Consider the following 227,034-nt stretch of genomic DNA (forward strand, 5'->3'; position numbering starts at 1 on the left):
TGGTCACCCACTCCACGAGCGCATGCGGCAGGTCGAGTGCGGCAGGATAGATGACCAACGAGGCCCCCGAGCCGTGTGGTTGAGACGTCAGACATTTCGATCAACTGCCCGGGGGCCTCGCTCGTTGCGCTCCGCGGACGTCACCCGATCAGTGGCCCACTCGAAGAAGCTCACTGTTCCACCGACTCGGCTGGTCGGACCGAGTCGTGAGTGGATTCACCGCCGGCCGGCGGTGATTTCCGTATGACGTCAACGATCTTGCAGGTGCGGAATAGCGCGAATCAATGATCTTGAGGAAGATCTGAGATCCGGAACGGTTCGGAGGCCTCGCCGCCCTCCTCACCACACATAATTGAATTGCGAAATGAATTCCCGTGGAAATCGGTTTCTCGCCGGCTCGCCGCATGCGGGCGCCGGCCGACGGCGAAGGCCCGGCGCCCCTTTCGGGGTGCCGGGCCTCGGAGCCGGTGTGCTGACCTGGGTCAGTGGGCGTGGCCGTGGCCGTGGCCGGCCGCGGCGGGCTCCTCCTCTTCCTTCTTCTCGACGACCAGGGTCTCGGTCGTGAGGAGGAGGGAGGCGATGGAGGCGGCGTTCTCCAGGGCGGAGCGGGTGACCTTCACCGGGTCGATGACGCCGGCCTTGACCAGGTCGGTGTACTCGCCGGTGGCGGCGTTGTAGCCGTTGCCCTTCTCGAGCTCGGCGACCTTGGAGACGATGACGTAGCCCTCGAGGCCGGCGTTCTCGGCGATCCAGCGCAGCGGCTCGACGGCGGCGCGGCGGACGACGGAGACACCGGTGGCCTCGTCGCCGGTCTTGTCGAGGTTGCCCTCGAGGACCTTGACGGCGTGGACCAGGGCGGAGCCACCACCGGAGACGATGCCCTCCTCGACCGCGGCGCGGGTCGCGGAGATGGCGTCCTCCAGACGGTGCTTCTTCTCCTTGAGCTCGACCTCGGTGGCGGCGCCGACCTTGATCACGCACACGCCGCCGGCCAGCTTCGCGAGGCGCTCCTGGAGCTTCTCGCGGTCCCAGTCGGAGTCGGTGTTCTCGATCTCGGCCTTGATCTGGGCGACGCGGCCCTGGACGTCCTCGGAGTTGCCGGCGCCGTCGACGATGGTGGTGTCGTCCTTGGTGACGGTGATGCGGCGGGCGGAGCCGAGCACGTCGACGCCGACCTGGTCGAGCTTGAGGCCGACCTCCTCGGAGATGACGGTGGCACCGGTGAGGGTGGCCATGTCCTGGAGCATCGCCTTGCGACGGTCACCGAAGCCCGGGGCCTTGACGGCGACCGCGTTGAAGGTGCCGCGGATCTTGTTGACGACGAGGGTGGAGAGGGCCTCGCCCTCGACGTCCTCGGCGATGATCAGCAGCGGCTTGGAGGAGTTGGTCTGGATGACCTTCTCCAGCAGCGGCAGCAGGTCGGCGATGGAGGAGATCTTGCCCTGGTTGATGAGGATGTAGGGGTCCTCCAGGACGGCCTCCATGCGCTCCTGGTCCGTCACGAAGTACGGCGACAGGTAGCCCTTGTCGAAGGCCATGCCCTCGGTGAAGTCCAGCTCCAGGCCGAAGGTGTTGGACTCCTCGACGGTGATGACACCGTCCTTGCCGACCTTGTCCATCGCCTCGGCGATGAGCTCGCCGACCTGCTGGTCCTGGGCGGACAGCGCGGCCACGGCGGCGATGTCGGACTTCTCGTCGATCGGGCGGGCCGAGGCGAGCAGGTCGTCGGAGACGGCCTTGACCGCGGCGTCGATGCCCTTCTTCAGCAGCGCGGGGGAGGCGCCGGCGGCGACGTTCTTCAGGCCCTCGCGGACCAGCGCCTGGGCCAGGACCGTGGCGGTGGTGGTGCCGTCACCAGCGATGTCGTTGGTCTTGGTCGCCACCTCCTTCACCAGCTGCGCGCCGAGGTTCTCGTACGGGTCCTCGATCTCGACCTCGCGGGCGATCGTGACACCGTCGTTGGTGATGGTGGGGGCACCGAACTTCTTGTCGATGACGACGTTGCGGCCCTTGGGGCCGATCGTCACCTTGACCGTGTCGGCCAGCTTGTTGACGCCGCGCTCGAGGGCGCGACGGGCGTCCTCGTCGAACTTCAGGATCTTCGCCATGACAGCGGGAGCCCTCTCGGAATTCTGGGGTGGAATGACGCTGCGCCCCCGGCGCCCTTGATCAATGGTCGTGGGGGCCAGGGGCGCAGCGTTCGAAGCAATGTGCTTCGAGGTGACTTACTTCTCGATGATCGCGAGGACGTCGCGAGCCGAGAGGACGAGGTACTCCTCGCCGTTGTACTTCACCTCGGTGCCGCCGTACTTGCTGTACAGGACGACGTCGCCGACCTTGACGTCGAGCGGCAGGCGCTCGCCGTTCTCGAAGCGGCCCGGGCCCACGGCGAGGACGGCGCCCTCCTGGGGCTTCTCCTTCGCGGTGTCCGGGATGACCAGGCCAGAGGCCGTGGTCTGCTCGGCGTCGAGCGGCTGGACCACGATGCGGTCCTCGAGCGGCTTGATGGCAACCTTGGAGCTGGCGGTCGTCACGATCCGACCTCCCCCTTCGGAGATCTCACGGGGTTAACTGTCTGAGGTGGCGACCAGGTCGATCCGTCGTCGCGGGTGCCGGACCTGCCCGTCGCGTTGTTGGCACTCTCCAGTGGGGAGTGCCAGGGCTGAGACTATGACCGGGGTTAGCACTCGGTCAAGCGGAGTGCCAATGCCCGCGGCGCGTCGGCGTAATTTCGGTGGACGTGAGCGTCCTGACCCCCGGCGTCGGCGTGGCTGGGGGCCGCCGCCCCCGGGCCCCCGCTCCGGCCCTGGACGGGCCTCGTCCTCAAGCGCCGGACGGGCTGATTCCACGGGGCCTCGTCAAGAGGTTCCGCCGAACGGGCTGGTTTCGCCGGCCCTCCCCGGAAGGTTCCGCCGGACGGACCCGAGGTGCCGCCGGCGGGGTCCCGGGGAGGGGCGGCTCCCGGCGGGAGGACGACCGCCTACAGGTAGTCCTCCAGCCGTCCCACCGTCAGCCCCTGTTCCCGCACCTGCCGCAGCAGCCGTGCCGTCCGCTCCCTCAGGGTCGGGCCCGGGGACTCGTCCGGGTCCACGGCGATGACGTCTCCGGGGCGGAGGCGGTGGGCGCCGTGGGCGTAGGTGAGCTCGGCGGGGCCCATCGAGGCGCGCCAGAGCACGATCGCGGTGATGCCGCAGTCGGCGGCGGCGCGCCGGGTGGTGGAGTCGTACCCGCCGTAGGGCGGGCGGAAGAGGCGGGGGCGCACGCCGAAGCGGGCGCTGAGCTTGTCCTGCTGGCCGCAGATCTCGGCGCGCTGGCCGGCGTAGGGCAGGCCGCGCAGGGCCGCGTGGTCGAGGGTGTGGTTCTGGAGGGTCGCGCCGACGGACCGGAGCCGGGCGAAGTGACCGTAGCCGGGGCCGGCCACGCTGTCCGTGAGGAACATGCTGACCGGGAGGCGGAGTTCGCGGACCATGTCGACGAAACGGGGGTCGCGTTCGGCGCCGTCGTCGTAGGTGAGGAAGACGACCCTGTCGCGGGTCGGGACGTGGTCGACGACGGGCGGGAGCGCCGCCCGGGCGGGGCTGCCGGACAGGGGACGGGCGGTGCGGGCGGACGCGGGGGCCGTCGGTTCCCGGCGGCGAAGGGTGTCCGTCCGCTCGGGCGGGGCCGGGAGCGGGCGGGACTCCCGGGCGTCCGGGCGGACCCGTTCCACCGCCTTCCGGCCCAGCCGTTCGATCGGGTCGACGGACTGGGCGCAGCCGGTCAGCGCCGCCAGCGTCAGCAGTGCGGCCGCGGCCGCCGCCGGCCCCCGCTTCCTCACAGGTAGTCCTCCAGGCGTGCCACCGCGTACCCCTTCCGCGTGACCTTGTTCAGGAACCGGCGGATCATGTCGGGCATCGAGCCCTTCCAGTCGTTCCGGCCGCGGAAGTGGGTCAGGACGATGTCGCCGGGGTGGAGGTCGCGGTCCCACTCGCGGTACTCCCAGTGGTCGACGAAGACCTCCTCGCTCCAGAGGGGAACGTGCTTGACGCCGCACCGCTTGGCGGCGCGCAGCGTGTCGCGGTTGTAGTTGCCGTACGGCGGCCGGAAGAGGGTGGGCCGTTCGCCGTAGCGCTCCTCGATCACGTCCTGCATGCCGCAGATCTCGTGCTTCTGGCGCTGGTAGGACAGGCCCGGCAGATAGGGGTGGTGGAGGGTGTGGTTGTTCAGGCCCACCCCCTCGGCCTGCATCCTCGCGAAGAAGCGGTAGTCGTCCTTGATGAGGTAGTCGCTGAGGAAGGCGGTGTACGGGATCTTCAGCTCGCTCATCATGCGCAGGAACGCCGGGTCCTTGTCGGCGCCGTCGTCGATGGTGAGGAAGACGACCTTCCGCTCGGTGGGGACGGTGGTGAAGACCGGGGGCAGGTCCTGCTCCTCGTGGCCACGGACCTCGAAACCCTCGCGGGTGGTGATGCGCGGCTTCCTCGCGGGAGGTGCGGGGGGCACCAGCGGGACCTCCTCCAGGCCCCAGCGCCTCGCCGCCGCGACCCGCTCCGCGTGGTCGGCGCGCAGCCTGTCCGCGTACGAGCGCGAGGCGCCCGCCGGGGTTCCTCCGGGCTCCTGGCCGGCGGCGGGACGGCTGCCGGCGGTGCCCGGGCCGCCGCCCTGCGCGCAGCCCGACGCGATGGCCGTCAGGGCGAGGACGGCGACCCCGCCCCGGATCCTCCCTCGCCGTACCGCCTTTTTATCGTTTTGTACGACTGATCCCATGGCGCCGGATCCTCGCAGCCGCGCTCCGGGCTCCCCGTCCGACACCCCGCCCGGTACGGCGGCCGGAGGCGCACCGTCCCCCGACTGGCCCACAATGAGCCGGTGAACGACCTCGCCCCCCTCCTCACCCCCGAGGGCCGTGCCCTCCTCGACGCCGTGCGCGGCACCGCCCCGGCCGACGAACTCGCCGTCGCCACCCGGCTGCGCCGCGACCATCCCGCCGGCCTGGTCTCGGCCGCGCTCGGTCAGGCCCGGCTGCGGCAGCGGGCGGCGGCCAAGTTCGGGGCCGAGGACGCCGGGCGGATGTTCTTCACGCCGAACGGGGTGGAGCAGTCGACCCGGGCGAGCGTGGCGGCGTACCGGGCCGAACGGTTCCGGGAACTGGGCGTGACCTCGGTCGCCGACCTGTGCAGCGGGATCGGCGGCGACGCCATCGCGTTCGCCCGCGCCGGGATCCGGGTCCTCGCCGTGGACCGCGACCCGACGACGGCGGCGGCCGCACGGGCGAACGCGCGGGCGCTGGGACTGAGCGACCTGATCGAGGTGCGCGAGGCCGACGTCACCGGAGTCGACACCGCCGGGTACGACGCCGTGTTCGTGGATCCCGCGAGGCGGGGCGGCCGGGGCCGGATCTTCGACCCGGAGGCGTACTCACCACCCCTTTCCTGGGCCGTGCGGGCGGCTCTCGGGGCCCGGTGCGCCGCCCTGAAGATCGCGCCCGGCGTACCGCACGAGGCGGTCCCCGCCGAGGCGGAGGCCGAGTGGATCTCCGACGGCGGGGACGTGAAGGAGGCGGTGCTGTGGTTCGGGACGGCGCCGGGGGCGGTACGGGCGACCCTGCTGCCCGGCCCGCGCACCCTGCTCGGCACCGGCCTGCCGAACCCGGACGTCCGGCCCCTCGGCCGCTGGCTCTACGAGCCCGACGGCGCCGTCATCCGGGCCCATCTGGTCGCCGAGGTCGCCCACGAGGTGGAGGGCGGACTGATCGACCCCACCATCGCCTACGTCACCGCCGACGAGCCGCGGCCCACCCCGTACGCCACCGCCTACGAGATCACCGACCAGCTCCCCTTCAACGTCAAGCGGCTCAGGGCCCTGCTGCGGGAGCGGGAGGTGGGGATCCTGACCGTGAAGAAGCGGGGGTCGGCGGTGGAGCCGGAGGAGCTGCGCAGGAAGGTCAAGCCGCAGGGGCCGAACGCGGCGACCGTGTTCCTGACCCGGGTGGCGGGGGCGCCGACGATGCTGATCGGCCACCCGGCCTGACCGGCGCCGGCCCCGACCGGCGATCACGCCCGAGCGACTGCCCCGCCTCCCCGGCCGACGACCCCGACGGGCCGGCCGGCCCCTTCGGCCGGAGGGGCCGGCCACCTCACATCGGTCGGCCACCTCGCCGGTCGGCCGGCCGCCTCGGCCTGACCGGCCGGCGCCCCCGACCGGCGATCCGCCCGGCCGACCGGCGGCCCGGCCTCAACGGCCCCTCGCCCCGCCGGCCGACGGTCCCGCCCGGTCACCGGCCGCCCGCCCCGACCGGCGCACCCCGCCCGTCCCGTCACGCGCCCCTCCCCTCACCCGCCCGTCCCGCCGCCCCCGCGCCCGTCCCCCGCCTGCTCCGCCCGGTGCAGCAGCAGCGTCCGTTCGCGTTCGTTGGCGGTCAGCCCGGCCGCCCGGGTGAACTCCGCCCGGGCCTCCGCCGTACGGCCCAGGCGCAGCAGCAGGTCGCCGCGGACGCTGGGCAGGAGGTGGTAGTCGCGCAGGGCGGGGTCGGTGGCGAGGGCGTCGACGATCTCCAGGGCCGGGGCCGGGCCCTCCGTCATGGACACCGCCACGGCGCGGTTGAGCTCGACGACCGCGGAGCCGGTGCGGGCCGCCAGGAGACCGTAGAGGAGGGCGATGGTCCGCCAGTCCGTGTCCTCGTAGCGGTACGCGCGCGCGTGGCAGGCGGCGATGGCCGCCTGGAGGGCGTACGGGCCGGGCGCGCCGTACGGGGGTCCCGCCGCTCGGGCGGGACCGGGAGAGGAGGCGGCGGCCTCGGCGCGGGCCAGGGCGGCCACGCCGCGGGCGATGAGCATGCGGTTCCAGCGGCGGCGGTTCTGGTGCTGGAGGAGGACGGGCCGGCCCTCGGAGTCGGTGCGGGCGGCCGTGCGGGACGCCTGGAACTCCAGCAGCGCCGCGAGGCCGTGGACCTCGGGCTCCTTCGGCATCAGCGCGGCCAGCCGCCGGGACAGGCGCAGGGCGTCCTCGCACAGGGCCGGGCGGAGCAGGTCGTCGCCCGCGGTGGCCGCGTACCCCTCGTTGAAGACCAGGTAGATGACGTCGAGGACCGAGCCGAGCCGGGCCTCGCGGTCGGGGCCGTACGGCACCTCGAAGGGGACGTTCCGCCTGGCGAGGGTGCGCTTGGCGCGGACGATGCGCTGCGCGACCGTCGGTTCCGGGACCAGGAAGGCGCGGGCGATCTCGGCCGTGGTCAGGCCGCCGAGCAGACGCAGGGTGAGGGCGATGCGGGCGTCCGCGGACAGCACCGGGTGGCAGGCGGTGAAGACGAGGCGCAGGAGATCGTCGTCGATGTCGTCGGGGTCGTGGCCGGCGGCGGGCTCGGGCGGGGCCACCGTGGTCTCGAGGTCGCGGCCGATCTCCGCGAGCTTGCGGGCGTACGTCTCCCGGCGCCGGACCAGGTCGACGGCGCGGTGCCTGGCGGTGGCCGTGAGCCAGGCTCCGGGGTTGTCGGGCACCCCGTCGCGCGGCCACTGCTCCAGCGCGGCGACCAGGGCGTCCTGCGCCAGTTCCTCGGCGAGGCCGACGTCCCGGACGACCCGGGCGACGGCGGCGATGACGCGCGGGGACTCGAGGCGGAAGACGGTCTCGACGGCGGCGCGGGGGTCGTCGCGGGGAGTGGCCCGGGCGCCGGTGGTGGGCTGCTGTCGCACAGCCCACCATCGAACACCCCGGGCGGCCTCGGGGAAAGGAACGTCAGCCTTCCTCGATCTCCCGGATCTCCAGGGTCAGGGTCCACTCGTCGCCGTGCACCTTGAGGAAGCGCTTGCCCCATTCGAGGGCCTCGGCCTTGTCCCTGCACTGCATGATCGCGTAGCCGCCGATGACCTCCTTGGTCTCGGTGAAGGGCCCGTCGGTGGAGGAGATCTCGCCGCCCTTCAGGTGCAGGCGGGAGCCCTGCGCCGTCGGGAGCAGCCCGGCGGTGTCGAGCATGACGCCGGCCTTGGTGATCTCCTCGATCAGTTCGCCCATGCGCTGCATCAGCTCGGGGCTGGGGCCGCCGGCGGGCACGTCGTTCTCGTCGATCCGGATGAGCGACAGGTAGCGGGGCACGGTGACTCCTCGGGTGTCGTGGACCGGGCTCCTCCCGGCCTCTCACCCCTGCGTCGAACGGGGCCCGGCCGGATCGACACCCCGCGGGGGATTCCCCGGGATTTTTTTCCGGCGGCCCCGTCGGCGACGCGGCGTCGCGCCACGCGCCCGGTTCGGTCATCCCCGGTTCAGCGACTTCCACAGGTCGCTCGCCGCCGGTTCCGCGGCCACCACCCGGTTGGGGTCCGAGGGCGCCGTCACCACCGGCAGGGTCACGGTCGTGACGTGCTGGGCGGACAGGCCCTTCAGGCTCTGTCCGAGTTCCGTCAGCTCGGCGAGGGAGTCCAGGCCGGTGTCGGTGGTGAGGCTGCCGGTGAGCGCGTCGGCGACCTGGTAGAGCCGGGTGGGGCCGGTCAGCAGGTCGGTGGTGGAGATCTGCTCCAGCAGGGCCTTCACCAGGGTCTGCTGGAGGCCTATCCGGCCGAGGTCGCTGCCGTCGCCTATGCCGTGCCGGGTGCGGGCCAGCGCCAGGGCCCGGGTGCCGTCGAGGTGGTGGGTGCCGGCCGTGAGGCACAGATGGCTGTCCTCGTCGTCGATGTCCTCGGTCGTGGTGACGGTGACCCCGCCGAGCGCGTCCACCAGCTCGGCGAACCCCGCGAAGTCGACCTCGACGAAGTGGTCCATGCGGACGTCCGTCATCGACTCGACGGTCTTGACCGCGCACACCGGGCCGCCCACGGAGTAGGCGGTGTTGAACATCGCGCCGTACGCCACCGCCGTCGAGCCGCCGGAGGGCAGCGGGCAGGACGGGCGGGTGACGAGGGTGTCGCGCGGGATGCTGACGATGGTGGCGGCCGTGCGGCCGGCGTCGACGTGCACCACCATCGCGGTGTCGGAGCGGGCGCCGGTGCTGTCGCCGCCCCCGAGCTCCTGGTTCTCCGCGCCGCTGCGCGAGTCGGAGCCGAGGACCAGGATGGTGACGGCCTCGGTGGGCAGCGGGGCGGCGGAGGCCGTGCCGGACGGGGACGGCGTGGTCACCGCGCGCGCCGGACGGTCGTCGCCGAGCGCGTTGTCGATGTCGACGCTCGTGATGTTGTCGTTCAGGTGCCGGTACATCCAGCCCGCCGCCCCGGCGCCCAGCACCAGGGCGCCCGCGAGGACGAGGCCGACGGCCTTGAGCGCTCCGGACCGCCGGCCCCGTCGTCCGTCCCCGTGCCCGCCCGCGTCGTGTCCCGTCACGGGGAGAACCTCAGCCCGGAAATATGAGAGGACTGTTAAAACCGGGGTCCCTCGACGGTTTTCTTCGGAAGATCTCAGACTGCGCGCCGGGCTCCGGGGACCCGCGGCCTCAGCCCAGCGTCACCGTCGGCACCGGATTGCTCCCGCTCCACGTCCCGTTGAACCCGAAGGTCACCGAACCGCCGTCGGGAACCGTTCCGTTGTACGAGGCGTGGGAACAGGTGACCGCCGCTCCCGACTGGGTGCAGTCCGCGTTCCACGCCTGCGTGATCCGCTGCCCCGCCCCGTAGGTCCAGCTCGCCTTCCACGAGGACAGCGCCGCCCCCGAGCAGGCGATCCGCACCTGCCCGGTGAAGCCGGTGTTCCACTGGCTGGTGACGCTGTACGCCGCCGTGCACGCACCCGTGGGCGGCGGGGTCGTGGTGCCGCCGAGCGCCTCGACGATCGCGCGGTAGGCCGGTTTCGGCGCGTAGTTCTCGTCGTACGGCGTCGCCGCGCCCTGGCCCGGGAAGGTGCTCGGGATCCACGAGTCGGAGTCGGTGAAGCCCCAGACGGTCACGCCCGTGCAGCGGCTCACGGCCAGACAGGCGTTCATGACCGCCTTGTAGTCGGCGGCCTGCTGGGTGAGCTTCGCGCTGTCCGAGGGCAGTTGCATCCGGATGTCCAGCTCGGTGATCGCCACGTCGACGCCCAGGTCGGCGAAGCGCCGGATGTTCTGCTGGAGGGTGGACGGCACCTGACCGAGGATCAGGTGGGCCTGCAGGCCGACGCCGTCGATCGGGACGCCTCGCTCCTTCAGCGACTTGACCAGGTTGTACAGGGCCGTGCTCTTGGCGTTGACGCCCTCGACGTTGTAGTCGTTGATGTAGAGCTTCGCGGCGGGGTCGGCGGCCCGCGCCCAGGTCAGGGCGCTCGCGATGTAGTCCGCGCCGAGGCCGTCGTACCAGAGGGTGGAGCGGTAGGTGCCGTCCTCGTCGAAGGGCTCGTTGACGACGTCCCAGGCGGCGACCCGGCCCTTGTAGCGGCCGACCTCGGTGGCGATGTGGTCCTGGAGCAGCGTGCCGAGCCGGGCGGACGTCCAGCTGCCGTCGGTCAGCCAGTTCGGGTTCTGGCTGTGCCAGACCAGGGTGTGGCCGCGCACGTCCTGGTCGTGGGCCTCGGCGAAGTCGACGATCTGGTCGGCCTCGGCCCAGTCGAAGGTCCCCTGGGTCGGCTCGACCGAGCCCCACTTCATGGCGTTGCCGGGGGTGAGCCAGTTGAACTCCCGTCCCGCGATGTCGCCGTAGGTCCCGGTGAGCTTGGAGCCGGTGACCGCCGTGCCCATGGCCCTGCCCTTGGCGGCGGCGAGGTCGCGCAGCGGGGTGTCGGCGGCGTGGGCGGTCGTGGTGCCGGCGGTGACCAGGGCGCCGACGGCGGCCGCTCCGGCGAGCAGGGCGGCGAGTCGCACACGCAGCGGCGCCCTGGAGGGACCCGGGATCCGGACGGTTCCCGGCGTACGGGACGTGCCGGATGGTCGGGAGGTGAAGGAGGTGCGCGAGGTGCGGGAGGTGAAGGGGGCGAGGGAGGTTCTCATAGGGGCCTCCGAAAGTTTCGGCTGTGTAACCGATTGACTTCGGAGGAGTGTGGAGGCGTCCTCCCCACCCGTCAATACGTCACCTTCCGGCCAACGGCGGCGCAGCCGTGCTCGCGCGCACCACCAGACTGGTGGCCAGCTCCACCCGGGTCGCCGCCGGCGCCTCCTGCGACCGCCCCAGCTCCAGCACCAGGCGGGCCGCCGCCTCGGCCATCTCCGTGAGCGGCTGCCGCACGGTCGTCAGCGGCGGGCCCACCCAGCGGGCCACCGGCAGGTCGTCGAAGCCGACCACGCTGACGTCCTCCGGAATGCGCAGGCCCAGCTCGCGGGCGGCCTCGTAGAAACCGAGGGCCTGCAGGTCGTTGCCGGCGAAGACGGCGGTGGGCCGGTCGGGGCGGGCGAGCAGCTCGCGGCCGAGCCGGTAGCCGGCCTCGTGGTGGAAGTCGCCGGTCTTGACCAGTGCGGGGTCGACCGGCAGCCCGGCCGTCTCCAGGGCCGCGCGGTAGCCGTCGATGCGGGCCCGGCTGCACATCATCTGCGGGGGCCCGCTGATCGCGCCGATCCGGCGGTGCCCCAGCTCCACCAGGTGCCGGGTGGCGGCGAGCCCGCCCTGCCAGTTGGTGGCGCCGATCGACGGCACGTCCGCGCCCGGGTCGCCCGCCGGGTCCATCACCACGAACGGGATGGACCTGCTGGTCAGCAGCGCGCGCTGGGACTCGTCGAGCCCGGACAGCACCAGCACCACGCCGTGCGGGCGGCGGGCGGCGACCTGGTCGGCCCAGGTCCGTCCGGGCGTGAGCCGCCCGGCGCTCTCGCTCAGCACGACGCTCAGCCCGGCGTCCCGCGCCACGTTCTCGACGCCGCGGATGACCTCCATCGCCCACGCGCTCTCCAGCTCGTGGAAGACCAGGTCGATCAGGGGCGAACGGGTCGCCTCGGCCCGCCGGCGCCGGTAGCCGTGGGCGCGCAGCAGCTCCTCGACGCGGGTGCGGGTGGCCGGGGCGACGTCGGCGCGGCCGTTGAGGACCTTCGAAACAGTCGGCGCCGAGACACCGGCCTCACGGGCGATCTCCGCGAGCGTCGCGGTCTGCGCGGACCTGGCGTCGGTCCGCGCCTTCGGCCCGTCGTCCGGGGTCGTCGGCCGGTCTTCCGTCCGCGTGTCAGCGGGCTCCGAGGGTGTCATGGCGGCGATCGTATCCCCGCACGACCTCTTGACGAACCCCTCGCCGGGCCATAGGTTCCCGGAACATTCGAAGTACGGCTCGAAACATTCGTACGCTTCGGTTCCCCACTGGTGGCTCACCGACCTCTGACAGGAGTTTCATGACCACCGCCCCCTGGCGCGACCCCGCCCTGCCCGCCGCCGCCCGTGTCGACGACCTCCTCGCCAGGATGACCCTGGAGGAGAAGACCGCCCAGCTGTACGGCGTGTGGGTGGGCGCCGAGACGGACGGCGAGGGCGTCGCCCCCCACCAGCACGACATGACCGCCGACTATGACTGGGACGAGCTGATCACCCGGGGGCTCGGCCAGCTGACCCGCTCGTTCGGCACCGCCCCCGTGGACCCGGCGCTCGGCGCCCGCGCCCTGGCCCGCGCCCAGCGCCGGATCGCCGAGGCGGGCCGCTTCGGCATTCCGGCCGTGGCGCACGAGGAGTGCCTGGCCGGCTTCACCGCCTGGCGGGCCACCGCCTACCCGGTCCCGCTCGCCTGGGGCGCCGCCTTCGACCCGCCGCTGGTGGAGGAGATGGCCCGGCGCATCGGCCGCGACCTGCGCGCGGTCGGCGTCCACCAGGGCCTCGCGCCCGTCCTGGACGTCGTGCGCGATCCGCGCTGGGGCCGGGTCGAGGAGACCATCGGCGAGGACCCCTACCTGGTCGGCACCGTCGGCGCGGCCTATGTGCGCGGCCTGGAGTCGGCCGGGATCGTCGCCACCCTCAAGCACTTCGCCGGGTACGCCTCCTCGGCGGGCGCCCGCAACCTGGCCCCGGTCCGGGCGGGCACCCGCGAGTTCGCGGACGTGACGCTGCCGCCGTTCGAGATGGCGCTGCGCGAGGGCGGGGCGCGCTCGGTGATGGCCGCGTACACCGAACGGGACGGGGTCCCCGCCTCCGCGGACCCGGAGCTGCTCACCGGCCTGCTGCGCGAGGAGTGGGGCTTCACCGGCACGGTGGTCGCCGACTACTTCGGCATCGGTTTCCTCCAGACGCTGCACCGGGTGGCCGGCACCCCCGCGGAGACGGCCCGGCTGGCCCTGGAGGCCGGCATCGACGTGGAACTGCCGACGGTGAAGTACTACGGCGAGACGCTGGTGGCCGCCGTCCGCGAGGGGCTCGTCGACGAGGACCTGGTCGACCGGGCGGCCCGCCGGGTCCTGCTCCAGAAGTGCGAGCTGGGTCTCCTGGACGAGGACTGGCGGCCGGAACCCGCCGGGCGGGACGCCGTCGACCTCGACTCGGCGGCCAACCGGGCCGTGGCCCGCCGGCTGGCGGAGGAGTCGGTGGTCCTGCTGGACAACCCGGACGGCCTGCTCCCGCTGTCGCCGGACAGCCGGATCGCCGTGGTGGGCCCCAGGGCGGCGGACGCGCTCGCGATGCTGGGCTGCTACTCGTTCCCCTCCCACGTCCTCACCCACCACCCCGGGGTGGAGCTGGGCATCGGGATCCCGACGCTCCTGGACGCCCTGCGGACGGAGCTTCCCGACGCCAAGGTGACGTTCGCGGAGGGCTGCCCGGTCTCCGACCCGGACGTCACCGGCTTCGAGGAGGCGGTGACGCGGGCCGCGGAGGCGGACGTCTGCGTGGCCGTCCTCGGCGACCGGGCGGGCCTGTTCGGCCGGGGCACGTCGGGCGAGGGCTGCGACGTGGCGGACCTGCGCCTGCCGGGCGTCCAGGGCGAGCTGCTGGACGCCCTGGTGGCCACGGGCGTCCCGGTGGTGCTGGTGCTCCTCACCGGCCGCCCCTACGCCCTGGGCCGCTGGCACGGCCGCCTGGGTGCCGTCGTCCAGGCCTTCTTCCCCGGCGAGGAGGGGGGTCCGGCGGTCGCGGGGGTGCTGTCGGGCCGCGTCAACCCCTCGGGCCGGCTGCCCGTGAGCGTGCCGCGCGAGACGGGCGGCCAGCCGTGGACGTACCTCCAGCCGCCGCTGGGTCTGGCCGGGGAGGTCAGCAACCTGGACCCGACGCCGCTGTACCCGTTCGGGCACGGGCGCGCGTACACGGACTTCGCCTGGGAGGACTTCTCGGACGGCGCCGGGGAGCCGGAGGTGCCGACGGACGGCTCGTACGAGGTGTCGGTGACCGTCCGCAACACCGGCGCACGGGCCGGCGCCGAGGTCGTCCAGCTCTACCTGCACGACCCGGTGGCCAGCGTGACCCGTCCCGACGTACGGCTGATCGGCTACCGGCGCCTGGAGCTGGACCCGGGGGACGCCCGCCGGGTGACCTTCCGCTTCCACGCCGACCTGTCGGCGTTCACGGACCGCCGGGGGCGGCGGGTGGTGGAACCGGGCGCCCTGGAACTGCGGCTGTCGGCCTCCAGCGCCGAGCCCCGGCACACGGCACGGGTACGGCTGACGGGGCCGGTCCGGGTCCTGGGGGCGGACCGGCGGCTGCGCTGCGAGGCGGAGGTGGCGGAGGTGTCGGACACCTGAGGAGCGGCCGGGACGGTTCCCCGAGCGGGCGGGGCCGTGCCGGTACGGGCCTCGGGGGCGCCCCGGTCCGGCGGCAGCGGGGCACCTCGCGGACGCCGGCGGTACGACGAGTCCGACGGCGCGTGCGCCCGTGAGCCCGACAGCGGATCCGGCGGCGGGCCCGACCGCGAGCCCGACAGCGGATCCGGCGGCGGGCCCGACCGCGAGCCCGGCAGCGGGTGCGCAACGCGCCGGCCGCCGCCGGGAGGCACGCCGCACGGCCGGCTCGCGGCCCGGCGGCCGGCTGCGGGCGGACCCTCCGCGGGGGCTCGTGCTCAGGGGCGTCCGGCGGTACGGCCGGGGCCGCCCCGGACGCTTCCCCTCCACGACCCGGCGCCGGACGGCCACGCCGCCGCGCACGGCTGCGCGGAGCGGGACCCCCGGCGGGCGGCACGCCCGCGGTCACGCGCGGAGCGGGTGAGGGCGGGCGTGCCGCCCGCCGCCGGTCAGGCCTCGTCCGCCACCGCTTCGAACCGCCACCGGTGCACCGCCCGGCGCACCAGCTCCCCGTCGGGCTCGGGCAGTTCGGGGAGGTCGGCGTCGTACGCCGCGTCCCACCACGTGATGACCAGCACCCGGTCCTGCGGGGCGCGCAGGACCTCCCGGCGCAGCGGCTCACGGGGCAGCCGTCGGCCCCGGACCCACGCCAGCAGCTCCTCCCCGCGCCCCTCGACCGCCCGGGCCTCCCACATCAGCGCGACCGTCATGACGCGGCCCTCAGCACCCTCGGCGCCTTCACGAGTACAGGTTGTCCTTGCTGACCTCGTGCACGTGGTCGTGTCCGTGGCCGGTCCCCGGGACGTGCGGGTCGGTCACCGGGAGGGACGAGTCGGCCGAGAGGTCCCAGTCGGACGCGGACCGGCCCCGGGCGACCATCTCCGCGCCCAGGGCGGCGACCATCGCGCCGTTGTCCGTGCACAGCTTGGGCCGGGGGACGCGCAGCCGGATGCCGGCCGCCTCGCAGCGCTCCTGGGCGAGCGCGCGCAGCCGGGAGTTGGCGGCCACGCCGCCGCCGATCATCAGGTGGTCGACGCCCTCGTCGCGGCAGGCCCGTACGGCCTTGCGGGTCAGGACGTCCACGACCGCCTCCTGGAAGGAGGCCGCCACGTCGCGCACCGGCACGTCCTCACCGGCCGCCCGCTTCGCCTCGATCCAGCGGGCGACCGCCGTCTTCAGGCCGGAGAAGGAGAAGTCGTACGCCGGATCGCGCGGTCCGGTCAGGCCGCGCGGGAACGCGATCGCCGCCGGGTCGCCCTCCCGGGCGTACCGGTCGATGACCGGACCGCCCGGGAACCCGAGGTTCAGCACCCGGGCGATCTTGTCGAAGGCCTCCCCCGCCGCGTCGTCGATGGTGGCGCCCATCGGGCGGACGTCGGAGGTGATGTCCGAGGAGAGCAGCAGGGAGGAGTGGCCGCCGGAGACCAGCAGCGCCATCGTCGGCTCCGGCAGCGGGCCGTGCTCCAGCTGGTCCACGCAGATGTGGGAGGCGAGGTGGTTGACGCCGTACAGCGGCTTGCCGAGCGCGTACGCGTACGCCTTCGCCGCCGAGACGCCGACCAGCAGCGCGCCCGCCAGGCCCGGGCCCGCCGTCACCGCCACGCCGTCGAGGTCCCTGGCCGTGACGCCGGCCTCCTTCAGCGCCCGGTCGATCGTCGGGACCATGGCCTCCAGGTGGGCCCTGCTGGCCACCTCGGGCACGACCCCGCCGAAGCGGGCGTGCTCGTCGACGCTGGAGGCGACGGCGTCCGCCAGCAGCGTGGTGCCGCGGACGATGCCGACGCCGGTCTCGTCGCAGGACGTCTCGATGCCGAGGACGAGAGGTTCGTCAGCCATTGATCTCGGTTCCTTGTGCTGAGGTCGGTTCGGCGGCGGCGCCGCCCTCGGAGGGCTCGGAGGCCATGGTCAGGCGCATCACCAGGGCGTCCACGTTGCCCGGCTGGTAGTAGCCCCGCCGGAAGCCGATGGGTGCGAAGCCGAAGCGCTCGTAGAGCCGCTGGGCGCGGACGTTGTCGACGCGGCACTCGAGCATGACCTCGGAGCACTCGAACGCGGTCGCCGCCCGCAGGAGGTCGGTGAGCAGGCGGGAGCCGAGGCCCGTGCTCTGGTGGTCGCGGGCCACCGCGATGGTCTGCACGTCGGCCTGGTCGCCGGAGGAGGCCAGGCCCGCGTAGCCGACGATCCGGCCGCCGGACTCCGCCACGACGTAGCGGCGGGTCGCCTCGGGGCCTCGGGAGTGCGCCAGCTCGGACCAGAACATGCCGCGCGACCAGGCGTCCTCGGGGAAGAGGTCCTTCTCCAGTTCGAGGACGGGGTCGATGTCCCACCAGCGCATCTCGCGCAGCGACGGGCCGTCGGGCGCGGGGGCGTCGACCGCGGGGGTGTCGGGCTCGGTCACTTGGGGGTGACCACCTTGTAGTTCTTGGGCACCTGGGCGTCCGGCCGGCGCAGGTACAGCGGGCGCGGCGCGGGGAGTTCCGCACCGGCGGCGAGCCGTTCGGCGGCCAGCGAGGCGAGGGCCGCGGCGGACACGTGCTCCGGCTCGTGCGCCTTCGGGAAGGTGTCGGGGTAGAGCAGCGCGCCCGCGCCGACGGCCGGCAGCCCGGCGACCCGGTCGGCGATGTCGGCCGGGCGGTCGACGGCGGGGTCCGTGAGCCGGGTGCGGGAGTCGGCGTAGCGCGCCCAGTAGACCTCCTTGCGGCGGGCGTCGGTGGCCACGACGAAGGGGCCCTCGAGGTCGGCGGCGTAGGCCAGGCCGTCGAGGGTGCACAGGCCGTGCACGGGGACGCCGAGCGCGAGGCCGAAGGTGTCGGCGGTCATCAGACCGACGCGCAGCCCGGTGTACGGGCCGGGGCCGACGCCGACGACGATCCCGGTGACGGCGTCGAGCCTCCTCCCCGCCTGGGCGAGGAGGCGGTCGACGGCCGGCAGCAGCAGCTCGCCGTGGCGGCGCGCGTCCACCTGGCTCGACGAGGCGATGACGTCCGTGCCGTCGTGCAGGGCGACGGTCACGGCGGGAGTGGCGGTATCCAGAGCGAGCAAGAGCACGCAAACAGCCTACGGCTCCTCGGCCCGAGCGCCCGGCCGTCCCGGTCGGGGCACTGCCGGCTGCTAACGTCACCGCGGGACGCGAAACACCGCGTACCCCACCCAAGTGCGACAAACGGGTACGGCGCGGCAGGTACGACGAAGGAGTGGTCGCCGGTGGCAGGCAGCAGCTCGACGGTCGTGGCCGGACTCACCGCGGCGGCCGTCGGCACGATCGGCTTCCTCGCCCACCAGGCGTCGGCGAACGCGCCGGACGCGTTCGGCGCGCCGCGCGCGAGCGCCTCCGCGGCCGCGTCGAAGGCGCCCCGGGACAGGAGGAACCCGGCCGCCCTGCCGGCCGGCTCCGGCACGGGGGAGCGCGTCGTCTACTCGGTGGACGACGACCGGGTGTGGCTGGTCGGGGAGAACGGCAAGGTCCGGCGGACGTTCACGGTCACCCCGGGCAGCGTCGACCCGCCGCCGGGCGCCTACGTCGTCACCTCCCGCTCCCGCGCCACCACCGGCACCGACGGCGTCCCCGTCGAGCACGTGGTGCGGTTCGCGAGCGTCGGCGGGGTGGTCGTCGGCTTCAGCGCGGCCGTGGGCGGCCCGCGACGGACGCCGGACCCGGCGGTGCGCACGGGCGGGATCCGCGAGTCACGGGCCGACGGCGACGCGATGTGGCTGTTCGCGACCATCGGGGAACGGGTCGTCGTGATCCGTTAGCCCGGTGCGGGGACAGGGCGGCGCGACCGTGCGGCGGCGCGGGGGTACGCGGCTCACCGGGCCGGTGCCCGGCGTGCGCGGTCGCCCGCACGGCGCCCGCGCCGGCCGGGCCGCGGGGGGTTACGCGGCTTCCCGGTGCCGCGGCCGCTCGGCGGCGGCGCGGGGCCGGGACACCGGCTCGGGCTCGGGGGCGCGCGGCGGGCGGGACACGGCCTCGGCGGCCGCGCAGGACGCCAGCAGCTCCCGCATGGACACCCCGGCGCGTGCGGACGACCGCGGCTGGACCTCGTGATCGGTGGCCGACATGGACGCCTCCTGGCGGGCCGGGGCGGCCCTGGTTAGGTACACCTAACTACGGACTGGATACCATGTGACCACGCACGGGACGCCGAACGCAACATCTTGCCGACGTCTTGTCGGAACGTTCATGCGAACGTCGGAGGGGCACCCGGCGCGCTCAGGCCGCCAGCACGCTCAGGTCCGCCGACGCCCACCGCTCCCCCAGCCCGGTGACCGTCACCTGCCGCACCTCGTCGGTCGTGTCGCCGACGGCCCGGTGGATCCGCACCTGGAGCCGCTCCTCCGTCAGCTCCTCGACCTTGCCCTCGCCCCACTCCACGACCACCACCGAGTCGGGCAGCGACACGTCGAGGTCGAGGTCCTCCATCTCGTCGAGCCCGCCGGACAGGCGGTACGCGTCGACGTGGACGAGCGGCGGACCGCCCCCGAGGGACGGGTGGACGCGGGCGATCACGAACGTCGGGGAGGTGACCGCGCCGCGCACCCCGAGCCCCTCGCCGAGCCCGCGCGTCAGCGTCGTCTTGCCCGCGCCCAGCTCCCCGCTGAGCATCACGAGGTCGCCGGCGCGCAGCAGCTTGGCCAGACGGCGACCCAACTCCCGCATCTGTTCAGGGGAGTTGACGATCATCTCGGTCTCGGCCGGAGGCCGCGTCGTGTTCTCTTCCATCGTCGCTCACTCGCAGTAGTCCACGGATCTCATCCCGCACGGGGCCGGTCCGGACCGGCCGGACCGCGGCCGAAGGGCCGGAAGCCGCCTCTCAGGAGGAGGCGGAGTCACAGCCACCCACGGTAGCCGTGCTCGGCACCGCCCCGGCGCGGGCGAGCAGATCGGCGAGGCGGTCGGTGACCACTTCCGGGTGCTCCAGCATCACCAGGTGACCGGCGTCCGGCACGAGCACCAGCTCGGCGTCCGGCAGCAGGTCGGCGATCGCCTCGCTGTGCTCGCTGGGCGTGACCAGGTCCCCGATCCCGGCCAGCACCAGCACCGGCATCCCCTGGAAGCAGGCGAGCGCCTCGGTCTTGTCGTGGTCGTTGAAGGCCGGGTAGAACTCGGCGACCACGTCGATGGGCGTGCCCTCGATCATCCGCTCGGCGAACCGGGCGACGGCCGGGTCGACGTCCCGGGAGGCGAACGAGTACCGCTTGATGACCCCGGCGAAGAGATCGGCGGTGGCCCGCCGGCCCTTCTCCACCAGCTCCGCGCGCTGCCCCAGCGCCTTCAGCACGCCGGGGAGCACCCGCCGCACCACGTTGACCCCCGCGACCGGCAGACCGAAGTTGACCTCGCCGAGCCGCCCCGAGGAGGTGCCGACGAGGGCGGTGGCGACGACCCGCTCGCGGATCAGCTCGGGGTACTGCGCGGCCAGGGCCATCACCGTCATCCCGCCCATGGAGTGCCCGACGAGCACGATCGGCCCCTCGGGGACGGCCGCGTCGATGACGGCCCTCAGATCGCGCCCGAGCTGGTCGATGCTGACCGGCGCCCCGTCCCGCAGCTGGGCGGCGCCGCGGGCGGAACGGCCGTGGCTGCGCTGGTCCCAGTGCACGGTCCGGACGACCCCGCGCAGGGCCGCGCGCTGGAAGTGCCAGGAGTCCTGGGTGAGGCAGTAGCCGTGGCTGAAGACGACGGTGACCGGGAGGGGGGCCTTGCGGCCGAAGAGCCGCCGGCGCCGCGGTGCCGGGCCGCCCTCCGGCTCCACGTCGTCGACCTCGTAGTACAGCTCGGTGCCGTCGTCGGCGACGGCCCTGCCGGGGGTGCCGCGCAGGGCGCCGTACGGGCCGGCCGCGTCGAGGGCGAGGCGCGCCTTCGCGCGCATGCCGCGGCCGACGGTCATCCGCTCCAGGGCCACTCCCGCCGCGGCGCCCGCGGCGATCACGCCTATCGCGGCGCCGGCGACACCGGTCGCCCGGCGCCAGCCTCCGGCCGCCCCCGTCGCGGAGGCGACGACGGCCGCCGAGGCGGCGCTCGCCACTGCCTCCGCACTGCTCTCGCTCACGTACCGCTCCCTCTTCGGCCGACGCCGGTCGTTCGAACGCTGTGACGGATGGTGCTCACGTAACGCTGTGCCGGTGTGGTGCTCACGTAACGCTGTGCCGGATGGTGCTCACGTGACCCGGGTGAAGCCCTGCCTCGGACGCCGCCCGGCGGTCTCCCGCTCCGCGGCGTCCCTGCGACTGGGTTACCCGTCTCGTCCCTCGTTCACATGGACGCGGGGAACCCGCGTTCCGATGCGCGTGACGATCTCGTACGCGATGGTGCCCGCGGCCTGCGCCCAGTCCTCGGCGGTGGGCTCGCCGCGGTCGCCGGGCCCGAAGAGCACCGCTTCCGCGCCGGTCCCGGGGTCGTCGCCGCCGAGGTCGACGACGAACTGGTCCATCGCGATCCGCCCCGCGGCCGTGCGCCACTTGCCGCCGACGAGCACCGGGCCGGTGCCGGAGGCGTGCCGGGGGATGCCGTCGGCGTACCCGAGGGGCACCAGGCCGAGGGTGGTCTCGCCGAGGGTCGTGTAGTGGTGGCCGTAGCTCACGCCGTGCCCGCCGGGGACCTTCTTCACGAGCGCCAGGGAGGCCGTGAGGGTCATCACCGGACGCAGTCCGAAGTCGGCGGAGGCGCCGACCTCGGGGCTGGGCGAGACGCCGTACATGGCGATGCCCGGGCGGACGAGGTCGAAGTGGGACGCGGAGAGCGTCAGCGTGGCCGGCGAGTTGGCGATGTGCCGCACCTCGGGCCGCACGCCCTGCTGCTCGGCGTACGCGACCATCTCGCGGAAGCGGGAGAGCTGGGCGGCGACGGACGGGTGCCCGGGCTCGTCGGCGCAGGCGAAGTGGGACCACAGGCCGGTGACGCGGACGAGCCCCTCGCTCTCGGCGCGCAGGGCCTGCGCGACCAGTTCGGGCCAGTCGGCGGGCTGGCAGCCGTTGCGCCCCAGGCCGGTGTCGGCCTTCAGCTGCACCCGGGCGGGCCGCCCGGCGAGCCGGGCCGCGTCGACGGCCTCGCGCAGCGCCCACATGCCGCTCAGGGACACGTCGAGGTCGTTCTCGATCGCCTCCCGCCAGGGGCCGCCGGGCGTCCACAGCCAGCACATGATCCGCACGTCCGCCGGCAGCCCGTCCCCGGCGCGCAGCGCGAGCGCCTCCTCGGGCGTGGCGGTGCCGAGCCAGGTGGCGCCGGCCTCGACGGCGGCACGGGCGCACGGCAGCGCGCCGTGGCCGTACGCGTCGGCCTTCACCACGGCCATGAACGCCGCGCCCGGCGCCTTGGCGCGCAGGGTCCGCACGTTGGCCCGCAGCGCGGCCAGGTCGATCTCGGCGCGGGCGCGCGACGGGTGGGCGGTCGGCTGTGCAGTCTCACTCATCGCGCCCAGTGTCTCAGAGGCCCCGGAAACCCCCTGAGCGCCGGGCCCGCTCCCCGGGCTCCGCGCGCGGCACGCGGCGGGCCGCCGTGCGCGGGGCGGGACGGGGCGGCGAACGGCGGCCGGGCCCCTCGCCCTTCCCCTCCGTGCACGGGCGGGGCCCCTCGCCCCGCCCCTCCGCGCACCCTTCGCCCCCGTCCGCCGGCCGGCCCCTCAGCCGCGTCCGCCGGCCGGCCCCTCAGCCGCGTCCGTCGGCCGACCCCCTCACCCGCGCGTGACATCGCGCACACCCCGCGCACGACCTCCCGCGCACCCCCCGTACGACATCCCGCTCACGCGGCGTGACCTCCCGTCCGCCCCGGCACGACATCCCGCACCCCCCGGCGTGACCTCCCGCCCACCCCGACACGACATCCCGCACCCCCCGGCGTGACCTCCCGCCCACCCCGACACGACATCCCGCTCACGCGGCACGCCCCCCGCTCACCCCCGCACGACGTCCCGCCACGCCCTCGCCACCGCCTCCGCCACGTCGTGCGCCCCCACCGGCGCGCCCCCGGCCGCGAACCGCCCCGCCAGCCCGTGCAGGTACGCGCCCGCGCTCCCCGCGTCCACCGCGGACAGCCCCGCCGCCAGCAACGACCCCACCAGCCCGGACAGCACGTCCCCGCTCCCGGCCGTGGCCAGCCACGACGTGCCGGTGGCGTTCACCCGCACGGCTCCGCCCGCCGCGTCCGCGACCAGCGTCGTCGAGCCCTTCAGCAGCACCGTCGCCCGGTACCGCGCCGCCAGCTCCCGCACCGCGGCCAGCCGGCCCGCCTCGACCTCCTCCCGCGCCACGCCCAGCAGCGCGGCGGCCTCCCCCGCGTGCGGAGTCATCAGCGTCGGCGCCGTGCGTCCCCGCACGGCCTCCGTCTCCGCCAGCCGCAGCGCGTCCGCGTCGATCAGCACCGGCACGCCCGCCGCCAGCACCTCCGCCACCGTGCCGGCGTCGTCGCCGATCCCCGGCCCGACGACCCACGCCTGCACCCGGCCCGCCTGCCGGGGGCCCTGGTCGGAGACGAGGGTCTCGGGGAACCGCGCGATGACCGCGTCCCCGGCGGGACCGACGTACCGCACCGCTCCGGCCCCGCCGCGCAGCGCTCCCGCCACCGCCAGCACGGCCGCCCCCGGATACCGGGCGGACCCGGCGGCGACACCGACGACCCCGCGCCGGTACTTGTCGCTCTCCGCCGCCGGCACCGGCAGCAGCGCCGCCACGTCGGCGTGCTGCAACGCCTCCAGCTCGGGCTCCCCGGGCAGCTCCAGCCCGATGTCGACCAGCCGCACCGACCCGGCGTGCTCCCGCGCCGGATCGATCAGCAGCCCCGGCTTGTGGGCGCCGAAGGTGACGGTGAGGTCGGCCCGCAGGACGTCCCCGCGCACCTCCCCGGTGTCGGCCTCCACCCCGCTCGGCAGGTCGACCGCCACCACGGCGGCCCCCGACGCGGCGACCAGCTCCGCCAGCGCGGCGGCGTCCTTGCGCAGCCCGCCCCGCCCGCCGATCCCGACGATGCCGTCGACGACGAGGTCGGCCCGCCGCAGCACCTCCCCGGCCGCGTCCGGCGCGACCGTGCGGCCGCCCGCCCGCCGCAGCGCCGCGAGCCCTCCGGCGTGGGCCCGTTCGGGTGTGAGCAGCACGGCGCTCACCCCGGCCCCGCGCCGGGCGAGCCGCGCCCCGGCGTACAGGGCGTCCCCGCCGTTGTCCCCGCTGCCGACCAGCAGCACGACCCGGCTCCCGTACACCCGCCCCGACAACTCCGCGCAGGCGGCGGCGAGCCCGGCGGCGGCCCGCTGCATCAGCGCGCCTTCCGGAAGCCGGGCCATCAGCTCCCGCTCGGCGGCCCTGACCGTGTCCACACTGTAGGCAGTACGCATGGGATTACCCCTACCCCCGCTCCTACCCCTCCGCCACCACCACCGCCGAGGCCACCCCGGCGTCGTGACTCAACGACACGTGCCAGGCCCGCACGCCGAGTTCGGCGGCCCGTGCGGCGACCGTGCCCCGCACCCGCAGCCGCGGCTGCCCGCTGTCCTCCACGTACACCTCCGCGTCGGTCCACAGCAGCCCCGCGGGCGCCCCCAGCGCCTTGGCCACCGCCTCCTTCGCCGCGAACCGCACCGCCAGCGAGGCCACCCCCCTGCGCTCCCCGCTCGGCAACAGCAACTCGCGCTCCACGAACAGCCGCTGCGCCAAGGCGGGCGTCCGCTCCAGCGACGCCGCGAACCGCTCGATCTCGGCCACGTCGATACCGACCCCGATGATGCTCATGCGAGCACCTTACGGAGCGGGAGTCACCGCGGTCCCGGCAGTGCCGGACCCCGCACGAGAGCGAACAAACGTCCGCGCTCGGACGGTTGACCACCCTCTCGGCAGTACGGCGCGGCTCCGGCCGCTCCCCGAGCCCGCCGCCCCCACCACCGGGGCCGGCCCGCCGCCCCCGGCCCCCGCTGTCACCGCCGACTGCTAGCCTGCGGCGACTTGATCACTTCAGCACAGCAGTCACACACCTGCCTGCCGCGCGCCCTGGGGGGCCAGTCCGCGCGCCGCGGAGAGCAACGCCAGGGGGCGGAGGAATGAACAGCACCAGCAGCGGCGGAGCCACGGGCTCGGCCGGACCGACCTTCGATCCGTACGACAACACGCCCGAACTGATCTCCCTGCGCTCGGCCGCGCAGGCCGGTGACTGGCCCGCCGTGCGGGCCTTCGTCACCGGGCTCGGCTCCGTCGCGAAGGTCTGCTCCGCCTCGTCCCTCCTCGCCGGCATCGCCGGCGTCGAGAACCTCCTGGAGCGGGCGGCCGCCGACCTGCCCGGCGACCCGCTGCCGCGCACGCTCCTCGCGCACCGGTACGTCGTCATCGGCTGGGACATCCGCAGCAGCGCCCGCGCGCAGTACGTCTCGCGGGAACAGTTCGAGCAGTTCCACGCCTGGCTGCGCCGGGCCGAGCAGCTGCTGATCGAGGTGTGCGCCGAGCACCCGGCGTACGCCCCCGCCTGGACGGTCCGGCTGATCACCGCGCGCGGCCTCCAGCTGGGACAGGCCGAGGCGCGCCGCCGCTACGACCGGCTGTCCGCGCACCACCCGCACCTGTACAACGCGCAGACGCAGCTGCTCCAGCAGGTCTGCCCCAAGTGGGGCGGCTCCTGGGAGGCGGCGCACGGCTTCGCCCGCGAGTGCGCGACCGCCGCCCCCGACGGCTCGGTCAACGGCGCGCTGGTCGCGCTCGCCCACATCGAGCACTGGCTGGACCTGGAGGGCGCCGAGCGCGCCGCCTACCTGCGGGGCGTGCCGGTCCGCGACGACCTGCGGTTCGCCGCGCAGGTCTCGGTGCTGCACCCGTCCCACCGGCCCGACTGGAACACGATCGGGGCGCACAGCGCGTTCGCGTTCGCCTTCTCGCTGGGCGGTCACACCGCGGACGCGGCCCCGCACTTCGCCTTCCTCGGCGACCGCGCCCCGGAGCACCCGTGGGACTACCTGAGCGATCCGAGGGCCTCGTACCTGAAGTACCGCAAGTCCGCGACGGAAGCCTGAGGGGCCGGGGCACATGACCACCGAACTGCACGACCACAGCGGCCTCGCCGCCCTCGACGGCCTGCTCTCCCACACCACCGTCCAGGGCGTCCCGGTCCTGCACGCCCCCGCCTCCGGCAAGGAGGTCACCGCCGGTCTCTTCTTCCGGGTGGGCCGCGCCGACGAGACCCTGGCCACCGCCGGGATCACCCATCTCGTGGAGCACCTCGCCCTGCACCGCGTGGGCCTGTCCGACCTGCACCACAACGGCGCGACGGCGAACGCGTACACCCTCTTCCACGTCACCGGCAGCGAGGAGGAGGTCGTCTCCCACCTCAACAGCGTGTGCGCGGGGCTGCGGGACCTGCCGATGGACCGGCTGGAGACCGAGAAGGAGATCCTGCGCACGGAGGCGGCGGGCCGCGGCAGCGGCCCCCACTCCCCGCTCGCGCTGTGGCGGTACGGCGCCCGGGGCTACGGCCTGGCCGGCTACAACGAGCTCGGCACCTGGAGCCTGACCCCCGACCGGGTGCGGCACTGGGCGCAGACCCGCTTCACCCGGGACAACGCGGTGCTGTGGATCACCAGCGACCGGGTGCCCGAGGGCCTGGACCTCGCCCTCCCGGCCGGCACCCGTTTCCCGGCGCCGGCCGCCACCAGCGCGCTGCCGGTCACCCCGGCCTACATCCACGGCGACGACGGCCACGTCGTCCTCACCTCGGTGCTGCGGCGCTCCACCGCCGCCTCCGTCTTCGCGGACGTCCTCGGCCGGGCGCTCTTCCAGGACCTGCGCCAGGAGGGCGGCTACTCGTACTCGGCGGAGGCCGACTACTCCCCGCGCGACGCGGACTTCGCCACGCTCACCGCGTACGCGGACGCGCTCCCGCAGAAGCAGGACGCGGTCGTCGGCGGCTTCGTCGACACCCTGGCCCGGCTGCGCGCGGGCCGCATCGAGCAGTCGGAGCTGGACTCCGTCCGCGCCAAGCACCTCAAGATCTACGACCACCCCGACCTCGGAGCCGCCTCGCTGCCGTCGTACGCCCTGAGCCTGCTGCTCGGGCACCGGATCCTCTCCCCCGAGCAGCACCGGGCCGAGCTGGACGCGGTGACGGTCGCCGACCTGCGCGAGGTGGCGCGGGAGGCGTGGGACTCCGCGCTCCTGAAGGTGCCGGGCCGCGCGGTGGACTGGGCGGGCTTCGCCCTGGCCCCCCAGTACTCGTCGGCCGCCGTCACCGGCACCCGGCACCCGTCCCTGGAGGACGAGGAGGTCACGCTGGTCATCGGCGCCGAGGGCGTCAGCCTGACGACCCCGAGGGGCCCGGTCACCGTCCGCTACGACGCCTGCGCCGTGATGACCACCCGCCCGGACGGCGCCCGCAGCCTCACCGGCCACGACGGCTTCGTGGTCACGGTGGAGCCCACCCTGTACCGGGGGGTCACCCCGGAACGCGTCGCGGCCCTGGACGCGGCGGTCCCGCCGGAGGCGGTGGTCCCCATGCCGGCCCGCGAACCGGACCGGATCCCGCAGCCGCGCCGGCGCGAGAAGCCCTCGGTGCGGCGCAGGGCCGGTGCGTGGGGCTGGGCGGCCCTCCTCGTCCCGCTGTCCCTGCTGATCGTGGTCTGGCCGGCGGTCGCCGTGTACCTCGTCGTCGAACGGATCAACGAGGGCCGGATACCGCCCCTGACCGGCATGATCGGCTTCGCGGTCATCGAGTACTACCTGATCCGCTGGGCCCGCGCGGCGAACCGGCGCCGCCGGACCGGGCCCGCCTGACCGGGCGGGGGCCCCCCCCCCCGGGGGGGCCCCCCCCCCCCCCCCGGGGCCCCCGCGCCCCCCCGGGCCCCCCCCCCCCCGGGGTACCCCCCCGCCCCCCCCCCCCCCCCCCCCCGCACCCCCCCCCCGGGGGGGGCCCCCCCCGGGGGGGGGGCCCCCGCCGCGCTCCACGGTGACCGGCTCGCTCCGCGGTCCCCGGCGACCTGCTGGATCCCCCAGGTCACCGGCCCGCCGCGACCGGCTCACTCCACGGTGACCGACTTCGCCAGGTTCCGGGGCTGGTCCACCTCGTTGCCCCGGGCCGTGGCCAGCTCGCACGCGAACACCTGCAACGGCACCGTCGCCACCAGCGGCTGGAGCAGGGTCGGCGTCACCGGGATCCGCACCAGGTGGTCGGCGTACGGCACGACCGCCTCGTCCCCCTCCTCCGCGATCACGATCGTCCGCGCCCCGCGCGCCCGGATCTCCTGGATGTTGGAGACGATCTTGTCGTGCAGGACGGACCGCCCCCGCGGGGACGGCACGACCACGACCACCGGCAGGTCCTCCTCGATGAGCGCGATCGGCCCGTGCTTCAGCTCGCCCGCCGCGAAGCCCTCGGCGTGCATGTACGCCAGCTCCTTCAGCTTGAGCGCGCCCTCCAGCGCCACCGGGTAGCCCACGTGCCGCCCGAGGAACAGCACGGTGTTCTTCCCGGCGAGCGACCGCGCCAGCTCCCGCACCGGCTCCATGGTCTCCAGCACCCGCTCGACCGCACCGGAGATCTGCGCGAGGTCCCGGATGACCGCCCGGATCTCGTCCCCCCACTTGGTGCCCCGGACCTGGCCCAGGTACAGCGCGACCAGGTAGCAGGCGACCAGCTGCGTCAGGAACGCCTTCGTCGAGGCGACCGCCACCTCCGGCCCCGCGTGCGTGTACAGCACCGCGTCCGACTCGCGCGGGATCGTCGAACCGTTGGTGTTGCAGATCGCCAGCACCTTGGAGCCCTGCTCACGGGCGTGCCGCAGCGCCATGAGCGTGTCCATGGTCTCCCCGGACTGCGAGATGGCGATGACCAGCGACCGCGCCCCCAGGATCGGGTCCCGGTAGCGGAACTCGCTCGCCAGCTCCACCTCGCACGGGATCCGCGTCCAGTGCTCGATGGCGTACTTGGCGATCATCCCCGCGTGGAAGGCCGTGCCGCAGGCGACGATGACGACCTTGTCCACCTCGCGCAGCTCGGCCGTAGAGATGCGGACCTCGTCGAGCGTCAGCGAACCGGACGCGTCGATGCGCCCCAGCAGCGTGTCGGCGACCGCCTTGGGCTGCTCGGCGATCTCCTTGAGCATGAAGTAGTCGTACCCGCCCTTTTCCGCGGCCGACGCGTCCCAGTCGATGTGGTACGAACGCACCTCGGCCGGCCGGCCGTCGAAGCCGGTGACCGTCACACCGTCCCGGCGCAGCTCCACCACCTGGTCCTGACCCAGCTCGATCGCCGACCGCGTGTGGGCGATGAACGCGGCGACGTCCGAGGCGAGGAAGGCCTCGCCCTCTCCGACGCCCACCACGAGCGGTGAGTTCCGCCGCGCCCCGACCACCACGTCCGGCTCGTCGGCGTGCACCGCGACCAGGGTGAACGCCCCCTCCAGCCGACGGCACACCAGCCGCATGGCCTCGGCGAGGTCGGCCGTCACGGAGAACTCCTCCGCGAGCAGGTGGGCCACCACCTCGGTGTCGGTCTCGGAGGCCAGCTCGTGCCCGCGCTCGGCCAGTTCGTCCCGCAGCGCCGCGAAGTTCTCGATGATCCCGTTGTGCACGACGGCGACGCGCCCCGCGTTGTCCAGGTGGGGATGGGCGTTCGCGTCGGTCGGCCCGCCGTGCGTGGCCCAGCGGGTGTGCCCGACGCCCGTCGTGCCGGTCGGCAGCGGCCGCTCGACGAGTTCCTTCTCCAGGTTGACGAGCTTGCCCGCCTTCTTCCCGGCGGCGAGCCCGCCGTCCGAGAGCACGGCGACACCCGCCGAGTCGTAGCCCCGGTACTCCAGCCGCTTCAGCCCGGCCATCACGACTTCGAGCGCCGACTGCGCTCCCACGTATCCCACGATTCCGCACATGCGCGGCAGCCTACGACCGAATCGCGTCCCGAAAAGGCCTTCACGTGCCCGGATTCGGAAATTCCCACGCCTGTACGACCCTTCGCACGGGCCCGTGCGCCGCTTCACGCACGCCGGTACGCCCCTTCGCGCGCGCCTGTACCGCCCCCGTGGATCCCGGGCGCGCCCCCACGCCGCCTCCTCGCGCCGCCCCGCACGCCCCCGCCCGGACCGCCCCCGCCCGGCGTGACGGACCCCACCCGCCATTCCGTTCAAACTCCGTTAACAATGGACTGTGATCTCTCCGGTCTCCCCGATGCCCCGGAGCGCCCACCGGCACAGGCCGGAGGCGACTCCCTACGTCGACCTCACCCGCCGCGAGTGGAGCGCCCTGCGGGACAAGACACCGCTGCCGCTGACCGCCGACGAGGTCGAGAGGCTGCGCGGCCTCGGCGACGTCATCGACCTGGACGAGGTCCGGGACATCTACCTCCCGCTGTCCCGCCTCCTCAACCTCTACGTCGGCGCCACGGACGGCCTGCGCGGCGCGCTGAACACCTTCCTCGGCGAGCAGGGCTCCCAGTCCGGCACCCCGTTCGTGATAGGGGTCGCCGGCTCCGTCGCCGTCGGCAAGTCCACCGTCGCCCGGCTCCTGCAGGCCCTCCTCTCCCGCTGGCCGGAGCACCCGCGCGTCGAACTGGTCACCACCGACGGCTTCCTGCTCCCCACCAGGGAGCTGGAGGCCCGCGGCCTGATGTCGCGGAAGGGTTTCCCCGAGTCGTACGACCGCCGCGCCCTCACCCGCTTCGTCGCCGACATCAAGGCGGGCAAGGACGAGGTCACGGCCCCCGTCTACTCCCACCTCATCTACGACATCGTCCCCGACCGGCGGCTCACGGTCCGCCGCCCGGACATCCTGATCGTCGAGGGCCTGAACGTCCTCCAGCCCGCCCTCCCCGGCAAGGACGGCCGCACCCGCGTCGGCCTCGCCGACTACTTCGACTTCAGCGTGTACGTCGACGCGAGCGCCGAGGACATCGAACACTGGTACCTCAGCCGGTTCAAGAAGCTCCGTCAGACCGCCTTCCAGAAACCGGACTCGTACTTCAGGAAGTACACCCAGGTGTCCGAGGAGGAGGCGCTCGCCTACGCCCGCACCCTCTGGCGGACCATCAACAAGCCCAACCTGGTGGAGAACATCGCCCCCACCCGCGGCCGCGCCACCCTGGTCCTCCGCAAGGGACCGGACCACAAGGTGCAGCGGCTGAGCCTGCGCAAACTGTGACGGCTACCCTGCCCCCATGCTGCATCTGCGCCTGATCACGCCGTCGGAGAGGACCGACGCCGTGGTCCGCCTGATCGAGGACACCGTGGGCACCACGCACCTGGTGGTGCTGCCGGGCGCCGCCCGCGACCCGGCCGGCGACGTCGTCCTGTGCGACGTGGCGCGCGAGGCCGGCGACGAACTCCTCACCTCGCTGCAGGAACTGGGCCTGGAGCGGAGCGGCTCGATCGCCGTCGAGAACATCGACCTGTCGCTGTCCCTGCGCGCCGACAAGGCCGCGGAGGAGGCGCCCGGGGAGGCCGCGGACGCGGTCCTGTGGGAGCACATGACCGACGCGACCCACGAGGAGTCGACGCTCTCCGTCACCTACCTGGCGTTCATCACGCTGGCGACGATGATCGCGGCCTGCGGCGTGGTGCTGGACAACGCGGTCCTGATCGTGGGCGCCATGGCCGTCGGCCCCGAGTTCGGCCCGCTGGCCGGCATCTCCACGTCGATCGTGCAGCGCGCCCCGCGCCTGGCACTGCGCTCGCTGATCGCGCTGCTGGCCGGCTTCGCGGTGGCCATGGCGGTGACCGTGGGCTTCAGCCTCTTCATGGACTGGCTCGACCTGTTCAGCAAGGAGCAACTGGAGGCCGACCGGCCGCAGACGGGCTTCGTCTACGCCCCCGACGCGTTCTCCTTCATCGTGGCGGTCCTGGCCGGCGTGGCCGGCACCCTCTCGCTGACCTCCGCCAAGTCCGGCGCCCTGGTCGGCGTGGCCATCTCGGTCACCACCGTCCCCGCCGCCGCCAACGCCGCCGTCGCCCTCAGCTTCGGCGACACCGGACAGACCTGGGGCTCGACGGAACAGCTCCTGCTGAACCTCACGGGCATCGTCCTGGCGGGAACGCTGACCCTGCTGCTCCAGAAGTGGCTCTGGTCGAGGCGACGCGAACACGCCGACGCCGGCTGAGGCGGCGCGCCGAGGGGTGCGCGGACGCGTCACCGCCGGCCGGGGCAGCGCGCCGGGGGTGCGGGGAACTGCGCGGCCGGTCCCCGCGAACCCGCGGCCCGCACCCCGCAGAACCCCTCGTCACGAACCCGGTCCGGCCCTACCCCAGCGCGGACTTCACGGCGTCGGCCAGCCGCCCGGCGACCGAGCGGGCCTGCTCGATGTCCGCCGCCTCGACCATCACCCGCACCAGCGGCTCGGTCCCGGAAGGCCGCAGCAGCACCCGCCCGGTGGCGCCCAGCTCCCGCTCCGCCTCACCGACGGCGGCCGACAGCTCGGCCGAGTCCCCGACCCGGGACCTGTCCACGTCCGGCACGTTGATCAGCACCTGCGGCAGCCGCTCCATCACGGACGCCAGCTCGCGCAGCGACTTCCCGCTCTGCGCGACCCGCGCCGCCAGCATGAGCCCGGTCAGCGTGCCGTCACCGGTGGTCGCGTGGTCCAGGATGATCACGTGCCCGGACTGCTCGCCGCCGAGCGCGTACCCGTGCTGCTTCATCTCCTCCAGCACGTACCGGTCGCCGACGGCGGTCTGGACGAGGTGGATGCCCTCGCGCTCCATGGCCAGCTTGAAGCCGAGGTTGGACATGACGGTGGCGACCACGGCGTCCGAGCGCAGCACGCCCCGCTCCCGCATGGCGAGCGCGAGCACGGCCAGGATCTGGTCCCCGTCCACTTCCTCACCGGTGTGGTCCACGGCCAGGCACCGGTCGGCGTCCCCGTCGTGCGCGATGCCGAAGTCCGCGCCGTGCTCGACGACGGCCGCCTTCAGCTTGTCCAGGTGCGTGGAGCCGCACCCGTCGTTGATGTTGAGCCCGTCCGGGGACGCGCCGATGGTGACGATCTCCGCGCCGGCCCGCGTGAACGCCTCCGGCGAGACGTGGGCGGCGGCGCCGTGCGCCTCGTCGAGGACGATCTTCAGCCCGTCGAGCCGGTTGGGGAGCACGGCGATGAGGTGGGCGACGTACCGGTCGAACCCTTCGTCGTACGACCGCACGCGTCCGACGGCCGCGCCGGTCGGCCGCTCCCAGGGCTCACCGTGCCGGTGCTCGTCGTAGACGGTCTCGATCTTGTCCTCGAGCTCGTCGGCGAGCTTGTGGCCACCGCGGGCGAAGAACTTGATGCCGTTGTCGGGCATGGCGTTGTGGCTGGCGGAGAGCATCACGCCGAGGTCGGCGCCGAGCGCGCCGGTCAGGTACGCGACCGCCGGGGTGGGCAGCACACCGACCCGCAGCACGTCCACTCCGGCGCTCGCCAGACCGGCCACCATCGCCGCTTCGAGGAACTCCCCGGACGCGCGCGGGTCCCGTCCGACCACCGCGACCGGCCGGTGGCCCTCGAAGGTGCCCGCCTCGGCCAGCACGTGCGCCGCCGCGACGGACAGACCGAGCGCCATCTCGGCCGTGAGATCCGCGTTGGCGACACCGCGCACGCCGTCCGTGCCGAAGAGTCGTCCCACTTGTCCTCCTGAGGAAGCATCGGTTTCGGTAGCCGTGCGGGCGTCCGGATGGTCGGCGCGGCTCCCGCGTCCAGGCATTGCATGCCCTGAACATCCGATCACACAAGCCTTTGAGCGTCTTGTGCCGTTATACGCCTACGACTGAGAGAAAACGAACGCCCCGACGGCACTGTGGCGTGCCGCCGGGGCGTTCCAGGTACGTTCGAGCGAGCCGCACCGGCCCGGAAGACGTACGAGCAGGCAGCGAAGCTTAGCGCTTGCTGTACTGCGGAGCCTTGCGGGCCTTCTTGAGACCGGCCTTCTTCCGCTCGACCGCGCGGTCGTCACGGGTGAGGAAGCCGGCCTTCTTCAGCGGGCCGCGGTTGTTGTCGACGTCGGCCTCGTTCAGCGCGCGGGCGACACCGAGACGGAGCGCACCGGCCTGACCGGAGACACCGCCACCGGCGATGCGGGCGACGACGTCGTAACGACCCTCGAGCTCGAGGACCTTGAACGGCTCGTTGACTTCCTGCTGGTGCACCTTGTTCGGGAAGTAGTCCTCGAGGGTGCGACCGTTGATCTTCCACTTGCCGGTGCCCGGGACGATCCGGACGCGGGCGATGGCGTTCTTGCGGCGGCCCAGGCCGGCGGCCGGCTGGGGCTCGCCGAAGCGGGAGGCCAGGGACTCCGAGGTGTACTCGCCCTCGACGGGGACCTCGGACTCGGTGGTGTAGCTGTCGATGTCAAGCTCTTCGAGCGGCTGCTCGGCAGTGGTCTCGGCCACGGTGATTCCTCAGATTCTCTTGGCTTGGGGTTTGTCGGCCGGACTTACTGCGCGACCTGGGTGATCTCGAACGGCTGCGGCTGCTGCGCGCCGTGCGGGTGCTGGTCACCCTTGTAGACCTTCAGCTTCGAGAGCATCTGACGGCCCAGCGAGTTCTTCGGGAGCATGCCCTTGACGGCCTTCTCGATGGCCTTCTCGGGGTTCTTGTCCAGCAGCTCGTCGTAGCGGACGGAGCGCAGACCACCCGGGTAGCCGGAGTGGCGGTACGCCATCTTCTGGGTCCGCTTGTTGCCGGACAGGTGCACCTTGTCGGCGTTGATGATGATGACGAAGTCACCGGTGTCGACGTGAGGGGCGTAGATCGGCTTGTGCTTGCCGCGCAGGATGGAGGCGGCGGTGCTGGCGAGACGGCCCAGGACAACGTCCTGAGCGTCGATGACGTGCCACTGGCGCGTCACATCGCCGGGCTTGGGGCTGTACGTACGCACGGTTCGTAGCCTTCGCTTCGAGTGAGTGGTCCTGACAAGGTCACCGAAGACGATCACGACAGCCCTGACCGCACCGCGGTGACGCAAACCGCGTGCTGGTCGCTGGTCATCGGCCCGGTGGACCGGTGTAAGGGCCCGTCCCGTGAGAATGAGCAAGCCAATACACAACGAAGATGCAGGATACCTGCGGCGGCCGGGCCGGGTCAAAACGACGCCGACCGGGGCCGAGGTTCGCTGCTCTTCTCGCCCAGTGTAGGGGCGAGCGCCGCCGGGGGCCGCCGCTCCCGCGCTCCCGCCTCCGGCCCGGACGACCCCGGCCCCGCCCGCGGGACCGACCGGCACGCCACGGTGACCGCCAGGGCGCACAACGTCATCGCGTCCTTGAAGGCCCGCCGCCGCACCGTCTCCAGGTAGGGCCAGGTCAGCCCCGGGACCTGCGGCACCAGCGCCAGCCAGAACCACGGCCGCCGGGCCACCGACCCCGCGTACGGCAGCCCGGCCAGCAGCAGCGGCACCACGACCAGCAGGTAGTGGTCGTACGAGGGCCTCGAGACGAGGAACGCCGAGAGCATCAGCCCCGCGGCCGTCTCGGCGAGCCGCAGCGGGCCGGGATCGGCCCGGCACCAGCGCCGGCGGGCGCAGACCACCCCGGCGGCACAGGCCGCGAGGGCCACGCCCCGGGCCAGGAGCGGCGGCACCCCCAGCCGGGGCAGCACCGCGCCCGGGGAGGCCTCGTAGAGCCGTACGAAGGCGTCGTCGCCCCGCAGCAGGAAGGGCAGGGTCCGGGTGACGAAGCCCGCCGGGTCGGGCAGCAGCAGGGCGCACGCCCCGGACACCAGCACCGGCACGGCGACCAGCACGGCCAGCGCCCGCGGCCGGCGGGCGAAGACGAACAGCAGCGCCACCGGGGCCAGCAACGGCTTCAGCGCCAGGGCCGCGCCGAGCACCGCGGCCGCCGCCGTCCACCGGTCGCGGCGCATCAGCAGCAGCGCCGGGGGCAGCGCCAGGACCGCGGTCGCCGTCCAGTTGCCCAGCCGGACCAGGTGGCCGAAGGGCGCGAAGCCGGCCGCGAGCCCGGCCAGGCCGAGCACCGCGAGCCGGCTGTCCAGCGGGACCCGGTGCAGCCGCAGGGCGCAGGCCCAGCCGGCCGCCAGACAGGCCGTGACCGCCGACGGCACCAGGACGCGCAGGACGGACTCCGGCAGCAGCGCCTGCGGGACGGCGGCGAGCACCGCGCCCGGCAGGTAGAGGAAGTGCGGGTCGTCGTACGGGGACCGGCCCGACAGCCAGGCGCGGGCCGCCCCGACGACGATCGCGTTGTCCATCCCGCCGTCCGGGGCGGTCCGCGCCGCGTGCGCCACCGTCACCCCGAGCACCGCCAGCAGCCCCCACCACAGCGGCCGGGGAGAACGCCGCACCAACCACCCGGAGATGTCGCCTTTGCCCGTACTCATTCCTCAACGCTAGGTGCTCCGGTGCCGGTTGAGGCGGAACAGCACACCCTTCACCGCGTCTAAGATGCGGCCCATGAGCTATGGGCAGGGGGGACCTCAGTCCCAGTGGGATCCGTGGAAACCGAACTCCCAGCAGCCGTGGAGCAGCGGCAGTGACGGAGCGTCCCCGGACTGGGCCGCGCTGGCCGACGCGTCCGAGAAGCGCAGCAAGCGCCGCCGGCTGCTGTTCATAGGCGGGGGCGCGCTCGCGACGATCGGGATAGGCGCCGCCGTGGCCATGGCCGTGGTGTCGGCGAACGGCGACGACGAGGCGAACCGTCCGGCCTCCTCCCTGCCCGCGACCGCCGACCTGCCGAGCGCGTCCGGCACCCCGTCCTTCGCCCCGACCAGCGCGCCGCCGCCGCTGGACCCGAAGGAGTTCATCTCCAGCAAGGCCAAGGACACCGCTCCCAACGGCCCCGACCTGCTCTTCCCGGGCACGCAGCTGACGATCGGCTCGACCGTCTACAAGAAGGCCGCGAAGGCCGACTCCACCAACTGCGCCACCGGCGTCCAGGGCACGCTGCCCAAGGTGCTGGCCGCCAACGACTGCACCCGTCTGATGCGCATCACGTACGTCGAGGACGGCATCGCGGTGACCGTCGGCGTGGCCGTCTTCGACACCGAGGCCCAGGCCCTCAAGGCCAAGGAGCAGGCCGACAAGAGCAGCTTCGTCAAGGCCCTCGCCGGCAACGGCGTCAAGGCCTTCTGCAACGGCGCGGTCTGCCGGTCGACGACCAACTCCCACGGCCGTTACGCCTACTTCACCATCACCGGCTTCACCGACGGCAAGGACGTGACGACGAAGGACACCGAGGTCTTCACCGTCGGTGACGACCTCGCCGAGTTCACGTTCGGGCAGATCCAGCGCCGCGGCGAGGCCCAGGCGTCCGCCGCCGCGAACAGCTGACCGCGCCGGACGGGCGCGGGTCCTCCCCCTCGGTCAGCGGTCCGGGGGGAAGGTGACCGCCGGCCCCGTCCGGACGGTCCTCAGCAGCACCCGGCCGCCCCGGGCAGCGTCCGCTTGTTCCGCGCCTCCCGGGAGCGGGCGGCGAGCAGCTCGTCGGCCGGGTAGCCGACCTCCTCCAGCGTCAGCCCGTGCGGCCGCACGACGTGCACGGCCGAGTCCCGTACGCCCGCGGCGAGCACCTTTCCCGGCCACTCCGGCCCCCGGTGCCCGTCCCCCACGAACAGCAGCGCCCCGATCAGCGAGCGCACCATGTTGTGGCAGAAGGCGTCGGCGCGGACGGTGGCCGTGATGATGCCGTCGGCCCCCTTGTGGAGGCTCAGCTCCTGGAGCGTGCGGATGGTCGTCGCGCCCTCCCGCTTCTTGCAGTAGGCGGCGAAGTCGTGTTCGCCGAGCAGCCGCCGGGCGGCCTCGTTCATGGCGTCGACGTCGAGCGGCCAGTCGTGCCACAGCACGTGGTTGCGCAGCAGGGGGTCCACGCCCCCGGGGTTGTCGGTGACGCGGTACGCGTACCGCCGCCAGACCGCCGAGAAACGGGCGTTGAAGCCGCTGGGCGCCTCGCGCAGCGCCCACACCCGTACGTCCCGGGGCAGCCGCCCGGCGAGCCGCTTGAGCAGCTTCTCGTGGTGCTCGCGCCACACCGCCTCGGGCAGGTCCACGTGGGCGACCTGCCCGCGCGCGTGCACCCCGGCGTCGGTGCGGCCCGCCACGGTCAGTTCGTACGTGGTGTCCCCGGACCGCGTGACGGTGCGCAGGGCGTCCTCGATCTCCCCCTGCACGGTCCGCCGTCCCCCGGCCTGCTTGGCCCATCCGGAGAACTCGGTCCCGTCGTAGGAAAGGTCGAGGCGGACACGGACGTAACCGGGCTGAACTTCCTCACTCACCCCTGGATCCTCTCAACAACGCGGAACGGGTCCGCCCCGAGGGGCGGACCCGTTCACTGCAAGGCAGAGCCTCAGGCGTCCTTCGACTCCTCGGCCGGAGCCTCGGCGGCCTCGTCGGCGGCCGGAGCCGCTTCCTCGGCCTTGGTCTCCTCGGCCTTGGCCTCGGACTCCTTGACCGCGCGCTTCGTCGCGGCCTCGGCCTCACCGGTCGCCTGCTGCGCCACGGTCAGCGCCTCGACCAGCTCGATGACGGCCATGGGCGCGTTGTCGCCACGGCGGTTACCGATCTTGGTGATGCGGGTGTAGCCACCCGGGCGGTTCTCGTAGCGCGGGCCGATCTCGGTGAAGAGCGTGTGGACGACGCTCTTGTCCGTGATGACCTGGAGCACCTGACGGCGGTTGTGAAGGTCGCCCTTCTTCGCCTTGGTGACCAGACGCTCGGCGTACGGGCGCAGGCGGCGGGCCTTCGCCTCGGTGGTGGTGATACGGCCGTGCTCGAAGAGGCTCTTCGCCAGGTTGGCGAGGAGGAGCTTCTCGTGCGCGGCGCTGCCGCCCAGACGGGCACCCTTGGTGGGCTTCGGCATGGTTCTTCTCCTGTGTGTCTGCCCCGGCCGTATCAGGTACCGGGGTCAGTATCCGAGCAGGCGGTCGCCCGTCGGAGATCCAGGCCCCCGAAGGGGCCTGGAAGGGGCGCGGGGAACTGCGCGACCGGCCCCAACCGGCCCGCAGACGCAGTACGGCCTCCCCGCGGAGCGATCAGTACTGCTCGGTCTCCACGAAACCCGCGTCCGCGTCGTCGTCGGCGCCGAAGGCGTCGGCGGCGGCGGTCGGGTCGAATCCGGGCGGGCTGTCCTTCAGGGCCAGGCCCATGCCGGCCAGCTTCGCCTTGACCTCGTCGATGGACTTCGCACCGAAGTTGCGGATGTCGAGGAGGTCGGCCTCGGAGCGGGCGACGAGCTCACCCACGGAGTGGATGCCCTCGCGCTTGAGGCAGTTGTAGGAACGGACGGTGAGCTCGAGCTCCTCGATCGGAAGCGCGAGGTCGGCCGCCAGCGCCGCGTCCGTCGGGGACGGACCCATGTCGATGCCCTCGGCGTCGATGTTGAGCTCGCGGGCCAGACCGAACAGCTCGACCAGCGTCTTGCCGGCGGAGGCCATGGCGTCACGCGGACGCATCGCCTGCTTGGTCTCGACGTCGACGATCAGCTTGTCGAAGTCGGTGCGCTGCTCGACACGCGTGGCCTCGACCTTGTACGTGACCTTCAGGACCGGCGAGTAGATGGAGTCGACCGGGATGCGGCCGATCTCCTGGCCCACCTGCTTGTTCTGCACGGCGGAGACGTAACCGCGGCCGCGCTCGACCGTGAGCTCCATCTCCAGCTTGCCCTTGCCGTTGAGCGTGGCGAGGACGAGGTCGGGGTTGTGCACCTCGACACCGGCCGGGGGCGCGATGTCGGCGGCGGTGACCAGACCCGGGCCCTGCTTGCGCAGGTACATCACGACCGGCTCGTCGTGCTCCGAGGAGACGACCAGCTGCTTGATGTTGAGGATCAGGTCGGTGACGTCCTCCTTGACGCCCGGCACGGTGGTGAACTCGTGCAGGACGCCGTCGATACGGATCGACGTGACCGCCGCACCCGGGATCGACGACAGGAGCGTACGGCGCAGGGAGTTGCCGAGGGTGTAGCCGAAGCCCGGCTCCAGCGGCTCGATCACGAACCGGGAGCGGAACTCGTCGACGACCTCTTCGGTCAACGAGGGACGCTGAGCGATCAGCATGTGGGGATCAGATCCTTCTTTCGTGGGCGCCCGCTATTTGACACCCGACGGAAACCGCACCTGTGAGAAGTGCGGGTACTGCAAGGGTACGGGCGGCACGACCCGAATGAGCCGTACCGCCCGGAAAGCCCTGGAAAAGCGAGGTCAGACGCGACGACGCTTCGGCGGGCGGCAGCCGTTGTGCGGGGTCGGGGTGACGTCCTGGATGGAGCCGACCTCGAGGCCCGTGGCCTGCAGGGAGCGGATGGCGGTCTCACGACCGGCGCCCGGGCCCTTGACGAACACGTCGACCTTGCGCATGCCGTGCTCCTGCGCGCGACGGGCGGCCGACTCGGCGGCCATCTGCGCGGCGAACGGCGTGGACTTGCGCGAGCCCTTGAAGCCGACGTGGCCGGCGGAGGCCCAGGAGATCACGTTGCCGCTCGGGTCCGTGATGGACACGATCGTGTTGTTGAACGTGCTCTTGATGTGCGCCTGGCCGTGCGCGACGTTCTTCTTTTCCTTGCGGCGCACCTTCTTGGCAGCGCCCTGACGTCCCTTGGGGGGCATGTCGAAAACTCCTACGGGAGGTGGTCGGTCCTACAGCGAAGACCGCTGGACGGCGAGTCCGCTGCGGACTACTTCTTGCCCGGCTTCTTCTTGCCGGCGATGGCGCGACGCGGGCCCTTGCGGGTGCGGGCGTTGGTGCTGGTGCGCTGGCCGCGGACGGGCAGACCGCGACGGTGACGGAGACCCTGGTAGGTACCGATCTCGACCTTGCGGCGGATGTCGGCCTGGATCTCGCGACGGAGGTCACCCTCGGTCTTGATGTTGTTGTCGACGTACTCGCGGATCGCGACGAGCTGCTCCTCGGTGAGGTCGCGAACACGGGTGTTCGGGTCCACGCCGGTGGCAGCGAGCGTCTGCTGCGAGAGGGTCCGGCCGATGCCGAACACGTAGGTGAGGGCGATCTCCACGCGCTTTTCGCGCGGGATGTCAACACCGGAAACGCGTGCCATTCAATGGCTCCTGGTGATCTTCGGAGGTCTTCCACAGGACCGGCTCCCAGCCGCCGTACGAGGTACGAACTGGGTCCCCGGCCTCCGAACCGGGGGTGTCAGGCGCGAAAGAACGCCTGGGCCCTGCGTATGAACAAATTCAGCTCGCGTCGCGCGAAGTCTCTGCGATGTCGATGCAGAGGGTGTGATCGGCTGCGATCAGCCCTGGCGCTGCTTGTGGCGCGGGTTCTCGCAAATGATCATGACCCGACCGTGACGGCGGATCACCCTGCACTTGTCGCAGATCTTCTTGACGCTCGGCTTGACCTTCATGGGATGTGAGGTTCTCCGGGTCAGTTGCCGGCCGCCCCGCGCACCCAGGGGGAACGGGGCCTGGGCAAGATCTACTTGTACCGGTAGACGATCCGGCCACGCGTCAGGTCGTACGGAGACAGCTCCACCACGACCCGGTCGTCAGGGAGGATGCGGATGTAGTGCATGCGCATCTTGCCGCTGATGTGTGCCAGGACCTGGTGGCCGTTCTGGAGCTCGACCCTGAACATGGCGTTCGGCAGAGACTCGACGACAGTGCCCTCGATCTCGATGGCACCTTGCTTCTTGGCCACGCTTCGCCCTTCGAATCGACTACCTTGATCGACTCCTGGGCTTCCCGCCGCGGTGAGCAGCGAGTGCATGCGGACATGCGGGTGCACAAGAGCCGACGAGTCAGTCTACGTCAGCGCACCCGGAAACACGAATCGAGGAAGCCTGCCCGCCCCGGGAGATCCTTAACCGACGGATGGACACAACCCGTACGGGGGTGTCGCTGCCGAGGGGTTCGGGGACGGGGCCCGTGGGGACCGGAGCGGGACCCGGGGCGCCGGCCCCCGGGAACGGGTCAGCGGAGCGGCGGGGGGCCGGCGGCCCGCCGGGCCCCGTGAGAGGCGTCACGGCCGCACGACGACCCGCCGGGACCGGTCTCAGGCCAGCGGGTCCGGCGCGGCCACCACGCCGTGCTCCGCCAGCTTCGCCCTGCCCCCGTCCGGGGCGGTCAGCACCAGCGGGCCCTGCTCGGTCAGGGCCACCGAGTGCTCCCAGTGCGACGACCAGGTGCCGTCCGTCGTGATGACCGTCCAGTCGTCCTCGAGCACCTTGGTCCGCGGCGTCCCCAGGGACACCATCGGCTCGATGGCCAGGCAGAAGCCCGGAACCAGCTTGGGCCCCTTGCCCCGGCGGCGGTCGACGTAGTTCAGCAGGTGCGGGTCCATGTGCATCTCGGTGCCGATGCCGTGCCCGCCGTAGTCCTCGACGATCCCGTAGCGGCCGCCGCCGGGCTTCGGCTGGCGGCGGATGTACGTCTCGATCGCCCGGGAGACGTCGACGAGCCGGTTGCCCTGCTTCATGGCCGCGATGCCGGCCCACATCGACTCCTCGGTCACCCGGGAGAGCTCGATCAGCTCCGGGGCGTGACCGGATCCCACGAAGGCCGTGTACGCGGCGTCGCCGTGCCAGCCGTCGACGATCGCGCCGCAGTCGATGGAGATGATGTCCCCGTCCTCGAGGACGACCTCGTCGGAGGGGATGCCGTGGACGACGACGTCGTTCACGGAGGTGCAGATGGTCGCGGGGAAGCCGCCGTAGCCCAGGAAGTTCGACTTGGCGCCGTGCTCGGCGAGCACCTTGCGGGCGACCTCGTCGAGGTCCTTCGTCGTGGCCCCCGGCACCGCCGCTTCACGCGTCGCCGCGTGGATGGCGGCGACGACCAGCCCCGCCGCTCGCATCTTGGCGATCTGCTCGGGGCTCTTGATCTGCACCATGGGGACTACGGCCTTTCTTGACCGGCGACACGACGAAACGAACGCTTCAACGATACGGGGGAAACGACCGCCCCCACACAGCGGCCGCGGTCCCCCGGAGGGAACCGCGGCCACGGAGGACGGTCCGGCTACTGGTCGTCGCCCCCGCGCTTCAGCGCGGCCAGGGCGCGGTGCGTGACCTCGTCCACCGGGCCCATGGCCTCGATGGTCACGACCAGGCCCTGGGCCTTGTAGTAGTCGATGATCGGCTCGGTCTGCGTGTGGTAGACCTCCAGCCGCGTCCGCACCGTCTCCTCGGTGTCGTCGTCCCGCTGGTACAGCTCGCCGCCGCAGGTGTCGCAGACGCCTTCCTGGGCCGGCGCCTTGTACGACACGTGGAAGACGTGGGCGGAGTCGTTGCGGCAGATGCGCCGGCCGGCGATCCGCTTGACGACCTCCTCCTCGGGGGCCTCCAGGTCCAGTACCGCGTCCAGCTTGATGCCCTCGCCGGTGAGCAGCTCGTCCAGCGCCTGGGCCTGCGAGACGTTGCGCGGGAAGCCGTCCAGCAGGAAGCCGCGCTCGGCGTCCGGCTGCTCCATGCGGTCCTTGGCCATGGCGATGGTGACCTCGTCCGGTACGAGTTCGCCCTTGTCCATGTAGGACTTCGCGAGTTTCCCGAGCTCCGTCTGCCGGCTGATGTTGGCGCGGAACAGGTCACCCGTGGAGATGTGAGGCACGCGCAGCTTCTCGGCCAGGCGAGTGGCCTGCGTACCCTTTCCGGCGCCCGGCGGCCCGACGAGGACGATTCGCATCAGCGGAGGAACCCTTCGTAATTGCGCTGCTGGAGCTGACTCTCGATCTGCTTCACCGTCTCGAGGCCCACACCCACGATGATCAGGATGCTGGTGCCACCGAACGGGAAGTTCTGGTTTGCCCCGAAACCAGCCAACGCCATCGTCGGCACGAGAGCGATCAGTCCCAGATACAGCGAACCCGGCCAGGTGATCCGGTTGAGTACGTAGCTGAGGTACTCAGCGGTCGGTCGGCCAGCCCGGATGCCCGGGATGAAGCCACCATACTTCTTCATGTTGTCGGCCACTTCCTCGGGGTTGAAGGAGATGGCCACGTAGAAGAACGCGAAGAAGACGATCAGGAGGAAGTACAGGGCGATGTGCGTGGGCGCCGCCGTGTCGGCGAGGTTCTGCGTGATCCACGTCGCCCAGCCCGCCTGGGAGTTGGAGAACTGGACGATCAGCGCGGGGATGTACAGCAGCGACGAGGCGAAGATGACGGGGATCACACCCGCCTGGTTCACCTTCAGCGGGATGTACGTCGAGGTGCCGCCGTAGGACCGGCGGCCGATCATGCGCTTCGCGTACTGCACGGGGATCCGGCGCTGGGCCTGCTCGACGAAGACCACCAGGCCGACCATGACCAGGCCGACGAGGATGACCGTGCCGAACTCGATCCAGCCGTCCGCCAGGGAGCCCTGCTTCTTGATGGCCCACAGCGCGGAGGGGAAGGTGGCGGCGATCGAGATGAACATCAGGATCGACATGCCGTTGCCGATGCCGCGGTCGGTGATGAGCTCACCGAGCCACATGACGACGGCCGTACCGGCGGTCATGCAGATGACCATGGTGATGGTCGTGAAGATCGCGCGGTCGGGAACGATGTTCGACGCGACGGTGCAGCCGGAGAAGAGGGCGCCGCTGCGGGCGGTGGCCACCAGGCCGGTGCCCTGCAGGATGGCGAGCGCCACGGTGAGGTATCGGGTGTACTGCGTGATCTTCGCCGTGCCGGCCTGGCCCTCCTTCTTCAGGGCTTCCAGGCGCGGGATGACCACGGTCAGCAGCTGAAGGATGATGCTCGCCGTGATGTACGGCATGATGCCCAGCGCGAAGACCGTGATCTGCAGCAGCGCTCCGCCGCTGAACATGTTGACCAGACCGAAGAGGCCCTGGTTGCCGGAGGCCTCGTCCACACAGATCTGGACGCTCTTGTAGTCGACACCCGGGATCGGGATGTGGGTGCCGACCCGGTAGACCACGATGATGCCGAGCGTGAAGAGCAGCTTCTTGCGCAGGTCGGGCGTCTTGAACGCCCGGGCGAACGCGGTGAGCACGGTGCCTCCTGCGACCCCCGCGCGTCTGCGTCAAGGGTGACGGTCTTGAGGAATGAGAACAACGACAGGTGTGTAACGGTCCACTGCCGCTCAAGGTGCCCCATGAGGAACACCTTGCGAAAGTGGGCAGTGCAGGCCACCTTACCGGCGACACCACCGCCCTAGGAACGACCGACCGGGGATACCCCATTTGTGGGGTATCCCCGGTCGGGATCGCTCAAGTCATCGAGACGCCTGATGGGGTCAGACGAGCTCGGTGACGGTACCGCCGGCGGCGGTGATCTTCTCCTTGGCGGAGCCGGAGACGGCGTCGACCGTCACCTGCAGCGCCACGGAGATCTCGCCCTGGCCGAGGACCTTGACGAGGCTGTTCTTGCGCACGGCACCCTTGGCCACGAGGCCCTCGACCGTGACCTCGCCGCCCTCGGGGTAGAGCGCGGCCAGCTTGTCGAGGTTCACGACCTGGTACTCGGTCTTGAACGGGTTCTTGAAGCCCTTCAGCTTCGGGAGACGCATGTGGAGCGGCATCTGGCCACCCTCGAAGCTCTCCGGAACCTGGTAGCGGGCCTTCGTGCCCTTGGTACCACGACCGGCCGTCTTACCCTTGGACGCCTCACCACGACCGACACGGGTCTTGGCGGTCTTGGCGCCCGGGGCGGGACGGAGGTTGTGGATCTTGAGCGGGTTGTTCTCCGCCATGATCAGTCGACCTCCTCGACCGTCACGAGGTGGCGGACGGTGTGCACCATGCCGCGGAACTCGGGGCGGTCCTCCTTGACGACCACGTCACCCAGGCGCTTGAGGCCCAGGGAACGCAGGGTGTCGCGGTGGTTCTGCTTGCTGCCGATGTAGGACTTCGTCTGCGTGATCTTGAGCTGCGCCATGATTACGCACCCACCCCGGCACGCGCACGGAGCAGAGCCGCGGGGGCGACGTCCTCGAGCGGCAGACCACGGCGGGCCGCGATCTCCTCGGGACGCTGCAGGCCCTTCAGGGCCTCCACGGTCGCGTGCACGATGTTGATCGCGTTGTCGGAGCCGAGCGACTTCGACAGCACGTCGTGGATACCGGCGCACTCGAGCACGGCGCGCACCGGACCACCGGCGATCACACCGGTACCGGGCGACGCGGGCTTGAGCAGCACGACGCCGGCGGCCTTCTCACCCTGGATGGGGTGGGGGATGGTGCCCTGGATGCGGGGGACCTTGAAGAAGTGCTTCTTGGCCTCCTCAACGCCCTTGGCGATGGCGGCCGGCACCTCCTTGGCCTTGCCGTAACCGACACCCACGGTGCCGTCACCGTCGCCCACCACGACCAGCGCGGTGAAGCTGAAGCGACGACCACCCTTCACAACCTTGGCGACGCGGTTGATCGCGACGACGCGCTCAACGTACGCGGTCTTCTCGGCGGCAGCAGCGCCGCCGTCACGGCCCTTCCGGTCCCGCCGCTCGCCGCCACCGGCACCGCTTCCGCGGCGCTGGGGTCCAGCCATTGGATTACCTCTCTCTTTCCGCTAGCTACAAGCGGCTCAGAACTTGAGCCCGGCCTCGCGGGCGGCGTCCGCCAGGGCGGCGATGCGCCCGGCGTACTGGTTGCCACCACGGTCGAACACGACGGCCTCGACACCGGCGGCCTTGGCGCGCTCGGCGACCAGGGCACCGACCTGCTTGGCCTGCGCGGACTTGTCGCCCTCGCCACCGCGGATCGACGTGTCCAGCGTGGACGCCGAAGCCAGGGTGTGGCCCTTGAGGTCGTCGATCACCTGCGCCACGATGTGGCGGTTCGAGCGGGTCACGACGAGACGGGGACGCTCCGCCGTACCGGAGATCCGCTTGCGGATCCGGATGTGACGGCGCTTGATCGCGGCGCGCTTGTAGGCGTCGCCCTTCAGGATCTTCTGCCCGTATGCCATGGCTTACTTACCCGCCTTTCCGACCTTGCGGCGGATGACTTCGCCCTCGTACTTGACGCCCTTGGCCTTGTACGGGTCGGGCTTGCGCAGCTTGCGGATGTTGGCCGCAACCTCGCCGACCTTCTGCTTGTCGATGCCCTCGACCTGGAAGCGGGTCGGGGTCTCCACCTTGAAGGTGATGCCCTCGGGGGCCTCGACCAGGATCGGGTGGCTGTAACCGAGCGCGAACTCGAGGTTCGAGCCCTTGGCGGTCACGCGGTAACCGACACCGCTGATCTCGAGCTTCTTCACGTAACCCTGGGTCACGCCGGTGATCATGTTCGCCACCAGCGTGCGGGAGAGGCCGTGCAGGGCCTTGCTCTGACGCTCGTCGTTGGGGCGGGTCACCTGGAGAGTGCCGTCCTCGCCCTTGGCGATGTCGATCGGCGCCGCAACGGTGTGGGTCAGCGAGCCCTTGGGACCCTTGACCGACACGGTACGGCCGTCGATGGTGACGTCCACGCCGGCGGGAACCGCGATGGGGAGCTTGCCGATGCGCGACATAGCTGTTTCCTCCGTTCCCTTCTGCTACCAGACGTAGGCGAGGACTTCCCCACCCACGCCCTTCTTGCCGGCCTGCTTGTCGGTGAGGAGCCCGTGGGACGTGGAGATGATCGCCACGCCCAGGCCGCCGAGCACCTTCGGCAGGTTGGTGGACTTCGCGTACACCCGGAGACCGGGCTTGGAGATCCGCTTGATGCCCGCGATGGAGCGCTCACGGTTGGGGCCGAACTTCAGCTCCAGGACGAGGTTCTTGCCGACCTCGGCGTCCTCGACCTTCCAGCCCGTGATGAAGCCCTCCTGCTGGAGGATCTCCGCGATGTGAGACTTGATCTTGGAGTGCGGCATCGACACCGAGTCGTGGTACGCCGAGTTCGCGTTCCGCAGACGCGTCAGCATGTCTGCGATCGGATCAGTCATGGTCATGAATTGGCCTGTGGCCTCTCTCGCCGGGGTTTCCTGGTGCGCCATCCCTCTCCCCGATCCGAGACGGGACGGGTGCGGCGCGGTGGACCTACGGCGTAGTAAGCGTTCGTTAGCGGGCTGTGCCCGCGGCGTCCGGGCGGCAGACGCCCAACCCCACAAGCCTAAGGCATGCGGAGGCGGGCACCTGCCGACCCGGTTGCTTACCGAGAGCCCGGGAATCCCTGAATACGGGGATTACCAGGAGCTCTTGGTCACGCCCGGCAGCTCGCCGCGGTGAGCCATCTCACGAAGGCACACACGGCAGAGGCCGAACTTGCGGTACACGGAGTGCGGACGGCCGCAGCGCTGGCAGCGGGTGTACGCGCGCACACCGAACTTGGGCTTACGAGCAGCCTTGGCAATCAGAGCCTTCTTCGCCATCTCGCTCACGCCTCCTTGAACGGGAAGCCGAGGTGACGAAGGAGCGCGCGGCCCTCAGCGTCGTTGGTCGCCGTGGTGACCACGGTGATGTCCATACCCCGGACGCGGTCGATCTTGTCCTGGTCGATCTCGTGGAACATGACCTGCTCCGTGAGACCGAAGGTGTAGTTGCCACGGCCGTCGAACTGCTTGGGGGACAGGCCGCGGAAGTCGCGGATGCGCGGCAGCGCGAGCGACAGGGTGCGGTCCAGGAACTCCCACATGCGGTCGCCACGGAGCGTGACGTGGGCACCGATCGGCTGGCCCTCGCGCAGCTTGAACTGCGCGATGGACTTGCGGGCCTTGGTGACGGCCGGCTTCTGACCGGTGATGGTGGTCAGGTCGCGGATCGCGCCCTCGATCAGCTTCGAGTCACGGGCGGCGTCGCCGACACCCATGTTGACCACGATCTTGACGAGGCCCGGGATCTGCATGACGTTCTCGTACTTGAACTCGTCACGCAGCTTGCCCGCGATCTCCTCGCGGTACTTCTGCTTCAGACGCGGGGTCGTGGTGGTAGCCATCAGATGTCCTCACCCGTCCGCTTGGCAACGCGGATCTTGTTGCCCTCGTCGTCGAAGCGGTAACCGACACGCGTGACGACCTTCTTGCCGTCCTTCTCCACGACCAGCTGGACGTTGGAGACGTGGATCGGCGCCTCGGTGGTCACGATGCCGCCGGCCTGGGAACCGCGAGCGGTCGGACCGGCCTTCGTGTGCTTCTTGACCCGGTTGACACCCTCGACCAGGACGCGGTCCTCGCGGGGGAAGGCCGCGATGACCTTGCCCTGCTTGCCCTTGTCCTTACCGGTGATGACCTGGACCAGGTCGCCCTTCTTGATCTTCATGCTTACAGCACCTCCGGCGCGAGCGAGATGATCTTCATGAACTTCTTCTCGCGCAGCTCACGGCCGACCGGGCCGAAGATGCGGGTGCCGCGAGGGTCGCCGTCGTTCTTCAGAATGACGGCGGCGTTCTCGTCGAAGCGGATGTACGAGCCGTCCGGACGACGGCGCTCCTTGACGGTGCGAACGATGACCGCCTTGACGACGTCACCCTTCTTCACGTTGCCACCGGGGATCGCGTCCTTGACGGTGGCGACGATGACGTCACCGATGCCCGCGTAGCGGCGACCGGAGCCACCGAGCACACGGATGCAAAGGATCTCCTTCGCACCAGTGTTGTCGGCGACACGCAGTCGCGACTCCTGCTGGATCACGTCTATCTCCTGATCGTCTGCCGGTTCCCCGGGGGCCGCTCACCGAGCGGCCCCCGGAGCCTGGCGGAACTGTCCTGCGGGATACCCCGCAGGAATTACTTGGCCTTCTCGAGGATCTCGACGACGCGCCAGCGCTTCGTCGCGGACAGCGGCCGGGTCTCCATCAGGAGGACGCGGTCGCCGACACCCGCGGCGTTCTGCTCGTCGTGCGCCTTGAGCTTGTTCGTACGGCGGATGACCTTGCCGTACAGCGCGTGCTTGACGCGGTCCTCGACGGCGACGACGACGGTCTTGTCCATCTTGTCGCTGACGACGAGACCCTCACGGGTCTTGCGGAAGCCGCGCGCCTCTGCGTTCTCAGTCACGTTCTTCTCGCTCATCAGGCGTTCTCCACCGTTTCGATGCCCAGCTCACGCTCGCGCATCAGGGTGTAGATCCGCGCGATGTCCTTGCGGACCGCCTTCAGACGGCCGTGGTTCTCGAGCTGACCCGTCGCCGCCTGGAAGCGGAGGTTGAACAGCTCTTCCTTGGCCTCGCGGAGCTTCGCCAGAAGCTCCTCGTTGCCCAGCTCGCGCAGCTCGGACGCCTTGGTACCGGCCGACATCACGCTTCACCTGCCTCGCGCTTGACGATCCGGCACTTCATCGGCAGCTTGTGGGCCGCACGGGTCAGCGCCTCACGGGCGATCTTCTCGTTGGGGTACGACAGCTCGAACATCACGCGTCCGGGCTTGACGTTGGCGATCCACCACTCCGGAGAACCCTTGCCGGAACCCATGCGGGTCTCGGCGGGCTTCTTGGTGAGCGGACGGTCCGGGTAGATGTTGATCCAGACCTTGCCACCACGCTTGATGTGACGCGTCATGGCGATACGAGCGGCCTCGATCTGACGGTTCGTCACGTACGCCGGGGTGAGCGCCTGGATGCCGTACTCGCCGAACGCAACCGTGGTACCGCCCTTGGCCGCGCCGTCGCGCTTCGGGTGGTGCTGCTTGCGGTGCTTGACCCTACGGGGGATCAGCATGTCGGTCAGGCCTCCGTTCCGGTGCTCTCAGCCGGAGCGGCGGCACCGGCCTCGGCCTGGGGGGCCTCGGCGGCGGGAGCCTGCTGCTGCGGCTTGCGACCGCGCCGCTCGCCACCACGGCCACCACGGGCCGGGCGGTCGGCACCGCCACGGGCCGGGCGGTTACCCGCACGGGCCGCAGCGTTCTCGGCGCGGACCTCGGCGATGTTCTTGACATCGCCCTTGTAGATCCAGACCTTCACGCCGATGCGGCCGAAGGTCGTCTTGGCCTCGAAGAAGCCGTAGTCCACGTTCGCGCGGAGCGTGTGCAGGGGCACGCGGCCCTCGCGGTAGAACTCCGAGCGGGACATCTCGGCGCCGCCGAGGCGGCCGCCGCACTGGATCTTGATGCCCTTGGCGCCGGCCTTCATGGCGGACTGCATGCTCTTGCGCATGGCCCGACGGAAGGAGACGCGGGAGGAGAGCTGCTCGGCGACGGCCTGGGCCACGAGCTGAGCGTCCGTCTCGGGGTTCTTGACCTCGAGGATGTTCAGCTGGACCTGCTTGCCCGTGAGCTTCTCGAGGTCGCCGCGGATGCGGTCGGCCTCGGCGCCACGACGGCCGATGACGATGCCCGGACGAGCGGTGTGGATGTCCACCCGCACGCGGTCACGGGTGCGCTCGATCTCGACCTTCGAGATGCCGGCGCGCTCCATGCCGGACGTCATCATCCGACGGATGGCGACGTCTTCCTTGACGTAGTCCTTGTACAGCTTGTCGGCGTACCAACGCGACTTGAAGTCGGTCGTGACACCGAGCCGGAACCCGTGCGGGTTTACCTTCTGGCCCATTACCGGGTTCCTTCCTTGCTGCTGACGACCACGGTGATGTGGCTGGTCCGCTTGCGGATCCGGTAGGCACGGCCCTGGGCGCGCGGACGGAACCGCTTCAGGGTCGGACCCTCGTCGACGTACGCCTCGGAGATGTAGAGGCTGTCGGCGTCGGTGTGGTCGTAGTTGTGCGCCGCGTTGGCGATGGCGCTGTCGAGCACCTTGCCGACGGGCACGGAGGCTGCCTGCGGAGCGAATCGCAGAACAGCCTGGGCCTCCGTGGCGTCCATGCCACGGATGAGGTCCACCACACGGCGGGCCTTCATGGGCGTGACGCGGATGTACCGCGCCTGGGCCCTGGCTTCCATGGTTGTCCCTTCAGAGTTACTTACGTGTCTGAATGCGATCCGCTGCTAGCGGCGCTTCGACTTCCGGTCTTCCTTGACGTGACCCCGGAAGGTGCGCGTCGGCGAGAACTCGCCGAGCTTGTGGCCGACCATCGACTCGGTGACGAACACCGGGATGTGGGTCTTGCCGTTGTGCACCGCGATCGTGTGGCCCAGCATGCTGGGGACGATCATCGAGCGACGGGACCAGGTCTTGATGACGTTCTTGGTGCCGGCTTCGTTCTGGGCGTCCACCTTCTTGATCAGGTGGTCGTCGACGAAGGGCCCCTTCTTGAGACTGCGCGGCATCTAAACCCGCTCCTAGCGCTTCTTGTTCGTCTTGCGGCGGCGGACGATGTACTTGTTCGACGCCTTCTTGGGCGAACGAGTACGGCCTTCCTTCTGACCCCACGGGGAGACCGGGTGGCGACCACCGGAGGTCTTGCCCTCACCACCACCGTGCGGGTGGTCGACCGGGTTCATCGCGACACCACGGACGGTCGGGCGAACGCCCAGCCAGCGCTTGCGGCCGGCCTTGCCCCAGTTGATGTTGCTCTGCTCGGCGTTGCCGACCTCGCCGACCGTGGCGCGGCAGCGCTGGTCGACCAGGCGGATCTCACCGGAGGGCATGCGGAGGTGGGCCATCGAGCCCTCCTTCGCGAGCAGCTGCACGGAGGCACCGGCGGAGCGGGCGAACTTGGCGCCGCCACCGGGACGGAGCTCGATCGCGTGGATCGTGGTACCGACCGGGATGTTGCGGAGCGCCAGGTTGTTGCCCGGCTTGATGTCGGCCCCGGGACCGTTCTCGACGCGGTCGCCCTGCTGCAGGTTGCGCGGGGCGAGGATGTAGCGCTTCTCGCCGTCGGCGTAGTGCAGCAGCGCGATGCGCGCGGTGCGGTTGGGGTCGTACTCGATGTGCGCGACCTTCGCCGGCACGCCGTCCTTGTCGTGACGACGGAAGTCGATCACGCGGTAGGCGCGCTTGTGTCCGCCACCCTGGTGGCGAACGGTCACACGACCGGCGTTGTTACGGCCGCCCTTGCTGTGCAGGGGGCGGACCAGCGACTTCTCCGGCGTGGACCGCGTGACCTCGACGAAGTCGGCGACGCTGGAGCCACGACGGCCCGGAGTCGTCGGCTTGTACTTGCGGATACCCATTTCTCAGTCCTCGTCCGATATCGGACGATCCGGACCGCCGTCAGGCGGTCGGACCGCCGAAGATGTCGATACGGTCGCCCTCGGCGAGGGTCACGATCGCGCGCTTGGTCGCCGCGCGCTGGCCGAAGCCGGTGCGGGTCCGCTTGCGCTTGCCCTGGCGGTTGATCGTGTTGACCCCGGTGACCTTGACCGAGAAGACCGCCTGGACGGCCTGCTTGATCTGGGTCTTGTTGGCGTTCGGGTCGACGATGAACGTGTACTTGTTCTCGTCGAGGAGCGCGTAGCTCTTCTCCGACACGACCGGCTTCAGCAGGACGTCACGGGGGTCCGTGTACGCCTTGCTCGCCGGGGTGACGACGGTGTTCTTGCCCTCGGCCGCGTGGCGGCGCGCCTTGGCGACGCGGGCGGCCTTGGCGGCCTTCGCCGCCTTGGAGGCAATGCTCGGGTGACGCGTAGCCATCAGGCCTCGCTCCCTTCGGTGTCGTTGGCCTTCGGGCCGGCGACGAAGGACTCGAGAGCGGCCTGGGTGAAGACCACGTCGTCCGAGACGATCACGTCGTACGTGTTCAGCTGGCCCGGCTCCAGGATGTGGACCTGGGGCAGGTTGCGGGCGGACAGCCACGCGGCCTCGTCGGCACGCTCGACGACCAGGAGCAGGTTCTTGCGCTCCGAGATCTTGCCGAACAGCGTCCTGGCGGCCTTCGTGGACGGGGTGTCGCCCTCGATCACGCCGGTGACGACGTGGATGCGGTTGTGGCGGGCCCGGTCGGTGAGGGCGTGACGCAGGGCGGCAGCCTTCATCTTCTTCGGGGTCCGCTGCGAGTAGTCGCGCGGCACGGGACCGTGCACGACGCCACCACCGGCGAACTGCGGCGCGCGGGTCGAGCCCTGACGGGCGCGGCCGGTGCCCTTCTGGCGGTACGGCTTCTTGCCGCCACCACGGACCTCGCCACGGGTCTTCGTCTTGTGCGTGCCCTGGCGGGCCGCGGCGTTCTGCGCGACGACGACCTGGTGGATCAGCGGGATGCTGACCTTCTCCACGCCGAAGATCTCCGCGGGGAGTTCGACGCTACCGGTCTTCTCGCCGGCAGGCGAAAGGATGTCAACAGTGCTCATCGGTTACCTCAGGCCCCCTTGGCCGCGGTGCGGACCAGGACGAGGCCGCCGTTCGGACCGGGAACCGCGCCCTTGATGAGCAGCAGACCCTTCTCCGCGTCAACGGCGTGGACGGTCAGGTTCTGGGTGGTGACCCGCTCGTTGCCCATGCGACCCGCCATGCGGAGGCCCTTGAACACGCGGCCCGGGGTGGCGCAGCCACCGATGGAACCGGGCGAGCGGTGCTTGCGCTGGGTGCCGTGTCCGGCGCCGAGGCCACCGAAGTTGTGGCGCTTCATGACACCGGCGAAGCCCTTGCCCTTGCTCTTGCCGGTCACGTCGACCTTCACGCCGGCCTCGAACACCTCAGCGGTGATCTCCTGGCCCAGCGTGTACTCGGAGGCGTCCGCGGTGCGGATCTCGACGAGGTGGCGACGGGGGGTGACGTCGGCCTTGGCGAAGTGGCCCTTGAGGGGCTTGTTCACCTTGCGCGGGTCGATCTCGCCGAAGGCGATCTGGACGGACTCGTAGCCGTCGGCGTCGTTCGTACGGACCTGGGTCACGACGTTCGGGCCGGCCTTGACGACGGTGACCGGAACAACGCGGTTGTTCTCGTCCCACACCTGCGTCATGCCGAGCTTCTCGCCCAGGATGCCCTTGATCTGCTTAGCCATCTCTCAGATCACCGCGCCTCAGAGCTTGATCTCGATGTCGACACCGGCCGGGAGGTCGAGTCGCATCAGAGAGTCAACGGTCTTGGGGGTCGGGTCGAGGATGTCGATCAGGCGCTTGTGCGTGCGCATCTCGAAGTGCTCGCGCGAGTCCTTGTACTTGTGCGGCGACTTGATGACGCAGTACACGTTCTTCTCAGTGGGCAGCGGCACCGGGCCCGCGACCGACGCACCAGTGCGAGTCACCGTCTCGACGATCTTCTTCGCCGAAGAGTCGATGACCTCGTGGTCGTAGGCCTTGAGCCGGATGCGGATCTTCTGTCCCGCCATGGCTACTCAGTAGTCCTGTCTCTTCTCACGCTCTGGAACCCGGTGTTCCCCTGCCCGCCCCTCCGACCCACGCGGTCGGGCGTGTCGCGCTCCCGCTGACACAGATGTCCCTTGTTCGAACATCCCTGCGGGGAATGCACACGGCCCTTCCGGTACCGCAAGCCGGGGGCGGAAGGCCCACCGGGTGCCTGGCCGGTGTCGCGCCCACGCTTCCCGGAAGATTCCCGTACGTCCGCCCCAGTGCTGCCCTCAGGCAGTTAGGACGACGAGTACTGTGGGACTCGCTTCCGGTCCTCCCGGCGGGAGGCGCGCAGCATCAACACTCGACCGAGCAACCCCGCTAGTCTGCCACACGGGGCGGCGCCTCCGCCAATCGAGCCGGAGAGAATACCCCGGACGTGATGTAGGTCAAACACGGGACGGCCCGGGGGCGCTTCCCCCTCCTGCTCCCGCTCCCGCGCGGCGACCGTCAGCAGGACCGCCGCGTCCTCCAGGGCCTCCAGCGCGTGGCGTGCGGGAGGGATCACGACGAGGTCGCCGGTGCGGCCCTCCTGTTCCGCGCCGCCGCTGGTGAGGCGGACCCGGCCACGCAGCACCAGCAGGGTCGCCTCGCCCGGGTTCTCGTGCTCGGCGAGGGAGGCGCCGGCGGTCAGGGCGAGCAGCGTCTGGCGCAGGGCGTGCCCGCGGCCGCCGTGGAGGGTGGTGGCGCTGCGGCCGCCGGCCGCGGCGGCGGCCCGTTCCAGGTGTTCGCTGACCAGGGCGTCGAGGGAGAGCTTCTGCACGGCCTCCACTCTTCCCGCGCGCACCCCCTGACCACCAGGGCCGTACGGGGACACGTCCCGCGTCCGCCGCTCGCGGGCGCCCCCGTCCGCTCGACGCCCGCCCGGTCCGCGTCCCCGCTCCGCGCGCGGGAGGTCCGCGTCAGATGACGCCCTGCGCCAGCATCGCGTCCGCCACCCGCTCGAAGCCGGCGATGTTCGCGCCGGTCACGTAGTCGCCGGGGGCGCCGTAGCGCTCGGCGGTCTCGGCGCAGGTGGTGTGGATGTCGGTCATGATGCGGGCCAGCTCCAGCTCGACCTGCTCGGCCTTCCACGACGTGCGCGACGCGTTCTGGGTCATCTCCAGCGCGCTGACCGCGACACCGCCCGCGTTGGCCGCCTTGCCGGGACCGAAGGCGACCCCGGCCCGCTGGAACAGCTGCACGGCCTCCGGCGTGGTCGGCATGTTCGCGCCTTCGGAGACCGCCTTCACACCGTTGCGGATGAGGGCGTCGGCGTCGACGGCGTTCAGTTCGTTCTGGGTCGCCGACGGCAGGGCGACGTCCGCCGGGACCTCCCAGACGCGCCCGCCGGGCACGAACCGCGCGGAGGCGCCCCGGCGCTCGGCGTACGTGCTCACCCGGCCCCGCTCGACCTCCTTGATCTGCCGCAGCAGCTCCAGGTCGATGCCCTTCTCGTCGACGACGTAGCCGCCGGAGTCGGAGCAGGTCACGGGGTTGGCGCCGAGGGCGGCCAGCTTCTGGATGGTGTAGATCGCGACGTTCCCGGAGCCGGACACGACCGCGGTCTGCCCCTCCAGGTCCTCGCCGCGGGCGCGCAGCATCGCCTCCGCGAACAGCACGTTGCCGTACCCGGTCGCCTCCGGACGGATCAGCGAGCCGCCCCAGCCGGCGCTCTTGCCGGTGAGCACGCCGCCCTCCCAGCGGTTGGTGATCCGCCGGTACTGGCCGAACAGGTAGCCGATCTCGCGGGCGCCGACGCCGATGTCACCGGCCGGGATGTCGGTGTACTCGCCGATGTGCCGGTACAGCTCGGTCATGAAGGACTGGCAGAACCGCATGACCTCGGCGTCGCTGCGGCCCTGCGGGTCGAAGTCGCTGCCGCCCTTGCCGCCGCCGATGCCGAGACCCGTCAGGGCGTTCTTGAAGATCTGCTCGAAGCCGAGGAACTTGATGATCCCCAGGTTCACGGAAGGGTGGAAGCGCAGACCGCCCTTGTAGGGGCCGAGGGCGCTGTTGTATTCGATCCGGAAGCCCCGGTTGACGTGGACCCGGCCCTGGTCGTCCTGCCACGGCACCCGGAACATGATCTGCCGCTCCGGCTCGACCAGCCGCGCGACGAGCCCCGGCTCGGCGTACTCGGGGCGCGCGGCGAGCACCGGGGCGAGGGTGTCCAGCACCTCGCGCGCGGCCTGGTGGAACTCGGGCTCCGCCGGGTTGCGGCGCTCGATCTCGGCGCGGAGCAGGTCGAGCGAGGTCTTGGGGTCGGGTCGTGTGGCCACGGGGTCCCTCTCTGGCGCGGCTGGCACCGGTACGGGGACCGGTGGGGGGCGCTCGGCGCCGTTGCCGCGCGCAGGACGGCGGCCGCCCTGGTGGTGCACGACAGGCCGGCCGACCCTCCCAGTGTTACCCCTGTGTTAACTCGCCACCAAGGGCCGGGCCGGATTGTCCGCCATCTGGGATCGACGCGCGCTCGGGCCCACGGGCCGACGAGCCCGCCGACGACCCGCCCGCCGCCGCTTCCCGGCCCGGGCGGATCCGGTCACCGCCGTCCGCCGGCACCGAGCGGAACGCCCCGGGCGACGGAGCCGGCGGACCCGGGGTCCGGCGCGCTCCCCCGGATGTACCCGCCCCCTGCAGATCGTGTGCGAACGGTGTGCATTCCTCGCGTGTGCCGGGGCCGGGCGGTTTCCCGCCGCCCGTAGTCGCCATAATCATCGGCATGTTCGATCACGGGGGCGGGGCGAACGAGCCGCCGGAGAAGAAGGTTCCCAGGTCACGGCTCGAGGACTACGCGGAGATGACGGTCCCGCCGCCGCAGCCGGCCGACGGGCGGGCGCCGCTGCCCGGGCCGGACGCCGAGCCGGTCCCCGAGCCGACGCCCGCGCCGGCTCCCGCGTCCGGCGTCCCCGCACCCGCGCCCGGCCCCGCTGATCCCGCTCCTCCTGCCGACGACCCCGAGGCCGAGGCCCGCAGGCTGCGGTTCACCGCGCTGCTGGAGGAGTTCCGGCGCACGCCCGTACTGGTGCCCCTGGGCGAGGGGCCCGGCCCCGACCATGAGCGGGGCCTGCTCACCGCCGACTGGAACGGCGTCCGGTTCCTCCTGGCCTTCTCGGACGGGCAGGCGCTGGCCCGCTACGCCCGGGCCCGGGGCGAGTACCACCGCGAGTGGGTCTACCAGACGGTCCTCGGCGCGCGCCTGCTCGATGTGGCGGTGCCCGCGGCGGGAGTGCCGTGCGGGGTGGCGCTGGACTGCGCGGACGGCCCGGACGGCGTGGTGTTCCCGCCGGTGCTGGGTGTCGTGCCGGACGAGGTCGCTGTCGACCGTGAACAGGGGGATGTCGCATGAACGAGGGTGGCGTGCCGGTGACCACCGGCCTGGTGCCGGTGCGGGGCGGCGGGGCCCCGGACCTGAAGGCCGTCGGCCTGGACCTGGTCGCCAAGGGGCTGACCGAGGCGCTGGGCGAGCTGAAGGAGCTGGGCATGGTCGGCACGGCCGGGGCCGGACGCGGCTTCGGCGACATCGCCCTGACCGGGCTCGACCTGGGGCACGAGGGACTGACCGAGACGTTCGGGTCGTTCTGCGAGCGCTGGGAGTGGGGGGTGCGCTCGCTGATCAACGAGGGCAACGCGTTCGCCGTCAAGACCGGCCTGGCCGCCGGCACGCTCCACGAGACCGAGGCGTACGTCGAGGGCACCTTCAAGGTCGTCACCAACGCCGCCATCGGCAACCCGTACGCCTCCGAGGACGAGGTCACGCAGATGGGCTGGGGCGACATCGCCGAGTCCGGGGTGTGGGGCGGCGACGTCGACTACAGCAAGGAGTCCTTCGAACAGGCCTGGGAGACCAGCAAGCAGGGGTGGAAGGACGCGGGGCGCGACGTGATGACGTCCAGCACCGTCGGCCCCCTGGGTCTCAACCCCGAGAACCTGCACGAGCGGTTCGGGGTCTCCGACGCCGAGTACGGCCGGATGCTCGACGACACGTTCGGGCCGTCGCCCGAGGCCCGCGCCCAGGCCGCCCAGGCCACCCAGGCCGCCGAGCAGCAGGCGGGGGGTGAGCGGTGATGGGGATCGTCGACGACATCAAGGGGGGACTGAACGCCGGCCTGAAGGTCGGCGAGGACCTCCTCGACGAGGGCAAGAAGAAGCTCGGCGAGACCATCGACTACGCCACCGACAAGACCGGCGACGTGCTCGACTACGTCGGACTGCACGACGCGGCCGACGCGGTGGAGGACTTCGGCGACGAGCTCGCCGCCGACCTCGGCGCGATGCCGGGCGAGCAGCAGCTCGGCGAGAGCGAGGAGGCCGACGAGCTCGTCCTCGGCAACCCCGCCAGGATCCGGGAGAGCGCCAAGCACCTCAAGGACTTCCAGGCCGCCTTCGACAAGGTCGGCACGGGGCTGAAGAAGGTCGACTCCTCCGGCTGGAAGGGCGAGGGCGGCGACGCCTTCCGGGAGAAGTTCGGCGTGCACCCCACCAAGTGGCTGCACGCGGCCGACGCCTGTGAGACGGCCGCGGGGGCGCTGGACTCCTTCGCCGAGACGGTCAAGTGGGCGCAGAGCCAGGCCAAGGAGGCCATCGACCTCTACAAGCGGGGCAAGAAGGCCTCCCTGGACGCCGTGGACGCGTACAACAAGAAGGTCCACGCCTACAACGCCAAGATCAGGGCGGACCAGGACCCCGGGCCGCGGCCCGAGCCGTTCCACGACCCCGGCATAGCCGACATGAGGGCCGCGCGCGAGAAGCTCGCCCAGGCCCGCGAGCAGCGCAACTCCGTCGCCTCCGAGACGCAGGCCAAGGTCAAGGCCGCCCTCGCGCACGCCCCCGCCGAACCGCCGCCGCTCGACCGGCTCGGCAGCAACCTCGTCGACGGCTACCAGGCCGTCAACACCGAGCTCACCCATGTCGTCGGCGGAGCGCTCAAGGGCACCGCGGGCCTGCTCAACTTCGTCCGCGGACTGAACCCCCTGGACCCGTACAACCTGACCCACCCGGCCGCCTACCTGCAGAACGTCAGCATGACGCTGTCGGGCCTGGTCTCCACCGCCGCCCACCCCGAGCGCGTCGTCCAGGGCGTCGTCGACGGCTTCAGGAAGGACCCGTCCGAGTTCGTGGGCCGGCTCCTCCCGGAGCTGATCGGCACCAAGGGCGCCGGCCTCGGACGGTCGGCGCTGCGGACCGGGCTCAAGGAGGGGCTGGAGAGCAGCGCGGCCCACGGCCTGAAGTACGGGGACGAACTCGCCGACGCGCAGAAGGCGGCGAAGGCCGGGGAGACGCCGAAGGACTGGAGCGGCATCGCGAAATCCACGGACCACGTCTCGGAAAAGGCGATTCACGCCGACTCCGTGGACCCGAAGGTGGCCCAGGATTTCCTGGACAGCGAATATCCGTGGCTGAAGGACGTCAACCAGACCGGCATGCCGGGTTACACCCAGAACTGCAGCCACAATGTCGTCGCGGTGGACCGCAGACTGGACGGCCAGGAGGTGGTCGCGACCCCCCGGCACGTGCCCGACCACGTCGATCCGTCGTATCTCGGCTCGTCGAGGGCCAAGGGCCACTACGACATGGTCAACAGCTACGATGACGTCATCAAGGACCTCCAGGCCCGCGGAGAGGGATCCCGCAGCGTCATGTACGTGAGCCGGCCGGACGGCTCGGCGCACGTCTTCAACGCCGTGAACACGAAACACGGTGTCGTGTTCCTCGACGGCCAGAGCGGCACGCTCGGAATGCTGGAGAAAAACGTCTCGTCCATCGGACACATTCCCTATCGTGACGGAGTCAAATAAATGCTGACCAAAGAAGAGGCCGTCTCGGCGGGATCCCATTTCCTGAGGACACTGGCGTACCCGGACCGGGCGGACTCCGTCGTGATGCTTCCCGACGCGGCCGTCGAATTCCCCTTCGGGTGGGCCGTGCGCTTCGATTTCCGGGAGCACCTCGAGACGGGCGACCCCACGGCGGCCCCGTTCACGTCGGTCGTCGTCGTCCCCCACTCCGGAGCGGACGCCCATTTCCCTCCGACCCACCTTCCCGTGGCCGACTACATGGACCTGTGCGCCACGGGCGACTGGCCCTCCAGGAAGGGATAGCGAGGTGTCCGTCCCCCACGACCGCGCCGCCGCCTGGCTGGACGCCGTCTACGGCGGCCTCGTCGCGCCGGCCGCCCCGCAGCCGGTGCACGAGACCCCGGCCGCCTGGCTGGTCCCCTGCCGGACGGTGCCCCAGCCCGGCTATCCGCAGACGCCGATGCTGGCGGCCTCCGTGGTGGTGCCGAAGGACGGCGGCGCCCCGTTCCACCCCGCGCCGGGCGACCCGCTCGCCGACCTGGGCCCGGCCGCCTCCGCCGAGGAGGCCGCCTTCCGGGTCGAGGGCCAGCCCCGCCGGATCAACGCCCGGGGCTGTGCGGTCGCCCTGCACGGCGCGATCAGCGGCGCCCCGTCGGTGCCGCTGCCCTGGCGGCCGTCCGACGAGGCGCCGGGCTGGGTGACACGGCTGAGGCGCCGCTACTTCCCCGCGTTCACCCGGATCCCCGTCGACGGCTGGGACGACGTGGTCAAGGCCGTCGCCGAGCCGGGCCCGGACACCCGCGGCCTGGTGTGGGTACGGCGGGAGACCGGCGGCCACGAGATCACCGGCAACCTGCTGTACGCCCACAACAACAAGGGCCAGGTCGTCCTGCTGGACGGGCTGACGTCGTCGCTCGCCCGGCTCGACACCGGCCTGGTGCGCGAGCTGGTCCTGCTGCGCGCCCTGCCCGCGGCGGACGCGCCCCGGCGGCTGCCGTGGGAGCGTCCGGCGGCGGACTTCTCCTCGGCGGTCGACAAGGCCCGCCGCTGGCTGGAGGACACCTACCAGGGCCAGGTCGTCCTGGACGCGCCGGCCCCCCAGGACGAGACCGCGCGGGGCTGGGTCTTCTCCTGCAACACCGTCCGCTTCCTGCGCGACGGCCACTGGCAGGACGCCCTCCTCGACGCCACCCTCGTCGTCCCCAAGGACGACACCGCGCCGTTCGGTCCGCCCAACTCGGATCCCTGGGCCTGGCTGGCCCGCTGGGACGCGGGGGAGAACCCGGGACCGGCGGACTTCCCCGCCCCGCCCCCGCCCGGCCGCGCCGCCTGGTTCGAGCCGACGTTCTCCGAGCTGGGCCCGGTCCTGGCCGCCACCGAGCACGAGGACTGGCCGAGCGCCCTGGAAGCCCTGTCGGCCCTGCCCGCCGAAGCGCGGGCCGTCGTCTGGGTGCGCCGTACGGACGGCCGGTCGCGCGAGGCCGTGGGCTGGCTGGTCAACGCGCGCAAGCTCGCGGGCGGCGTGATGCTGGTCGACGGCGCGACCGGCGCCCCGGCGGCACCGGATCCGACCGGCGTGCACCGGCTGCACGTGGTCCGTCACCGCTGAGGTGGGGCGGGCGGGCCCTCCGCGGCCCGCTTCCTCCTCCTCGTGACCACCCGAGCGCGATCCGCCCCGGGCGTCCCGGCATGCGGGTCACCGTCCCCGGGCCCGGCGCCCGCGGCCGTCGGGCCCCGCTCGCACGTCCCCTCGCGGGCGACCACGGGCGCGGGCCCGTGCCCGTGGCACCGGCCGCCGCTCGGGCAGCCCGTCCCGGCGCTCGTCGGGCGTCAGCGCCTCGCCCTTGCCCGCAGGACGGGTCCGCCGGAGCCCTGAGGGCCCGCCCCCGCGTTCCGCGAGGGGCGACGGGACCGCCGTCCGGGAACGCGAAAGGGCCCGTACGACCGGAGTCGTACGGGCCCTCCCAGGCCTCTTCAGGTCAACTGACCCGGGTCAGGCCGATCACCGAGTGAGCGGACTCACTTGTTGATCTTGGTGACCTGGCCGGCGCCCACGGTGCGACCACCCTCGCGGATGGCGAACTTCAGGCCCTCTTCCATGGCGACGGGCTGGATGAGCTCCACCTTCATCTCGGTGTTGTCACCCGGCATGACCATCTCGGTGCCCTCGGGGAGGGTCACGACGCCGGTCACGTCCGTCGTGCGGAAGTAGAACTGCGGACGGTAGTTGTTGAAGAACGGCGTGTGGCGGCCACCCTCGTCCTTGGACAGGATGTAGGCCTGCGCCTCGAACTCGGTGTGCGGGGTGACCGAGCCCGGCTTGATGATGACCTGGCCGCGCTCGACGTCCTCGCGCTTGATGCCGCGGAGCAGCAGACCGACGTTCTCACCGGCCTGGCCCTCGTCGAGCAGCTTGCGGAACATCTCGATGCCGGTGACCGTGGTGGTGGTCTTCTCCTGCTTGATACCGATGATGTCCACGGTCTCGTTGACCTTGAGGACACCGCGCTCGATACGGCCGGTGACGACCGTACCGCGACCGGTGATCGTGAAGACGTCCTCGATCGGCATCAGGAACGGCTTGTCGACGTCGCGCTCCGGCTCCGGGATCGCGGTGTCGACGGCGTTCATGAGGTCCAGGACGGACTGGGTCCACTGCGCGTCGCCCTCGAGGGCCTTCAGCGCGGAGACACGGACGACCGGCAGGTCGTCGCCCGGGAACTCGTACTCGGAGAGCAGCTCACGGACCTCGAGCTCGACGAGCTCCATGATCTCCTCGTCGTCCACCATGTCGGCCTTGTTCAGGGCGACGACGATGTACGGAACGCCGACCTGGCGGGCCAGGAGCACGTGCTCCTTGGTCTGCGGCATCGGGCCGTCGGTGGCGGCGACCACCAGGATCGCGCCGTCCATCTGCGCGGCACCGGTGATCATGTTCTTGATGTAGTCCGCGTGACCCGGGCAGTCGACGTGGGCGTAGTGACGCGCCTCGGTCTGGTACTCGACGTGCGCGATGGAGATGGTGATACCGCGCTGACGCTCTTCGGGCGCCTTGTCGATGTTGTCGAACGGGGTGGCCTCGTTCAGGTCCGGGTACGCGTCGTGCAGCACCTTGGTAATGGCGGCCGTGAGGGTCGTCTTACCGTGGTCGATGTGACCGATGGTGCCGATGTTGACGTGCGGCTTAGTCCGCTCGAACTTCGCCTTCGCCACTGGGGTCCTCCTGTGGAGTGGTTCTGTACGCCTTACTTCATCGGCGCCAGGTGATCTTTGCTGTTAGGTCCCGGGCCTCGGGCCATTCCGCCACACAAGCGGAGGAATGGCCCGGGAGGCTCCGGAGTCAAGCCTACGGCGTACGGACGGGGTCCGTTACTCGCCCTTGGCCTTCGCGATGATCTCCTCGGCGACGTTCCGCGGAACCTCGGCGTAGGAGTCGAACTGCATGGAGTAGCTGGCGCGGCCGGACGTCTTGCTGCGCAGGTCGCCGACGTAACCGAACATCTCCGAGAGGGGCACGAGACCCTTCACGACGCGGGCACCCGCCCGCTCCTCCATGGCCTGGATCTGGCCACGGCGGGAGTTGATGTCGCCGATGACCTCACCCATGTAGTCCTCGGGCGTGGTGACCTCGACGGCCATCATCGGCTCGAGCAGCACGGGGCTGGCCTTGCGCGCGGCCTCCTTGAAGGCCTGCGAACCGGCGATCTTGAACGCGAGCTCGGAGGAGTCGACCTCGTGGTAGGCGCCGTCGATCAGCGTCACACGCACACCGGTCATCTCGTAACCGGCGAGGATGCCGAACTGCATGGCCTCCTGCGCGCCGGCGTCCACCGAGGGGATGTACTCCTTCGGCACACGGCCACCGGTGACCTTGTTGACGAACTCGTACGACGTGTCGCCGCCCTCGATCGGCTCGATGCCGATGATGACGCGGGCGAACTGGCCGGTGCCACCCGTCTGCTTCTTGTGGGTGTACTCGATCTTCTCGACGGCCTTGCGGATCGTCTCGCGGTACGCGACCTGCGGCTTGCCGACGTTGGCCTCGACCTTGAACTCACGGCGCATGCGGTCGACCAGCACCTCGAGGTGCAGCTCGCCCATGCCGCCGATGATGGTCTGGCCGGTCTCCTCGTCCGAGTGGACCTGGAAGGACGGGTCCTCCTCGGCGAGGCGCTGGATCGCGATGCCCAGCTTCTCCTGGTCGCCCTTCGACTTGGGCTCGATGGCGACCTGGATGACCGGCGCCGGGAAGTCCATGGACTCCAGGATGACCGGGCTCTTCTCGTCGCAGAGCGTCTCACCGGTGGTGGTCTGCTTCAGGCCCATGACGGCGACGATGTCGCCGGCGCCCACCGACTCGATCTCCTCACGCTTGTTGGCGTGCATGCGGTAGATCTTGCCGATGCGCTCCTTGCGGCCCTTGACCGAGTTGAGCACGGCGGAGCCGGACTCGAGGCGGCCGGAGTAGACGCGCACGAAGGTGAGCTTGCCGAGGTGCGGGTCGCTCATGATCTTGAACGCCAGCGCCGACAGCGGCTCCTCGTCGGACGGCTTGCGCTTGACGACCGTCTCCGGGTCCTTGACGTCGTGGCCCTCGATGGCCTCGATGTCGACCGGGGACGGCAGGTAGCGCACGACCGCGTCGAGCAGGGGCTGGACGCCCTTGTTCTTGAACGCGGTGCCGCAGAACACGGGGGTGACGGTGGTGCCGCCGCCCTTGCCGGACGCGATGGTGATGCGACGGATCGCGGCGTAGAGCTGCTCCTCGGTGGGCTCGGTGCCCTCGAGGTAGAGCTCCATCAGCTCCTCGTCGTTCTCGGCGACGGCCTCGAGCAGCTTGCCGCGCCACTCCTCGGCAGCCTCGACGTGGGTGTCCGGGATGTCGACGACGTCGTACATCTCGCCCTTGGTCGCCTCGGCGGACCAGACCAGGGCCTTCATGCGGACCAGGTCCACGACACCCTGGAAGTCGGCCTCGGCACCGATCGGGAGCTGCATGACGATCGGCTGCGCGCCCAGGCGGTCGACGATCATGTCGACGCAGCGGTGGAACTCGGCACCGGTGCGGTCGAGCTTGTTGACGAAGCAGATGCGCGGAACGCCGTAGCGGTCCGCCTGACGCCACACGGTCTCGGACTGGGGCTCGACGCCGGCGACGCCGTCGAACACCGTCACGGCACCGTCGAGCACGCGCAGGGAACGCTCCACCTCGACGGTGAAGTCGACGTGGCCCGGCGTGTCGATGATGTTGATGGTGTGGTCGACGTCTTCCAGCGGCCAGTGGCAGGTGGTGGCAGCAGAGGTGATCGTGATGCCACGCTCCTGCTCCTGCTCCATCCAGTCCATGGTGGCAGCGCCGTCGTGGACCTCACCGATCTTGTACGAGACGCCGGTGTAGAACAGGATCCGCTCGGTGGTGGTCGTCTTGCCCGCGTCGATGTGGGCCATGATGCCGATGTTGCGCACCTTGGCCAGGTCAAGCGAAGTGGTAGCCATAAGGCTTCAGTCTTCTCTCGGTCTCGATGTGGACTGCGACTACCAGCGGTAGTGCGCGAAGGCCTTGTTGGACTCGGCCATCTTGTGCGTGTCCTCGCGCTTCTTCACAGCGGCGCCGAGGCCGTTGGACGCGTCGAGGAGCTCGTTCAGCAGACGCTCGGTCATGGTCTTCTCGCGACGGGCGCGGGAGTAACCGACGAGCCAGCGCAGCGCCAGGGTGTTGGCACGGCCGGGCTTGACCTCGACCGGGACCTGGTAGGTGGCGCCACCGACACGGCGGGACTTGACCTCGATGGTCGGCTTGATGTTCTCGAGAGCGCGCTTGAGCGTGATGACCGGGTCGTTGCCGGTCTTGTCGCGCAGGCCCTCCATGGCGCCGTAGACGATGCGCTCGGCGGTCGAGCGCTTGCCGTTCAGCAGCACCTTGTTGATCAGGGAGGTCACCAGAGGAGAACCGTAGACCGGGTCGATGATGACCGGGCGCTTCGGGGCGGGGCCCTTACGAGGCATTCTTACTTCTCCTTCTTGGCGCCGTAACGGCTGCGGGCCTGCTTGCGGTTCTTGACACCCTGGGTGTCGAGGGAGCCACGGATGATCTTGTAGCGAACACCCGGCAGGTCCTTCACACGGCCGCCACGCACGAGCACGATGGAGTGCTCCTGCAGGTTGTGTCCCTCACCCGGAATGTAAGCGGTGACCTCGATCCCGCTGGTCAGACGCACACGCGCGACCTTACGCAGGGCCGAGTTCGGCTTCTTCGGGGTGGTCGTGAACACACGCGTGCAGACGCCGCGACGCTGAGGGGAACCCTCGAGTGCGGGCGTCTTGTTCTTCTCGACCTTGTCCTGCCGGCCCTTGCGGACCAGCTGCTGGATCGTAGGCACTACTTCTCCGGTTTCTGTGTGCCGATGGGTACAGCTAACCTGGAACGTCGCCGACCCACGCGGTCGGGTGTGTCGAATCCCGCGGACTCCCGCCGCCAGGCAGAAAGAGGCGCAGATTACGGTGGCCGCTCTTTGCCCCGGTGCGGTCGAAGGCACGCACGAGGGCCAGGGCACACCCCAGGCACAAGGTCTGAGCGTACCCAGCGCACTGACTTCGGTCAAAACAAAAGCAACGCCACCGATGCGCCAAGGGTCGGCCGGCCCCTGACCTGCGCCTCCGTGAGGGCGTTCGCATATACCACGGACCCCTGGGGCCCGCAACCCGAACGTCCACCCCCGCGGGGTGCCTGATTTTTCCCTGCGTGCGCGTGTTGTGGGGGCTTGTCTACCCGTGCAGCGTGCTTTCATGCGTCACCGGCGCGTCCGAGGGCGGCGAGAGCGCCGTGTCGTGACTCACGAAGTACGTCGGGCGGTTCTGCACGGCCGTGTAGATGCGGCCGACGTACTCGCCCAGCAGGCCCACGCAGATCAGCTGGACCGCGCCGATGAACAGGACGCCGGTGAACAGCGAGGTCCAGCCGGGCACGGTGTGGTCGAAGGCGTGGGCGCCGAGCGTGTAGACCATCAGCCCCAGGCAGACCAGGAAGGCGAAGCCGCCGAGCCAGGTGGCGATGCGCAGGGGGGCCGCGGAGAAGCCGGTGACGCTGTCGACGGCGAGGCGGATCATGCGGCCCAGCGGGTACTTGCTCTGCCCGGCCGGGCGCGGGGCGCGCTCGTACGCGACCCGGCCGCTGGGGAAGCCCAGCCAGGGCACGAGGAGCCGGTAGACGCGCTGCTGGTCCGGCAGGGCCTTGATGGCGTCCACGGCGGCCCTGCTGAGCAGCCGGAAGTCGCCGGCCTGGGCGGGGACCGAGGGTCCGGCGAGGCGGCGGACGAGACGGTAGTACAGTCCCGCCGTCCAGCGCTTGAACCCGGTGTCGCTGGCCCGGTCGGCCCGGATGCCGTAGACGATGTCGAGGCCCTCCGCGCGGGCCAGCGCGAGCATCTCGGGGATCTTCTCGGGCGGGTCCTGGAGGTCGGCGTCGAGGCTCACCACGTACGCGCCGTGCGCCCGGTCCAGACCCGCGGTGAGGGCGGCCTGGTGGCCCGAGTTGCGGCGCAGGCCGATCACGCGCAGCTGCGGCCAGCCGAGCCGGAAGGCCGCGAGCAGCTCGGCGGTGCGGTCGGTGCTGCCGTCGTCGACGGCGACCACCTCGTAGTCGACGCCGAGGTCCGCGAGGACCGGGCGCAACCTGCTGACCAGCGCGGGAAGGACTTCTTCCTCGTTGTACATCGGGATGACGACCGACAGGACGGTCGGAGGAGTTGTCGTATCCATTGCCTCAGTCACCCGCCCCTCCCCCAACCGCTGGTGCGCATGTGCGACTCTGTTGTGATCTTATGACAGACACTTCACGATCATCCGGACAGTTGTTGCTCCCCGGGCTCCGGTGGTCGGGCCGAGGGGGACCACAGCCATGAGCACGGCTTCCAGTGACGCGGCGACGGGATCCGCCGTGCCCGGCGAGCAGGAGGCACGGCGTCCCCTGGCCCGCCGTATCGGCCTGCCGGCCGGTGTACGACCGTACCTCGCCCCGCTGCTCCTGTACGGCGTCATCAAGCTCGTCGGGCTCACGGTCTTCGCGTTCCTGCTGGAGGCCGCCGGGGACTACCGCAAGAAGGAGCCGCGCTTCGGCGGTGGCGCCCACTGGTGGGACGTCCTGTCCACCTGGGACGGCTGGTGGTACCTCCAGGTCGCGGAGAAGGGCTACGACCCGCGTCCGCTGGAGCGGCTGGACTCCGGGGGCCTGTTCACGGTCAAGCAGAACTCCGTCGCGTTCTTCCCGCTCTACCCGGGCCTGATCCGGGGCGTGTCGGAGGTGACGGGGCTCGGGCTGTACGGGTCCGGGATCCTCGTCTCGGTGATCGCCTCCTTCGTCGCGGCCGCCGGCGTCTACGCCGTGGTCTCGGTGCTCGCGGGCACCCGCGCGGGCACCATGGCCGCCGGCCTGTGGGCCCTGGCGCCCGGCGCGGGCGTCCAGTGGGCGGTGTACTCGGAGTCCCTGTTCGTGGCGATAGCGGCCTGGTGCTGCTACTGCGTGATGAAGCGCCGCTGGGTGGCGGCCGGGCTGCTCGCCTTCGTGGCCGGCCTGAACCGGCCGACCTCCGCCGCGCTGATCGGCGCGGTCGGACTCGCCGCGCTGGTGACGCTGGCCCGGCGGGAGAGCAGACGCGAGCACGGGGTGGCGGGGCCGGTGTACGCCATGGTCGTCGCGCCACTGGGCCTGCTCGCCTACGTCGCCTGGGTCGGCCTCAGCATGGGCGACCTGACCGCGTACTTCACGCTCCAGCGCGAGGGGTGGGCGCACTACTTCGACTTCGGCGCCTACACCCTCGACGTCCTGGGCAACACGGCCGTCGGCCACCACGATTATTTGTTCGCCTTCTCGGTGCCCGACCTCATCGCCGTGCAGCTGGTGCTGGCGCTGCCCTTCCTGGTCGCGCTGATGCTGCGCAGGAAGCCGCCGCTGGTGCTGGTCGCGTACACGCTGGCGAGCATCGTCACCGTGCTCGGCACCCAGCAGATGTTCGGCAACACCCCGCGCTACCTGCTGCCCTGCTTCCCCCTGCTGCTCGCCCCGGCGGCGGCGCTGGGCCGGCTGAAGTGGCCGAGCCTGCTGGTGTTCTTCTCGACGGCGGCGGTGGCGTCCGGGTGGTACGCGCACTACGTCATGTTCGAGCTGGGCATCCCGTAGGGCGGTCCGCCCGCGGGCCGCGCCGGTCCGGCGGACGCACCGGGCCGTCAGGCCGACGACAGCCCCGCCAGGACGAGGATCGTCAGGAAGACCGCCCAGCCCGCCACGGACAGCCAGCCCAGGACGAGGCCGGCCAGGGCGAAGCCGTCGCCGCCCTCGCCGGTCCGGCGGATCTCGGTGCGGGCCGTGTGCCCGAGGATCACCGCCGGGATGCCGGTGAGGCCCATCGTCATGGTGGTGAGGACACCGCAGACCATCGAGCCGACCGCCTTGCCGTTCGTGGGCGGGGGCGGGACGGGCAGGAAGGTGCGCGGCACCGGGGCGGGGAACGTCTGCATTGGCGGGAGGGCGGGCTGCACCGCCACGGGACCCTGCGGCAGGTCGGCGATGAGCAGGGACAGCTCGCCGACCGTGCGCGACTCGTACGCCCGGGCCACCCGCCGGTCGAACTCGGCCTGCTGGAGGCGCCCCTCGGCGAACCCTGCTCTGAGCACGTCCACCGCGCGCTCCCGATCCGCGTGGGACGCGAGCATCGACGGAGCGCTCTGCGCCTGCCACGGCTGCCATGGCGACGGATGCGATGAATACGACACGGACACCTCCCCCGGACGGCGTGAATGCCTCCATCATTCCCCTACGCTCCAGCTTCCGCGATGGTTCCCCCGCGCGAACCGCCGATACGCGGCGACGGCACGGCGGACGCGCCCCGGCCCCGGACACCCGCCGGCACACCACGGCGGGTGCCGCCCGGCAGCCATCCGCGGCACAACCACCCCGCCCCGCGGCGACACCCGCCGACACCGCCCGCGACACCAACGCCCCGCCCCCGCGGCGACACCCGCCCGGCCCGCCCGCAAAGCCCCGGGCAGACGCACCCTCGTGGCACAACCGACCCGCCCTCGCGGCGGCACCCGCCGACACCGCCGCCGACACCAGCGCCTCGCGCTCGCAGCGGCACCCGCCCGCCCCACAGCGCGGGCCCGCCCCTCCCCACGGCGATGCCCGGCCGGGGCACGGTCCACGGCGCCCGTCGTCGCGCCCCACGGCGGCCTGAGGCGTGTGCGGGGCCCGCGCGACCCCTTGTGCCGTGCCCGGTGCCGCCGGGCCGGCGCACGGCGCACGGCGGGGCGCTCCGCGCGTCGCACGTGCGGCGGTGAGGGCGTCCCCCCGTCCTCCGGGGGACGCCCGTCCGGTCCGCCGGCGCCCGGCCGCCGGACACGCCGAAGGGCGGCCACCCCGTGGGGTGACCGCCCTTCAGTGCGTCAAGCGGACGCTCGCTTACTGGTTGTACGGACCGTAGTCGTAGTCCTCCAGCGGGACGGCCTGGCCGGAGCCGGTGCCGAACGGCGAGTAGTCGATGTCGTCGTAGCCGACGGCCGAGTACATCGCGGCCTTCGCCTCCTCGGTCGGCTCGACCCGGATGTTGCGGTAGCGGGACAGACCCGTACCGGCCGGGATGAGCTTACCGATGATGACGTTCTCCTTGAGGCCGATCAGGGAGTCGGACTTGGCGTTGATCGCCGCGTCCGTCAGGACCCTGGTCGTCTCCTGGAAGGACGCCGCCGACAGCCAGGACTCGGTCGCCAGCGAGGCCTTGGTGATACCCATGAGCTGCGGACGACCGGAGGCCGGGTGACCGCCCTCCTGGACCACACGACGGTTCTCGTGCTCGAACTTCGAGCGCTCGACCAGCTCGCCGGGCAGCAGCTCGGCGTCGCCGGACTCGATGATCGTCACGCGGCGCAGCATCTGCCGGATGATGATCTCGATGTGCTTGTCGTGGATCGACACACCCTGCGAGTTGTAGACCTTCTGGACCTCGCCGACCAGGTGGACCTGGACGGCCCGCTGGCCCAGGATGCGCAGCACGTCGTGCGGGTTCTGGGTACCCACGGTGAGCTGCTCGCCCACCTCGACGTGCTCGCCCTCGCTGACCTTCAGACGGGCGCGCTTCGAGATCGGGTACGCCGTCTCGTCGCTGCCGTCGTCCGGGGTGATGACGATCTTCTTGGTCTTCTCGGTCTCCTCGATGCGCACGCGGCCGGAGGCCTCGGCGATCGGGGCGACACCCTTCGGGGTACGGGCCTCGAAGAGCTCGACGACACGCGGCAGACCCTGGGTGATGTCGTCACCGGCCACACCACCGGTGTGGAAGGTACGCATCGTCAGCTGGGTGCCGGGCTCACCGATGGACTGGGCGGCGATGATGCCGACCGCCTCACCGATGTCGACCAGCTTGCCGGTGGCCAGCGAGCGGCCGTAGCACATGGCGCAGGTGCCGACGGCGGACTCGCAGGTCAGGACCGAACGGGTCTTCACCGTCTCGACGCCGGCGGCGACCAGCTGGTCGATGAGCACGTCACCGAGGTCGACGCCTGCCGGGGCGAGCACCTTGCCGTCCACGACGATGTCCTCGGCGAGGCAGCGCGCGTACACACTGGTCTCGGCGTTGCCCGCCTTGCGCAGCACGCCGTCCTCGCCGCGCTCGGCGATCGCCAGCTTGAGGCCGCGCTCGGTGCCGCAGTCCTCCTCGCGGATGATGACGTCCTGGGAGACGTCGACCAGACGACGGGTGAGGTAACCCGAGTCGGCGGTGCGCAGGGCGGTGTCCGCCAGACCCTTGCGGGCACCGTGCGTGGAGATGAAGTACTCCAGCACGGACAGACCCTCACGGAACGACGCCTTGATCGGACGCGGGATCGTCTCGTTCTTCGCGTTCGACACCAGACCACGCATACCGGCGATCTGACGCATCTGCATCATGTTGCCTCGTGCACCCGAGTTCACCATCATGAAGATCGGGTTGGTCTTCGGGAAGTTGTCGTTCATCGCCTCGGCGACCTCGTTGGTCGCCTTGGTCCAGATCGCGATGAGCTCCTGCGTGCGCTCGTCCTTGGTGATCAGACCGCGCTCGTACTGCTTCTGGACCTTCTCGTCCTGCGCCTCGTAGCCGCGGACGATCTCCTTCTTCGCCTCGGGAACGACGACGTCGGAGATGGCGACGGTCACGCCGGAACGGGTGGCCCAGAAGAAGCCGGACGCCTTCAGGTTGTCGAGCGTCGCCGCCACGATGACCTTCGGGTAGCGCTCGGCGAGGTCGTTGACGATCTCGGAGAGCTGCTTCTTGCCGACCTCGTAGTCGACGAACGGGTAGTCCTCGGGCAGCAGCTCGTTGAAGAGCGCGCGGCCGAGGGTGGTGTTCAGCCGGAAGCTGTCACCCTGCTGCCACTCCGGCTCGCCCTCCTCCTGCGCCGGCGGGGTCCAGCCGCGCGGCGGGATGGTGCCCACCGGGAAGCGGATGTCCACGCGCGACTGCAGCGAGAGCTCGCCGGCGTCGAACGCCATGATCGCCTCGGCGACGGACGCGAACGAGCGGCCCTCGCCCTTGACGTCCCGCATCTCGCCGTCGGTGGTGAGGAAGAACAGACCGAGGACCATGTCCTGGGTCGGCATCGTCACCGGACGGCCGTCGGCGGGCTTGAGGATGTTGTTCGAGGACAGCATCAGGATGCGGGCCTCGGCCTGCGCCTCCGCGGACAGCGGCAGGTGCACGGCCATCTGGTCACCGTCGAAGTCCGCGTTGAACGCGGTGCAGACGAGCGGGTGGATCTGGATGGCCTTGCCCTCGACCAGCTGCGGCTCGAAGGCCTGGATGCCGAGGCGGTGCAGGGTGGGCGCACGGTTCAGCAGCACCGGGTGCTCGGCGATGACCTCTTCGAGGACGTCGTACACCACGGTGCGGCCGCGCTCGACCATGCGCTTGGCGCTCTTGATGTTCTGCGCGTGGTTCAGGTCGACCAGGCGCTTCATCACGAACGGCTTGAACAGCTCCAGCGCCATCGCCTTCGGCAGACCGCACTGGTGCAGCTTCAGCTGCGGACCGACGACGATCACGGAACGCGCGGAGTAGTCCACACGCTTGCCGAGCAGGTTCTGACGGAAACGACCCTGCTTGCCCTTCAGCATGTCGCTGAGGGACTTCAGCGGGCGGTTGCCGGGGCCGGTCACCGGACGGCCGCGACGGCCGTTGTCGAAGAGGGCGTCAACAGCCTCCTGAAGCATGCGCTTCTCGTTGTTGACGATGATCTCCGGGGCGCCCAGGTCGAGGAGCCTCTTCAGACGGTTGTTGCGGTTGATCACACGGCGGTACAGGTCGTTCAGGTCGGAGGTCGCGAAGCGGCCACCGTCCAGCTGCACCATCGGACGCAGGTCCGGCGGGATGACCGGCACGCAGTCGAGCACCATGCCCTTGGGGCTGTTGCTGGTCTGCAGGAACGCGGAGACGACCTTCAGGCGCTTGAGCGCACGGGTCTTCTTCTGGCCCTTGCCGGTGCGGATGATCTCGCGGAGCTTCTCGGCCTCCTCGTCGAGGTCGAAGGACTCCAGGCGCTTCTGCAGCGCCGCGGCACCCATCGAACCGTCGAAGTAGGTGCCGAAGCGGTCCCGCAGCTCGCGGTAGAGCAGCTCGTCGCCCTCGAGGTCCTGGACCTTGAGGTTCTTGAAGCGGGTCCACACCTCGTCGAGACGGTCGATCTCGCGCTGCGCGCGGTCGCGCAGCTGCTTCATCTCACGCTCGGCGCCTTCGCGCACCTTGCGGCGCACGTCGGCCTTGGCGCCCTCGGCCTCCAGCTCGGCCAGGTCGGTCTCGAGCTTCTTGGCGCGGGCCTCCAGGTCGGCGTCCCGGCGGTTCTCGATCTGCTGCCGCTCGACGGAGACGTGCGCCTCCAGGGAGGGCAGGTCGCGCGTGCGGCGCTCCTCGTCGACGTACGTGATCATGTACGCCGCGAAGTAGATGACCTTCTCGAGGTCCTTGGGAGCCAGGTCGAGCAGGTAGCCCAGACGGCTCGGGACGCCCTTGAAGTACCAGATGTGCGTGACGGGGGCGGCCAGCTCGATGTGGCCCATCCGCTCGCGGCGCACCTTGGCGCGGGTCACCTCGACGCCGCAGCGCTCACAGATGATGCCCTTGAAGCGGACGCGCTTGTACTTGCCGCAGTAGCACTCCCAGTCCCGGGTCGGACCGAAGATCTTCTCGCAGAAGAGTCCGTCCTTCTCGGGCTTGAGGGTGCGGTAGTTGATGGTCTCGGGCTTCTTGACCTCGCCGTGGCTCCACTGACGGATGTCGTCAGCGGTGGCCAGGCCGATCCGGAGCTCGTCGAAGAAGTTGACGTCGAGCACTATGCGTCAATCCCTCTCAGGGTTGTAAGTCATGGGGTCTGAAACGGGGGTCCTGGGGCCGGCGGCCTTCACGGGGAAGGCCGCCGGACTCCCGTCAGACCTCTTCGACGCTGCTCGGCTCGCGCCGGGACAGGTCGATGCCAAGCTCCTCCGCTGCGCGGAAGACGTCCTCGTCGGTGTCGCGCATCTCGATGGACATGCCGTCCGAGGACAGCACCTCCACGTTCAGGCACAGGGACTGCATCTCCTTGATGAGCACCTTGAAGGACTCGGGGATGCCGGGCTCGGGGATGTTCTCGCCCTTGACGATGGCCTCGTAGACCTTCACGCGGCCGGTGACGTCGTCGGACTTGATGGTCAGCAGCTCCTGGAGCGCGTAGGCGGCGCCGTACGCCTCGAGTGCCCACACCTCCATCTCGCCGAACCGCTGACCACCGAACTGGGCCTTACCACCCAGCGGCTGCTGGGTGATCATGCTGTACGGACCGGTCGAGCGGGCGTGCAGCTTGTCGTCGACCAGGTGGTGCAGCTTCAGGATGTACATGTAGCCGACCGAGATCGGGTCCGGGAACGGCTCACCGCTGCGGCCGTCGAACAGCCGCGCCTTGCCGGACGGGAGCACCATGCGCTCGCCGTCGCGGTTCGGGATGGTGTGCTGGAGCAGACCCGCCAGCTCGTCCTCGCGGGCGCCGTCGAAGACCGGGGTGGCGACGTTGGTGCCCGGGGCGACCTGGTCGGCGCCGATGGCCTGGAGGCGCTGCGCCCACTCGTCGGCGAGGCCGGAGACGTCCCAGCCGCGGCTGGCGAGCCAGCCGAGGTGGATCTCCAGGACCTGTCCCGGGTTCATCCGGGACGGTACGCCGAGCGGGTTGAGGATGATGTCGACCGGGGTCCCGTCCTCGAGGAACGGCATGTCCTCGATGGGCAGGATCTTGGAGATGACACCCTTGTTGCCGTGACGGCCGGCGAGCTTGTCACCGTCGGTGATCTTGCGCTTCTGCGCGACGTAGACGCGGACCAGCTGGTTCACGCCCGGCGGCAGCTCGTCGCCCTCCTCGCGGTCGAAGACGCGCACGCCGATGACCTTGCCGGTCTCGCCGTGCGGCACCTTCAGCGAGGTGTCGCGGACCTCACGGGCCTTCTCACCGAAGATCGCGCGCAGCAGGCGCTCCTCCGGCGTCAGCTCGGTCTCGCCCTTCGGGGTGACCTTGCCGACGAGGATGTCACCGGCGATGACCTCGGCGCCGATGCGGATGATGCCGCGCTCGTCGAGGTCGGCGAGGACCTCCTCGGAGACGTTCGGGATGTCCCGGGTGATCTCCTCGGGGCCGAGCTTGGTGTCACGGGCGTCGACCTCGTGCTCCTCGATGTGGATCGAGGAGAGGACGTCGTCCTGCACGAGGCGCTGCGACAGGATGATCGCGTCCTCGTAGTTGTGACCCTCCCACGGCATGAACGCGACCAGCAGGTTCTTGCCGAGCGCCATCTCGCCGTTCTGGGTGGCCGGGCCGTCGGCGAGGACCTGGCCGGTGACGATCCGGTCGCCCTCGTTGACGATGACCTTCTGGTTGACCGAGGTGCCCTGGTTGGAGCGCGAGAACTTGGCCAGGCGGTACGTGATGTACGTACCGTCGTCGTTGGCGGTGGTGATGTAGTCCGCGGAGACCTCCTGGACCACACCGTCCTTCTCGGCCTTGACCACGTCGCCGGCGTCGACGGCGGAGCGGTACTCCATGCCGGTGCCGACGAGCGGGGACTCGGACTTGATCAGCGGCACGGCCTGGCGCATCATGTTCGCGCCCATGAGGGCGCGGTTGGCGTCGTCGTGCTCGAGGAACGGGATCATGGCGGTCGCGACCGACACCATCTGGCGCGGCGAGACGTCCATGTAGTCGACGTCCTCGGGGCTGACGTAGTCGACCTCGCCGCCACGGCGGCGGACCAGGACCCGGGCCTCGGAGAAGCGCAGCTCGTCGTTGAGCGTGGCGTTGGCCTGCGCGATGACGAAGCGGTCCTCCTCGTCGGCGGTCAGGTAGTCCACCTCGTCGGTGACCTGGCCCTCGACGACCTTGCGGTACGGGGTCTCCACGAAACCGAAGGCGTTGACGCGGCCGTAGGAGGCGAGCGAGCCGATCAGACCGATGTTCGGGCCTTCGGGGGTCTCGATCGGGCACATGCGGCCGTAGTGCGACGGGTGCACGTCACGGACCTCGAAGCCGGCCCGCTCACGGGACAGACCACCCGGGCCGAGCGCGGACAGACGACGCTTGTGCGTCAGCCCGGACAGCGGGTTGTTCTGGTCCATGAACTGCGACAGCTGGCTGGTGCCGAAGAACTCCTTGATGGAGGCGACGACCGGCCGGATGTTGATCAGCGTCTGCGGCGTGATCGCCTCGACGTCCTGGGTCGTCATGCGCTCGCGGACGACGCGCTCCATACGGGCCAGACCGGTGCGGACCTGGTTCTGGATGAGCTCGCCGACGCTGCGCAGACGACGGTTGCCGAAGTGGTCGATGTCGTCGGTCTCGACGACGATCGTGTCGCCGCTGTCACCGGTGGTCTCGGTCTCGCCGGCGTGCAGCTTCACCAGGTACTTGATCGTCGAGATGATGTCCTCGACGGTCAGGATGCCCGCGTCCAGCGGGGCGTCCGCACCCAGCTTCTTGTTGACCTTGTAGCGGCCGACCTTGGCGAGGTCGTAGCGCTTGGGGTTGAAGTAGAGGTTCTCGAGCAGCGTCTGCGCGGCCTCACGCGTGGGGGGCTCGCCCGGACGGAGCTTGCGGTAGATGTCGAGCAGCGCGTCGTCCTGGCCCTGGGTGTGGTCCTTCTCCAGGGTGGCGCGCATGGACTCGTACTCGCCGAACTCCTCGAGGATCTGCTCGGTCGTCCAGCCGAGCGCCTTCAGGAGGACGGTCACCGACTGCTTGCGCTTGCGGTCGATGCGCACACCGACCATGTCGCGCTTGTCGATCTCCATCTCCAGCCAGGCACCCCGGGACGGGATGATCTTGGCGGAGAAGATGTCCTTGTCGGAGGTCTTGTCGATGGAGGAGTCGAAGTAGACACCGGGGGAACGGACCAGCTGGGACACCACGACACGCTCGGTGCCGTTGATGACGAAAGTGCCCTTGTTCGTCATGAGCGGGAAGTCGCCCATGAAGACCGTCTGGGACTTGATCTCACCGGTCTCGTTGTTGGTGAACTCGGCGGTGACGAAGAGCGGGGCGGCGTACGTGAAGTCGCGCTCCTTGCACTCGTCGATCGAGTTCTTCGGCGGCTCGAAGCGGTGGTCCCGGAACGTCAGCGACATCGACCCGGAGAAGTCCTCGATCGGGGAGATCTCCTCGAAGATCTCCTCGAGGCCGGACTTGGTGGGGACGTCGTGACCGTTCTCCAGAGCCTCCTCGACCCGACTCTGCCAGGCGGTGTTGCCGAGCAGCCAGTCGAAGCTCTCGGTCTGCAGCGCGAGCAGGTTCGGAACCTCGAGAGGCTCCTTGATCTTTGCAAAGGAGATGCGCAGCGGGGCGGTGCTGGCGCCGTTGTTCGTATTCGCGGTCGAGGCGTTGCGCGAGGCGGCCAAGAGGGGGTCCTTCCGAGGGCTCGGACTCACTACGCGCGTACCGGCCCCTCTCCCCACAGAGACGGAAATCCCAGGTCAGGGATCTTTCCATCGTCGTTGTTGGAGTGAGGGCATGCCCCTGGTGACGGGCAGGGGACAGCTAACAGGCAGCGCAAAGGGTCAGTGTAGCCACTTGGCACACTGATGTCCAGTGCGGGTTTTTCGAGACCCTCGTGGTTCTCAACGCCCTCGGTCTGCTTGCCCTCAACGCACGGTGATACTGCCCTCTTCGCCGCCGATCCATGCCTCGGATTCGGATCCTTGTGACGACGCGTCCTGAGAATTGCGCGCTGCGTGCGGTTCGTCAAGGCCCCCTTGCCCGAACGGGCTCGCCGGAGACAGAACGAAGATCACCATACCCGCCGTGCCGACGGGCGCAAGGCAACCGTGACCGCACCCCCGGAACGCCGAAGAGCGACCACCCTGATGGATGATCGCTCTTCTGCGCGCGGGCGTTACAGCCCCAGGGGGGCCGTTTCAGCCTTCGCCGCGGCCGTCAGCGGCCGCGAAGGTGTTACTTGACCTCGACGGAGGCGCCGGCGCCCTTGAGGGCCTCGGCGGCCTTGTCGGCGGCGTCCTTGGCGACCTTCTCGAGAACGGGCTTCGGGGCGCCGTCCACGAGGTCCTTGGCCTCCTTCAGACCCAGGGAGGTCAGCTCACGCACGACCTTGATGACCTGGATCTTCTTGTCGCCGGCGCCGGTGAGGACGACGTCGAACTCGTCCTTCTCCTCGGCGGCCTCGGCGGCAGCGCCACCGGCGGCACCACCGGCGACGACGACCGGGGCGGCCGCGGCGGCGGTGACGTCGAACTTCTCCTCGAACGCCTTCACGAACTCGGAGAGCTCGATGAGGGTCATCTCCTCGAACTGCGCGAGCAGGTCTTCCTGGCTGAGCTTCGCCATGACGGGCGATCCTTCCACTAATTCGGCTGGTGCCGGATGTACATGTCTGGCGGGCGTACGTTCGGCCCGCTACGACCCCTGCCTCAGGCGTGCCTGGAGGCGGCGGTCATTTCGCGAGCCGAATTACTCGGCACCGCCCTGCTCGTCCTGCTTGGCGCGCAGCGCGTCCACGGTGCGGACGAGCTTCGACGGCAGCGCCTGGAAGACAGAGGCAGCCTGGGACTGCTTGCCCTTCAGAGCACCGGCCAGCTTGGAGAGCAGAACCTCGCGGGACTCGAGGTCCGCAAGCTTCTTGATCTCGTCGGCGGACAGCGCCTTGCCTTCAAGGACACCGCCCTTGATGACGAGGTTCGGGTTGTCCTTGGCGAAGTCACGAAGACCCTTCGCCGACTCCACCGGGTCACCGGTGACGAAGGCGACCGCCGTCGGACCGTTGAACAGGTCGTCGAGCGTCGAGATCCCGGCCTCGTTGGCCGCAATCTTGGTCAGCGTGTTCTTCACCACGGCGTACTGGGCGTTCTCACCGAGCGAACGACGCAGCGTCTTGAGCTGCGCCACGGTGAGACCCCGGTACTCGGTCAGCACGGCGGCGTTCGAGCTGCGGAACTGCTCCGCGAGCTCGGCCACCGCGGCAGCCTTGTCGGGCCTTGCCATGAGCGTCGGCCTCCTTCCGGGTGATGACGACCGCGCGGAAGGGGCTGGGACAAACGAAACGCCCCGGCGCAGGCGCACGGGGCGTAGCTCGACCGAACGACATCCGTGGCGCGGAGTCGGTCCAGGAGCACTTCCACTGTCACCTGCGCGGGTCGCCCGCATTTCAGCGGATCCTTCGGCCACCGCACCCTCTCCCGAGCGCACGGCAACGACCAGCGGTCTTTGGCTTCGAATGGAGCGTACGTGAACGGGTCGCCGTCAAGCAAATCCGCCCGTACGGGACGGTCAGCCCTCCGTGGCCTCCCGCATCATCTCCGCGAGGTCCACCGTCTCCTCGGCGGGCGGCGCGGTGACCTTCACCGGCTGGTTGTAGTCGAGGAAGGTGATGGTCAGGTCGAGCGGGCCCTTGTCGGCGGTGCCGCGCATGCGGAACTGCTTGGTGTGGTCCTTCGCGTCGACCCACATGTCCATGTTCAGCTCGTCGACGCCCATCTTCTCGTACTGCGCGAGGCTCTTCTCGCGCTGCTCGCGCGTGGCCTTGTCCTCGTCCTTGAAGGAGTCGCGCAGGTCGTCGAGGGTGACGGTGCCCTTGTAGTGGGTGGTCTTCACCCCGTCGACGGTCTCGGTGCCGACCTTCTCCACGTTCTCGGCGCCGGTGAGGAAGGTGGACTCGGCGGCCGGGTTCTTCTCCGCCTGGGAGGCGCCGCCGAGCCGGCCGTTCTGCTGGCCGGCGCCCAGCGCGGACAGGTCGAACTTGAGCCAGCTCTTGCCGTCCATCTCCTTGGCGGCCTCGGCGCCCCCGCCGATGTACATGACCTTGTCGACGAGCCGGATCTCGGCGGTCGCGTCGGCGCCCTGGTCGAGCGCCTTCATCTTCATGCTCATCGCGAGGGCCGGCTTGATCTGCATCTCGGCCTCGGCCTCGACCCGCCCCTCCTCCGGGGTGCGGCCCTTCATGCGATAGCTCAGGGAGGTGATCTCCTCCGTGTTCTTCGCGGCCACGGCGACGGCCGCCGCCGGCGTCATCGCGGGCGACTCCTCGCCCCCGCCGGAGCAGCCCACCGCGCCCGCGGCGAGCAGCAGGACGGCGGTACCGGCGCCGGCGGCCTTGTGCACAGACTTCTGCAACGTTCCCCCCATGGAATGCACGGCTGCTCCACAGCCGTCGACACGAGCGTACTGGAGGGGTGTTCGAGCGGTCCCGCGATTTTCGCCCCGCCGGACGCCGGGAGCGGCGCCTTCCGCCGGGCGGCCACGGGGCCCCGGCCGCCCGCCGGGACGGTCACGGACCCCGGTCCGCCCGCCGGGACGGTCACGGGGCCCCGGTCGGCCTCCTCAGCAGGTCCTCGAAGTCCGCCGTGTCCTCGGCGGGGGGACGTCGGGCGGTGACCCGGACGCCGTAGTCGCTGAAGAACGCGGTCTGGCTGTACCCGCCGGCCGTCGTCCGGCCCTTCTCGACCTTCTTGACCAGCAGGTCCCGGTCGTCGACCCAGACGTCGACGGTCTCGCCGGTGACCCCCGCCTGCTCCAGCTGCCGCTTCAGGCCGGCGTCCTCGACGTCCGCCACGTCCACGGTGCCCGAGTAGTGCGTGGTGGTCCGTCCCTCCACGGTCTCCTCGCCGACCGCGCGCACGTCGTCGGAGTCCAGCAGCAGCCGCACCGACCGGTCGGGCGTGATGTTGCGCATCTGGTCCGCGAAGTCCGCGCCGGCGCCGAGGCTCCGCAGGTCCTCGTACGCGTACCTCACCCAGTGCCTGCCGCCGGTCCTGGCCGCGAAGGCCTCCCCCGTCCTCGCGTAGTAGGCGTCGGGCAGGTAGCGGGCCTCCATGGTGGTGATGCCGAGGGCGCGCATGGTGTCGGCGGTCGTGCCGCCGGTGTAGGTGATCGAGAGGGTGCCGGTGAGTCCGTCGCCCCAGCCGAGGGCGCCCGAGGCCGTCAGGGAGAGCGTGGTGCCCATGACGGCCGTGGAGCGCACCCGGGCCGACGCGGCCCGCTCGGTGGCCTTCTCGGCGGCTCTGAGGGCCGTCAGGGAGACGGGCGAGGCCCGGCGTTCCTCCCGCGGCCCGTCAGGGGAGCGCGGACCTCCCGGAGAGGTGCAGGCGGCCGCCCCGACCAGCACGGCCGCCACCACCGGCGCGAGCCCCCCGCGGTACGTCGTCCGCCTCATCGATCCCCCGATCCCCCGGTGCGTCCTGCGTGTCCGCACGCTAACCCAGGGCACCGCCCGCCCACACGGGAACGGGCCCCGCACCTGGGAAGGTGCGGGGCCCGTGACCGACTTCGGTGAGCCTCAGGCTCAGACCGCCGCCGGGTCCTCCTCGACGAGGAGGTTGCGGGTGCGGTTCGGGTCGACCGGGATGCCGGGGCCCATGGTGGTGCTGACCGCGGCCTTCTTGATGTAGCGGCCCTTGGCGGCGGACGGCTTCAGACGGAGGATCTCCTCCAGGGCCGCGCCGTAGTTCTCCACCAGCTTGGCGTCGTCGAACGACGTCTTGCCGATGATGAAGTGCAGGTTCGAGTGCTTGTCGACGCGGAACTCGATCTTGCCGCCCTTGATCTCGGTCACGGCCTTGGCCGTGTCCGGGGTGACGGTGCCGGTCTTCGGGTTCGGCATCAGGCCACGGGGACCGAGCACGCGGCCGAGGCGGCCGACCTTGCCCATGAGGTCCGGGGTGGCGACGACGGCGTCGAAGTCCAGGCGGCCCTTGGCCACCTCGTCGATCAGTTCGTCGGAGCCGACGATGTCGGCGCCCGCGGCCTCCGCGGCCGCAGCACGGTCACCGGTCGCGAAGACCAGGACCCGGGCGGTCTTGCCGGTGCCGTGCGGCAGGTTCACGGTGCCACGGACCATCTGGTCGGCCTTGCGCGGGTCGACACCCAGGCGGAAGGCGACCTCGACGGTGCCGTCGAACTTGGTCGTGGAGGTCTCCTTGGCGAGACGGACGGCCTCGAGCGGGGCGTAGAGCTTCTCCCGGTCGATCTTGGCGTCCGCAGCGCGGAGAGCCTTGCTGCGCTTGCTCACAACTGCTCCTGTGTGTTCTGAGGAGTCGTGGTACGGGCCGAGCAGGCCCTGCCACGTGCGGCCGTCACGGCCGCATGACTACGGGGTGGGAATTCAGCCCTCGACCGTGATGCCCATGGAGCGGGCGGTGCCGGCGATGATCTTCGACGCGGCGTCCAGGTCGTTGGCGTTGAGGTCGGGCAGCTTGGTCTGGGCGATCTCGCGGACCTGCGCCTCGGTGATCTTGGCGACCTTGGTCTTGTGCGGCTCGCCGGAGCCCTTCTCCACGCCCGCGGCCTTGAGGATCATCTTCGCGGCCGGCGGCGTCTTGGTGACGAAGGTGAAGGAGCGGTCCTCGTAGACCGTGATCTCCACCGGGATCACCCAGCCACGCTGCGACTCGGTCGCGGCGTTGTAGGCCTTGCAGAACTCCATGATGTTGACGCCGTGCTGACCCAGCGCCGGACCGACCGGCGGGGCCGGGTTCGCCGCACCGGCGTTGATCTGGAGCTTGATGAGCCCCGTGACCTTCTTCTTCTTGGGAGGCATAGCTCTCCGGGTCCTTTCGATTCGGGTCCTGCCGACATCCGGGGACCACCCGGACGCAGGCATACCGCACAACGATAACGGGTATGGATGCGCGGCTGAAAACCGAGCAGGTCAGCCCAGCTGCGAACAGCCGACTGACCTGCGCGGAAGCGGTACGTCCAGAAGGTGTCAGTTCTTCTGGATCTGGTCGAAGCTCAGCTCGACCGGGGTCTCGCGGCCGAAGATCTCCACCAGGCCCTTGACCTTCTTGGAGTCGGCGTTGATCTCGTTGATGGTGGCCTGGAGCGTGGCGAACGGGCCGTCGGTGACGGTGACCGAGTCGCCGACCTCGAAGTCCAGCACCTGGACCTCGACCTTGCGCTGCGGAGCGGGCTTGCCCTCGGCCTCGGCGGCCTCGCGCGCGGCCTTCTCCTCGGCCTCCGGGGCGAGCATCTTGACGATCTCGTCCAGGGTCAGCGGGTACGGGTCGTAGGCGTTGCCCACGAAGCCGGTGACGCCGGGGGTGTTGCGGACGACGCCCCAGGACTCGTTCGTCAGGTCCATGCGGACGAGGACGTAACCCGGGAGCTTGTTCTGCTTGATCGTCTTGCGGTCGCCGTTCTTGATCTGGACGACCTCCTCCTGCGGCACCTCGGCCTGGAAGATGTAGTCCTCGACGTTCAGCGAGACGGCGCGCTGCTCCAGGTTGGTCTTCACGCGGTTCTCGTAGCCGGCGTAGGTGTGGATGACGTACCACTCGCCGGGCAGGGTGCGCAGCTCCTCGCGCAGGGCGGCGACGGGGTCGACGGGCTCGGCCGGCTCTTCTTCCTCGGCCTCGGCCTCGTCGGCGGCGTCCTCGGACTCCGCGTCCTCGGTCTCGTCCCCGGACTCCTCGTCCTCGACGTGGAGCGCGGCTTCCTCCGCGGGCTCGCCCGCCTCGGCGTCGGCAGCCTCGAACTCGTCCAGGTCCTCGTCCGCGCCCTCGACGATGTCGAGCTCGTCGTCGACCTCGTCGGGCTCGATGGCGTCGTTCAGGTTCTGGTCAGACACGGTGGCTGCTTCTTCCTGGATACATAGGGGTGGAACACGCGAAAGGGGCGCCGATCACCCGGCGCCCTTCGCTCTCGGCTCAGCCGAAGACGTACTTGGCGGCGTGGCTGAGTCCATAGTCAATCACGGTCACCAGGCCGATCATGATGACGACGAAGATGATGACCACGGTCGTGTACGTCGTCAGCTGGCTCCGCGTGGGCCAGACGACCTTGCGGAGCTCCGCGACGATCTGACGGTAGAAGAGGGCGAGCCGCTTCAGCGGGCCCTTCTTGGCGCGCTTGCCGCCCTTGCGGGTCTTCTTCTTGGCCTCAGGGACCTCGTCCTGGGCATCAGGCGTGTCGATGGAGCCCACGGCATCCGCCATTCGTCCTCACCTGTTCCCGGGTCGTGGCCGTGCCGCGCCCGGTTTGAGCCGCACGGCGGTGCATTGCTGTACGTACATGCGCACACATCCTGGCGAAGGTGTGTGTAGCAGGGCCGGAGGGACTTGAACCCCCAACCGCTGGTTTTGGAGACCAGTGCTCTACCAATTGAGCTACGACCCTTTGTGTGTCCCCCAACGTACCGCATCCACCCGGATGCTCGGTGTGCACCGGTTGTGGCGCGGCTGTTGAAGGCCAACGACGTAGGAGTGTACGTGGTCGCGGGCGCGCCGTCGAACGGAAAGCGGCCCGTGGGGCGCGGCCGGCGCGAGATCGCCGGGAAACCACCGGAAGATCACCCAGGCCACCGCCGGGTTCCCGCGCGTGTCCGGACACGTGTTCAGGGGTTTGCCCGTTGATGTTCAGTCCGTGAAACCCGCGTGCCGGGCCGGTTTCCGGTCTGAAACCATGGGTTCCATGAGCGCTGCAACCCCTCCCACCGAGCGCCGGGTCTCCGCCCGAGTCGGCGCGATCTCCGAGTCCGCCACCCTCGCCGTGGACGCCAAGGCCAAGGCCCTCAAGGCCGCCGGGCGTCCGGTGATCGGCTTCGGCGCCGGTGAGCCCGACTTCCCGACCCCGGACTACATCGTCGAGGCCGCGATCGAGGCCTGCAAGAACCCGAAGTACCACCGCTACACGCCGGCCGGCGGTCTGCCCGAGCTGAAGGCCGCGATCGCCGCCAAGACGCTGCGCGACTCCGGCTACGAGGTGGACCCCTCCCAGGTCCTGGTCACCAACGGCGGCAAGCAGGCCATCTACGAGGCGTTCGCCGCGATCCTCGACCCGGGCGACGAGGTCATCGTCCCGGCGCCGTACTGGACGACGTACCCGGAGTCGATCCGGCTGGCCGGCGGTGTCCCGGTCGAGGTCGTCGCCGACGAGACCACCGGCTACCGGGTCTCGGTCGAGCAGCTGGAGGCGGCCCGCACCGAGAAGACGAAGGTCGTGCTCTTCGTCTCCCCGTCGAACCCGACCGGCGCGGTCTACTCCGAGGCCGAGACCGAGGCGATCGGCCGCTGGGCCGTCGAGCACGGCCTGTGGGTGCTGACGGACGAGATCTACGAGCACCTGGTCTACGGCGACGCCGTGTCGGTGTCGCTGCCCGCGCTCCTGCCCGAGCTGCAGGACAAGTGCATCGTGGTCAACGGTGTCGCGAAGACGTACGCGATGACGGGCTGGCGGGTCGGCTGGGTCATCGGCCCGAAGGACGTCGTGAAGGCGGCCACCAACCTCCAGTCGCACGCCACGTCGAACGTCTCCAACGTGGCCCAGGTCGCCGCGCTGGCCGCCGTCTCCGGCGACCTGGACGCGGTCGCGAAGATGCGGGAGGCCTTCGACCGGCGGCGGAAGACCATCGTGCGGATGCTCAACGAGATCGACGGCGTGGTCTGCCCGGAGCCCGAGGGCGCGTTCTACGCCTACCCCTCGGTGAAGGCGCTGATCGGCAAGGAGATCCGCGGCAAGCGGCCGCAGGACTCCGTCGAGCTGGCGGCGCTCATCCTGGAGGAGGCCGAGGTCGCGGTCGTGCCCGGCGAGGCCTTCGGCACCCCGGGCTACCTGCGGCTGTCGTACGCGCTGGGCGACGAGGACCTCGTCGAGGGCGTGAGCCGGATCCAGAAGCTGCTGGCGGAGGCCAGGGACTGACGGGACCGGCACGGTCCTCCCGGAGGGCCGCACCCCGGCGTCGGGGTGCGGCCCTCCGTCGCGTGTGCGAGCAAGACCACGTTCGTGGATTCCGCTTCCGGGACGGCCGGTGCATACGGCAGGATCTTCCGATGGAGCGCGTACGTGATGTCTCTGAGCTGCCCAAAGCCCATCTGCACCTGCACTTCACCGGGTCCATGCGGCCGTCGACCGTGCTGGAGCTGGCCGACAAGTACGGGGTGCGCCTGCCGGAGACCCTGACGGAGGCCCTCACCAGCGGCGAGCCGCCCCAGCTGCGGGCGACGGACGAGCGGGGCTGGTTCCGTTTCCAGCGCCTGTACGACGCGGCCCGTTCGTGCCTGAGGGAACCCGAGGACATACAGCGCCTGGTGCGGGAGGCCGCCGAGGAGGACGTGCGGGACGGTTCGGGCTGGCTGGAGATCCAGGTCGACCCCACGTCGTACGCGCCTCGCCTGGGCGGTCTGATCCCGGCGCTGGAGATCATCCTGGACGCGGTGGAGACGGCCTCGCGGGAGACCGGGCTCGGGATGCGCGTCCTGGTGGCGGCGAACCGCATGAAGCACCCCCTGGACGCGCGCACCCTGGCCCGGCTGGCGGTCCGTTACGCGGACAGGGGTGTGGTCGGCTTCGGGCTCTCCAACGACGAACGCCGGGGCATGGCGCGCGACTTCGACCGCGCCTTCGCCATCGCCCGCGACGGGGGCCTGCTGTCGGCCCCGCACGGCGGCGAGCTGACCGGCCCCGCCTCGGTCCGTGACTGCCTGGACGACCTGCACGCCGCGCGGATCGGCCACGGGGTGCGCGCGGCCGAGGACCCGCACCTGCTGAAGCGGCTGGCCGACCGGGGGGTGACCTGCGAGGTGTGCCCCGCCTCGAACGTGGCCCTGGGCGTCTACGACAAGCACGCGGACGTTCCCCTGCGCACCCTGTACGAGGCGGGCGTTCCCATGGCCCTGGGCGCGGACGACCCGCTCCTCTTCGGCTCCCGCCTGGCGGACCAGTACGAGCTGGCCCGCCGGTACCACGGCTTCACCGACGAGGAACTGGCGGAACTGGCCCGGCAGTCGATCCGCGGCTCGGCGGCCCCGGAGGACGTGCGGCGCAAGCTCCTGGAGGGGGTGGAGGCCTGGCTGGCCTCCTGATCCCCGGCGGTGCCCGCTACCGCCCGAGCGGTACGGGACGGGGTCCGGCAGCGGCGGACAGCGCGCGGACAGCCGCACGGCGCCCTCCGTGACCACCGCGGACAGCCGCACGGCGCCCTCCGTGACCACCGGATCGCGCGAGGCCGCCTGGTCGCCGTCCAGGCGGGCGTGTGCGGCCGTCTCGACCACGGCGTCCCCCGCGGCCGGTCCGGCGGTCGGCGCCTCGCCGCGCGCGGCGGCGTTCGTCCGGCGTGTCCTCGTCCCGCTGGGCCGCGTCGGCCGCGGACTCCGCCCGGGCCGGCCCGGCCGCGGCCTTCCGCGGCAGGACCGGTGCCTCGGTCCGGGCGTCGGCGCCCTTGCCGGGCCCTACAGGCCTGCGCCCACCATCACCGGCTCGTTGACCAGCGTGATCCCGAACGCCTCCCGTACCCCGGCCACGACCTCGCGCGCCAGCGCCAGCAGGTCCTCGGTCGTGGCCCCGCCCCGGTTGGTGAGGGCGAGCGTGTGCTTGGTGGAGATGCGGGCGGGGCCGCTGCCGTAGCCCTTGGTGAAGCCGGCCTTGTCGATCAGCCAGGCCGCGGAGGTCTTGGTGTGCCCCTCCCCGGCCGGGTAGGCGGGGGGCGCCACGCCGTCGCCGAGCCGCTCCCGCACGCGCGCGTGGAAGGCGGCGAAGGCGGCGTCGGTGAGGATCGGGTTGGTGAAGAAGGAGCCGGCCGACCAGGTGTCGTGGTCCTCGGGGTCGAGCACCATGCCCTTGCCGGCCCGCAGCTTCAGCACGGTCTCCCGGGCCTCGGCGAGCGGCACCCGGTCGCCGGGCTCCACCCCCAGCGCGCGGGCGGTCTCGGCGTACTTCAGGGGCGCCGACAGTCCGTCCGCGTCCTCCAGTTCGAAGCGGACGCGCAGGACGACGTACCGGTCGGAGTCGGCCTTGAAGCGGCTGTGGCGGTAGGAGAAGGCGCACTCCTCGGGGCCGAGGGCGACCGTCTCGCCGGCGCGCCGGTCGTACGCGACGACCTCGGTGATCGTGGCGGAGACCTCCTGGCCGTACGCGCCCACGTTCTGGATCGGGGTGGCTCCGGCCGAGCCGGGGATGCCCGCCAGGCACTCGATGCCGGCGAGTCCCGCCTCGACGGTGCGGGCGACGGCGTCGGTCCACACCTCGCCGGCCGCCAGCTCCAGCGTCGTGCCGGCGAGCTCGAAGCCGCTGGTGGCGATGCGCAGGGCGGTGCCCTCGAAGCCCTTGTCGCCGATGACGAGGTTGGAGCCGCCGCCGATGACCAGCAGCGGGGTCCCGTCGGCGTCGGCCTCGCGCACGGCGGCGACCACCTCGGCGTCGGTCGTCGCGGTCACCAGCCGGGTGGCGGGACCGCCCAGCCGGAAGGTGGTCAGCGGGGCGAGCGGGGCGTCGTGGAGTTCCAGCACGCGCCCAAGCCTACGAGACGGCGCCGACGGCCCGGCCCACGCACTCGCCCCGTGCGGGGACGCGTCGTCACCGCGCGCCCGAGCACGCGTAAGGGGCACCCCGCCAGGGGAACGCCCCTTACCGACTCGCTGCTCGCCGCTCACCGGTTCCGGCGGGCCGGCCGTCCCGCTCAGGCCAGTCGCACGACCGCCCGGGACATCCCGAGCACCTTCTGCCCGCCGCTGGTCGCCGTCAGGTCGACCCGCACGGTGTTGTCGTCGAGCTTGGCCGCGACCTTGCCGGCGACCTCGATCACGGCGCCCCGGTCGTCGTTCGGCACGACGACGGGCTTGGTGAAGCGGACGCCGTACTCGACGACCGCACCCGGGTCCCCGGTCCAGTCGGTGACGACGCGGATCGCCTCGGCCATGGTGAACATGCCGTGCGCGATGACGTCCGGCAGGCCCACCTCCTTGGCGAACTTCTCGTTCCAGTGGATGGGGTTGAAGTCCCCGGAGGCCCCCGCGTACTGCACGAGCGTGGCGCGGGTGACGGTGAACGACTGCGCGGGCAGCTCGGTGCCGACCTCGACGTCGGCGTAAGCGATCTTGGCCGTCATCGGTTCCTCACGCCTCCTCGGCCGCGCGGGCCACGAGCTTGGTCCAGGCGGTCACGACGTGCTCGCCGGCCTCGTCGTACACCTCGCCGCGGATGTCCAGGATGTCGTTGCCGGCCAGGGACTTGACCGCCTCGATGGTCGAGGTGACCGTCAGCCGGTCCCCGGCGCGCACCGGACGCCGGTAGGCGAACTTCTGGTCGCCGTGCACCACCCGGCTGTAGTCCAGGCCGAGCTGCGGGTCCTGGACGACCTGCCCGGCGGCCTTGAAGGTGATGGAGAACACGAAGGTCGGCGGGGCGATCACATCGGGGTGCCCGAGCGCCTTGGCGGCCTCCGGGTCGGTGTACGCCGCGTTGGTGTCCCCCACGGCCTCCGCGAACTCGCGGATCTTCTCCCGGCCGACCTCATAGGGATCGGTGGGCGGGTAGGTCCGTCCCACGAAGGACTGGTCGAGCGCCATGGGCTCGGCACCTCCTGGTTGCTCTACTGACCGGTACGGGCTGTTCAACGACACGAGGCCGCCCCCGATCACTCGGGGACGGCCTCGTGTACGAGCCTGTTTTATCGCGTTTCGCGGTGCGCGGTGTGCGCATTGCAACGCGGGCAGTGCTTCTTCATCTCCAGACGATCCGGGTTGTTACGCCGGTTCTTCTTGGTGATGTAGTTCCGCTCCTTGCACTCCACGCAGGCCAGCGTGATCTTCGGGCGGACGTCGGTGGCAGCCACGTGAGTGCTCCTAAGACGAACGGATGGACTAATTCAACGCAAGAAAGAGTAGCCGATCGAAGGACCGACCCCGCAATCGGCTACTGTGTGTAGCGGTGACCGGACTTGAACCGGTGACACAGCGATTATGAGCCGCTTGCTCTACCGACTGAGCTACACCGCTGCGGTGCGATCGGCTCCCGTCTCGCGACGGGAACCTCTCTCACCAGAGCCCCAATACGGAATCGAACCGTAGACCTTCTCCTTACCATGGAGACGCTCTGCCGACTGAGCTATTGGGGCGAGCGATGAAGACATTACACGGTCCGCAGCCGTTCGCCCAAATCCATATCCCGGGGCCCGTCCGACGGCCTCCCGGACCTCTTTGTCCGGACCTGACCCGGACCGTTTTCCCCGGTCCCGCACGGCCCCGGAGTCCCCGCCGACCGCCGGGCCACACCGGTACGACTATTGCGCTCCTCCCCGTCGGCGCCGGACGGCCGCCCTAGGCTCGACCCACTCTGCGTGATCTTGCCCCGCGTCACGGGCCACGAGTCACCGGCCACGAGACGTCCTCACCGTCGAGCACTGGAGCGCGATGCCCGACAGCCAGCCGCAGCCGTCCCCCTCGTCGTCGCCCTCCTTCCCGCCCCCGCCGTCCTCGCCCCCGTCCGGCGCGTGGGGCGGTCTCCCCGGCGGGCGACCGGACCCGGCCCCGCTCCTGCTGTGCGGCGCGCGCCTCACGGACGGCCGCACGGTGGACGTACGGCTGGGCCACGGGCGCATCGAGGCGGTCGGTACGGCCGGCAGCCTGGCACCCGGTCCGGCCCGCGGCGCCGGCACCCGCGTGGACCTCGGCGGCTACCTCCTCCTCCCCGCTCCCGCCGAGCCCCACGCCCACGCCGACACCGCCCTGACCGCCGACGCCGACGGCCCCGTCCCGTACGCCGCCGAGGACGTCCAGCGCCGCGCCACGGAGGCCGCGCTGCTCCAGCTCGGCCACGGCGCGACCGCCCTGCGCGCCCACGTGCGGGTGGGCGGCGTCCAGGGGCTCGGCGCGCTGGCCGCCGTGCTCCGGGCCCGGCGCGCCCTGCGCGGACTCGCCGAGCTCACGGCGGTGGCGATGCCGGGGGTGCTGACCGGGGTGGCCGGCGCCGACGGACTCGCGATGCTGCGGGACGCGGTGCGGATGGGCGCCTCCGTGGTGGGCGGCTGCCCGGACCTCGACCCCGATCCGACGGGCTACGCGGAAGCCGTCCTGTCGCTCGCCTCCGAGCACGGCTGCCCCGTCGACCTGCACACCGACGCGGCCGATCCGGCCCGGCTGGCCCGCCTCGCCGCGATGACCGGCGGTCTGCGCGCCGGCGTCACCGTCGGCCCCTGCACCGCCCTCGCCCGCCTCCCCGCCGAGACCGCCGCCCGCACCGCCGACCGGCTGGCCGCCGCCGGCGTGACGGTGGTCTGCCTCCCCCAGGGCGGCTGCGGCGCCGCGGAGCGCCGCGGCACCGCGCCCGTACGGCTCCTGCGCGCGGCCGGCGTCCGCGTCGTGGCCGGTGGCGGCGCCCTGCGGGACGTCTCCAACCCCGTCGGCCGCGGCGATCCCCTGGAGGCCGCCTACCTCCTCGCCTCCTGCCACGGCCTGCGCCCCGAGGACGCCTACGACACCGTGAGCGCCTCCGCGCGGGCGGCCCTCGGGCTGCCCGAGGTGCGGGTGGAGGCGGGCTTCCCGGCCGACCTCCTGGCCGTGCGCGGCGACCGTCTGCCGGCCGCGCTGTCCCTGGCGTACAGCCGTGTCGTGATCCACCGGGGCCGGGTGGTCTCCCGTACGAGCGCGGTCCGGGAGTACTGCGACTCGGCGGCGGCCGCGCAGTGGGGGCTGCCGCGGCAGGGGCGAGGGCGAGGCGAGGTGTCGTAGGCCGGACGCGCCCCGGCCGGAGGGCGCGCCGGGGCGGGCCTGGGCGGCTCGGGCGGGGTGCCGGATGGCGGCTCGGGCGGGGTGCCGGATGGCGGCTCGGGCGGGGTGCCGGATGGCGGCTTGAGCCGGGTGCCGGGTGGCGGCTCGGGCGGTGCTCGGGCGGAAGGCCTGGCGACGCGCCGGGGGTGGCTCGGGCGGTGCTCCGCCGGTGGCCCCGCGGTGCGCGGGCGGAGCACGGGACACCGTCCGTTCGGGCGGCGGAGCGGGCGGCGGGCAGGGCTGTCCGGGCGTACGGTCGGAAGCATGCGCATTGTCATCGCTGGGGGTCATGGTCAGATCGCGCTGCGGCTGGAGCGTCTGCTCGCCGCGCGCGGTGACGAGGTCGCGGGAATCATCCGCAAGGCCGAGCAGGGCGACGACCTGCGGGCCGTCGGCGCCGAACCGGTCGTCCTGGACCTGGAGTCGGCGTCGGTCGAGGAGGTCACGGAGCGTCTGCGGGGCGCGGACGCGGCGGTGTTCGCGGCGGGCGCGGGCCCGGGCAGCGGAGCGGCGCGCAAGGAGACCGTCGACAGGGGCGCGGCCGTCCTGTTCGCCGACGCGGCGGTCCGGGCGGGCGTACGGCGCTTCCTGGTCGTGTCGTCCTACGGCGCGGATCCCGGCCACCAGGGCGACGAGGTCTTCGACGTGTACCTGCGCGCCAAGGGCGAGGCGGACGCGTACGTGCAGGGCCTGGACGCCCTCGACTGGACGATTCTGCGCCCGGGTTCGCTGACGGACGATCCGGGCAAGGGCCTGGTCCGGCTGGAGGCGCGGACGGGCCGCGGCGCGGTCCCGCGCGACGACGTGGCCGCCGTTCTGGCGGAGTTGCTCGACACCCCGGCGACGGCCGGCCTGACCCTCGAGCTGATCGGCGGGTCGGCGCCCGTGTCGGTGGCGGTGAAGTCGGTCGCGGGGAACTGAGCCTCGCGGACGCCGAGCTCCTCACGGGCAGGGACGCCTCACGGGCGGGGACGCCTCACGAAGGCCGGGCGCCTCGCGGGGCGATGCTCAGAACAGGGGGAGCTGGCCGGGTATGTCGGGCACGACGTACCCGTCCAACGACGGCTGCACGGCGCCGAGTTGCGCGACCCGGCGGGATCCGGGGCACGACACGAGCCGCCCGTGCTCCCGCGTCCCCGGCGGGTCGTGCCGGGCGAACCGCCCGGCGACGACGGCGATCTCGCGACGGCACTCGGGGCAGGTTCTGCGACGGCTGGACATGGGGTCAGTGTGCCCCAGTGCGCCGGGCGGGTGCCCCCGCGCGCTCCACGCCCCGCTCGCCGCGCGGAAGTACGCACCCCTCCCTAGCATCCGTACATGTGGCACATACCTTCGAGGAACTCGTGGAGAAGCAGCGCGCGGCCGACGAGGCACACGCGAGGGTCCTGCAGTTGCGGGACGCCTACGGCGCGCCCACGGCGGCCCCCTGGTCGGAGACCCAGACCGACACCTACGAAACCGCGTGGCGCGCCTGGCGCGACCTCGCCCGGGACGCCCAGGCCGCGGTGACCGAGTACGCCAAGGACGAGGGCGCCCCGCGCGGGGACGTCGAGGCGAACGTGAAGAAAGCCGCGAAGAGCCCCGAGGAGCCGCCCTCCGGGGAGGACTGAACCGGTCCCCCGACCGGAGCGACGGGGCCGAGCCGGTCGTCGGCTTCCTCCGCGCCGTCGGCGCCTGTCCCGCTCCCGGCCGGCCGCCTCCGCGTCCTGCAGCCCCCGTCCCCCACCGATCCGGGGGCCGCACGGGAGGGCGGACGCCGACCGGCTGCGGAAGGCCGGGACAGGCTGATCGGGGCCGCTCCACCCCTGCCGGGCGCTCATATGATCTTCGCCACGCCGCGGCGCTCGGATCGAGCCGGGGCGCTCCAGCACCGGCAGGTGCCGGGACGGGCGGCCGATCAGCCGGTGGGCATGACGATGGGCCCGTGACCTGTTTCGCAGGTCACGGGCCCATCGTTCCCGTGTGGCGGCGCCAGGATTCGAACCTGGGAAGGCTGAGCCGGCAGATTTACAGTCTGCTCCCTTTGGCCGCTCGGGCACACCGCCGGGTTTGCTGCCGTTCGAACCGCTTTTCGGCGGTGCTCCCTGGCAACGACGTAAACGATACCCGATGGAGAGGGGTGCTCCGCCACCTGGATTCCGCGCCGCCGGGACGGGGCCGGGTGGCTAGGCTTGTCCGGATGCGGCCCGCGTCTGACGTCGGGCTCGGCAGCAGCCCTCACGGACGCCGACACGCACCCGAACGCCCCACCGATACAAGGAGCCACAGGACATGGCCGACTCCAGTTTCGACATCGTCTCGAAGGTCGAGCGGCAGGAGGTCGACAACGCCCTCAACCAGGCCGCAAAGGAAATCTCGCAGCGCTACGACTTCAAGGGCGTGGGCGCCTCGATCTCGTGGTCCGGTGACAAGATCCTGATGGAGGCGAACTCCGAGGACCGGGTGAAGGCCGTCCTCGACGTCTTCCAGTCGAAGCTGATCAAGCGCGGGATCTCGCTGAAGGCGCTGGACGCGGGCGAGCCCCAGCTGTCCGGCAAGGAGTACAAGATCTTCGCGTCGATCGAGGAGGGCATCTCCCAGGAGAACGCGAAGAAGGTCGCCAAGATCATCCGCGACGAGGGCCCCAAGGGCGTCAAGGCCCAGGTCCAGGGCGATGAACTGCGCGTCAGCTCCAAGAGCCGTGACGACCTCCAGGCCGTCATCGCCCTGCTCAAGGGCAAGGACTTCGACTTCGCCCTGCAGTTCGTGAACTACCGGTAGGCATCCGGTACCGGTCCCCGCGACCGGCACCCGCGCAATCGGTCGACGAGGAGGGGCGGGCACCCGGCGGGCGGTCGGCGCCCGCCCTTCTCGGCCGCCGGCTGCGGGACGGGGGCGCGCTCAGTCCCGCGAATGGCCGAACAGGATGCGGTAGACGATCAGGAGCACCAGGGATCCGCCGATCGCCGCCGCCCAGGTGGCGCCGTCGTAGAAGTCCTTGGTGATGGGGTGGTCCAGCCAGCGGGCCGATATCCAGCCGCCGATGAACGCGCCCGCGACGCCGATGAGGGTCGTGCCGATGAGGCCGCCCGGGTCCCGGCCCGGCAGCAGGACCTTGGCGATGACTCCGGCCAGCAGTCCCAGAATGATCCAGCTGATGATGCTCATGCCCTGATCCTGCCCTTCCGCGCTGTGCCCGCACTGTCCCGGCCCTGTGGTGTCGCCCCGGACGGGCTGTGCGTCGGTGCGCCGTTCCTGTCGTGCGCCGCCCTCGTCGTGCCGCGTACGTCGTGCGCGCGTCGGCGCCGTGTCGAGGGGGACGACGCCCCGGCGGTGCCCCGTGGTTCCCCCGGTCAGTAGCGTGCTGTCCATGACACAGCCCGGACCGTTCGGATCGGCCCCCGCGCTGCGGCGCACCCTGGGCGTCGGCGATGCCGTGGTCATCGGGCTCGGCTCGATGGTGGGCGCCGGCATCTTCGCCGCCCTCGCCCCCGCGGCGGACGCGGCGGGCTCCGGGCTCCTGCTCGGACTCGCGCTCGCCGCGCTGGTGGCCTACTGCAACGCCACCTCCTCGGCCCGTCTCGCCGCGCTGTACCCGGCCTCGGGCGGCACCTACGTGTACGGACGGGAGCGACTGGGCCCGTTCTGGGGCTTTCTCGCGGGCTGGTCCTTCGTGGTCGGGAAGACGGCCTCCTGTGCGGCGATGGCCCTGACGGTCGGCGCGTACGTCTGGCCGGGACAGGCGCACGCGGTGGCGGTGGCGGCCGTGGTGGCGCTGACGGCGGTGAACTACGGCGGCATCCAGAAGTCGGCCCGGCTGACGCGGGTGATCGTGGCGGTGGTCCTGGCGGTCCTCGCCGCCGTGGTCGTCGTGTGCCTGGGGTCCGGGGAGTCCGACGCGGGCCGGCTGGACGTCGGGGTCTCCGGTGGTGTCGGCGGGGTGCTGCAGGCCGCCGGTCTGCTGTTCTTCGCGTTCGCGGGATACGCGCGCATCGCGACCCTCGGTGAGGAGGTGCGGGATCCGGCGCGCACCATCCCCCGTGCGGTCCCGCTGGCGCTGGGCATCACGCTGGCCGTGTACGCGTGTGTGGCGGTGGCCGTCCTCTCCGTTCTGGGGGCGGGTGGTCTCGGGCGTGCTGAGGCGCCGCTGGCCGACGCGGTGCGGGCGGCCGGAGCACCGGGGCTGGTGCCGGTGGTCCGGGTCGGGGCCGCCGTGGCCGCGCTGGGCTCGCTGCTCGCCCTCGTCCTGGGCGTCTCACGGACGACGTTGGCCATGGCGCGGGACCGTCATCTGCCCGGCGCCCTGGCCGCCGTGCATCCGCGTTTCCGGGTGCCGCACCGGGCCGAGCTGGCCGTGGGCGCGGTGGTCGCCGTGCTGGCCGCCACGGTGGACGTACGGGGCGCGATCGGTTTCTCCTCCTTCGGGGTGCTGACGTACTACGCGGTGGCCAACGCGTCGGCGTGGACCCTGGATCCGGCCCCGGTGAAGCGGGCGCTGCCCGCGGTGGGACTCCTCGGTTGCGTGGTCCTGGCGTTCGCGCTGCCGGGGACCTCGGTGGTCGTGGGCTCGGGTGTGCTGGCGGTGGGTGCGGTCGCGTACGGGGTGCGGAGCCGGACGGCCGGAGGCCGGCGGTAGGAGTCAGGCCTCTGCCGGGGCGGGATCAGTGCCCGCTCGTTGTCGGTCACGCGTTCATGATGCGGGGTGCCGCTGACGTCCGGGCCCGCCTGTGGACAACCGGCCGCCTGTGGACGACCGGCTGGTCGTGGGCAGCGGGGCGGCTGTGGACAGGGAGGCCGCCGCGGGCAGCGGAGACCGCGGGGCAGCGGCAGGCGGGCGGTCGGCGCGGTTCGACGCGAGGCGCGAGAAGCGGATACGGATACGGATACGGATACGGATACGGATACGGATGCAGGATCAGCGGGAGGCGAACGGCTGGTCCGTGGGGACGATCTCGCGGCCCAGCGGGAGCAGCGAGACCGGGATCAGCTTGAAGTTGGCGATGCCGAACGGGATGCCGATGATCGTCAGGCAGAGGGCGATCCCGGTGGCGATGTGGGCCAGGGCCAGCCACCAGCCGGCGAGGATCAGCCAGAGGACGTTGCCGAGGCAGGAGGGCGCGCCCGCGTCCCGGCGCTCGACCGTCGTGTAGCCGAAGGGCCAGAGGGCGTAGACGCCGATACGGAACGCCGCGACGCCGAACGGAATGCCGATGATCGTGATGCACAGCAGCAGGCCCGCCAGCAGGTAGCCGAGGAACAGCCAGAAGCCGCTCAGGACGAGCCAAATGACGTTCAGGATGGTCTTCACTGGTGGTGACCTGCCATCTTCTCGAGACGGGCGATGCGCTCCGCCATCGGCGGGTGCGTCGAGAACATCTTGGACAGTCCCTGACCCGGGCGGAACGGGTTCGCGATCATCATGTGGCTCGCGGTCTCGATGCGGGGCTCGGGGGGCAGCGGGAGCTGTTTGGTGCCGAGTTCGAGCTTGCGCAGGGCGCTCGCGAGGGCGAGCGGGTCGCCGGTGAGCTGCGAGCCGGAGGCGTCGGCCTCGTACTCGCGGGAGCGGCTGATGGCCAGCTGGATGAGGCTGGCCGCGAGGGGGCCGAGGATCATGATCAGCAGCATGCCGAGGATGCCGGGGCCGTCGTCGTCGCTGGACCGGCCGACGGGGATCAGCCAGGCGAAGTTGACGAGGAACATGATCACCGAGGCGAGGGCGCCGGCGACCGAGGAGATGAGGATGTCCCGGTTGTAGACGTGACTGAGCTCGTGGCCGATGACGCCGCGCAGTTCGCGCTCGTCGAGGAGGCGGAGGATGCCCTCCGTGCAGCACACGGCGGCGTTGCGCGGGTTGCGGCCGGTGGCGAAGGCGTTGGGGGCCTCGGTCGGGGAGATGTACAGGCGGGGCATGGGCTGGCGGGCCTGGGTGGAGAGCTCGCGGACCATGCGGTACAGGGCCGGGGCCTCGAACTCGCTCACCGGGCGGGCCCGCATGGCGCGCAGCGCGAGCTTGTCGCTGTTCCAGTACGCGTAGGCGTTCGTGCCGAGCGCGACGAGGACTGCGACGACGAGCCCTGCGCGGCCGAAGAAGCTGCCGATGACGATGATGAGTGCGGACAGTCCCCCGAGGAGTACTGCGGTCCTGAGCCCGTTGTGCCGGCGGTGCACGGTACGCCCTCCAAGTCGTGCCGCAGGGGAACCCTTTGCTTGCTGGTCTCGCCTCTGGTCCGGGATGCCGCTGGTGCCGCGGTGTCACGTCCAGTGGAACCTCCCGTTGTGGTCAACGCCAGGCGGGGGGCACTAGTTCCCTTGTGCGGCCGGGCCCGGGTGGGCCGTCCGGGTGACGGTTCAGAAGAGGGTCGTGTCGGCGAAGCGCAGGACCAGTTGGGGTGCTCCGGAGAGGGCGAGGCCGAGGACCGCGGTGAGGGCCAGAGCGGCGGTGAGGGGTGCGGGAACGCGGTGCTCGACGGGTTCGCCCTCGGGGCTGCGGAACAGCTGGGCCGTCCACTGGAGGTAGTAGTACAGGGCGATCACCACGTTGACGGCCATGACGACGGCCAGCCAGCCCAGGCCCGCGTCGACGGCCGCGGAGAACACGGTGACCTTGGCGAAGAGGCCGATGACGCCGGGCGGCAGTCCGGCGAGGCACAGCAGGAAGAAGGCCAGGAGGAGGGCGGCCGCGGGGTTCCTCGCGTAGAGGCCCCGGTAGTCGGTGAGGCGGTTCGCGGGGGTCCGGCGGCCGACGAGGGCGGCCACCGCGAAGGCGCCGAGGTTCACGGCGGCGTACATGAGGGCGTAGGCGACGGTGGAGCCGACCGCGTGGTCGGGGTCGTCGGAGTACGCGGCGGCGGCGATCGGGACGAGGAGGTAGCCGGCCTGGCCGACGGAGGACCAGGCGAGCAGGCGTACGGCGCTGTACGCGCGCGTGGCCTGCTGGCGGAGCGCTCCGACGTTGCCGGCGGTCATGGTGAGGGCGGCCAGGACCGCGAGGGCGGGACCCCAGACGTCGGCGTACGAGGGGAAGCCGACGACGGTGACGAGGATGAGGCCGGAGAAGCCGACCGCCTTGCCGACGACCGACAGGTAGGCGGCGACGGGAAGGGGGGCGCCGACGTAGGTGTCGGGGACCCAGAAGTGGAAGGGGACGGCGGCCGTCTTGAAGGCGAAGCCGACGAGGGTGAGGACCACGCCGGTCTGCGCGAGGGTGTGCAGCTGTCCGTCCACGTCCTGGATGCGTTCGGCGACCTGGGTGAGGTAGAGGGTGCCGGTCGTGGCGTAGACGAAGCTGATGCCGAGGAGGCTGACGGCGGTCGCGGTGACGGAGGAGAGGAAGAACTTCAGGGCCGCCTCGGAGGACCTGCGGTCGCCGTGCCGGATGCCGACGAGCGCGAAGGCGGGCAGGGAGGCGACCTCGAGGGCGACGACGAGGGTGGCGAGGTCGCGGGAGGCGGGCAGGAGGGCGGCGCCGGCTGCGGAGGACAGCAGCAGGAACCAGAACTCCCCTTCGGGGAGTCGTGCGCGGGCGTCCTTGAGAGTGGTGACCGACAGGAGCGCGGCCAGCAGTGCTCCGCCGAGGACCAGGAGCTGGACGGCCAGGGTGAAGCGGTCGGCCGTGTAGCTGCACACGCGTGTGTCGCCGGTCAGGCAGAAGGTGGAGCGGTCGCCGTCCAGGAGGGGCAGCAGGAGGGCGGTGGACGCGGCGAGTCCGGCGACGGAGAGCAGGCCGAGGAGCGGCTTCTTCGCGTCGGGCACGAACAGGTCGGCGACGAGGACGACGAGGCCGACGACCGCCACGAGGGTGGGCGGGGCGATCGCGAGCCAGTCGACGGACTGGACGAGCGACGCGGCCAGGGGCTGGGCCAGGGAGCTCATCGGGTGCCTCCTGCGAGGAGCTGCTGCACGGCCGGGTCGGTGAGGCCGAGGAGGGTCTTCGGCCAGAGTCCGGCGACGACGGTGAGGACGACGAGCGGGGTCCAGGCCGCGAACTCGTAGGTGCGGACGTCGGTGAGCCGCGGGGCGTCCTGCGGGGCGGCGCCCATGCAGACGCGGCGGACCACGACGAGCAGGTAGGCGGCCGTCAGCAGGGTGCCGAACGCGGCGATGGCGGTGAAGGTGAGGAAGGCGGGGCGGCTGAGGTCGTCGGCGGGGTCGAACGCGCCGAACATGGCCAGCATCTCGCCCCAGAATCCGGCCAGTCCGGGCAGGCCGAGCGAGGCGACCGCGGCGAAGGCGAGGAGGCCGCCGAGGCGGGGGGCCTTGCCGTACAGGGCGGCGCCGGTCTCCTCGGCGAGGGTGTCGAGGTCGGTGGTGCCGGTGCGGTCCTTGAGGGCGCCGACCAGGAAGAAGAGGAGGCCGGTGATGAGGCCGTGGGCGATGTTGGCGAACAGGGCGCCGTTGACGCCGGTCGGGGTGGTGGAGGCGATGCCGAGCAGGACGAAGCCCATGTGGCCGACGGAGGAGTAGGCGATGAGGCGCTTGAGGTCGCCCTTCGCGCCCCGCTTGGCGAGGGCCAGGCAGGCCAGGGATCCGTAGACGATGCCGACGACCGCGAAGGCGGCGAGGTAGGGCGCGAAGGTGTGGAACCCGTCGGGGGCGACCGGGAGGAGGATCCGCACGAACCCGTACGTGCCCATCTTCAGCAGGACGCCGGCGAGGAGGACCGAGCCGACGGTCGGCGCGGCGGTGTGGGCGTCGGGCAGCCAGCTGTGCAGCGGCCACATCGGGGTCTTGACCGCGAGTCCGATCCCGACCGCCAGAACCGCGACGACCTGCACGGACGTGGTCAGTGACCGGCCGTTGTCAGTGGTGAGTGCCACCATGTCGAACGTGCCCGCCTTGATGCCGATCAGGAGCAGGCCGAGCAGCATGACGACGGATCCGAGCAGCGTGTACAGGATGAACTTCCAGGCCGCCTGGGTCCGGCCCTCGCCGCCCCAGCGGGCGATGAGGAAGTACATCGGGATCAGGACGGTCTCGAAGGCGAGGAAGAACAGCAGCAGGTCGAGGACGGCGAAGGTGGCGAGGGTGCCGGACTCGAGCACGAGCAGGAGCGCGACGAGGGCCTTCGGGCTCGGGCCCGCGGGCGGGTTGAAGTACGTGTAGAGCGCGCAGAGGAAGGTCAGCAGCGCGGTCAGGACCAGGAGGGGGAGCGAGATGCCGTCGACGCCGAGGTGGATCCGCACGTCGAGCGCGGGGATCCAGCTGATGTCCGTCGTGGCCTGCATCTTCGACGGCTGGTCGTGGTCGAAGCCGAGCACGAGGACGATCGCGGCGGCGAGGATCGCGCCGGTCACGGTCACACCGTGGCGCAGCACGGCCTGCTCGGGCGACTTCCCCCTCAGTCCGGGCGGGGCGGGCAGGAGGGCGGTGGCGGCGCCCAGGAGCGGGCCGACGACGACGAACGCCAGAAGGAACTGCATCACGGACTCGTTGATATCGATCACGCCTGCTCACGCTCCCGTGGCGACGAGGAGGACGGCGACCGCCAGGACGACGGTGCCGGCGAGCAGCGCGCTCACATAGGTCTGGACGTTGCCGGTCTGGGCGCGCCGTACGGCGGTGCCGAGCCAGCGGGGCAGGGTGCCCGCGCCGCGTACGTAGGTGTCGACGACCTCGCGGTCGAGGAACCGGACGAGGCGCGCTCCGCCCTGCACCGGGCGGACGAACAGGGCCCGGTAGACGGCGTCCAGGTGGAATCCGACGGCCGCGTGGCGGTGCAGCGGTCCCAGCAGGAGCCGTCCGGGGTCGGCCGGATCGGGAGCGGAGGCGATGTCTCCGTAGGCGGGCGCGTGGGTCGCGATGGCCTCGGCCTCGACGAGTCCGGCGTCGCCCTCGGGGTGGGCGGCGACCGCGCCCAGGGGGACGCGCGCGGCGAGTGTGGTGGTGTGCCGCCAGGCGGCGTGGACGACGAGGACGCCCACCAGCGCCAGACCCGTGCCGAGGACGGAGGTGGTGACGGTCGGGGCGAGGTCGTTGCCGTCGAACCAGTCGGGGAGCGTGCGGTAGGTGAGGCCGCCGAGGGCGAGCGAGGGGACGGCGAGCACCCACAGGACGGCGGTCATCGGCAGCGGCTGCCGGCCGTGGTCGGGGGCCTCGGCGCCCCGGCCGTGGAAGGCCAGCAGCCACAGACGGGTCGCGTAGGCGGCGGTGAGGAGGGCGGTGAGCAACCCGGCGACGAGGACGATCCAGCCCGCGGCGGCGGGGGTGTGCTCCGCGTGTCCGGTGGTGACGTGCTCGGCGGCGCCGAGGACGGACTCCTTGGAGAAGAAGCCGCTGAACGGCGGGATCGCGGCGAGCGCGAGGAGCGCCACGGTCATCGTCCAGTAGGCGTCGGGGACGCGGTCGCGCAGATGGCTCATGCGGGACATGGCGGCCAGCGAGTTGGTGCCGGCGGCGTGGATGACCACGCCGGCCGCGAGGAACAGCAGCGCCTTGAAGGCGCCGTGCGAGAGGAGGTGGAAGACGGCGGCACCGCGGTCGGCGACGGCGAGGGCGCCGGTCATGTAGCCGAGCTGGCCGATCGTCGAGTAGGCGAGGACGCGTTTGATGTCGTCCTGGGCGAGGGCGGCGAGACCGGAGCCGGCCATCGTGACGGCGGCCATCACGGCGAGGACGACCATCGCGGCCCGGGAGGCTTCGAAGACCGGGAGGAGCCGGGCGACGAAGTAGACGCCGGCGGCGACCATCGTCGCGGCGTGGATCAGCGCGGAGACGGGGGTCGGGCCCGCCATCGCGTCCGGGAGCCAGGTGTGCAGCGGGAACTGCGCCGACTTGCCGGCCACGCCCGCCAGGAGCAGCAGGGCGATGACCGTCGGGTGGTCGAGACCGCCGTGGGCGACGGCGCCCAGGACCTTCGTGATCTCGAAGGAGCCGGCGTCGGTGGCGAGGGCGAACAGACCGATGAGGAAGGGGACGTCGCCGAGCTTGGTGACCAGGAAGGCCTTGATCGAGGCGGCGCGTGCCTCGGGGGTCTCCCAGTAGTGGCCCACCAGGAAGTAGGAGCAGATGCCCATGACTTCCCAGCCGACCAGCAGCACGATCAGGTCGCCGGAGTAGACGACCAGGAACATCGCGGAGGTGAACAGGGAGACGAGGGCGGCGTACGAGGGGTAGCGCGGGTCGTCGCGGAGGTAGCTGGTCGAGTAGATCTGCACGCAGGAGGCGACGAGGCCTACCAGGACGGCGACGAGGGCGGCGAAGCCGTCGATGTACAGGGCGAGCTCGATCGGGATCGAGCCGGTGGGCGTGAGCTCGGTGGCCGCGTCGACGACCGCGTCCCCTCCCTGGCGCACGGCGACGACCACGGCCAGGACGAACGAGGCGAGGGTCGGCAGGACGGCGAGCGGGCGGGCGTAACCGGGGGCCGTCCCGCCCAGGAGCAGGCCGGCGGCCGCGCCGAGGAACGGGAGGAGGGGGACGAGGACGGCGAGGGTGGTCGTGGTCACTCGGTGGCCTCAGCCTTCTCGGTCCGGTCGGCCGGCTCGGCCGTCCGGTCGTCGCTGTCGGGGCCCTCGGCGGTGTCGCGGAGCTTGTCGATGTCCGCGGTGCCGCGGTTGCGGTGGACGGCGAGGACGATGGCCAGGCCGATGCCGATCTCGGCGGCGGCGATGGCGATGGTGAACAGGGTCAGGGCCTGTCCGGAGTGCAGGGTCTCCTCGGCGGTCCTGCTGAGCCATACGTCGAAGGCGACGAGGTTGAGGTTGACGGCGTTGAGCATCAGCTCGACCGACATCAGGACGAGGATCGCGTTGCGGCGGGCGAGGACGCCGTACAGGCCGGTGCAGAAGAGGAGCGCCGAGAGGACGGCGGGGTAGGCGAGGTGCATCAGCGGGCGCCTTCCTGCTCGGAACTCCCTGTGACGGTCGGGGAACTTTCGGTTACGCCACGTGCGTTCACGGGGGGAGGGTTCGATTCGGCCTTCGCCTTGCGGGACAGGACGATCGCGCCGACCAGGGCCGCGAGGAGGAGGACGGAGAGGGCCTCGAAGGGGAGGACCCAGTTCTGGAAGAGGCTCGCGCCGGTGACCTCCGTGGAGCCGGCGGCCGGGCCGTCGAGGTCGATCCAGGTGGTGCGGAAGGCGTCGACGACGACCCACACCAGGGCGGCCGCGGCGGCGGCGGCCACGGCGAGGGCGGCCCAGCGGTTGCCGGAGTCGGCGTCCGGGGAGCGGCCGATGGGGGCCCTGGTGAGCATCAGACCGAACAGAAGGAGGACGACGACGGAACCGACGTAGATGAGGACCTGCACCCAGGCGATGAACTCGGCGGTGAGCAGGAGGTACTCGACGGCGAGGCCGCCGAGGGCGACCACCAGCCACAGGGCGGCGTGGACCAGCTGCCGGGTGGTGACGGTGACGAGGGCGGCGCCGAAGGTGACCAGGCCGACGAGGAGGAAGGCGATCTCGACACCGGTCGGGGAGAGGAAGCCGCGGGCTTCGGCTGCGAGGGTCACGCGTCCCCCTCCTTCCGCTGCGGCTCGGACTGCTCCTGGGCCCGCTCCTGGGCCTCGGCCTGGGCCGCGGCCAGCTTCTCGGCCGTCTTGCGGGCGGCGGCGATCTCCTTCGGTTCCTCCGCGCCGGGGTCGAGGGCGGGTGGGGCCGGCACGGTCCACATCCACTCGCGGAGCTTGTCGCGTTCGTGGGTGAGGTCGCGGATGTCGGTCTCGGCGTACTCGAACTCCGGGGACCAGAACAGCGCGTCGAAAGGACAGACCTCGATGCAGATACCGCAGTACATGCACAGGGAGAAGTCGATGGCGAAGCGGTCGAGGACGTTGCGGCTGCGTTCGCGGCCGCCGGGGGCCGCCGCCGGGACCGTCTCCTTGTGGGAGTCGATGTAGATGCACCAGTCGGGGCACTCGCGGGCGCACAGCATGCAGACCGTGCAGTTCTCCTCGAACAGGCCGATCACACCGCGGGTGCGGGGTGCGAGGTCGGGCTGGGCCTCCGGGTACTGCTCGGTGACGGTCTTCCTCGTCATCGTGCGGAGGGTGACGGCCAGGCCCTTGGCGAGGCCGCTGCCAGGGATGGGGGCCATCAGGAGATCACCACCTTGACGATGCCGGTGAGGGCGATCTGAGCGAGGGAGAGGGGGACGAGGAGGGTCCAGGAGAGCTTCTGGAGCTGGTCCTCGCGCAGGCGGGGGTAGGTGACCCGGAGCCAGATGACGAGGAAGGCGAGCAGCGCCGCCTTCAGGAGGGTCCAGACCCAGCCGAGGCCGTCGGCGCCCCAGGGACCGTGCCAGCCGCCCAGGAAGAGGACGGTGGTCAGGCCGCACAGGATCACGATTCCGGCGTACTCGGCGAGGAGGAAGAGGGCGAAGCGCAGGCCGGTGTACTCGGTGTACGCGCCGAAGATGATCTCCGAGTCGGCGACGGGCATGTCGAAGGGAGGCCGCTGGAGTTCGGCGAGGCCGGCGACGAAGAAGACGATCGCGCCGACGATCTGCCAGGGCAGCCACCACCACTCGAAGGCGTCGAGGATGCCGGGGATCGACACGGTCCCGGCGGCCATCGCCACGGAGGCGGCGGTGAGGAGCATCGGGAGCTCGTAGGCGAGGAGCTGGGCGGCGGTGCGCAGGCCGCCGAGGAGGGAGAACTTGTTCGCGCTGGCCCAGCCGGCCATGAGGGAGCCGAGGACGCCCACGCCCATGACGGCGAGGACGAAGAACACGCCCGCGTCGACCACCGTCCCGACCGCCCCTTCGCCGGGGCCGATCGGGATGGCGAGGAGAACGAGCAGGTAGGGAAGGAGTGCGACGGCCGGCGCGAGCTGGAAGATACGGCGGTCCGCCCCCGTCGGGACGACGTCCTCCTTCTGCGCGAACTTCACGCCGTCCGCGATGAGCTGGGCCCAGCCGTGGAAGCCGCCGGCGTACATCGGGCCGAGGCGGCCCTGCATGTGGGCCATGACCTTGTGCTCGGTCTGACCGATGATCAAGGGGAAGGTGAGGAAGACGACGAAGACGACCAGGAGTCGCAGGGCGACGTCGAGAGCGTCGTTCACTGCGGGCCTCCTTGGGGGTTCGCCGGGGGTGTGTCGTCGGACGGGTCGTCGCCGCTGTCGGGGGCGGGCGCGGTGGAGTCGTCCGTGCCGGGGGAGGGTTCCTCGCCCTTCGCGTCCGCTTCCGGCTGCCCGGGACCGGTCCGGTCGGGCTCCGGCTGCCTCGTCCGCGGCTCCGGCCGCTCGGGCGCGGACGGTTCGGCTGCGGGCCGCGCCGCCTCCGGCCGTTTCGGATCCGGCCGTTTCGGATCAGGTCGCTCGGGCTCGGGCCGCTGGGTTTCCGGCCGTTTCGCCTCCGGCTCGGACGGCTGGGGCTCGGACGGCTGGGGCGCGGACCTTTCGGGCACGGACGGTTCGGCGTGGGGCCGCGCCGCCTCCGGTGCCGCCTCCGGGGCCGCCTCCGCCTCCGGTGCCGCCTCCGCCTCCGGTGCCGGCTCCGCCTCCGGCTCCGGTTGATCGGCTTCCGGTGCCTTCGGGTCCGGGGCCGGCTGCTCGAAGGCGGGGCGGGCGTGGTGCCACGGGGCGTCGGAGCTGCGCGGGGAGGGGGACGGGCGGGCCGGCGCGGCTGCCGGGGGCGCCTCGCCCGAGGTGGCCGCCCTCTGGGAGACGGAGCCCTGCGACGCGCTGCGCGCGCGACGCGGACCTGTCGGAGCCGCCGCCGCCGGAGCCGCCGTCGCCGGGGCCGCCGTCTCCTCCGGCGCGGCGCTCTGCGCACGCTGGGAGGCCGACCCCCCGCTTGCGCTCCGGGAGCGGCGCGGTCCGGCCGGGGCCGGCGCGGCGGGCGCCGTGCCCGGGGCGGCCGGGGACTCGTCGGCCGGGACCGCCGGAGAGGTGCCCGCCGCCTGGCTGGCCGATCCCTCGGTCGCCGTGCGCGAACGCCGCACCGGGCGCTCCCCCGCGGCCCGCGCCGGACGTTCCCCGGCTGCCCGCGCCGGACGTTCGCCGGCTGCCCGCGCCGGACGTTCGCCGGCTGCCCGGGCCGGGCGTTCGCCGGCCGCGCGGCCCGCTGCCGCGCCCCGCGCCGGGCGGGCCGGGGCGGGCGGGAGCTGGCCCTTGAGGGGACCCCACTCGTTCGGGTCGGGGACGCCCGGGGGGAGCATCTGGCGGCGCTTGGGACCGCCGTGTCCCGCTCCCGCCGCGGGCTCCCCCGGTTCCTTGGCGCCGGGCCAGGCCTTGGCGACGCGGGCCGCGAGGACGAAGTCCTTGCGCAGCGGGTGCCCTTCGAAGCCCTCGGGCAGCAGGAGGTGGTCCAGGGCCGGGTGGCCCTCGAAGACGACGCCGAACATCTCGTGCGTCTCGCGCTCGTGCCAGGCGGCGCCCGCGTAGACGCCGACGGCGGAGGCGAGGGCCGGGGTGTCGTGCGGGACCGTCGTGCGCACCAGCAGCCGGCGGACCGGTGACAGGGCGACGACGTGGGCCGAGACCCGGAAGCCGGTGCCGGGCTCGTCGACCGCGCTCAGCCAGTCGAAGTAGGTGCAGCCCAGGCGGTCGCGGGCGGTTTCCAGCGCCGTGGTCCAGGCGGCCGGGGGAACGTCCACCGTCAGGACGTCGTACGCCTCCTCGGCGGTGGCGTCCGGGCCGAAGAGTTCCTCGGCGGGGGCGGGCAGCCAGCCGGCCGCGGTCATCGCCCTGCCTCCCCCGCCGGACCGGCGGGCGGCCGCACCAGCCCGCTCTGCAGGGCCGCGGTCGACGGGCGGGCCGTGCCGGAGGCGTACCGCTCCCCCAGCGACTCCCGCGCGATCTTCTCCTGGAGCTTGAGGATCCCCTGGAGGAGCGCCTCGGGGCGGGGCGGGCAGCCGGGGACGTAGACGTCCACGGGGATGATCTGGTCGACGCCCTTGGTGACGGAGTACGAGTCCCAGTAGGGGCCGCCGCAGTTGCTGCAGGCGCCGAAGGAGATGACGTACTTCGGCTCGGGCATCTGCTCGTAGAGGCGCTTGACGGCCGGGGCCATCTTGTCCGTGACCGTGCCGGAGACGACCATGAGGTCGGCCTGGCGCGGGCCGGGCGCGAAGGGGATCACGCCCAGGCGGATGAAGTCGTGGCGGGCCATCGACGCGGCGATGAACTCGATCGCGCAGCAGGCGAGGCCGAAGTTGAAGACCCAGAGGGAGTAGCGGCGGCCCCAGTTGAGGACGACCTTCATCGGCTCGGGGGCGAGGCGGGCGAGGGCGCCCAGCCGCTTCGGCTCCGGGAGCAGCACGGGTTCCGAGGGGGTCACGTCCATGCCAGGACGCCCTTCTTGTATGCGTAGAGCAGACCCACGGCCAGGAAGCCGAGGAAGATGAACATCTCCACGAGGGTGGTGGCGCCGTAGCCGGGGGCCGCGAAGACCGTCGCCCAGGGGAAGAGGAAGATCGAGTCGACCGCGAAGATCACGTAGAGGAAGGCGTAGACGTAGTAGCGGACCTGGGTGTGGGCCCAGCCCTCGCCGACGGGGTCGACCCCGCACTCGTACGTGAGGAGCTTCTCGGGGGTGGGGACCACCGGGCGCAGCAGGCGGCCCGCGCCGAAGGCGACCGCGACGAAGAGCACGCCGACGGTGGCGAGGAGTCCGACGACCGCGTAGGAGTGGAAGTAGTCCGACGCGACGACGACCGTCGCGTCCTTCAGCGTTTCGTGCGACGTCTGCGGCACCGTTCGTCCCTCACTCCCCGACCTCGGCCTGTTCGACGATCTGTACGCACGGGAGTCTAGGGCCTGATAAAGGCACGGTAAGCAGCCCGTCACGCCTGGGGCAACGGGGGTGGGGTTTTCCCCAGGCTACGGAGGCGGCGTACTCCATGGCGCGGCGGAGCGGCGCGCGGCACGCTGACCCCTATGACCGCATCCAAGCCCGCACCCGGACCCGCTCCCGGATACGAGCCCGCGCCCGGAGCCGGGCACCGACCGCCGGCTTCCGTGCCCCCGGACCAGCCGCCGTCGGCCGCCGCGCACCGACCCGCGTCGGCCCCCGCGCCCCGGCCCACGTCGGCTCCCGGACACCAGACCTCCCCGGAGCCGGCGGGGCGCCGGCCCGTCCGGGTACCGGGGCACCGGCCTTCCCCCGTGCCCGGTCACCGGCCCGTTCCCGGCCCTGGGGGCCGGTCGGCCCGGGGAGCCGGGTACCGGTCCGCCGTGCCCGGGGCCGGCCGGGAGGCGGCCGGGCAGGAGCCCCTGCCGCCGGCCCGCCTCGCCTACGACGCGCACACGTGGAAGGAGATCGCGCACCTCCTCGCCAACCTGCCGTTGTCCTTGTTCGGCTTCGTCTACGTGATGACGGTGCTGTTCACCGGCGTCACGCTGACGCTGACGGTCGTCGGGCTGCCCGTGCTCACGCTGGGCCTGCTGGGGGCGCGGCTGATCGGCCGGTTCGAGCGGGGGCGGGCACGGATGCTGCTCGGGGTGCGGATCGACGAACCGAGCCCGCTGCCGTTGCGCCGGTCGGGCAACGTCTTCCAGGGGATGTGGCTGGTGCTGAAGGACCCGGTGGCCTGGCGGACGGTCCTGTACGACTTCATCCGGCTGCCGTGGGGCATCGTGACGTTCACGGTCACCTTCGTGTCGCTGTTCGTGCTGTGGCCGGTGCTGCCGTTCCTGGCACGCGGGCTGGCCACCGTGGACCGCGCGATGGTGCGGGCCCTGCTGTGCCCGTCGGACGAGCTGGAGCGGCGGATCGCCGAACTGGAGTCCGACCGCGGGGTCGTGGTGGACACGGCCGCCGCCGACCTGCGGCGCATCGAGCGCGATCTGCACGACGGGGCGCAGGCCAGGCTGGTCAACCTGGCGATGGGCCTGGGCCTCGCCAAGGAGAAGCTGCTGGAGGACCCCGACGCGGCCTCGGCGATGGTCGAGGAGGCGCACGGCGAGGTGAAACTCGCCCTCCAGGAGCTGCGCGACCTGGCGCGGGGCATCCACCCGGCCGTGCTGACCGACCGGGGCCTCGACGCGGCGCTGTCGTCGGTGGCGTCCCGGTGCACGGTCCCGGTCACGGTGACGGCCGACCTGCCGTCGCGGCCGGCGCAGGCCATCGAGGGCATCGCCTACTTCACCGTCTCCGAGCTGCTGCAGAACGTCAGCAAGCACAGCGGCGCGCGGTCGGCCTCCGTCGACGTGTGGCGCTCGGAGAACCGGCTGCTCATCCAGGTGTGGGACGACGGGCAGGGCGGCGCGCGGCTCGACGGCGGCACCGGCATGCGGGGGCTGGCGGAGCGGCTGGACGCCGTCGACGGGCTGTTCGTCGTGGACTCGCCGGAGGGCGGCCCGACGACGGTGACGGCGGAGCTGCCCTGGCGCGACCGGACGGAGCAGGCGTAGCAGGCGCAGCGGGTGCGGCGGGTGCGGCGGGTGCGGCGGGCGTACCGCTGCGGCCGCGGCCGCCTCGGCGGCGCCCGGGGTAGGGAAAACCCCCCTCCCGAGACGCCGACGGACTCCATGGTCCGCGGACCCGCCACCGAGGAGGGTGGAGGTACGGGACGGCCCCTGCGCAGTGGGCCCCCGGCGGACGGGCGGCCCCGCGCAGCGGGCGGGCCCCGGCGGACGGGACGAGCAGAACGGACGACGCGATGGCCACGCAGTACAGCGAGTACGGGGACTACCCGCGGTACACGGACCGGCACGGACCAGGCGACGGCGGGCGGCGGCACCGGCTGCCGCTCGCGCTGCGGGCGCCGGTCGAGGCACGCGCCTGGCGCGAGCTGGCCTACGTGCTGCTGGGTTTGCCGATCAGCATCACGCTGTTCACGTTCGCGGTGACGACGCTGTCGCTGGGCGCGGGCCTGCTGGTGACGTTCCTCGGCATCCCGGTGCTGGCGGCGGGACTGGCCGGGTGCCGGGGCTTCGGGGCGCTGGAACGGACACGGGCCCGGGCGCTGCTCGGCCTGGAGGTGGCCGCGCCCGAGCCGCTGCGCCCCCGCGGCAGGGGCGTGCTGGCCTGGACGGGCGCGGTGCTCAGGAGCGGCACGTCCTGGCGGCACGTGCTGTACGCGGTGCTGCACCTGCCGTGGGCGGTGTTCTCCTTCGGCGTCGCGGTCGCCTTCTGGGCGTACGGCTGGGCGATGCTGACCTATCCGCTGTGGTTCTGGCTGTTCCCGATGTACGGCGGGCAGGGCGGGCTCCAGCTGTACGGGGACGAGCAGCACCGGATCTACCTCGACAACCCGTTCGAGATCACGATGACCGCGCTGGTGGGGCTGCTGTTCACCATGGCCACGCCGTGGATCGTGCGGGCGCTGACGACGGTGGACCGGGTGCTGGTGCACGGTCTGCTCGGGCCGTCGCGGCTGGCGTCGCGGGTGGTGGAGCTGGAGTCCGACCGGGGGGTCGTGGTGGACACCGCGGCGGCCGACCTGCGGCGCATCGAGCGTGACCTCCACGACGGTGCGCAGGCGCGGCTGGTGGCGCTGGCGATGGACCTGGGACTGGCGAAGGAGAAGCTGCGGGAGGACCCGCGGGCGGCGGCGCGGATGGTGGACGAGGCGCACGGTGAGGTGAAGACGGCGCTCCAGGAGCTGCGCGACCTGGCGCGGGGCATCCACCCGGCCGTGCTGACCGACCGGGGCCTGGACGCGGCGCTGTCGGCGGTCGCCTCCCGGTGCACGGTGCCGGTCCGGGTGGAGGTCGACCTCACGGAGCGGCCGGCCGCGGCCATCGAGGGCATCGCCTACTTCACCGTCTCCGAACTGCTGCAGAACATCAGCAAGCACAGCGGCGCGCGGTCGGCCTCCGTCGACGTGTGGCGCTCGGAGGACCGGCTGCTGGTGCAGGTCGTCGACGACGGCGTGGGCGGCGCGGACGCCTCCGCCGGATCGGGCCTGGCGGGTCTGGCCGGGCGGCTGGACGCGGTGGACGGCATCCTGGTGGTGGACTCGCCGGAGGGCGGCCCGACGACGGTGACGGCGGAGCTGCCCTGGCGGCCGGCCTAGCCGCGACGGCGGCCTTCGCCGCCGCACCCCGGCCGGCCGTACGGCGTCCCTCCGTGTCCCTCCGTGCCCTCGGGGCCCCTCCGTCCGTGCCCTCGGCGCCCCTCCGTCCGTGCCCTCGGCGCCCCTCCGTCCTCGCCCCGAGCGCCCGTCCTCCGTGCCCCGGGCCCGTCCCCCGCTGCGAGCGGCACGGCCGTTCGTCCACAGGCCGGGTGACGAACTGTCCACAGGTCCGGTGGCGAAGCGCGGATCGCGGGATACTGGGGGCCGCCGACGGGACGCGGGACGCGCTGGGGGGCCAGAGATCGTGGAGGACAGGGTGCGGGTGGTCATCGCCGAGGATTCGGTGCTGTTGCGGGAGGGGCTGACCCGGTTGCTGACCGACCGGGGGCACGAGGTCGTGGCGGGCGTCGGGGACGCCGAGGCCCTGGTGAAGACGATCGCCGGGCTGGACGCGGAGGGCGCGCTGCCCGACGTCGTGGTCGCCGACGTGCGGATGCCGCCCACGCACACCGACGAGGGCGTGCGGGCCGCCGTACAGCTGCGCAAGGCGCATCCGGGGCTGGGGGTGCTGGTGCTGTCGCAGTACGTGGAGGAGCGGTACGCCACCGAGCTGCTCGCCGGTTCCAGCCGTGGCGTGGGCTACCTGCTCAAGGACCGGGTGGCCGAGGTGCGGGAGTTCGTGGACGCGGTGGTGCGGGTGGCCCGGGGCGGTACGGCCCTGGACCCCGAGGCGGTCGCCCAGCTGCTCGGGCGCAGTCGTCAACAGGACGTCCTCGCGGGGCTGACCCCGCGGGAGCGTGAGGTCCTGGGGCTGATGGCCGAGGGGCGGACGAACTCGGCGGTCGCCAAGCAGCTGGTGGTGAGCGACGGAGCGGTCGAGAAGCACGTCAGCAACATCTTCCTCAAACTCGGCCTGTCCCCCAGCGACGGAGATCACCGTCGCGTCCTCGCGGTCCTCACCTACCTCAACTCCTGACGCGGTGGCACGGTGTCCGCGTCGGGGCCCCACCGGGCCGACGCGGGTCGGCGCCGGCCGGTTCCGCGAGCGAGCCGCGAGCCGGCCGGTGGATCGTACGAGAACCGGCGGGTGGGCCGGAGCGTCTTCCGGTACGGCGCCGGGGGGCGGGAAATCATGTCAAGCCAGGGCGCCGGGCCGTCTCAGAGCAGTGACCGTCATGCGAACGGCCGAGGGAAGGCGATCCTTACCGACGTAGGGTTGATCCAGGAGGGCCTTCGGGAAGGCCACCCAGGACAGCCACCTCGAGGGAGGTCCAGTTCAGTGACCAGTCAGGTCAGCAGCCCAGCGGGACAGGCCGACGAAGCCGTCGTGGGAGAGCAGCGCAAACCGGGCGGAACGAAGGACGTGCGCCGCCTCGACCGGGTGATCATTCGTTTCGCGGGGGACTCGGGTGACGGCATGCAGCTCACCGGTGACCGCTTCACCTCCGAGACGGCGTCGTTCGGCAACGACCTCTCGACCCTGCCGAACTTCCCCGCCGAGATCCGCGCGCCCGCCGGCACCCTGCCCGGCGTCTCCTCGTTCCAGCTGCACTTCGCCGACCACGACATCCTCACCCCGGGCGACGCTCCGAACGTGCTGGTGGCGATGAACCCGGCCGCGCTGAAGGCCAACATCGGCGACGTGCCGCGCGGCGCCGAGATCATCGTCAACACGGACGAGTTCACCAAACGGGCGATGCAGAAGGTGGGCTACGACAGCTCACCGCTGGAGGACGGATCACTCGACGGCTACCAGCTCCACCCGGTGCCGCTGACGACACTGACCGTCGAGGCCCTGAAGGACTTCGACCTCACTCGCAAGGAGGCCGAGCGCAGCAAGAACATGTTCGCGCTCGGCCTCTTGTCATGGATGTACCACCGGCCGACGGAGGGCACCGAGAAGTTCCTGCGGTCGAAGTTCGCGAAGAAGCCGGACATCGCGGCCGCCAACATCGCGGCCTTCCGCGCCGGTTGGAACTTCGGCGAGACCACCGAGGACTTCGCGGTCTCGTACGAGGTGGCTCCGGCGGTGAAGGCGTTCCCCGTGGGCACCTACCGGAACATCTCCGGGAACCTCGCCCTCGCCTACGGCCTGATCGCCGCCTCCCGCCAGGCGGATCTGCCGCTGTTCCTCGGCTCGTACCCGATCACGCCGGCCTCGGACATCCTGCACGAGCTGAGCCGGCACAAGAACTTCGGCGTGCGGACCTTCCAGGCCGAGGACGAGATCGCCGGCATCGGCGCGGCACTGGGGGCGGCCTTCGGCGGTTCGCTCGCGGTGACCACGACGAGCGGCCCCGGTGTGGCCCTGAAGTCCGAGACGATCGGGCTCGCCGTGTCCCTGGAGCTGCCGCTGCTGGTCGTGGACATCCAGCGCGGCGGTCCGTCGACGGGTCTGCCGACGAAGACCGAGCAGGCGGACCTCCTGCAGGCGATGTACGGCCGCAACGGCGAGGCCCCGGTCCCGGTGATCGCCCCGTGCACCCCGGCCGACTGCTTCGACGCGGCCCTGGAGGCCGCCCGGATCGCGCTCGCCTACCGCACCCCGGTGATGCTGCTGTCGGACGGCTACCTCGCCAACGGCTCCGAGCCCTGGCGGATCCCGGAGCCGGACGAGCTCCCCGACCTGACGGTGCAGTTCGCGCAGGGCCCCAACCACACCCTGGAGGACGGCACCGCGGCCTTCTGGCCGTACAAGCGCGACCCGCAGACCCTCGCGCGGCCCTGGGCGGTCCCGGGCACCCCCGGGCTGGAGCACCGCATCGGCGGCATCGAGAAGCAGGACGGCACGGGCAACATCTCCTACGACCCCGCCAACCACGACTTCATGGTCCGCACCCGCCAGGCCAAGGTCGACGGCATCGAGGTCCCGGACGTCGAGGTCGACGACCCGCACGGGGCGAGAACGCTCGTGCTGGGCTGGGGCTCGACCTACGGTCCGATCACCGCGGCCGTACGGCGGCTGCGGGCGGCCGGGGAGTCCGTCGCGCAGGCCCATCTGCGGCACCTCAACCCGTTCCCGAAGAACCTGGGCGCGGTGCTGAAGGCGTACGACAAGGTCGTGATCCCCGAGATGAACCTGGGCCAGCTCGCCACCCTGATCCGGGCGAGGTATCTGGTCGACGCCCACTCGTACAACCAGGTCAACGGCATGCCGTTCAAGGCGGAACAGCTCGCCGCGGCGCTCAAGGAGGCCATCGATGGCTGAGACGACCACGGAAGGCAGGGGCACGGTCGAGGCGCTCTCGCTCGTCCCCAAGGCCGAGGCCAGGCAGTCCATGAAGGACTTCAAGTCCGATCAGGAAGTGCGCTGGTGCCCCGGCTGCGGTGACTACGCGATCCTCGCCGCCGTCCAGGGCTTCATGCCCGAGCTCGGCCTGGCCCGGGAGAACATCGTCTTCGTCTCCGGCATCGGCTGCTCCTCGCGCTTCCCGTACTACATGAACACCTACGGCATGCACTCCATCCACGGCCGCGCGCCCGCCATCGCGACCGGACTGGCGGCCTCCCGGAGGGACCTGAGCGTGTGGGTGGTCACCGGCGACGGCGACGCCCTGTCCATCGGCGGCAACCACCTCATCCACGCCCTGCGCCGCAACGTCAACCTCAAGATCCTGCTCTTCAACAACCGGATCTACGGCCTCACCAAGGGGCAGTACAGCCCCACCTCCGAAGTCGGCAAGATCACCAAGTCCACCCCGATGGGCTCGCTCGACGCCCCCTTCAACCCGGTCTCCCTGGCCATCGGCGCCGAGGCCTCCTTCGTGGCGCGGACCATCGACTCCGACCGCAAGCACCTCACCGACGTCCTGCGCCAGGCCGCCGCCCACCCCGGCACCGCGCTCGTCGAGATCTACCAGAACTGCAACATCTTCAACGACGGCGCGTTCGAGGCGCTGAAGGACAAGCAGTCCGCCGAGGAAGCGGTGATCCGCCTCGAGCACGGCAAGCCGATCCGCTTCGGCAGCGACCTCGGGAAGGGAGTCGTGCGCGACCGGGCCACCGGCGACCTGAGGGTCGTCGCCGTCACCCCGGAGAACGCGTCCGAGGTCCTCGTCCACGACGCGCGCTCCGCGTCCCCGACCACCGCCTTCGCCCTGTCCCGGCTCGCCGACCCGGACACCCTGCACAACACCCCGATCGGCGTCTTCCGCGCGGTCGAGCGGCCCGTGTACGACACGCAGATGGCCGAGCAGCTCGACACCGCGATCGAACAGCACGGCAAGGGCGACCTGGCGGCGCTGCTGGCCGGCGGGGACACCTGGACGGTCGTCGGCTGAGTCCGCCGTGTTCCGCTACGAGGCCCGGGCGCCCTGCTCCCGGGCCTCGTCGTACGTCCGGCGGGCCTCCTCGACGTCGGCCATGCGCTCCGCCGTCCAGGCCGCCAGCGCCTTGACCTGCACGGCGGCCTCGCGGCCCAGACCGGTGAGCGAGTAGTCGACGCGCGGCGGGATGACGGGCTTGGCGTCCCGGTGGACCAGCCCGTCCCGCTCCAGGGTCTGGAGGGTCTGGGTGAGCATCTTCTCACTGACGACCCTGCCGCCCCAGCCGCTGACCGCACGGCGCAGCTCGCTGAAGCGGTGGGGGCGTTCCAGCAGCTCGATCAGCACCAGAACGCCCCAGCGGCTGGTGACGTGCTCGAGCACCAGGCGGTGGGGGCACATCGTCTCGTCGGCGGGGCGCCGCGCGGCCCGTGGGTCACTTACTGACACGCCAGTACCTTACTTCAAAGTGGGTACTTTCGTTGAGTTAGCGCACACCCTAGGGTTAGTGGCAGTTCCGCACACCCCCCTAGGAGTTCCTGAGCCATGAGCATCGTCGTCACCGGAGCCACCGGACACCTCGGCCGCCACGTCGTGCAGCAGTTGCTGGAGAAGGTCCCGGCGGACCGGATCACCGCCGTCGTCCGCGACGAGGCCAGGGCCGCCGACCTCGCGGCCCGCGGAGTGAAGCTCGCGATCGCCGACTACAACGCGCCCGCCACCTTCGACGGCCTGTTCGCCGCCGGCGACAAGGTGCTGCTGATCTCGGGCAACGAGTTCGACAAGGGCCGCCCGCAGCAGCACCAGGTCGTCATCGACGCCGCGAAGGCGGCCGGTGTCGCGCTGCTCGCGTACACCAGCGCCCCGGGCAGCCTCACCGCAGCGCTGGCCGACGACCACCGCGCCACCGAGCGGGCGCTGCTCGCCTCCGGCCTGCCGTACACGCTGCTGCGCAACGGCTGGTACCACGAGAACTACACCGAGCAGCTCGCCCCGGTGCTCGAGCACGGCGCCGTCGTGCAGGCCGCCGGCGCCGGCCGGATCTCCTCCGCCTCCCGCGCGGACTACGCGGCCGCCGCGGTCGCCGTCCTCACCGGCGAGGGCCACGAGAACAAGACGTACGAGCTGGGCGGCGACGAGGCGTGGAGCTTCGACGAGTACGCGGCCGAGCTGAGCAGGCAGACCGGCAAGGAGATCACCTACCGCACCGTCTCCACCGAGGCCTACGCCGGCATCCTGGCCGGCGCCGGGCTCCCCGGCCCGCTCGCCGCGATCCTGGCGGACGTGGACGCGTCGATCGAGAAGGGCGAGCTGGTCGTCTCCACCGGCGATCTGTCCCGTCTGGCCGGCCGTCCGACCACGCCGCTCTCCGAGGCGATCACGGCGGCGCTCAAGGGCTGACCCCTCCCGCGGGAGGCCGCCGGGCGGCCCCACCCCCGCCTGTCATGACCGTATGGCGATACGGGCATGACAGGCGGGGGTGCTCGGCGTTACCTTCGTGGACGCGTGCGCGCAGCGAGCCGCCCGCGCGCAGGAACGCGAGAAGGAGGGACCCGTGGCCGGGACGTCCAAGGGTGAGAGCCGGACAGGCCTGCTGAACGGCTTCGCGGCGTACGGGATGTGGGGGCTGGTGCCGCTGTTCTGGCCCCTGCTCAAGCCGGCCGGGGCGACGGAGATCCTCGCCCACCGCATGGTGTGGTCCCTCGTCTTCGTCGCCGTCGCGCTGGTCTTCGTGCGGCGCTGGGCGTGGGCGGGCGAGCTGCTGCGGCAGCCCCGCCGGCTGGCGCTGGTCACGGTCGCCGCGGCCGTCATCACCGTCAACTGGGGCGTCTACATCTGGGCCGTGAACAGCGGGCACGTGGTCGAGGCGTCCCTCGGGTACTTCATCAACCCGCTGGTCACCATCGCCATGGGCGTGCTGATCCTCAAGGAGCGGCTGCGGCGCGTGCAGTGGGCGGCGGTCGGCGTCGCCGTGGCCGCCGTGCTGACCCTCACCCTCGCCTACGGCCGTCCGCCGTGGATCTCGCTGATCCTCGCGTTCTCCTTCGCCACCTACGGGCTGGTGAAGAAGAAGGTCAACCTCGGCGGGGTCGAGTCGCTGGCCGCCGAGGCCGCGGTCCAGTTCGTGCCCGCGCTCGGCTACCTGCTGTGGCTGTCCGCCACCGGCGGCTCGACCTTCACCACCGAGGGCGCCGGGCACGCCGCCCTGCTCGCGTCCACCGGCATCGTCACCGCGCTCCCCCTCGTCTGCTTCGGCGCCGCCGCCATCCGCGTGCCGCTGTCCACCCTGGGCCTGCTCCAGTACCTCGCCCCGGTCTTCCAGTTCCTGCTCGGCGTCCTCTACTTCCACGAGGCCATGCCCCCGGAGCGGTGGGCGGGCTTCGCGCTGGTGTGGCTGGCGCTGACGCTGCTCACGGGCGACGCCCTGCGCACGGCGCGGCGCGCGCGGACGACCCTCGCCCGCTCCACGGACCGGGCCCGGCGCACCACCGGAACCCCGCGCAGGCCGGCGGCCGTACCGGCGCCGGAGACCATGGACACGCAGGCGTAGAGCACCGGCGTCCCGCCCGGAGACCGCGGCGTCCCGTCGGCGGTCCACCGGTGTCCCGTCCGGAGTCCCGCGGGCAGAGCGCGCCGCCCGCGCACGCGCGCCGCCGCACCGTGCCGTACGCGCCGGGCGGCGGGATGCCGTCCCGCCCGGGGGATCGCCGCCGCCGCAGTCGGTCACCCCCGCTCGGGCCGGCCCGCGTCCGGGGCCGTCGATCCGCCCGCCCGGGCCCGGTGCGCCCGCACCTTCTCGCGGTTGCCGCAGTGCTCCATCGCGCACCAGCGGCGGCGGCCGGGACGGGAGGTGTCGACGAAGAGCAGGTAGCAGTCGTGGGCTCCGCACTCGCGGACGCGGTGGGCGTACGGGCCGGTGAAGAGGTCGACCGCGTCGCGGGCCACGGTCGACAGCAGGCCGGTCCCGGTCGCGCCCGGAGCCCAGCCGTGCGTGCCGTCCGCGGTCAGGCGGGAGACCAGCGGGGGCCGTGCGGCGGCCGCGTTGACCACGTCGACGTGGCGCCGTCCGAGCGCGCGACCGTGGGCGCGGTCCGCGGTGAGCAGGAAGAGGGCATCGCGGAAGGCCCGGGCGTGCCGCAGTTCCTCCGCCGAGACCGTGAGGTCCAGCCCGTTCGGCAGACGGCTGCGGGCGGCCCAGGCGGCCAGGTCGGCGGGCTCGCGCAGCACCTCGTAGCGGGCGAACGGGCCCGGCCCGCCGGTCGTCAGCAGTTCCAGGCAGAGGGCGCCCGGATCGAACCGGTAGGGCTTGCCGTCGTGGGACATCAGGGTCAGGCCGGGTGACTGTTCCGGCGTTTCCGTTGCGCGCCCGTTCATGTAACCAATATAAGTGGTTACATGACGCAGCACACAACCGAGGCGCCGACGCCCGTGCACTGGAAGCTCGTGGTCGACAGCACCGACCCGCACACCCAGGCCGACTTCTGGGCCGCCGCGCTGCACTACGAGGTCGAGGACAACAGCGCGCTCGTCGAGCGACTGCTGGAGCTCGGCGCGCTGCCGGGCGCGGCGACGGTGGAGCACCACGGCCGGCCCGCCTTCCGGGACCTCATCGCCGTACGGCACCCCGGGGACCCGTACGACGCGGACAGCGGGACCGGGCTGGGGCGGCGGCTGCTGTTCCAGCGCGTGCCGGAGGCGAAGACGGTCAAGAACCGGCTCCACCTCGACCTGCATCCGGGACAGGGACGGCGCGCCGGCGAGGTCGAGCGGCTGACGGCACTGGGGGCGAGTGTGGTGCGGGAGGTGAAGGAGCCGTCCGGGGAGTGGGTGCTGATGGCGGACCCGGAGGGGAACGAGTTCTGCGTGCACTGAGCGGCATCCGCCGAGCGGCCCGCCCCGGCGCGGACCGCCGGGCGCCGTCCACCCGGCGGCCCGCGCCGAACGGCCCGCGCCGGACCTCGCGTGCCCAACGGCGTTCGCCGGAGCGGCGGATCAAGCGGTCGGACGGGTTCCGTTATCCGAACTCCTTGTCCAGATAGCGCCCTTGACGGAGAGTTGGCCACAGCTTCACCATCCAGGCACCCCATTCACCGTGGGTTCCCTGCGGCCATCCCGTCAGGGGCCCTCTGGACTCCGGAGCCCCCCACCATGAAGCTCTCCGTCTCCGGGCGGGCGACGGCGGCCGCCGTCGCCGCCGCCGCCACGCTGCTCACCACCGGATCCACAGCCGGCGCGGCGCCCGCCCCCGAGCCCGTCGCGATCGCCGCCGCTCCCGACATCCCGGTGGCCAACGTCAAGGCGCACCTCACCCAGCTGCAGTCCATCGCCACCGCCAACGGCGGCAACCGCGCCCACGGCCGCACCGGCTACAAGGCCTCCCTCGACTACGTGAAGGCCAAGCTGGACGCCGCCGGGTTCACCACCACCGTCCAGCAGTTCACCGCCTCCAGCCGCGTCGGCTACAACCTGATCGCCGACTGGCCCGGCGGCGACGCCAACCAGGTTGTCATGGCCGGCTCACACCTGGACAGCGTCACCTCCGGCGCCGGCATCAACGACAACGGCACCGGCTCGGCGGCCGTCCTGGAGACCGCGCTGGCCGTGGCCCGCACCGGCTACCAGCCCACCAAGCACCTGCGGTTCGCGTGGTGGGGCGCGGAGGAACTGGGCCTGGTCGGTTCGCGGTACTACGTCAACAGCCTGTCCGCCGCCAACCGCGCCAAGATCAGCGGCTACCTCAACTTCGACATGATCGGCTCGCCGAACCCCGGCTACTTCGTGTACGACGACGACCCGGCCATCGAGAAGACCTTCAAGGACTACTTCACCGGCATCGGCGTCCCGACCGAGATCGAGACCGAGGGCGACGGCCGCTCCGACCACGCTCCCTTCAAGAGCGCGGGCGTCCCGGTCGGCGGCCTGTTCACCGGGGCCGGCCGCACCAAGACCGCGGCCCAGGCGGCCAAGTGGGGCGGCACGTCCGGGCAGGCCTTCGACCGCTGCTACCACTCCTCCTGCGACACCACGGCCAACGTCAACGACACGGCCCTGAACCGCAACGCGGACGCGCTCGCCCACGCGGTGTGGACGCTGTCGTCGTAGGCCGGTGACTCAGCCCTGCCGCAGGGCGCCGGAGGTGCGGGCGCGCTCGGTCAGCCGGGTCATCCGGGCGCGCGCCGACTCCAACTGCTCCACGTCCTCGGCGGCCGGCCCCTCCTCGGTGGTCAGATCCGACCACAGGGCGAGGAGTTCGGTCCCGAGGTTGAGGCCCTGCAGGGGGTCGCGCACGGCCCGCCAGGCCGCCGCCGCGCTCTGCACGTTGCCGTACGCGGCCTCCGCGTCGCGGGCGCGGCGGCGGATCCGCGCCAGATCCAGGGAGAGGTGGAAGGAACGGAGCGGATCACCGGCCAAGTAGGCGATGTAGGCGGTGAGTTCACGGAGCCGGAGCACCTCGGGGTGCTCCGGCCCCAACGTCCCCGAGGCCTCCGCGACCGTCCGCTCCGCGAGAGCGGCCGCCGTGTCTATCCGGCCCGACCGCACGGCCTCGTTGATCTGCGCCATCGGCTCGCCGAGGAGGGCGGGCGCGCCGTCCTCCCCCGGAAGCGTGCGCGGGTCGTCCCCGAGCACGGCCTCCGCGACGGCGTCGAAGCCGCGGGCGGGGGTCGGCTTGGGGTCGGGATCGGGGTCGGCGCCGAGGTGCGGGCCGGCTTCGGGAGCCGGGGCCGGAACCGGGGTCGTCGCGGGCGCCGGGGCCGGGGCGACGGGGGCAGGAGCGGGGACGGGGGCGGACTCGGCGTCCGGGGCGGTGCGGCCGGGTTCCGGGGACGGCGGGGTGTCCATCGTGGGCGGCGGCCCGAAGACGCCCGTCGGGGCGGTGACCGTGCCGGGGGCGGGGACCTCGTCCTGCGGCCGCGGCTCCGGGACCGCGCGCAGCGGGAAGGTGGGAGCCGTCTCCTTCACCGGCTCGGGCACGGCCCGCAGCAGGTGCGTGGCCTTGTCCCGCCGGGGGTGCTCGGCGGGCGGGTCCGCGGTGAACGGAGCCACGGCGGACGGGTCCACGACGGACGGGTCCGCGGTGGACGGATCCGCGGTGGACGGTTCCACGGCAGGAGGGGCGGAGGGAGGGGTGGAAAGAGGGGCCGGGGAAGGGGCCGGGGCCGGCTCCTGCGAGCCCCTCGGCGGAGCCACCCGCAGCGGCTCCCCCGCGAAATGGCTGGAACCGTCCGTCTCGACGCGCAGCGGAACCACGTACCCGATGCGCTCGTCGTGGACGGTGGCGACGACCGCGTGCCCGGTGGCGAGGGCGACGCGGTGGAGGTGCCCCAGGACGGCTTGCTGGATCTCCTGTCCGTCGGCCGCGACGACGGGGACGCCGCCGATCGTCGCGGGCCCGCCACCGGCGACGTGCACGTCGAGCGGCGTCACCGCGGCGGCCGGCCTCATGGCGTGCTGCTGTTCCCGCTTCTTCTCGCGGCTGAGTCGCGACATCGGTTCCCTCACTCGGACACGTCTTCCGTGCACGTACCCCGTGCTCATAACCCGTGCACCCACACGTACACGTACTGTTGAGTCTCGCCGCTCGCGCCCCGCCCGTGCGTCACCGCGACGTCACAGCCTCGTTCCAAGGGGCGACCGTCCCGCGGTACGGAAGACGGCCGGGGAACGGCGACGGCGACGGGGACGCGGACGAGGAGGGCCACGGATCATGCGGACGACGGACGGGCGGCCGGCGGACGGATGGCCGGCGGACGGGCGGCCGGTGCGCGAACGGACCGCGGACGGCAGGCCGGCGGACGCGCGGCCGGGACCGGAGATCTGGATCCGCGGGCCGGTGGCCGCACCGGAGCCGGCGCCCGGACCGTACGGGTCCGCGGCCGCCGCTCACCGGCGCTTCTCCTGGCTCGCCACCCACGGCGGGGCCGGCACCTCCACGCTCGCCGCCGTCTACGGCGGCCACGACTGCGGGCGGGACTGGCCCGGCCCGGACGGCCCCTCGTCCGTCCTGCTGGTCGCCCGGACGCACGCGAACGGACTGGAGTCGGCGCTGCGCGCCCTGGAGGCCTTCCGCCGCGGGCAGGCCCCGCCCGGCCTCGACCTGGACGGCGTCGTGCTGGTCGCGGACGCCCCGGGCCGCCTGCCCCGCCCGCTCGTCCAGCGGATACGGCTGATCGAGTCGGTCATCGACGTGTACCGCGTCCCCTGGGTCCCGTCCTGGCGCCTCGGCGACCTCTCCGGGGAACCGCCGCGCGAGACGGAGCCGCTGTCCCGCCTCACGGGCGCGGCCGTCCGGCGGGCGCGCTGAGCCCACGGACGTCGCCCGCCGGTCCCGCGACGGCGCAGCCCCCGCCCTCCGCCGTCGGGATCGCCGCCGCCGTGCGGGAGGGGCGGCTGCGGGCCGTCGACGTGGTCGCGGGGGCGCTGGAACGGATCCGGCGGGCCGACCCGGCGCTGTGCGCGTTCGCCGAGGTGTGGGAGGAGACGGCGACCGCGACGGCGGCCGAGGTCGACGGGCGGGTCGCCGCGGGCGAGCGGCTGCCGCTGGCCGGGGTGCCCCTCGGGGTCAAGGGGCGGCGCGGACTGCGGGCGGCGGGACCGCTGCTCGACGCCGGATGCGTGCCCGTGGGGGCGACCGCCGTGCCGGGAAGCGGAACTCCCTGGCAGACGTGGGGACTCGGCGCCCACGGCCGTACCGTCAACCCCTGGCGGGCCGACCGTACGCCGGGCGGCTCCTCGGCCGGTTCCGCGGCGGCGGTCGCGGCCGGCCTGGTCCCGCTCGCCACCGGCAGCGACGGGGCGGGCTCGGTGCGGATCCCGGCGGCCTGGTGCGGCGTCCTCGGTCTGAAGGTCACCCGGGGGCTGCTCCCGTCGGCCGACCGTACGGGGCTGGCGACGCCGGGCGTGCTGGCGCGGTACGCGGCGGACGCGGCGGCGTACTGGCGGGTGGCGGCGCGGGCGTCCGCCCTGCCCCCGCCCGACGCGTCCGGCCCGCCCACCGCCGTCTTCTCCCCCGGCCTCGGCTTCGCCGAACCCGACCCGGAGCCGCTGGCCCTGGCCCGCGCCGCGGCCGCCCGCCTGGCGGACGCCGGCGCGGTACGGCTCCCGCGCCCGGCCGAGGTCCCGCTCCGGCTGGAGGACCCGGCACCCGCCTGGCTGGCCCTGCGCACCCCGGGCGCCCGCCCCGGCCCGGCTCCCGGGGCCGGCTCCGCCGCGGCCGTCCGGGGCGTCAACGACCGGCGGCTGGCCGCCCTCTTCGCACGGGCCGACCTGCTGCTCACCCCCACGACCCCTCATCCCCCGCACGGCCACGAAGGCCCCGGTGAGCGCTATTCGACCGCACTGACCTGGGCGTTCAACCTCAGCGGGCACCCCGCGATCAGCATCCCCGCCGGGATCGGCCCGGACGGCTGCCCGGCGGGGCTCCAGGTGGTGGCGGCCCACGGGCGGGAGGCGCTGCTGCTGGCCGTGGCGGCCGCCGCGGAGGCGGAGAACGGGGTCCTCGTGCCCGGCGGGTGGCGGGAGCGGTGGCCGTGACCGGCACGGCGGGACGGCCCTCGAGGGGTCCGCGGCGGCACCCTGGCCAATCTAGTTGCGTGCGCATATAATGCATGAGCGCTTAATTGTCGTACGCGGACCAATTGGGGGATCCGATGAGCACCCGCCGTTTCCTGTTCGTGCTGGGCAGCGCCCGCAGTGAGGGCAACACCGAGCTGCTGGCCCGCCGGGCCGCCGAACAGCTGCCCGCCGAGGTCGAGCAGGAGTGGATCAGCCTCGTCGAGCACCCGCTGCCCGACTTCGAGGACCTGCGCCACGACGACGACCACGTCCGCCCCACCGAGGGCGCCACGGCCCGGCTGCTCGACGCCACGCTCGCGGCGACGGACATCGTGATCGCCTCGCCGCTGTACTGGTACACGCTCTCCGCCCAGACCAAGCGCTACCTGGACCACTGGTCGGGCTGGCTGCGCACCCCCGGCCTCGACTTCAAGGCGAGGCTCGCGGGGCGGACCCTGTGGGGCGTGGCCGCGCTCGCGCACACCGAGACGGTGGTCGCCGACCCGCTGGCCGGCGCGCTGCGCAACTCGGCCGCGTACATGGGGATGCGGTTCGGCGGGGTGCTGCTGGGCAACGGCAGCAAGCCCGGTGACGTCCTGGCCGACGCGGAGGCGCTGGCGCGCGCGAAGACGTTCTTCGCCCAGGAGGCACCCCTCGCGCGCTTCCCCTACGAGACCGAGTGACGGGCGCCGCCGGCCGCGGCGGCCGGGACGGGCCCTAGGCGGTGATGTCCTTCGCCGTGAAGCGCGCCCAGGCCGCCGAGCCGAAGACGGCCACGTACAGGGCCTGCAGGCCGAGGTTCTTCCGCAGCTCGTCCCAGTGGACCGGGTCGCGCACCAGGTCGGCGAAGGACAGCCAGTAGTGGGAGAACAGGTACGGCTGGATCGCGTGCAGTTGCGGGATCTGGTCGAGGATCTGCACGGTGATGAGCAGGCCCACGGTCGTCGCCATGGCCGCGATCCCGCTGCCGGTGAGCGTGGAGACGAACAGACCGAGCGCGGCCACCCCGAGCAGGGACGCGGCGACGACGAGCGCGATCAGCAGGGCTCTGAGCAGGCCGTCGGCGAAGCTGATGCGGGTCCCGGAGATCGTCGTGAGGTCGCCCAGCGGGAACAGCAGCGCGCCGGTCGCCAGCGCCGAGCCCGCGACGACGAGGGTGGCCAGCAGGCAGAAGGCCGCCGCGGTCGCGTACTTGGCGAGCAGGAGCCGGGTGCGGCCGGCGGGGGCGACCAGGAGGTAGCGCAGGGTGCCGGTGCTCGCCTCGCCGGCGATCGCGTCGCCCGCGACGACCCCGACGGCCATCGGCAGGAAGAACGGCAGCGTCGCGGCCAGCGCCGTGAACACCAGGAACAGGCCGTTGTTGGTGATCTGCGCCATGAACGCCGGCCCGTCGCCGCCGCCCCGCGGGCCGGCCGCCGAGCCGTCACCGGTCTCGATCCTCACGGCGATCCCGACGAGGACGGGCACGGCGGCCAGCACCCCCAGCAGGGCGAGGGTCCGCCAGCGCCGGAGGGTGGTGACGAACTCGCTGCGGAAGAGTCCGAGGGTCCACAGGGGCGAGGGCTTGGCGACGGCGCCCGTCCCCCCTCCCCGAAGGTCAACCCGCGACATCGAACCCCTCCCCCGTGAGTGCCACGAACGCGTCCTCCAGGGAGGCCCGTTCCATGCCGAAGCCGCGCACGCGGACGCCCGCGCCGACCAGCGCCGCGTTGAGCTCGGCCAGGTCCCGGCCGGCGGGCTCCCCCGTGACGCGGTCCTCGGAGACGACGACATCGCCGACGCCCTGCTCCTTCAGCACCCGGGCCGCGTCCGCCGGGTCCGGGGTGGTCACGGCGAGCCGGCCGCGCGCCCGGGCCGCCAGGTCGGCCACCGGCCCCTGGGTGAGCAGGCGGCCGCGGGCCATCACGGCCGCGTGGGTGCAGACCTGCTCGATCTCGTCGAGGAGGTGCGAGGAGAGGAACACGGTGGTGCCGTCGGCGGCGAGCTCGCGGACGAGGACGCGGATCTCGCGCATGCCCTGCGGGTCGAGGCCGTTGGTCGGCTCGTCGAGGACGAGCAGGCGGCGGGGCTGGAGCAGGGCCGCCGCCAGCCCCAGCCGCTGCTTCATGCCGAGCGAGTAGGCCTTCGCCTTCTTGCCCGCGGCGGCCGTCAGCCCCACCCGCTCCAGCGCCGCCGCGACGCGGGTCCGCCGGGTGCGCGGGTCGGCGGCCGGGTCGGCGGCGTCGTAGCGCAGGAGGTTGTCGCGGCCGGAGAGGAAGCCGTAGAGGGCGGGGCCCTCGATGAGGGCCCCGACGTGCGGCAGGACGGCGCGGGAGGCGTGCGGCATGGGCCGTCCGAGCACCCGCGCCGTGCCGGAGGTGGGCTCGATGAGGCCCATCAGCATGCGGATCGTGGTGGTCTTGCCGGAGCCGTTCGGACCGAGGAAGCCGAAGACGCTGCCCGCCGGGACGGCCAGGTCGAGGCCGTCGACGGCGAGTTGTCCGCCGCGGTAGCGCTTGGTGAGGGCGCGGGTGCGGATGACGGCTCCGGCCGTGTCGTCCGCACCCGGTGCCGCCCCGGCCGCCTCCGCCGCGTCGTCGTCCATCGGCTCCCCCGATCGTCGGTTCACGTCAGGGTACTTACTGCCCCGAGTCGGCCGCCTTCACGAGGGCGTCCTTGGTGACGGCGCCGACGTAGACCTTGCCGTCGTCGGTGACCAGGGCGTTGACCAGGCGGGTGGAGAAGACGGTGCCGGAGCCGAACCTGCCGGTGACCTTGTCGCCGAAGGAGTCCAGGAAGCCGCCGAGGCCGCCCGCGTCGGGGAGGTCGCCGGAGGAGGGGACGCCCTCGCCGCCGGTGTCGAAGGCGGCGACGGAGGTCCAGCCCTCGCCGATGGTCTTCAGGGCCCAGTCCCGGTCGAAGTCCTCGTAGGGCGACGCGCCCGGGTCCTCGGGCGCCTCGGCCGTGTCGCCCTCGGTCACCTTCGCGCCCTTGGGGGGCGTGAAGTCGAAGGTGGAGGCGGCCGGCCCGGCGAAGCTGACCTGGGTGAAGCCCGCGTCCACGACGGCGGCGCCGCCGCTCGACGGGGTCAGCGTGAACTTCAGCGGCAGCCCGGTCCTCGCGTCCACGGCCACACTGATCGCGCCGACGGTCGAACCGGACTGCTTGGGCTCGACCAGCAGCTTGTAGGCGTCGCGGCCGGCGACCCGGACGGTCCCGTCGACGGTGACGGAAGTGGTGTCGTCCACCGCCTTCAGGGCTTCCTCGGTGAGCTCCTGGGGCGTGGTGGGGACGGGGGTCGCGTCGTCCTTCGCGCCCTGCTCCGCCGTGGAGTGGTAGACCTCGTTGGAGGCGCTGTCGTACCCCCACACGTCCTTGCCGTTGTGGATGAGGCTGTACTCGGCGGCGTTCTCCATCAGGGAGACCTTCTGCCGGTCCGGGCCGTCGGCGGCGACGCGCAGGGTGTGCGTGCCGGAGGCGAGTTCGGTCAGCTTGGCGGACGGGTCGGCGGACGAGCCGCCCGCCTCCCCGGCGGCCCCGGAGAGCAGCCCGCTCTCCAGCCCGCCCAGGTCGGGCAGGCCGAGATCGGTGGTGATCTTCACGGTGCCGGAGAGCCGCTGCACGTCCGATGCGGCGATCTTCTCGATCAGCTGCTGCGCGCTGATCTTCGGCAGGTCCGGGTCGCCCGAGTCGGCCAGCGCCGGGACCAGCCCGATCGTCGCCGCCGCGACACCCGCCACGGTGACCGGAACCACGTACCGCGCCACCTTGCGCCGCCCGCCCCTCGGGCCGTCGGCCTCCCCCGCGTGCGTGCTGTCGTCGGATGCGTACGGTGCCATGTGTGCCTTACCTCCGTCGTCGGCGGCGGCCGGTCATGTCGTGAACGTCCCCTCAAGCCGCCATTCTCACCCGAATCGGTGAGGAGTGGTGTTTTCCGTTGTCCCCATCTGACCAAATCAGCCACCCCCATGCGTCAACCCGAGGACTCAACTCCGCGTACGCCTGCGGTATGACACGACGTCGGACGGACGGGGCCGTCCCGTAGGGGGCCGGGGACGAGCGGAGCGAGCACGGAGGGACCGGCGAGGGCTCGGGCGTCCGTCAGGGTGAAGGGGGCGCAGTCCCGTCAGGGGCGCAGGGGACGAGGTCCCCACGGGGTCCGGGGCGGAGCCCCGAGGCCTTTCGAGGGCCGCTCCTCGAGAAGCCGAGACGGGCGGGTGGGCGAACCCCTCACCCCGCCCGGTGCACCACCGCATCGCACAGTTCCATCAACGCCGACTTCGCCCCGCACTCCCGCAGCGGCGCCAACGCGGCCCGCGCCTCCTTCGCGTACCGCACGGTGTCCGCTCGGGCCTGTTCCAGCGCCGGGTGGGCCCGCAGCGCGGCCAGCGCCTCCGCGTGCCGCGCGTCGTCGCTCAGGTCGGAGTCCAGCAGCTCGCACAGCGCGAGGTCCTCGGGCAGGGACAGCCGGGCCGCCCGCTCCCGCAACCGCAGCACCGGCAGCGTGGGGATGCCCTCCCGCAGGTCCGTCCCCGGCGTCTTGCCCGACTCGTGCGAGTCCGACGCGATGTCCAGCACGTCGTCGGCGAGCTGGAAGGCGACCCCCAGCCGCTCCCCGTACTGGGTCAGCACGTCCACGACCTTGTCGTCGGCGCCCGACATCATCGCCCCGAAGCGGCACGACACCGCCACCAGCGACCCGGTCTTCCCGCCCAGCACGTCGAGGTAGTGCTCGACCGGGTCCCGTCCGTCCTGCGGCCCCGCGGTCTCCAGGATCTGGCCGGTGACCAGCCGCTCGAACGCCTCCGCCTGCACCCGGACCGCCTCGGGCCCGAGGTCGGCGACGATGTGCGAGGCGCGGGCGAACAGGAAGTCCCCCGTCAGGACGGCCACCGAGTTGCCCCACCGGGTGTTCGCGCTCGGCACGCCCCGCCGGACGGCCGCCTCGTCCATCACGTCGTCGTGGTACAGCGTGGCCAGGTGGGTGAGCTCCACCACCACCGCCGACGGCACGATTCCGGGCGCGTACGCATCACCGAACTGCGCCGCGAGCATCACGAGCAGCGGCCGGAACCGCTTCCCGCCCGCCCGCACCAGGTGCTGGGCGGCCTCCGTGATGAACGGGACCTCACTCTTGGTGGCCTCGAGCAAGCCTTCCTCGACAGCCGCCAATCCGGCCTGGACATCGGCTTCCAGAGCCTGGTCCCGCACGCTCAGCCCGAACGGCCCGACGACGGTCACGAGGGGTCTCCTGTCTGCTGGTGTCCACTGCCGCTTACACGGTTTGTCGATAGGTCGCTGCCACCACTCGGCTCAGCGTATCCGGTCACGTTTCGATCACCGATAAGCCCCCACGCCCTCGGCCCCCACATCGCCCGACCGGGAGGCGCGGGAGACACCGGTGCAGCCCGGGCGGTTCCGGATCACGGCCGGCATGTTTCTGACCGGCCGGTACCGGCGGACACGTATCGACTGACCGGGAAGCGGCGATTCATGTCCCGCGCAGCGGCGGACGCCGCCTCCGGCGCCCGGCTCCCTCCCCGAAACGACCACGCCCTCACCGGCCGCCCCAGGGGCCCCTCCGCCCCCCGCGACCCGGCGGTCCGGCGGTCCGGGAGCGCTCCCCGGCCCTCGGCGGGCAGGCCGGCCCGGACCGGCCCCTCACACGCGCGTGCCCCGGCGGACCGGAGCCCACCGGGGCCGCACCGGGCGCGCACCCGCCCACCGGGCGAGGCGCCCCCTCGCCCCGGGGCCGCGCCGGCCGATCGGCCCGCGGGAGCGGCGCGTTCCCCTTCGCCTCCGTACTGCGCCCCATTGGAAGGGACTTGAGGTTTATTGTCCGATTCACCCCTCTTGTCATCGCCCGTGAGTTGGCTCACTTCGCGACACGAGGGCGCCCGGCCCCGGAATCCGTGATTCCGCTTTCCCCGCAAGCGACTTGATGCTTCCCGACGGCAAAGGATCAAGTACCCCATACCCCTCAGACCAAGGTCAATTGGGGCGATCAGTGAATCAGGCACTTGTTCCGGACATGTGCTCTCGCATACGTTCCCGCCCAGTCGGGCGGACGCCGAATCCTGCCGCCGCCCTTCGCCATCCATCGACGAACACTCGCGCACGGCAGGAGCGGGGGACCCAGGTAGGCCGCCGGGCCGTACGTCACGTACGTACCGGACCGGCTCGGGGTGAAGTCGCGTCGCCGTGCCCACGGCGGCCGGCCGGGCACCTTTCCGCCCGAACCCGACAGCTCACCTCGCAGGCGTCGGAGAGGAAGACCGCCATGTCCGCTGCCGCTCAGCCCCGCCGTGCCCGCATCCGCCTCGCCCGGACCGTCGCCGCCGTCTGCGCCGGCGCCGCCGTGTTCACCCTCCCGCTCGTCGGCGCCGGCAGCGCGTCCGCCGCCGGCACGGGGTCGGGCACCACGATCGCCGGGTACCCCGACAACCTCGACGGCTGGATCCGCGAGTCGCTCGCGATCATGGCCGAGCGCGGCATCCCGGGCACCTACAACGGCATCCACCGCAACATCATGCGTGAGTCCTCGGGCAACCCGAAGGCCATCAACCTCTGGGACTCCAACGCGGTCAAGGGCACCCCCTCCAAGGGCCTGCTCCAGGTCATCGACCCGACCTTCACCGCGTACCACGTGCCCGGCACCTCGTACGACCCGTACGACCCGGTCGCCAACATCACCGCGGCCTGCAACTACGCGGCCGCGCGCTACGGCTCCATCGACAACGTCTTCGGCGCCTACTGACCGGCACCCCTCCTAGGGGAAGAGCCGTTCGAGGACGACGGCCACGCCGTCGTCCTCGTTCGACGTCGTCACCTCGTCGGCGACCGCCTTGAGTTCCGGGTGGGCGTCGGCCATCGCGACACCGTGCGCCGCCCAGTCGAACATCGGGATGTCGTTGGGCATGTCGCCGAAGGCGAGCGTCTCCTGCGGCCGCAGCCCCAGGTGCTCGGCGGCCAGTGCCAGACCCGTCGCCTTGGTGATGCCGCACGGCTGCAGCTCCACCGTGCCCGGCCCCGACATGGTGACGGTCGCGAGCGAGCCGACCACCGAGCGGGCCGTCGCCGCCAACTCGTCGTCGGACAAGGCGGGATGACGCAGCAGCACCTTGCTGATCGGCGCGCACCACAGGTCGTCGCGCGAGCCGACGCGCAGGGCCGGCAGGGTCGGGTGCGGCATCCGGTAGCCCGGCTCGATGAGCGTCAGCCCGTCGACGCCGTCCTGGTCGACGGCCGCGTACACCTGACCGACCTCCGCCTCGATCTTGCCGAGCGCGGTCTCCGCCAGCTCCCGGTCCAGGGTGACCGACCACAGCAGACGGTCCGCGCCGGCGTCGTACAACTGCGCGCCCTGGCCGCACACCGCGAGCCCCCTGCTGTGCAGGTTCTCCAGCAGCGGCCGCACCCGGGGGGCCGGCCGTCCCGTCACCACGAGGTGGCGGGCGCCGGCGGCCGCCACCCGCGCCAGCGCGTCGAGCGACCGGTCGGAGAACGTGTCGTCGCCGCGCAGCAGCGTTCCGTCCAGGTCGGTGGCGACGAGGGAGTACGCGCAGCGCGCGGCATCTGCGAAGGGTGCGGCCATGATCAGAGAATACGGATTCCGTCCGCCCCCGACTCACCGTCCGTCCGGCCCCGGCCGGTGCCGGCGGAAGGGACGACGCGAGCGGGGAACCGGCGGGGTTGCGCACGGCTGAAACGGCTTTCCACCACAACGTCGGGTACAGACCGGTTAAAGGCCTCTGCACCGGTTGGCAACAACATGGTGTGCTACCTACCGCCCGAACTGCCTGGAGGGGTACCGTCCAAGGGTCCAGGGGGGACTTGATCGGGGGGTCAGGTTGAGCAGTGGACGTGTTCGCGTGCTGAGGCCGGAGGATCTCGGCGAGGGGGAACGGGAGCGGTGGCGGGCGCTGCGCGCGGCGTCGACGGTCCCGCGCAACCCTTTCATGGAACCGGAGTTCGCCGACGCGGTGGGCCGCGTACGGCCGCGCGCGCGGGTGGCGGTGGTGTACGAGGGGCGCGAGCCGGTCGGCTTCCTGCCCCACGAGCGGGGCCGGCTCGGCCAGGGCCAGGCCCTCGCGTACGGCGTCTCGGACGCCCAGGGAGCCGTTCTGGCACCGGGAATCGGGCTGGACGCGGACGAACTGATGCGGGCCTGTTCCCTGTCCAGCTTCGCCTTCGACAACCTGGAGGCGGAACAGGGCCTGTTCGTCTCGCGCGCGGCCGCCGAGTACGCGGCCTACGTCATCGACGTGGAGAAGGGCTACGAGACCTACGAGTCCGTCCTGCGCGCGCAGTCGCCGAAGTTCCTGAAGACGACGCTCGCCAAGGAACGCCGGCTCGGCCGACAGGTCGGCCCGTTGCGGTTCGTGTTCGACGAGCGGGATCCGGCCGCGCTGCGCACGCTCATGGCGTGGAAGTCCGCGCAGTACCGGCGGACCGGCCGCCGGGACCGGTTCGCCCAGGAGTGGATCACCCGGCTCGTCGACACGCTCGCCGGGACCCGCGCCCCGGAGTGCTCCGGCACGCTGTCCGTCCTCTACGCCGGTGAGCGGCCGATCGCCGCGCACTTCGGCCTGCGCTCGGCGACCGTGCTGGCCTGCTGGTTCCCGGCGTACGACCCGGAGTTCTCGAAGTACTCGCCGGGCCTGGTGCTGCATCTGCGGATGGCCGAGGCGTCGGCCGCCGAGGGCGTCGGGCTGCTCGACCTGGGGCGGGGCGCGGCCGAGTACAAGGACTCGCTGAGGACGGGCGAGCTGCCCGTCTACGAGGGGACGTGGACGCGTCCCGGCGTGGGAGCGGCGCTCGCCTGGCTCAGCCGCGAGCCCTCGCGCCGCGCGCACCACTTCGTGCGGCACCGGCCGCGGCTCGCGGCGACGGCCGCACGGATGCTGAGGAACGCGGGCCGGCTGCGCCGGGCGTGAGACGGACCGCGGCGGGCGGACCACGGCTCGTGGGGCGCGGCCCGTCCCACGGGCCGGGGTCGCGCACGCGGCTCGGGGGGCGCGGAAACACCCCGGGGCGCGGGAGCGGCTCCCCGGGGCGCGGTCGCGGCCCCGGCGGTCGTGGTCCTGGACCGGCGGTCGTGGGCGCGGCCCGAGCGATCGTGGTCGTGGCCCGGCGGTCGTGGGCGCGGCCCGAGCGGTCGTGGTCGTGGCCCGGCGGTCGTGGGCGCGGCCCGAGCGGTCGTGGTCGCGGCTCACTCGGGGAGGCTCGTGGTCGTGCCAGGGGAGGGGCTCATGAGAGCAGGGGGGTTCATGTCTCGAGAACGGGTGGAACAGGAGATCAGGCGGTTCCTGGACATCGGTCCGGTCCAGGTCGCCGAGCTGGACCTGGACGGCGCCGAGGCCGTCCTCAGACCCGGGCCGGGCAGCCCGCCCGTCACCCACGGCGAGGTGTTCCTCCTGGTCAGGAGGGCCGGCCGACCCGTCGGCACGCTGCTCGGGCGGGTTCCGCAGGGCGCCGACCCCCGGACGGTCCTCGCCGGGCAGGCCCGGAAGCGGATCGTCCAGGAGCCGGAGCCGGAGCCGGAGCCGACGGCGAAGACGAAGGCGAAGGCGTCTCCCCCGCCGTGCACCAGCGTGGTGATCGCCACGCGGGAACGGTCCGGACAGCTCGCCCACGCGCTCGACTCGATGCTCGACCAGGACCACCCGGACTTCGAGATCGTCGTCGTCGACAACGCGCCGGTGACGGACGCCACCCGGGACCTGATCGAGCGCAAGTACGCCGAGCGGGTGCGGTACGTGACCGAGCCGGTGCCCGGTCTCGCCGTCGCCCACAACGCGGGGCTGGCGGCCGCCCGCGGCGAGGTGGTCGCCTTCACCGACGACGACGTGGTCGCCGACCCACGCTGGCTCACCGAACTCACCGCGCCCTTCGCCGCCGACCCCGGCCTCGGCTGCGCCACCGGCCTGATCCTGCCGGCTCGGCTGCGCACGCCCGCCCAGGTGCTGCTGGAGAGCCACGGCGGCTTCGCGAAGGGCTTCACGGCACGGACGTACGACCCCGCCGACCCGCCCGCCGACGAGCCGCTGTTCCCGTTCGCGGCGGGCCGGTTCGGCTCCGGCGCCAACATGGCCTTCCGGACCGGCGTGCTGCGCGCGGTCGGCGGCTTCGACCCGGCGACCGGCGCCGGCACGCTCGCCCGCGGCGGCGACGACCTCTACGGCTTCGTCCGCGTCCTCGCCCAGGGGCACCGCCTGCACTACACCCCGCAGGCCCTGGTCTGGCACCACCACCGGGAGACCTGGCGTGACCTGGAGACCCAGGCGTACGGCTACGGCGCCGGCCTCACCGCCTACCTCACCGCGATCCTGGTCGACCGTCCCGGGCTGCTGCCCGCGTTCCTCGCCCGGCTGCCCCGGGGCCTGGCCCACGCGCGTGCGCTGACCGCGGTCCGGGACGCGGACACCGCGGGGGCGCCCGGCGGGCACGACGACCGCGGCCATCCGTGGCCCCGCCGGCTGTCCCGGCTGCAACGCCGGGGGATGGCCTACGGCCCCCTCGGCTATCTGCGGGCCCGCCGCGCCCTGCGGGGAGCCGCGGGACCCGGGGCGCCGACGGCGTCCGGGGAGCCCGGGGAGCCCGGGGTGCCCGGGGAGCCCGGGGTGCCCGGAGGGTCGCGATGAGAGGGGCCGGGGACGGCAGGGAGGGCACGGGCGGGACGGGGGGACCGGTGGGCGGGACGGGCGCTCCGACGAGCGGGGCGACCGGGACCACCGGGACGACCGGCGCCGCCGGGTCCGCCATCCCCGTGTTCCTGTACCACGCCGTGATGGACGACCCGCCCGGCTGGATCGCGGAGTTCACCGTCACACCGCGGCAGTTCGCGGCGCACCTCGACGCCGTCGTCGACAGCGGCCGTACGCCCGTCACCGTCAGCGCGCTCGCCGACCACCTCGCCGGGCGGGCGCCGCTGCCCGCCCGGCCGGTGCTGCTGACCTTCGACGACGGCTTCGCCGACCTGCCCGGCCCCACCGCCGAGGCCCTGGCCGGACGGGGGCTGGCCGCCACCGCCTACCTCACCACCGGCGCCATCGCCCCGGGCGGGCGCAGTCTGCTGCCGCCCGCCCCGATGATGACCCTGGAGCAGGCGGCGGGGCTGGAGCGGTACGGCATGGAGGTCGGCAGCCACACCGTCACCCACGCCCAGCTCGACACCCTGCCGCCCCGGGACCTCGCACGCGAGCTGCGCGACTCCCGGGCCGTGCTGGAGGACGCCCTCGGGCACGGGATCCGCCATCTCGCCTACCCGCACGGCTACAACAGCGGTCGGGTGCGCCGTACGGCGGCCGCCGCCGGCTACGAGACGGCCACCGCCGTCCGGCACGCGCTCAGCTCGGACCGGGACGAGCGGTACCGCATCGCCCGGCTCATCGTGCGCCGGAGCCACACCGTCGCCGACGTGGAGAGCTGGCTGGCCGGCGAGGGGGCGCGCGTCGCGCCGTACCGGGACGGCGCGAAGACGGTCGCCTGGCGGTGGTACCGGCGGGCCCGCGCGGTCGCGCGCGGGCCCGTGTTCGCGGGCTGAGGTCTCGGCGGTCGCGGGCCGGACTCCCGCCCGGCAGGCGGTCTCCGCCCCCTCCCGGCCCCTATCCGAGGGGCTGGTTGAGGTAGGGGTCGGAGACCGCCTCGCGCAGGCTCTCCCACGCCTCGTCGTCGGCCACCGCGAGATCGCAGTGGGGACCGGGGTCGCGGTAGTTCCACTGGAGCGCGGCCCTGACCCCCGTCAGGCCCTTGAGGACCGCCGGCACCCGCGCGTACCACTCGGCCTGGCGCCCGGGTCGCTGCGGGTCGTTCGCGGTGCCGAACTCGGAGAGCATCAGGGGCTTGTCGTCGGAGATGTTCTCGCGGATCCAGTCGTGCGTGGCCCGCTGGGTCTGGGCGAAGGTGAGCCAGCCCGCCTTGTGGCACCGGTAGTAGTTGTACTGGTTGTAGGCGATCCAGTCGACGTAGGCGTCGCCGGGGTACATCCGCTTCATGAGGCCGGCGTGCTCCAGGTAGCCGGTGGTGATCCAGGTCCACACCACGTTGGTCACGCCCAGCTGCCGGAACCGGTCGTGGAGGTGCCGGTAGGCCCGGACGTAGTCCTCCGGGGTGCCGCTGGCCGGGGTGCGGGTGTCCATCTCCAGGTCGAAGGAGAGGAAGACCTTCTTGCCGAACTGCTTGACGCGCCGGGCCTGGACGTCGATCACCGAGGCGTCGAGGCCGCCGTCGGCGATCTGCTTCCAGGTGGGCTGCTGGGCCTTTGTGCCGCCCCACCACTTGCTCTCCCAGGAGAGCAGCAGCAGGTGCTCGTCGGCCGCGACCCGTTGCTCCTCCGCGGTCAGCAACTGCCCCTCCAGGCGCGCCCCCCGGACGAGGGACATGTCGTGGTAGGTGTACACGATGTCCAGCTTGCGGCCGATGCGGTCCTCGTAGGCCCGGACCTTGCGCGCGAGGTCGTCCTTGCCGTGCGGTACGAAGGCGCCGAACCAGGCGCCGCAGGGCGGTTCGAGGAGCGCCGTCGGCACGCACTCGCCGCCCGGGGCCGAGGGCCGCGGCCGCAGGTCCCGGTCCCCGCCGGAACCGGCGTCCTGCGGGCCGGAGGCGTCGCGCAGGAGCAGCACGGCGGTCAGGACCGCGCACAGGACCGTGGCGACCGCGAGCAGGACGTGGCGGGGCCGGTCGGGCAGCCGCGGCCGGTACGGAGGGTCGCCCCCGGCCCGCCGGCGGGCCCGGAACGGGTACGGCGCACGGGAGCGGAGCGGGCGCCGGCGGCGGTGTGCGCGGCGGTCGTCGTCGGGGCGGTCGTCGTCGGGGCGGTCGTCGCCCGAAGGGTGGAGCAACCTCACAGAGCAGAACCCTTCCCGGTCCTCGGTGGGGAGGCGCGCAGCCGCGGGCAGAACGCGGCGACCGTGGTGAGCAGCGTGAGCGTGAGCAGGACGCGCTGCGCGCTGAAGGCGTGCGTGGCGATGAACACCGTCGCGGCGAGCAGCACCAGGGCCACGCTCACGAAGACGGTCAGCATCAGGCGTTCCAGCAGGTCGGAGTGGTGTTCGAAGGCCGGGTCCGGGAGCTCGGCCGGCCCCGTGGCGGGGGCCGTGGCCAGCGCGGGCCCGCAGATTCTGAGCAGGGCAGCGCCCGGCCCGGCCGCCAGGAAGACGACCATCGCCGTGCCGCGCAGCGGGGAGCCGTCGGGCAGCGCGAGGGCGGACAGGGCGAGCCAGCCGCCGAACGGGGGCAGCATCCGCACGACGAGTTCCTGTGGGGTCACCGGCCCGCCTCCTTCAGCGCGTAGGCCGATCCGGCGCCGTTGGCGGCCACCCTCTCGAACAGGGGCGACGTGGCGACCGACTGCTCGATGCGCTCCCACTGGTCCTCGGTGAGCAGCCCGTTCATCTCGGCATCGGCGAACTGGCCCCGGGTGAACAGCAGATAGGCCCGGCCGGGCGGCTCCACGGCGGACATGTCGCGGGCGAGGACGGCGGCCGGGTCGCGCACGATCCGGTCGACGTGCTCGCGGGCGTCGTCGAGGAACCAGTAGTGGTCCACCCTCCAGTACTGGTCGAACGCGAGCGGGTAGTTGCGGTCGGCCGCGACGACGAGGGAGTCGTCGGGCGCCTGGTCGAACACCTGCTGCACGAGGTCCACCTCGGCGGGCGGGAAGTAGCTGATGCGGTCCTTGCCGGAGTAGCTCGGCACGAAGGCGAGGGTGCCGGCGAGGAGGGCGAGCGGCGGAAGCCACAGGGAGCGGCGGGGCCCGGTCCCGCCGTCGCTCCGGGGTGCCGCCCGCCCGCCTTTCTCCCCCGCCGCCGGCGTCCGCACCCGGGGCAGCAGGGCCGCCGCGGCGAAGAAGGCGGCGCCGGGCAGCATGAACATCAGCACCCGGAAGATCATTTCGCTGCCGTAGCTGCTCGCGCCGAGCATCGGCAGCGGGGCGGCGGCGAGCAGCAGCAGCGGCAGCGCGCGGTGGCGCAGCACCGGCCGGCGCAGCACGCCCACGACGGCGAGCAGCAGCACCGAGGCCGACAGCAGCCGGGCCGCCCAGGACGTCGTCACCGCGCCGGTGCCGGTCGGGGTGGCGCCGTATCCGGTGGAGACGTTGCCGCCGACGTCGCCGATCGAGCGGACCATCTCGGGCATGGCCGCGGAGAGGAAGGGCAGCGCGGCCGTCAGGCACCAGGCCAGGAAGATCACCGCGGTCGTGATCAGCGGGATCTTGTCGCGGTAGCGACGGACGAGGAACAGGGCGGCCAGCGAGACGATCAGCATGCCCGGGGTGAGCTGGTGCGAGATGACGACGGCCACGACCAGCAGGGTCAGCAGCAGCGTCCACACCGCCTGCCGCTGCCGCGCCGCCGTCCCATCGGGCCTGCCGTGACCGGGCCTGCCGTAGCGGCGCAGGACGACGGCCAGCACGCCGAGGTGCAGGGCGAAGGCCAGGGACTGGGGGGAGAAGTAGTCCTGGCCCACCCAGTTGGCGACGTAGAACACCCAGACCGCGGTCCAGATCAGCCGCCGGTCCTCGGTGAACGTGCGGTAGACGAGCAGCAGCGGGAGCAGCAGCATCAGGCCGGAGACCAGCGGCCACCAGGCCATGAACTGCGCGGCGTCGACGCCGAGCAGCTCGACCAGGGTGGCCTGCGCGGCGAAGAAGCCCGGCCACTGGTCGTACACGGCCAGGTCACCGAGCACGTCCTCGCTCTGCAGCCGGCCCGCCGTCAGCAGGTGGTCGACGATCGCGTCGTGCTTCCACGCCCACGCGTACAGGGGCGTCGGGTAGAGCACCGCCTGGGTGGCGCGCTCCATCACCAGCAGACCGCACACGTACGCCGGCGCCCAGGCGGGGTTGCGGCGCGGACCCCGGAGGGTGAGCCAGAAACCGGCGGTGAGCACCGCGAGACCCGCCCAGAACGTGGGGTGCACCGCGGTGACCAGGCCGAAGTCGTCCAGCCGGGAGACGTCGGTGTGGGTCACCGCCCAGCCCCACAGGGCAAGGGCGACGAGCAGCGCCGGCGCCGGATGGAGCACCGCGCTGTGCCAGGGGCGTGCGGGCGGGAGGTCGGAGAGATCGCTCACGGGCTCACCACCTGCCGGGGCGGGCGTCTGAGGGACGGTCGCGGTCGCGGCGGCGGGCGCCGGCTGCGACGCGGTGGCCACGTCGGCTCCCGGGCCCGGTACGGGCTCCGGATCGGATCTCTCCCGTGGAGTGGTCGGCGGTCGCACGACGGTTCCCCCCTGGCGTTCGGCTCTGAGCGTGATCAGTCGCTGGACGGGTCTCGGCTTCGGTCGGTGGACGGGTGGTGGTCGCGGTGGGCGGGGCGGGTGTGCGCGGACGAGGAGCGCGGACCGGGCGCGGGTCCCGGGGCCGGCGGGCGGTGCGCGCGCTCCGCCGCCGGGGGGCGGTGCGCCGGCTCCGCGGGCTCCGCGCGCTCCGCTACGGAGGGGCGGTGCCCGGGCTCCGGCCGCGGTTCGGCGCGGTGGAGCGACAGGAGCAGGACGAGCAGGAACAGCAGGGCGAGCAGGGGCGGTGCCAGGGGCGCGAGCGCCGCTCTCCCCGCCCAGCCCCCCACGGCGGCGAGACAGACGACCCCCCAGTGCGCCGCCCACGGCAGCCGCCCGCCCAGACGGTCGCCGAAGCGGTCGCCCACACGGTCGAGCAGCAGCCACAGCGGTACCGGGCACAGCAGCAGGCAGACGATCGGCACCCAGCGCAGCAGCGGGTCCGGACCGGGCAGACCCAGGGTCTGCGCGAAGAACACGGCCGTTTCCCGGTAGAACCTCCCGCCCAGCGCCCCGGGTTCCCGGCCGAGGGCGACGGGGACGGAATGGAGGGCGAGGGCGGCCACGCCCAGTGCGGTGCCGGGAAGCCAGGTGCCGCGCCGCAGGTCCAGCGTCACCCCGGCGACGAACAGCACCAGCAGCGACAGCCCGGCGACGACGGCCGGGACCGGCAGCCGGCCGAGCATCCCGGCCCCGCTCAGCGGCCCGGCGAGGGAGGCGTCGACGTGCCCGCCGAGCCACGGCAGGTTCCGCAGCGCCGCCCAGAAGACGGCGGCGGCCACGCCGAGCAGGCTCCACAGCCCCGCGCGCAGCCACCGCTGGCCGCGCTCGGACCAGATGCCGTTCCCCTCGTGGTCCGGTTCCGGAGCGTGCGGCCCCTCGGCGTCCTCCACGGGTCCGGTCTCCTTGCGGGACCGGACGATCACGGCGAGCGTGTCCGCCTCCAGGGCCTCGCGCTCGTAGCCGGGACGCCCTATGAACAACGCGACGGTGTCCTCGTCGAAGGCCCCGCGCTCGTACGCCGCGCGGCGCGCCCAGCTCGTGCCGTAGCCGGCGGTGGCGTTGAGCCGGGCCCGGCGGACGCCGTCCCCGGCGACCGCGTCGGCCGGTGCCGGGACGGGCGTGGCCCGGTCGGCGGGGGACGCGGGGGGTACGGCGGGCACGGTGACCGGATCGCGCAGGGCCGCCTTCAGACCGGCCACCGAGACGACGGCGACCAGCGTCATGCTCAGCAGCACCGCCCAGCCCGCGCCCGCGATGCCCGCGGGGGTGAACAGCACGGCCGCACTGCCCAGCACCAGCGTGCACATGGCGCCCTGGAGCACGGCGAGCACGCCGGTACGGCCCTGCACGCGCAGCACCCCGATGTAGAGCTCCACCACGACCCGCGGCAGCGCCCCCGCGGCGAGCAGCCGCAGCACGGTGGTGCCGTGCTCGGCGTAGTCCGGGCTGAACGGCAGCAGGATCTGCGGGGCGCAGACCACCAGCACCAGCACGACCGGCACCAGCAGCAGGGTCATGCGGCGCAGCGCACCGCGCACGCCGTCGGCCAGGTGGCGCGGGTCGTGCGAGGCGTGCGCGGTGAGCGAGGAGGCCATGTTGATGGCCATGAACTCCATCGTGCCGCCGACGGTGTACGCCACGTAGAAGTAGCCGTTCTCGGCGGCGCTGAAGCGGACGGCGACCATCACCGGCAGCAGGTTGATCATCGCCAGGCTGAACAGGGCGCCCAGTGAGTCGCCGGCCAGGAAGCGGCCCATCTCCTTCAGCCGGGGCGGCTCCAGGTGGCGGTCGGCCACGGCCTGGCGCGGGATGAGCCTGCGGAAGATCAGCCAGCCCAGCGGCAGCGTCGAGAAGGCGATGGCGACGGCCCAGGACACGAAGATGCCGAGCACCGGCAGCGCGCCCGCGCACACGACGAGCAGGATCAGCTTGCCGACCGAGAACACCGCGTTGCCGACCGGCACCCAGCCCGACCTGCGCAGCCCGGTCAGCACCCCGTCCTGGAGCGTGAGCAGCGCCCAGGCCACGCACGCGACGACGAACGCCGCCCCGGCGACCGGCGTGCCGAGCGGGGCGTAGGACGCGCCCCACAGGTCGAGCGTCAGCAGGAAGACGCACGCGGCGACGGCCACGACCACCGAACTCGCCGCGTACGCCCGCCGGACCAGGGAGCCCGTCGCCCGCCCCGCGCGCGGCACGAAGCGGACGACGGCGCCGATCATCGTCGTCGCCGTGATGCTGGCGAGCAGACGCATCGCGGCGATCGCGGCGGAGCCCTGCCCGACGGCCTCCTCGGCGTAGTAGCGGGCGGCCACCAGCCAGAACCCCAGGCCGAGCACGGCGGAGACACCGGTGCTGAGCATGAGGAAGTAGGCGTTCTTGAACAGGGATTCGGAACCGTGGTCGTGGTCGTGGTCGTGGCCGTCCGGCCCGGACGCGGCCGGTGCGCCCCCGGCGGCGCCCCGGCCGGCGCGGGCGGCCGGACCGGCGGGCGGTGGCTCGTGCACCCGGACCCCCGCCGGTCCGCCGCCCGGTGACCCGCTCCGGCTCCCGGCCTCCGTCCCGTCCCTCGTCCCGGTGTGTGTCCCGGACTGCGTCCCGGCCCGTGTGTCAGCCACGCGTCGGCTCCAGCCCTCCCGGCGCCTCGGCCGGCCGCGCGCCGGACTCCTGGAGCGCCTCGACGACCCGCCGTGCCCGCAGCGGGTCCACGGGCAGCGCATGCCGTGCGAACCAGCGGGCCCCGGCCGGATCGGGCGAGGGGTCCGTGAAGTCCGCCCCCGCGTAGTCGTCCAGGGGCGGGTCGTACAGGTACCCCACGACGATCCCCCGCCGCGCGAGCGCCGCCCTCGCGGCGTCCCGGTCGGCGACGAACAGGGGGACCCGGAAGAGGGGCGGGGCGGCGGGCGCCGAACCGGACGCGGCGCCGTCGCCCGCCCCGTCCCGTCCCGCGCCCGCCCCGTCCCGTCCCGCGCTCGGCCCGCCCCGTCCGGCCGGTCTCGCCCACGGCGTCGACAGCAGCAGCTCCGTGCCCGCCCGGCAGGCGTCCAGCACTTCGTCCAGCCGGTCGAGTCCGCGCCCGACGCGGCCCAGGCGCAGCGGTCCGGAACGCAGCCGGTAGTCGTGCATGTCGACCCGGACCCAGGAGTCGTGCGCGGTGAGGTCCGGAGCCGCGTCGACCGCCCGCGCCAGGTCCTCCGCCCGCAGCGGCATCCTGATCCCCTCGCGCTCCGTCAGCCCGAGCAGCCGCATCGTGGCCCACGCGGCCCGCCGCAGCCGCAGCCCCCGCACCGCCGCCTCCGCGTACGGCCGTACCGTGAAGGCGAGTTCGGCGCCGAGCCGTCCCGGCAGCAGCAGGTCCTCGCAGGTCTTCTCCAGTGCCTCGCGCAGGCCCGGGTCGGCGCAGGACAGGAAGCCCCCCGCCTTGGCCCCGACGTGCTTGGACAGGCTGAACACGGAGGCGTCCCCCCACGCCCCGACCGGCCGGCCGCCCACCTCGCTGCCGATGGCGTGCGCCCCGTCCTCGAACAGCGGGATCCCCAGGGCGTCGCACTTCTCCCGCAGCCGCGGGGCGTCGTCCGGATTCCCGTACAGGTTCGTCGTGAGGACCCCGGACAGCGATTCCCACACCTCGTCGGGCACCGAGCCGACGTCGATCGACGCGTCCAGCGGGTTCAACGGCGCCTGCACCGGTCTGAGGCCGGCGGCGAGCACCACGAAGAAGATCACGTCGTCGTTGACCGGCGACATCAACACCCGTCCTCCGGGCGGGCACCAGTGGCGCAGGGCCACGTACAGCCCGAACCGGCACGACGGCACGTACACGCATTCCCGGCCGAGTCTGCCGCGCATGGTCTCTTCCAGCCGCTTTGGCCGTGCACCACGCCGCGCCGACCCGAGGCCGGCCTCCCCTATGGCCATCCGCCCCCCAGGTGTGCCAGGGGAAGGCCCCCTCCCCGAGGCCTTCCGGCACCCGCCCAGAGTCTCCCTGTTCGCACCGCTCCGTCAAGAATGCGGTCCACCCCGTCGACGACCGCCCGTACACGCGTGGAAACGCAGCGCTGCGACCCGGCCGGCCCCGTCCCCTCGCCTCCCGTGTCGCTTCCGTGTCGTCGCGGTGTCCCTCGTGCGAGGTCAGCCGTAACGTGTGCGGCGACTCGGCCCACCGGCGGAGCCGCCGCGGCACACCCGCGGCACACCCGCGGAGCACCCGCACACGGCGAGCACCCGGCCGTGACGAACACCTGTGCACCCAGGGCACATGAGCGGCGCACACGCGGCGCACACACGGCGAGCAGGAAAGCGAGGCAGCACCCGATGCCCCCCTTGTCCCCCTTCGACCTCCCCGAGGGCGACCCCTTCGGACCGCACAACCTTCCGTACGGCGTCTTCTCCCTCCGCGACTCCGGGCAGCGGACCGTCGGCGTCCGGCTCGGCGACCACGTCCTGGACGCGGGCGCGGCGGCCCGGGCCCTCGGCTCACCGCACGCCGGCCTGCTCACCCGACCGACCCTCAACCCCCTGCTGGCGGCGGGGCGCACGACCTGGTCCGAGGTACGCGGCTCCCTGACGGAGTGGGTCACGGACCCCTCGCTCCGCGAGACCCTCGCCCCGCTCCTGCACCCCCTCTCCTCGGTGGCCCTGCACCTGCCCTTCGAGGTCGCCGACTACGTCGACTTCTACGCCTCCGAGCACCACGCCCGGAACGCCGGTGCGATCTTCCGTCCGGACGCCGCGGACACCCTCCTGCCCAACTGGAAGCACCTGCCCATCGGCTACCACGGCCGCGCCGGCACGGTGGTGGTCTCCGGCACGGACATCGTCCGCCCGTCGGGCCAGCGCAAGGCGCCCACCGCCCCCGCTCCCGTCTTCGGCCCGTCCGCCCGGCTCGACATCGAGGCCGAGGTCGGCTTCGTGGTGGGCACGCCGTCACAGCAGGGCCGGCCGGTCCCGCTGTCCGGCTTCCGCGAGCACGTCTTCGGCCTGTGCCTGCTCAACGACTGGTCGGCGCGCGACATCCAGGCCTGGGAGTACGTGCCCCTCGGTCCGTTCCTCGCCAAGTCCTTCGCCACGTCGGTCTCCGCGTGGATCACCCCGCTGGAGGCGCTGGACGCCGCCCGGGTCTCACCCCCGGAGCGCACCCACCCCCTGCTGCCCTACCTGGACGACACGTCCGGCGAACCCGCCGGCTACGACCTGCGCATCTCCGTCGCCGTCAACGGTCACGTCGTCTCCGAACCCCCTTTCTCCACCATGTACTGGACCGCCGCCCAGCAGCTCGCCCACATGACGGTCAACGGCGCCTCCCTGCGCACCGGTGACCTGTACGGATCGGGCACGGTGAGCGGCCCGGCCGAGCACCAGCGCGGCTGCCTCCTCGAGCTGACCTGGAACGGCCGCGACCCCCTGGAACTCCCCGACGGCAAGCGCACGTACCTCGAGGACGGGGACGTGGTGACCCTGTCGGCCTGGGCCCCGGGGCCGGACGGCTCGCGCGTGGGTCTGGGCGAGGTGAGCGGGCGGGTTCTCGCGGGCTGACTCCGGCGGTTCCCGCCGTCATACTGGCGGCGGGCACGGTCCGCGCACCGGGCCCGCCGCACGCCCGCACCCGGAGCACGGCCGGCCGGGCCGGCCGTTCCGTCCTCCTCTCCGCCCCGTCCTCTCCACCCCGTCCCCGCCGACCAGGATCCGGAGCCCGTGGCATGACGTACTGCCTGCTCCTGCTGAGCGTCGTCGCACTGGCGGCCGCCGTCCCGGCCCCGCGTGCGCTGACCCGGGCCCAGTGGCCCGAGCGGGAGCCGGTGGTCGCGCTGTGGGTGTGGCAGTGCCTGGTCGCCACGGTCCTGCTGTGCTGCCTGACCGGCCTCGCCCTGAGTGCCGCCGCCGTCTTCCACACCGTCCGCGCGCAGGTCTTCGCCCCCGCCCCGCCGGTCGTGACCGAGGCGTACGACCTCTCCACCGCCCCGGTGTGGGCGACCGCCCTCACCCTGCTGCTGGCCTGCGGCGCCGCCTGGACCACCGCGATGCTCGCCCGCGAACTGGTCGAGGCGCGCCGGCGCCGCAGCACGGCCCGCGCGCACCTGCGGGAACGCGCCCCCGACCTTCCCGAGGGCCTACCCTCGGCCCGGGGCCCGCTGCTCGTCCTGGAGGACGAGTACCCGGACGCCTGGTGGATGCCCGGCAACCCTCCCCAACTCGTCGTGACCACCGGTGCCCTGCACCGCCTCACCTCCCATCAGCTCGACGCGGTCCTCACCCATGAACGCGGTCACGCCCGCGCCCACCACGACTGGCTGCTGCACCTGTCGACGGCCCTGGCGACCGGCTTCCCCCGGGTCCCGCTGTTCGCCCACTTCTGCGACCAGACCCACCGGCTGGTCGAACTCGCCGCCGACGACACCGCGTCCCGCCGCTGCGGGCACCTGACCACGGCCCTCGCCCTGATCGAGCTGAACCAGCACCGCGGCGTCCTGTCCTGCGCGTCCAGCCGCCGGCTGCTGGGCGAACGCGTGGACCGCCTCCTCCAGCCGCCCCCACGGCTGCTCCGCCGGCACCGCGCGCTGACGACGACGGTGGCGGCGTTGATCCCGCTGCTGCCGCTGCTGATCACCTTCGCCCCGGGGCTCACCGCACTGACGTGAAGCCCGGAGCGGCAGTGGCGGATCTCGTCCCCCTTTCCGATGGAACCCCAGCTCAGGTCCCTGTCTGACGCTCCGAAGACTGGCGCAACACTTCCGCAACACCACTTTCCCCATCGGATAGGTATGGTCCGATCATGCCGCCCACCGACCGCATCCGAGACCACGCCGGCCAAGGCGCGACGACCGTCGCCGCCCACCGCGCCCGGCGTCGGCTGCGTGCCGACCAGGCGCGGCAGCTCGCCGACCTGCTCCGCCGCCAACTGCTGACCGGCGGCTTCCCGGCGGGCACGCTCCCGCACGAGTCGACCCTCGCCACCGAGTACGGGGCCTCCCGCAACACCGTGCGCCAGGCCCTCGACCTCCTGCGCGCCGAAGGCCTCGTCGAACGCCTCCCCGGCGTCGGCACGGTCGTCGTCGCTCAGAAGTACCCGCACGGTCTCGACCGTCTGATGGGCCTCGCGGAAACCCTGCGCGAACACGGCCGCGTCACCAACGAGGTCCGCACGATGGGCCCCGTCCCCGCACCCGCGCCCGTCGCCGACCGGCTCCGGGTCGCCTCCGGCACCGACGTCCTCTACATCGAACGCCTGCGCCGCCTGAACGGCCTGCCCCTCTCCCTCGACCTGACCTACATCCCGCTCGACATCGGCACCGCCCTGCTCGGCGCCGACCTGGAGAACACCGACGTCTTCCGCCTCCTGGAGGCCATCACCGGCCAGCGCCTCGGCCACGCCGAGATCACCCTGGAGGCGGTGAACGCGGACGCCAACTCCGCGGCCGTACTGGAGGCTCCGCGCGGCGCAGCCGTCCTGATGCTCGAACGGCTCACGCACCTCGCCGACGGACGCCCGGTCGACCTGGAGTTCATCCGCTTCCGCGGCGACCGCATCTCCATGAGCGGACTGCTGCACCGCTCCGTCTGACCACCTCCTCTCCGCTCCTCCCCCTCTCACCTCTTCATCGTTCGGCAGACCCTCTTCGGTTCACTGCTGCGCGGAAATCCTCTGGAGACAGCCATGCCCTTGGTGCCCCAGCGGGCCGACGTGCCCGTGACCATCGACGAGTCGAAGTGCATCGACGGCTGCACCCTCTGCGTGGACATGTGCCCGCTGGACTCCCTCGCCATCGACGAGAGCAACGGCAAGGCGTACATGCACGTCGACGAGTGCTGGTACTGCGGCCCGTGCGCGGCCCGCTGTCCCACCGGAGCCGTCACGGTCAACATGCCCTACCTGCTCCGGTGAAAGGTCCGAACTCCCATGAAACGCATCGCAGTCGCCGCCACCGCCGTCGTCCTCCTCCTGCCGCTCGCCGCCTGCGGCGGCAGCGCCGAGGCCGGTGACGGCTCCACCGTCACCGTCACCGTCGGCTACCAGTCCAAGACGATCAACACGGTCACCGCCGGCACCCTGCTGCGCTCCCTCGGCTCCTTCGAGAAACAGCTCGACGCCCTCGGCGACGGCACCACCTACAAGGTCGACTGGCAGGACTTCGCCACCGGCGCCCCCATCACCGCCCAGATGACCGCGGGCAAGATCGACATCGGCTCGATGGGCGACTTCCCCCTGCTCATCAACGCGGCCCGCGGCAAGCAGCTCGGCCGCCCCACCCACCTGGTCTCGGTCACCGGCTACAACCTCCGCGGCGGCCTCAACACCATCGTCACCGCACCCGACTCCGAACTCACCTCCCTGACGGACCTCAAGGGCAAGAAGGTCTCCACGAGCGTCGGCTCGGCCGCCGACGGCACCCTCGTGCGCGCCCTGCAGCGCGCCGGCATCGACCCCGACCAGGGCGTCGAGAAACTCAACCAGCAGCCGGCGGTGGGCGCCTCCGCCCTCTCCGCGGGCAGCGCCGACGCGCTCTCGCAGTTCGTCGCCTGGCCCGGCCTGCTCGCCTACCAGGGCAAGGCGAAGGCCCTGTACGACGGCGCCCAGCTGGACCTCCCCACCTTCCACGGCGTCACCGCCCGGGAGGACTTCGCGAAGAAGCGTCCGGCCGTCCTGGAGGCGTTCCTGAAGGCGCAGGCCGAAGCCACCGCCTACCTCGACGAGCACCCCGTCGCCGCCGCCGAGAAGGTCGCGGAGGCCACCGGTCTGCCCGCCGAGGTCGTCTACCTCTACAACGGCGCCCACGGCATCTCCACCTTCGATCCGTCCGTCAAGCCGCAGCTCGTCTCCGCCCTCAAGGACGACGTGTCGATCCTGAAGGCGGCGAAGCTGACCGGGGACGTCGACGTGGACTCCTTCGTCGACGACCAGTACGTCAAGAAGGCCCTCGGTCCCTCGTACGCCGAGCTGCTCTCCGCCACGCCCCCGCCGGCGGCGAGCGAGGCGTGGCCGAAGGGCGCCGCCCGGACCCGCACCTTCGCGTCGCCCGGGGAACTCCTGACCTACGTGGCCGCACACCGCGACACGCTCCGCGCCGCCTACGTCCCCGACGCCACCACCGGCACCCTCTGGTTCGCCGACAAGGCGGTGTGGGTGGCCGACGGCACGTCGCTGCTGCCCTTCGTCACACCGGCGACCGCGCAGGCCTACGCCGACGCCCACGGCGGCGCCCGCGTCATCACGTACGCCGAGGCCCTGGAGCGTGCCGCGTGACCCGGCCGGCCCCGCGCCTCGGCCGCTACGCCCTGCGGCTGCTGTCGGTCGCCGCCGCCCTCGGCCTGTGGCAGCTGCTGACCGGCCTGGACATCGACCTCTGGCTGCGTTTCTCGCAGTTCCCCACGGTCACCGACGTGGCCCGCGCCTTCGGCGAACGGCTCACCGGCGGCGACTACTGGACGGACCTCACCGACAGCCTCACCCGTATCCTCACCGGTTTCCTGCTGGCCGCCGTCCTCGGCGTGGCGACGGGCGTGCTCGTGGCGCGCTCGCGGCTCGCGGAGGACCTGCTCGGCCCGCTGCTGGAAGTGGTCCGTCCGATCCCGGCGATCGCCCTGGTGCCCGTCGCGATCCTGCTCTTCCCGTCCAACGAGCAGGGCATCGTCTTCATCACCTTCACCGCCGCCTTCTTCCCCGTCCTGGTCTCCACCCGGCACGCGGTCCGCGCCCTCTCCCCCGTCTGGGAGGAGGCGGTCCTCACCCTGGGCGGCGGCCGGTGGCGTGTTCTCCGCTCGGTCCTCCTGCCCGGCGCGCTGCCCGGGATCTTCGGCGGCCTGTCGGTCGGCATCGGCGTGTCGTGGATCTGCGTGATCTCCGCCGAGATGATCTCCGGCCAGTACGGCGTCGGCTACCGCACCTGGCAGGACTACACGATCGTCGACTACCCGGGCGTCTTCGTCGGCATGGTCACCATCGGCGTGCTCGGCTGGCTCACCTCCACGGCCGTGGAACTCCTGGGCCGTCGCCTGACCCGCTGGCTCCCCCGGACGTCGTACGTCCCGGGAGCCCGGCCGAGGGCCGTTCGGGCCGTCTCGCCGGTGCCGTCCGCCACGCCCGCCGTCCGCAGGGGATCCGCATCCGAGGCCGAGGAGGCACGCGATGAGCACCTCGTCTGAGACGTCCGGGCGCCGCACCGCCGGCGGGGCCGTGGCCGACGTGGCCGAGACCCGTCCGCCGTCGAGCGGTCCCGCGGGGACCGCGCCCCCGCCGGTCCGCGGCACCCGGCTGACCTTCCGCGCGGCCACGCTCGGCCGCCCGGACGCCCCCGCCCTGGCCGATGTCGATCTCGACGTCGCCCCGGGCGAGATCCTCACCGTCGTCGGCCCCTCGGGCTGCGGCAAGTCGACCCTGCTGCGCACGCTGGCCGGTCTGCTGCCCGCCCTGGCCGGAACCGTGGAGCAGGACGGCCACCGGATCGACGGCCCGGCCGCGGACCGCTCGCTGGTCTTCCAGGAGGACGCGCTCCTGCCCTGGCGCACCCTGCGCGCCAACGTCGAACTGCCCCTCGCCGTCCAGCGGGTGCCGCGCGCGCAGCGCAGGGCCCAGGCCGAGTCCTGGCTCGACCGCGTCGGACTCGCCGGCCTGGCCCGGCAGTTGCCGCACCGCGTCTCCGGGGGCCAGCGCCAGCGCACCCAGCTGGCCCGCGCCCTGGCCGCCCGGCCACGCGCCGTCCTGATGGACGAGCCGTTCGGCGCGCTCGACGCACAGACCCGCGCCGGCATGCAGGACCTGCTGGTGGAGGTCCTGCGGGGCACGGGCGCGACCGTCGTCTTCGTCACCCACGACGTCGACGAGGCCCTCTTCCTCGGCGACCGGGTGGCCCTGCTCGGCGGGGGCGGCCTCCTCGCGGTCCGGGACGTCCCCCGTCCGCGCGACCGCGCCGCCCACGACGACCCGGCCCGCGTGGCCCTGCGCCGCGACGTCCTCACCTCCCTCGGCACGTGAAAGGCACCTTGGTGGCCACCCCCGTGAACACCCCCCTGCAGATCCCCGCGCTCACCGACGCCGAGGAACTGGTCTGCGACGTCCTGGTCATCGGCGGTGGCACCGCCGGCACGATGGCCGCCCTGACCGCCGCCGAGCACGGAGCGGACGTCCTGCTGCTGGAGAAGGCCCACGTCCGTCACTCCGGTGCGCTCGCGATGGGCATGGACGGCGTCAACAACGCGGTCGTCCCGGGCCGCGCCGAGCCCGACGACTACGTCGCCGAGATCACCCGCGCCAACGACGGCATCGTCGACCAGTCCACCGTCCGCCAGACCGCGACCCGCGGCTTCGCGATGGTGCAGCGCCTGGAGTCCTACGGCGTGAAGTTCGAGAAGGACGAGCACGGCGAGTACGCGGTCCGCCAGGTCCACCGCTCCGGCTCCTACGTGCTGCCGATGCCGGAGGGCAAGGACGTCAAGAAGGTGCTGTACCGGCAGCTGCGGCGGCGCGAGATGCGGGAGCGGATCCGCATCGAGAACCGGGTGATGCCGGTGCGCGTGCTGACGACGGGCGAGGGCGAGGACCGGCGGGCCGTGGGAGCGGCGGGCTTCAACACCCGCACGGGCCGGTTCGTCACCGTCCGCGCGGGCGCGGTGATCCTCGCGACCGGCGCCTGCGGCCGCCTGGGCCTGCCCGCCTCCGGCTACCTGTACGGCACGTACGAGAACCCGACCAACGCGGGCGACGGCTACGCCATGGCCTACCACGCGGGCGCCGAGCTCACCGGCATCGAGTGCTTCCAGATCAACCCGCTGATCAAGGACTACAACGGTCCCGCCTGCGCCTACGTCGCCAACCCCTTCGGCGGCTACCAGGTCAACCGGCACGGTGAACGCTTCGTCGACTCCGACTACTGGTCGGGCCAGATGATGGCCGAGTTCGCGGCGGAGGTCGCCTCGGACCGCGGCCCGGTGTACCTGAAGCTGAGCCACCTGCCCGAGGAGTCGATCTCCGCGCTGGAGTCGATCCTGCACTCCACCGAGCGCCCGACGCGCGGCACCTTCCACTCGGGCCGGGGCCACGACTACCGCACGCACGACGTCGAGATGCACATCTCCGAGATCGGCCTGTGCGGCGGTCACTCCGCCTCCGGCGTCCGCGTCGACGACCACGCCCGTACGACCGTCCCCCGCCTGTACGCCGCCGGCGACCTGGCCTGCGTGCCGCACAACTACATGATCGGCGCCTTCGTGTTCGGGGACCTGGCGGGAGCGGACGCCTCCCGGTACCGCGCCTACGAGGGCGAGTTGCCGGCCGACCAGCTCCACGAGGCGCACGAACTGATCTACCGTCCGCTGCGCCACCCGGACGGCCCGCCGCAGGCCCAGGTCGAGTACAAGCTGCGCCGCTTCGTGAACGACTACGTGGCCCCGCCGAAGTCCGGCGCCCGTCTCTCCCTGGCGCTGGAGGCGTTCCAGCGGATGCACGACGACATCGCCGCGATGGGCGCCCGCACCCCGCACGAGCTGATGCGCTGCGCCGAGGTCACCTTCATCCGCGACTGCGCGGAGATGGCCGCGCGTGCCTCGCTGGCCCGCACGGAGTCCCGCTGGGGCCTCTACCACGACCGTCTCGACCATCCGCATCGCGACGACGCGTCCTGGTTCCACCACCTCGATCTGCACAAGTCCCCCTCCGGTGCGATGGAGTTCACGGCCCGTCCCGTGGCTCCCTATCTGGTTCCGGTCGACGGGTTCGCCCCGGTCGGCGGCCCGTCCCGTCGACTCGGCGAGGTCCACGCCGAGCAGGTGGCCACGGCCGGCTCCCGGGACGTGGCCCCGGTGGCCGGGGGGCCGACGTCCGCCCGGACCGCCGAGTCCGTGGACCGCGACGGCCCGGCGGGGGCGGCCTCCCCGCGGCTCCTCGGCCTGCTGGCGCTGGCCGAGGAGGAGCCCGAGCTGACCGCCCTGGAGCCCTACCTGACCGACCGTGACCCCGCCGTGCGCCGGACGGCCGTCTCGGTCCTCACCGAGACCGTGCCGCCCGGCACCGGACAGGCGCTGGCCGGGGCCCTGAGCGACACCGACGGCGAGGTCCGCGCCGCCGCGGCCGCCTCGCTGCGCGAGCTGGTCGAGACGCTCCCGCCCGAGCCGGCCCTGCGTGACGCCCTCACCGGCGCGCTCGCCGAGTCCGACCCCGTCGTCCGCGCCGCCGCCCTCGACGTGCTGCGCGCGCTGCGGCTGGGCGACGCCGCCCTGTTCGTCCGCTCCCTGGACGACCCGGACGTCGCCGTCCGCATCGAGGCCGTGCGCGCCCTGGTCTCGGTGGACGCGGTCGCCCCTCTGGTCCTGGCCGCGGACGACCCCTCCCGGGAGGTCCGCGTCACGGTGGCCAAGGCACTGGCGGGGGTCGGCGGACCACCCACCCCGACCGCCCCCGCGGCCGGACCCACCGGCGCGCCCGAGGTGAGCGCTCCGGACTCCCCCGGCCCCGTCACCGGCACCCTGGACCGGCTCACCGAGGACGACGACGCCCTGGTCCGGGGCGCCGCCTACGCCGCGCTGGGCAGCACCGGCTGCCCGGCCCCGCTCACCGCCCGGGCCGTGGCGGCCCTGGCCGACCCGGCGTGGCAGGTGAGGTCCGGCGCCGCGACGGCCCTGTCCGCGGCCGTGCCCGAGGTGGCGGTGCCCGCCCTCGCCAAGGCCCTCGCCGACCCGAACGCCGACGTGCGCAAGGCCGCCGTCCTGTCCCTGACCCGGCACCGCCGCACGGAGGACGCCCGAGCGGCCCTCGCGACGGCCACGTCGGACGCGGACGCGGACGTCAGGGCGTACGCGGCCCGGGCGTTGTGAGGGCGCCGAGGACCACGAGCCACCGGGCCGGCGGCCCGATCACCTCCCCTGTCTCCACCCGCGTCACGGCCCTCACATCCAGTCGTCCGGCTCCGGCTCCGGCTCCGTCTCGGGCCAGTGGTCCTCGTCGGCGTCCTGCCCGGCTCCCCCGGCGCCCGGTTGCCCGCCGGCCGCCGGTGCCGGGCCGGGCGCCCCGCCCAGTCCGGCCAGCACCGCGATCACGCCCTCGCCGTACGTCGCGAGCTTCTTCTCGCCGACCCCGCTGACACCGCCGAGCTGCCGCACCGACGTCGGCCACGCCGTGGCGATCTCCCTCAGCGTGGCGTCGTGGAAGATGACGTACGCCGGGACGCCCTGTTCGCGGGCCTGTTCGGCACGCCAGGCACGCAGCGCCTCGAAGGCGGGGAGCAGGTGCTCGGGCAGTTCGGCCGCGGCCGCCTTGGCCTTGCGGTCCGCGCGGCCGGACGAGGACGAGGAGCCCGGCTTCGCGGCCGCCGGCTTCTTGGGCTCCTTGCGCAGCGGCACCTCCCGCTCGCGCCGCAGCACCGCGCCGCTGGCCTCCGTCAGCACCAGGGTGCCGTAGTCCCCCTCGACCGCCAGCAGGCCCTGCGCGAGCAACTGGCGTACGACACCGCGCCACTCGCCTTCGGTGAGCTCCTCACCGATGCCGAACACGGACAGCTGGTCGTGGTCGAACTGGATGACCTTGGCCGTGCGCTTGCCCAGCAGGATGTCGACGATCTGCACCGCGCCGAACTTCTGCCCCCGCTCCCGTTGCAGCCGCACCACCGTCGACAGCACCTTCTGCGCCGCGATCGTGCCGTCCCAGGTCTCCGGCGGGGTGAGGCAGGTGTCGCAGTTGCCGCAGCCGGACGGGTCCGGGTCCTGACCGAAGTAGGCGAGCAGTTGGCCCCTGCGGCAGCGGGCCGTCTCGCACAGCGCGAGCATCGAGTCCAGGTGTGCCGCGGCCCGCCGCCGGAACGCCTCGTCGCCCTCCCCGGACTGGATCAGCTTGCGCTGCTGTATGACGTCGTTGAGGCCGTAGGCCATCCAGGCCGTCGACGGCAGGCCGTCCCGCCCCGCGCGACCGGTTTCCTGGTAGTAGCCCTCGACCGACTTGGGCAGGTCGAGGTGGGCGACGAACCGCACGTCCGGCTTGTCGATGCCCATGCCGAAGGCGATGGTCGCGACCACGACCAGGCCCTCTTCCCGCAGGAACCGTGACTGGTGCGCGGCGCGCGTGCCCGCGTCCAGGCCCGCGTGGTACGGCACCGCCTCGATGCCGTTGCGGGAGAGGAACTCGGCCGTCTTCTCCACGGAGTTGCGCGAGAGGCAGTACACGATGCCGGCGTCGCCCGCGTGCTCCTCCCGCAGGAAGCTCAGCAGCTGCTTCTTCGGGTCGGCCTTCGGCACGATCCGGTACTGGATGTTGGGCCGGTCGAAGCTCGCCACGAAGTGCCGGGCCGTCGGCATGTTCAGCCGCTGGGTGATCTCCTGGTGCGTCGCGTGCGTGGCGGTGGCCGTGAGCGCGATCCGCGGGACGTCCGGCCAGCGCTCGCCGAGCAGGGACAGGGCGAGGTAGTCCGGGCGGAAGTCGTGGCCCCACTGGGACACGCAGTGCGCCTCGTCGATCGCGAAGACCGCGATCTTGCCGCGCGAGAGCAGGTCGAGCGTGGAGTCCAGGCGCAGCCGCTCCGGGGCCAGGTACAGCAGGTCCAGCTCGCCCGCCAGGAACTCGGCCTCGACCGTCCGCCGCTCGTCGAAGTCCTGCGTGGAGTTCATGAACCCCGCGCGCACCCCGAGCGCCCGCAGGGCGTCCACCTGGTCCTGCATCAGCGCGATCAGCGGGGAGACGACGACGCCCGTGCCGGGTCTGACCAGGGCCGGGATCTGGTAGCACAGCGACTTGCCGCCGCCGGTCGGCATGAGGACCACGGCGTCCCCGCCGGCCACCACGTGCTCGATGACCGGTTCCTGCTCGCCGCGGAAGGCCTCGTACCCGAAGACCCGGTGCAGCGTGGCCAGCGCCTCGCTCTCCATCGGCCCCGGTGCCTCGGTGATCGCTGTCATCTCCCTGTTCCCGCCCGTCGCGCCCATCGTCCGGTCCCCCGTATGTCGTCTTACGACCACTGCCCCCACGATAGGGGCCCGGACTGACACCGTCGGAGTTGTCCACAGACCCGATCCGGTGACTCTCCGTGACGTCCCTCCCGCGGCGAGGGCCCCAGCTCCCCCGAGGAGCCAGGGCCCACCGCACGAGCGCCGCAGGTCAGCGCACGAACACTCCCGCCTGGCTCGCCAGGTCCAGGAAGTACTGCGGCGCCACACCGAGCACCAGCGTGACCGCCACGCCCACGCCGATCGCCGTCGTCGTCAGCGGTGACGGCACCGCGACGGTCGGGCCCTCGGGCCGCGGCTCGCTGAAGAACATCAGCACGATCACGCGGATGTAGAAGAACGCCGCGATCGCCGACGAGATCACACCGACCACGACCAGCGGACCCGCGCCGCCCTCCGCCGCCGCCTTGAACACGGCGAACTTCCCGGCGAACCCGGAGGTCAGCGGGATGCCCGCGAAGGCCAGCAGGAACACCGCGAACACGGCCGCCACCAGGGGTGAACGCCGGCCCAGACCGGCCCACTTGGACAGGTGGGTCGCCTCACCGCCGGCGTCCCGCACCAGCGTGACCACGGCGAACGCGCCGATCGTCACGAACGAGTACGCGCCCAGGTAGAAGAGGACGGAGGAGACGCCGTCCGGCGTGGTCGCGATGACACCCGCGAGGATGAATCCGGCGTGCGCGATGGACGAGTACGCCAGCAGCCGCTTGATGTCGGTCTGCGTGATGGCGACGATCGCGCCGCCCAGCATGGTGACGATCGCGACGCCCCACATGACCGGCCGCCAGTCCCAGCGCAGGCCGGGCAGGACGACGTACAGGATCCGCAGCAGCGCGCCGAAGGCGGCCACCTTGGTCGCCGCGGCCATGAAGCCGGTGACCGGCGTCGGCGCGCCCTGGTAGACGTCCGGCGTCCACATGTGGAACGGCACCGCGCCCACCTTGAACAGCAGTCCCATGACGATCATCGCGGCGCCGACGAGCAGCAGCGCGTCGTTGCCCGTGGTGTCCGCGAGCGCCGGGCTCACGTTGGTGACCGTGCCGTCGACGACCTGCGCGATCGTCCCGTACGACACGGAGCCGGCGTAGCCGTAGAGCAGGGCGATGCCGAACAGGGTGAAGGCGGAGGCGAAGGCGCCGAGCAGGAAGTACTTGACCGCGGCCTCCTGCGACATGAGCCGCTTGCGGCGGGCCAGGGCGCACAGCAGGTACAGCGGCAGCGAGAAGACTTCCAGGGCGATGAACAGGGTCAGCAGGTCGTTGGCCGACGGGAAGACGAGCATGCCTGCGACCGCGAACAGCAGGAGCGGGAAGACCTCGGTGGTCGTGAAGCCGGCCCTGACCGCCGCCTTCTCGCTGTCGCTGCCCGGTACGGACGCGGCCTGCGCGGCGAAGGAGTCGACGCGGTTGCCGTGCGCCGCCGGGTCGAGCCGCCGTTCGGCGAAGGTGAACAGGCCGACCAGGGCGGCCAGCAGGATCGTGCCCTGGAGGAACAGGGCCGGTCCGTCGACCGCGATCGCGCCCATCGCCGCGATGCGCGCCTTGGTGGTGCCGTACCCGTCCGCCGCCAGCGCCACCACCGCGGCGAACGCGGCGACCAACGCGACGACGGACACGAACAGCTGGGCGTGGTAGCGGGATCTGCGCGGCACGAACGCCTCGATCAGCACCCCGACGACCGCCGCTCCCACGACGATCAGGGTGGGCGACAGCTGCGCGTATTCGATCTTCGGCGCGTCGATCTTCGAGATCGGGTCGGCCGCGGTTGTCCACAGGCTGTGGACGGCTGCTGTGCTCACTTGGCCGCCTCCACCTCGGGCTGGGGGTCCTTCTTCTGTACGTCGGACAGGGTCTGTTTGACCGCCGGATCGACGATGTCCGTGACGGGCTTCGGGTAGACGCCCAGGAAGATCAGCAGCACGATCAGCGGGGCGACGACCACGAGCTCACGCGCGCGGAGGTCCGGCATCGCGGAGACCTCGGGCTTGACCGGGCCCGTCATCGTCCGCTGGTAGAGCACGAGGGTGTAGAGCGCGGCGAGGACGATGCCGAACGTGGCGATGACGCCGATCACCGGGTACCGCGCGAAGGTGCCGACCAGGACCAGGAACTCGCTCACGAAGGGCGCGAGTCCCGGCAGCGACAGCGTGGCCAGGCCGCCGATCAGGAACGTGCCGGCGAGCACGGGGGCGACCTTCTGGACACCGCCGTAGTCGGCGATGAGACGGGAGCCGCGCCGCGAGATCAGGAAGCCGGCGACCAGCATCAGCGCCGCCGTCGAGATCCCGTGGTTGACCATGTAGAGCGTCGCACCCGACTGGCCCTGGCTGGTCATCGCGAAGATGCCCAGGATGATGAAGCCGAAGTGCGAGATCGACGCGTACGCCACCAGTCGCTTGATGTCGCGCTGGCCGACGGCCAGCAGCGCGCCGTAGATGATGCTGATCAGCGCCAGGACGAGGATGACGGGCGTCGCCCACTTCGAGGCCTCCGGGAAGAGCTGGAGGCAGAAGCGGAGCATCGCGAAGGTGCCGACCTTGTCGACGACCGCCGTGATGAGCACGGCCACCGGGGCGGTGGACTCCTGCATGGCGTTGGGCAGCCAGGTGTGCAGCGGCCACAGCGGCGCCTTCACCGCGAAGGCGAAGAAGAAGCCGAGGAACAGCCAGCGTTCGGTGCTGGTCGCCATGTCCAGCGAGCCGTTGGCCCGGGCTTCGGCGATCTCCGTGAGCGAGAAGTTCCCGGCGACCACGTACAGGCCGATCACCGCGGCCAGCATGATCAGACCGCCGGCCAGGTTGTAGAGGAGGAACTTCACGGCCGCGTACGACCGCTGGGTGGCCGCCGCCTTCTCGCCGTGTTCGTGGGCCCGGTCCCCGAAGCCGCCGATGAGGAAGTACATCGGGATCAGCATGGCTTCGAAGAAGATGTAGAAGAGGAAGACGTCGGTGGCCTCGAAGGAGAGGATCACCATCGCCTCGACGGCCAGGATCAGGGCGAAGAAGCCCTGCGTCGGCCGCCACCGCCTGCTGCCCGTCTCCAGGGGGTCGGCGTCGTGCCAGCCCGCCAGGACGATGAACGGGATCAGCAGCGCCGTGAGCGCGATGAGCGCGACCGCGATGCCGTCCACGCCCAGCTCGTACCGCACCCCGAAGTCCGCGATCCAGGAGTGGGACTCGGTGAGCTGGTAGCGGGCGCCGTCCGGGTCGAAGCGGACCAGGACGACGATCGCGAGGACGAGCGTGGCGAGCGAGAACAGCAGCGCCACGGATTTGGCGGCGTTGCGCCGCGCGGCCGGGACGGCGGCCGTGGCGACCGCCCCGATCGCGGGGAGCGCCGCCGTCGCTGTCAGCAGAGGAAAGGACATCGGTATCAGACCGCCCTCATCAGCAGGGTCGCGGCGATGAGGACCGCCGCACCGCCGAACATCGAGACCGCGTAGGACCGCACGAAGCCGTTCTGCAGCTTGCGCATGCGTCCGGAGAGGCCGCCCACCGAGGCCGCCGTGCCGTTGACGACGCCGTCGACCAGGGTGTGGTCGACGTACACCAGGGACCGCGTGAGGTGCTCGCCGCCGCGGACCAGGACGACGTGGTTGAAGTCGTCCTGGAGCAGGTCGCGCCGGGCGGCCCGGGTGAGGAGCGACCCGCGCGGGGCGACGGCCGGGACGGGGCGCCGGCCGTACTGCGCGTAGGCGATGCCCACGCCGATCACCATCACCGCCACCGTGGACAGCGTGACCGTGAGGGCGCTGACCGGCGGGCGTCCGTGCTCGAACCCGGTGACCGGCTCCAGCCAGTGCACGAAGCGCTCGCCGACGCTGAAGAAGGCGCCCGCGAACACCGAGCCGAAGGCCAGCACGATCATCGGGATCGTCATGACCCTGGGCGACTCGTGCGGGTGCGGCTCGCCCGTCGCGGCAGCGACATGACCGGACGCGGCTTCGCCGCGGTGCTCGGCCGCGGGCTCCGCGCTCGGCGCCATCGGGGAGCGGGTGGGCTGGTTCCTCCAGCGCTCCTCGCCGAAGAACGTCATCAGCATCACGCGCGTCATGTAGTACGCGGTGATGGCCGCGCCCAGCAGGGCGCAGCCGCCGAGGATCCAGCCCTCGGTGCCGCCCTTGGCGAACGCCGCCTCGATGATCTTGTCCTTGGAGAAGAAGCCGGACAGGCCCGGGAAGCCGATGATGGCGAGGTAGCCGAGGCCGAAGGTGACGAACGTGATCGGCATGTACGTGCGGAGGCCGCCGTACCTGCGCATGTCGACCTCGTCGTTCATGCCGTGCATGACCGATCCGGCGCCGAGGAACAGGCCGGCCTTGAAGAAGCCGTGCGTCACCAGGTGCATGATCGCGAAGGCGTAGCCGATGGGGCCGAGGCCGGCCGCGAGCACCATGTAGCCGATCTGCGACATGGTCGAGCCGGCCAGCGCCTTCTTGATGTCGTCCTTCGCGCAACCGACGATCGCACCGAAGAGGAGCGTGACGGCGCCGACGATCGTGACGACGAGCTGCGCGTCGGGCGCGGCGTCGAAGATCGCCCCGGAGCGGACGATGAGGTAGACGCCCGCGGTCACCATCGTCGCCGCGTGGATGAGGGCCGAGACCGGGGTCGGGCCCTCCATGGCGTCCCCGAGCCAGGACTGCAGCGGCACCTGGGCGGACTTGCCGCAGGCGGCGAGCAGCAGCATCAGGGCGACGGCGGTGAGCTTGCCCTCGCTCGCGTCACCGGCGAGCCCCGCCTCGCCGTGCGTGCCGAGCAGCGGCCCGAAGGCGAAGGTGCCGAAGGTGGTGAACATCAGCATGATGGCGATCGACAGGCCCATGTCGCCGACGCGGTTGACCAGGAAGGCCTTCTTCGCGGCGGTGGCGGCGCTGGGCTTGTGCTGCCAGAAGCCGATGAGCAGGTAGGAGGCGAGACCGACGCCCTCCCAGCCGACGTACAGCAGCAGGTAGTTGTCGGCGAGGACGAGCAGCAGCATCGCCGCGAGGAACAGGTTCAGGTAGCCGAAGAAGCGGCGGCGCCGTTCGTCGTGCTCCATGTACCCGACCGAGTACAGGTGGATCAGCGAGCCGACGCCCGTGATCAGCAGGACGAACGTCATCGACAGCTGGTCGAGCTGGAAGGCGACGTCCGCCTGGAAGCCCTCGACGGGGATCCAGCTGAACAGGTGCTGCGTCAGCGTCCGGTCGTCGGCGTCCCTGCCGAGCAGGTCGGCGAAGAGGACGACGCCGAACACGAAGGAGACGGCGGCGAGCAGCGTGCCGATCCAGTGGCCGACGGCGTCGAGCCGGCGGCCGCCGAGCAGCAGGACGACCGCTCCGAGCAGGGGCGCCGCGATGAGCAGCGCAATCAGGTTCTCCACGATTCTTCCGACCCCTTACAGCTTCATCAGGCTGACGTCGTCGACCGAGGCCGAGTGGCGGGAACGGAACAGCGACACGATGATCGCGAGTCCGACCACGACCTCCGCGGCGGCGACGACCATCGTGAAGAAGGCGATGATCTGGCCGTCGAGATTGCCGTGCATCCGGGAGAAGGCGACGAACGCGAGGTTGCAGGCGTTGAGCATCAGCTCGACGCACATGAACACGACGATCGCGTTGCGCCTGATCAGCACGCCCGTCGCACCGATCGTGAACAGCAGGGCGGCGAGGTAGAGGTAGTTGACCGGGTTCACTTCGACGCCTCCTCGGTCCGCTGGGAGTTGTTCCGGGAGCGCGGCGGCTCGGTCCCGGCCCGCTCCAGTCGCTCCTGGGCGCGCTGCTCCAGTGCCTTGAGGTCGGCCAGTGCCTCGGTGGACACGTCACGGACCTGGCCGCGCTCGCGCAGCGTCTTGCTGACCGTGAGCTCCGACGGGGTGCCGTCGGGCAGCAGGCCCGCGATGTCCACGGCGTTGTGCCGCGCGTACACGCCGGGCGCCGGCAGCGGAGGCACGTGCTTGCCCTCGCGGACGCGCTGCTCGGCCAGCTCGCGCTGGGTGCGGGCGCGCTCGGTGCGCTCGCGGTGGGTGAGCACCATGGCGCCGACGGCCGCCGTGATCAGCAGGGCGCCGGTGATCTCGAAGGCGAAGACGTACTTGGTGAAGATGAGGGCCGCGAGGCCCTCCACGTTGCCGCCCGCGTTGGCCTCGGAGAGGCCGGTGAACTCCGTCAGGGACGCGTTGCCGATGCCGGCGATCAGCAGGACGCCGAAGCCGAGGCCGCACAGGAGGGCCAGCCAGCGCTGGCCCTTGATGGTCTCCTTCAGGGAGTCCGCCGCGGTGACGCCGACGAGCATCACCACGAACAGGAACAGCATCATGATCGCGCCGGTGTAGACGACGATCTGCACGACGCCCAGGAAGTAGGCGCCGTTGGCGAGGTAGAACACCGCCAGGACGATCATGGTGCCGGCGAGGCAGAGCGCGCTGTGCACGGCCTTCTTCATGAAGACGGTGCACAGGGCGCCGATCACCGCGACGGTGCCGAGCACCCAGAACTGGAAGGCCTCGCCGGTGGAGGTGGAGTAGGCGGCGAGCTGCGCGCTCATCGGCCGGTCACCTCCTTCGCGGCCGGCTCGCCCTCACCGAAGGTGGAGGCGGCCTCCTGCGGGGCCTCGCCCTGGGAGACGGCGGCCTGCCGCTCGGTGCCGGGCGCGGCCTCCGTCACCAGGCCCCGGTAGTAGTCCTGCTCGTCCGTCCCGGGGTAGATGGCGTGCGGCGTGTCGACCATGCCCTCCTCGAGGCCGGCCAGCAGCTGCTCCTTGGTGTAGATCAGGTCGGCGCGGCTGGAGTCGGCGAGCTCGAACTCGTTGGTCATGGTCAGCGCGCGCGTGGGGCAGGCCTCGATGCACAGGCCGCACAGGATGCAGCGGGCGTAGTTGATCTGGTACACGCGCCCGTACCGCTCGCCCGGCGAGTAGCGCTCCTCGTCGGTGTTGTCCGCTCCCTCGACGTAGATGGCGTCGGCGGGGCAGGCCCAGGCGCACAGCTCGCAGCCGACGCACTTCTCCAGGCCGTCCGGATGGCGGTTGAGCTGGTGCCGTCCGTGGAACCGCGGAGCCGTGGTCTTCTTCTGCTCCGGGTACTGCTCGGTCAGCCGCTTCTTGAACATGGCCTTGAAGGTCACGCCGAAGCCGGCCACGGGGTTCTGGAAACCGGGTGTGGTCTCCTTGGGCTCCTCAGCCATCGGACGCCTCCTTTCCTTCCGGCGATCCGTCACTGACAGTGTCCGACCCGCCACTGACAATCAGCTCGCGCTCGCGGCGCGGGCGGCGCCTGGGCACCGGCGGCAGCTCCTGCCCCGGCAGCGGCGGAACGGGGAAACCGCCCGCCATCGGGTCGAAGCCCGCGGGCTCGGCGGGGGCCTCGGCCGGCTTGCCGCGGTCGCGGAACATGTCCGCCACGAAGGAGAGCAGCAGCAGGACCAGGACGGCGCCGCCCACGTAGAGGGCGATGTCGGCGAAGTCGTAGTTCTCGTTGCGCAGGGTCCGCACGGTCGCGACGAGCATCAGCCAGGTCACGGAGACCGGGATGAGGACCTTCCAGCCGAGCTTCATCAGCTGGTCGTAGCGGACGCGGGGGAGCGTGCCGCGCAGCCAGATGAAGAAGAACAGCAGCAGCTGGACCTTGACGGTGAACCAGAGCAGGGGCCACCAGCCGTGGTTCGCGCCCTCCCAGAAGCCGCTGACCGGCCACGGGGCGCGCCAGCCGCCGAGGAAGAGCGTCACCGACACGGCCGAGACCGTCACCATGTTCACGTACTCGGCGAGCATGAACATCGCGAACTTGATCGACGAGTACTCGGTGTTGAAGCCGCCGACCAGGTCGCCCTCGGACTCGGGCATGTCGAAGGGGGCGCGGTTGGTCTCGCCGACCATCGTGACGATGTAGAGGACGAAGGAGACCGGCAGCAGGAGGATGTACCAGCGGTCCTGCTGCTGCTCGACGATCGTCGACGTCGACATCGACCCCGAGTAGAGGAACACCGAGGCGAACGCGGCGCCCATGGCGATCTCGTAGGAGATCATCTGCGCGCACGAGCGCAGGCCGCCCAGCAGCGGGTAGGTGGATCCGGAACTCCAGCCCGCCAGGACGATGCCGTAGATGCCGACCGAGGCGACCGCGAGGATGTAGAGCATCGCGATCGGCAGGTCGGTGAGCTGCATCGTGGTGCGCTGGCCGAAGATCGAGACCTCGTTGCCGGCCGGGCCGAAGGGGATCACCGCGATCGCCATGAAGGCCGGGATGGCCGCGACGATCGGCGCGAGGACGTAGACGACCTTGTCCGCGCGCTTGACGACGAGGTCCTCCTTCAGCATCAGCTTCACGCCGTCGGCGAGCGACTGGAGCATGCCCCAGGGGCCGTGCCGGTTGGGGCCGATGCGCAGCTGCATCCAGGCGACGACCTTGCGCTCCCAGACGATGGAGAACAGCACGGTCACCATCAGGAAGGCGAAGCAGAAGACCGCCTTGACCACGACCAGCCACCACGGGTCGCGGCCGAACATCGAGAGGTCTTCAGCGGCGAGGTACGGGCTCATGCCTCCACCTCCTGGGGGGCTTCGGCGGCGGGCGCCGCCGGGGGGCCGACGCGGACGAGGGAACCGGGCCGGGCGCCGGTGTCGGAGGCGACGCCTCCGCCCACGGAGTTCAGCGGGAGCCACACCACCCGGTCGGGCATCTCGGTGATCCTGACGGGGAGTTCCACCGTTCCGGCGGGGCCCGAGACGGCCAGCGCGTCCCCGTCCTCGACGCCCGCCTCGGCGGCGGTGGCGGCGGACACGCGCGCGTACGCGGCGTGCCGCGTCCCGGCGAGCGCCTCGTCGCCCTGCTGGAGGACGCCCTGGTCGAGCAGCAGCCGGTGCCCGGCGAGCACGGCCTCACCCGCGGCGGGCCGCGGCAGGACGCCCGCGCGCTCCGTCGGTTCGTCGGCCCCCGGACCGTCCCAGGCGCCGAGCCGGTCCAGCTCGGCGCGCGCGGTGCGCAGGTCCGGCAGGCCCAGGTGGACGTCCATGGCGTCGGCCAGCATCTGCAGCACGCGCGCGTCGGCCGGCGCCGGGCGGCGGGTCATCTGGTCGGGCTTGAGCGCGGCCTCGAAGAAGCGCACCCGCCCCTCCCAGTTGAGGAAGGTCCCGGCCTTCTCGGCGACCGCGGCGACCGGCAGGACGACGTCGGCGTGCTCGGTGACCTCGCCGGGCCGCAGCTCCAGCGACACCACGAAGCCGACCTCGGCGAGCGCCTCACGCGCGCGTGCCGGGTCGGGGAGGTCGGCGACCTCCACGCCCGCCACGAGCAGCGCCTGGAGCTCACCGCCCACGGCGGCCTCGATGATCTGCCCGGTGTCGCGGCCGTAGCGGTGCGGGAGTTCGGCGAGCCCCCAGACGGCGGCGACCTCCTCCCGCGCGCGCGGGTCGGTGGCCGGACGCCCGCCCGGCAGCAGCGACGGCAGCGCGCCGGCCTCGATCGCGCCCCGCTCCCCGGCCCGGCGCGGGATCCACACCAGTGCGGCGCCGGTCGCGGTCGCGGCCCGTACGGCGGCGGTGAGTCCGCCGGCCACGGCGGCCAGCCGCTCGCCGACGACGATCACCGCGCCCTCGGCGCGCAGTGCCTCGGCGGCCCTGCCGCCCTCCTCCTCCAGACCGACACCGCCGGACAGCGCGTCCAGCCACTCGGTCTCGGTGCCCGGGGCGGCCGGGAGCAGCGTGCCGCCCGCCTTCTCCAGACCGCGGGTGGCGTGGGTGGCCAGCGAGAACACCTGCTGCCCGTGCTTGCGCCAGGCCTTGCGCAGCCGCAGGAAGACGCCGGGCGCCTCCTCCTCCGACTCGAAGCCCACCAGCAGCACGGCCGGCGCCTTCTCCAGCGAGGTGTAGGTGACGCCCGTACCGTCGAGGTCGCGGCCGTGTCCGGCCACCCTCGCCGCCAGGAAGTCGGCCTCCTCGGCGCTGTGCACGCGCGCGCGGAAGTCGATGTCGTTGGTGTCGAGCGCCACGCGCGCGAACTTGCTGTACGCGTAGGCGTCCTCGATGGTGAGGCGTCCGCCGGTCAGGACACCGGTCCTGCCGCGCGAGGCCAGCAGCCCCTGGGCCGCGATCTGCAGGGCCTCCGGCCAGGACGCCGGGACGAGGCTCCCCTCGGCGTTCCGCACGAGCGGCGTCCCGAGCCGGTCGCGCTGCTGCGCGTACCGGAAGGCGAACCGCCCCTTGTCGCAGATCCACTCCTCGTTGACCTCGGGGTCCGGGGCCGCCAGGCGCCGCATGACCTTGCCGCGCCGGTGGTCGGTGCGCGTGGCGCAGCCGCCGGAGCAGTGCTCGCACACCGAGTGCGAGGAGACCAGGTCGAAGGGCCGGGAGCGGAAGCGGTAGGCCGCCGACGTCAGCGCGCCGACCGGGCAGATCTGGATGGTGTTGCCGGAGAAGTACGACTCGAAGGGGTCGCCCTCGCCGGTGCCGACCTGCTGGAGCGCGCCCCGCTCGATCAGCTCGATCATCGGGTCGCCCGCGACCTGGTTGGAGAAGCGGGTGCAGCGGGCGCACAGCACGCACCGCTCCCGGTCCAGCAGCACCTGCGTGGAGATCGGGACGGGCTTCTCGTAGGTCCGCTTGCGGCCCTCGAACCGGGACTCGGCGTTGCCGTGCGACATGGCCTGGTTCTGCAGCGGGCACTCGCCGCCCTTGTCGCAGACCGGGCAGTCCAGCGGGTGGTTGATGAGGAGCAGCTCCATCACGCCGTGCTGCGCCTTCTCGGCGACCGGCGAGGTGAGGTGGGTCTTCACCACCATCCCGTCCGTGCACGTGATCGTGCAGGACGCCATGGGCTTGCGCTGGCCCTCGACCTCGACGATGCACTGGCGGCAGGCGCCGGCCGGGTCGAGGAGGGGGTGGTCGCAGAAGCGGGGGATCTCGATGCCGAGCTGTTCGGCGGCCCGGATGACCAGGGTGCCCTTGGGCACGCTGATCTCCGCGCCGTCGATCGTCAGCGTGACGAGATCCTCCGGCGGGACCGCCGCCTCTCCCCCTCCCGCGGGAGCGCTGGTGGTCACGGTCATGCGTTCACCTCCGGGCGGTCGGCCCAGGCCGTCGACTTCGCCGGGTCGAAGGGGCAGCCCCGGCCGGTGATGTGCTGCTCGTACTCCTCGCGGAAGTACTTGAGCGAGGAGAAGATCGGCGAGGCGGCGCCGTCGCCGAGGGCGCAGAACGACTTGCCGTTGATGTTGTCGGCGATGTCGTTCAGCTTGTCGAGGTCGGACATCGCGCCCTTTCCGGCCTCGATGTCGCGCAACAGCTGCACGAGCCAGTACGTGCCTTCGCGGCACGGCGTGCACTTGCCGCAGGACTCGTGGGCGTAGAACTCGGTCCAGCGGGTGACGGCACGCACGACGCAGGTCGTCTCGTCGAAGCACTGGAGGGCCTTCGTGCCGAGCATGGAACCCGCGGCGCCCACTCCTTCGTAGTCGAGGGGGACGTCGAGGTGCTCGTCGGTGAACATCGGGGTCGAGGACCCGCCGGGCGTCCAGAACTTGAGGCGGTGGCCCGGTCGCATGCCGCCGCTCATCTCGAGGAGCTGGCGGAGGGTGATGCCGAGCGGGGCCTCGTACTGGCCGGGGCTGGCGACGTGGCCGCTGAGCGAGTACAGCGTGAAGCCCGGGGACTTCTCGCTGCCCATCGACCTGAACCAGTCCTTGCCGTTGTTCAGGATCGCGGGAACCGATGCGATCGATTCGACGTTGTTCACCACAGTCGGGCACGCGTAGAGGCCCGCGATCGCAGGGAAGGGGGGACGGAGCCGCGGTTGACCCCGGCGGCCTTCGAGCGAGTCCAGCAGCGCGGTCTCCTCACCGCAGATGTACGCGCCGGCGCCGGCGTGCACGGTGAGTTCGAGGTCGAGTCCGCTGCCCAGGACGTTCTCGCCGAGGTAGCCGGCCGCGTAGGCCTCGCGCACGGCCTCGTGCAACCGCCGCAGGACGGGGACGACTTCACCCCGCAGGTAGATGAAGGCATGCGACGACCTGATGGCGTAACACGCGATGACGATGCCCTCGATGAGGCTGTGCGGGTTCGCGAAGAGGAGCGGGATGTCCTTGCACGTCCCGGGCTCCGACTCGTCGGCGTTGACAACGAGATAGTGCGGTTTTCCGTCTCCCTGCGGAATGAACTGCCACTTCATCCCCGTCGGGAATCCCGCGCCGCCGCGCCCGCGCAGACCGGAGTCCTTGACGTACGCGATCAGTTCGTCCGGCGACATGGCGAGCGCCTTGCGGAGCCCCTCGTACCCGTCGTGCCTCCGGTAGACGTCCAGCGTCCAGGACCTGTCCTCGTCCCAGAAGGCCGACAGCACGGGTGCGAGCAGCTTCTCGGGGCTCATGTCTTTCAGCTCGGTTGCCAAGGTCATCACTCCCCCTCCTCGGCGGTGGGCCCTGCCGGGTGGGCCGGGTCGGAGGCCGACGTCTCCTGCGGCGCGTCGTGCGAACCGAGGTGTTCGGCCGGCGACGGCTCGTGCACCTTGTCCTGCGGTTCGTCGTGCGGTCCGCCGTCGCGCGGGTGGACCACGCGCGCGGGTGCGACCTCTCCCTTCGCCAGGCGGAGGCCCACCAGCGACGCCGGTCCCGCGCTGCCGCTCGCCTCGACGGCGCCCTCGCGCTCGTCGGGGAAGCCCGCCAGGATCCGGGCGGTCTCCTTGAAGGTGCACAGCGGCGCCCCGCGCGTGGGCGAGACCGCGCGTCCGGACCGCAGGTCGTCCACCAGGCGCTTCGCGCTCTGCACGGTCTGGTTGTCGAAGAACTCCCAGTTGACCATCACGACCGGCGCGTAGTCGCAGGCCGCGTTGCACTCGATGTGCTCCAGGGTGACCGCGCCGTCGTCGGTGGTCTCGCCGTTGCCGACGCCGAGGTACTCCTGGAGCGCCTCGAAGATGGCGTCGCCGCCCATCACCGCGCAGAGGGTGTTGGTGCAGACGCCCACCTGGTAGTCGCCGCTCGGGCGGCGCCGGTACATGGTGTAGAAGGTGGCGACGGCGGTGACCTCGGCGGTGGTCAGGCCGAGCACGTCGGCGCAGAACCGCATCCCGGTGCGCGTGACGTGTCCCTCCTCCGACTGCACGAGGTGCAGCAGCGGCAGGAGGGCGGACCGGGAGTCGGGGTAGCGGGCGATGATCTCGCGCGCGTCCCGTTCGAGCCGGGCCCGGACGTCGTCCGGGTAGGCGGGCGCGGGCAGCTCGGGCATGCCGAGGCTGACGCCGCGCTCCGAAGAAGAGGTGGTCACCGGTCGACGCCTCCCATCACGGGGTCGATGGACGCGACGGCGACGATGACGTCGGCGACCTGGCCGCCCTCGCACATCGCCGCCATCGCCTGCAGGTTGGTGAAGGACGGGTCGCGGAAGTGGACCCGGTAGGGGCGGGTGCCGCCGTCGGACACCGCGTGCACCCCGAGCTCGCCCTTGGGCGACTCCACCGCCGCGTACGCCTGTCCCGGCGGGACGCGGAAGCCCTCGGTGACCAGCTTGAAGTGGTGGATCAGGGCCTCCATGGAGGTGCCCATGATCTTCTTGATGTGGTCGAGGGAGTTGCCGAGGCCGTCCGGGCCCAGGGCGAGCTGGGCCGGCCAGGCGATCTTCCGGTCGCCGACCATGACCGGGCCGGGCTGCAGCCGGTCCAGGCACTGTTCGACGATCCGCAGGGACTGCCGCATCTCCTCGAGACGGACGAGGAAGCGGCCGTAGGCGTCGCAGGTGTCGGTGGTCGGGACGTCGAAGTCGTACGTCTCGTAGTCGCAGTAGGGCTGCGTCTTGCGCAGGTCGTGCGGCAGGCCGGTGGAGCGCAGGATCGGGCCGGTGGCGCCGAGGGCCATGCAGCCGGCCAGGTCGAGGTAGCCGATGTCCTGCATGCGGGCCTTGAAGATGGGGTTCCCGGTGGCGAGCTTGTCGTACTCCGGGAGGTTCTTCTTCATCTTCTTCACGAACTCGCGGATCTGGTCCACCGCGCCGGGCGGCAGGTCCTGGGCGAGTCCGCCGGGGCGGATGTACGCGTGGTTCATCCGCAGGCCCGTGATGAGCTCGTAGATGTCGAGAATCATTTCACGATCGCGGAATCCGTAGATCATGATCGTGGTGGCGCCGAGTTCCATGCCGCCGGTGGCGATGCACACCAGGTGCGAGGACATCCGGTTCAGCTCCATCAGGAGCACCCGGATGATCTTGGCGCGCTCGGTGACCTGGTCCTCGATGCCGAGGAGTTTCTCGACGGCGAGACAGTAGGCCGTCTCGTTGAAGAAGGACGTCAGGTAGTCCATGCGCGTCACGAACGTGGTGCCCTGCGTCCACGTGCGGTACTCGAGGTTCTTCTCGATGCCGGTGTGGAGGTAGCCGATGCCGCAGCGGGCCTCGGTGACCGTCTCGCCCTCGATCTCCAGGATCAGGCGGAGCACCCCGTGGGTGGAGGGGTGCTGGGGACCCATGTTGACGACGATGCGCTCGTCGTCGGCGCGGGCCGCGGACTGGACGACCTCGTCCCAGTCGCCACCGGTGACCGTGTAGACGGTGCCCTCGGTGGTCTCGCGCGCCGAGGCGGCGGAGGCCGCGTTTGCTGACTGCGTGCTCACGAGTACGACCTCCGCTGGTCCGGAGCCGGGATCTGGGCGCCCTTGTACTCGACGGGGATGCCGCCGAGGGGATAGTCCTTGCGCTGCGGATGGCCCTGCCAGTCGTCCGGCATCATGATCCGCGTCAGGGCCGGGTGACCGTCGAAGACGAGTCCGAAGAAGTCGTAGGTCTCGCGCTCGTGCCAGTCGTTGGTCGGATAGACGGAGACCAGGGACGGGACGCGCGGGTCGCTGTCCGGGGCGCTGACCTCCAGGCGGATCAGCCGGTTGTGGGTGATCGAGCGCAGGTGGTAGACGGCGTGCAGCTCGCGGCCCTTGTCGTTCGGGTAGTGGACGCCGCTGACGCCGGTGCAGAGCTCGAAGCGCAGGGCCGGGTCGTCGCGCAGGGTGCGGGCGACGCGCGGCAGGTGCTCGCGTTCGACGTGGAAGGTGATCTCGCCGCGGTCGACGACCGTCTTCTCGATCGCGTTCTCGGGGAGCAGGCCCTGTTCCTCCAGCGCGCCCTCGAGCTCGTCGGCGACCTCGTCGAACCAACCGCCGTAGGGCCGGCTCGCCGGTCCCGGGAGCCGGACCGAGCGGACCAGGCCGCCGTAGCCGGAGGTGTCGCCGCCGTTGTTCGCGCCGAACATGCCGCGCTGGACGCGGATCTCCTCACCGCCCTGGCCGCGCTGGCCGGGGAGGTTGGAGGCGGAGAGGTCCTTCTCGGGGTTGGTCCCGTTCGCGGAGCCGTTCACGCCGTTGGCGCCGTTCGCGTCGCTCACCGCAGCAGCCCCTTCATCTCGATCGTGGGCAGGGCCTTGAGCGCCGCCTCCTCCGCCTCGCGGGCCGCCTCCTCGGCGTTCACGCCCAGCTTGGAGTTCTGGATCTTGTGATGGAGCTTCAGGATCGCGTCCATGAGCATCTCCGGGCGCGGCGGGCAGCCGGGCAGGTAGATGTCGACGGGGACGATGTGGTCGACGCCCTGGACGATCGCGTAGTTGTTGAACATGCCGCCCGAGGACGCGCACACGCCCATGGAGATCACCCACTTGGGGTTCGGCATCTGGTCGTAGACCTGCCGGAGCACCGGCGCCATCTTCTGGCTGACCCGGCCCGCGACGATCATCAGGTCCGCCTGGCGGGGCGAACCGCGGAAGACCTCCATGCCGAAGCGCGCCAGGTCGTAGCGGCCGGCGCCGGTGGTCATCATCTCGATGGCGCAGCAGGCGAGGCCGAACGTGGCGGGGAAGACGGACGCCTTGCGCACCCAGCCCGCGGCCTGCTCGACGGTGGTCAGCAGGAATCCGCTCGGCAGCTTTTCTTCGAGTCCCATGACTAAAGGCCCCTCAGTCCCATTCCAGGCCGCCGCGTCGCCACACGTACGCGTAGGCGACGAAGACGGTGAGCACGAAGAGCAGCATCTCCACGAGCCCGAAAAGCCCCAGGGCGTCGAAGGTGACGGCCCAGGGGTAGAGGAAGACGATCTCGATGTCGAAGACGATGAAGAGCATCGCCGTCAGGTAGTACTTGATCGGGAAGCGCCCGCCGCCGGCCGGCGTGGGGGTCGGCTCGATTCCGCACTCGTAGGCCTCGAGCTTGGCGCGGTTGTACCGCTTCGGCCCGATCAACGTGGCCATGACCACGGAGAAGATCGCAAAGCCTGCCCCGAGGGCTCCCAGTACGAGGATGGGCGCATACGCGTTCACCGCTCCTCGCTCCTCTCAGTCGGCACTGACTGCTGGCGATGGCATGGACTCACTTCCGTCCCACACGCCTCACGGACCCCGCTCGTCCCGGCGAAGATCGCGAACATGTGAAGCAGGTCACAAGCCCAACTGCCTCGCATCTTATGCCTGCCGCTCTGTGATCTGCGACACGGGGTATTCCACAAGCTTTGTGATCTCTGCCACCTGACGAACGATCATGAAGTCATATCAGCAGTGATCTTCGTACGGGAAGCGCCGGAGTGATCACAAGAAGTGACATTTCCGCTCGTCACCGCAGGCCGCGCGGTGCGTCTCCATATCAAGAGACTTCCTCTGCATGCAAATTGGCGCTGGACGCGGCGCCCTGCTAGAGGACGCGTTCACACCTCGGAGGGAGCCGGCGGGTCGGATGTGGACGCGTGCGCGCGTTCACGAGCGGAAGGGGCGGGTCCACCCGCGCGGGACGCGGGTGCACCGGTAACCGTTCCGTGACCTCCGCCACACCCGCGAGGCCGCCGGAGAACCGGGCTTGGCCAACGGTCCCAACCAGTGGTAGGCGCGGGGCAATTCGGACGTAACAGCGAAAGCCCATGATCACAGGCTTGAGCACCTGTGTCCGCATTGTCCGTTACGCCGTCAATAAAGGGCGATGGGGGCGCCGTTCGGAGGTTTCGTTGAGCAATTGTGGCGCAGCACACGTTTCTTGAAGGTATGAAGGAGCCCCTGGTACCGCTAGTACCCATGTCCCACACCGCTCACATACGCAGCCACCGGAAGCCCCGCCGCAGCGCGTCGACGATCGCGATGCGGGCCGGAGTCGCCAGTGGTGTCCTCGGCACGCTGGCCGTCGCCACGGCGGCCGGTTCGGCCAACGCCGCCGAGCCGGTGACGCAGACGCTCGAACTGCCCGTGCTCACCGGTGACGTGGCCGCCCAGGTCGCCCAGTCCGCCCAGGCCACGCAGCAGGCCGCGGCGGACTACCAGCTCGAGGCCGAGCGTGACGCGGCCGCCGCCGCGGCGGCCGAGGAGGCCAAGAAGGACCTCGCCGCCGCCAAGAAGGCCGAGGCCAAGAAGAAGGCCGAGGAGGCCCGCAAGGCGGCCGCCGAGGCCGCCGTCTCCCGCTCCTCGGAGCGGACCGTCCTCGCCGCGTCCGCGTCCGCGTCCACGAGCGTCTCCGCTCCGGCCGGCGGCAGCGTGGCGACGGTCATCGCCTTCCTCAAGGCGCAGGTGGGCGACGCCTACGTCATGGGCGCCACCGGACCCAACGCGTGGGACTGCTCCTCGCTCGTCCAGGCCGCGTTCCGTCAGGTCGGCGTCGACCTGCCGCGCGTCTCCCAGGACCAGTCGATGGCCGGCACCGACGTCTCCCTGTCCGACCTCCAGGTCGGCGACATCCTCTACTGGGGCGGCAAGGGTTCGGCCTACCACGTGGGCGTCTACATCGGCGACGGCCAGTACCTGGACGCGGCCAACCCCTCCAAGGGCGTCGTCATCCAGGACCTCTCCGGCTACCCGGCCTCGGGTGCCGTGCGCGTGCTCTGACACCCGCCCGCGCGCACCACACGCGTCGAAGGGCCGCAGCCGCTCGGGGGCTGCGGCCCTTCGGGCTCTCCCGCCGGGAGCGCGAGGACGCGCTGCGGCAGGCGGCGGCGCGGCGCGAGGGGGTCACGGCGCGCCGGGCCGCCCGCCGGGAGGCGCTCAGCTCCTGACGGCCGCCCGCCGCCGAGGGCCCCCTCACGGCCGGGCCCCGGCGCTCACGCCTTCGGCGCCACCTTGCTCAGGCCGTTGATGATGCGGTCCATCGCGTCGCCGCCCGTCGGGTCGGTGAGGTTCGCGAGCAGCTTCAGGGTGAACTTCATCAGCAGGGGGTGCGTCAGACCGCGCTGGGCCGCGATCTTCATGATCTTCGGGTTGCCGATGAGCTTCACGAAGGCACGGCCCAGCGTGTAGTAGCCGCCGTAGGTGTCCTTGAGGATCCGCGGGTACCGCTGCAGGGCCAGTTCGCGCTGGCCGGGGGTGGCGCGGGCGTGGGCCTGGACGATGACGTCGGCGGCGATCTGGCCGGACTCCATGGCGTAGGCGATGCCCTCGCCGTTGAAGGGGTTCACCAGGCCGCCGGCGTCGCCGACGAGCAGCAGGCCCTTGGTGTAGTGGGGCTGGCGGTTGAAGGCCATGGGCAGGGCGGCGCCCCGGATCGGGCCGGTCATGTTCTCCGGGGTGTAGCCCCAGTCCTCCGGCATGGAGGCGCACCAGGCCTTCAGCACCTCGCGCCAGTCCAGCTCCTTGAAGGAGTCGGAGGTGTTGAGGACGCCCAGACCGACGTTGGAGGTGCCGTCGCCCATGCCGAAGATCCAGCCGTAGCCGGGCAGGAGCCGGTCCTCGCCCGGGCCGCGCCGGTCCCACAGCTCCAGCCAGGACTCCAGGTAGTCGTCGTCGTGGCGCGGCGAGGTGAAGTAGGTGCGCACGGCGACGCCCATCGGACGGTCCTCGCGGCGGTGCAGCCCCATCGCCAGGGACAGCCGGGTGGAGTTGCCGTCGGCGGCGACCACGAGCGGCGCGTGGAAGGCGACCTCGCGCTTCTCCTCGCCGAGCTTGGCGCGCACGCCGGTGATGCGGCCGGTGCGGTCGTCGACGATCGGGGCGCCGACGTTGCAGCGCTCGTAGAGCCGGGCGCCCGCCTTCTGCGCCTGGCGGGCCAGCTGCTCGTCGAAGTCGTCGCGCTTGCGGACGAGGCCGTAGTCGGGGAAGGAGGCGAGATCCGGCCAGTCCAGCTGGAGTCGGACACCGCCGCCGATGATGCGCAGGCCCTTGTTGCGCAGCCAGCCGGCCTCCTCGGAGATGTCGATGCCCATGGCCACGAGCTGCTTGACGGCGCGCGGGGTGAGGCCGTCGCCGCAGACCTTCTCGCGCGGGAACTCGGTCTTCTCGAGCAGGAGCACGTCGAGTCCGGCCTTGGCGAGGTGGTACGCCGTCGTGGAGCCGGCCGGCCCCGCGCCGACGACGATCACATCGGCGGTGTTTTCGGAGAGGGGCTCAGTCACGACGGTCACGGCGGGATCTCCCCAAGTTCGACATCTGCGTGCCGACCGGCACTGGACACGGGCAGTCTATTCAGCAGAATTGATCACCCGGCTGAAGGGCTGCCCCGTGAACCGAGTTCTCCCCGTAGTACGGCTGCGCGTCCCCACGGACGAGGACGCGGTCGCGTGGCACCGGGTCTTCGACGACCCGGACGTCATGGAGTTCCAGGGCGGCAGGTCCGCCGGGCTGTCGGTCTACGAGGAGCTCACCGCCCGCCAGCGCCGCCATGACGCCGAGCGCGGCTTCTGCCTGTGGACCGTGCTCGACGAGTCGGACCGGGTCATCGGCTTCACCGGCGCCCAGCCCTGGGAGCGGGACTGGGGTCCCACGGGCGAGATCGAGATCGGCTGGCGGCTCGGGCGGGAGCACTGGGGCCGGGGGTACGTCACGGCGGCCGCGCGGATGACGCTGGACCGGGTGCGGGAGGCCGGGGTGCCGGCCGTCGTGGCCATGGTCGACGCGCGCAACGCCCGCTCCATCGCGGTCACGCGGCGGCTCGGCATGCGGCTGGCCGAGGTCTTCACGACCCCCGAGTCCCGGCGGGAGGGCCACTGCTACCGCCTCGACCTCCACGAGGGTGACGCTGCGTGACGGAATGTCACGGATAGACACCGAACGCTTCCGGACGGCACCCCGGGACGGTTACCCTTCCAGTACCGCTGGGGGTGACATCTGTGCTCATACAGCCCAAAACACCCGAAGTGCGCGTGCCGAGACTCGTCGGCCTCATGGCCATGGACGCGCGCGAAGCGGCCACGGCACGAGGAGTGCTGCTGGCCGCACCCGACCGGCCCGACTTCCACCGCACGGTCGTCGACTACGTCGTACGGCAGTACCCGCCCCCCGGGGCCGAGGTGCCGCGCGGCGCGGTCGTGACCGTCTGGTTCGACTTCGCCGAGGGCGAGGGCGGCGGGGGCGCGGGCGTCCGCGAGCCGCGCCTGCCGAGACCGGGAGGAGGCGGGCTGGAACGTGAGCTGGACCAGCCGGGAGACCCCTTCGAGGCGGTCGGCCGGTAGCGGCCGCCTGCCCCGCCGGGCGGCCCCGCCGGGAGGGGCGGGGCCCGGTACCCGTCTCAGCTCTCCTTGAAGCCGCGGTGCAGGGCCACCACTCCACCGGTCAGGTTCCGCCAGGCGACCTTCGACCAGCCGGCCTCGCGCAGCCGCTCGGCCAGGGCGGGCTGGTCGGGCCAGGCGCGGATGGACTCGGCGAGGTAGACGTACGCCTCGGGGTTCGAGGACACCGAGCGTGCGACCGGGGGCAGGGCGCGCATCAGGTACTCGGTGTAGACGGTCCGGAAGGGCGTCCAGGTCGGGTGCGAGAACTCGCAGATCACGACCCGGCCGCCGGGCCGCGTCACCCGGTGCATCTCCCGCAGGGCGGCGTCGAAGTCCTGCACGTTGCGCAGGCCGAAGGAGATCGTGACGGCGTCGAAGGTGTCGTCCTTGAACGGCAGCCGCGTCGCGTCGCCCGCGGTGAACGGCAGCCAGGGGTGCCTCTTCTTGCCGACCTGGAGCATGCCGAGGGAGAAGTCGCAGGGGACCACGTAGGCGCCGGTCCGCGCGAACGGCAGCGAGGAGGTGGCCGTGCCGGCCGCCAGGTCCAGGACCTTCTGCGCCGGACGGGCGTCGACCGCCCGGGCGACCTCCTTGCGCCACCTGCGGTCCTGGCCGAGCGAGAGGACGTCGTTCGTCAGGTCGTAACGTTCCGCCACGTCGTCGAACATCGAGGCGACTTCGTGCGGCTGCTTGTTCAGGGAAGCGCGGGTCACCCGCCCATTGTGGCAGCCCGCGCCTCACCGGCTCACGGCAGGAGCCGTGGCCGCTTCTTCCCCGCGACGTCCTCGACCCACCCGCACAGCAGCACGAACAGCACGATCAGCACCCAGCCGACGCCGAACATGAACCACAGGCTGTCCAGCGGCAGGTACTTCTCGAACGCGGGCACGTTCCAGAACACGTCGATCAGCGGAACCGCCAGCACCAGGGCGATCTCGTGCCAGAGGTAGATCGTCACGGCGCGCGCGTTGAAGACCGTGACGATCCGGTTCGTGCGCCGGTAGCGGGTGAGCCGGGCGAAGTCGATGCCGAAGTACGCCTTCGCCCACATCAGCAGCATCACGAAACCGGCCGACCAGAAGGCCTGGGCCAGCGGGTCCTCGTCCAGGTCGTAGGTGCCGAACTCGCCCTGGTGCGCGAAGGCGTACCAGCCGCCGTAGGCCATCGCGGCGAGCGAGAGGACGACCACCAGGGCGGGCTTCATCCGCTGGAGGACGCCGTCGCGGTGCGCGAAGCCGAGGATCCAGCAGAAGAGGTACGTCGACAGGTCCCACAGGGCGGTGCCGACGCGGTTGTCGGGGCCGGCCCAGACGAAGGTCAGGACCATGACCGGGACGAGGGACAGCACCAGGACCGCGACCGGGGCGAGGCGGAACACCCGGAGCAGGAGCGGGGAGAGCAGGACGAACCACAGGTAGGTCCGCAGGTACCAGAGGATCTCCCAGGCCTGCTCGCCCCAGGCGTTGCCCGGCGGGTCGCCCAGCGGCACGATCCAGTAGACGATCTGCCAGCCCGGCATCCAGTCGTGGATCATCATCGCGACGACCACGAAGACGCCCCAGAACCAGAACGGCGGCAGCAGCCGGCGCACACGGCTCTTGATCACCTTGAGCGCGGGGCGTTCCAGGGACTTCGCCATCAGGGTGCCGGCCAGGCCGAACATGACCCCCATGGACGGGAAGACCAGGCTCGCCCAGGCCCAGCCGAAGGTGTGGTAGGTGACGACGCGGACCAGCGCCAGGGCGCGCAGGGTGTCGAAGTAGCGGTCGCGGACGCCCGCCCCGGGCGCCCCCGAGGGCTTCTCCCCCGCCGGTGCCGCGGGGCCGGCCGGCTCCGCGGCACCGGCGGGACGGGACCGGCCCGGCCCGACGGGCTCGCCCGCCCGGACCGGCTCGTCCACCGCCACCACCGGCTCGTCCACCGCCACCGCGGGCAGCGGTTCCGTCCGGTCCACCGGCCGGGGCTGGACCGGCGGCTGCCCCTGCCCCGCGTACTGCTGGGGGTACGGCTGCTGGTCCGCGTACGGCTGGGGGTACGGCTGCTGGTCCGCGTACGGCTCGTACGCGTACGGCTGCTGGTACGCGTACGGCTGCTGTCCGTGAACGGCCCCGTGTCCGCCCTCGTACTCCTGCGGGTACGGCTGCTGATGGGGCCGGCCCGGCTGCGGCCAGCCCTCCTGCCCACCCCCCTGGCCGTATCCCCAGCCCTGGCCGTATCCCCAGCCCTGGCCGTACCCCTGGCCCTGGCCGTACCCCTGGCCCTGCTCTTCCCAGCTCATCAGCTCGCCCTGGCCGGAGTCCCGACCTCGCCCGTCCGCTTCAGCTTCTGCCAGCGGAGGCGGCCGCCGGTGAGGGCGGTGATGCAGGAGTGGATGAGGACGAGGTACATCATCTGGCGGTAGGCGAGCTGCTGGAGCGGCATCATCAGCAGGTAGCGGTACTTCTCGCGGTCCAGGCGGAAGGCGTAGCCGGCGCAGAAGAGCTGGACGCCCAGCACCGCCAGCCAGGCCAGCAGGGCCGCCTTGAAGTCGATGAAGATCATCGAGTAGACGGTGAACACGTCGATCAGCGGGGCGAAGACCGGCGTGATGATCTGGAAGAGCACGACCAGCGGCATCCCGACCCGGCCGAAGCGGCCCGAAGCGCCCTTGTCCGTGAGTGACTTGCGGTGCTTCCACAGCGCCTGCATGGTGCCGTAGGACCAGCGGTAGCGCTGGGACCACAGCTGCTTCAGGGAACCGGGCGCCTCCGTCCAGGCGACGGCGTGCTCCTGGTAGACGACGTTCCAGCCCGCGCGGTGCATGGCGATGGTGATGTCGGTGTCCTCGGCGAGGGTGTCCTCGCTCATGCCGCCGACCTCGAGCACGGCGTCCCGGCGGAACGCGCCGATCGCGCCGGGGATCGTCGGCATGCAGCGCAGCAGGTCGTACATGCGGCGGTCGAGGTTGAAGCCCATCACGTACTCGATGTGCTGCCAGGCGCCGATGACGGTGTTGCGGTTGCCGACCTTGGCGTTGCCGGCGACCGCGCCGACCTTCGGGTCGGCGAAGGGCTGCACCAGCTGGTGCACGGCCTCCGGCTCGAAGACGGTGTCGCCGTCCATCATCACGACGATGTCATGACTGGCGCTGCGGACGCCGTTGTTGAGGGCGGCGGGCTTGCCCGCGTTCTCCTGCCGGATGACCCGGACGTTCGTCATGCCGAGCTTCTCGGCCGCGGCGCGGGCGATCTCCGACGTGCCGTCCGTCGACCCGTCGTCGACGACGAGGATCTCGATCGGATGGGTGCTCCGCGCCAGCGACTCCAGGGTGTTGGCGATGCACTCCTTCTCGTTGTACGCCGGGACGATCACGCTCACCGGCCGGGTGACCCTCGGCCCCCAGCTGAAGCGGCGCTTGTTGCGGATGCGGTAGTGGCGGCGGGCCAGGATCAGCATCATCCCGAAGCGGCCCATGACCGCCACGCCGACGATCATCAGTCCGTACGAGAGCGCCGGGACCGTCCACTCGGCGACGGCGACGGCCGCGATCAGCGCCTTGCCCTCGTACAGGGTCAGCCCGGTGGCCTCCCGGTGGGCGGCCTGGAGCAGGTTGCCGGAGCCGGCGTCGCCCTGTCCGCCCTGCCCGTTCGGCGCGGCGCCGGGCTGTTCACCGGTCGCCCCGGCGACACCGGCGTCCGCGGCTCCCGCCTCCGGGGACGCCGTCCCAGCGGCGTCCGTGTCCGCGGCGTCCGTGTCCGCGGCGTCCGTGTCCGAGTCGTCCGCCGCCTGCTGCGCCTGACCGGACGCCGGGCCGCCGGCGGCGGCCGTGTTCTGCTCCTGCATCGCGCCGCTGATGGTGGTGAAGGTGTACCCGGCCGCCTTCATCTTCTCGATGTACGTCGGCAGCGCCTTGATCGTCTGCGAGCGCTCGCCGCCCGCGTCGTGGAAGAGGACCGACGCGCCCTCGCCGTCCTCCGGCGTGGCCCACTCGATGATCTTCGAGACGCCCGGCCGCTTCCAGTCGTCGCTGTCGGTGTCGATGAACACGCTGGTGTAGCCGTCCTCGCCGAGCCTCTTGTAGACGGGCCAGCTGTAGTTGTCGATGGCGTCCGTCTCCGAGGAGTACGGCGCGCGGAACAGCGTGGTGGTGATGCCGGCCGCGCCCGCGAGCGCGAGCTGGGTCTGCTGCATCTCTCGGTTGACCCGGGCGTCGCTCTGGTAGGAGAGGTCGACGTGGGTGAAGGTGTGGATGCCCACCTCGTTGCCCTCCTCGACCATCTCCTTCACGATGTCCGGGTAGCGCGAGACCATCGAGCCGACCAGGAAGAACGTGCCGGGCACGTCGTACTTCTCGAGGATCTCCAGCACCTGGGGCGTCCAGGTGGGGTTGGGGCCGTCGTCGAAGGTGAGCGCGATCGTCTTGTCGGGCACGGAGACGGTGGTGGCCTGCCCGCCCCGGAAGGTGAGGATCGGGCCGCCGTCGAGGACGTCCTCGGGCACCTTGCTGGAGCTGGCCCCGGTGCGCACGCGCTGGTCGCCGCCGACCTCGGCGCGCAGGTAGCCGTCGAGCAGCATCACGCTGGTCAGGGCGAGCAGGAGCAGCAGGGCGAGGATGACACGCGGTTTCTGCAGCGCCGCGGCCTTGCCCGCCGCCCGCTCGATGCGGGAGGGGGCGCGGCGCCGGCCGCGGGTGGGAGTCGTCGTCATAGGGGTGGCTGCGTTCCGGTCGTGGGCGTCAGTCGGCGGTCGCCGAGGCGGACGGGGTCGGGGAGGAGGTGCCCGAGGGCGGTGTGCCACCCGGCAGGCCGACCTGGTCGCCCAGGCCGCCGTCCGGGCGGAGGCCGCCGGGCCCCCCGCCCTGGGCGCCCTGACCGTTGCCGCCGAACGGCAGCAGCGACGACGGGGTCAGCGAGGTGCCCCAGCCCATGAAGGCGGCGCCGAGGACGGCCGCGTAGGCGAGGCAGCCGACGCCGAGGAGGAGGCCGATCCGGCGCAGCAACTTGGACCTGCGTCCGGAGTTGTCGACGAACACGGGCCCTTCGGCGGAGTCGTTGTCGTGTTTGCGACGGCGACCGCGACCGGCCGTACGGCTTTCGATGGCAGGCTCGGATTGCATTCCTCAGAGATTAGGCAGCCTTTATGTGCCAAAAACTCTGGAAAGCATGTGAGGCAACCATGAGAAACAGCCGAACCTGTGGCCTGCCTGAGAGATCCGGGAGCCCCCCGCACGTCTCCCGGTCCACACGAGGGGACCAATTGCCGCTTTTGTACGGCTAGTTGACCCTGTTTGCACGCTTATGTCCGCACCGTGTCCGTGTGTTCACAGCTCCCGCGCGAACCGCCCGCATGTGAGACATTTCCCTTCCGAGGACGGGATTTGTTTCCCTTCTGAGACAGAAATCACGAGAGCGGGTGCATGCGCAATGAGGAGTTTCCTGAAGCCGGCGGCCGGGGTCACTTGTCTGTTTGCCCTGGCCACGGCGGGATGCTCCGCGGGCTCCGGCGGCACGTCGGACGCGGCGCCCGCGGCGCCCGAACGGACCAGCAGCGCCTCCCCGTCCCCGAGCGCCTCGTCGGGCACGTCCCCCTCCTACGCCCCCTACGTGAGTGCCACGGAGGCCTCGGCCAACGACGCGGCCGGCTCGCCCACGACGTACAACCTCGCCTTCGTCATCTCGGACGGCAGCGGCTGCACGCCGAAGTGGAACGGCGCCTACGCGATCGGCGACACGACCGTGAAGTCCCGTCTGGCCGCGCTCACCGGGTCGGGCGCCTCGCTCCGCGTGTCCTTCGGCGGGGCCTCCGGGAAGGAGCTGGCGGCGACCTGCGACAGCGTCTCGGAACTGGCGGAGGCGTACGCCGCGGCGCTCGACGCGGCCGGCGCCACGCGGGCCGACTTCGACATCGAGGGCGACGAGCTGACCGACTCCGCCTCCGTCGCCCTGCGTTCGCAGGCGATCGCCGCGTTGCAGCGGGAGCGCCCGGACCTCCAGGTCTCCTTCACCCTCCCGGTGATGCCCTCCGGGCTGGACGCCGACGGCGTGGCGCTGCTGCAGTCGGCGAACAAGTACGACGTCCAGGTCTCCACCGTGAACCTGATGACGATGAACTACGGCGAGTCGTACACCGGCGACATGGGCGGCTACGCGATCGCCTCGGCCACCGCCGCGCACACCCAGCTGAAGGACGTCTTCGGGACGGAGGACGCGGCCGCCTGGAAGGGCATGGCGCTGACCTCGATGATCGGGGTCAACGACATCGACGGCGAGACGTTCACGCTCGCCGACGCGGCCGAGGTGCGGACGTTCGCCGAGGGGAAGGGCATCTCCTGGGTGTCGATGTGGTCGACGTTCCGCGACCAGCCGTGCGAGGACGACGACGCGGACCGGGACGACGCGCTCACCAACTGCAGCGGGGTGGAGCAGGACGCGGGCGCCTTCGCGGAGGCGTTCTCGGGGTGAGGGCCGGCGCCGCCGCTCCGGGGCCGGCGCCGTCGTGGGGGCCGGTCCCGCCACGGGGTCAGCGCCGCCGGTACACCAGGCGCCCCTCGACCACGGTCGCCACGCAGGTCCCGGCGCCGCGTGCGGCGAGCGCGGCCTCGTCCGGCACGTCGAAGACGGCGAACCGGGCGGCGGAGCCGGGCTCCCGGGGCTCCGCGAACATCACCGGCAGGCCGCAGGCGTACGGGTCCAGCGAGGGCGTCCCGCCGGGGCGCCCCAGTCGGCCGACCACGCCCAGTCCGGAGCGGCGCACGGCGTCCCGGACGGCGCGGTTGCGCAGTTCCCCGCAGGCCGCCGCGACCGTGCCGTGGGCCAGCATGCGCTGCACCCCGCGCCGGGCGCTCGCGCCCCAGCGGGCGTCGTCCATGGCCAGGGCCGCGAGCGCGTCCCTCGTCAGCGGCTCGGTGCCCAGCTCGTCGGCCTCGCGCGGATCCGGGTGGTACGCCTCCTCCAGCAGCTCGTTGCCGTGGAGGTTGACGAGGCCGGGGGAGAGGATGCCGGGCCACCGGCGCACCCGGGCCCGCGGGCGGTCGGCGAGCAGGTCCTCCAGGGAGCCCGCCTGAGCGATCCACGCGCCGTCGACGGCGAGCGCCCGCCCCTGGGAATCCGCGTGGATCGTGAGCATGCGCGGGCTAGTTGGACGCGAGGATCTTCAGCTCGGGGTGAGCCGTGCCGCCCTCGATGGCCGTCGAGGAGATGTGCGAGGCGACCCGCTCGTCGACGGGGTCGTTCGCCGGGTCGTCGTGGACGACGAGGTGTTCGTACGTCGTCGAGCGCTGCGCCGGGACCCGGCCCGCCTTCCGGATCAGGTCGATGATCTCCAGGCGGTTGGAGCGGTGCTTGGCGCCGGCCGAGGAGACGACGTTCTCCTCCAGCATGATCGAGCCGAGGTCGTCGGCGCCGTAGTGCAGGGAGAGCTGGCCGATCTCCTTGCCGGTGGTCAGCCAGGAACCCTGGATGTGCCGGACGTTGTCCAGGAACAGCCGCGCGATCGCGATCATCCGCAGGTACTCGAAGATCGTGGCCTGCGTGCGGCCCTTCAGGTGGTTGTTCTCGGGCTGGTAGGTGTACGGGATGAACGCCCGGAAGCCGCCGGTGCGGTCCTGCACGTCGCGGATCATCCGCAGGTGTTCGATGCGCTCGGCGTTGGTCTCGCCGGTGCCCATGAGCATGGTGGACGTCGACTCCACGCCCAGCCCGTGCGCCGTCTCCATGATCTCCAGCCAGCGCTCGCCGGACTCCTTGAGCGGGGCGATCGCCTTGCGGGGGCGCGCGGGCAGCAGCTCGGCGCCGGCGCCCGCGAAGGAGTCCAGGCCGGCCGCGTGGATCCGGGTGATGGCCTCCTCGACCGACACCTTGGAGATCCGGGCCATGTGCTCGACCTCGGACGCGCCCAGGCTGTGGATGACGAGCTGCGGGAACTCCTTCTTGATGGCGGAGAAGTGCTTCTCGTAGTACTCGACGCCGTAGTCCGGGTGGTGGCCGCCCTGGAACATGATCTGGGTGCCGCCCAGCTCGACGGTCTCCGCGCACCGGCGCAGGATGTCGTCCAGGTCGCGCGTCCAGCCCTTGTCCGTGTCCTTCGGGGCCGCGTAGAAGGCGCAGAACTTGCACGCCGTGACGCACACGTTCGTGTAGTTGATGTTCCGCTCGATGATGTACGTCGCGATGTGCTCGGTCCCGGCGTACATGCGCCGGCGCACGGCGTCGGCGGCGGCGCCCAGCGCGTGCAGCGGCGCGTCGCGGTAGAGGTCGAGCGCCTCCTGAGGGGTGATCCGTCCCCCGGCCGCGGCACGGTCGAGCACTGACTGGAGGTCGGCCTTCTCGGTCACCGGGGTCCCTTTCGTAAGGGGTTGGACGGACCGGACCAGCCTACGCCAGCCCTTTCGCCGGACGGACGTCAGGCGGCGTACGCGCCGATCAGCAGCCCCAGGTACGTCCCCGTGACCAGGAACGGCCCGAACGGGACGGCGGTCCGGCGCCCGGCCCGGCCGGTCACGAGGAGCGCTCCGCCGTACAGCGCGCCGAGCAGGAACCCGGCGAACGTGCCCAGCATGACCGTGGCCCAGCCGTACCAGCCGAGGACGGCGCCCGCGCCGAGGGCCAGTTTGACGTCGCCGAAGCCCATGCCGCCGGGGTTGAGCAGGTGCAGCACCAGATAGCCGGCGCTCAGCGCGAGGGAGCCGAGCAGGGCCGTCGTCCAGTCCCCGGCGTGCTCGGGCAGCAGCGCGGCGACGCCCAGCAGGGCGAGCGCGGCGGCGGCGAGCGGCAGGGTGAGCGGGTCGGGCAGCCGCCGCACCCGCAGGTCGACGGCGGCGAGCAGCACGCCGACGGGCGCGAGCAGCAGCCAGACGGCGAGTTCGGGGCGGGGGCCGGTGGCGGCGGCGAGCAACGCGCAGACCAGGGCGGTGACGGTGGCGAGGAGGGGGACGCGGGGGCCGTACCGCGTCACGGTGCCGGTGCAGTCCGGACAGCGGGCGGGGCCCAGCCAGCCGCGGAGCGGGTGCCCTCGGGGACAGGCCCGGTGCCAGCCGGGTGGGGGCCCTTCCTCCTCCGGGGGCAACGGCACCGAGAACCGGTGGACCGCCCGGGGCAGCGACGCCCCCGCCACCGCACCCCACACCACCGCGACGCCGATCGGCGCGGCGTCGATCAGTGCGGGGTCGACCAGTGCGGCGTCGATCGCTGCGATCCGGCTCATCGTGCGAGCCTACCGAGGCTCCGCACCGCCATGGCGCGGTGACGGGCACGTCACCGCCGCGCCGGGTTGCGGCAGTCACCGCCGCAGGAGGGGCGACCGGGCCGCCCGGGACCGGCCTTCGGCGCGGTCCACCGGGTGGTTCCTCGTTCCGGCGGCTACTCGACCTTCGCCATCCGCGCCTGCGGGCTGCCCTCGGCCGCGCTGTCCGAGCGGAAGGTGAGGTCGTCCCCGGTCGGGGTCAGCCGGACGGTGTGGGGCTCGGGGTTGCAGCCGGAGTGGTTGGACCCGGCCCCCACGGCCGTGGCGACGACCTCCTTGTCCGTGACCTGCTTCAGGGTCAGCAGGTCGCGGCAGACCAGGCCGAGGACGTCCGTCTGGCGCAGCTCGCCCAGTTCGTCGCCCACCTCCGCCTGCCGGACCGTCAGCCGGAAGGTCCCCATGGGCAGCGAGCCGCCGAGACCGCTGCCCGGGCCCTCCCAGGTGCCGACGTAGCGGGCGGGCAGCGCGGACGGTCCGGCGCCGGAGGGCTCGGGGCCGGCGGGGTCGTCGTCGCCCGTGGTCGGCGTGGCGGCCGGGGCCGTCGAGGGGTACGCGCCGTCGGCGGAGCCGCTCCCCGTGTCCCCGGACCGTCCGGGCAGCAGGTCGAACAGGAACGCCGACCCCACCGTCACCGCGGCCATCGCCCCCGCGACCGCCAGCGCGACGGTGCAGCTCAGCCGTCTTCCGCGGCCGCCCTCGCCCGGTGTGGCGGCGGCCGCCAGGGTCACGGAGACCTTCCCGGGCCGTTCGCCGGACCGGCCCGCGGGCCCTTCCCCGGCCTCCTCCCCGGACCGTCCCCCGCTCTCCCCGCTCCGTCCGTCCCGCCGGGGCGCGGGCACCGCGTCCGCCGGAGTCGCCCCCGGCATCACGGGCGGCGGCCCGAACTCGCCCACCGTCGAAGGCGTCCGGACGTCCCCCGCCGTCGCGTCCGTCCGCGCCGGCCCGGACGCCGACGCCGGCGCCGCGGTGGGCGCCTGGCCCGCCGGCACCGACGGACTGCTGAACTCCACGGGCCCGGACACCGGTCCGGCCGCCGGTCCCGCGAACGGGCCCGCACCGCCCCCGGCGCCCGTCGCCACGGCCCCCGCGGCCTCCAGGTTCAGCAGCTCCACGGCGCGCCGCCCCACCTGCTCGACGACCGCCCCCGGCAGCCACCCGTCCGCCACCAGCCGCGCCGCCCCCTGCGGGGCGAGCCGCCGGGCCACCTCCTCCGGGGCCGGCCGCGCCCCCGGATCCTTCACCAGGCACGCCGCGACGACGTCCCGCAGCTCGCCGTCCAGCCGTCCGAGCACCGGCTCCTCGTGCACGACCTTGTAGAGCAGCGCGGCCGAGGAGTCCCCGGGGAACGGCGGCTCCCCGGTCGCCGCGTACGCCAGCACCGCCCCGAGCGAGAAGACGTCGGCCGCGCCCGTGACGCCCTTGCCGAGGATCTGCTCGGGGGCCATGTAACCGGGCGAGCCGACCGACACCCCGGTCGAGGTGAGCGAGGCCGTCCCGTCGGTGGCGCGGGCGATGCCGAAGTCGATCAGGAGGGGGCCGTCGACGGTCAGCAGGACGTTGGACGGCTTGACGTCCCGGTGGACGAGCCCCAGCGCGTGGACGGCCGCGAGCGCCTCCGCGAGCCCGGCCCCCAGCACCCGCGCGGTGTGCCCGGGCAGCGCGCCTCCGCCCGCGACCGCCGCCGCGAGCGAGGGGCCGGCCGCGTACGCCGTGGCGACCCAGGGCACGCCCGCCTCCGGGTCGGCGTCCAGCACCGACGCGGTCCAGTCGCCGCCGACCCTCCGGGCGGCCTCCACCTCGCGCCGGAACCGCGCGCGGAACTCCTCGTCGAGGGCGAGGTGCGGGTGGACGACCTTCACGGCGACCGTGCGGCCCCCGGCGCTGCGCCCCAGGTAGACCCGTCCCATCCCGCCGGACCCGAGCCGGCCGAGCAGCCGGTAGGGCCCGATCTCCGTGGGTTCGTCGGCTCCGAGCGGCTGCATGGCGTTCCCCTCTCCCCCGTCACGCCTCGACTGCCCAGCAGGGTAGTGGCCGGGGCGGGACACGGCGCGGGGTCAGCTCAGCAGCTCCACCTTCACGTCCGCCGGGAAGCCGGTCGTCGGGCCGACGCGGCGGGCGAACTCGACGACCGCCTCCAACTGGGGTGCGCCGAAGCGGAAGTCGAGGGTGGTGAAGTACCGCTCCAGCACCCGCTCGTCGAACGCCTCCCAGCGGGCGGCCTGCTCGGCGACCTTGCCGACCTCCTCCAGGGAGAGGTTGCGGGAGGCGAGGAAGGCCTCGTGGACCTGGCGGGTGATGACCGGCTCGCGCTCCAGGTAGTCGCGGCGGGCGGCCCAGACCGCGAAGACGAACGGCAGGCCGGTCCACTCCTTCCAGAGCGCCCCGAGGTCGTGCACCTCCAGGCCGTACCGGGGGCCGTCCACCAGGTTCGCCCGCAGCGCCGCGTCGCCGATCAGCACCGCGGCCTCGGCCTCCTGCATCATCAGGCTGAGGTCGGGCGGGCAGGTGTAGTAGTCCGGCGAGACGCCGAAACGGTCCGCCAGCAGCAGCTGCGCCAGGCGCACGGAGGTGCGCGAGGTCGAGCCGAGGGCGACGCGGGCGCCGTCCAGCCGCTCCAGCGGGACCTGCGAGACGATCACGCAGGACATCACCGGGCCGTCGCAGCCGACGGCGATGTCGGGGAAGGCGACCAGGTCGTCCGCGTTCCTCAGGAACTCCACGAGGGTGACCGGCCCGATGTCGAGGTCTCCCCGCACGATCTGCTCGCTGAGTTTCTCCGGAGTGTCCTTGGTCAGCTCGAAGTCGAGGAGGGTGCCGGTTCTCGCGAGCCCCCAGTAGAGGGGCAGGCAGTTCAGGAACTGGATGTGGCCGACGCGCGGCCGGGTGCGAGAATTGTCCACATCGCGAGACTAGACCCCGTCCGGTACGCTGCGGACTCCGGCCCCCTGGTCAACCCCCTCCCCGGATCTTCAAACATCCGGGTGACGTGATCTTGACCCCTATTGCATTCGGCTGCCCGCGTGCTAGGCTCGCCGCAAGTTGCAGTTTGGTTTCCCTTGCAGTACAGAGCCTGCGGAGCATGTGACCGCGGGCTCTTGACGTTTTCAGAAGGATGCAGTTGTGCAGCACTGTTTTCACACTTGCAGGTTCTGGAGCAGGGCAACCCTTTGAGCCCAAGGAGGGCTTATGGCTACCGGAACCGTGAAGTGGTTCAACGCCGAAAAGGGCTTTGGCTTCATCGCCCAGGAAGGCGGCGGCCCCGACGTCTTCGTCCACTACTCCGCGATCAACGCCTCGGGTTTCCGTTCCCTCGAGGAGAACCAGCAGGTCTCCTTCGACGTGACCCAGGGCCCGAAGGGCCCGCAGGCGGAGAACGTCACCCCCGTGTGATCGTCACACCTCGTGTGATCGCAGTCTGAAAGCAGTACCCAAGGAGCCCCGCGCCGTCCGGCACGGGGCTCCTGCCTTTTCCGGGCTCCCGCCTTTCCCGGGCCCCGCCGCCCCGGCCCGCCGTACGCCCGGATGAATTCCCGGCGAATTCTTCCGCCCTCTCCCCTTTCGCCACCCCTTTCGCTTTCCCCTCCCCCACTCCCTTTCGCCCTCTTTCGCCTTCCCTCTCGCCCTTCACACGTGCTGCACGACGAGCACGAAGGCCGTTCCCGGCGCCCCGTACGAGGGGGGCACGTCGCCCCGGTACGGGGCCGTGCGTCCGGGACGGTTCACTCGACCGGCTCGCCGATGGAGTGGTCGACGTCTCGTTCGGCGCGATCGCCGTCACCGGCGGACCGCCGGTCCGGGCGCCGGTGCCGCAAGCCCTCACCTGGTTGTTTCCCCCTGTCGGCCGAGGCGGTGGCCCCGCCTGCGACGGGCGCGCGCCGACCGGGGGCGGGGGCGTCGCCGGGTGGGCGCGGCCGGCCGGGGCGCCGATCGACGGCGTGCCGGCGACGGGGGTTCCCCGTTCGGACGCGGCCGGGAGGGGGAAGCGGGCGCCGTTCGCCGTGGTGGTGCCGGCGACGGCGGGGCTGCGGGCGGCGGGCGCGACGTGACAAGCTGATCGTGTGGACGACACGGAACGGGGCGGCGGCCCTTCCCCCGGAACGCCGGTGAACCGGCTGGCGCTCGGCATCTCGGTCGGCACCGCCCTCGGCGTCGCGCTCGGGCTGACCGTCTTCGACGACCTCGGCCTCGGCCTCGCCCTGGGCCTGGGCCTGGGCACGGCCATCGGGGCCTCCGCCGGACGCACCGCGCGCGATCCGGCCGACGACGGCCGAAGCGAGGGCGACGACCGGTCGGCCTGAATAGGCTCCCGGCCATGACCGACGCCGACTTCCTCACCGCCACCCGCACGTTCTACGACGCCGTCGCCGACGACTACGCCGAGCACTTCCGGGACCCGCTGGCCGCCCTGCCGCTGGACCGCGCCGTCCTCACCGCGTACGCCGAACTCGTGGGCGAGGGCGGAAAGGTGGCCGACCTGGGCTGCGGCCCCGGGCGGGTCACCGGGTACCTCGCCGCCCGGGGCCTGTCGGTGTACGGACTCGACCTCTCGGAGTCGATGCTGGCGATCGCGCGCCGGGAGAACCCGGCGATCCGGTTCGAGCAGGGCTCGATGCTGGACCTGGACGGGCACGCGGACGGCTCGCTCGACGGCGTGGTCTCCTACTACTCCTCCATCCACACCCCGGTGGAGGAACTCCCCGCCCTCTTCGCGGAGTTCCACCGCGTCCTGACCCCGGGCGGCCATCTGCTGCTCGCCTTCCAGGCCGGCGACGAGCCCCGCCGCCACGACCGGCCCTGGGGCCACCCGGTGGCCCTCGACTTCCTGCGGCGACGCCCCGAGACGATGGCCGGCCTGCTGACGTCGGCCGGCTTCGACGTCCGCGTCCGGACGGTACGCGAGCCGGACCCGGACCGCGGCGAGAACGTCCGCCAGGCCTGCCTCATCGCACGCAAGCCCTGACCCGAACGGGCGGGCACCCGGCGGCCGGGCGGAAGGGTGTGCGCCGGCCGACCGGGACACGACGGCGGAGGCGGCGAATGCCCGGAAGCAGCCGCCTCCCCCACCAGCATCCACGTCCGCGGCTCCAAGGCCGCGGACGGCCCCCACCTCGCCCTCCCCCCGCCGCCCGGGCCCGCTTCCTCACGCACGCCGTGAAGTGACCGCCGGATTCGCCGACGTCGCCTCGAACGCCCCGCGTTCGAAGGTGAACGGGCCAATCGCCAGCTCGCCCCAGTGCGGGCGGTGCGGCTGGTGGAAGGACGACCAGGTCACCGTCGTCGGCGTCGCGGTGATGCGGGCCAGGAGGGGCCAGCACCCCCAGATGCCGCAGGAGCAGCCGAGGAGCGGGGCGCTGTCCGCGGGGGTCAGGAAGTGGGCGGGGCGGTCGGCGAAGTCGGCCACGCCGAGGCCGTCGTGCTGGTCGCGTACGGTCTCGGCGAGCTCCGCCTCGTCGTCGTCGAACTCCCCCTCCAGCTCCCGCCGCCACAGCTCGCGCGTCGCGTCGGCCGCGTACGCGCGGAGGTCCCTGCCGTCGACCCGGACGCCCCAGAGGAGGGAGACGGGGTGCTCGGCCCACGGGTAGTGGAAGAACTCGATGCGGTTCACGGGCCGCATCCTCCCGGGAACGGCCCCGCCCCGCGAACGCATTACTGCGGGTAGAGACCCTCCACCACGTCCGCGAAGTCCCGCATGATCGCCTCGCGCCGCAGTTTCATGGAGGGGGTGAGGTGGCCGTCCGTCTCGGTGAAGTCCCGGGGCAGGACGGCGAAGCGGCGGATCGACTCGGGGCGGGAGACCAGCTTGTTGGCCTCGTCCACCGCCCGCTGGAGGACGGCGTCGAGTTCCTCGTCGCCGATCAGCAGCTCCGGCGGCACGGGGTGCTTGCCGTTCATCTGGCGCCAGTGGGTGAGGCCGTAGGGGTCGAGGGTGATCAGGGCGGAGACGTAGGGGCGGCCGTCGCCGACCACCATGGCCTGGGAGATCAAGGGGTGGGAGCGCAGCCAGTTCTCCAGCGGGGCGGGGGCGACGCTCTTGCCGCCCGTCGTGATGATCAGCTCCTTCTTGCGGCCGGTGATGGTCAGGTAGCCCTCGTCGTCCAGCTCCCCCAGGTCGCCGGTCGCGAGCCAGCCGTCGGGGGCGGCGGGGACGACGCCGCCGGCCGCCGGATCCCAGTAGCCGCGCAGGACGTGGTCGCCGGCGATCAGGATCTCGCCGTCGGCGGCGATGCGGATCTTCGTGCCGGGCAGGGGCCAGCCCACCGTGCCCAGGCGCGGCCGCAGCGGCGGCGTCACGGTCGACGCGCCGGTCGTCTCCGTGAGGCCGTAGCCCTCGTAGATCTCGATGCCGGCGCCCAGGTAGAACGCGGCGAGGCGGCGGCCCAGCGGGGAGCCGCCGCAGATCACGTGGCGGACGCGGCCGCCCATGGCGCTGCGGATGCGGCGGTAGACCAGTGGGTCGTAGAGGGTGCGGGCCGCGCGGAGGGCGGCGCCGGGGCCGTTTCCGGTGCCGGTCTTCTGCGCCTCGACCGCCTCGCCGTACCGGACGGCCGCGTTGACCGCGCGGTCGAAGGTGGCGACCCGGCCGCCCGACTCCGCCTTCGCGCGGGCCGTGTTGAAGATCTTCTCCAGCATGTACGGGATGGTGAGCAGACAGGTGGGTCTGAACGCCGCCAGGTCCGGCAGGAGTTCCTCCGGCCTCAGGCTCGGGGCGTGGCCCAGGCGCACGCGGGCGCGGACGCAGGCGATGGCGACCATCCGGCCGAAGACGTGGGACATGGGCAGGAAGAGGAGGACGGAGAGGTCGTCGCCGGACGACCTGAAGACCGGGTGGAGCAGTTCGATCGCGTTGTCGACCTCGGCGAAGAAGTTGCCGTGGGAGAGGGCGCAGCCCTTGGGGCGGCCCGTGGTGCCGGAGGTGTAGATGAGGGTCGCGAGGGTGTCGGGGACCAGCATGCCCCGGCGGATGTCGACCTCGGCGTCGGGGATGTGCCCGCCCGCTTCGGCGAGGTCCTCGACGTGGCCCTTCTCCATCACCCACACGTGGCGGAGGTCGGGCAGCCGGTCGCGTTCGGGGCCGATGGCCGCCGCCTGTCCGACCGTCTCGGTGACCAGGACGACCGCGCCGGAGTCCTGGAGGATCCAGCGGACCTGGAAGGCGGAGGAGGTGGGGTAGACGGGGACGGTGACCAGGCCGGCGGCCCAGGCGGCGAAGTCGAGCAGGGTCCACTCGTAGGTCGTGCGGGCCATGATGGCGATGCGGTCGCCCGGCATCAGGCCCTCGGCCACGAGCCCCCTGGCCACGGCGTGCACCTCGGCGGCGAATCGTTCCGCCGTCACGTCCGCCCAGGTGCCGTCCGGCGCCCTGCGGCTGAGGACCACCGCGTGCGGGGCCGCGTCCGCGTTCTCGAAGGGCAGGTCGGCCAGCGACCCGTGGGTCACCCGGCGCGCGAAGGCCGGCACGGCGGCCTCCCGCACGGCGCCGTCCAGCCGTCGCGTCTCGGGTGCCACGAAGGTGGGGGGAGCGTCGCGGTCGACGTAGGCCTCGGCGCTGTCTGGGTACGGCGTGGACGTGGACACGGGCGGCTCCCTGGGCGTGCAGTTCGTACAACTGCTTGCTGCCTGAAGTACGTGCCTCTCGGGTCGAGGCGTTCACCGGATCCCCCCGGAGAAGGGGGTTACCACCGGCCGGATAGGGGGAGGGTACGGGGCTGACATGGGGGGTCTGTGAGCGTTCGGGGATGATCCGGGGCCGGGGGTGTGCAACCTCGGAGGGTTGGTGAGCGACCCTCAGGTTCGTGTCCCCGCAAGGGAGGACGGCTGCGCGACGGTCATGTCCTGCGCCGGCGCCGGTCCCGGACGGTGACGCCCCCGACCCCTTGCTCAGGCCCGTTCCAGGATCGCCGTCACCCCCTGGCCGCCGGCCGCGCACACGGAGACGAGGCCGCGGGCCGGCCCCTCCCGCTCGGCGAGCAGCTCGGCGAGCGTGGCGACGATCCGGGCGCCGGTCGCCGCGAAGGGGTGGCCGGTGGCGAGGGACGAGCCCGCCACGTTCAGCCGGTCCCGGTCGACCGGCGCCAGCCCCCGCTTCTCCCAGGCCGCGAGCGTGGCCAGCACCTGGGAGGCGAAGGCCTCGTGGACCTCGACCAGGTCGAAGTCCTCGATGCCGAGGCCGGCCCGCTCCAGCATGCGCGGCACCGCGTGCGCGGGCGCCATCAGCAGCCCGTCCTCGCCGCCCGCGACGTCACCGCGCACGAAGTCCACGGCCGCCGTCTCGTACGCGGTCAGGTAGGCCAGCGGCTCCAGGCCGCGCGCCTCGGCCCACTCCTCGGAGGCCAGCAGCACCACGGCCGCGCCGTCCGTCAGCGGTGTCGAGTTGCCCGCCGTCATCGTCGGCTCGGGGCCGTCGAGGCCGAACACCGGCTTCAGCCGGGCCAGTTTCTCCACCGTCGAGTCGGGGCGCAGGTTCTGGTCGCGGGTGAGGCCGCGGAAGGGGACCACCAGGTCCCGGAAGAAGCCGCGGTCGTAGGCGGCCGCCAGCCGCTGGTGGCTGGCCGCCGCCAGTTCGTCCTGGGCCGTGCGGCCGATGCCCCAGGCGCGGGCGGTGACCGCCGCGTGCTCGCCCATCGACAGCCCGGTGCGCGGTTCGGCGTTGCGCGGGATGTCGGGGACCAGGTGGGAGGGGCGCACCCGCGCGAGGGCCTTGAGGCGGGCCCCCGCCGACCCGGCCCGCCGCGCCTCCAGCAGGATGCGGCGCAGGCGGTCGTTGACGCCCAGCGGGGCGTCGCTGGCGGTGTCGGCGCCGCCCGCGACCGCCGACTCGGTCTGGCCGAGGGCGATCTTGTTGGCGGCGGCGACGACGGCCTGGAGTCCCGTGCCGCAGGCCTGCTGGACGTCGTACGCGGGGGTGCGCGCGTCCAGCGTCGAGCCGAGGACGGTCTCGCGGGCGAGGTTGAAGTCGCGGCTGTGCTTGAGGACGGCGCCGGCGACCAGCTCGCCGACCGAGCCGGGGACGTCCAGCCCGTACCGGGCCGCCAGGCCGTCGACCGCCGCCGTCAGCATCTCCTGGTTGGAGGCGGTGGCGTACGGGCCGTCGGAGCGGGCGAACGGGACACGGGTGCCGCCGACGACCGCCACGCGACGGACCTCCGGCCGGTTCACGGGGCTCATCTCGACCAGCTCCTCACCTTTGACATAGGCTTACCCTCGGTAACCTTACTCTAAAGTAAGAATCAAGCGAGGAGTTGGACGTGGCCGACCGCTATCTGGGCCTCACCGCCACCGCCCCCGGCCGTTTCCTCACGCGGCGGCTCGGCCTGCCCCAGCCGGCGGCGCTCCGGCGCTGGTCCCCGCAGCACCCGTCCCTCGACGGCGGCCTGCTCCACCTCACGGCCGGGACGTCCGCGCTCGACCTGGCGCCCGTCCTGGCCCGTACGGGGCTGACGGCCGCGGCGTCCGACCCGGCCGCCGTCGTCCTCGACGCCACCGGCGTCCGGGACGTCGACACGCTCGCCGAGGTGCACGCGGCCCTGCACCCGGTCGTGGGGTCGGTCGCGGCGAGCGGACGGATCGTGGTGCTGGGCGCGCCCCTCGACGCCGGGGACCACCACCGGGCGGCCGTCCAGCAGGCGCTGGAGGGCTTCACCCGCTCCCTCGGCAAGGAGATCGGCCGGGGCAGGACCGTGAACCTGGTCCGCCTGACCGACGCGGCCGCCGCCGAGTCCACCCTGCGCTTCCTCCTCTCCCCCAAGTCGGCCTACGTCAGCGGCCAGGTGATCGGCGTGGGCGCGGGACCGGTGGGCGAAGCGGACGCCGTCGATCGGGACCGTCCCCTGGCCGGCCGCACCGCCCTCGTCACCGGCGCCGCCCGCGGCATCGGCGAGGCGGTCGCCGAGACCCTGGCCCGGGACGGCGCCCGGGTCGTCGTGCTCGACGTGCCGCAGGCCGAGCCGGACGCCCGCCGGGTCGCCGACCGGCTGGGCGGGCGGGCCCTCGCCCTGGACATCACGGCCGCCGACGCGGGCGAGCGCATCGCCGCCGAACTCCCCGACGGACTGGACGTGCTGATCCACAACGCGGGCGTCACCCGGGACCGACGACTGGTCAACATGCCCGCCGACCGCTGGAGTTCCGTCCTCGACGTCAACCTCGCGAGCGTGCTGCGCACCACCGACGCGCTGCTCGCCGAGGGCGCCCTGCGGCCGGGCGGGCGGATCGTGGCGACCGCCTCCATCGCCGGGCTCGCCGGCAACGCGGGGCAGACGAACTACGGCGCGAGCAAGGCGGGCGTCGCCGGCCTGGTCCGCGCCCTCGCGCCGCGCGCGCTCGCCGAGCACGGGGTGACGGTGAACGCGGTCGCGCCGGGCTTCATCGAGACGAGGATGACGGCCGCGGTACCGCTGCTCATCCGCGAGGCGGGCCGCCGCATGAACTCCCTGGCCCAGGGCGGGCTGCCCGTCGACGTCGCCGAGACGACCGCCTGGCTCGCGCATCCGGCGTCCGGGGCGGTCAACGGACAGGTCGTCCGGGTGTGCGGCCAGAGCCTGCTGGGGGCGTGAGAGGTGACGACGACCCTGACGAGCCCGCCCGCCCTCGCGCCGCTGCTGGCCCGCGGCGCCCTGCTGTCCCCGTTCAAGCGCCCGCGCCCGGACGCCGACTACCCGCGCGCCCGCCTGCTGCTGCCCGGCCTGCGCGCCGACCTGGCGCAACTGGCCGCCTACGAGCGGGTCTGCGGCTTCCGCACCGGCGAGGACACCCTGCCGGTCACCTACCCGCACGTCCTCGGCTTCCCCCTCGCCATGCGCCTGATGAGCGGCCGGGACTTCCCGCTCCCCCTGCTGGGCCTCGTCCACACGTCGATCGAGATCACCCGCCACCGCCCCCTGCCGGCCGGCGGCGCCTACGAACTCGGCGTCCACGTCGAGTCGTTGTCCCCGCACCGCCGGGGCACCGAGGCGGCCGTGGCGACCGTCCTGCGGGACGGCGGCGAGACGGTCTGGGAGTCGCGCAGCACCTACCTGGCCCGGCACCGCACCCCCCGGTCCGCTCCGCCCGGGCAGCCCTCACCGCCCGCGCCGGCGGCGCCCCTCCCCGTCCTCGAGGAGTGGCGGCTCGCCGCCGACGTGGGCCGCCGCTACGCCGCCGCCTCCGGCGACCGCAACCCCATCCACCTCCACCCCCTCACCGCCCGCCTCTTCGGTTTCCCCCGCGCCATCGCCCACGGCATGTGGACGGCGGCCCGCTGCCTCGCGGCCCACGGAACGCCCCAGGCGGTACGGGTGCGCGCCGAGTTCCGGGCCCCCGTCCTGCTCCCGGGCACGGTCGCCTTCGCCTCGGACGGCGGGCGCTTCGAGCTGCGGGAGGCGGCGGAGGGCGGACGGGTCCACGTCAGCGGACGGGTGGACCCGCTCACCTCATGACGGCGGGGTGGCCGCGATCTCCTCCCTGAGCCGCAGGGAGGCTCGCACGTCACCCTGATGTGCCGTCGGCCGGGCGTCGGACAGTTGCCTGCGCAGGGCGACGGCTTCGGCGACGGCGGTCAGGGCCTCCTCGCGCCGGCCGAGGCCGTGCAGTTGGACGGCCATGACGTGCAAGGCGGCGGCGAGGCCGGACAGATGGGCCTCGGGGCGACGCGCGGCCAGGTGCCGGAAGGCGGCCAGCGCCTCGGTGGCGGCGGTGAGGGCCTCCTCGTACCGCCCCTCGCTCCCCAGGAGACCGGCCAGGACGCGGAGGCCGGCGGCGAGCTGCGGGAGGTGGGCCTCCGGCAGGTGCGCGGCCGGCTCGCGCAGGAGGCCGACGGCCTCCGTGACGGCCTGGAGGGCCGTCTCCCTCCGTCCCGCCCCGTCCAGTTGGACGGCCAGGTTGACCAGGCTCTCGGCCAGGGCGGGCAGATGGGCCCGCGGGTTGCGCCGGGCCAGGTCGCGGCGGAGGGCCACGGCCTCGTGGGCGGCCTCCAGGGCGTCCTCGCGCCGGCTCCGGTTCCCCCGGTGAACGGCCAGGAGGTCGAGGCTCTCGGCCAGGGCGGCGGCATGGGCCTCGAAACCGGCGGCGGTCAGCCGGCGGCGGAGGTCCACGGCCTCGGAGACGACCGCGTCCCCCTCCCCGTACCGGCCCAGCCGTGCCAGCTGCACGGCCCACGTGTGCAGGCTTTCGGCGAGGTCGGACGAAGCGTCGTCGAGGTCGAGCCGGGCCTGGCCGCGGCAGAGGTCCACGGCCTCGGTGACGGCTTGCAGGGCGTCCTCGACACGGCCCACCCGCCCGTACTGGACGGCCAGCGTCTGCAGGGACGAGGCGAGAGCGGAAGGATCGACCGCCTGGGTGCGCCGTAGCTCGCGCTGGAGCTCGACGGCCTCGGAGGCGGCCGACAGGGCCTCGTCGTCCCGGCCCAGACGGCCTTGCTGAACCGCCAGCGTCCGCAGACTGGCGGCGAGCCCGACGAGACGGCCGTGCGGATCCGCCTCGGCGAGGCCGCGGCGGATCCGCACCGCCTCGGCGGTGGACTGCAGTGCCTCCTCGGCCCGGCCCAGCCGCCCCTGCTGGAGGGCCAGGAGGTCGAGGCAGTCGGCGAGGTCGGGCAGGTGGCCGGCCGGGTCGTCCTGAGCCAGTGCGCGGCTGACCCCGATCGCCTCGGTGAGGGCGTCCAGCGCGTCGTCGCCCCGGTCCAGCTCCGGCCCCGACAGGAGCTTCGCGTACTCGGCGAGGGCGCGCACGTGGCCGCGTCCCAGGACGGCACGCGGGAACGGGGACGTCCTCGCCGTGTCCTCGGTGAGGAAGCGGTAGTGGTGGATCCCCTCTTCCAGGCTCTGCAACGCCTCTTCCAGCCGGCCTCGCCGTGCCGACCGCAGTGCGGAACGGACCAGTTCTCCGGCCAGGTGGGGCAGATAGGCGCCGGGATCGCTGTTCGTGACCAGCTCGCGGTAGAAGGGAACGGCGGGGACGAGGGAGTCCGGGGTGGGTTCGGTCCGCCGGCTCCCCCATTGCCGCGGGTCGTAGCGGGGGTTGGGGAGGCAGAAGTGCGGGCCCGCCCACGTCTCGCCCAGGACATGGACTTCCGTCCCCAGTTTCCCTCGCACTTGATGGACGAAGAAGTCGATCCCCAGGAAAGGCTCTCCGGCATCCGCTCCGCTGCTCGACGGTCCGCGGGTGAGATCGTCCAGGACCTCGGCCACGGCACGGGTCAGCTCACCCGCCCGGACACCCGACGGGGGGACGAGGACGACGAGGTTCGTCCCGTCGTCCCGCGGGGGGACGAGGTCGGGGGACGGCGCCCTGATGACACGCGTGCCGCTGCCCTGCCGCGTCTCCAGGATGCCGCGGTCGACCAGTGTCCTCAGTGCTCGCTGCACGGTGTCGCGGGAGACGTCGTACTCCTGTGCCAGTGAGCGCTGGGGCGGCAGGAATCCGCCCACCGGAAGGTCTCCCCTGCCGATCCCTTCGAGCAGTGACGTGACGACGCGCCGCACGGGCCCCGGTGCGATGTCGGCCACCGGGTCCGCCGTGCTCTCCGAAGCCTCCACGTCGAGGACGACGAGGCAGTGCCGCAGGGACAGCCGACCGAGGTGTTCCATCAGCTCCTGAACGGCCAGGGCGGTCGTGGGGAGCGCGTCCGTCCGGGTGTCGCGGCAGGCGATGTAGTGGTCGCCGCGCGGTGAGGTGAGGCCGTGGGCCGCCACGACGATGACACCCGCGTATCCCGTCGTCTCCCGTGCTTCCCGCGGGGACCTGACCATGGCGTCCAGCACGCGCCGGACCGACCTGTGGTCCGGCGCGTCCGTCCGGCGCGGATCGACGTCCGCGAAGCGGCGGTCGCCCAGCCGGTCCGAGCCCCACCACTCCGCCAGAGCCTCCAGCTGCTGATTCACCCTGAGCGGTGACAGCTGCGGGTCCTCGTACCGGTCGACGCCGATGCCGCAGAACACGTGGGGGAACGGGTGACGCCGCTCCGCGTCCGCCTCGGCGTCCGGCAGCTGGAACACAGCGCCCCGCGCGGTGCGCAGCCGCAGCGGGCCGGGCGGGACCGGGCGGGTGGCGTACCCGCCCTCGGCCAGGGTCAGTTCGAGGACGGTGTTGTCCTCCGCGTCCAGGACGCCGAGCAGTCTCGGGTGGGTGTCCGGCACCGGGACGCTGCGCGCGTCCGCGGAAGGGGCGAGGTCGCCGATCTCGATCTGCCCGTTCCGCCGGCGGACGCCGAGGTGCACGTCCCCGACGAGGTGGGCCGGCTCGACGGCGTCCTCGACGCCGGGGGGCACGCGGAAGGAGGCGAGGGCGCGGCTGTCGGTGAACAGGTGGCGGGAGAGCTGCGCCATCTTCCACGCGGTGGGGGTGTCGCGGACCGCCTGGGGGAGGCGCTCCCAGGCGGCGGCGAACCACTCCGTGACGCTGGTGCGGTTCTCGGTGACCACCGACCTCAGCGCCGGTCTGAGGGCCGCGTCGAGCTCGTCCGTCCGGCCGGTGGCGGTCAGCCAGTTCAGCTTCTCCTCGAGTCTGAGGGCCGGCGAGAGATGGGTGTGGACCTCGTCGACGATGTCCCCCACCTGGTGCAGGGGATCCGCCGCGGGAGCCCTGGCGAGCAGGTCCCCCAGCCGCCGCAGGAGGCCGGGCCGCTCCTGCGGCCTGAGGACCAGACCGCTCGGCGCCCGCGTGCGGACCAGGTCGCTGAACCACAGGTCGGTCTCGGCCTCGACGCCCAGCCGGGGGAAGGCCCGCAGCCGCACGGCCCTGATGAGCGCGGGCTCGGCGCGCACCGCCACGCTCAGGGCCGCGGCGAGGTCGTACGTCACGACGGGTTCCGCGTCTTCCTGAGTTCCGCGGCGACCGCGGCCGCCGTGGTCCGGCGGTCCCAGGGCAGCACGGCCAGCCGGTTGCGCAGCCCGCTCGGCACCCGGTGCGCCGGGAACGGCACGAGGGCGACGGCCGTGCACTGGGCCCGGTGCACCCTGTCGAGGAAGCCGCGCCAGTCCCGTACGGACGCGGCGTGCAGGCGCTGTGCGCGGCCCGCCCGTCCGAGGTCGGACAGGAGCAGGACGCGGGTCCCCCGGGCCGGCGGCCGGTACGGGAGCCAGCCGGCCCGCCCGCCCCGGCCCGCGCCCCGCAGGGGGCAGTCCGCGAAGTACAGGACCTCCAGGTGTTCGACGCCGATCAGTCCCCCGAGCTGGTCGACGACGGCTTCCTGGTCGTCGGCGAACGCCGCCATGCCGTCGCCCAGGTCGACCAGCACCTGGACGCCGAACCGGAGCGTGGAGCGGGGCACGCGCGGCAGCTCCCGGCAGGCGACGCCCCGGGCGACGGCGTCGACCAGGGCGCCGACGTCGGGGGCCCCGCCGACCGGGGTGCGGGTGGCGAGGGCGCCGCGCAGGACGGCCGGCGCGGCGCGGGGCGGCAGGAGCGGTTCGAGGGCGCGGGCCGGCCGGCCGGTCGTCCGCTCCGGCAGGGTGGGCGTCCCCTCCCAGTCCACGGCCGGCGGCGGTCCGGCGGAGACCCGCACCAGCGGGGGGAAGAGGACGGCCGGTACGCGGGGCTCCGGTGCGGGCGCCTCCCGGTCCTCTCCCGGCTCGGGCCCGGTCCCGGGGATGCGGGCGGGCCCGCCGTCCGCCGCGGGGAGACGGAACACCGGGCCCGGTTCGTCCCCCGGCCGCGGTTCGCGGGCCGGGGGCACCGGCCGGGGAGGCACCGGCTCCAGGCCGAGCAGCGACGCGATCACGACCGCCAGCTCCGGATCCGCGTCCAGAGCGGTGAGCGCCTTCAGCAGGTCGCTCAGCCAGACCTCCGGCCGCCCGCTCACCACTGGTCCGTCCGTTTCAGCAGGGCCATGTTCACGAGCATCTCCCAGCGGGGGTCCGACTCGGTGACCTCCAGCCGGCGGCACGCCTGGAAGGCGTCCAGGAACTCGGCCGTACTGGGCGGACGGGTGCCGTCGTGCTCGGCCTTCTCCCGCTCGGCGACCAGCGCCCCGGCGAGCGCCCGGGCGACGACGAGGTCCCGCCGGTCCCAGCCCGTCCCGTAGGTCTCGAGGTGGCATGCGGCCACCTCGACCAGCTTGTCCGCCGTGGGCTCGGGGAGCGTGACGCTGAGGCAGCGCCGCAGGAACGCGCCGGGCAGTTCGCGCTCCTCGTTCGTGGTGACGACGATCAGGAGGGCGGCGCCCTCGCCGCCGTCGTCGCCCTCGCCCGCGTCGCCGGCGCCGTCCGGCCGGCACCGCTGGACGGAGTCGCCGGTCTGGGTGACCTGGAAGCGCCCGCTGCCCAGCGGTACCAGCAGGCCGTTGGGGAGGTCGGGATCCGCCTTGTCGATCTCGTCGACGAGGACGACCGTGCCGCGGGGCGAGCGGGTGGCGTTGATCTCGGCGTACGGTTCCCTCGCCGCGGCGACGTCCGCGGGCGGCCCGGCGTCCGGCCGGCGCCCGCGGGTCCTCGCCGAGGCGGAGTCGAACGCCCACCACAGCACGCCCGGCTCCACGTAGGCCCGTGTGTCCGCGAGCCGCTGCGCCTGGGCGTCACCGAGGCGGCGGACGTGGTCGTACGTCCACAGCAGGTCCTCGGCCTGGGTGCGGGAGGTGACCACGTGCTCGTAGTAGCGCCATCCGCGTTCCCAGGCGACGTGCGCGGCGAACGACGACTTGCCCGAGCCGGGGGCGCCCCTGAGCAGCAGGGGCCGGTCCGTGGCGAGCGCCACGTCGACGGCCAGGCCGAGTTCCGGGGAGACGACGTACGCCCTGCCGTCACCGTGGTCCACGGGCGCGGAGGACGTCGGTGCGACGGTGGGCTTCTCGGCCACGGCGGGTCCCTTCTCCTCTTCCTCGCCGTCAGGCATGGGGGCCCACCCTGTCGGCCATGGTCCGCAGCATGCGGTCGTACCGGTCGGCGTCGGTCTCGTCCGCCCGGTCCAGCGCGGGCCGCAGGAACCGGACCCGGTCCTGCCCGCACCGCCAGTCCTCGTCCGGCACCTCGTCCCCGGTGAGCACGAGGACGTTGAGCCAGGTGTGGGCCCCGGCCAGCTCGCTCACCAGCTGCACGGCGCGGCGCGCGGGCCGGCCGGCGGGATCGACGACGAGGAAGACGACGTCCTTGCCGAACGGGCCCACGCCGTCCAGCGGCTGGTCCTTCTCCAGGCCCACCTTGGGCCTGAGGGCCGCCTCGCAGTCCGCGACGAACGTCTCCGGATCCACCAGGCTGACCTGCGCCACCTGGTACTGCAGGTGGCAGCAGGAGGCGCGCTGGACGTAGCGGGTGCCGATGTCGGGGCTGCTGGTGTTGACCGCCGCGATGACCCGGTCGCCGCCGGTGGACAGGAGCTGTCCGGCGGCTTCGGGGTCGACCCAGACGGGGGCCAGGAGTCCGACGAGCACACCGAGGTCCGGGCCGACCAACCGGCCTATGTTCGTGAGGGCGTTGTAGATGCTGGTACTGGGCGTCCGGCCCAGCATGCGCCGGGCGAGGAACTGACGGCCCTCGTCGGCGGTGACGAACGGCTGGGTGTCGTCCTCCGTCAGCTCGCGGGCCGCGGCGTGCAGCGCCGCCCCCTCCCTGACCCGGCCGAGGCAGGAGACGATGCCGTCCAGCCATATGTACATCAGCGAGCTGTCGTCCCGGAGCGGCTCCCCCGCCGCGATGGTCAGCCTCTTCGCCACCTCTTCGGCGAGGTCCTCGGGCGAGAGCCGGTCGTCGGCCGTGTCCTGCGCGACGAGCAGCCCGTCGGGTCTGGGCTTCCTGAAGGCCTGGAGCTCCAGGATCTGCGCCATGTCGGTGCCCCGGATGTCCGCGGAGGTGACCCCGTCCAGCAGGACGGGGACGAGCGTCACCGGTGAGCCCAGCGCCTTGCGCCACAGCAGCATGTTGACCTCGCGGCGGACCCACGGGGAGGTCAGGGCGGCCCGGTTGAGCAGGACCACGGCGGCGCGGCACTCGGCGAGGTACTGGTACAGCCGGTCGCGCCACAGGTCTCCGGGGCGCAGGTCGTCCATGTCCACCTTGACGGCCCAGCCCTGGTCGGTCAGCCGTTCCTTGACGGCTCTCGTCACGCTGCGGGCGTTGCCCGTCCCGTCGTGATCGCTGTGGCTGATGAACGCCATGTGCATGGACCGCTACCCACCCCGCCCTCGCATCCCCCGGTCGAGGTTGGCAGCTCGTGTGACGCAGCGTCAACCGTCGGACACGGGAGCCGGCCAGGGGCGCCCCTCCATCAGGTCGCCCAGCCCGGCCCAGGCGAAGTTCATCAGGGTCGCCGCGGCCTGGCGGGCCGTGACGCCCTCGGTGGCGTTGGCCCAGGCGGCGAGGGACTCGGCGGCACCGACCAGGGCCTCGGCGAGGCCGGCGACCTCGTGGGCGGGCAGGTCGGGGTCGCGGTGCGCGTCGCGGGCGGCGACGGCGATCAGCCCGGTGACGAACGCGACGATCTCCGCGCGCATCGCGGCGACCTCGGCGGCGAAGGGCTCGCCGTGGGTGCGGGCCTGGAGGTGCAGCACGGACCAGGCGTGCGGGTGCTCCGCGGTGTGGGCGAAGAAGGCCAGCAGGCCGTGCCAGAGCAGGCGGTCGGCCGGCAGGCCGGTGTGCACGCCCGCGCGCACCGCCTCGACCAGGGCCTTGGCCTCGCGCCGGATGCAGGCGGTGAAGAGGTCTTCCTTGGAGTTCAGGTACAGGTACACCAACGGCTTGGACACGCCCGCGAGTTCGGCGATCTCGTCCATGGAGGCGGCCGTGTACCCCCGCCGCCCGAAGATCTCCACAGCTGCGTCCAGCATCTGCTGCTCACGGACCGCACGCGGCATCCGCTTGGTCTTCACGGCACCCATGGGACCAGCCTAGTTGGGGGCGCCGGGGTGCCCGGCCGGACGACCGGGCACGGTCCGGGCCGTGCCGGCCCGTTCCCGGCACGGGTCAGGAGCTGGGCGGCGGTCCGGTGATCGCGGTGACGGTGACGGTCGCGTTGTACGGTTCGGGGCTGCTCGCGGTGCTCGTGCAGGTCACGTTCGTGGCGAAGTCGCAGAGGCCGTCGGGGTACTCCCTGGGGAGCGCGAGGCCGCCGGTGGCGGTGATCCGTCCCTGGGCGTCGACCGAGCCGAGCGCGAAGTTGACGAAGACGTTGTCCCCGGTGAAGCCCGCGCTGGTCTGCCCGGCCTCGATCCTGGTGCCCGTGCCCGGGGTGATCGTGCAGGGGTTCCGGCTCTGGCACTGGGCGTAGACGATGGGCCCGCCGGTCGCGTTGGTGATCTGGTACACGGTCAGCACGTCGGGGCTCGCGAGTCCGACGCTGTGTCCGGTGCCGGCGGTGTGGTTGCTGCCCGTGAGGAGGTCACGTCCGGCGATGGTGTTGTGGTCGCCGTTGGTGATGATGAGCGTTCCGCCGGGGGGCGTGTCGTGGCCGTCGTCGGCGCCGGACCGAGCGGCCGCGGGCGCGGCGAGCGCGGTGACGAGTGACGCCGCGGCGAGGAGAGAGAAGGCGGCTCTTGTGAGCATCCCAGGTCCTTTGTCCAGTTTTATGCCCTTTTCCTACTTTTTGGAGAATAGGTTTTCCGGGCGGGCCGGGCGTGCGGACACTCCGGCCCCGACTGGACTTGTCGACGCGCCGCTCCGGCGGACGCGGGACCTACGACGCCTGTTCCCGCGGGCGGGCGGCGTCCACGGCCTCGTCCTCCTGCGACCGGTTGGCCTCCAGGCCGGCCTTCATCCGGTCCACCCGGCGCACGACCGTCTCCGAGGCGCGGTCGCGCTCCTTGCGCAGCACGACGAAGCTGATGGGGGCGGAGAGGACCAGCGCGAGCAGGACGATCCACATCCCGTTGGAGTCGCCGAGGCCGCGCGGGACCACACCGAAGTAGACGAGCCCCCAGACGGCCACGAGGCAGCCCGCGAAGACACCGAGGCGCATCAACGTGTAGCGGAGCATCTCAATCCACTCTTCCGATTCCACAACGGACCGTCGTCCAGTGAAGCACGTCGGACGGCCGATCTTGCAGGGGGGTGGCCGGGGGGCCGGGCGGTCACAGCAGCGGCAGCAGCATGGTGACGTCGTCGCGGTCGTCCCCTTCGGCCACGCGGATCGCGGCGGGGACGCGGCCGACCTCCTTGTAGCCGCAGGAGCCGTAGAAACGCTCCAGACCGAGGCCGCCGCGGCAGCTGAGCTGGATCGCCTCGATGCCCTCGAAGGTGCGGGCCGCGCCCTCGGCGGCGGCCAGCAGGTCGCGCCCGTGGCCCCGGCCCTGGTGGCGCGGGTGCACCATCACCGTGTACAGCCACGCCCAGTGCGTCTTCAACCGGTGCGTGTTGAACCCGAAGAACGCGGTCGCGGCCACCTCGCCGGCCTCGTCGTGCCCGACCAGCAGCCGCATCCGCCCCTCGGCCATCGCCACGAGGTGCCGGACCAGCTCCGGCCGGACCTCCTCCCGCGTCACCGGCGCCACGAAGCCGACGGCGCCGCCCGCGTTGGTGACGTCCGTCCACAGGTCGAGGATGCCGTCGCGCAGGGCGGGGCCGACGGCGGGGTCGAGAGTGAAGGTAAGGGACACCGGACCATGGTAGGACTTACGGCCGCGCCGGCCGCCGAGTGCCCGCCCGTCACCGACGGAGCCGGGCGGCGGGGCGGGCTCGGGCGGGGTCCAGGGGACCGCCCCCCGGACGGGTCGAAGGGGCGGGACCCCTCCGGGTCACACCCGCATCGGCTGCGGCGACTCGCGGCGTGCCGGGTCCGGGCCCTCGTACTCGCGGATGATCTCGTACCGCGTGTTGCGCTCCACCGGGCGGAAGCCGGCGTCGCGGATGAGGTCGAGGAGGTCCTCGCGGGTCAGCTTGTTCGGGGTGCCGTAGTTGTCGGCGTCATGGGTGATCTTGTACTCGACGACCGAGCCGTCCATGTCGTCGGCGCCGTGCTGGAGGGCCAGCTGGGCGGTCTGGACGCCGTGCATGACCCAGAAGACCTTGACGTGCGGGACGTTGTCGAAGAGCAGGCGGGAGACGGCGAAGGTCTTCAGGGCCTCCGCGCCCGTGGCCATCTGCGTCCGGGCCTGGAGCCGGTTGCGGACCTTGCCGTCCTTCATGTCCACGAAGTCGTGCTGGTAGCGCAGCGGGATGAAGACCTGGAAGCCGTTCGTCTCGTCCTGGAGCTCCCGCAGGCGCAGGACGTGGTCGACGCGGTGGCGGGGCTCCTCGATGTGGCCGTAGAGCATGGTGCACGGGGTCTTGAGCCCCTTCTCGTGCGCCAGGCGGTGGATCCGCGACCAGTCCTCCCAGTGGGTGCGGTGGTCGACGATGTGCTGCCGGACCTCCCAGTCGAAGATCTCCGCGCCGCCGCCGGTGAGGGACTCCAGGCCCGCGTCGATCAGCTCGTCGAGGATCTCGGAGGCCGACAGGCCGGAGATCGTCTCGAAGTGGTGGATCTCCGTGGCCGTGAAGGCCTTCAGGGACACGTTCGGGAGCGCCGCCTTCAGCTCCCGCAGCGAGCGCGGGTAGTAGCGCCACGGCAGGTTGGGGTGCAGGCCGTTGACGATGTGCAGCTCGGTGAGGTTCTCCGACTCCATCGCCTTGGCGAGCTTGACGGCCTCCTCGATGCGCATGGTGTACGCGTCCTTCTCGCCCGGCTTGCGCTGGAAGGAGCAGTACGCGCAGGAGGCCGTACAGACGTTGGTCATGTTGAGGTGCCGGTTGACGTTGAAGTGGACGACGTCGCCGTTCTTCCGCGTCCGCACCTCGTGGGCGAGCCCGCCGAGCCACGCCAGGTCGTCCGACTCGTACAGCGCGATGCCGTCCTCACGGGTCAGCCGCTCACCGGATCGGACCTTCTCCTCCAGCTCGCGCTTGAGCCCGACGTCCATGGTCATCCTCTCGTAGACAGACTCCGCCCACCGTACTCCCCCGCCCTCCGGGCGGGCGGTCCCCCCGAACGGCGCCGGACGCGCCCCGCGTCCTAGACCTCTTCGGGGAGGTCGCCCACCCGGTTCTCCCACTTCGTGGAGAGCACGATCGTCGTCCGGGTCCGGGAGACGCCCTTGGTGCCGCTGAGCCGCCGGATGATCCTCTCCAGGCCGTCGACGTCGCCGGCCCGCACCTTGAGCATGAAGGAGTCGTCGCCGGCGATGAACCAGCAGTCCTCGATCTCGTGGAAGTCCTTCAGCCGGGCGGCCACGTCCTCGTGGTCGGCCGCGTCGGAGAGGGAGATGCCGATGAGGGCGGTCACGCCGAGGCCGAGGGAGGCGGCGTTCACCGTGGCCCGGTAGCCGGTGATGACCCCGGCCGCCTCCAGCCGGTTGATGCGGTCGGTGACGCTGGGTCCCGACAGGCCGACGAGGCGCCCCAGCTCCGCGTACGAGGCCCGGCCGTTCTCCCTCAGGGCCTGGATGAGCTGCCTGTCCACCGCGTCCATGCGATCGAGCCTTCCGATGAAGAGGTCTGAGAGTTCTTGGGGTTCCGCAGTTCCTGAAGGTGGTGCAGGGTGCCGCCGGGTCCGGCGTCAGGCGGGCCGTCGTGCGCCGCCGAGATCGCCCTCCCACCGGCGGTAGAGCCGGTGCGGCGCGCCCGCCGCGTCGAGGACCCGGCCGGCGACGAAGTCGACCAGGTCCTGGATGTGGGTGGCGCCCGCGTAGAAGGCGGGGGAGGCGGGCACGACGCTCGCGCCCGCGTCGTCCAGGGCGACGAGGTGACGCAGCGTCTGCCCGTTCAGCGGGGTCTCCCGCACGGCGACGACGAGGGGCCGGCGCTCCTTGAGCGTCACGCTCGCCGCCCGCTGGAGGAGGTCCTTGGACAGTCCGAGGGCGACGCCCGCGACACAGGCCGTGGAGGCGGGGACGACGAGCATCCCCTTCGTCGCGTACGAGCCCGAGGACGGCCCCGCGGCCAGGTCCCCGGCGCCCCAGTACCGCACCCGGTCGCCGACGGCGTCGAGGTCCGCCTCGAAGGCGTCCGGCTTGCCGTCGGCGCCCCGCGCGAGCCATTCCCGCAGGTCGTCCCGCCAGTGCGCGTCCCGGAAGGAGATCCCCGTCTCGTCGAGCAGCGTGAGGCGCGAGGCCCGGCTGACGACCAGGTCGACGCTCTCGCCGGCCGCGAGCAGCGCCCGCAGGACAGCGGCGGCATAGGGCGTACCGGACGCCCCGGACACCCCCACGATCCAAGGCACGCGCTGCGTTTCTCCTGCGTTCACACCTTGAGCGTACCGGTGGGCGGAAAGGTCTTCAGGACCGGTGGGGGCGTGGGGGTCCACGGGGAGCGGGGCCGTGGGGGCCGTCGGCCCGCCCGGCGGCGCACCGCCGTGCGGGCCGGGCCCGTGCCGGACCGCGTCCCCGGGCCGGATCGTCCTCAGACGGTCAGGCCCCGGACCGCGAGGTCCAGCAGCGCGCACACGAACAGGGCGATGCCGATGAAGCCGTTGACGGAGAAGAACGCCCTGTTCACGCGGGACAGGTCGTGCGGGCGGACGATGGTGTGCTCGTAGACGAACGCGCCGGCGACGACCAGCAGGCCCAGCCAGAAGAACGCGCCCGCGTCGGTGGCCAGGGCGTACCAGACGAACAGGGCCGTCGTCAGCGTGTGGCAGGCCCGCGACGACCGGACGGCCGCCGGGACGCCGAAGCGGGCCGGGACCGACCTGACGCCTATCTCGCGGTCGGTCTCGACGTCCTGGCAGGCGTAGATGAGGTCGAAGCCGCCGATCCAGACGCCGACGGCCAGGCCCAGGATCACCGCGTCCCAGGACCACTCGCCGGTGATCGCCAGCCAGCCGCCGACCGGGCCCATCGCCTGGGCCAGGCCCAGGATGGCCTGGGGGAAGTTCGTGAAGCGCTTGCCGTACGGGTAGACGACCATCGGGACGACGGCGACGGGGGCGAGCGCCAGGCAGAGCGGGTTCAGCAGGGCCGCCGCGCCCAGGAAGACCACCAGGGCGATCAGGGCGCCGGTCCAGGCGTGCTTCACCGACATCGCGCCCGTCACCAGCTCGCGGTGGGCGGTGCGCGGGTTCCGCGCGTCGATCTCGCGGTCGATGATCCGGTTGACCGCCATCGCGAAGGTGCGCAGGCCGACCATGCAGACGGTGACCAGGAGCAGCCGCCCCCAGTGGACGTTCCTGTCAAGCTGGAACATCGCCGTGAGGGAGGCGATGTAGGCGAAGGGCAGGGCGAAGACCGAGTGCTCGATCATCACCAGCCGCAGGAAGGCCTTGGTGCGTCCCGGCCGGGGGATCGCCGCGGATGCCGAACTCACAGGCCGTACTCCTTCCACCGGCGGTCGACCTTCGCCGCCGTCTGCGGGTCGGACAGCACCATGTCCGGCCAGCCACCGTCGCGCGTGTACCCCTCCTCGGGCCACTTCCTCGTCGCGTCGATGCCCGCCTTGCCGCCCCAGAACTGCTGGTAGGAGGCGTGGTCGAGATGGTCGACCGGGCCTTCGACGACCGTCAGGTCGCGGGCGTAGTCGGTGTTGCCGAGGGCGCGCCAGGCGACCTCGTGGAGGTCGTGGACGTCGCAGTCGGAGTCGACGACCACGATCAGCTTGGTCAGGGACATCATGTGGGCGCCCCAGATCGCGTGCATGACCTTCTGCGCGTGCTTGGGGTACTTCTTGTCGATCGAGACGATCGCGCAGTTGTGGAAGCCGCCGGCCTCGGGGAGGTGGTAGTCCACGATGTCCGGGACGATGATCTTCAGCAGGGGCAGGAAGAAGCGCTCCGTCGCGCGGCCCAGGGGGCCGTCCTCCGTGGGCGGGCGGCCGACGACGATCGACTGGAGCAGCGGCCGCTTGCGCATGGTCACGCAGTCGATCGTCAGCGCGGGGAACGGCTCCTGCGGGGTGTAGAAGCCGGTGTGGTCGCCGAAGGGGCCCTCCGGGAGCATCTTCCCCGGCTCCAGCCAGCCCTCCAGCACGACCTCCGCCTGCGCCGGCACCTGGAGCGGCACCGTCTTGCAGTCGACCATCTCGATCCGCTTGCCGGCGAGGAACCCGGCGAACAGGTACTCGTCGATGTCGCCGGGGAGCGGTGCGGTGGAGGCGTACGTCACGGCGGGCGGGCAGCCGAAGGCGATCGCCACCGGCAGGCGCTCGCCGCGCCGCGCCGCCACCTGGTAGTGGTTGCGGCTGTCCTTGTGGATCTGCCAGTGCATGCCGATCGTGCGCCGGTCGTGGCGCTGGAGGCGGTACAGGCCGAGGTTGCGGATCCCGCTCTCCGGGTCCTTGGTGTGGGTCAGGCCCAGGTTGAAGAAGGAGCCGCCGTCCTGGGGCCAGGTGAAGAGGGCGGGCAGCTGCTCGAGGTCCACGTCGTCGCCGTGCAGCACGACCTCCTGCACGGGCGCGTCCTTCACCTTCTTCGGCGGGACGTGCGTCATCGCGCCCAGCTTGCCGAAGGCCTCCCGGACGCCGACGAAGCCGTGCGGCAGCTCGGGCCGCAGCAGCCCGCCGATCTTCTCGGTGATCTCCGCGTACGACGTCAGCCCGAGCGCCTTCAGCAGGCGGCGGTCGGTGCCGAAGACGTTCATCGCGAGGGGCATCGCGGAGCCCTTCACGTTCTCGAAGAGCAGCGCGGGACCGCCGGATTTCTGGACCCGGTCGACGATCTCCCCGACCTCCAGGTACGGATCGACCTCCGCCTTGACGCGCTTGAGGTCGCCTTCGCGCTCCAGTGCCCTGAGCAGGGAACGAAGATCGTCGTAAGCCATGGGGTCCAGTATCCCCGAGCGGCTACCCTGGCCCAGTACCTGGGGGCCCCTGCCGGCGGCCCCGACGACCACTTCGCTGGAGAGACCCCATGCTGCGGGTGCTGATGTTCCTCGTGCCGCTGGCGCTGAGCGTGTACGCGTTCATCGACTGCATCAGCACGAAGGACGACGAGATCCGTCACATGCCGAAGCCGCTGTGGGCGATCCTCGTGCTGCTGTTCCCCCTGGTCGGTTCGATCTCCTGGCTGATCGCGGGCAAGCGGCGCAGCCCGGCCGCCGACGGCTGGTCCGGCGTCCGCGGCGGCGGCCGGCCCCGACAGTGGGTCGCGCCGGACGACAACCCCGACTTCCTGAAGTCCCTCGACGAGGACAAGAAGGGGGACGACGACCAGAAGCGGGACGAGCCCTGACACGGCGCCGAGGGCGGCGGCCTTCCGGAAGGCCGCCGCCGTACTAGGAGCACCCCAGGTGCTCGATCAGGCGTTCGAAACGGTCTCTCCAGCCCTGCTCCGACTCCCCCTCGCCCCGGAACTCGTGGGTGAACCGCAGTGCGGACCCCTCGCCGTCCCGCTCCAGGTGGAAGCGGATCCGGCCGCCGTCCTCCAGCGTGTACTCGGCGACCCGGTCCACGTCCCACGCGGTGACCCGCCCCGCGCCCAGGCCCCGCAGCGCGACCGTGCCGCCGAGCCGGGGCTCGAGCACGTCGACGTCCGTCCACCAGGACCCGAGCCCCTCGGGCGTCGAGAACGCCGGCCAGACCGTCTCCGCGGGCCGTGGGAGCCGCACCAGGAAGTGCAGGATGTGCGTGTTCCCGTGGGTCTGGCTGGTGCCCTGTTCTATGGAACCGGTCATGACACCAGCCTGACCCTTGGGAACACGTCGTGCACGCGGTCGGAGGCGCCCGCGCCCCGGTACGGCGAAGGCCGGTTCCCCGTGACCCGGGTCACGGGGAACCGGCCTTCGCCGTACGGGTCGTCAGAAGCCGACGGACCGGAGCGCGCCGAGGCCCACGTCGGCGTACGAGTGCTTGCCGGAGACGAAGATGTTGACGCCGTAGTAGTTGAACAGCCAGCAGCCGAAGGCGATCAGGGCCAGGTAGGCGGCCTTGCGGCCCTTCCAGCCGGCCGTGGCGCGGGCGTGCAGGTAGCAGGCGTAGGCGACCCAGGTGATGAAGGACCAGGTCTCCTTGGGGTCCCAGCCCCAGTAGCGGCCCCACGCGTCGCCCGCCCAGATCGCGCCCGCGATGATCGTGAACGTCCACAGCGGGAAGACGGCCGCGTTGACGCGGTAGGAGAACTTGTCGAGGGAGGCCGCGGCGGGCAGCCGGTCCAGGACCGAGTTGGCGAACCTGCCGGGCTTGCCGCCGCCCGCCAGCTTGTTCTCGTAGGAGTCCTTGAACAGGTACAGGATCGTGGAGACCGCGCCGACGTAGAACACCGCGCCGCAGAAGATCGCGGTGGAGACGTGGATGTACAGCCAGTACGAGTGCAGGGCGGGCACCAGCTGGTCGCTGGCGGTGTACAGGACGGTGACGGCGAGACCGAGGTCGAGGAGGACCGTGGTGGTCAGGAACAGGCCGAGCCAGCGCACGTTCTTCCTCAGCGCCAGCAGCCCGAGGTACACGCCGACGGCCACCGTGGAGAAGGTGATGTTGAACTCGTACATGTTGCCCCACGGCGCCCGCTCCACGGAGAGCGCGCGGGCGAGCACCCCGCCGAACTCGATCAGGAAGGCGAGCACGGTGAGGGAGACGGCGATGCGCCCGTAGAGGTCGCCCTGCTCGTCCCCGCCGTGCGCGCCCGGCCCGTCGGGCACGTCCCGCGCGCCGGCCGCGGCCCGCACGACGACGTTCGGCCGCTCCAGCACGGCGGTGCCGCCGGCCTTCTTCACGGTGACGGCCGGCCCCGTGGCCCCGGCCTGCCGGGTGGCGGTGAGCGCGGCGGCGGTGCGGCCGACCTTGCTGCGGCTGCCGAAGAGCCATTCGGCGATGTACGCGAAGAAGGCCAGCGTGTAGACGGCCATCGCGGAGTAGATCAGCGTGTTGCTGATGTTCGCGAGGTTCTCGTTGGTCGCGGCGGCCAACTCGGTTGCGGCGGCGGGAGTCACTGCTCAGCCCCTTCGGCAGGTACGACTTCAGGGTCGGGGGTGGTGTCGTCGTGGGAGGCGTCGGTGTCGGGGGCGGGCGCCCCGGGGGCCAGGTCGTACAGGAGACCGGCGAGGTCGCCGAGTTCCTCGGGCACCTTGGCGGACTCGCTGCGGCCGAGGCCGGCCATCTCGACGACCGTGACGCCGTCGGGCCCCTCGACCGCGCGCACCCACACCCGGCGGCGCTGGATGAACAGCGAGCCGGCGAGACCGAAGATCGCGGCGACCGCGCCGCCCAGCGCCCAGCCGCTGCCGGGCTGCTGGGTGACCTGGAAGTTCGCCCACTCCTTGGTGCCCTCGTAGGTGATCGAGCCGGCCCCGTCGGGGAGCTTCATGGTCTCGCCGGGCTTGAGGTTGTCCCGCACCTGGAGGCCCTTGGCGTCCTCGAAGCCCTTCATGTGGGACTTGTCGAGCTGGTACACGCTCTGCGGGATGCCCGAGTTCACGCCGAGGTCGCCGTGGTACGGCTCCAGGTTGAGCACCGGGTTCAGCAGCGCCGGGAAGGCGGAGGCGACCTCGTTGCCCTCCGCGTAGCTCGGCAGGAAGAAGGCCTGGAAGCCGAGCTGCTCGGTGACGCCCTCGGCGTTCCTGTAGCCGTCGAGGACCTTGATCACGCCGGAGGAGCTGACGTTGGAGTCGAGCGGCAGCAGCGGGACCGCGTCGTGGAACACGACCTTGCCCTTGCCGTCCCGGACGGTGACGACGGGCGCGTAGCCGTGGGCGGTGAGGTAGACCTTGGAGTCGCCGATCTCCAGCGGGTGGTTGACCTTCACGACGGTCCTGCGGTCCTTGCCGTAGGCGCCCTCGCTGTAGGTGAGGGCGGCCTGGTAGGTGCGCGGGGTGCCCTTGTTGGGGCCGGACACCTCGTAGGTGCCGGTGAAGTCCTTCAGGGTGAAGCTGAACGGCGTCAGGTCGTCGGTCGTGAAGAGGTTGCCGGACTTGAAGTCGTCGTAGGCGATCAGGGTGTTGGAGAAGCCGTTGCCCTCGACGAGCAGCTTGTTGCCCTCGGACTTGAACAACTGGCCCCAGGCGAAGGCGACCAGCATCACGATGAGGGCGATGTGGAAGGCGAGGTTGCCGACCTCGCGCAGATAGCCCTTCTCGGCGGCGACCGCGTCACCGGCCACGTGCGCGCGGAAGCGGCGCTTCCGCAACAGGGCGAGCGCGGCCTCGCGCACCTGCTCCGGCTCGGCCTCGGTGCGCCACGACGTGTACGCGGGCAGCCGGGTCAGCCGCTTGGGCGCGCCCGGCGGGCGGCCGCGCAGCTGGCCCACGAACTGCCAGGTGCGCGGCACGATGCAGCCGATGAGGGAGACGAACAGCAGGATGTAGATCGCGGAGAACCACACCGAGCCGTAGACGTGGAAGAGGCCGAGCTTGTCGTAGATCGGCGCGAGGGTGGGGTGGTTCTTCTCGAAGTCGGCGACCTTGGTGGCGTCCTGGCCGGTCTGCGGGATCAGCGAGCCGGGGATCGCGCCGAGCGCCAGCAGCAGCAGGAGCAGCAGGGCGACCCGCATGGAGGTCAGCTGCCGCCAGAACCACCGGGTCCAGCCGACGACGCCGAGGGCGGGCAGGTGGGGGGCGGACTCCGCGGGCGCGGTGGACAGCTGGGAGCCGGCCGCGCCCAGGTCCTGGTCCTCGCCGGCGGAGGCCGGGGCGGTGTCACCGGCCGGCACGTCGGGCCCGCCCGTCGTAGTGGTCTTGCTCATGGATCAGATCCCCACAGTGAATCCGGCGGACCAGGACTGCATGTCCTGTACGAGGCTGTCCCAGACGCCGGTCAGCAGCAGCAGACCGGTCACGATCATCATCGTGCCGCCGATCCGCATCACCCAGACATAGTGGCGCTTGACCCAGCCGAAGGCGCCGAGCGCCTTGCGGAAGGCGACCGCGGCGAGCACGAAGGGCACGCCCAGGCCGAGGCAGTAGGCGACGGTCAGGAGGGCGCCGCGGCCCGCGCTCGACTGCTGCGAGGACAGGGCGAGCACCGAGGCGAGGGTCGGGCCGATGCAGGGCGTCCAGCCGATGCCGAACAGCGCGCCGAGCAGGGGGGCGCCGACCAGCCCGGTCACCGGCCGCTTGTGGAAGCGGAACTCCCGCGCGGTCATCCAGGGCATCAGGCCCATGAAGAACACGCCCATGAGGACCATGACCACGCCCAGCACCTTGGACAGGACGCCCTGCTGTTCCTGGAGCGTCGCCCCGAAGTAGCCGAACAGGGCCCCGCTGGAGACGAACACGGCGGTGAAGCCGGCCACGAACAGCGAGGCGCCGGCGACCATCCGGCCGCGCCGGGCCTCGGCCAGGTCGGTGCCGGTGACGCCGGTCACGTAGGAGAGGTAGCCGGGGACCAGCGGCAGGACGCACGGGGAGAAGAAGGAGACGAGTCCGCCGAGCAGCGCGACCGGCAGGGCGACCAGCAGGGCGCCGTTGAGCACCGTGCCGTTGTAGCCGTCCGCGGCGAGCGTGGTGAGGGCGCTCACGTCACTTCTCCGCGAGGACCGGGTCGATCATGGAGCGCAGCTTCTCCTCGCTGAGCGCGGCCAGGGAGCGGGCGGCGATCCTGCCCTCCCGGTCGAGGACCAGCGTGGAGGGGATCGCCTGCGGGTTGAGGGTGCCCTTCTCGAAGCGGAGCATCAGCTTGCTGCTCGGGTCGTACAGGCTGGGGTAGGTGACGCCGTACTGCTCCTCGAAGGCGAGCGCGCTCTTGGTCTGGGGGTCGGCGACGTTGATGCCGACGAACTGCACGCCCTTGTCCTCGAGGTCCGTGGAGACCTTCTGGAAGTTGGGGGCCTCGGCGCGGCACGGGGCGCACCAGGAGCCCCACACGTTGAGGACGACGACCTTGCCCTTGTAGGAGGAGACGGCGAGCTGCTTGCCGTCGATGGTCTTGCCGGACAGGTCGGGGGCCGCGTCGCGCTTCCCCTTCGCGACGGTGGAGATGCCGTCCGCGCCCATGACGAACTTGGTGTCACCGCCTCCGCCGGAGACGCCCCCGGAGGTGCAGGCGGACGCGAGCAGCGCCGCGACGGCGGCGCCGGCGGCCGCGAGGGCGGCGCGGCGCGAGCGGGTCCAGGCGGTCGGGCGCAGGGGGGCGCGGCTGGCGGCACTCATGTGAAAAGTTTCGCATGCCCGTTCTGGGGATCTTGCGCACCCCCCTTGCGGGTGGAAACCCGCATTTCAGGCGACGGACGGGAGCCCGCGGCGCGGGTCGCCCCGGAGGGCGGGGAGCCCGTGGCCGGGGTCTCTAGGCGCCCGCGGAGGAGGTCGCCGACGCGCCCGGGGAGCTCGCGGCGGTGTCCTTCAGGAACTCCTTCCACCCGCCGGCCGGCCGCTGCCCGACCTCGAGCGTCCGCAGCCCGGCGAGGACCTCCGGCTTCTGCACGTCGATCCAGTCCACGAACTGCCGGAAGGACACCATCCGCACGTCCCCGCCCTTCTCCTTCTCGCGCGCGATGTGCTTGATCGCCTCTTCGACGGCGTCCATGTAGATGCCGCCGTTCCACTGCTCGAAGTGGTTGCCGATGAAGAGGGGCGCCCGGTTCGTCTCGTACGCCCGCCGGAAGCCCTGGATGTACGCCTGGGCGGACTGCTCGCGCCAGCGCGGGTGGTTGTGGCGGGGGGCGTTGGTCGAGTTGAGGGACTGGTTGGCCAGCATGTTGTAGTCCATCGAGAGGACCTCGAAGGAACGCCCGGGGAACGGTATCTGCTGCAGCGGCAGGTCCCACAGGCCCTGCTTCTTGTCCGGCCAGACCTGCCGGCCGCCGGGCGAGGAGGCGTCGTAGCGCCAGCCGAGGGCGCGGGCGGTGGGCAGCAGCTTGTCCTGGCCGAGGAGGCAGGGGGTGCGGCCGCCGACGAGTTCCTTGTCGTAGTCGAAGGGGAGCGCGGGCAGGTCGGTCCACCCGGTGTTGGTCCGCCACCGCTGCACGAACGACTTGGCCTGGTCTATCTCGCTGCGCCACTGCTTCGGGGTCCAGTGGGCGACCGAGCCGTGGCCGTCACCGCAGAAGTGCCCGTTGAAGTGGGTGCCGATCTCGTGGCCCTCGAGCCAGGCGCGGTGCAGGCCCTTGAGGGTCTCCTTGATGTGCGCGTCGGAGAGGTAGCCGATGTCGGAGGCGCCGCGGGGGTTGTTGGGCGGGTCGTAGAGGCGCTTCTTCGACTCGGGCAGGAGGTACAACCCGGAGAGGAAGAAGGTCATGGCCGCGCCGTGCTCCTTGGCGAGGTCCAGGAAGCGCGGGAAGAGCCCGTTGCCGACCTCGCCGGCGCCGTCCCAGGAGAAGACGACGAACTGCGGCGGCTCCTGGCCGGGTTCCAGCGGCTGCGGCGCGGCCGGCTGGTGGGGCTGCTTGCCGGTGAAGGCGGTGGATCCGTCGCCGAGGGGGCGGGCGGTGGCGGTGGGCGAGCTCTGAGGACTGGCGGAACGGTTCTTCCCGGAGCCCGGCGTCTTCCGGGACCCGTCCGAGGAGGAGTCGGCGCATCCCGCGAGTCCGGCGGCGGCCGCTGCTCCGGCCCCGAGTCCGAGTGCTCCCCTTCGGGTGAGAGTGCGCATGGCAGTCCCCGTTCGTCGCGTGCTGTGGTGTCACCCACTCAGAGCACGCGGCGAACGGGGAGGTTCCGCCACTGTGTTCGTTTTCCGTAACGGGAGCAAGGAACAGGCCACTTCACGGGCCCGCACGCCCCGCCCCCGGAGGGCTCAGGCCCCGAAGGCCTTGCCCTTCCCCTGCACCGGCTTGGCGCCGGCGCGCAGGTGGGCCGGGACCAGGTCGATGGCCGGCTCGGTGTAGCCGACGGAGACGATCGTGTCGCCCCGGTACGTGAACGTCGTCAGGGAGGCGAGCGTGCACTGCCGCCGGCGCGGGTCGTGCCACAGCCGCCGCCGCTCGACGTACGACCGCACGGTCCAGATCGGCAGCTGGTGGCTGACGAGCACGGCCTCGTGCCCCCGCGCCTGGTCCTTGGCGGAGTTCAGCGCGCCCATCATGCGCACGACCTGGTCGACGTACGGCTCGCCCCAGGACGGCTTGAACGGGTTGACGAGGTGCCGCCAGTTCTCGGGCCGCCGCAGCGCGCCGTCGCCGACGCCGAAGGTCTTGCCCTGGAAGACGTTGTCGGCCTCGATCAGCCGCGCGTCGGTGGCGAGGTCCAGGCCGTGCGCCTTGGCGATCGGGGTGGCCGTCTCCTGGGCGCGCTCCAGCGGGGAGGCGCAGACGTGGGTGACGTCCCGGGAGGCGAGGTGCTCGGCGACCCGCTCGGCCATCCGCCGGCCGAGCTCGGAGAGGTGGTAGCCGGCGAGCCGGCCGTAGAGGATGCCGTCCGGGTTGGCCACCTCGCCGTGCCGCATGAGGTGGACGACGGTGATGTCCTTGTCGCTGCCGCTCATGCCGCCGTGGCCTCCGCCGCCGCTCGGGCCGCCGCCGGGAGGGCGTCGGCGATCTTCTGGATGGCCCGCTCGTCGTGGGCCGTGGACACGAACCAGGACTCGAACGACGACGGCGGCAGGTAGACGCCGTTCGCCAGCAGCGAGTGGAAGAACGCGGTGAAGCGGAAGGACTCCTGCGCCTTGGCGTCCTCGTAGGTGCGCACGGCACGGTCCGTGAAGAAGACGGAGAACATGTTGGAGGCGTTCTGCAGGGTGTGCGCGACGCCCTCCTTGGACAGCGCCTGCGTCACCAGCGCCCGGATCTGCTCCGACGCGGCGTCGACCTTGGCGTAGGCGGCGTCGTCGAGGAGGCGGAGCTGGGCGAGGCCGGCGGCGGTGGCGACCGGGTTCCCGGAGAGGGTGCCGGCCTGGTAGACGGGCCCGGCGGGCGCGAGGTGCGCCATCACGTCGGCGCGCCCGCCGAAGGCGGCGGCGGGGAAGCCGCCGCCCATGACCTTCCCGAAGGTCATCAGGTCGGGCTTGACCCCGTCGACGCCGTACCAGCCGGCGCGGCTGGTACGGAAGCCGGTCATGACCTCGTCGGAGATGTAGAGGGCGCCGTTGGTGGCGCAGGCGTCCTTGAGCCCCTGGTTGAAGCCGGGGAGCGGCGGCACGACGCCCATGTTGCCGGGCGAGGCCTCGGTGATCACGCAGGCGATCTCGCCGGGGTGCCGGTGGAAGGCCTCCTGCACGGCCTCCAGGTCGTTGTACGGCAGGACGATGGTGTCGCCGGCCTGGGCGCCGGTGACACCCGGGGTGTCCGGGAGGGCGAACGTGGCCACCCCGCTGCCCGCCGACGCGAGGAGCGAGTCGACGTGCCCGTGGTAGCACCCGGCGAACTTGATCACCTTGGTGCGCCGGGTGAACCCGCGGGCGAGCCGGATGGCGGACATGGTGGCCTCGGTCCCGCTGGACACGAGCCGCACCTGCTCCAGGGGCTCGATCCGGTTCACCATCTCCTCGGCGAGCGCGACCTCGCCCTCACCGGGCGTGCCGAAGGAGGTGCCGCGGGCCACCGCCTCCTGGACGGCGGCGATGACCTCGGGGTGCGCGTGCCCGAGGATCATGGGCCCCCAGGAGCAGACCAGGTCGACGTACTCCCGCCCGTCGGCGTCCGTCAGGTACGGACCGCTGCCGGACACCATGAACCGGGGCGTACCGCCCACGGCGCGGAAGGCGCGCACCGGGGAGTTCACGCCGCCCGGCGTGACGGCGGCCGCACGGTCGAACAGTGCCTGCGAGACAGGCGCATCGTATGAATAGGGCATTTCGCTCATGACCTGCGGCTACTCCGACCTTCTCCGACTTCTGGGACTCCGGTGCCAGTGACATCCTCAGGGTAGGCCAGGGCCGGTCAACGGCAGCGGGGCCGTCGCCGGGCCCGCGCCGCGCCCTCCTGACCGGGCAACCACTCCCCGTCCGTCCGCCATCTGCGAAACTGGCCCCATGGACGCAGCTCGCACCGACGATGGGTCGGGGGCTGCGGAGATCCTGCGGACAGGTGTTTCGACGCACGTTTCGGCGGGCGGCCGTGGGGGAGGTCACTGACACGATGATCGGGTTGCGCGGCGGGGGCCACGCGTCCTAGAAAAGCAGTCGGGTGGAGATATGCATCGCGGTGGCGGACTGGGCGAGGGGACTGACGACCTGGGTCCTCGACGTGCCCGGCGGGGAAGGCACCGACGCGACGCGGAGGCAGCTGCGCAGAGTAACGAAGCACGTCAGGCACAAGGTGCACCGAGTGAACCCGAGCGGTTCGACCGGGGAGCCGATCACCGGATCGGCCACCGGACGGACCGTCCGCGGGAGGGAAGCAGGAATGGTGGTCGGGTGGGGGTGACGTACAAGTACTTCGGTGCGCCCGACGGCGCGACCGCGGCCCGCGTCCCGATCTCGATGCGCCCCGAGGAACTCGGCGGCGACGAGCTCGGCATGAACGGCATGTTCACCAAGATCAAGCCGGAGACGATGGCGGCGATGGTCCTCACCGGCATCGAGGGCGTCCCGCTGCACAAGGTGCCGCCCCTGGAACTGGTGGTCCTGCACCCCGACTACGCGGTCGTGAAGCTCCCCATGACGGTGGTCGACCCGCTCCGCGACATCGGCGAGGAGGCGGTGGGCGCGGCGGCGTTCATCTGGTCGACGGTCCCGGACCGCGGCGGCCCCCGGGACGCGTTCAACGTGTACCAGCTGCTGCACGAGTGGCAGGACTTCTCGCACCGGCTGCACGAGGCGGGGCACCAGGCGTACTGCCTGGTGTGGCCCTGAGCCCGGGTTTCGGTGGAGGCACGCGTGCGGGCCGTCGTCCGGCGCCGCCTGGAGGTACCTCGCCCCGCGCTCGCGCGGAGGGATCACGCCGGTGGCGTCGGCTCGGGGTGGTCGCCCCTGCTGCCCGCCGTCAGCGGCTCGGCCGCCGCGGACAACCGAACCTGACGCCCTCCCACCGTCCTCAGCGGGCTGCTCCGGTCAGCCCCCCCGTGGGGACCGTCCGGCACCCGTCCCGGCGCTCCGCGCCCCGGCCGCTGAACCGGTGCGGCCGGTGCCCGGGGGCGGCAGTCGTCCCGAAGGCGCCCTTCGGCCGGCGTTCGGTCCGGGCGCCCCGCCCGGGCCGCCTCAGTTCCACGGCTCGGTGAAGGACCGGCCGGGCACCGGCTTGGCGATGAGCGCCACGGGGATGAAGAGGTTGACCTGGCCGATCGCGGACATCACGGTGGCGAGCGCCTTGGGCTCGTCGTGTCCGGCGGCCTGGGCGTACGGCTCGTCGGAGACCCTCTCGCCGTCCGCGGACGGCCGGAGCACGGCTTCCACCAGGGCCAGGGCGGCGCGTTCGGCACCGGTGAAGTACGGCGCGTCCCGCCACGACGCCACCGAGGTGATCCGCTCCTCCGGCTCCCCGGCCTTGCGCCGGAGGCCCGCGTGCGGAACGGTCAGGCAGGTGCTGCCGACGATCTGGCCGGCGCGCAGCTGGACCAGGCTGATCGTGGAGCGCGGCACCGAACCGTTGCCCGTGACCCCGAACAGCGCCGCCGACACCTCCGCCGGCTCGGGAACGAGCTCCGCGGGGTCCTCGGACATCCGGGGGACCATCGGGACCTCAGCCGTGATCGAACGCGTTTCCCGCGTCGCCTCCTCGGGACCTCATGCCGTTGTCACCTCCCTGACGGATCGCGGCGGGGAAACGTCACCGGCGGACGGCGGTCATCTCGCCGGCCGCGGCGACGGCTGGAACACCCCGTACCCCGCCGCCCACGGACCGGCTCGAACGCACCGAGAAGCCGGGACGGTCCCGCCGCCCGACCCGGCTCGGCGAAACCCATGCGGTCGCAGCACTAGCTTCGGCTGCGCGTCATCGACATCAGCAGCCCGTGGGTCTCGTCGTCGGCGGCGACCACGAGCCCTCGGCCCGCCTCGCCTGTCGGGGCGCCGTCGATCCCGGTGACGACGCAGCCGGCGGCCCGGCACAAGGCGATGCCGGCCGCGAAGTGCACGCTCCCGGAGAGGTCGCCGCCATCGGTGACGTACGCGGCGCGCTTGCCGGCGGCGACCCAGGCCAGCGCCAGCGTCGTGGAGACGACGCGCGGCCGGAAGCGTCCGGCGAACTCGGGGTGGGCCAGCAGATCCACGGCCCGGAATCCGGGTGCGCTCGGGAACGGCGGATCCAGGTTGACGTCCACCAGTCGGGTAGCGGGCGTGGGCGTCAGCAGCGCGTCGTCGGCCCCGTCCCGCCGCACCCAGGCGGTCTCCCCGTCGGTGAAGAACACCTCGCCGCTGAACGGGTCGGCCACCGCCGCCGCCCCGTCGCGCAGCGCCACGTTGACGGCCACCAGCATGGTGCCGACGGCGTAGTTCAGCGTGCCGCACAGGGGATCCACCAACCACCGGCGCACAGCGTCGGCGGCGCCCTGCTGCCCGCTTTCCTCGCCGAGCACCGCGTCATCCGGCCGTGCGGCACGGATGACGTCGAGGATCGCCTTCTCGGCCGCCACGTCGGCCGCGGTGGCGAAGTCCCCGGCGCCCTTGTCGATGCGGTCGAGCCGCCGGCCGTACAGGGTGCGGACCACGTCCGCGCCGGCCCGCGCCCCGGCTACCGCGACCGCAGCGTCATCGGAGCTCGCGTATGAGGTGATCACGCCGTGCACACTACCGAGGCGGCGCACGGCTCCGGAGGGCGTTTCTCCAGCCTCTGCCTGATCAGGTCACGACGTTCCTTGCGGGGAAAACGGCTGCTGCCGTCCACGCACAGTCCGCGATCGTCGGTTGAGAGGTGTGTCCTCCTCAGTGGTGCACCAAGCCAGACGGTGGTCGGACCTCTGTGCCTCCCACGGCGCCTCACGGCCCCGGTGACACCCCCGAGTCGTCCGATCGACGGGGGGTGACGGTCATGCCGGGCCCGGAGTCCAGTGGCCCTCTTGCAAGACCGCGAAGAACATAACGGGGACCACAGACCGACAACCCCCTTAGTCTGAGGGCGGTATGACTCCCCGTCGCGACTTGGATGCGACAGACACCCGGAGGAGAGCAACGTGGCTGAGTCCGCAGAGGGAATGGTGAGCCTGGCAGAGGCCATCGACGCGCTGCGCTCCGACCTCCTCAGGGCGTGGGGAGGTGGTGGCGTTCGGCCGCTGCGGTTCAAGCCGGCTCCGGTGGAACTCACGCTTCAGGTTGCCGTCACTGCCGGGAACAAGGGATCGGCCGGAGTGAAATGGTGGGTGGTCAACGCCGGCGGGGAGAAGACGCGGGAGACGGTCGTCACCCAGACGATCAAGCTGGTGCTCGATCCTGTCGGCCTGACCCCTGCTGGGGAGGAGACCGAGTTCCTCATCTCGGACGAGGAACTTCCCCGTGTCCCATCGGTTGACGAGCAGACCTTGAACGACTTCGAGTAGATCAAGCGGGGAACAGTTCGCCATGCTCGAAACGGACCGGGTGGTTCTGCTCCGGCACGACGTCGACGGCGGAACGCAGGCGGGGTCGGGACTAAGAGTCGGCGGGGAGCACGTACTCACCGCCGACCACTGTGTCACCGGCAGAAATGTGCGGGTAGTGCACGGAGGCCGGGAATTCCCGGCCCAGGTGGTGGTCCGCTCGTTCAGTAGCGATGTGGACTTGGCCGTGCTTCTCGTGCCCGGCCTCGGGTCCATGCCGCCCTTGGGTTTCGCCCGCGTCAACCGGGGGATCGCGGGGGCCATCGACGGCTGCCAGGCTCTCGGGTTTCCGCGTTGGAAGCGCTCCCCTAAAAGTCGGATCCTGGTCCAGCTCGACGGCCGGATCCCCACGGCCGAGGGCCTCGTCGTCAGCACCCAGGAGGCACAGCCGGTCGGCTTGCTGTCGCTCAAGCTACCAGGTCACGACATTCCTCTCCCTCCTCCGCCACAAGGCAGCCTCTACGCGTCCGGCAGCCCGTGGGGTGGGATGTCGGGGGCAGCAGTGGTGAGCGAGGGACTGGTGATCGGAGTGCTGCGCAGCCACAACATCTCCGAAGGCACGGGCTCCTTGACGGTGACGCCGATCGATGCCATCGACATCCTCGCCCCCGCGACCCGGGGCTTGATGTGGTCGACGCTGGGCGTGAGCGATCCTGGTTCGCTCTCTCTTCTCCCGCGTTCGGATGAATCTGGCGCCAAGGTCGAAGAACAGGGTGGAAGCGGAGAACCTGGGAATCGGACGGGTACGGAGAAAGAGGCCTCGCGCGCTCAGGTCATCAAGAGGGTGACGAAGAATTGGGTGGAATCCGGTCCGTCCATCGCCGTACTTCAGGGATTCTCCGGGAGCGGAAAGACCAGAGTCGCTCTTGATATCAAGTCCCTGCATCCACGGCGCAAAGTTCTGGATGTAGAAATCCCCGAAGGGATCAGCTCGCTCGAGCAGCTGATCATCCTGATCGGCGATGCCTTTGCGGCGGCAGGGAAGCCCGGGGTCACGCTCGGGACGAACCCTAAAAAAAACCTGGCAGATGCCATGAGCGATGGCACCATACTGATTCTGGACAACTTTCACCATTGCTTTGTGGACGACTCCGGAGCACCCTCAGCCGATGTACAAGGTTTGATCAACTCGGTGGGGCGCCAGATTCGAGCAACCCATGGACGTCTGCTGCTGATCGCCAACGAAGCGGTGACCTTTCCTTGGATCGAAGACGGCGAGACCTTCACTCTGCCTGGCATGAGCGTGTCCGAGGGGTCCCGCTTGCTCTCCAAGGAGTTGACACGACAGGGAATCCCTGAGAACGACGTGCCCGCCGACCGAATCTCCGAGGTCATCAACTGGCTGGGAGGGAACCCACGTGCGATCACCCTTTTGGCTGCATGTCTTCGCAGCGAAAGTTTGGAAGATCTGATCGGAGCGGCCCCCGCGCCCTGGGAACTACGCGACAGGAGCGTCGGCAGAGACTTCTCGGCCCAACTGGAGCGAGCCTTCTTGGAGCGCTGCATCGGGCGCCTCACCGAGACCGAGAGGAAACTGCTCAACAGGGCTTCGGTGCACCGGGTTTCCTTCACGAACGAGGCCTTCAGGCAATCTTTCTGGGAGCACTCCCCGCAAGAATTTGATGCGGCAAAGAAACGCTTGACGTCGAGCTTCCTGGTGGAGCGGAGAAATAAAAACTTCGCCGTAAATCCTATTGCCAGAGAAATCTCCCTCAGGGCGCTGGCGGGTTCCGGGAGCGAGCTCAGGCGAGCGCACACCGTCGTTGGGCGGTTCCATGCGCGACACTTCAAGGCCAAACGTATCGTCAGCTCTGGCGCCGACTTCCTCGAAGCCCGCTACCACCTCTACGCCGCCGGCGAGGCGGACGAACTTTCCGTCGTGGCGAAGTCCTATGTTCTCCACCTGGACCGCCTGTACGGATACAAGCGCACACTGGAAAAGGACCCGAAAGAGCGAGATGAACTGATCGCCCTGCTGAGTGCAGCACTGAGCGAGGTGAGCCCGTCCTGGCGACTTCACTTTTATCTCGCACGGCTGCTTGAGGCCAGAGGCGTGGGCGGCGACCATGCACATGCTCTGGAACAGGTGGACCACGCCGTCCGCTCTCCCAACGCCTCGCTCTCGACTTGGATGCTGAAAGCTCGCCTCACCGACCGACTCCACGGCACTGAGGCAGCCCTTGCGGTGGCTACAGAGGCTCACAAGAAGCTTGCGGAAAGCAACCAGAACGTAGGGCAGATTCTCTTTTTCCGGGCGGATCTGCTGGCGCGCGACAATCGGCGACTCGAAGAAGCGGCCTCACTGTGCAAGGAGGCTCTTTCCACTGCCGAGAACGCCAGGCTGCCACACTTGTACATGGTGGCTGCGGAATTCCTGGCCAAGAATGACGAAGGGCTGGCCGCGGCCATCGACCTGCTGCGCGAGGGAGTCGCGCGCCTTCTTCCTGGAACCAGGGTCATTTCACTTTATCCGCTTGCTGCGGCGTACCTGAACAGAGCAGGTAAGCTGACCGAGGCAATCGACCTGCTGAGTGAAGGGATTTCACATTTTTCGAGCCATTCCAGCGTGACTCCTCTGTATGACATGAATGCTGATTTGCTGGCTCGGAACGGCCGGGTGGACGAAGCCGTCGATTTGCTGCGCGAGGGCATCGCACGTATCCCCCCGCAATCGAGCCTCTTCTCGCTGTACCAATCAGCCGGCGAACTGCTGGCCCGAAACGGCCAGATGGACGAAGCCGTCGACCTGCTGCGCGAGGGCATCACACGCATCCCCCCACGGTCGAATCTCTCTCCGCTGTATCAGTCGGCCGGAGAATTATTGGCTCGGAACGGCCGGGTGGACGAAGCCGTCGACCTGCTGCGCGAGGGCATCGCGCGCATCCCCCCGCAGTCCAACCTCTCTTCGCTGTATCAGTCGGCGGGCAATGTGCTGGCCCGGAACGGCCAGGTGGACGAAGCCGTCGACCTGCTGCGCGAGGGCATCACACGCATCCCCCCACAATCGAGCCTCTTCTCGCTGTACCAATCGGCGGGCAATGTGCTGGCCCGGAACGGCCAGGTGGACGAAGCCGTCGACCTGCTGCGCGAGGGCATCACACGCATCCCCCCACAATCCAGCCTCTTCTCGCTGTACCAATCAGCCGGCGAACTGCTGGCCCGAAACGGCCAGACGGACGAAGCCGTCGACCTGCTACGTGAAGGCATCACACGCATCCCCCCC

Annotated in this window: 212 protein-coding genes, 4 tRNA genes, 1 pseudogene and 1 riboswitch; of the genes and pseudogenes, 58 read left to right on the plus strand and 159 right to left on the minus strand. The window is 72.0% G+C overall.

The features are described from left to right. Positions 1-482: 482 nt before the first annotated feature. The 4 genes from groL to ACH4F6_RS22855 all read right to left on the minus strand — a co-directional run bounded on the left by groL (position 483) and on the right by ACH4F6_RS22855 (position 4,746). Entirely contained in the window at positions 483-2,108 is a 1,626-nt protein-coding gene (gene groL, locus ACH4F6_RS22840) for a chaperonin GroEL (RefSeq protein WP_397962157.1), read from the minus strand. A 117-nt stretch (positions 2,109-2,225) separates the two neighbouring features. Further along, positions 2,226-2,534, minus strand: a complete 309-nt coding sequence (gene groES, locus ACH4F6_RS22845; protein ID WP_039652762.1) for a co-chaperone GroES — start codon at positions 2,532-2,534, stop codon at positions 2,226-2,228. 446 nt (positions 2,535-2,980) lie between these two features. Then, the gene (locus ACH4F6_RS22850) at positions 2,981-3,817 is read right to left on the minus strand and encodes a polysaccharide deacetylase family protein (RefSeq protein ID WP_397962158.1); all 837 of its coding nucleotides are present in this window, start codon (positions 3,815-3,817) and stop codon (positions 2,981-2,983) included. After that, positions 3,814-4,746, minus strand: a complete 933-nt coding sequence (locus ACH4F6_RS22855) for a polysaccharide deacetylase family protein (protein ID WP_397962159.1) — start codon at positions 4,744-4,746, stop codon at positions 3,814-3,816. The genes ACH4F6_RS22850 and ACH4F6_RS22855 overlap by 4 nt, the downstream gene beginning before the upstream one ends. Positions 4,747-4,848: 102 nt before the next feature. Here ACH4F6_RS22855 and ACH4F6_RS22860 point away from each other — a divergent pair, with 102 nt between their 5' ends. Beyond that, positions 4,849-6,009: an SAM-dependent methyltransferase gene (locus ACH4F6_RS22860; protein WP_397962160.1), complete on the plus strand. Its 1,161-nt coding sequence runs from the start codon at positions 4,849-4,851 to the stop codon at positions 6,007-6,009. Between the two features lie 302 nt (positions 6,010-6,311). Here the strand turns inward: ACH4F6_RS22860 and ACH4F6_RS22865 are convergent, their stop codons facing one another. The 5 genes from ACH4F6_RS22865 to ACH4F6_RS22885 all read right to left on the minus strand — a co-directional run bounded on the left by ACH4F6_RS22865 (position 6,312) and on the right by ACH4F6_RS22885 (position 12,044). Further along, complete coding sequence (locus tag ACH4F6_RS22865) at positions 6,312-7,670, minus strand: RNA polymerase sigma factor (protein ID WP_397962161.1); 1,359 nt, start codon at positions 7,668-7,670, stop codon at positions 6,312-6,314. Positions 7,671-7,713: 43 nt separating this feature from the next. Beyond that, positions 7,714-8,070, minus strand: a complete 357-nt coding sequence (locus ACH4F6_RS22870) for a YciI family protein (protein ID WP_397962162.1) — start codon at positions 8,068-8,070, stop codon at positions 7,714-7,716. Between the two features lie 156 nt (positions 8,071-8,226). After that, a complete protein-coding gene (locus ACH4F6_RS22875; protein WP_397962163.1) occupies positions 8,227-9,288 on the minus strand; it encodes an LCP family protein in 1,062 nt (353 codons plus the stop codon). Positions 9,289-9,397: 109 nt separating this feature from the next. Further along, complete coding sequence (locus ACH4F6_RS22880) at positions 9,398-10,741, minus strand: endo-1,4-beta-xylanase (protein ID WP_397962394.1); 1,344 nt, start codon at positions 10,739-10,741, stop codon at positions 9,398-9,400. 199 nt (positions 10,742-10,940) lie between these two features. Continuing rightward, positions 10,941-12,044, minus strand: coding sequence for a LacI family DNA-binding transcriptional regulator (locus tag ACH4F6_RS22885; RefSeq protein ID WP_397962164.1), 1,104 nt, complete (start codon positions 12,042-12,044; stop codon positions 10,941-10,943). A gap of 140 nt (positions 12,045-12,184) precedes the next feature. Between ACH4F6_RS22885 and ACH4F6_RS22890 the strand changes: the two genes are divergently transcribed. Next, positions 12,185-14,509 (plus strand): glycoside hydrolase family 3 N-terminal domain-containing protein, encoded by a 2,325-nt coding sequence (locus tag ACH4F6_RS22890; protein ID WP_397962165.1) that lies wholly within the window; start codon positions 12,185-12,187, stop codon positions 14,507-14,509. 485 nt (positions 14,510-14,994) lie between these two features. Here ACH4F6_RS22890 and ACH4F6_RS22895 read toward each other — a convergent pair whose 3' ends face one another. The 4 genes from ACH4F6_RS22895 to tsaB are packed head-to-tail and all read right to left on the minus strand — an operon-like array spanning position 14,995 to position 17,593. Further along, positions 14,995-15,255: a hypothetical protein gene (locus tag ACH4F6_RS22895; protein WP_397962166.1), complete on the minus strand. Its 261-nt coding sequence runs from the start codon at positions 15,253-15,255 to the stop codon at positions 14,995-14,997. 28 nt (positions 15,256-15,283) lie between these two features. After that, complete coding sequence (gene tsaD / locus ACH4F6_RS22900; RefSeq protein ID WP_397962167.1) at positions 15,284-16,381, minus strand: tRNA (adenosine(37)-N6)-threonylcarbamoyltransferase complex transferase subunit TsaD; 1,098 nt, start codon at positions 16,379-16,381, stop codon at positions 15,284-15,286. Further along, positions 16,374-16,880 (minus strand): ribosomal protein S18-alanine N-acetyltransferase, encoded by a 507-nt coding sequence (rimI, locus tag ACH4F6_RS22905; protein ID WP_397962395.1) that lies wholly within the window; start codon positions 16,878-16,880, stop codon positions 16,374-16,376. Before rimI ends, tsaD begins: the two co-directional genes overlap by 8 nt. 59 nt (positions 16,881-16,939) lie before the next feature. After that, on the minus strand, positions 16,940-17,593 hold the full coding sequence (gene tsaB, locus ACH4F6_RS22910; RefSeq protein ID WP_397962168.1) for a tRNA (adenosine(37)-N6)-threonylcarbamoyltransferase complex dimerization subunit type 1 TsaB: 654 nt from the start codon (positions 17,591-17,593) through the stop codon (positions 16,940-16,942). 156 nt (positions 17,594-17,749) lie between these two features. Between tsaB and ACH4F6_RS22915 the strand changes: the two genes are divergently transcribed. Further along, entirely contained in the window at positions 17,750-18,298 is a 549-nt protein-coding gene (locus ACH4F6_RS22915) for a hypothetical protein (protein ID WP_397962169.1), read from the plus strand. A gap of 120 nt (positions 18,299-18,418) precedes the next feature. On the opposite strand, the gene ACH4F6_RS22920 is transcribed toward ACH4F6_RS22915, so the two are convergent. The 6 genes from ACH4F6_RS22920 to ACH4F6_RS22945 form a co-directional block, all read right to left on the minus strand. Next, positions 18,419-18,604 (minus strand): hypothetical protein, encoded by a 186-nt coding sequence (locus ACH4F6_RS22920; RefSeq protein WP_397962170.1) that lies wholly within the window; start codon positions 18,602-18,604, stop codon positions 18,419-18,421. Positions 18,605-18,755: 151 nt separating this feature from the next. After that, a complete protein-coding gene (gene tsaE, locus ACH4F6_RS22925; protein WP_397962171.1) occupies positions 18,756-19,265 on the minus strand; it encodes a tRNA (adenosine(37)-N6)-threonylcarbamoyltransferase complex ATPase subunit type 1 TsaE in 510 nt (169 codons plus the stop codon). Positions 19,266-19,356: 91 nt separating this feature from the next. Further along, positions 19,357-20,595, minus strand: a complete 1,239-nt coding sequence (locus ACH4F6_RS22930) for an alpha/beta fold hydrolase (RefSeq protein WP_397962172.1) — start codon at positions 20,593-20,595, stop codon at positions 19,357-19,359. A gap of 183 nt (positions 20,596-20,778) precedes the next feature. Then, positions 20,779-21,954 (minus strand): alanine racemase, encoded by a 1,176-nt coding sequence (alr, locus tag ACH4F6_RS22935; RefSeq protein ID WP_397962173.1) that lies wholly within the window; start codon positions 21,952-21,954, stop codon positions 20,779-20,781. 480 nt (positions 21,955-22,434) lie between these two features. Further along, positions 22,435-23,868, minus strand: a complete 1,434-nt coding sequence (locus ACH4F6_RS22940) for an NAD(P)H-hydrate dehydratase (RefSeq protein WP_397962174.1) — start codon at positions 23,866-23,868, stop codon at positions 22,435-22,437. Between the two features lie 22 nt (positions 23,869-23,890). Then, a complete protein-coding gene (locus ACH4F6_RS22945; protein WP_397962175.1) occupies positions 23,891-24,262 on the minus strand; it encodes a holo-ACP synthase in 372 nt (123 codons plus the stop codon). A gap of 305 nt (positions 24,263-24,567) precedes the next feature. On the opposite strand from ACH4F6_RS22945, the gene ACH4F6_RS22950 reads away from it, so the two are divergent. Beyond that, positions 24,568-25,527 carry a hypothetical protein gene (locus tag ACH4F6_RS22950; protein WP_397962176.1) on the plus strand — a complete coding sequence of 320 codons (960 nt, stop codon included), beginning with the start codon at positions 24,568-24,570 and terminating at the stop codon, positions 25,525-25,527. Positions 25,528-25,540: 13 nt separating this feature from the next. Then, positions 25,541-27,280, plus strand: a complete 1,740-nt coding sequence (locus ACH4F6_RS22955) for a M16 family metallopeptidase (RefSeq protein WP_397962177.1) — start codon at positions 25,541-25,543, stop codon at positions 27,278-27,280. Between the two features lie 242 nt (positions 27,281-27,522). On the opposite strand, the gene glmS is transcribed toward ACH4F6_RS22955, so the two are convergent. Further along, a complete protein-coding gene (glmS, locus tag ACH4F6_RS22960) occupies positions 27,523-29,370 on the minus strand; it encodes a glutamine--fructose-6-phosphate transaminase (isomerizing) (protein ID WP_397962178.1) in 1,848 nt (615 codons plus the stop codon). Between the two features lie 295 nt (positions 29,371-29,665). Here glmS and coaA point away from each other — a divergent pair, with 295 nt between their 5' ends. Together coaA and ACH4F6_RS22970 are read left to right on the plus strand one after the other, a co-directional pair. Next, positions 29,666-30,634 (plus strand): type I pantothenate kinase, encoded by a 969-nt coding sequence (gene coaA / locus ACH4F6_RS22965; RefSeq protein WP_397962396.1) that lies wholly within the window; start codon positions 29,666-29,668, stop codon positions 30,632-30,634. A gap of 16 nt (positions 30,635-30,650) precedes the next feature. After that, positions 30,651-31,589, plus strand: a complete 939-nt coding sequence (locus ACH4F6_RS22970) for a DUF389 domain-containing protein (protein ID WP_397962179.1) — start codon at positions 30,651-30,653, stop codon at positions 31,587-31,589. Between the two features lie 139 nt (positions 31,590-31,728). Here the strand turns inward: ACH4F6_RS22970 and glmM are convergent, their stop codons facing one another. From glmM to ACH4F6_RS22990, 4 genes are all read right to left on the minus strand, one after another. Then, positions 31,729-33,087, minus strand: coding sequence for a phosphoglucosamine mutase (gene glmM, locus ACH4F6_RS22975; RefSeq protein WP_397962180.1), 1,359 nt, complete (start codon positions 33,085-33,087; stop codon positions 31,729-31,731). 250 nt (positions 33,088-33,337) lie between these two features. After that, entirely contained in the window at positions 33,338-33,850 is a 513-nt protein-coding gene (gene rpsI, locus ACH4F6_RS22980; protein ID WP_301972785.1) for a 30S ribosomal protein S9, read from the minus strand. 44 nt (positions 33,851-33,894) lie between these two features. Next, positions 33,895-34,338 carry a 50S ribosomal protein L13 gene (gene rplM / locus ACH4F6_RS22985; RefSeq protein WP_137303147.1) on the minus strand — a complete coding sequence of 148 codons (444 nt, stop codon included), beginning with the start codon at positions 34,336-34,338 and terminating at the stop codon, positions 33,895-33,897. 203 nt (positions 34,339-34,541) lie between these two features. Then, on the minus strand, positions 34,542-35,792 hold the full coding sequence (locus ACH4F6_RS22990; RefSeq protein ID WP_397962181.1) for a glycosyltransferase 87 family protein: 1,251 nt from the start codon (positions 35,790-35,792) through the stop codon (positions 34,542-34,544). Between the two features lie 73 nt (positions 35,793-35,865). On the opposite strand from ACH4F6_RS22990, the gene ACH4F6_RS22995 reads away from it, so the two are divergent. Then, positions 35,866-36,741 (plus strand): hypothetical protein, encoded by an 876-nt coding sequence (locus ACH4F6_RS22995; RefSeq protein WP_397962182.1) that lies wholly within the window; start codon positions 35,866-35,868, stop codon positions 36,739-36,741. An 80-nt stretch (positions 36,742-36,821) separates the two neighbouring features. On the opposite strand, the gene truA is transcribed toward ACH4F6_RS22995, so the two are convergent. The 33 genes and pseudogenes from truA to gdhA all read right to left on the minus strand — a co-directional run bounded on the left by truA (position 36,822) and on the right by gdhA (position 56,666). Then, entirely contained in the window at positions 36,822-37,682 is an 861-nt protein-coding gene (truA, locus tag ACH4F6_RS23000) for a tRNA pseudouridine(38-40) synthase TruA (protein ID WP_397962183.1), read from the minus strand. 71 nt (positions 37,683-37,753) lie between these two features. Next, positions 37,754-38,266: a 50S ribosomal protein L17 gene (gene rplQ / locus ACH4F6_RS23005; protein ID WP_397962184.1), complete on the minus strand. Its 513-nt coding sequence runs from the start codon at positions 38,264-38,266 to the stop codon at positions 37,754-37,756. Positions 38,267-38,438: 172 nt separating this feature from the next. Beyond that, positions 38,439-39,461, minus strand: a complete 1,023-nt coding sequence (locus tag ACH4F6_RS23010; protein ID WP_003966937.1) for a DNA-directed RNA polymerase subunit alpha — start codon at positions 39,459-39,461, stop codon at positions 38,439-38,441. A 144-nt stretch (positions 39,462-39,605) separates the two neighbouring features. Next, on the minus strand, positions 39,606-40,010 hold the full coding sequence (gene rpsK, locus ACH4F6_RS23015; RefSeq protein ID WP_055718826.1) for a 30S ribosomal protein S11: 405 nt from the start codon (positions 40,008-40,010) through the stop codon (positions 39,606-39,608). A 68-nt stretch (positions 40,011-40,078) separates the two neighbouring features. Continuing rightward, positions 40,079-40,459: a 30S ribosomal protein S13 gene (gene rpsM / locus ACH4F6_RS23020; RefSeq protein WP_006130767.1), complete on the minus strand. Its 381-nt coding sequence runs from the start codon at positions 40,457-40,459 to the stop codon at positions 40,079-40,081. A 198-nt stretch (positions 40,460-40,657) separates the two neighbouring features. Continuing rightward, positions 40,658-40,771: a 50S ribosomal protein L36 gene (gene rpmJ / locus ACH4F6_RS23025; RefSeq protein WP_004984509.1), complete on the minus strand. Its 114-nt coding sequence runs from the start codon at positions 40,769-40,771 to the stop codon at positions 40,658-40,660. 71 nt (positions 40,772-40,842) lie between these two features. Next, a complete protein-coding gene (gene infA, locus ACH4F6_RS23030) occupies positions 40,843-41,064 on the minus strand; it encodes a translation initiation factor IF-1 (RefSeq protein ID WP_004927214.1) in 222 nt (73 codons plus the stop codon). A gap of 354 nt (positions 41,065-41,418) precedes the next feature. Next, a complete protein-coding gene (map, locus tag ACH4F6_RS23035) occupies positions 41,419-42,255 on the minus strand; it encodes a type I methionyl aminopeptidase (protein ID WP_397962185.1) in 837 nt (278 codons plus the stop codon). A gap of 128 nt (positions 42,256-42,383) precedes the next feature. Beyond that, the gene (locus ACH4F6_RS23040; protein ID WP_397962186.1) at positions 42,384-43,046 is read right to left on the minus strand and encodes an adenylate kinase; all 663 of its coding nucleotides are present in this window, start codon (positions 43,044-43,046) and stop codon (positions 42,384-42,386) included. Then, complete coding sequence (gene secY / locus ACH4F6_RS23045) at positions 43,046-44,359, minus strand: preprotein translocase subunit SecY (protein ID WP_397962187.1); 1,314 nt, start codon at positions 44,357-44,359, stop codon at positions 43,046-43,048. The genes ACH4F6_RS23040 and secY overlap by 1 nt, the downstream gene beginning before the upstream one ends. Before the next feature lie 243 nt (positions 44,360-44,602). Further along, positions 44,603-45,058 carry a 50S ribosomal protein L15 gene (gene rplO, locus ACH4F6_RS23050; RefSeq protein WP_366457710.1) on the minus strand — a complete coding sequence of 152 codons (456 nt, stop codon included), beginning with the start codon at positions 45,056-45,058 and terminating at the stop codon, positions 44,603-44,605. A gap of 2 nt (positions 45,059-45,060) precedes the next feature. Next, a complete protein-coding gene (gene rpmD / locus ACH4F6_RS23055) occupies positions 45,061-45,243 on the minus strand; it encodes a 50S ribosomal protein L30 (protein ID WP_009190145.1) in 183 nt (60 codons plus the stop codon). Positions 45,244-45,245: 2 nt separating this feature from the next. Further along, positions 45,246-45,851, minus strand: coding sequence for a 30S ribosomal protein S5 (gene rpsE, locus ACH4F6_RS23060; protein ID WP_014674381.1), 606 nt, complete (start codon positions 45,849-45,851; stop codon positions 45,246-45,248). A 36-nt stretch (positions 45,852-45,887) separates the two neighbouring features. Beyond that, on the minus strand, positions 45,888-46,271 hold the full coding sequence (rplR, locus tag ACH4F6_RS23065) for a 50S ribosomal protein L18 (RefSeq protein WP_019980869.1): 384 nt from the start codon (positions 46,269-46,271) through the stop codon (positions 45,888-45,890). Positions 46,272-46,274: 3 nt separating this feature from the next. Continuing rightward, on the minus strand, positions 46,275-46,814 hold the full coding sequence (gene rplF, locus ACH4F6_RS23070; RefSeq protein ID WP_189933365.1) for a 50S ribosomal protein L6: 540 nt from the start codon (positions 46,812-46,814) through the stop codon (positions 46,275-46,277). A gap of 24 nt (positions 46,815-46,838) precedes the next feature. Next, positions 46,839-47,237 carry a 30S ribosomal protein S8 gene (gene rpsH / locus ACH4F6_RS23075; protein WP_014674378.1) on the minus strand — a complete coding sequence of 133 codons (399 nt, stop codon included), beginning with the start codon at positions 47,235-47,237 and terminating at the stop codon, positions 46,839-46,841. Between the two features lie 234 nt (positions 47,238-47,471). Then, positions 47,472-47,657: a type Z 30S ribosomal protein S14 gene (locus tag ACH4F6_RS23080; protein WP_003956452.1), complete on the minus strand. Its 186-nt coding sequence runs from the start codon at positions 47,655-47,657 to the stop codon at positions 47,472-47,474. Positions 47,658-47,662: 5 nt separating this feature from the next. Beyond that, the gene (gene rplE / locus ACH4F6_RS23085; protein ID WP_016434630.1) at positions 47,663-48,220 is read right to left on the minus strand and encodes a 50S ribosomal protein L5; all 558 of its coding nucleotides are present in this window, start codon (positions 48,218-48,220) and stop codon (positions 47,663-47,665) included. Beyond that, positions 48,220-48,543, minus strand: a complete 324-nt coding sequence (gene rplX / locus ACH4F6_RS23090; RefSeq protein ID WP_010036713.1) for a 50S ribosomal protein L24 — start codon at positions 48,541-48,543, stop codon at positions 48,220-48,222. The genes rplE and rplX overlap by 1 nt, the downstream gene beginning before the upstream one ends. Before the next feature lie 2 nt (positions 48,544-48,545). Next, positions 48,546-48,914 carry a 50S ribosomal protein L14 gene (gene rplN, locus ACH4F6_RS23095; RefSeq protein WP_003998823.1) on the minus strand — a complete coding sequence of 123 codons (369 nt, stop codon included), beginning with the start codon at positions 48,912-48,914 and terminating at the stop codon, positions 48,546-48,548. A 95-nt stretch (positions 48,915-49,009) separates the two neighbouring features. After that, positions 49,010-49,294, minus strand: coding sequence for a 30S ribosomal protein S17 (rpsQ, locus tag ACH4F6_RS23100; RefSeq protein WP_018543912.1), 285 nt, complete (start codon positions 49,292-49,294; stop codon positions 49,010-49,012). Beyond that, positions 49,294-49,518, minus strand: a complete 225-nt coding sequence (rpmC, locus tag ACH4F6_RS23105; protein WP_007494763.1) for a 50S ribosomal protein L29 — start codon at positions 49,516-49,518, stop codon at positions 49,294-49,296. Before rpmC ends, rpsQ begins: the two co-directional genes overlap by 1 nt. Beyond that, entirely contained in the window at positions 49,518-49,937 is a 420-nt protein-coding gene (gene rplP, locus ACH4F6_RS23110; RefSeq protein ID WP_103837549.1) for a 50S ribosomal protein L16, read from the minus strand. The genes rpmC and rplP overlap by 1 nt, the downstream gene beginning before the upstream one ends. 5 nt (positions 49,938-49,942) lie before the next feature. Beyond that, entirely contained in the window at positions 49,943-50,767 is an 825-nt protein-coding gene (rpsC, locus tag ACH4F6_RS23115) for a 30S ribosomal protein S3 (protein WP_189933361.1), read from the minus strand. Next, positions 50,767-51,114, minus strand: a complete 348-nt coding sequence (gene rplV, locus ACH4F6_RS23120) for a 50S ribosomal protein L22 (protein WP_019329637.1) — start codon at positions 51,112-51,114, stop codon at positions 50,767-50,769. Before rplV ends, rpsC begins: the two co-directional genes overlap by 1 nt. Before the next feature lie 45 nt (positions 51,115-51,159). Next, on the minus strand, positions 51,160-51,441 hold the full coding sequence (rpsS, locus tag ACH4F6_RS23125; protein ID WP_365467793.1) for a 30S ribosomal protein S19: 282 nt from the start codon (positions 51,439-51,441) through the stop codon (positions 51,160-51,162). A 12-nt stretch (positions 51,442-51,453) separates the two neighbouring features. After that, positions 51,454-52,290, minus strand: a complete 837-nt coding sequence (rplB, locus tag ACH4F6_RS23130; RefSeq protein ID WP_007494772.1) for a 50S ribosomal protein L2 — start codon at positions 52,288-52,290, stop codon at positions 51,454-51,456. Between the two features lie 40 nt (positions 52,291-52,330). Next, positions 52,331-52,750 carry a 50S ribosomal protein L23 gene (rplW, locus tag ACH4F6_RS23135; protein ID WP_093905265.1) on the minus strand — a complete coding sequence of 140 codons (420 nt, stop codon included), beginning with the start codon at positions 52,748-52,750 and terminating at the stop codon, positions 52,331-52,333. Further along, on the minus strand, positions 52,750-53,406 hold the full coding sequence (rplD, locus tag ACH4F6_RS23140; RefSeq protein ID WP_397962188.1) for a 50S ribosomal protein L4: 657 nt from the start codon (positions 53,404-53,406) through the stop codon (positions 52,750-52,752). The genes rplW and rplD overlap by 1 nt, the downstream gene beginning before the upstream one ends. A gap of 8 nt (positions 53,407-53,414) precedes the next feature. Continuing rightward, positions 53,415-54,059, minus strand: a complete 645-nt coding sequence (gene rplC / locus ACH4F6_RS23145) for a 50S ribosomal protein L3 (protein WP_397962189.1) — start codon at positions 54,057-54,059, stop codon at positions 53,415-53,417. Between the two features lie 18 nt (positions 54,060-54,077). Beyond that, a complete protein-coding gene (gene rpsJ / locus ACH4F6_RS23150) occupies positions 54,078-54,386 on the minus strand; it encodes a 30S ribosomal protein S10 (RefSeq protein ID WP_003948644.1) in 309 nt (102 codons plus the stop codon). Positions 54,387-54,847: 461 nt separating this feature from the next. Next, positions 54,848-55,168 (minus strand): annotated as a pseudogene (locus tag ACH4F6_RS23155) (cupin domain-containing protein); the annotation flags it as partial. Between the two features lie 139 nt (positions 55,169-55,307). Beyond that, entirely contained in the window at positions 55,308-56,666 is a 1,359-nt protein-coding gene (gene gdhA / locus ACH4F6_RS23160; RefSeq protein ID WP_397962190.1) for an NADP-specific glutamate dehydrogenase, read from the minus strand. Between the two features lie 440 nt (positions 56,667-57,106). Between gdhA and ACH4F6_RS23165 the strand changes: the two genes are divergently transcribed. Genes ACH4F6_RS23165 through ACH4F6_RS23185 form a run of 5 tightly spaced genes read left to right on the plus strand, consistent with a single transcriptional unit; the run spans position 57,107 to position 61,791 of the window. Next, positions 57,107-57,733 (plus strand): hypothetical protein, encoded by a 627-nt coding sequence (locus ACH4F6_RS23165; RefSeq protein WP_397962191.1) that lies wholly within the window; start codon positions 57,107-57,109, stop codon positions 57,731-57,733. Further along, entirely contained in the window at positions 57,730-58,452 is a 723-nt protein-coding gene (locus ACH4F6_RS23170) for a hypothetical protein (RefSeq protein WP_397962192.1), read from the plus strand. The genes ACH4F6_RS23165 and ACH4F6_RS23170 overlap by 4 nt, the downstream gene beginning before the upstream one ends. Then, the gene (locus ACH4F6_RS23175) at positions 58,452-60,182 is read left to right on the plus strand and encodes a putative T7SS-secreted protein (protein ID WP_397962193.1); all 1,731 of its coding nucleotides are present in this window, start codon (positions 58,452-58,454) and stop codon (positions 60,180-60,182) included. Before ACH4F6_RS23170 ends, ACH4F6_RS23175 begins: the two co-directional genes overlap by 1 nt. Beyond that, positions 60,183-60,485, plus strand: a complete 303-nt coding sequence (locus tag ACH4F6_RS23180; RefSeq protein ID WP_397962194.1) for a YrhB domain-containing protein — start codon at positions 60,183-60,185, stop codon at positions 60,483-60,485. Positions 60,486-60,489: 4 nt separating this feature from the next. Next, complete coding sequence (locus ACH4F6_RS23185; RefSeq protein ID WP_397962195.1) at positions 60,490-61,791, plus strand: YrhB domain-containing protein; 1,302 nt, start codon at positions 60,490-60,492, stop codon at positions 61,789-61,791. A 410-nt stretch (positions 61,792-62,201) separates the two neighbouring features. Here the strand turns inward: ACH4F6_RS23185 and tuf are convergent, their stop codons facing one another. From tuf to ACH4F6_RS23210, 5 genes are all read right to left on the minus strand, one after another. Further along, positions 62,202-63,395: an elongation factor Tu gene (gene tuf, locus ACH4F6_RS23190; RefSeq protein WP_397962196.1), complete on the minus strand. Its 1,194-nt coding sequence runs from the start codon at positions 63,393-63,395 to the stop codon at positions 62,202-62,204. Positions 63,396-63,551: 156 nt separating this feature from the next. After that, positions 63,552-65,678 (minus strand): elongation factor G, encoded by a 2,127-nt coding sequence (gene fusA, locus ACH4F6_RS23195; protein ID WP_397962197.1) that lies wholly within the window; start codon positions 65,676-65,678, stop codon positions 63,552-63,554. A 39-nt stretch (positions 65,679-65,717) separates the two neighbouring features. Continuing rightward, positions 65,718-66,188, minus strand: a complete 471-nt coding sequence (rpsG, locus tag ACH4F6_RS23200) for a 30S ribosomal protein S7 (protein WP_168371942.1) — start codon at positions 66,186-66,188, stop codon at positions 65,718-65,720. Between the two features lie 2 nt (positions 66,189-66,190). Further along, complete coding sequence (gene rpsL, locus ACH4F6_RS23205) at positions 66,191-66,562, minus strand: 30S ribosomal protein S12 (protein ID WP_003948652.1); 372 nt, start codon at positions 66,560-66,562, stop codon at positions 66,191-66,193. Positions 66,563-66,947: 385 nt separating this feature from the next. Continuing rightward, a complete protein-coding gene (locus ACH4F6_RS23210) occupies positions 66,948-67,940 on the minus strand; it encodes a glycosyltransferase family 2 protein (protein ID WP_397962198.1) in 993 nt (330 codons plus the stop codon). 139 nt (positions 67,941-68,079) lie between these two features. Between ACH4F6_RS23210 and ACH4F6_RS23215 the strand changes: the two genes are divergently transcribed. After that, positions 68,080-69,357, plus strand: a complete 1,278-nt coding sequence (locus ACH4F6_RS23215) for a hypothetical protein (RefSeq protein ID WP_397962199.1) — start codon at positions 68,080-68,082, stop codon at positions 69,355-69,357. Between the two features lie 47 nt (positions 69,358-69,404). Here ACH4F6_RS23215 and ACH4F6_RS23220 read toward each other — a convergent pair whose 3' ends face one another. The 12 genes from ACH4F6_RS23220 to ACH4F6_RS23275 form a co-directional block, all read right to left on the minus strand. Beyond that, positions 69,405-69,890: a DUF1707 and DUF4190 domain-containing protein gene (locus tag ACH4F6_RS23220; RefSeq protein WP_397962397.1), complete on the minus strand. Its 486-nt coding sequence runs from the start codon at positions 69,888-69,890 to the stop codon at positions 69,405-69,407. Between the two features lie 745 nt (positions 69,891-70,635). Then, complete coding sequence (locus ACH4F6_RS23225; RefSeq protein WP_397962200.1) at positions 70,636-74,535, minus strand: DNA-directed RNA polymerase subunit beta'; 3,900 nt, start codon at positions 74,533-74,535, stop codon at positions 70,636-70,638. Positions 74,536-74,629: 94 nt separating this feature from the next. Next, complete coding sequence (rpoB, locus tag ACH4F6_RS23230; RefSeq protein WP_397962201.1) at positions 74,630-78,115, minus strand: DNA-directed RNA polymerase subunit beta; 3,486 nt, start codon at positions 78,113-78,115, stop codon at positions 74,630-74,632. Positions 78,116-78,668: 553 nt separating this feature from the next. Continuing rightward, complete coding sequence (gene rplL / locus ACH4F6_RS23235; RefSeq protein WP_397962203.1) at positions 78,669-79,058, minus strand: 50S ribosomal protein L7/L12; 390 nt, start codon at positions 79,056-79,058, stop codon at positions 78,669-78,671. 123 nt (positions 79,059-79,181) lie between these two features. Next, positions 79,182-79,712, minus strand: a complete 531-nt coding sequence (rplJ, locus tag ACH4F6_RS23240; protein ID WP_397962204.1) for a 50S ribosomal protein L10 — start codon at positions 79,710-79,712, stop codon at positions 79,182-79,184. A 285-nt stretch (positions 79,713-79,997) separates the two neighbouring features. Next, the gene (locus tag ACH4F6_RS23245) at positions 79,998-80,852 is read right to left on the minus strand and encodes a DUF1396 domain-containing protein (RefSeq protein ID WP_397962205.1); all 855 of its coding nucleotides are present in this window, start codon (positions 80,850-80,852) and stop codon (positions 79,998-80,000) included. Between the two features lie 172 nt (positions 80,853-81,024). Beyond that, complete coding sequence (locus ACH4F6_RS23250) at positions 81,025-81,879, minus strand: LppX_LprAFG lipoprotein (RefSeq protein WP_397962206.1); 855 nt, start codon at positions 81,877-81,879, stop codon at positions 81,025-81,027. A 129-nt stretch (positions 81,880-82,008) separates the two neighbouring features. Continuing rightward, a complete protein-coding gene (gene rplA, locus ACH4F6_RS23255) occupies positions 82,009-82,734 on the minus strand; it encodes a 50S ribosomal protein L1 (RefSeq protein ID WP_397962207.1) in 726 nt (241 codons plus the stop codon). 93 nt (positions 82,735-82,827) lie between these two features. Further along, the gene (gene rplK, locus ACH4F6_RS23260) at positions 82,828-83,262 is read right to left on the minus strand and encodes a 50S ribosomal protein L11 (protein ID WP_037858373.1); all 435 of its coding nucleotides are present in this window, start codon (positions 83,260-83,262) and stop codon (positions 82,828-82,830) included. Between the two features lie 168 nt (positions 83,263-83,430). Continuing rightward, the gene (gene nusG, locus ACH4F6_RS23265) at positions 83,431-84,291 is read right to left on the minus strand and encodes a transcription termination/antitermination protein NusG (protein WP_397962208.1); all 861 of its coding nucleotides are present in this window, start codon (positions 84,289-84,291) and stop codon (positions 83,431-83,433) included. 79 nt (positions 84,292-84,370) lie between these two features. After that, the gene (secE, locus tag ACH4F6_RS23270; RefSeq protein WP_397962209.1) at positions 84,371-84,658 is read right to left on the minus strand and encodes a preprotein translocase subunit SecE; all 288 of its coding nucleotides are present in this window, start codon (positions 84,656-84,658) and stop codon (positions 84,371-84,373) included. Between the two features lie 108 nt (positions 84,659-84,766). After that, a tRNA-Trp gene (locus tag ACH4F6_RS23275) sits at positions 84,767-84,839 on the minus strand. A 294-nt stretch (positions 84,840-85,133) separates the two neighbouring features. On the opposite strand from ACH4F6_RS23275, the gene ACH4F6_RS23280 reads away from it, so the two are divergent. After that, a complete protein-coding gene (locus ACH4F6_RS23280) occupies positions 85,134-86,360 on the plus strand; it encodes a pyridoxal phosphate-dependent aminotransferase (protein ID WP_397962210.1) in 1,227 nt (408 codons plus the stop codon). A 131-nt stretch (positions 86,361-86,491) separates the two neighbouring features. After that, complete coding sequence (locus ACH4F6_RS23285) at positions 86,492-87,523, plus strand: adenosine deaminase (RefSeq protein WP_397962211.1); 1,032 nt, start codon at positions 86,492-86,494, stop codon at positions 87,521-87,523. A gap of 366 nt (positions 87,524-87,889) precedes the next feature. Here the strand turns inward: ACH4F6_RS23285 and ACH4F6_RS23290 are convergent, their stop codons facing one another. The 6 genes from ACH4F6_RS23290 to ACH4F6_RS23315 all read right to left on the minus strand — a co-directional run bounded on the left by ACH4F6_RS23290 (position 87,890) and on the right by ACH4F6_RS23315 (position 90,552). Continuing rightward, positions 87,890-88,945 (minus strand): UDP-N-acetylmuramate dehydrogenase, encoded by a 1,056-nt coding sequence (locus ACH4F6_RS23290; RefSeq protein ID WP_397962212.1) that lies wholly within the window; start codon positions 88,943-88,945, stop codon positions 87,890-87,892. Between the two features lie 170 nt (positions 88,946-89,115). Next, complete coding sequence (locus tag ACH4F6_RS23295; protein WP_397962213.1) at positions 89,116-89,544, minus strand: MaoC family dehydratase; 429 nt, start codon at positions 89,542-89,544, stop codon at positions 89,116-89,118. Between the two features lie 7 nt (positions 89,545-89,551). Next, complete coding sequence (locus ACH4F6_RS23300) at positions 89,552-90,004, minus strand: MaoC family dehydratase N-terminal domain-containing protein (protein ID WP_397962214.1); 453 nt, start codon at positions 90,002-90,004, stop codon at positions 89,552-89,554. 101 nt (positions 90,005-90,105) lie between these two features. Beyond that, positions 90,106-90,270, minus strand: a complete 165-nt coding sequence (rpmG, locus tag ACH4F6_RS23305) for a 50S ribosomal protein L33 (protein ID WP_003948671.1) — start codon at positions 90,268-90,270, stop codon at positions 90,106-90,108. Between the two features lie 90 nt (positions 90,271-90,360). Further along, a tRNA-Met gene (locus tag ACH4F6_RS23310) sits at positions 90,361-90,433 on the minus strand. Positions 90,434-90,479: 46 nt separating this feature from the next. Continuing rightward, positions 90,480-90,552 (minus strand) — tRNA-Thr (locus tag ACH4F6_RS23315). A 295-nt stretch (positions 90,553-90,847) separates the two neighbouring features. Here ACH4F6_RS23315 and ACH4F6_RS23320 point away from each other — a divergent pair. Beyond that, positions 90,848-92,164 (plus strand): hydrolase, encoded by a 1,317-nt coding sequence (locus ACH4F6_RS23320; RefSeq protein ID WP_397962215.1) that lies wholly within the window; start codon positions 90,848-90,850, stop codon positions 92,162-92,164. A gap of 303 nt (positions 92,165-92,467) precedes the next feature. Further along, entirely contained in the window at positions 92,468-93,124 is a 657-nt protein-coding gene (locus tag ACH4F6_RS23325; protein WP_397962216.1) for an SDR family oxidoreductase, read from the plus strand. An 87-nt stretch (positions 93,125-93,211) separates the two neighbouring features. On the opposite strand, the gene ACH4F6_RS23330 is transcribed toward ACH4F6_RS23325, so the two are convergent. Next, positions 93,212-93,424 carry a hypothetical protein gene (locus ACH4F6_RS23330; protein WP_397962217.1) on the minus strand — a complete coding sequence of 71 codons (213 nt, stop codon included), beginning with the start codon at positions 93,422-93,424 and terminating at the stop codon, positions 93,212-93,214. Between the two features lie 98 nt (positions 93,425-93,522). On the opposite strand from ACH4F6_RS23330, the gene ACH4F6_RS23335 reads away from it, so the two are divergent. Further along, a complete protein-coding gene (locus ACH4F6_RS23335; protein ID WP_397962218.1) occupies positions 93,523-93,813 on the plus strand; it encodes a hypothetical protein in 291 nt (96 codons plus the stop codon). 353 nt (positions 93,814-94,166) lie between these two features. Here the strand turns inward: ACH4F6_RS23335 and ACH4F6_RS23340 are convergent. Further along, positions 94,167-94,248: transfer RNA gene (locus ACH4F6_RS23340), tRNA-Tyr, on the minus strand. A 226-nt stretch (positions 94,249-94,474) separates the two neighbouring features. Between ACH4F6_RS23340 and ACH4F6_RS23345 the strand changes: the two genes are divergently transcribed. Beyond that, a complete protein-coding gene (locus ACH4F6_RS23345) occupies positions 94,475-94,963 on the plus strand; it encodes a YajQ family cyclic di-GMP-binding protein (protein ID WP_019756392.1) in 489 nt (162 codons plus the stop codon). A gap of 120 nt (positions 94,964-95,083) precedes the next feature. Here ACH4F6_RS23345 and ACH4F6_RS23350 read toward each other — a convergent pair whose 3' ends face one another. Continuing rightward, the gene (locus ACH4F6_RS23350) at positions 95,084-95,350 is read right to left on the minus strand and encodes a GlsB/YeaQ/YmgE family stress response membrane protein (RefSeq protein ID WP_397962219.1); all 267 of its coding nucleotides are present in this window, start codon (positions 95,348-95,350) and stop codon (positions 95,084-95,086) included. Between the two features lie 202 nt (positions 95,351-95,552). Here ACH4F6_RS23350 and ACH4F6_RS23355 point away from each other — a divergent pair, with 202 nt between their 5' ends. Then, entirely contained in the window at positions 95,553-96,818 is a 1,266-nt protein-coding gene (locus tag ACH4F6_RS23355; RefSeq protein WP_397962220.1) for an APC family permease, read from the plus strand. 279 nt (positions 96,819-97,097) lie between these two features. Here the strand turns inward: ACH4F6_RS23355 and ACH4F6_RS23360 are convergent, their stop codons facing one another. The 12 genes from ACH4F6_RS23360 to ACH4F6_RS23415 form a co-directional block, all read right to left on the minus strand. Then, on the minus strand, positions 97,098-97,490 hold the full coding sequence (locus ACH4F6_RS23360) for a YccF domain-containing protein (RefSeq protein WP_397962221.1): 393 nt from the start codon (positions 97,488-97,490) through the stop codon (positions 97,098-97,100). Continuing rightward, complete coding sequence (htpX, locus tag ACH4F6_RS23365; RefSeq protein WP_397962222.1) at positions 97,487-98,350, minus strand: zinc metalloprotease HtpX; 864 nt, start codon at positions 98,348-98,350, stop codon at positions 97,487-97,489. Before htpX ends, ACH4F6_RS23360 begins: the two co-directional genes overlap by 4 nt. Before the next feature lie 180 nt (positions 98,351-98,530). Beyond that, positions 98,531-100,054, minus strand: coding sequence for an NADH-quinone oxidoreductase subunit N (locus tag ACH4F6_RS23370; protein ID WP_397962223.1), 1,524 nt, complete (start codon positions 100,052-100,054; stop codon positions 98,531-98,533). Further along, on the minus strand, positions 100,051-101,625 hold the full coding sequence (locus tag ACH4F6_RS23375) for an NADH-quinone oxidoreductase subunit M (protein WP_397962225.1): 1,575 nt from the start codon (positions 101,623-101,625) through the stop codon (positions 100,051-100,053). Before ACH4F6_RS23375 ends, ACH4F6_RS23370 begins: the two co-directional genes overlap by 4 nt. 6 nt (positions 101,626-101,631) lie before the next feature. Further along, positions 101,632-103,626, minus strand: a complete 1,995-nt coding sequence (locus ACH4F6_RS23380) for an NADH-quinone oxidoreductase subunit L (protein WP_397962226.1) — start codon at positions 103,624-103,626, stop codon at positions 101,632-101,634. After that, positions 103,623-104,006 (minus strand): NADH-quinone oxidoreductase subunit NuoK, encoded by a 384-nt coding sequence (gene nuoK / locus ACH4F6_RS23385; RefSeq protein WP_397962227.1) that lies wholly within the window; start codon positions 104,004-104,006, stop codon positions 103,623-103,625. The genes ACH4F6_RS23380 and nuoK (ACH4F6_RS23385) overlap by 4 nt, the downstream gene beginning before the upstream one ends. After that, positions 104,006-104,632: an NADH-quinone oxidoreductase subunit J gene (locus tag ACH4F6_RS23390; RefSeq protein WP_397962228.1), complete on the minus strand. Its 627-nt coding sequence runs from the start codon at positions 104,630-104,632 to the stop codon at positions 104,006-104,008. The genes nuoK (ACH4F6_RS23385) and ACH4F6_RS23390 overlap by 1 nt, the downstream gene beginning before the upstream one ends. Further along, the gene (locus ACH4F6_RS23395) at positions 104,629-105,216 is read right to left on the minus strand and encodes a NuoI/complex I 23 kDa subunit family protein (protein WP_397962229.1); all 588 of its coding nucleotides are present in this window, start codon (positions 105,214-105,216) and stop codon (positions 104,629-104,631) included. The genes ACH4F6_RS23390 and ACH4F6_RS23395 overlap by 4 nt, the downstream gene beginning before the upstream one ends. Further along, positions 105,216-106,184 (minus strand): NADH-quinone oxidoreductase subunit H, encoded by a 969-nt coding sequence (locus ACH4F6_RS23400; RefSeq protein WP_397962230.1) that lies wholly within the window; start codon positions 106,182-106,184, stop codon positions 105,216-105,218. The genes ACH4F6_RS23395 and ACH4F6_RS23400 overlap by 1 nt, the downstream gene beginning before the upstream one ends. Beyond that, positions 106,181-107,806: an NADH-quinone oxidoreductase subunit C gene (locus ACH4F6_RS23405; protein ID WP_397962231.1), complete on the minus strand. Its 1,626-nt coding sequence runs from the start codon at positions 107,804-107,806 to the stop codon at positions 106,181-106,183. The genes ACH4F6_RS23400 and ACH4F6_RS23405 overlap by 4 nt, the downstream gene beginning before the upstream one ends. Next, positions 107,803-108,408 carry an NADH-quinone oxidoreductase subunit B gene (locus tag ACH4F6_RS23410; RefSeq protein WP_397962232.1) on the minus strand — a complete coding sequence of 202 codons (606 nt, stop codon included), beginning with the start codon at positions 108,406-108,408 and terminating at the stop codon, positions 107,803-107,805. The genes ACH4F6_RS23405 and ACH4F6_RS23410 overlap by 4 nt, the downstream gene beginning before the upstream one ends. Then, entirely contained in the window at positions 108,399-108,818 is a 420-nt protein-coding gene (locus ACH4F6_RS23415) for an NADH-quinone oxidoreductase subunit A (RefSeq protein WP_397962233.1), read from the minus strand. Before ACH4F6_RS23415 ends, ACH4F6_RS23410 begins: the two co-directional genes overlap by 10 nt. Positions 108,819-109,298: 480 nt before the next feature. Here ACH4F6_RS23415 and ACH4F6_RS23420 point away from each other — a divergent pair, with 480 nt between their 5' ends. The 5 genes from ACH4F6_RS23420 to ACH4F6_RS23440 all read left to right on the plus strand — a co-directional run bounded on the left by ACH4F6_RS23420 (position 109,299) and on the right by ACH4F6_RS23440 (position 116,364). Next, complete coding sequence (locus tag ACH4F6_RS23420; RefSeq protein WP_397962234.1) at positions 109,299-110,477, plus strand: sensor histidine kinase; 1,179 nt, start codon at positions 109,299-109,301, stop codon at positions 110,475-110,477. 248 nt (positions 110,478-110,725) lie between these two features. Then, on the plus strand, positions 110,726-112,084 hold the full coding sequence (locus ACH4F6_RS23425; RefSeq protein WP_397962235.1) for a sensor histidine kinase: 1,359 nt from the start codon (positions 110,726-110,728) through the stop codon (positions 112,082-112,084). 316 nt (positions 112,085-112,400) lie between these two features. Continuing rightward, complete coding sequence (locus ACH4F6_RS23430; protein ID WP_397962398.1) at positions 112,401-113,060, plus strand: LuxR C-terminal-related transcriptional regulator; 660 nt, start codon at positions 112,401-112,403, stop codon at positions 113,058-113,060. 303 nt (positions 113,061-113,363) lie between these two features. Further along, complete coding sequence (locus tag ACH4F6_RS23435) at positions 113,364-115,292, plus strand: 2-oxoacid:acceptor oxidoreductase subunit alpha (RefSeq protein WP_397962237.1); 1,929 nt, start codon at positions 113,364-113,366, stop codon at positions 115,290-115,292. Then, on the plus strand, positions 115,285-116,364 hold the full coding sequence (locus ACH4F6_RS23440; RefSeq protein WP_397962238.1) for a 2-oxoacid:ferredoxin oxidoreductase subunit beta: 1,080 nt from the start codon (positions 115,285-115,287) through the stop codon (positions 116,362-116,364). Before ACH4F6_RS23435 ends, ACH4F6_RS23440 begins: the two co-directional genes overlap by 8 nt. A 15-nt stretch (positions 116,365-116,379) precedes the next feature. On the opposite strand, the gene ACH4F6_RS23445 is transcribed toward ACH4F6_RS23440, so the two are convergent. Next, positions 116,380-116,748 carry a winged helix-turn-helix transcriptional regulator gene (locus ACH4F6_RS23445; protein WP_397962399.1) on the minus strand — a complete coding sequence of 123 codons (369 nt, stop codon included), beginning with the start codon at positions 116,746-116,748 and terminating at the stop codon, positions 116,380-116,382. Between the two features lie 144 nt (positions 116,749-116,892). Here ACH4F6_RS23445 and ACH4F6_RS23450 point away from each other — a divergent pair, with 144 nt between their 5' ends. After that, positions 116,893-117,747 (plus strand): SDR family oxidoreductase, encoded by an 855-nt coding sequence (locus ACH4F6_RS23450; RefSeq protein WP_397962239.1) that lies wholly within the window; start codon positions 116,893-116,895, stop codon positions 117,745-117,747. Positions 117,748-117,901: 154 nt separating this feature from the next. Then, a complete protein-coding gene (gene rarD, locus ACH4F6_RS23455; protein ID WP_397962241.1) occupies positions 117,902-118,897 on the plus strand; it encodes an EamA family transporter RarD in 996 nt (331 codons plus the stop codon). 173 nt (positions 118,898-119,070) lie between these two features. Here rarD and ACH4F6_RS23460 read toward each other — a convergent pair whose 3' ends face one another. Next, entirely contained in the window at positions 119,071-119,721 is a 651-nt protein-coding gene (locus tag ACH4F6_RS23460) for a CGNR zinc finger domain-containing protein (RefSeq protein ID WP_397962242.1), read from the minus strand. Positions 119,722-119,742: 21 nt separating this feature from the next. Between ACH4F6_RS23460 and ACH4F6_RS23465 the strand changes: the two genes are divergently transcribed. Next, positions 119,743-120,219, plus strand: coding sequence for a VOC family protein (locus ACH4F6_RS23465; protein WP_397962243.1), 477 nt, complete (start codon positions 119,743-119,745; stop codon positions 120,217-120,219). 276 nt (positions 120,220-120,495) lie between these two features. Next, on the plus strand, positions 120,496-121,449 hold the full coding sequence (locus tag ACH4F6_RS23470; RefSeq protein ID WP_397962244.1) for a M28 family metallopeptidase: 954 nt from the start codon (positions 120,496-120,498) through the stop codon (positions 121,447-121,449). Between the two features lie 9 nt (positions 121,450-121,458). Here ACH4F6_RS23470 and ACH4F6_RS23475 read toward each other — a convergent pair whose 3' ends face one another. Further along, positions 121,459-122,835: a tetratricopeptide repeat protein gene (locus ACH4F6_RS23475; RefSeq protein ID WP_397962245.1), complete on the minus strand. Its 1,377-nt coding sequence runs from the start codon at positions 122,833-122,835 to the stop codon at positions 121,459-121,461. A gap of 217 nt (positions 122,836-123,052) precedes the next feature. Between ACH4F6_RS23475 and ACH4F6_RS23480 the strand changes: the two genes are divergently transcribed. The 3 genes from ACH4F6_RS23480 to ACH4F6_RS23490 all read left to right on the plus strand — a co-directional run bounded on the left by ACH4F6_RS23480 (position 123,053) and on the right by ACH4F6_RS23490 (position 125,582). Then, positions 123,053-123,649, plus strand: a complete 597-nt coding sequence (locus ACH4F6_RS23480) for a DUF6668 family protein (protein WP_397962246.1) — start codon at positions 123,053-123,055, stop codon at positions 123,647-123,649. Between the two features lie 71 nt (positions 123,650-123,720). Beyond that, the gene (locus tag ACH4F6_RS23485; RefSeq protein ID WP_397962247.1) at positions 123,721-124,878 is read left to right on the plus strand and encodes an amidase family protein; all 1,158 of its coding nucleotides are present in this window, start codon (positions 123,721-123,723) and stop codon (positions 124,876-124,878) included. Between the two features lie 116 nt (positions 124,879-124,994). Beyond that, entirely contained in the window at positions 124,995-125,582 is a 588-nt protein-coding gene (locus ACH4F6_RS23490; RefSeq protein ID WP_397962248.1) for a flavodoxin family protein, read from the plus strand. Between the two features lie 34 nt (positions 125,583-125,616). Here the strand turns inward: ACH4F6_RS23490 and ACH4F6_RS23495 are convergent, their stop codons facing one another. The 4 genes from ACH4F6_RS23495 to ACH4F6_RS23510 all read right to left on the minus strand — a co-directional run bounded on the left by ACH4F6_RS23495 (position 125,617) and on the right by ACH4F6_RS23510 (position 130,119). Continuing rightward, entirely contained in the window at positions 125,617-126,510 is an 894-nt protein-coding gene (locus ACH4F6_RS23495; RefSeq protein WP_397962249.1) for an ABC transporter permease, read from the minus strand. Continuing rightward, the gene (locus ACH4F6_RS23500) at positions 126,497-127,483 is read right to left on the minus strand and encodes an ABC transporter ATP-binding protein (RefSeq protein WP_397962400.1); all 987 of its coding nucleotides are present in this window, start codon (positions 127,481-127,483) and stop codon (positions 126,497-126,499) included. Before ACH4F6_RS23500 ends, ACH4F6_RS23495 begins: the two co-directional genes overlap by 14 nt. Before the next feature lie 34 nt (positions 127,484-127,517). After that, on the minus strand, positions 127,518-128,717 hold the full coding sequence (locus tag ACH4F6_RS23505; protein WP_397962251.1) for an outer membrane lipoprotein carrier protein LolA: 1,200 nt from the start codon (positions 128,715-128,717) through the stop codon (positions 127,518-127,520). A gap of 391 nt (positions 128,718-129,108) precedes the next feature. After that, a complete protein-coding gene (locus tag ACH4F6_RS23510) occupies positions 129,109-130,119 on the minus strand; it encodes a polyprenyl synthetase family protein (protein ID WP_397962252.1) in 1,011 nt (336 codons plus the stop codon). Positions 130,120-130,969: 850 nt separating this feature from the next. Further along, positions 130,970-131,153: riboswitch (cyclic di-AMP (ydaO/yuaA leader) on the plus strand. Between the two features lie 5 nt (positions 131,154-131,158). On the opposite strand from ACH4F6_RS23510, the gene ACH4F6_RS23515 reads away from it, so the two are divergent. Then, a complete protein-coding gene (locus ACH4F6_RS23515; protein WP_397962253.1) occupies positions 131,159-131,635 on the plus strand; it encodes a transglycosylase SLT domain-containing protein in 477 nt (158 codons plus the stop codon). 12 nt (positions 131,636-131,647) lie between these two features. Here the strand turns inward: ACH4F6_RS23515 and ACH4F6_RS23520 are convergent, their stop codons facing one another. Then, on the minus strand, positions 131,648-132,472 hold the full coding sequence (locus ACH4F6_RS23520; RefSeq protein WP_397962254.1) for an HAD family hydrolase: 825 nt from the start codon (positions 132,470-132,472) through the stop codon (positions 131,648-131,650). A gap of 277 nt (positions 132,473-132,749) precedes the next feature. On the opposite strand from ACH4F6_RS23520, the gene ACH4F6_RS23525 reads away from it, so the two are divergent. The 3 genes from ACH4F6_RS23525 to ACH4F6_RS23535 all read left to right on the plus strand — a co-directional run bounded on the left by ACH4F6_RS23525 (position 132,750) and on the right by ACH4F6_RS23535 (position 136,423). Next, entirely contained in the window at positions 132,750-133,814 is a 1,065-nt protein-coding gene (locus ACH4F6_RS23525; protein ID WP_397962256.1) for a GNAT family N-acetyltransferase, read from the plus strand. A gap of 333 nt (positions 133,815-134,147) precedes the next feature. Beyond that, positions 134,148-135,521: a glycosyltransferase gene (locus tag ACH4F6_RS23530; protein ID WP_397962257.1), complete on the plus strand. Its 1,374-nt coding sequence runs from the start codon at positions 134,148-134,150 to the stop codon at positions 135,519-135,521. Between the two features lie 146 nt (positions 135,522-135,667). Continuing rightward, positions 135,668-136,423, plus strand: a complete 756-nt coding sequence (locus ACH4F6_RS23535) for a polysaccharide deacetylase family protein (RefSeq protein WP_397962258.1) — start codon at positions 135,668-135,670, stop codon at positions 136,421-136,423. Positions 136,424-136,484: 61 nt separating this feature from the next. Here ACH4F6_RS23535 and ACH4F6_RS23540 read toward each other — a convergent pair whose 3' ends face one another. The 5 genes from ACH4F6_RS23540 to ACH4F6_RS23560 all read right to left on the minus strand — a co-directional run bounded on the left by ACH4F6_RS23540 (position 136,485) and on the right by ACH4F6_RS23560 (position 144,009). Next, the gene (locus ACH4F6_RS23540) at positions 136,485-137,726 is read right to left on the minus strand and encodes a glycosyl hydrolase (protein WP_397962259.1); all 1,242 of its coding nucleotides are present in this window, start codon (positions 137,724-137,726) and stop codon (positions 136,485-136,487) included. Further along, entirely contained in the window at positions 137,723-138,148 is a 426-nt protein-coding gene (locus ACH4F6_RS23545) for a hypothetical protein (protein ID WP_397962260.1), read from the minus strand. Before ACH4F6_RS23545 ends, ACH4F6_RS23540 begins: the two co-directional genes overlap by 4 nt. Then, entirely contained in the window at positions 138,145-139,953 is a 1,809-nt protein-coding gene (locus ACH4F6_RS23550) for a glycosyltransferase (protein ID WP_397962261.1), read from the minus strand. The genes ACH4F6_RS23545 and ACH4F6_RS23550 overlap by 4 nt, the downstream gene beginning before the upstream one ends. 182 nt (positions 139,954-140,135) lie before the next feature. Next, complete coding sequence (locus ACH4F6_RS23555; protein ID WP_397962262.1) at positions 140,136-142,667, minus strand: lipopolysaccharide biosynthesis protein; 2,532 nt, start codon at positions 142,665-142,667, stop codon at positions 140,136-140,138. Between the two features lie 103 nt (positions 142,668-142,770). After that, entirely contained in the window at positions 142,771-144,009 is a 1,239-nt protein-coding gene (locus tag ACH4F6_RS23560) for a DegT/DnrJ/EryC1/StrS family aminotransferase (RefSeq protein ID WP_397962263.1), read from the minus strand. A gap of 474 nt (positions 144,010-144,483) precedes the next feature. Here ACH4F6_RS23560 and fahA point away from each other — a divergent pair, with 474 nt between their 5' ends. The 8 genes from fahA (at position 144,484) to ACH4F6_RS23600 (ending at position 153,963) form a co-directional block, all read left to right on the plus strand. Further along, positions 144,484-145,695 carry a fumarylacetoacetase gene (fahA, locus tag ACH4F6_RS23565; RefSeq protein WP_397962401.1) on the plus strand — a complete coding sequence of 404 codons (1,212 nt, stop codon included), beginning with the start codon at positions 144,484-144,486 and terminating at the stop codon, positions 145,693-145,695. 164 nt (positions 145,696-145,859) lie between these two features. Further along, positions 145,860-146,798, plus strand: a complete 939-nt coding sequence (locus ACH4F6_RS23570; protein ID WP_397962264.1) for a M56 family metallopeptidase — start codon at positions 145,860-145,862, stop codon at positions 146,796-146,798. Between the two features lie 134 nt (positions 146,799-146,932). Further along, positions 146,933-147,721 carry a GntR family transcriptional regulator gene (locus tag ACH4F6_RS23575; protein WP_397962265.1) on the plus strand — a complete coding sequence of 263 codons (789 nt, stop codon included), beginning with the start codon at positions 146,933-146,935 and terminating at the stop codon, positions 147,719-147,721. A gap of 93 nt (positions 147,722-147,814) precedes the next feature. Next, positions 147,815-148,042 (plus strand): ferredoxin family protein, encoded by a 228-nt coding sequence (locus ACH4F6_RS23580; RefSeq protein WP_030790138.1) that lies wholly within the window; start codon positions 147,815-147,817, stop codon positions 148,040-148,042. Positions 148,043-148,057: 15 nt separating this feature from the next. Then, positions 148,058-149,401 (plus strand): ABC transporter substrate-binding protein, encoded by a 1,344-nt coding sequence (locus ACH4F6_RS23585; protein ID WP_397962266.1) that lies wholly within the window; start codon positions 148,058-148,060, stop codon positions 149,399-149,401. Then, complete coding sequence (locus ACH4F6_RS23590; RefSeq protein ID WP_397962268.1) at positions 149,398-150,300, plus strand: ABC transporter permease; 903 nt, start codon at positions 149,398-149,400, stop codon at positions 150,298-150,300. The genes ACH4F6_RS23585 and ACH4F6_RS23590 overlap by 4 nt, the downstream gene beginning before the upstream one ends. Continuing rightward, a complete protein-coding gene (locus tag ACH4F6_RS23595; protein ID WP_397962269.1) occupies positions 150,284-151,129 on the plus strand; it encodes an ABC transporter ATP-binding protein in 846 nt (281 codons plus the stop codon). Before ACH4F6_RS23590 ends, ACH4F6_RS23595 begins: the two co-directional genes overlap by 17 nt. Before the next feature lie 11 nt (positions 151,130-151,140). Then, positions 151,141-153,963, plus strand: a complete 2,823-nt coding sequence (locus ACH4F6_RS23600) for a fumarate reductase/succinate dehydrogenase flavoprotein subunit (RefSeq protein ID WP_397962270.1) — start codon at positions 151,141-151,143, stop codon at positions 153,961-153,963. A gap of 72 nt (positions 153,964-154,035) precedes the next feature. On the opposite strand, the gene recQ is transcribed toward ACH4F6_RS23600, so the two are convergent. The 15 genes from recQ to ACH4F6_RS23675 form a co-directional block, all read right to left on the minus strand. Further along, a complete protein-coding gene (gene recQ, locus ACH4F6_RS23605) occupies positions 154,036-156,060 on the minus strand; it encodes a DNA helicase RecQ (protein ID WP_397962271.1) in 2,025 nt (674 codons plus the stop codon). 172 nt (positions 156,061-156,232) lie between these two features. Continuing rightward, positions 156,233-157,882 (minus strand): NADH-quinone oxidoreductase subunit NuoN, encoded by a 1,650-nt coding sequence (gene nuoN, locus ACH4F6_RS23610; RefSeq protein ID WP_397962272.1) that lies wholly within the window; start codon positions 157,880-157,882, stop codon positions 156,233-156,235. Continuing rightward, the gene (locus ACH4F6_RS23615) at positions 157,879-159,450 is read right to left on the minus strand and encodes an NADH-quinone oxidoreductase subunit M (RefSeq protein ID WP_397962273.1); all 1,572 of its coding nucleotides are present in this window, start codon (positions 159,448-159,450) and stop codon (positions 157,879-157,881) included. The genes nuoN and ACH4F6_RS23615 overlap by 4 nt, the downstream gene beginning before the upstream one ends. 5 nt (positions 159,451-159,455) lie before the next feature. Beyond that, entirely contained in the window at positions 159,456-161,447 is a 1,992-nt protein-coding gene (nuoL, locus tag ACH4F6_RS23620) for an NADH-quinone oxidoreductase subunit L (protein ID WP_397962275.1), read from the minus strand. 15 nt (positions 161,448-161,462) lie between these two features. Beyond that, the gene (gene nuoK / locus ACH4F6_RS23625; protein ID WP_397962276.1) at positions 161,463-161,762 is read right to left on the minus strand and encodes an NADH-quinone oxidoreductase subunit NuoK; all 300 of its coding nucleotides are present in this window, start codon (positions 161,760-161,762) and stop codon (positions 161,463-161,465) included. Next, positions 161,759-162,613, minus strand: a complete 855-nt coding sequence (locus tag ACH4F6_RS23630) for an NADH-quinone oxidoreductase subunit J (protein WP_397962277.1) — start codon at positions 162,611-162,613, stop codon at positions 161,759-161,761. Before ACH4F6_RS23630 ends, nuoK (ACH4F6_RS23625) begins: the two co-directional genes overlap by 4 nt. Continuing rightward, entirely contained in the window at positions 162,610-163,251 is a 642-nt protein-coding gene (nuoI, locus tag ACH4F6_RS23635) for an NADH-quinone oxidoreductase subunit NuoI (RefSeq protein ID WP_397962278.1), read from the minus strand. The genes ACH4F6_RS23630 and nuoI overlap by 4 nt, the downstream gene beginning before the upstream one ends. Then, positions 163,244-164,605 (minus strand): NADH-quinone oxidoreductase subunit NuoH, encoded by a 1,362-nt coding sequence (nuoH, locus tag ACH4F6_RS23640; RefSeq protein ID WP_397962279.1) that lies wholly within the window; start codon positions 164,603-164,605, stop codon positions 163,244-163,246. Before nuoH ends, nuoI begins: the two co-directional genes overlap by 8 nt. Continuing rightward, positions 164,602-167,109: an NADH-quinone oxidoreductase subunit G gene (locus tag ACH4F6_RS23645; protein WP_397962280.1), complete on the minus strand. Its 2,508-nt coding sequence runs from the start codon at positions 167,107-167,109 to the stop codon at positions 164,602-164,604. Before ACH4F6_RS23645 ends, nuoH begins: the two co-directional genes overlap by 4 nt. Further along, complete coding sequence (nuoF, locus tag ACH4F6_RS23650; RefSeq protein WP_397962281.1) at positions 167,106-168,452, minus strand: NADH-quinone oxidoreductase subunit NuoF; 1,347 nt, start codon at positions 168,450-168,452, stop codon at positions 167,106-167,108. Before nuoF ends, ACH4F6_RS23645 begins: the two co-directional genes overlap by 4 nt. Then, entirely contained in the window at positions 168,452-169,321 is an 870-nt protein-coding gene (gene nuoE, locus ACH4F6_RS23655; RefSeq protein WP_397962282.1) for an NADH-quinone oxidoreductase subunit NuoE, read from the minus strand. The genes nuoF and nuoE overlap by 1 nt, the downstream gene beginning before the upstream one ends. After that, positions 169,318-170,658 carry an NADH-quinone oxidoreductase subunit D gene (locus ACH4F6_RS23660; protein WP_397962283.1) on the minus strand — a complete coding sequence of 447 codons (1,341 nt, stop codon included), beginning with the start codon at positions 170,656-170,658 and terminating at the stop codon, positions 169,318-169,320. Before ACH4F6_RS23660 ends, nuoE begins: the two co-directional genes overlap by 4 nt. Continuing rightward, positions 170,655-171,419: an NADH-quinone oxidoreductase subunit C gene (locus ACH4F6_RS23665; protein WP_397962284.1), complete on the minus strand. Its 765-nt coding sequence runs from the start codon at positions 171,417-171,419 to the stop codon at positions 170,655-170,657. The genes ACH4F6_RS23660 and ACH4F6_RS23665 overlap by 4 nt, the downstream gene beginning before the upstream one ends. Next, positions 171,416-171,970, minus strand: coding sequence for an NADH-quinone oxidoreductase subunit B family protein (locus tag ACH4F6_RS23670; RefSeq protein WP_055635348.1), 555 nt, complete (start codon positions 171,968-171,970; stop codon positions 171,416-171,418). Before ACH4F6_RS23670 ends, ACH4F6_RS23665 begins: the two co-directional genes overlap by 4 nt. Before the next feature lie 13 nt (positions 171,971-171,983). Next, a complete protein-coding gene (locus ACH4F6_RS23675) occupies positions 171,984-172,343 on the minus strand; it encodes an NADH-quinone oxidoreductase subunit A (RefSeq protein ID WP_030494815.1) in 360 nt (119 codons plus the stop codon). A 711-nt stretch (positions 172,344-173,054) separates the two neighbouring features. On the opposite strand from ACH4F6_RS23675, the gene ACH4F6_RS23680 reads away from it, so the two are divergent. Continuing rightward, the gene (locus tag ACH4F6_RS23680; RefSeq protein WP_397962285.1) at positions 173,055-173,885 is read left to right on the plus strand and encodes a C40 family peptidase; all 831 of its coding nucleotides are present in this window, start codon (positions 173,055-173,057) and stop codon (positions 173,883-173,885) included. Positions 173,886-174,097: 212 nt separating this feature from the next. Here ACH4F6_RS23680 and ACH4F6_RS23685 read toward each other — a convergent pair whose 3' ends face one another. Next, a complete protein-coding gene (locus ACH4F6_RS23685; RefSeq protein ID WP_397962286.1) occupies positions 174,098-175,393 on the minus strand; it encodes a geranylgeranyl reductase family protein in 1,296 nt (431 codons plus the stop codon). A gap of 97 nt (positions 175,394-175,490) precedes the next feature. Between ACH4F6_RS23685 and ACH4F6_RS23690 the strand changes: the two genes are divergently transcribed. After that, the gene (locus ACH4F6_RS23690; protein WP_397962287.1) at positions 175,491-176,015 is read left to right on the plus strand and encodes a GNAT family N-acetyltransferase; all 525 of its coding nucleotides are present in this window, start codon (positions 175,491-175,493) and stop codon (positions 176,013-176,015) included. Between the two features lie 110 nt (positions 176,016-176,125). Further along, positions 176,126-176,440 (plus strand): PASTA domain-containing protein, encoded by a 315-nt coding sequence (locus ACH4F6_RS23695; protein WP_397962288.1) that lies wholly within the window; start codon positions 176,126-176,128, stop codon positions 176,438-176,440. Positions 176,441-176,496: 56 nt separating this feature from the next. Here ACH4F6_RS23695 and ACH4F6_RS23700 read toward each other — a convergent pair whose 3' ends face one another. The 4 genes from ACH4F6_RS23700 to ACH4F6_RS23715 are packed head-to-tail and all read right to left on the minus strand — an operon-like array spanning position 176,497 to position 181,574. Continuing rightward, positions 176,497-177,192, minus strand: coding sequence for a demethylmenaquinone methyltransferase (locus ACH4F6_RS23700; RefSeq protein WP_397962289.1), 696 nt, complete (start codon positions 177,190-177,192; stop codon positions 176,497-176,499). 32 nt (positions 177,193-177,224) lie between these two features. Beyond that, a complete protein-coding gene (locus ACH4F6_RS23705) occupies positions 177,225-178,757 on the minus strand; it encodes an acyltransferase family protein (protein ID WP_397962290.1) in 1,533 nt (510 codons plus the stop codon). After that, a complete protein-coding gene (locus ACH4F6_RS23710; RefSeq protein ID WP_397962292.1) occupies positions 178,757-181,165 on the minus strand; it encodes a bifunctional polysaccharide deacetylase/glycosyltransferase family 2 protein in 2,409 nt (802 codons plus the stop codon). Before ACH4F6_RS23710 ends, ACH4F6_RS23705 begins: the two co-directional genes overlap by 1 nt. Before the next feature lie 28 nt (positions 181,166-181,193). Then, positions 181,194-181,574 (minus strand): hypothetical protein, encoded by a 381-nt coding sequence (locus ACH4F6_RS23715; protein ID WP_397962293.1) that lies wholly within the window; start codon positions 181,572-181,574, stop codon positions 181,194-181,196. 307 nt (positions 181,575-181,881) lie between these two features. Here ACH4F6_RS23715 and ACH4F6_RS23720 point away from each other — a divergent pair, with 307 nt between their 5' ends. Next, positions 181,882-182,919, plus strand: a complete 1,038-nt coding sequence (locus tag ACH4F6_RS23720) for a chitinase (protein WP_397962294.1) — start codon at positions 181,882-181,884, stop codon at positions 182,917-182,919. Positions 182,920-182,977: 58 nt separating this feature from the next. On the opposite strand, the gene ACH4F6_RS23725 is transcribed toward ACH4F6_RS23720, so the two are convergent. The 5 genes from ACH4F6_RS23725 to ACH4F6_RS23745 all read right to left on the minus strand — a co-directional run bounded on the left by ACH4F6_RS23725 (position 182,978) and on the right by ACH4F6_RS23745 (position 188,598). Beyond that, positions 182,978-183,583, minus strand: coding sequence for a hypothetical protein (locus ACH4F6_RS23725; RefSeq protein WP_397962295.1), 606 nt, complete (start codon positions 183,581-183,583; stop codon positions 182,978-182,980). A gap of 7 nt (positions 183,584-183,590) precedes the next feature. After that, the gene (gene mqnC / locus ACH4F6_RS23730; protein WP_397962296.1) at positions 183,591-184,790 is read right to left on the minus strand and encodes a cyclic dehypoxanthinyl futalosine synthase; all 1,200 of its coding nucleotides are present in this window, start codon (positions 184,788-184,790) and stop codon (positions 183,591-183,593) included. A gap of 68 nt (positions 184,791-184,858) precedes the next feature. Next, positions 184,859-185,659, minus strand: a complete 801-nt coding sequence (locus tag ACH4F6_RS23735; protein ID WP_397962297.1) for a prepilin peptidase — start codon at positions 185,657-185,659, stop codon at positions 184,859-184,861. Positions 185,660-185,814: 155 nt separating this feature from the next. Then, a complete protein-coding gene (locus ACH4F6_RS23740) occupies positions 185,815-187,680 on the minus strand; it encodes a serine/threonine-protein kinase (RefSeq protein WP_397962298.1) in 1,866 nt (621 codons plus the stop codon). 72 nt (positions 187,681-187,752) lie between these two features. Beyond that, positions 187,753-188,598, minus strand: coding sequence for a menaquinone biosynthetic enzyme MqnA/MqnD family protein (locus tag ACH4F6_RS23745; RefSeq protein ID WP_397962299.1), 846 nt, complete (start codon positions 188,596-188,598; stop codon positions 187,753-187,755). A gap of 286 nt (positions 188,599-188,884) precedes the next feature. Between ACH4F6_RS23745 and ACH4F6_RS23750 the strand changes: the two genes are divergently transcribed. From ACH4F6_RS23750 to ACH4F6_RS23760, 3 genes are all read left to right on the plus strand, one after another. Then, positions 188,885-189,088, plus strand: coding sequence for a cold-shock protein (locus tag ACH4F6_RS23750; protein WP_003992177.1), 204 nt, complete (start codon positions 188,885-188,887; stop codon positions 189,086-189,088). Between the two features lie 668 nt (positions 189,089-189,756). Beyond that, positions 189,757-189,996 carry a hypothetical protein gene (locus tag ACH4F6_RS23755; RefSeq protein ID WP_397962300.1) on the plus strand — a complete coding sequence of 80 codons (240 nt, stop codon included), beginning with the start codon at positions 189,757-189,759 and terminating at the stop codon, positions 189,994-189,996. A 14-nt stretch (positions 189,997-190,010) separates the two neighbouring features. Then, positions 190,011-190,658, plus strand: coding sequence for a class I SAM-dependent methyltransferase (locus tag ACH4F6_RS23760; protein ID WP_397962301.1), 648 nt, complete (start codon positions 190,011-190,013; stop codon positions 190,656-190,658). A 180-nt stretch (positions 190,659-190,838) separates the two neighbouring features. Here ACH4F6_RS23760 and ACH4F6_RS23765 read toward each other — a convergent pair whose 3' ends face one another. From ACH4F6_RS23765 to ACH4F6_RS23775, 3 genes are all read right to left on the minus strand, one after another. After that, positions 190,839-191,303, minus strand: coding sequence for a hypothetical protein (locus ACH4F6_RS23765; protein ID WP_397962302.1), 465 nt, complete (start codon positions 191,301-191,303; stop codon positions 190,839-190,841). 41 nt (positions 191,304-191,344) lie between these two features. After that, positions 191,345-193,273 (minus strand): AMP-dependent synthetase/ligase, encoded by a 1,929-nt coding sequence (locus tag ACH4F6_RS23770; RefSeq protein WP_397962303.1) that lies wholly within the window; start codon positions 193,271-193,273, stop codon positions 191,345-191,347. 303 nt (positions 193,274-193,576) lie between these two features. Beyond that, positions 193,577-194,863: an acetyl-CoA C-acetyltransferase gene (locus ACH4F6_RS23775; RefSeq protein WP_397962304.1), complete on the minus strand. Its 1,287-nt coding sequence runs from the start codon at positions 194,861-194,863 to the stop codon at positions 193,577-193,579. A gap of 80 nt (positions 194,864-194,943) precedes the next feature. Between ACH4F6_RS23775 and ACH4F6_RS23780 the strand changes: the two genes are divergently transcribed. After that, entirely contained in the window at positions 194,944-196,251 is a 1,308-nt protein-coding gene (locus ACH4F6_RS23780) for a 3-oxoacyl-ACP reductase (RefSeq protein ID WP_397962305.1), read from the plus strand. A gap of 3 nt (positions 196,252-196,254) precedes the next feature. After that, positions 196,255-197,112, plus strand: coding sequence for a MaoC family dehydratase (locus ACH4F6_RS23785; protein WP_397962306.1), 858 nt, complete (start codon positions 196,255-196,257; stop codon positions 197,110-197,112). Here ACH4F6_RS23785 and ACH4F6_RS23790 read toward each other — a convergent pair. The 13 genes from ACH4F6_RS23790 to ACH4F6_RS23850 form a co-directional block, all read right to left on the minus strand. After that, positions 197,107-200,472 carry a GntR family transcriptional regulator gene (locus tag ACH4F6_RS23790; protein ID WP_397962307.1) on the minus strand — a complete coding sequence of 1,122 codons (3,366 nt, stop codon included), beginning with the start codon at positions 200,470-200,472 and terminating at the stop codon, positions 197,107-197,109. The two genes, ACH4F6_RS23785 and ACH4F6_RS23790, sit on opposite strands and share 6 nt — an antisense overlap. Further along, positions 200,469-201,473 (minus strand): hypothetical protein, encoded by a 1,005-nt coding sequence (locus tag ACH4F6_RS23795; RefSeq protein WP_397962308.1) that lies wholly within the window; start codon positions 201,471-201,473, stop codon positions 200,469-200,471. Before ACH4F6_RS23795 ends, ACH4F6_RS23790 begins: the two co-directional genes overlap by 4 nt. Further along, positions 201,470-202,501, minus strand: a complete 1,032-nt coding sequence (locus ACH4F6_RS23800; RefSeq protein WP_397962309.1) for an AAA family ATPase — start codon at positions 202,499-202,501, stop codon at positions 201,470-201,472. Before ACH4F6_RS23800 ends, ACH4F6_RS23795 begins: the two co-directional genes overlap by 4 nt. After that, positions 202,494-203,765 (minus strand): toll/interleukin-1 receptor domain-containing protein, encoded by a 1,272-nt coding sequence (locus ACH4F6_RS23805; RefSeq protein ID WP_397962310.1) that lies wholly within the window; start codon positions 203,763-203,765, stop codon positions 202,494-202,496. Before ACH4F6_RS23805 ends, ACH4F6_RS23800 begins: the two co-directional genes overlap by 8 nt. A gap of 63 nt (positions 203,766-203,828) precedes the next feature. Continuing rightward, on the minus strand, positions 203,829-204,479 hold the full coding sequence (locus ACH4F6_RS23810; RefSeq protein ID WP_397962311.1) for a TetR/AcrR family transcriptional regulator: 651 nt from the start codon (positions 204,477-204,479) through the stop codon (positions 203,829-203,831). A gap of 85 nt (positions 204,480-204,564) precedes the next feature. Then, positions 204,565-205,143 carry a hypothetical protein gene (locus ACH4F6_RS23815; RefSeq protein ID WP_397962312.1) on the minus strand — a complete coding sequence of 193 codons (579 nt, stop codon included), beginning with the start codon at positions 205,141-205,143 and terminating at the stop codon, positions 204,565-204,567. Between the two features lie 130 nt (positions 205,144-205,273). Continuing rightward, the gene (locus tag ACH4F6_RS23820) at positions 205,274-205,573 is read right to left on the minus strand and encodes a DUF4229 domain-containing protein (RefSeq protein WP_397962313.1); all 300 of its coding nucleotides are present in this window, start codon (positions 205,571-205,573) and stop codon (positions 205,274-205,276) included. A gap of 94 nt (positions 205,574-205,667) precedes the next feature. Next, positions 205,668-206,192, minus strand: a complete 525-nt coding sequence (locus ACH4F6_RS23825) for a GNAT family N-acetyltransferase (RefSeq protein ID WP_397962314.1) — start codon at positions 206,190-206,192, stop codon at positions 205,668-205,670. A gap of 138 nt (positions 206,193-206,330) precedes the next feature. Beyond that, positions 206,331-207,494, minus strand: coding sequence for an aminofutalosine synthase MqnE (gene mqnE / locus ACH4F6_RS23830; protein WP_397962315.1), 1,164 nt, complete (start codon positions 207,492-207,494; stop codon positions 206,331-206,333). A 92-nt stretch (positions 207,495-207,586) separates the two neighbouring features. Then, positions 207,587-208,042: an Lrp/AsnC family transcriptional regulator gene (locus tag ACH4F6_RS23835; RefSeq protein WP_397962316.1), complete on the minus strand. Its 456-nt coding sequence runs from the start codon at positions 208,040-208,042 to the stop codon at positions 207,587-207,589. 87 nt (positions 208,043-208,129) lie between these two features. After that, positions 208,130-208,792, minus strand: coding sequence for a UbiX family flavin prenyltransferase (locus tag ACH4F6_RS23840; protein WP_397962317.1), 663 nt, complete (start codon positions 208,790-208,792; stop codon positions 208,130-208,132). 179 nt (positions 208,793-208,971) lie between these two features. Then, positions 208,972-209,874 (minus strand): menaquinone biosynthesis prenyltransferase MqnP, encoded by a 903-nt coding sequence (gene mqnP, locus ACH4F6_RS23845; RefSeq protein WP_397962318.1) that lies wholly within the window; start codon positions 209,872-209,874, stop codon positions 208,972-208,974. Then, a complete protein-coding gene (locus ACH4F6_RS23850; protein WP_397962319.1) occupies positions 209,871-211,322 on the minus strand; it encodes a menaquinone biosynthesis decarboxylase in 1,452 nt (483 codons plus the stop codon). Before ACH4F6_RS23850 ends, mqnP begins: the two co-directional genes overlap by 4 nt. Positions 211,323-211,411: 89 nt before the next feature. Here ACH4F6_RS23850 and ACH4F6_RS23855 point away from each other — a divergent pair, with 89 nt between their 5' ends. Continuing rightward, positions 211,412-211,732: a PLD nuclease N-terminal domain-containing protein gene (locus tag ACH4F6_RS23855; RefSeq protein ID WP_397962320.1), complete on the plus strand. Its 321-nt coding sequence runs from the start codon at positions 211,412-211,414 to the stop codon at positions 211,730-211,732. Between the two features lie 43 nt (positions 211,733-211,775). On the opposite strand, the gene ACH4F6_RS23860 is transcribed toward ACH4F6_RS23855, so the two are convergent. The 8 genes from ACH4F6_RS23860 to hemL all read right to left on the minus strand — a co-directional run bounded on the left by ACH4F6_RS23860 (position 211,776) and on the right by hemL (position 220,163). Then, positions 211,776-212,174, minus strand: coding sequence for an SRPBCC domain-containing protein (locus tag ACH4F6_RS23860; RefSeq protein WP_397962321.1), 399 nt, complete (start codon positions 212,172-212,174; stop codon positions 211,776-211,778). A gap of 123 nt (positions 212,175-212,297) precedes the next feature. Beyond that, the gene (gene ccsB, locus ACH4F6_RS23865; RefSeq protein WP_397962322.1) at positions 212,298-213,428 is read right to left on the minus strand and encodes a c-type cytochrome biogenesis protein CcsB; all 1,131 of its coding nucleotides are present in this window, start codon (positions 213,426-213,428) and stop codon (positions 212,298-212,300) included. Further along, positions 213,425-215,176, minus strand: a complete 1,752-nt coding sequence (locus tag ACH4F6_RS23870) for a cytochrome c biogenesis protein ResB (RefSeq protein WP_397962323.1) — start codon at positions 215,174-215,176, stop codon at positions 213,425-213,427. Before ACH4F6_RS23870 ends, ccsB begins: the two co-directional genes overlap by 4 nt. A gap of 3 nt (positions 215,177-215,179) precedes the next feature. Further along, positions 215,180-215,950, minus strand: coding sequence for a cytochrome c biogenesis CcdA family protein (locus ACH4F6_RS23875; RefSeq protein ID WP_397962324.1), 771 nt, complete (start codon positions 215,948-215,950; stop codon positions 215,180-215,182). Between the two features lies 1 nt (position 215,951). Then, the gene (locus ACH4F6_RS23880; RefSeq protein ID WP_397962326.1) at positions 215,952-216,581 is read right to left on the minus strand and encodes a TlpA family protein disulfide reductase; all 630 of its coding nucleotides are present in this window, start codon (positions 216,579-216,581) and stop codon (positions 215,952-215,954) included. Positions 216,582-216,714: 133 nt separating this feature from the next. After that, on the minus strand, positions 216,715-218,016 hold the full coding sequence (locus ACH4F6_RS23885; protein ID WP_397962327.1) for a hypothetical protein: 1,302 nt from the start codon (positions 218,014-218,016) through the stop codon (positions 216,715-216,717). Positions 218,017-218,160: 144 nt separating this feature from the next. Further along, the gene (locus tag ACH4F6_RS23890; RefSeq protein WP_397962329.1) at positions 218,161-218,847 is read right to left on the minus strand and encodes a histidine phosphatase family protein; all 687 of its coding nucleotides are present in this window, start codon (positions 218,845-218,847) and stop codon (positions 218,161-218,163) included. Further along, a complete protein-coding gene (hemL, locus tag ACH4F6_RS23895) occupies positions 218,844-220,163 on the minus strand; it encodes a glutamate-1-semialdehyde 2,1-aminomutase (protein ID WP_397962330.1) in 1,320 nt (439 codons plus the stop codon). The genes ACH4F6_RS23890 and hemL overlap by 4 nt, the downstream gene beginning before the upstream one ends. A 553-nt stretch (positions 220,164-220,716) precedes the next feature. Here hemL and ACH4F6_RS23900 point away from each other — a divergent pair. Then, complete coding sequence (locus tag ACH4F6_RS23900) at positions 220,717-221,154, plus strand: hypothetical protein (RefSeq protein WP_030745488.1); 438 nt, start codon at positions 220,717-220,719, stop codon at positions 221,152-221,154. Positions 221,155-221,499: 345 nt separating this feature from the next. Here ACH4F6_RS23900 and ACH4F6_RS23905 read toward each other — a convergent pair whose 3' ends face one another. Then, complete coding sequence (locus ACH4F6_RS23905; protein ID WP_397962331.1) at positions 221,500-221,961, minus strand: carboxymuconolactone decarboxylase family protein; 462 nt, start codon at positions 221,959-221,961, stop codon at positions 221,500-221,502. 254 nt (positions 221,962-222,215) lie between these two features. Next, a complete protein-coding gene (locus ACH4F6_RS23910; RefSeq protein ID WP_397962332.1) occupies positions 222,216-223,016 on the minus strand; it encodes an inositol monophosphatase family protein in 801 nt (266 codons plus the stop codon). A gap of 393 nt (positions 223,017-223,409) precedes the next feature. Here ACH4F6_RS23910 and ACH4F6_RS23915 point away from each other — a divergent pair, with 393 nt between their 5' ends. Next, positions 223,410-223,772, plus strand: coding sequence for a trypco2 family protein (locus ACH4F6_RS23915; RefSeq protein ID WP_397962333.1), 363 nt, complete (start codon positions 223,410-223,412; stop codon positions 223,770-223,772). A 22-nt stretch (positions 223,773-223,794) separates the two neighbouring features. Next, positions 223,795-227,034: tetratricopeptide repeat protein (locus ACH4F6_RS23920; RefSeq protein ID WP_397962334.1), on the plus strand; the 3,240-nt coding region annotated here is incomplete at its 3' end.

Origin of the sequence: Streptomyces sp. NPDC017936 (assembly GCF_044328485.1) — a bacterium.
GTDB lineage: Bacteria > Actinomycetota > Actinomycetes > Streptomycetales > Streptomycetaceae > Streptomyces.

Excerpts from the sequence above, each read along its gene's own strand:
- groL (WP_397962157.1), bottom strand. The coding sequence starts at position 2,108 with ATGGCGAAGATCCTGAAGTTCGACGAGGACGCCCGTCGCGCCCTCGAG.
- ACH4F6_RS22855 (WP_397962159.1), bottom strand. The coding sequence starts at position 4,746 with ATGGGATCAGTCGTACAAAACGATAAAAAGGCGGTACGGCGAGGGAGG.
- ACH4F6_RS22885 (WP_397962164.1), bottom strand. The coding sequence starts at position 12,044 with ATGACACCCTCGGAGCCCGCTGACACGCGGACGGAAGACCGGCCGACG.
- ACH4F6_RS22890 (WP_397962165.1), top strand. The coding sequence starts at position 12,185 with ATGACCACCGCCCCCTGGCGCGACCCCGCCCTGCCCGCCGCCGCCCGT.
- ACH4F6_RS22895 (WP_397962166.1), bottom strand. The coding sequence starts at position 15,255 with ATGACGGTCGCGCTGATGTGGGAGGCCCGGGCGGTCGAGGGGCGCGGG.
- tsaD (WP_397962167.1), bottom strand. The coding sequence starts at position 16,381 with ATGGCTGACGAACCTCTCGTCCTCGGCATCGAGACGTCCTGCGACGAG.
- rimI (WP_397962395.1), bottom strand. The coding sequence starts at position 16,880 with ATGCGCTGGTGGGACATCGACCCCGTCCTCGAACTGGAGAAGGACCTC.
- ACH4F6_RS22920 (WP_397962170.1), bottom strand. The coding sequence starts at position 18,604 with ATGTCGGCCACCGATCACGAGGTCCAGCCGCGGTCGTCCGCACGCGCC.
- tsaE (WP_397962171.1), bottom strand. The coding sequence starts at position 19,265 with ATGGAAGAGAACACGACGCGGCCTCCGGCCGAGACCGAGATGATCGTC.
- alr (WP_397962173.1), bottom strand. The coding sequence starts at position 21,954 with ATGAGTGAGACTGCACAGCCGACCGCCCACCCGTCGCGCGCCCGCGCC.
- ACH4F6_RS22940 (WP_397962174.1), bottom strand. The coding sequence starts at position 23,868 with ATGCGTACTGCCTACAGTGTGGACACGGTCAGGGCCGCCGAGCGGGAG.
- ACH4F6_RS22945 (WP_397962175.1), bottom strand. The coding sequence starts at position 24,262 with ATGAGCATCATCGGGGTCGGTATCGACGTGGCCGAGATCGAGCGGTTC.
- ACH4F6_RS22950 (WP_397962176.1), top strand. The coding sequence starts at position 24,568 with ATGAACAGCACCAGCAGCGGCGGAGCCACGGGCTCGGCCGGACCGACC.
- ACH4F6_RS22955 (WP_397962177.1), top strand. The coding sequence starts at position 25,541 with ATGACCACCGAACTGCACGACCACAGCGGCCTCGCCGCCCTCGACGGC.
- glmS (WP_397962178.1), bottom strand. The coding sequence starts at position 29,370 with ATGTGCGGAATCGTGGGATACGTGGGAGCGCAGTCGGCGCTCGAAGTC.
- coaA (WP_397962396.1), top strand. The coding sequence starts at position 29,666 with ATGCCCCGGAGCGCCCACCGGCACAGGCCGGAGGCGACTCCCTACGTC.
- ACH4F6_RS22970 (WP_397962179.1), top strand. The coding sequence starts at position 30,651 with ATGCTGCATCTGCGCCTGATCACGCCGTCGGAGAGGACCGACGCCGTG.
- ACH4F6_RS22990 (WP_397962181.1), bottom strand. The coding sequence starts at position 35,792 with ATGAGTACGGGCAAAGGCGACATCTCCGGGTGGTTGGTGCGGCGTTCT.
- ACH4F6_RS22995 (WP_397962182.1), top strand. The coding sequence starts at position 35,866 with ATGAGCTATGGGCAGGGGGGACCTCAGTCCCAGTGGGATCCGTGGAAA.
- rplQ (WP_397962184.1), bottom strand. The coding sequence starts at position 38,266 with ATGCCGAAGCCCACCAAGGGTGCCCGTCTGGGCGGCAGCGCCGCGCAC.
- ACH4F6_RS23010 (WP_003966937.1), bottom strand. The coding sequence starts at position 39,461 with ATGCTGATCGCTCAGCGTCCCTCGTTGACCGAAGAGGTCGTCGACGAG.
- rpsK (WP_055718826.1), bottom strand. The coding sequence starts at position 40,010 with ATGCCCCCCAAGGGACGTCAGGGCGCTGCCAAGAAGGTGCGCCGCAAG.
- rpsM (WP_006130767.1), bottom strand. The coding sequence starts at position 40,459 with ATGGCACGCGTTTCCGGTGTTGACATCCCGCGCGAAAAGCGCGTGGAG.
- rpmJ (WP_004984509.1), bottom strand. The coding sequence starts at position 40,771 with ATGAAGGTCAAGCCGAGCGTCAAGAAGATCTGCGACAAGTGCAGGGTG.
- map (WP_397962185.1), bottom strand. The coding sequence starts at position 42,255 with ATGGTGCAGATCAAGAGCCCCGAGCAGATCGCCAAGATGCGAGCGGCG.
- ACH4F6_RS23040 (WP_397962186.1), bottom strand. The coding sequence starts at position 43,046 with ATGCGAATCGTCCTCGTCGGGCCGCCGGGCGCCGGAAAGGGTACGCAG.
- rplO (WP_366457710.1), bottom strand. The coding sequence starts at position 45,058 with ATGGCGGAGAACAACCCGCTCAAGATCCACAACCTCCGTCCCGCCCCG.
- rpmD (WP_009190145.1), bottom strand. The coding sequence starts at position 45,243 with ATGGCGCAGCTCAAGATCACGCAGACGAAGTCCTACATCGGCAGCAAG.
- rpsE (WP_014674381.1), bottom strand. The coding sequence starts at position 45,851 with ATGGCTGGACCCCAGCGCCGCGGAAGCGGTGCCGGTGGCGGCGAGCGG.
- rplR (WP_019980869.1), bottom strand. The coding sequence starts at position 46,271 with ATGGCATACGGGCAGAAGATCCTGAAGGGCGACGCCTACAAGCGCGCC.
- rplF (WP_189933365.1), bottom strand. The coding sequence starts at position 46,814 with ATGTCGCGCATCGGCAAGCTCCCCATCGCGGTTCCCGCCGGCGTGGAC.
- rpsH (WP_014674378.1), bottom strand. The coding sequence starts at position 47,237 with ATGACCATGACTGATCCGATCGCAGACATGCTGACGCGTCTGCGGAAC.
- ACH4F6_RS23080 (WP_003956452.1), bottom strand. The coding sequence starts at position 47,657 with ATGGCGAAGAAGGCTCTGATTGCCAAGGCTGCTCGTAAGCCCAAGTTC.
- rplE (WP_016434630.1), bottom strand. The coding sequence starts at position 48,220 with ATGGCTACCACCACGACCCCGCGTCTGAAGCAGAAGTACCGCGAGGAG.
- rplX (WP_010036713.1), bottom strand. The coding sequence starts at position 48,543 with ATGAAGATCAAGAAGGGCGACCTGGTCCAGGTCATCACCGGTAAGGAC.
- rpsQ (WP_018543912.1), bottom strand. The coding sequence starts at position 49,294 with ATGAGCGAGAAGAACGTGACTGAGAACGCAGAGGCGCGCGGCTTCCGC.
- rpmC (WP_007494763.1), bottom strand. The coding sequence starts at position 49,518 with ATGTCGGCCGGTACCAAGGCGTCCGAGCTGCGCGAGCTGGGCAACGAG.
- rplP (WP_103837549.1), bottom strand. The coding sequence starts at position 49,937 with ATGCTGATCCCCCGTAGGGTCAAGCACCGCAAGCAGCACCACCCGAAG.
- rpsC (WP_189933361.1), bottom strand. The coding sequence starts at position 50,767 with ATGGGCCAGAAGGTAAACCCGCACGGGTTCCGGCTCGGTGTCACGACC.
- rplV (WP_019329637.1), bottom strand. The coding sequence starts at position 51,114 with ATGGAAGCCAGGGCCCAGGCGCGGTACATCCGCGTCACGCCCATGAAG.
- rpsS (WP_365467793.1), bottom strand. The coding sequence starts at position 51,441 with ATGCCGCGCAGTCTCAAGAAGGGGCCCTTCGTCGACGACCACCTGATC.
- rplB (WP_007494772.1), bottom strand. The coding sequence starts at position 52,290 with ATGGGTATCCGCAAGTACAAGCCGACGACTCCGGGCCGTCGTGGCTCC.
- rplW (WP_093905265.1), bottom strand. The coding sequence starts at position 52,750 with ATGGCTACGCGTCACCCGAGCATTGCCTCCAAGGCGGCGAAGGCCGCC.
- rplD (WP_397962188.1), bottom strand. The coding sequence starts at position 53,406 with ATGAGCACTGTTGACATCCTTTCGCCTGCCGGCGAGAAGACCGGTAGC.
- rplC (WP_397962189.1), bottom strand. The coding sequence starts at position 54,059 with ATGGCTAAGCAGATCAAGGGCATCCTGGGCGAGAAGCTCGGCATGACG.
- rpsJ (WP_003948644.1), bottom strand. The coding sequence starts at position 54,386 with ATGGCGGGACAGAAGATCCGCATCCGGCTCAAGGCCTACGACCACGAG.
- ACH4F6_RS23165 (WP_397962191.1), top strand. The coding sequence starts at position 57,107 with ATGTTCGATCACGGGGGCGGGGCGAACGAGCCGCCGGAGAAGAAGGTT.
- ACH4F6_RS23170 (WP_397962192.1), top strand. The coding sequence starts at position 57,730 with ATGAACGAGGGTGGCGTGCCGGTGACCACCGGCCTGGTGCCGGTGCGG.
- ACH4F6_RS23175 (WP_397962193.1), top strand. The coding sequence starts at position 58,452 with ATGGGGATCGTCGACGACATCAAGGGGGGACTGAACGCCGGCCTGAAG.
- ACH4F6_RS23180 (WP_397962194.1), top strand. The coding sequence starts at position 60,183 with ATGCTGACCAAAGAAGAGGCCGTCTCGGCGGGATCCCATTTCCTGAGG.
- fusA (WP_397962197.1), bottom strand. The coding sequence starts at position 65,678 with ATGGCTACCACTTCGCTTGACCTGGCCAAGGTGCGCAACATCGGCATC.
- rpsG (WP_168371942.1), bottom strand. The coding sequence starts at position 66,188 with ATGCCTCGTAAGGGCCCCGCCCCGAAGCGCCCGGTCATCATCGACCCG.
- ACH4F6_RS23210 (WP_397962198.1), bottom strand. The coding sequence starts at position 67,940 with ATGGATACGACAACTCCTCCGACCGTCCTGTCGGTCGTCATCCCGATG.
- ACH4F6_RS23215 (WP_397962199.1), top strand. The coding sequence starts at position 68,080 with ATGAGCACGGCTTCCAGTGACGCGGCGACGGGATCCGCCGTGCCCGGC.
- ACH4F6_RS23220 (WP_397962397.1), bottom strand. The coding sequence starts at position 69,890 with ATGCTCGCGTCCCACGCGGATCGGGAGCGCGCGGTGGACGTGCTCAGA.
- rplL (WP_397962203.1), bottom strand. The coding sequence starts at position 79,058 with ATGGCGAAGCTCAGCCAGGAAGACCTGCTCGCGCAGTTCGAGGAGATG.
- rplJ (WP_397962204.1), bottom strand. The coding sequence starts at position 79,712 with ATGGCAAGGCCCGACAAGGCTGCCGCGGTGGCCGAGCTCGCGGAGCAG.
- ACH4F6_RS23245 (WP_397962205.1), bottom strand. The coding sequence starts at position 80,852 with ATGGGGGGAACGTTGCAGAAGTCTGTGCACAAGGCCGCCGGCGCCGGT.
- ACH4F6_RS23250 (WP_397962206.1), bottom strand. The coding sequence starts at position 81,879 with ATGAGGCGGACGACGTACCGCGGGGGGCTCGCGCCGGTGGTGGCGGCC.
- rplK (WP_037858373.1), bottom strand. The coding sequence starts at position 83,262 with ATGCCTCCCAAGAAGAAGAAGGTCACGGGGCTCATCAAGCTCCAGATC.
- secE (WP_397962209.1), bottom strand. The coding sequence starts at position 84,658 with ATGGCGGATGCCGTGGGCTCCATCGACACGCCTGATGCCCAGGACGAG.
- ACH4F6_RS23280 (WP_397962210.1), top strand. The coding sequence starts at position 85,134 with ATGAGCGCTGCAACCCCTCCCACCGAGCGCCGGGTCTCCGCCCGAGTC.
- ACH4F6_RS23285 (WP_397962211.1), top strand. The coding sequence starts at position 86,492 with ATGGAGCGCGTACGTGATGTCTCTGAGCTGCCCAAAGCCCATCTGCAC.
- ACH4F6_RS23295 (WP_397962213.1), bottom strand. The coding sequence starts at position 89,544 with ATGACGGCCAAGATCGCTTACGCCGACGTCGAGGTCGGCACCGAGCTG.
- ACH4F6_RS23300 (WP_397962214.1), bottom strand. The coding sequence starts at position 90,004 with ATGGCGCTCGACCAGTCCTTCGTGGGACGGACCTACCCGCCCACCGAT.
- ACH4F6_RS23320 (WP_397962215.1), top strand. The coding sequence starts at position 90,848 with ATGCCCGACAGCCAGCCGCAGCCGTCCCCCTCGTCGTCGCCCTCCTTC.
- ACH4F6_RS23325 (WP_397962216.1), top strand. The coding sequence starts at position 92,468 with ATGCGCATTGTCATCGCTGGGGGTCATGGTCAGATCGCGCTGCGGCTG.
- ACH4F6_RS23330 (WP_397962217.1), bottom strand. The coding sequence starts at position 93,424 with ATGTCCAGCCGTCGCAGAACCTGCCCCGAGTGCCGTCGCGAGATCGCC.
- ACH4F6_RS23345 (WP_019756392.1), top strand. The coding sequence starts at position 94,475 with ATGGCCGACTCCAGTTTCGACATCGTCTCGAAGGTCGAGCGGCAGGAG.
- ACH4F6_RS23350 (WP_397962219.1), bottom strand. The coding sequence starts at position 95,350 with ATGAGCATCATCAGCTGGATCATTCTGGGACTGCTGGCCGGAGTCATC.
- ACH4F6_RS23355 (WP_397962220.1), top strand. The coding sequence starts at position 95,553 with ATGACACAGCCCGGACCGTTCGGATCGGCCCCCGCGCTGCGGCGCACC.
- ACH4F6_RS23370 (WP_397962223.1), bottom strand. The coding sequence starts at position 100,054 with ATGAGCTCCCTGGCCCAGCCCCTGGCCGCGTCGCTCGTCCAGTCCGTC.
- nuoK (WP_397962227.1), bottom strand. The coding sequence starts at position 104,006 with ATGCACCTCGCCTACCCCGCCGTCCTCTCGGCGCTCCTCTTCTGCACC.
- ACH4F6_RS23395 (WP_397962229.1), bottom strand. The coding sequence starts at position 105,216 with ATGGCCCCCATCCCTGGCAGCGGCCTCGCCAAGGGCCTGGCCGTCACC.
- ACH4F6_RS23405 (WP_397962231.1), bottom strand. The coding sequence starts at position 107,806 with ATGACCGCGGCCGGCTGGCTGCCCGCCCCCGCCGAGGAACTCTTCGGC.
- ACH4F6_RS23410 (WP_397962232.1), bottom strand. The coding sequence starts at position 108,408 with ATGGACGTGACCCCCTCGGAACCCGTGCTGCTCCCGGAGCCGAAGCGG.
- ACH4F6_RS23425 (WP_397962235.1), top strand. The coding sequence starts at position 110,726 with ATGGCCACGCAGTACAGCGAGTACGGGGACTACCCGCGGTACACGGAC.
- ACH4F6_RS23440 (WP_397962238.1), top strand. The coding sequence starts at position 115,285 with ATGGCTGAGACGACCACGGAAGGCAGGGGCACGGTCGAGGCGCTCTCG.
- ACH4F6_RS23445 (WP_397962399.1), bottom strand. The coding sequence starts at position 116,748 with ATGTGCCCCCACCGCCTGGTGCTCGAGCACGTCACCAGCCGCTGGGGC.
- ACH4F6_RS23450 (WP_397962239.1), top strand. The coding sequence starts at position 116,893 with ATGAGCATCGTCGTCACCGGAGCCACCGGACACCTCGGCCGCCACGTC.
- ACH4F6_RS23460 (WP_397962242.1), bottom strand. The coding sequence starts at position 119,721 with ATGAACGGGCGCGCAACGGAAACGCCGGAACAGTCACCCGGCCTGACC.
- ACH4F6_RS23465 (WP_397962243.1), top strand. The coding sequence starts at position 119,743 with ATGACGCAGCACACAACCGAGGCGCCGACGCCCGTGCACTGGAAGCTC.
- ACH4F6_RS23470 (WP_397962244.1), top strand. The coding sequence starts at position 120,496 with ATGAAGCTCTCCGTCTCCGGGCGGGCGACGGCGGCCGCCGTCGCCGCC.
- ACH4F6_RS23475 (WP_397962245.1), bottom strand. The coding sequence starts at position 122,835 with ATGTCGCGACTCAGCCGCGAGAAGAAGCGGGAACAGCAGCACGCCATG.
- ACH4F6_RS23480 (WP_397962246.1), top strand. The coding sequence starts at position 123,053 with ATGCGGACGACGGACGGGCGGCCGGCGGACGGATGGCCGGCGGACGGG.
- ACH4F6_RS23490 (WP_397962248.1), top strand. The coding sequence starts at position 124,995 with ATGAGCACCCGCCGTTTCCTGTTCGTGCTGGGCAGCGCCCGCAGTGAG.
- ACH4F6_RS23495 (WP_397962249.1), bottom strand. The coding sequence starts at position 126,510 with ATGTCGCGGGTTGACCTTCGGGGAGGGGGGACGGGCGCCGTCGCCAAG.
- ACH4F6_RS23500 (WP_397962400.1), bottom strand. The coding sequence starts at position 127,483 with ATGGACGACGACGCGGCGGAGGCGGCCGGGGCGGCACCGGGTGCGGAC.
- ACH4F6_RS23505 (WP_397962251.1), bottom strand. The coding sequence starts at position 128,717 with ATGGCACCGTACGCATCCGACGACAGCACGCACGCGGGGGAGGCCGAC.
- ACH4F6_RS23515 (WP_397962253.1), top strand. The coding sequence starts at position 131,159 with ATGTCCGCTGCCGCTCAGCCCCGCCGTGCCCGCATCCGCCTCGCCCGG.
- ACH4F6_RS23520 (WP_397962254.1), bottom strand. The coding sequence starts at position 132,472 with ATGGCCGCACCCTTCGCAGATGCCGCGCGCTGCGCGTACTCCCTCGTC.
- ACH4F6_RS23530 (WP_397962257.1), top strand. The coding sequence starts at position 134,148 with ATGTCTCGAGAACGGGTGGAACAGGAGATCAGGCGGTTCCTGGACATC.
- ACH4F6_RS23535 (WP_397962258.1), top strand. The coding sequence starts at position 135,668 with ATGGACGACCCGCCCGGCTGGATCGCGGAGTTCACCGTCACACCGCGG.
- ACH4F6_RS23560 (WP_397962263.1), bottom strand. The coding sequence starts at position 144,009 with ATGCGCGGCAGACTCGGCCGGGAATGCGTGTACGTGCCGTCGTGCCGG.
- ACH4F6_RS23570 (WP_397962264.1), top strand. The coding sequence starts at position 145,860 with ATGACGTACTGCCTGCTCCTGCTGAGCGTCGTCGCACTGGCGGCCGCC.
- ACH4F6_RS23575 (WP_397962265.1), top strand. The coding sequence starts at position 146,933 with ATGCCGCCCACCGACCGCATCCGAGACCACGCCGGCCAAGGCGCGACG.
- ACH4F6_RS23580 (WP_030790138.1), top strand. The coding sequence starts at position 147,815 with ATGCCCTTGGTGCCCCAGCGGGCCGACGTGCCCGTGACCATCGACGAG.
- ACH4F6_RS23585 (WP_397962266.1), top strand. The coding sequence starts at position 148,058 with ATGAAACGCATCGCAGTCGCCGCCACCGCCGTCGTCCTCCTCCTGCCG.
- ACH4F6_RS23595 (WP_397962269.1), top strand. The coding sequence starts at position 150,284 with ATGAGCACCTCGTCTGAGACGTCCGGGCGCCGCACCGCCGGCGGGGCC.
- recQ (WP_397962271.1), bottom strand. The coding sequence starts at position 156,060 with ATGGGCGCGACGGGCGGGAACAGGGAGATGACAGCGATCACCGAGGCA.
- ACH4F6_RS23615 (WP_397962273.1), bottom strand. The coding sequence starts at position 159,450 with ATGTCCTTTCCTCTGCTGACAGCGACGGCGGCGCTCCCCGCGATCGGG.
- ACH4F6_RS23630 (WP_397962277.1), bottom strand. The coding sequence starts at position 162,613 with ATGAGCGCGCAGCTCGCCGCCTACTCCACCTCCACCGGCGAGGCCTTC.
- nuoI (WP_397962278.1), bottom strand. The coding sequence starts at position 163,251 with ATGGCTGAGGAGCCCAAGGAGACCACACCCGGTTTCCAGAACCCCGTG.
- nuoH (WP_397962279.1), bottom strand. The coding sequence starts at position 164,605 with ATGAGCCCGTACCTCGCCGCTGAAGACCTCTCGATGTTCGGCCGCGAC.
- ACH4F6_RS23645 (WP_397962280.1), bottom strand. The coding sequence starts at position 167,109 with ATGACCGTGACCACCAGCGCTCCCGCGGGAGGGGGAGAGGCGGCGGTC.
- nuoF (WP_397962281.1), bottom strand. The coding sequence starts at position 168,452 with ATGACCTTGGCAACCGAGCTGAAAGACATGAGCCCCGAGAAGCTGCTC.
- ACH4F6_RS23670 (WP_055635348.1), bottom strand. The coding sequence starts at position 171,970 with ATGGGACTCGAAGAAAAGCTGCCGAGCGGATTCCTGCTGACCACCGTC.
- ACH4F6_RS23680 (WP_397962285.1), top strand. The coding sequence starts at position 173,055 with ATGAAGGAGCCCCTGGTACCGCTAGTACCCATGTCCCACACCGCTCAC.
- ACH4F6_RS23705 (WP_397962290.1), bottom strand. The coding sequence starts at position 178,757 with ATGAGCTGGGAAGAGCAGGGCCAGGGGTACGGCCAGGGCCAGGGGTAC.
- ACH4F6_RS23710 (WP_397962292.1), bottom strand. The coding sequence starts at position 181,165 with ATGACGACGACTCCCACCCGCGGCCGGCGCCGCGCCCCCTCCCGCATC.
- ACH4F6_RS23715 (WP_397962293.1), bottom strand. The coding sequence starts at position 181,574 with ATGCAATCCGAGCCTGCCATCGAAAGCCGTACGGCCGGTCGCGGTCGC.
- ACH4F6_RS23720 (WP_397962294.1), top strand. The coding sequence starts at position 181,882 with ATGAGGAGTTTCCTGAAGCCGGCGGCCGGGGTCACTTGTCTGTTTGCC.
- ACH4F6_RS23725 (WP_397962295.1), bottom strand. The coding sequence starts at position 183,583 with ATGCTCACGATCCACGCGGATTCCCAGGGGCGGGCGCTCGCCGTCGAC.
- ACH4F6_RS23735 (WP_397962297.1), bottom strand. The coding sequence starts at position 185,659 with ATGAGCCGGATCGCAGCGATCGACGCCGCACTGGTCGACCCCGCACTG.
- ACH4F6_RS23740 (WP_397962298.1), bottom strand. The coding sequence starts at position 187,680 with ATGCAGCCGCTCGGAGCCGACGAACCCACGGAGATCGGGCCCTACCGG.
- ACH4F6_RS23750 (WP_003992177.1), top strand. The coding sequence starts at position 188,885 with ATGGCTACCGGAACCGTGAAGTGGTTCAACGCCGAAAAGGGCTTTGGC.
- ACH4F6_RS23760 (WP_397962301.1), top strand. The coding sequence starts at position 190,011 with ATGACCGACGCCGACTTCCTCACCGCCACCCGCACGTTCTACGACGCC.
- ACH4F6_RS23775 (WP_397962304.1), bottom strand. The coding sequence starts at position 194,863 with ATGAGCCCCGTGAACCGGCCGGAGGTCCGTCGCGTGGCGGTCGTCGGC.
- ACH4F6_RS23800 (WP_397962309.1), bottom strand. The coding sequence starts at position 202,501 with ATGCCTGACGGCGAGGAAGAGGAGAAGGGACCCGCCGTGGCCGAGAAG.
- ACH4F6_RS23805 (WP_397962310.1), bottom strand. The coding sequence starts at position 203,765 with ATGCACATGGCGTTCATCAGCCACAGCGATCACGACGGGACGGGCAAC.
- ACH4F6_RS23810 (WP_397962311.1), bottom strand. The coding sequence starts at position 204,479 with ATGGGTGCCGTGAAGACCAAGCGGATGCCGCGTGCGGTCCGTGAGCAG.
- ACH4F6_RS23815 (WP_397962312.1), bottom strand. The coding sequence starts at position 205,143 with ATGCTCACAAGAGCCGCCTTCTCTCTCCTCGCCGCGGCGTCACTCGTC.
- ACH4F6_RS23820 (WP_397962313.1), bottom strand. The coding sequence starts at position 205,573 with ATGCTCCGCTACACGTTGATGCGCCTCGGTGTCTTCGCGGGCTGCCTC.
- mqnE (WP_397962315.1), bottom strand. The coding sequence starts at position 207,494 with ATGGACGTCGGGCTCAAGCGCGAGCTGGAGGAGAAGGTCCGATCCGGT.
- ACH4F6_RS23835 (WP_397962316.1), bottom strand. The coding sequence starts at position 208,042 with ATGGACGCGGTGGACAGGCAGCTCATCCAGGCCCTGAGGGAGAACGGC.
- ACH4F6_RS23850 (WP_397962319.1), bottom strand. The coding sequence starts at position 211,322 with ATGGCTTACGACGATCTTCGTTCCCTGCTCAGGGCACTGGAGCGCGAA.
- ACH4F6_RS23855 (WP_397962320.1), top strand. The coding sequence starts at position 211,412 with ATGCTGCGGGTGCTGATGTTCCTCGTGCCGCTGGCGCTGAGCGTGTAC.
- ACH4F6_RS23860 (WP_397962321.1), bottom strand. The coding sequence starts at position 212,174 with ATGACCGGTTCCATAGAACAGGGCACCAGCCAGACCCACGGGAACACG.
- ACH4F6_RS23870 (WP_397962323.1), bottom strand. The coding sequence starts at position 215,176 with ATGAGCAAGACCACTACGACGGGCGGGCCCGACGTGCCGGCCGGTGAC.
- ACH4F6_RS23880 (WP_397962326.1), bottom strand. The coding sequence starts at position 216,581 with ATGAGTGCCGCCAGCCGCGCCCCCCTGCGCCCGACCGCCTGGACCCGC.
- ACH4F6_RS23885 (WP_397962327.1), bottom strand. The coding sequence starts at position 218,016 with ATGCGCACTCTCACCCGAAGGGGAGCACTCGGACTCGGGGCCGGAGCA.
- ACH4F6_RS23890 (WP_397962329.1), bottom strand. The coding sequence starts at position 218,847 with ATGAGCGGCAGCGACAAGGACATCACCGTCGTCCACCTCATGCGGCAC.
- hemL (WP_397962330.1), bottom strand. The coding sequence starts at position 220,163 with ATGAGCGAAATGCCCTATTCATACGATGCGCCTGTCTCGCAGGCACTG.
- ACH4F6_RS23905 (WP_397962331.1), bottom strand. The coding sequence starts at position 221,961 with ATGTCCGAGGACCCCGCGGAGCTCGTTCCCGAGCCGGCGGAGGTGTCG.